Here is a 230,686-nt window from a genome sequence, read left to right as displayed (position 1 = left end):
GCATTCAAACCGGTTGAGGGCATTCTATATGTCGATGATCTGGAGCCGTATATCGAACGGAAGCTGTTTACTGTGAATACAGGACACTGCGTTGCAGCGTATATCGGTAATGTACACGGGTATGACACGATTCAGAAGGCTATTGCCGACGAAAAGGTGAAATCGATTGTCTACGGTGCTCTGCAGGAAACGGGGAAAGTTCTGGTGAAGCGTTTTGGATTCAACCCGGAAGAGCATGAGCAGTATATTGGCAAAATATTGGGACGGTTTGTCAACCCGTATCTCACCGATGAGGTTACTCGTGTTGGTCGTTCCCCTCTGCGCAAATTGTCTCCAAATGATCGTCTGGTTCGCCCGGCCCTTCAGGCCTATGCGGATGGATCTGAAACGACCTATCTGACTATGGGTATGGCAGCAGCCTGCAAGTTCGATGTATCCGATGATCCGGAAGCAGTTGAACTTCAGGACATGATTCGCCAGAAGGGAATTACAGCTGCACTTCACCATTATACATCCATGGATGAGCATCATCCGGTGCTTGAGCAGGCTGTTGCTCAATATAACCAAATGTAAGAGCAGTGGTAGCCAGCTAACAGTATAGAGTGAGACATAATAAAGAAGAGCCATACAGTTGTTAACTGTGCGGCTCTTCTTTTGGTTGATGTTTATCGGCATATTCATTCAAACAGCGTTGACATATGCACGATTTTCGACGCTTCTCTGCCGGAATGCGGTCGAATACACCTTCGGGAAAAGTAGCTCGGTTACACCAGCATTCCGAATGAGGATGTCCTGCGGCGTAAGAACAGCGATTAGCTTCGCCGCATAACGGGCAGACAAGAACATCGATAGGAACGTGCTCTTGATCGTCTTGTTCTGCAGACATGGGGTTCTTCCCTCCCTGTGAAATAGCTACAAGCTGAAGTTAAACATACTGGTCCCAGTATAACAGAAATGCGCCGGTGATCATGGAATTCACTGTGTATATATGACTTCCAGTTTACCACCAGATCTGCTTCTCCAAGGTGATTCATTCTTCAGGCGGTAGTTCGATCTGCAGGCCTTCCACATGTTTACGTCCCATCAATTTGCGTTTCTTGCGGTTTTCTTTTGTCTCCAGCACAATGTCCAGATCATAATCGTCACCCGGATAAAGCTCATTGGCAGATATATGCAGGGTCAGGCGTTTCTTATGGATTTTGACTTTGCGTCCTCGCAGCATGACCCCGATATTTCCACGGCTATCCTCCACATCACAGACGATGCCTGACTGATTAAGATAGGCCGCATACACCCGATCTCCTTTGCGAAACATTTTGGCAGGAGCAGGAGAATTCGACTCTCTGGTTGTTGTCTTTTTGTGGAGACCTATTGAATCTTTTGACTGCTTCTTCATCTGATTCCGTTTGGATAACTCTGCCGGGTCGTCTGCTGCTGTAACGGAACGCTCAGGCGTTAGGGCTGGAGTTGCCAAAGTAGGTGACGTAAACACGAATGATCGATCTCTCGAAATACTATGATCTGACAGGAATTTGGATCGTTCGATAATTCGCTGTGGCATGCCCAGCTTCAATGCGATGGAATAAGCATAGCTCTCACCAGCTTCTCCGATACGCAATCGATACAACGGCTGGAGAGAGACGGTGTCAAATTCCATACGGGCATTTTCGAATCCTGGCGTGGCCGCTGCAAAATGTTTGATTTCCCCAAAATGGGTTGTCGCCACAACGGTTGCTCCGCGGCTGTGCAATTCCTCCAGCATGGCAATGGACAGTCCGACGCCTTCACCGGGATCTGTGCCGGAAGCCATCTCATCAATGAGCACCAGAGTTGATGTATTGGCCTGTTCCAGGATGCCAATCATATTGCGAATATGTGCGGAGAATGTACTGAGCGCTTGTTCCAAACTCTGCCCGTCACCAATATCAACCGCTACCTCGGTATAAACAGCCATCTCGCCACCTTCCTCTACCGGAATAAGCAAACCGGATTGCATCATCAGGGTTAGTAAACCAAGTGTTTTGAGTGCGACCGTTTTCCCCCCGGTATTCGGGCCAGTAATAATGAGCGACGAATACGTCCTGCCAATGGCAAAATCAAGGGGAACCATGGAAGAACGCATGAACGGATGACGTGCACGTCGAAGGCTGATGTGGCCCTGCGTATTGACTTGAACGGTACGTCCGTCCATGGTGGCTGCATATTTGGCTTTGGCAAACAGGAAGTCCAATACACCAACCGTTTCGGTGTTCAGGGCAATTTCACGGTTATACGATTCGGCCAGAGAGGTTAAATCACCGAGAATTCTCATCTCCTCTCGGGACTCCTCCGCTTGTAGAACGGCCAATTCCATCTGTAAACTTACTAACTCAACAGGTTCGATATATACGGTTTGCCCGCTCCCGGATTCATCCAGCACACTGCCTTTCACCTGTTTACGGAACTCTTTCTTAATGGGCAGGACTGTCCTTCCTCCGCGCTGACTGATGACATGCTCCTGCATAATGGAGCGATGTTTGCTCACCAGAGAATCAAGCTTTCGTTTCATACGCTCCTCATTCACGGTCATTTTTTTACGAATACGAATCAGTTCCTTGCTCGCCTGATCCTGAATGCGTCCACTATGGATGCAGCGCTCGATTTCAATCAGCAAAGGTTCGATCAGAATCATGGATGCTGCATAACGACTGACGGTGGGAGCGGCCGCAGATTTACCCTCCATGTACTTCATGAGCTGTGCACAACTCCGCAGGAACTGAGCGAGATGACTGAAATCACGTTCACTGAATAGATAACCGGTGCCTAGCAGATCCATAATGGTTTCCATGCCGTCCAGTGAAGGGAGGGGGATACTGGCTCCGAAGCGAATCAACGCAGCCGCTTCTGCTGTTTCTTCCAGGCGCAGCTGAATCAGGTGAGCATCTACCATCGGTTTTAGTTCTCTCGCATAACGTTTACCCAGATAAGACAGGGCGCAGTCTGCAACATTTTTTTGAATTTGTGGATAACCCAGACTGTTTAATGTGTTCTCATTCATGCGTAATCTCTCCTTGAATTCGAATTGGGATTTTCAGTTGACGCGCTGAAACATATTCCTGGAAAACGCAAAAAGGGCGGAGAATGAACAAACGTCATTCTCCGCCCTAAACATATGGGAAAGCAGAGTCCACTACAGGTCTATATTAAAAAATCCGCGCTGAACTCAGCGCGGAAATAGACCCGGACAATGACAATCCCGGAGGCGATTTATGATATCCGCTGTTCTTAACTAAGTACAGGGATCTGGCGCATCATGAAATACACGTATGCCATATGGGCACAAGTGAAATGAAAGGCCAAACTCCTGAATATGAAACTTGGTTAGTTAAGAACATTCACCGACATTAAAAATCTCTCCTTTGATTGAGGAATATGCAACCAATATAAACTGGAAATTGGTTTGAAGTCAACCTTTAGAATAAATGAGTGGACTTGAATAAGAATGGGTTTTAAAATAACAATAGTAAAATAATCCAATGAAAGCGATTTAATTTAATAAACATACGTAAAAAGGAGGATGCTCTTCTTGCCGAAGTATTTACTGCGTTTGCTCTGCTTTACCCTGATCCTCGGAGCCCTTCCGGTCATTGTTATTGGTTCGGTCTCGTATACGATAGCATCACGTGACATTGAGCAGAAAGTGCGTGAAAGCAATCTTCAGATATTGCATCAGACCCAGATGCGGGTAGAACAAGTTCTGCGCAGCCTGCAATTATCATCCATCCAGTATGTCAATTCGCCTCTGGTACTACAAGCGATGAAGAAACCGTTGGACAGCAGCGAATTTCAGGAGATTCGTGATCTGACCTCCGGTTTTAACAACTTGCAAGCGGTTACGAACATTGACCAAGCCTATCTGGTTAATCTGGATGAGGATTGGGTTGTTTCGATGCGTTCTTTTGGCAAATTGGATGATTTCAGCATTCGAGACCGGATTGGCTCGTATCTGACTTACACCAACAGCCTGTTCTGGGTCACTCAGAATGCCATTTCAGCCAAAGAAAGCGTACCTGTGTCGGCAGGTATGGGTGAATTAACACCGGAACAGGCACCTACCCTTATATCATCGGATAATGTGGTCAGTATGGTATTCAAAATCCCGATGGTGCCAACCAATGTGAAACCAAAGGGATTTCTTGTAATTGATATCGCCGATACGGAACTGAGTACGTTTTTGAGCCGAAATACGAATTCTGGAGATATGTACGTTCTGGATCGGGAGCAGAAATATTTTCTGAACGATATGCAGCAAGGCGGGAAATATGACGCACTGAATAAGGAAATTCATGAAATGGTGCAAACGACAGGCCAGCCAGAGGGTTTCTTCAGCTCGGAGGTGGAAGGTAACCAAGTGGCGGTTAGCTATAGGCAATCTCCACTTAATGGCTGGTTATACGTATCCGTTGTATCCCTTGGGCAGATCACGGCCCAGTCACAGAAAATTGCATTGGTTACCGGTGTCGCTACGTTGGTCATGTTATGTGTAACGGGACTGGTCGCCATATACGGAAGTCGGCGGATGTATTCACCGATCTCCAGACTGCTGCAATTTACGAAGGGGCTGAATTCCCCGGTTGCTCCGTCAGGACGCCGTCAGGATGAATTTATCTATATTGAGGAGCAATTGTCAACCTTGTTCAGTTCGGAGAAAACAATGCGGGAGCAGATGAAGGGGCAGCATGTGCACCTTCAGGAGTTTTTTATGACCAAACTGTTAACAGGCAAAATCTCGGAAGAAGATTTCAGATATCAGGGAGAATTGTACGATTTCCCGACAGGGTGGGCGAGTCTTGGTGTACTCATGCTCCAGATCGATACCTTGGAAGGGACCCGATATGAGGAACAGGATCGGGATCTGCTGCTGTTTGCTGTCAACAATATGGTAGGTGAGCTCCTTCCTTCAGCAGTTCGGTTCACCCCCGTTATGTTGGATGATGCTCAGGTCACCGTACTTGCTTCCGAACTGACAGATGAGGTGAAGCTGAAGGAATGGATGCATACCCAGGCAGACTGGATTCGCGAACGTGTCGTGACCTATCTGAATCTGCCCGTAAGTATCGGCATCAGTCGTTCTTACACTTGTATTGGTGATACGCCAAGAGCGGTGCAGGAGAGCCGCGAGGCTCTTCAAGGCCGGGTGAGTCTGGGCAGCCGTATTATTTTGCATTACGAGGATATACAGCCGCGTGGTCAGATGGAGGCTGCGTTGTATACCCAGTTACGCATGATTGAGGATCAGCTCGCTTCTGCGCTCAAGCAAGGAGATGAGGAGAAGACGGACGCCTATTTTACGCAATATTTGGGACTGCTTGCCGACAAGAAACTTCATTTCAGTGAATACCCCGTCATTATGGTTCAGTTATTGTCTCGTGTATATCAGCTTGTGCAGGAGCAAGGTGGGGATGTAGCCGAAGTGCTGGGTGAAAAAGCATCGATGTCACATTTGCTGAAGTTGTCCACATTGGACGAAATGACCAATTGGTTCCGCAAGCGGCTGTTCCTGCCCGTCATCCGTTTCTGGCGAGAACAGGAAGAATCCCAATACATGAATATTGCAAGGCGCATGATTCGCTTGATCGATGAACGGTATGATCGTGAATTGTCGCTGGAAGCCTGTGCCGCAGAGCTTAATTTTCATCCTGTCTACTTGAGTCGGGTATTCAAGAAGGAAGCGGGAGTTAATTTTACGGAATATCTCGCAGAGTACCGTATGGAAAAAGCTAAAACATGGCTGCAAACGACGAATCTTAAAATATCGGAGATTGCCGAGAAATTAAACTACACCAATCCAACCGCATTTATCCGTACATTTCGCAAAATCACAGGAACGACCCCCGGCAAATACCGGGAGCAGCAGCGATAAAACAAGCCTGCTCTGCCCGCCATGGCAGACAGGCTTTTTCTTGTTCGGATGAATGAAGAAGACCGCTTCTGCCATGGAGTTAAGACAGGAATATCGAGGTTGAAAGCAGTTCATTGCGTTGTTAGATTCTACGAGGGAAATGAGCTAAAACCTTGCTACATAAGGAAAAACAAAAGGCTAAAACGAGATGATAGCCAGTCATTCGTTTATCCTCCACAATGAAGACATGAATTCAGGAAGTGATATTTTGTAATCGTTTCCAATGTGGGGAGGAAGACAATATGAAAGCCGAAACGGCGGCTCGAACACGGCCCGCTACCCGCAGTGACAAAAACCTGCTGTGGAGGGACATTATCAAAAACCGGTGGCTGTATATCATGTTAATACCGGGTGTGCTTTACTTTGTTATTTTCAAATACATACCCATGTATGGCATCACGATGGCTTTTCAGGATTACACGCCGTATAAGGGCATCTTGGGGAGTGACTGGGTAGGGTTCAAACATTTCCAGCGTTTCTTCGGAGAACCGCAATTCTGGACATTGTTTCGAAATACGTTTTTGCTTGCCATTTATAACATTGTGTTCTTTTTCCCACTGCCGATTGTACTGGCACTCATGATGAATGAGGTTCGCCGTGAACGCTTCAAACGATTTGTACAAACGCTTGTTTATGTTCCACACTTTGTTTCCTGGGTTGTTGTTGTCGGTGTGTTCTACATGCTGTTTACAACCGAGGGTGGTGCGATTAACGAATTGCTCTATAACCTGACTGGACAAAAAGTGGCGTTCCTGCTTGAACCCGGTTGGTTCCGAACCATGATTGTTGGACAATCCATCTGGAAAGAAGTTGGTTGGGGCACAATTATCTTCCTGGCAGCACTTTCCGGTGTTGATACACAGCTCTATGAAGCTGCACGGATTGATGGTGCCAATCGTTGGCGCCAAACCTGGCATATTACGCTGCCGGCCATTCGCAGTACAATCGTCATTTTGCTCATTCTGCGTCTGGGCAATTTCCTGGATACGGGCTTTGAACAGATCTTCCTGATGCTGACTCCGACAAACCGGGATGTGGGCGAGGTATTTGATACCTACGTGTACACGAAGGGGCTTACACAGGCACAGTACAGTTATAGTGCTGCTGTCGGGTTGTTCAAATCGGTTGTCGGACTGGCGCTTGTCCTTGGTGCCAATACGCTGGCCAAAAAATTCGGGGAGGAAGGCGTCTACTAATCTTTGGGTGCAGACGTTCTTCACCAGACAGGAGTGAACATTGATGCAACAGGATAAAACGTGGGGCAACCGTATCTTTGATTTTGTGAATCACGGCTTGCTGCTGTTGATTGGAATTGTGACGGTCATCCCGTTTATTTATATTTTGGCTGTCTCATTTACCAGTCCGCATGAAGTGGCTAAGGGAGGATTCATTCTTTTTCCAAAAGAGTTCTCTCTGGCTGCGTACCGTTACATTTTCTCTACAGATACCTTGATTCGCAGTCTGGGTGTATCGGTCTATATTACGGTGATTGGTACCTTTATTAACCTGCTGTTTACGTCACTTATGGCATATCCGCTCTCCAGAAGATATTTGCGTGGACGCCAGCCCATTTTGCTGGGTGTATTGTTCACAATGCTCTTCAGTGGCGGGATGATTCCAACCTATTTTGTCGTGAAATCCTTGCACCTGACGGATACGTTATGGTCGCTGATGCTGCCTACCGCTATTAGTGCATTTAACTTGATCGTACTCAAAAACTTCTTCCAGGCCATTCCCGATGAACTGGAGGATGCAGCCAAAATTGATGGATGTAACGATGTCGGCGTATTGTTCCGGATTGTTCTGCCTTTGTCCATGCCAGCGATGGCGACATTTTCACTCTTTTACGCGGTGGCCCACTGGAACAGTTTCTTCAGCGCTGTGATCTATATCAACGATAGTGAGAAGTGGCCTGTCCAAGTCTGGCTGCGTGAGATTGTCATTCTGGCACAGAGCCGGATCGGAGACACGAGTATTGAAGAAACCGAGATCCAGCCGCTTACCATTCGTATGGCAGTTATTGTATTCTCCACAATCCCGATTATGCTGGTGTATCCATTCCTGCAAAAGCACTTTGCCAAAGGAGTGATGCTGGGTTCGGTGAAAGGTTGAGTCGTGACAGGGTTCAAAGTCAATTCAATATGACTGCATAAAAAAGGGAGGTTTTCATGTGATGAAAGCAACAAAAAAGAAAGCCATAGCTGTCTTGAGCACACTGGCACTGGTGACAGGTTTGCTGGCAGGATGCGGATCAGACGAGGGTCAGGCTGCCGAGGGCGGCGTACAAAATGTGTCCATAGCTATTGCGCAAGTGGGTGATGTGCCAAGCAAAGGCAATGAAGTTCAGCAAAAGATTGAAGAGTATACCAACACCAAGCTGGATATCCAGTGGATTCCGGCTTCGGCCTATAATGACAAAATTAACGTGATGATCGCTTCAAGTGATATGCCAAAAATTGTGAAAGTGCAATATAACCCAACGGTGACCAGCGCGATGCGTAATGACGTGTTCTGGGAAGTGGGGCCATTGCTGAAAGACTACAAAAATCTCTCGGCACAGAACGAGCGTTTTTTTGACAACATCAAGGTAGAGGGCAAGATCTACGGGGTTCCTGTTTTCTCGGATATTGCGCGGGCTACGGTGATCTATCGCAAGGACTGGTTCGAGAAGCTGAATCTGAAGGTGCCAACGACACCGGATGAATGGTATGAAACGATTAAAACACTGGCCACCTCCGATCCGGATGGAGACGGTCAGGATAATACGTTTGGACTGATGCTTTTCAAAAAATACAATGAGGACCAATATTCCTTCACGACGCGACTTGGCGTAAGTTTTGGTGCTCCTAACAAGTGGAAGGTCGAGGATGATGGCAGCTTCACGCCGGAATTCATGACACCGGAATATATGCAGGTGCTGGATCTGCTGAAACGTTTGTACGATGAGAAACTGCTGAACCAGGACTTTGCCGTATTTGACTCGACGGAAGCGGAGAAAAAGTATGATTCCGGTGTTGTGGGTATCCGTGTTGGTGTCGCGCAGAACGGAAAAAGTCAGCAGGAGCGTCTGTCCAAAAACAATCCGGATGGTGTGGTAGACATCGCTGGTTTGCTTGGACCGAACGGAGATCGTGTTGCAGGACAGACGGGTAACTCGGGAATTCTGGCATTCCCCAAATCGACGGTGAAATCGGAAGAAGAACTCAAGAACCTGCTCTCCTTCCTGGATAAACTGATGGACCCTGAGATGGCGACCCTGTTGATGCGTGGTATGGAAGACAAACATTACACCAAAGTGGGCGAAGATCAGGTGGAGATGAGTGACTTCGATGCATTCCAGCGTGAAGTGAAACCTTACCGTGACAACCTGCCTTATGTCGAAGGATATAACGTACCGAAATTGAAGGATACGGAACTGGGTGAAAAAGGTACGGCACTTGCCAAGGAACTGGCGGAGCACGCTGTGCCAAATCCTGCGCTGACGTTATATTCTCCAACGTATGGTGACCGCGGGGCAGACCTGGATCAGATGATTGCAGATGCGCAAACCAAATACATTATGGGCAAGATCGATCAAAGTGGCTGGGAAAAGGAAATCGAGAATTGGGGCAATGCGGGCGGAAACAAGATTCGTGAGGAATATGCCGAAGATTATAAAAAACAGGCTCAATAAAGAGCCGGAAGCGGAGGCTTGATCATGAAGGAAACACTGCAATTGACATCGGTGCGCATGGCACAGCAATTCATGGAAAGTTATCGCAACCATGAGCTGTACTCCACTTGGCATTATGAGAATGGTTGCTTTCTGAAAGCACTGGAGGAGCTGTACACGCATACTGGGGAGCAAAAGTATTTTGACTACATCCGTGAGTTGATGGATCATTTCGTTCAGGAAGATGGCTCCATTCGCTCCTATACGATCGAGGAATATAATCTGGATCAGATCAATCAGGGAAAATCACTGTTCCTGTTGCATGAGAAAACGGGAGAAGAGAAGTATCGCAAAGCTGCGGAGTTGCTTATGACTCAGCTTAAGGGACAGCCACATACGAGTGAAGGCGGGTTCTGGCACAAAAAGATTTACCCTTTCCAGATGTGGCTGGATGGATTGTACATGGCCACTCCGTATCTGACCCAGTATGGCGCAGTGACGGGTGAAGAGAAGTGGTTTGACAAGGCGGCTCTGCAGCTCTTGCTGGTGGAGCAGCGCACACGTGATCCGCGTAGTGGTCTCTTGTATCATGCCTGGGATGAGAGCAAAGAACAGCGCTGGAGTTCGGGAGAGACGGGATGTTCACCACATGTCTGGAGTCGGGCGATGGGCTGGTATGTGATGGCGGTTGTGGATACATTGGATCACCTGCCGATAGATCATCCGCAGCGAGGGCAGATTGTGGGCATCTTTGAACGGGTGGCAAACGCACTTGTGCATGTGCAGGATCAACAGACCGGACTATGGCCACATTTGCTGGATCAGCCGGGACGTGAGCGGAACTATCTGGAGGCCTCCGGGACCTCGATGTTTGTTTATGCATTGGCCAAAGGTGTACGTAAAGGATATCTGAGTGGCAAGTTCAAAGCGGTTGCGGAAAAAGGGTATCAGGGTCTGCTGCAGCATTTGCTGCAAACGGACCGTGAAGGTGTGCTGTCCTTGACGCAGTGTAATGGCGGAGCAGGTCTTGGAGGAAGCCCGTATCGTGACGGGTCATACGAGTATTATGTGACTGAATCCATTCGGATCAATGATCCGAAGTCGGTCGCTCCGTTCATTTTGGCAGGGGTGGAGATTGAACTTTACAAGTCCAAATAACATGTACATGAGAACGGAGAGGACAGAAATAATCTGAGGAAGCGAAGCGTTCGCCTTTATCTCCGGATTTTCCCCTTTGTTTAGAAGGGAATCAAAAAATCTGGGGATAACAGCGATCTGAAGGTTGTTCTGTCATCGGAGTGGTCTGTGTACATAACCTTATCCAAAAGGAGAGATGGTTCATGAGTCCAAAAGGTCCAATGTCCCGTTTAGGCGGAATCGTTGTAATTGGTGCAATGTCCGCTGGATTGCTTGCAGGTTGCGGGGGAGAAAAAGCACCTGCTGCAGGGGAAGGTAAACTTCCCATTTCCATCTCTTTAATGCAGGTAGGAGATATACCGGCCAAGGAGAACGGGATTGAAAAGAAGATTGAGGAATATACCAATACGGATGTTAATGTACAGTGGATTCCGCAGTCTGCTTTTGATGATAAAGTGAACGTTATGGTTGCTTCAGGCGAGATGCCGACCATTATGCGGGTGAATTATGTACCGACAACGTTTAATGCCGCCAAAACGGGATTGTTCTGGGAACTGGGGCCATATTTGAAGGATTATAAAAACCTGTCTGCCCAATCGGAGGCTTATTTTAACAATATCAAAATTGAAGGCAAGGTTTACGGTATTCCAAACTTTCGCGATATTGGACGGACTGCGATCGTATATCGCAAGGACTGGTTCGATACATTGAAGCTGGATATCCCCAAAACGCTGGATGACTGGTATGAAGTGATGCGCTCTATTCGTAAGGATGACCCTGACGGGAATGGTAAGGAAGATACGTACGGTGCATTGTTATTCAAAAAATATAATGAGGGCGTCTCCTCCCCACTGACGCGGATCGCTGTGAGTATTGGCGGTGTCAACAAATGGGGAGTGGATGATGCGGGGAAACTGACCCCGGAGTTCCTGACCCCGGAATATGTGGATACGATGAAACTCTTCAAGCGACTGTTCAGCGAGGGATTGATTAATAGTGATTTCCCTGCCCTGGACCCTTCTGATGCGGACAAAAAAATGGATTCGGGCCTGGTTGGCATGAAGCTGAATGGTGTGGCTCAGAACGGAAAATCTTCTCAGCAACGGCTTACGCCAAATGCTCCGGATGGAGAGATTGATGTAGCTCCGTTCCAGGGACCCGATGGTATTCGTATCGCCGGGGAGCCAGGAAACTACGGAATGCTGGTCATCCCGAAGGCATCCGTTACGGATGAGGAGCAACTGAAGAAGGTCCTTACGTTCCTGGATCAGTTGATGGATGAGGAATTGAGCACGTTGCAGCTTCGTGGATTGCTCGATGTGCACTACACCAAGACTGCGGATGGGAAAACCGAACTCAAAGATTTTGACGCTTATCAGCGTGAAGTGAAGCCATATCGGGATAATCTGTTAAGTATTGAAGGTTATAACGTTCCTGAACTGGTCGATGTTCCCATTGGTATGAAAGGTACCAAGATGGCGCGTGAAAATGAGCAGTACGCCATTGCCAATCCGGCACTTACTTTGTCTTCGGCGATCTATACCGAGCGTGGTCAGGAGCTGGATCAGATGATCTGGGATGCGCAGACCAAATACATTATGGGTAAAATTGATGATGCTGGTTGGGAGCAGGAAATCGCAAACTGGAGAAAAGCCGGTGGTGATCAACTGATCGCGGAATTGGAAGCATCCTATAAGGAATTGAACGGAAAATAAAGCTGGGTGAGATAAAAAAAGGTTGATCAAATGGAATGATATGGTTTATTCTATGAGTGAGTTTATTTTTCCAATATCATACGAAAGACCACACCCTTAAAGCATAAGGCTATGAATCTGCGGATTCATGGCCTTTTTTGTGTTTTAAGCGAATGAAGTGGGTCTATGGAAGGAGTGTTGCACGCCTTGAAGTGATGGGGATAGACGAAAAATAATACCAATAGCCTAGTACAACATGGTAGAATATTGATTATTATGGCAAATTTAGGTTTTGGTTATGAAGAGAAGTGACTAGGTTGACCAAGTAAAGCATCCCCATACTAAGGTACATAGGAGCGTGAGTAGATTGAAGAAACGAATTGAAAGTCACGAGAAGAAGAAAAAACGGAATGTTTGGATCGTCGGGTTGGTAACGACAGCTGTATTGGCAGCAACACTATTACCGATTGGCTCCGTACATTTGACGTCAACAGCGAATGCTGCATCGGGAACAAGTGATACTGCTCTTAGCAAGTTCAAGGATATCAAGGGCCACTGGGCTCAAGCAACAATTGCTAAAGCGTATGAAAAAAACTTGATCTCTGGTTACCAGGATGGAACGTTTCGTCCCAATGGCAAAATCACGCGTGGGGAATATGCGACAATTCTCGCCCGCGCGACTGGACTGGAGAAGGTAGAAGGACAGAGTCCCTTTGCTGATCTAAAGGGACATTGGTCTGAAGCGGCGGTTAGCCAGCTTGTCGGACAAGGATTCATTAATGCTGGCGATTACGCCAAAGGGTTCAATCCGAATGCGGAGCTAACGCGTTACGAGATGATGAAATGGATTGCCAATGGACTGATCAAGTCCGGAGCCAGCTTCCAGGATGCTTTTAACGATACGACCAATACGCTACTTCCTACACCGGAAGTGAACCGCGGCACCATTCGTGCGGAGCAGATTCCGTATCTTGCCCTTGTTCGTGGGACAGGCATTGTTGGTGGATTCCAGGATGGCACATTAAAACCCGCGGATTCCACCACACGTGCAGAAGTATCGGCCATTTTGCTGCGTTATATGGACGTGGAGGGCACGGATGCCGGGAAGTATAGTGACCTGAATGAAATGAGAGAGGTTGGCACGACGGGTACGAATTTAACGACGATTAGTAATTATTTTTATACTAAAAACTCTGTCAAAGTAAGTGATATATCAAAAGGAGATATAAAACTTTCTAACAAATCAGGAGTGCTTACACTTCATAGGTTTATTGTGGTGAAGGTTCAAAATGGTAAACCTCAGGGAGTATATAATAAACTTTTTGTGGAATCTAATATCTCGAGTGGCGACTATTATTTAACATTTGCTGATTTATCTTTTATATCAAATACAGATAAGTCAGATTTGATTACCTACAGTAGTGGTTTAAGTAACGGATTACTAAGTTTTAGACGTCTAGATTTAGGATTTGCTGATAAGAACGGATTCAAAACTATTCCAAATAGCCCTAAAGAACTCATCATAAAAGGTAAAAAGGTTAGATTTTGGACAAGGTCAACTTTGGATTACAAAAATGGATCGTATCATGTTAAAGCTGAAGATGTAGGAGAAATGAAAATACAAAATATGTACCAGTAGTGAGGTGATAGCAATTCTATGAAAAAACGAATGCGGCTGTCCGTATTCATTTGGTCCAGAACATTGCTTATATTATTCCTTATAAGTTCTTACGTGATTGGGCTATCTATAAATGATTTTGTTTACGCTTCTAACGATCAGTACGGTCCAAAATCTATGAAAAGTCCTGTTCTTAAATCTATTCAAGCTGAGAAAACAGTGGGTACACCAGGCGTATATTGGTACCAGGTTGATGATGGAAGATTTAGAGCGGATCACAGTGATGGTCCCACATATTCCAATAATGCAGGAAGTTGTACAACTCCTTATCCTGCTTTAAAAGAGGTACCGGATAGTGTTGACTTTTCACGGTGGCCAGCGGTTTCTTGGCCTGAATATAACGGCAATACATTAACATCCTCTAGTTTTAAGGAAGTAAAAATTAAAAGTGTAGAATATCAAACCCCACCTGAACAAGAATCGTACACGGGCGTGGGAAGAACAGTTATTACACCTCCAAGCACAGTTGTTGGAATCAGGACATTAACTGGTGGAAATCATGAATGGACTCAGAATGATCCATTTACCAATGGTGGAAGAACAACTGCTGGTTGCATTAAGCATAATGTCTCTTATTTCACGCCTATGGATATTATCTGGGAAGGTGATTTGGAAGAAGAGAAAGAAATCGATGTAACTCCAGATAAAACTCTTACCCTAGGTCAAACTCAGCAGATGGAAGCCAAGGTGAAGACGAAGGGCTATGGTGCGACAGCCTTTGGTGAGGGCATCGACGTATCCCGAAGAGAAGCAGAGATCAAATGGTTTTCTTCTGACGAGACAATTGCGAGTTTAGAGTTGAAAACAGGGATGTTAAAAGCCGAAAGTCCAGGCACGGTCACTGTGCGTGCGATCTGGAACAATGGTACATATCTGATCTCGGATACTGCGACCATAACAGTCACGTCTGAGCCAGGACTCGTGGTGAATCTGCCGAATGCTTGTAAAGCCAATACGACACCTCTACAGGCAGAAGCAGTTCTAACCAAACCGGATCGCTCTGTTCATAAACTGACGGCTCATCCCAAATTGACGTGGCAGAGCTCGAATCCGACTATAGCCACGATTGGTGCTGATGGTAAAATCACGACAAAAGGGATCGTGGGTAGCACTACCATCAAAGCCCATTTTCTTGATTCAGCTCAGCAACTGGATGAACAAGGGACTCAGGTCCTTGAGGTAAAGGACTGTACGGATAATGGAGAAGGGGGGAATGATGGTGATCCGGGGGGCGATCCTGTGAACGCTTGCTCAGTGACCATCAGCCCACCTAGTAGAGGCACGGTTATCGAAGCATCGGTTATAGATCCATCTGTTCGAGGTGTGTTGAAGGCGGATGATCGGGGATCTGAGAAGTTCGATGTTACCCGTGGTATTCCAACTTCGGAAGATCTCTACGCCAATGTCTTGGCCAAGGAATATCTGTTTCAGCACCGTTGGGTAAACATGACAGGAACGGTGACTTACAACGTAAATGTGAAAAGGGTTTATCATAAAACCTGGACGATTCCGGGAAGGGCATCTACTGGTGAGGGGGATCCAGGAACACCTCCTGAGCCCAGAGAACTTGACGTCCCTGGGGATAAAACCATGCAAGTAACAAGGACATATAGCTATTGGCAGATCGATAACCTGGAGGTATACAAGTTAAATGAGGCCAAGGTATCTAACTATGCGCTAGGTGGTTATGGTGGAACCGTGACCCTGATGCCAAATGCATATACACCACCAACTTTGCAATCGGCTATGGATACTGCGGTTACCAATCATGTGAAACCTGCGCCATGTCAAGAAATTGATCTTGGCATCAGAGGGGTTCCGGGTGGTTCGACTGAACCGTCTACGCCAGATGAAACGTCATTGTTCCAATCTGAAGCTGAAGCGATGGTTAGAGAGAACACCGTTAATAACGACAAGGTAACTTTTAATGGAGCGACAATTATGGATCCTGCCCCAGTGGATAAATCAGCTCCGCAACCGGGAATGATCCCCCAGCCTGGCATGATTGGGGATCTTGTTCTGTACCAGAACCGTCTGACGATCAAGAACGCATTAATGAACAAAGCTAACCAGCCGACTACGGGTGAGATTACGTATGGACTGTTATCAGGCAATGTTAACGGAGGGCAGGATCAGAAGTTCCCCATTCTGGGCATCAACGCGGTGACAGTACATACTCCAGTTGTGAACTATGCCTGGGTGTCAGATGATCAGCCCCATAATCAGAAGACTACGCCTGATCCGACCAGAGCTGCACTTATCTTAGAGCGTCCATTCATTGTACGAATCCCAACTTCAGGACAGCACCTGGAGGCTGCGAGTTACCCGGGCTATGGAAACCGTGATTATGCAAAATATTTCCGTATCAAACAGGTTCGTTTCCCATTCGATGTTTATAACGGCGCCAGAAGCCAGTTTATCCCGGCCCTGACATGGATAGATATTCCGGTAAATCAGTTGGATACCCCTTTTTATCTTCCCGTATGGGTAGATGAGGGGAATTACCAGATTGAGTTTCGTAATATCGCCGAAAATGCACCAGCTAGTTTCACAGAACAACAGGATGCCAACACAAATCTGACCCATCACGTCGCAGCAGATACCGTTGCAGTGGAGGTTATCGGACGATTGTATGATTTTCACATCACGGATATTTCAGATTACAACTGGGAGAATGTGTTCCGCAAGCGGATAGGCAGCCCGGAACCAACGGGTGTGAGCTACTGGACCGGAGGAAACAGTATCGACGGAGATCCCCGAGGTAATGTGGCTCCCTATGTCCTGCCTATTCGTCCCGGCAGTCATCCGGTACAGGGTTTCCGAAATGTAGCAGTGAAGACGGGGTACCATTTCAAGTTTGATTTGAAGACCAAGGGCAATATGTTTGGGAAACAGGATGGTATTCGAATTACACCGACGTTTTCTTTTGTGAGTAAAGATGGCACCACCCGGCAAGAAGTGGATTTATACTACCATCGAGGACAGGAACGACTCATTCGTATCGGATCGGCACAAGATTTGGAAAAACGCTTTGTTGTCCTGAACTCACGGTTGCGGAATGTACCCGGTACGGAGTTAGGTGATACAGCGCGCTACCAGTATACGTATGAACTGTCGGAGGAGGAACGCAATCAGGGTACAATGGCGGAACATATGGTTCGTTTCGTGGATCAGACCTCTCATCATAAAACGTGGGTAGGTCGTTATGACTGGATGATTCTTCCTTCACAGATCCGCACGCTCATTGGCCCCAAAACAGATATTCCATCTGGTGTTAATGTGGATCGGGCGAATGCAGCGATTCAGCGCTGGTATGGGGAATATAGCTTGCCAGCGGACGTATATGCTGTTCCCAAAGGAACCAATCTGGAACTGCTCGCCAGACAAAATCAGTTGGATGAGAAGGCAAAGGTATTTCTGAGGGACGGTTACATTGTGGTTAACTTCAACATCGAAACTTTGCGCAGTGGCAATACGAGTTCACCGCATCTGCAATATATTCATGCACCGTTGATGAATCAATGGCAAATGGAAGGGTTTGATAAGAACCCGGTAGATGGCTTGGGAAAAAGCTGGCCAATGCAAGATGGGGACGTGGTTTTGTACCACGCGGATCAATCCAGCAGGAATGATTTCCAATCCCAGGTACCGCATTAGGGAGAGATCGTTTACCCATAAAGAAGGCAGGCGTCATGTGAATCTATATGACGTTTGTCTTCTTTTGTCTAATTTGGATTATGGTTGGGCAGCAGAACGGGTATAAAGAGTAAGGAGCACTCGTACCATCCATATTCATCAATTTCATCAATTGTCTCAATGAGAGGGGAACAATAAACATGATTGAAGAGGGTAAGCAGGAACTATTGATTTCAGAAGATACATACCAAGGTAGAGATTTAGGTGTCACAATAGAAGCACAGACCTGTCGCTTCAAAGTCTGGTCACCGCTAGCCGTTCAGATGGAACTGCTTCTGTATCCACCTTTGACAGGGGGGACCCCGGAGGAAGAGCCTAATCAACAGAAACAGCAGGTGTTGCCGATGCAGAAGAAAGAACAAGGCATCTGGGTTCTGGAAATGGAGGGTGATTTGAGTAACTACCGTTACATGTACAAGCCTACTTTCGAAGATGGACATTCAACCCCTGCTGTAGATCCTTACGCACGAGCAGTGACCATGAATGGAGAAATGGGTGTAATTGTCAGACTGGAGCAGACACATCCGAAGAGATGGAGTGAGGATATTCGCCCGGAATTGACCAGTCCTGTAGATGCAGTCCTGTACGAACTGCATGTACGTGATTTTTCCATTCACCCCTCATCGGGTATAACGAATAAAGGCAAATACATGGCTTTTACCGAGACGGGTCTGCATGATTCGGAGGGCAACACACTAGGGATTGATCATTTGGTTGAACTCGGGATCACCCATGTGCATCTGCTTCCTGTATTTGATTTTGCGACGGTGGACGAATCCAGAGTAGATGGGGATACGACGGATGGCTCCAACTATAACTGGGGATATGATCCGCTTCATTATAATGTCCCGGAAGGTTCCTATGCATCACGTGCGGATGATCCGGAGACACGAATCCGTGAGTTCAAATCCATGGTGCGTGCCCTTCATAACAAGGGAATAGGTGTCATTATGGATGTGGTATATAATCATACGTTTGATACGGGAGGCAGCTCTTTTGAAAAATTAGTACCCGGGTACTACTATCGACAAAATGCTGATGGGACCTATAGCAATGGTTCAGGTACAGGCAATGAGGTGGCTACTGAACACGCCATGGTTCGCAAGTTTATTATCGACTCAGTCCGTTACTGGGCAGAAGAGTACCATGTGGACGGTTTTCGCTTTGATCTGATGGGCCTGATCGACACAACTACGATGAAACAGCTTGCAGCGGAATTGCACACCGATGTGTCCCCTTCCATATTGTTATATGGTGAACCATGGGGCGCACTGGATTCGCCGCTTGGGGATGAGATGACCCTAAAAGGAACGCAGCGCGGTGCGGGTTTTGCTGTGTTTAACGATAATTTCCGCGGTGTGATCAAGGGAGACAGTGATGGCATGGGCACGGGATTTGCGACGGGCGCGGACGGGAAAGAAGACGAATTGTGGACTGGCGTCCGGGGAGCCATTCAGGATTTTACGGATGGTCCATCCGAGACGATTAACTATGTAACGGTGCATGACAATCTCAACCTGTGGGATAAAGTCGCACGCACACAAGGACTACATGATACCTTGAATTTTCTCACCTATGACAAGGATGGAAGTATTCGCGGTTGCGAAAGTGTGGAAGAGGCTGTAGAGAAGGCAAAGCCTTACTTGCAAATTGATTCGGAACACGTGCTGGAGAATGAGACGGTTAGGCGTTGTCTGCTTGCCAATGGTATTGTTCTAACCTCCCAGGGTGTTCCCCTGATCGCGGCTGGAGATGAGCTGCTTCGCAGCAAATATGGAGATGCCAACAGCCACCAGAGTGGGGACGCAGTTAATGCCATACATTGGGAGCAGAAGAAGCTGTTCAAGCCGGTATTTGACTATTATCGTGGGCTGATCCGTCTTCGGCGAGAACATCCAGTATTTCGGCTTCGCACACGGGAAGAGATCGAGAAGCATGTTCGTCTAATCGAAAAAGGTAATGGGCTGCTAGCGTATGAACTGAACGGTACAGCAGCCAGCGATCCATGGGAACGCATAGTCGTCATCTATAACGCGGCAAAAGAAAACCGTAACATCTCTGTTCCCACAGGGACATGGAATGTGATTGTAGAAAAAGGACAAGCAGGCGTGGATACGATACGTACCATACAGGACGGTAAGGTACATGTGAATGCACTATCCATAACGGTGATGTATTCGAAATCCTGATCACTACAATGTTTGCCAAAAAATGAAGTGTTCCAGCTACAGAAAGTGCTCATAAGGACACGTCCAAGATATAACCCATCCGTTGGTTCAAAATAATATCCCCCCCTTCCAATTGGAAGGGGATTTTGTGTTTAGCTGAAAGCGTGATAGCTTACCAAATAAACTTCACCGTATCAAACTTCGTCATGCTCGAAAGTGATTATAACGTTCCTAGATTGGGGTGAAATGGAGTATATTTTTCTGTTCACATGAGGATCATTTTGCATGATATTCTTGTATATTCCAAACTTTTTTTGTCGGGACAGGTACAAATGCTGTCAATCTATAGCGCTTGTTTTCATATCCTATATTTTGAAAGCGATTGCTAATTGAATATACAAAATGAACCGATATGATGAGTACAGACAACCCCGGGTTGACAAACAACGTCCCACTCCGTAACATCGGGACAACACGAAAACAATGGATATAAAGGCGGTGGGAACGATGCCGGAATGGACTTCTTTTCGTTACGAAGGCAACGATCTTGGCTTAACATATACTCGTGTCGCAAGTACCTTTAAATTGTGGGCACCTGCGGCACAACAGGTTGATATATTGATTTTTGAGGATGAAGGGCAGTACAACGAGGATGGTAAGGTGCAAGAGCATAAGGGTGGACGGAAACATTCCTTGACACATGATGCGGACGGAATATGGACTTTGAAGCTTTCAGGCGATTGGGCAGGATATTATTATATGTACCGCATCATTCATAATGATCAGCGGATTGAAGTGGTTGTTGATCCTTACGCCAGAGCGGTAACGGCTAATGGGCAACGAACGGCTATTATCGATCCGGAGACCACCAACCCGGTCGATTGGGACCTGGATGTCAAACCTGCTTTTTTGCGTCCTGTTGATGCCGTGTTATATGAGTTGCATGTCCGTGATTTCTCCTCGGATCCCCATGCAGATATTCCGTATAAGGGAAAATATCTGGCATTTACTGCATCCGGCCTGACGGATCAAGCCGGCAATAGTATTGGCGTAGACCATCTTGCCGAACTGGGAGTCACTCATGTACATCTTCTGCCTGTGGCGGATTATCAGACGGTGAATGAACTCGCTACAGCAGAGGTGGGTTCAAATGTCAGAGCACCATACAACTGGGGGTATGATCCCCAGCATTATAACGTTCCCGAAGGTTCGTATGCGACAGATCCTCGTGATCCTGCAGTTCGAATTCGGGAGCTCAAATCACTCGTACAATCGCTGCACAGACAAGGCATTCGTGTTGTACTTGATGTTGTCTATAATCATACGTATAGCGTGGAAGAAGGACCTTTTGAACGGATTCTACCGGGCTATTATTACCGTTATCGGGAGGATGGCACCCTCAGTGATGGTTCCGGTGTAGGCAATGAATTGGCGACAGAACGTCCAATGGTGCGAAAATATATTCTGGATTCTCTCCGTTATTGGGCAGAAGAATATCATGTGGACGGATTTCGATTTGACCTTATGGCCTTGATTGATACGGAAACAATGAATGAATTGACACGCGAATTGCAGGAACAGATCGATCCGGCATTTCTGATCTATGGGGAACCCTGGACGGGTGGAGATTCACCTTTGGACCGCAAAACATTAAAAGGAACCCAGCGAGGTCAGGGGTTTGCAGTATTCAATGATCACTTTCGCAGTGCAATCAAAGGGGATAGTGATGGCAGTGGCAGAGGGTTTGTCACGGGTGCCGGAGGGCAAGAATATGAGATTCTCAGAGGATTGGCAGGAGCAGTGGATGATTTCACTTCTTCACCTGTGGAGGTTGTCAATTATGTAACGGCCCATGACAATCTCAATCTGTGGGATAAAATTGCGACAACCATGAACCTTCGACATGAATTAGGATTTCCCGTATGGAAGGACGGACAGCCCGTGGGTGGTGGGAGTGCTGAGTCCGCTGTAAAAGCAGCAGATCCTTATCGGTATGTGGATGCAGATGATGTTTTGAATCATGAGATGGTTCGTCGCTCTTTGCTGTCTTCCGGCATTCTGCTTACTTCTCAGGGAATTCCGTTTCTGCATGCAGGGGATGAGATGCTCAGATCCAAAGCCGGCGATCATAACAGTTATCGGAGCGGGGATGCGGTGAACGCTATCACATGGGCCAACAAATCACGGTTCAGACCGGTGTTCGACTACTATCGTGGTCTTATTCATTTACGGCGCACACATCCTGCTTTTCGCATGATTGATGCTGAACAGGTACGAAATCACCTTCGTGTGATTCGGGCAGATGGTAATGTGGTTGCCTTTATACTTCATGATGGTGCGAATCAGGACACCTGGAATCAAATTATGGTCGTCTATAACGGAACGGAACATGAGCAGCATGTCGACCTGGGGGAAGGGGACTGGCATGTTGTAGTCAATGATCATCAGGCAGGCACAGACCTGATCGAGACTGTTCGTGGTACTGTTCAGGTAGAACGATGGTCATTAATGGTACTGTATGACACAGAGCATGCTGGAGGCGCTGAACCATCAACAGTGGAGATTAGTTTTCCTCGCCAAGTATATAGTCCGAAGGAGACCACTCAACTGCGAGCGATCGTACGGGACTGCATTGGCAATGTGGTAGAGAAAGCCCCGGTTACCTGGACTTCTTCTGATCCGGATATTATTCAGATCCAGCCTGATGGAACAATCCATGCACTGGAACGAGGGGAAGCTTCGATTACAGTCCACTGTGGGGACATAACAGGAAGCTGTATGTTACAAGTGGATTATCGTCATGCGGAACGAATCGAAATTGTGGGCGAACCAGTCATGTACATGACTCGAATCAGTCGCTTCCGTGCCTTGGTTCTGGACCAATTTGGTCAGCCGCTTCAGGATTCGAATATACGCTGGAGCTCTTCTCATCCAGAACTTGCAGCGGTGAGTGCAGCAGGGATCGTACGTGCGATGACACCTGGAGTAACCCAAATTATTGCTGAAGCTGGAGGAATCCGGGCAACGCTTGGCGTAACGATTCTTAAACAGATTTCGCGAACCGTCACGCTTCGATACGAACGGGAAGACCAGCATTATGAAGGTTGGGATGTCTGGGTATGGGGCACAGGTATGGAGGACGGAGCAGTACAGCTGGAACGAGTCGGAAATGCCGCTGAAGCCCGCTTCCGCGTTGCTCCGGGCCTGCATCATCTGGGATTGATCATTCGATTGAACGAATGGGAAGCCAAAGATACGTGCGGAGACCGTTACGTGGATATTGTACCTGAAGATGGGGACGTACACATTATTGTCCGTAGCGGGTCAGACGAGATGCAGATCATTCGCGAAAGCGAAAAAACAGAAGATCGTGATAGCGCATAGTTCTTTATTTATGACTTCGAACGTAGTTCGTCATGTTAAGCCAGCAGTTGGAAGAGATTCCGACTGCTTTTCTGGTCTGATTATAAGCCGCATAACTTGCCAAAAAATAAAGAATTGTCCTGTTTCGTGTTTGAGATCCTCTATCATTGGGGTAAATATAGATATGGCCCACGATTCGGCCAAAGGAAAAAAGACCATGATGGTCTATAAGCGAAGCTTTAGCGCTTTCCAACAAATATAATGTAGTGATCCCTTGAAGGAGGATGTTCAATCATGAAATCCAACGGAAAAATGGCTCAACTTACAGCAACGCCAAGAACAGAAAAGAAAGGTGCAGCACTGCGCCTGTTAAGACAAGGCGGACGAGTTCCCGCAGTCGTTTACGGCCCGGGACTTGAAGGTGCTTCAATACATGTAGATGAAAAAGAAATGCTGAAAGTGGCACGCACAGGCCGTTCCGAAATGTTCAACCTGAATGTTGAGGGCGGTAAAACGATTCCGGTGCTGATCAAGGATCAGCAAGAGCGTAACGGACGTTTGGTGCATGTAGACTTCCTGCAAATTTCAAAGAACAAGCCGATCAGCGTAAGTGTATCGATCGACTTCCAGGGAACAGCGGCCGGCTCGAAAGCTGGCGGTGTATTCCAGACACAGGAAACACAGCTGGAAGTAGAAGGACTGCCTGCGGATCTGCCAACGTCCATTGAAGTGGATGTCAGCGGGTTGGACATTGGTGATCGTTTGACTGCTGCGGATATCAAACTGGATAAAGGTTTGACACTCGTAACATCACCTGAGTCGATCATCGCTTCCGTCATGCCGCCACAAGCGGCTGAGGAAGAGCCAACGGCTTCTGCTGAGGAAGCTGAACCGGCAGCAGAAGAAAAAGCTACAGAAGAATAAGCCAAGCTCAGGGATCTCATCAGATTCCATGCTTAACCGAAGCCCAGTCCTAGTGACTGGGCTTTTTATATTTTCAGGAAAAAAGACTGTGCTAGTCGCATGAGGAATGAGAATGTACTACAATACATGTTAAAGGGTAAGAAAGTAGGTTTAATGAATGTTTGATCCAACGGTGTATGACAATCTGAAAGTCGGGTTTGAGAATTATCTCTATGATATGGATAACCTGGACGAACGCATTCAGATTACGGGGCGTAAAGATCGGCTGGAGATGGCAGTGATGTCCAGAGAGTTCACATTACAATTCTGTCTCAGGGATCACCCGGAAGTAACAGGGGAAGTCGTATTAAGCAGTTCCCTTGAGGAACTTGCGTCGGAGATACTGGAGACGCCTGGGGCGAATCCGGGTTGCCGTTTGGAACTACGATTTAGTATGGTTGTGAAGGATCCTGAGAAGCAGTGCCCGGTTATTCGTCCGATATTACAGAAGAGCTGGCCTGAGCAGAGGATGTGCCAGAACATCCGATATATCTTTGATGAACAGCCACTCACGTATAACGTCACGGCTCACGTTTATTTTGATCGCAGTGTGAATGAAGATCAGATGGGGGACATTGCTGAACTCTGTGAGCATATGGCTAATGTGATGAATCAATTATTACAGTTGCATCACCAGTAATTACGAGAAAAGCCTTGTCTCTTTGTAGAGATCAGGGCTTTTTTTGTATTATTTTTAGAAAATTGTATAGGCTTTCAGGCTTAGGTTTAAGGGCTTTTTGGTTAATGTTTTACGCAAGCAAGTAAGAGAATGTATATTAAAAGGGGGTAAGAGTGCAATTGGACTATACAAAAATGGTGAAATTGCGAAAATAATATTGGGACTAAAGATTTAGTTCTGTACTAAAGGAACTAGTTTTCCTTGCCGATAAAATATCGAAGGGGAGAAACTACATGACAGAGAAATTAATTCGTCTGCTGCGTATACTTCAGGCTATACAAGCAAATCCTGGAATTTCAGCCAAGGAGTTGGCGCTGAAATGCGGTACGACTGTACGCACGATTTATCGTGATCTCCGGATTTTGGATAGGGTCGCCCCGATTATGAATGAAGGATATGGCAAGGGTTACCGATTTATTGGTGAGTTTGCGATGTATCCATTAGATTTTACTGAACAGGAAGCGATGGTCTTCTCCATGCTTCCGTCCGTAGTTGATACCTCCAAGTTACCTGCTGAGTTCGATTCAGCTTTTGACAAGGTCATGTCGGCTCATACCAAATTAAAATCAAGAAACAGTGACATTGTAGAGAATATTGCGGGAATTATTCGGATGGGCACGCCAGCTTATCGTGAGGAAGGAAAAGACCCGAATCTGCTGATTCCCATCATCGAAGCTATTCTAAGCCAGCAAACCATTCGTACTCAATATCATACACTGACAAGAAATGAGATCACAGTCCGGGATATCGACCCCTATTATCTCATTCCACGTGATCAACGTTTTTATTTGATCGGATACTGCCACTTGCTGCAAAAAGTTCGATTGTTTCGAATTAGCCGTTTTTTGGATGTGACACGAACAAATGCCGGTTTCGACAAGGGTGATTTCAACATAACTCAGTACATGAAAAACACATGGTCTATTGACCGTGGTGACGAAAATATCCATTTCAAGGTAAGATTCTCTGAGAAAGTGGCCCCCTACATAAAAGAAGAAGAAATGTTTGTTCGCCCGCGAATGACGAATATGTCGGATGGGGGATTGTTATTTGAAGTGACACTGAATAGCAGCAGAGAATTTTTGAAATGGTTGTATCAATTTGGGCCGGAGGCAGAGGTACTTGAACCTCGTGAGTTTCGTAGAGAGATACGCAGGCAACTTGTCGAGTGGTTGGAACATTATGAAACCGATGTATCTTTGTAAAAATTTTAATCATGGAGAAATACAAGAGAAGGAGCAGGTAATATGAGCACCAAATTATTCGCAGCTATGTATGGGATGGACCACTACCATGGAGTACAGGTTTTACATGTGGGGGATACCGTGTATCTCGTCAAAGATCCAGATAATCGTTTGGATCATCAAGCGATTAAGGTTGTTATTCCCCCGATTGGAGCCGTAGGTTATATCGCTAATGATCCGCTGGTCGTACCTCATGGATGTTGGACCGGGACGGCATTCTACGATGTATTTCATCAACTAACATGTGCCAAAGTACGATTCATGATGAGAGATATGGTTATTATGGAGTTAATTGAGATGAGTCACATTCCTGTTCCGCAGATGGATTCTTTGATTACGGGATGGCAATTTCGTGAAAAAGCTTGATCATCTTAGAGAGCCTGTTCTTTCTGTCAAAATGATCATCCTAACAGAAAAAGGCTCATTTACGGATGAGCCTGGTATAGGTAGCTTCCAGATGCATGGCTGTTCTGGCCCAACTGAAATATGCCCTTGCGCTGTCTCGGCCAGCCTTCCCTAATATCTCGGCAAAAGTGGGATTGCTTGCAAGTTTGTACAGATAAGAGGCGAAACTTTGGGGACGCTTATAAGCAGTGACAAGGTATCCATTGATACCTGATTCAATAATCTCGCGAATACCTCCATTATCCGAAGCAATGACAGGTAATCCTGAAGCCATCGCCTCAACATTAACCAGGCCAAAAGCTTCATGTTCTTGAGATGGACAAACCAGGCAATCGACAGCCCGATACAACTGATCGATATGCTCATGATTTATCTGACCACGGAAGGAAACATGGACTTTTTGTTTATGCGCAAGTTCGCGAAGTTTACGCATGTAATACGGAGGCCCTTTGCCTGCAACAACCAGTTGAACAGGCATCTGTTGCTGAAGGAGGGCAGTCGCACGAATTAATACGTCTACACCTTTTCCAGGGATAAGCCTGCCGACATACAGAATAGAGAATGGTTTAGTTATTCCAAATTGTGTACGCAGATGAATCTGTTCTTCGCTGGATTCAACAGGCCTGAAGCGGCTTAGATCTGCACCCAATGGAACCACACTCATCCGGCGTTTTACCGTCGGAAATCTGTGGCCTAACCTTTGTCGCAGGGAATGACTGTTGACGGCAATCCAAGTCGCCTTTTTCATCAATGTGAGTCTGGAAGGTCCGGGCTGAGCGAACGTTAACGAGTGAAGATAGAGTACAACAGGTGTGCGTGGAAAAGCTCGTTTGATGGTGGCCATGCTTCGTGGTCTGTTATCCACTTGAATGACATCATAGGGTTGTTGGGATAACAGGCGTATCACTGCTTTGGTGTACCTGACAGGACTCGTTGCAGGGACACGTTGGATGGTGATACCATCAATCTGTTCTTTGGCGGCAAGACCTTGCATTTGACGACTTATAATGGTCACCTGATGGCGATGGGCTAGTTCACGAGCGATGCCCAGAATACAGATTTCCACGGAACCATTACCGGGCAAAGGCAATTTCTCGGGTGCAACCATAGCTATTTTCATGATCCGGCTCCTCCTTGTCCGACATCTGTAACAATCTTCGTCATATATCTTATGAGAAGCTAAGGCATTTGGCTCCTGCGAAAATGATAGGTGAACCACCCATATAAGCGTGCAGGAATATTCTGCTGCATGGAATGAAGAGGAAATATTCAGCTTTTGTGATATACTGTACGGGAACAATTGAATTCGTTACATGTTAAAAGCAGGAGGAAAATAATGTTACATTCTATGCTGGGGCGCTTCCGGCTAATGTTGTGGTTGCAGGGCATTTCGTACGTGTTGTTACTGTTTGTTGCTTTTCCGTTGAGAGATGCCGGGGTTATGCCGCAGGCTGTCACATGGTTTGGGAATCTGTACGGTTTTTTGTTTTTAATGTATTTGTTATTTATGGTGAGTCTGTACACCTCGCAGAAGTGGCGTCTGCGCCGCCCAATTGCTCTGTTCTTTGTTTCTTTCATTCCACTGGGGAATATGATCTACGATGTTGTTGTATTCCGTAAGCTGTATCGTCAACTAAATAAAGCTTGACTTTATTTAACGTTATGAAATATGATGAGTACAGGTTAAACAACCCGTTCCAACTAAAACTACATATTCCTGTTAAAGGGGAGTAGCTTTTACAGTAAAGTCGTCAATTCGGGATCATATCCCCGGCTTTATTGGCAGCAATTTTGTTGTTAGCGAGACCTTTACCAAGTTTTCATGCTCGGTAAAGTTCTCTTTTTGTGGATATAAAAGGACCTTACCAGTGATGGTAAAGGTCCTTTTTTTTGTACATCATAAGAATATTAAGGAGGAGTCAATGTTGGATGTTTCATTATTATTAGAATATGGGTGGGTGCTTGCTGTCTTAGTGGTCCTTGAAGGATTACTTGCAGCCGATAATGCATTGGTACTCGCAATCATGGTTAAACACTTGCCTGAAGATAAGCGCAAAAAAGCGTTGTTCTATGGTCTGATGGGTGCATTTGTTTTCCGTTTAGGTTCGTTGTTCCTGATCTCTTTCCTGGTCGATGTATGGCAGGTACAAGCGATCGGTGCCCTGTATCTCCTGTATATTTCGATTAACCATATCGTTAAAAAGATACTGGGTAGTCGCAATAAGACAGATGAAGCAGTTGATGATTCAACGCCTAAGAAACCGAAAAAACAATCCGGTTTCTGGATGACCGTTTTCAAGGTGGAAGTAGCAGATATCGCATTTGCAGTTGATTCCATTCTTGCTGCTGTTGCTTTGGCCGTGGCGTTGCCACCAAGTGGATTGCCTGCAATTGGCGGACTTGACGGGGGACAGTTTATCGTTATCTTCCTCGGTGGATTCATCGGGCTTGTGATCATGCGTTTTGCAGCCTCATACTTTGTAAAATTGCTTCATTCCCGTCCAGGACTTGAAGTTGCGGCATTTGTAATCGTAGGTTGGGTAGGGGTTAAGTTGGCAGTTATTACACTCGCTCACCCTTCATTGGGTGTTCTGGATGAGCATTTTCCGGAAAATAAAATTTGGAAATTCGGATTCTATATTGTACTGATCACCATTGCGGTATGTGGTTGGTTCCTGTCTTCCAAAGTTCCTGAAAAAGAAGACGAAAATCCGGTTGAAGAGTTGGAAAAACAAGCAGGACTGTAATAATCATGTTACGCTAACAACATCATTATTATTGGGAAAACAGGAGATTGTCCTAGGACAATCTCCTGTTTTTGTTTACATATGAAATATGCAACATGGTCCAATTTCCAAGAAAAGGGTTGACACATTAATTTCAGTCCCTTTAATATAAGACTTAACATTAACGAAGGGAGGCCGAGAGACATGATGCTTGGTTATGATTTGATTCAAACAGGGCGCAAGGTAGACAAAATGGCATATCCGGCTCATCGTTTCATTGGCCTCATACGGTCGACATAGGGGATAGGCATATCGTTTAGGGGGGGTTATAATCGATATGCGTTCTTCGCTTATATTATAGCGATGGATGACAGACACATAGCATGTTATGCTGTTCTGTTCTCCGTTATTGTCATTCAGTAGAAGTCATGGGCGACTAGCCTATGGCTTTTTTATATTTATTTTACAGAAGAGTCAGCAAACCGAATTTGCTGAAAGTACAGGAAGGAATAATACACTTTTATGAATACAGAATTTAATTTATTTACTAATCCAAATGAAATCGCAGGTGGCTACCGGCATGAAGTGAAATTGCCTGCAGGTGACCTAACCGTATATGCGGCGCAACAGCTATTCTCCTCGCTCGATTACAAGGTGTTCGAGATGGCAAACAATAATCTGCAGATTCCGGGAATCTCTTATATGAGTTACACGCCGGACGTGCATGTCGGTGTAGGTACATGCATTGGAACGACAGCCGTGTGGAATGCGCAGAGCGGATACGTTTCTCCCTCCATCGTGGGCAGTGACATTGGCTGTGGCATGCGAGTGCACATGACGAACTTGCACAAGGATGAATTGAAAGACATCAAGCTCCGTCGCAAACTCGTCAAAGCCATTGAAAAAGTATTGCCGATGGAGGCGAACCAGCGAGGTCATTACTCGGATATAAGACTGGAGCATATTGTTCGTAAAGGACTGCATGGTTTACCCAAAAAGTATATTCCAGACAGCTATACACCGAAAAAATCAACCGCAATGACACATGTGGAAAGCAGCAAGTTCAGTTACGATGAGGACGTGTTAAACCACGTTCCTGATATGACATGGCATCGTTCACATCGCCAGCTCGGAACACTGGGTGGGGGGAATCATTTTGCCGAGATCCAGGCGATTGAGGTCGCTGAAGAGAATCGTGAAATCGCCGAAGCTTGGGGATTGGTTGATGGACAGGTCGTGGTCATGATTCATTCCGGCTCTCGTGCATGGGGTGGTTATGTAAGTCAGGCGAGTTCATCAGCGATTGCCAAAGTCATGCAACGGCTTAACCTGGGTACATCCGATCCCAGACTGGTATTTGCTCCACTGGAGCATGCGGAAGGTCGTCATTATGTGAACATGATGTATTCTGCATTGAATTACGCTGTTGTCAATCGGCACCTGATTGCGTATGCTATTCGCGAAGCATTCCGGGATGTGTTTGGTTCCAAATGTGAATTTCGTACGTTATACGATCTGATGCACAACTATGCCTGGGAGGAATCTCACGCAGACCAAGGTTCCGTTTTTGTGCATCGTAAAGGGGCGACACGTGCTTTGCCAGCAGGTCACCCGGACAATCCAAAGCCTTATCTGGCAACAGGACATCCGGCACTTATTCCGGGGTCCATGGGAACTGCTTCATATATCATGGTAGGTCAGCCGCAGGGTGCTGATAATTATTATTCAATATGTCATGGTGCGGGTCGCATTCGTTCACGGACGGCAACGAAACGATTGGTTTCCGTAGAAGATTTTGCTTCGGCACTGGGTGTAGGTACAGAAGATGAGATCGTGGTTAACCAACGCTCACTTGAATCCATTATTGATGAATCACCTCAGGCTTATAAAAATGTAGATGAAATTATAGACAGTGTTACCGGCGCAGGCCTGGCTCAAGTTGTAGCCAAATGCAAACCGCTTGTAGCGGTAAAGGGAGCGAAATAATGACAATAAACGAAAAACAAACAGATCCAACCCAGGCGATCTATACCTATGACGAACAACATGATACCCGAATTCGAGTGGAGGGGTATGCCATCTATTCAAGGCTGATTCGTGGAATCAGTGAGGCACTCCATCAGCGTTATGGAGTTGAATACAAGCTTTATGCCAGTTCTGACCCGAACAATGAATATTGGGAGTTACTCCGGGAAGACTTGCAAAATGGCAGTGACGAAGTGGAATTGGTAGCCCGCATATTCGAGGATTTGGAACTTCAGACGTTGCATTACGATGATGATGGAGATGTGCCCACTTATGGTGTGCATTACTCCATTCGTAACAACGTATTTGCTTATCCGAAATGGGGTGTAGCACTCGTGCGGGTTCCATTTTTCCGAGAGAATGGGATCTACAGTGAAGACTTTGTCTTTGCCGTCGGTGATGAGGAGATGAAGCAATTTTTGGGAAGTGTCCGGGAACGGGAACGTCAGCAAAATATGAAAAAAGTAACGGTGTATACCGATGCCCGGAATGGCAGCGATCGCCATGTGGAATCGATCACTCGCTCCGTGGGACGAGAGGATGTTGTTCTCTCGGCACAGATCAAGCAGGATATTTTCCGCTCGCTGGATCAGTTTTTCGAAGCAGATCGTTCTTTTTACAGAGATTATGATATCCCGTACAAACGAGGCATCTTATTGTATGGGCATCCGGGGAATGGCAAGACCACGTTGGTGAAATCCATTGCTGGAAGTATTCCGGGACCGGCTGCGTATTGGCAGATAACGGAGTATACCAACAGTGAATCGGTGCGTGAAGTGTTCGAGGCTGCCAAGCGGCTCGCACCGATGGTACTGATCATTGAGGACATCGATTCGATGCCGGATGAAGTCCGTTCCTTTTTCCTGAATACACTGGATGGAGCTACGTCGAAAGAAGGCATTTTCCTGATCGGGACAACGAACTATCCTGAGAAAATAGACCCTGGCCTCATGAACCGTGCTGGACGGTTTGACCGGGCTTACGAAATTCCGTTGCCAGATGAAGCGTTGCGCTTGCAATACTTGCGCCAACGAGGCTTCACCGTATTCGCGGGTGAAGAAGGCACGATAGAAGCAGCCCGTCTGACCGACACGTTTTCTCTTGCACAGCTAGGTGAGTTGTATGTGAGCGCTGCGCTGGAATGGCATCAGAATGGACAGACAGACATTGTGAAAGTCATTCAGTCGATGCGTGGCGAGCTGGACAAGAGCCACAAACATACTTGGCTGGCGCAGCCAGGAAAGGGCCGTGCAGGCTTTTATTGATCCGACCTAACCCATCCATCCTATAATATGACGCAATTATATAAATAATCCTACCTCAATTGGTGATACTAACCTTGTCTGCTCTAACATACAATGACTTTCGGGAGGTACATAACGCAGCCCTGAGCTGGTGAGATGCCGGAAAGTACGCGATCTGTTCCATACCTGACTAAGGCTTGTTTTGCAGAGGAAGATGCATGGGGACAAAAGGTAATATGCAAAAAAAATTATGCCAATTGTTTAAATGCTTCTGTAGCGGTTAATAGTAGACAGACAACAACAAAAACTTTAATTAGAGGTGAATGATATGGGTTGGTTATGGTCATTAATTATCGGTGGTATCATTGGTTGGTTGGCAGGTTTGATCGTTGGTCGTGACATTCCAGGTGGTGTTATTGGTAACATCATTGCTGGTTTCATCGGTGGATGGTTAGGTGGAGTAATCTTGGGCGATATGGGTCCTGAGATGGGCGGATTCCACATTGTACCTGCATTGATCGGTGCGATCGTTCTTGTAGCCATCGTAAGCTTGATCTTCCGTTCGATGGGACGTAGTCGCGGGTAACTTAATCAAGATAATTTCTTGAATTAGTTGTCAGCTAAAATGAAATACCAAATGAACAAATGAATTATCAATGAAGAGGTTGATTGAGAGCCATAACGATGGCTTTCAATCAACCTCTTGTTGTTTTACAATATAAGAATGTATGCGTAATGGCTAGCTACATAAATTGAACTAACTTTTACACGAGAACGTAGAGGACAGAAAGAACCTGAAGAAGCGGAGCTAAAAGCTTTCTGAAAGAAAGCTACTTCGTAAGCATAAACTTCGCCTTTATCGCCAGATTTTCTCCTTGTAAAGCCAAATATAAAAAATATAGGGATAACAGCGATCAGAAGGTTGTTCTGTCATCGGAGTGGTAAGTGTAAAAGGTAGTTTCGATAAGAAGGGATGAACGGAATGGAAAAAGCTACATTCGCCGGCGGATGTTTCTGGTGTATGGTTACACCGTTTGAAGAACAACCGGGCATTCATGGTATTATATCGGGTTATGCCGGCGGTCACGTCGAGAATCCAACATATGAGCAGGTCAAAACCGGGGAGACCGGTCATGTCGAAGTGGTTGAAATTACATTTGATCCAGATGTATTCCCGTATGAACGACTGCTGGAGCTGTACTGGCCACAGATTGATCCAACGGATGACGGAGGCCAGTTCCAGGATCGGGGGACACAGTATCGTACGGCGATCTTTGTGCATAATGAACGTCAACGTGAGCTTGCTGAACAGTCCAAACAGGAACTTGAAGCCAGCGGACGATTCACTCAACCGATTGTTACGGAAATTCGGGATGCAGCTGTATTCTATCCGGCTGAAGACTATCATCAGGATTACCACAAGAAAAACGAAAAACATTATAAGGAAGACCGTGCGTTATCCGGACGGGACGAATTTATAGACGAGAATTGGAAATAGGATGATTCAATCCTGCCCATATAATAAGCCTGGAGAGTTCCATAAGGAACTCTCCAGGCTTATTATTGAATAGAGTTTATCATTTGGGTCACAGGCATGATAACTAGCCAGTAAGACTCTTTTTATTTTGCAGAATGGGATTTCAATACATATTTGGACAATGTCTCATCGTTCATGGAATAGATGACATCATCCACATAGGTAGAGACACCTTCTAATGAAGGAACTGAGGCAGTAGTCGTGTAGATATGCACGTCTTCCAGCGTCCGGGGATCAAGAATGTATCCTGTTTTGGCAAAATCAAGCTGATACTGACCATCCTGTGTCTGGTCAACATGCATCAACGCAGGCTGTGCGTCCTTGAATGTACGCTCAGTCACTTTGCCTTTCATCGTGTACAGCTCCAGCTTCTGCCCTGTAAAGACGGTATAACCGTTGCCAGCTGTCTGAATGTAGGCATCCCCAGCAATGGCACGTCCCCAAGCAAGCTTGCCATCGGTGCCAAAGCCCATCAGTCGGTTACCGGTGTTCGCGAAATTGGCACGCATAATGATGGAACCATCATTCAGAATAGCCAGCGATTCACCGCCGCCATCTCCCAGTGTATTTGCATTGGCAGGGAATTGGTAGAAGGACAGACGATTCAACGTACGATCGTAGATCTCCACTTTGGGATTCGCAGCTTGCTGCCAGAAGTTGCCTACCTTGGTTTGTTTGCTGGCATCCACTATAATTCGACCATGATCAGCCTTGAGCACGCTGCCGTTAATGGTCTTTTCGGTAATTAATTTGCCCTTTTTGTCATATAACGAGATGGCTGAGCGAACGGAACCATTTGACTGCACGCCCTGACTTGAAGCAACCATCAGCGTATCGTTATCCAATAGGGATATGTTTGCAGGTGAGTTCACCGTTTTGATCCAGTTGGTTTTACCGGATGTATTGAATGAGTACAATTTTTTTGTTTTGTCCGAATATTCCATATACACATATGCTGTACCGTTGCTGGCATATACCGAATCGGAGTATGTGGCGTAAGGACCGCTTTTCTCATGGAATATCGTATTCCACTTCAATTGCCCAGTTGTGGCATCGAATGCTTGTAGAGAGTCCAGTTGCCAGTCCAGTGTAGTTTTGCTGCTTGTTTTCGTTACGGCCTGGGAGGCATGTACATATACAAGATTTTTGGATGGCACGGCATGGATTGCCTTAATCAGGACATCTTTTTCGGTATTGGCCTCAGATAACATCAGGGAAGATGACGTCCACGCTGGTTTGGGCATGGATTCGGTTGAGGCAGCAGCGTAACTTGTTGTATTCATGGTGAAGAGGAGCATGCCGCTAAGAATGAGGGCAGCCCATGTTTTGGACTTGTGTTTGGTCAATGTATGCAAGTGATAAACCACCTTTCTTCTTCGATTCATAACAGAACCGATTGTTGAATTTTACCATTGAAGTGAAGTGCAATTCAACCGAACACACTGTAACCTTTTATCATTCGTTTGTCGAAATTACCATGTTTGGAGAAGTGTTGCGGTTACAGGGAATTCATCTTCTTTCGATGAAGGTGGAAGTCTGATATATTTAGTGCGGTGACAAGCCATATCCGCGTAAAGACGTTGAATAGAACATAGGCAAAAGAACAAGGAGAACAGCTATGAACTGGAGTGAAAATGTGACCCTATGGGTCATCGGGATTATTGTCATATTACTACTGCTGGCCTGGATTATTCGGCGTGTTATCGGGCGCGGGCAGCGGATCCGAAGTGAAGCCAATCCGAGGAAGATTACGATAAAGGACATCGACAAGATGGAGGATGGCTCGGAATTTGAATTATATCTCTATCATTTATTCGAAGAGCTCGGGTACGATGAGGTGCATAAGACAACGAGCAGCCGGGATTTTGGGGCAGATCTGGTGTTTGTCGATAGACTCGGCAGACGAAGTGTGATACAAGCGAAGCGATATGGTGCGAACCATCCTGTAGGATTGAGTGCAGTGCAGGAGATATATACATCCATGCGTTATTATGAAGCCGACCGGTCGATTGTATTAACGTCCGCTCGTTACACCGAAGCCTGTCGGACGCTTGCAGCAGTTAATGGAGTGAAGCTGCTGGACCGGGAAGATCTGATGGAATTAATTCTGTTATTCAAAGCCAGAAGAGTAGAGGAAGCATTGGAACTGATCGAAGAAGATGATCATGAACCAATCGAGACGTGGCAGTCCCGGCGAAAGCGGCAATCCCGCTAAGTACTTGGGTTGAAGCCTGTTTTAATGATGTATATGCCCATTCCAGCAGGAAGCACCTTCACTTGCGTAGCTGCACATGATATATTGAGTGTATATCAACCAAAGGAGTGTGTAATCCGTTATGGCACGTACACAAACACAAAAAGCATTACGCAAAGCAGAGCGGTCAGGTCAATGGTGCTCGGAACAGAGCCGAAGAGTTAACGGAGATTATGGTGCGTTATCCCAGCATGTACGACTCATGCCTACGAAGCAGGAAAAATTGCAAAAGATCAAACACAAGAAGCAGATCATCCAGGATGGTGGTGCTTCTTTTTATTTTGGGAAGAACCTATGCATATGACAACAGCGCTGCAAATGAATAAAAAGATCGTTCGGCGTTTTTTGCTGCAAACGCAAGCTTTACTGGAACGTTGGCCCGCAGTTTCCTTACCATCGGGACCCGATCAAGTTTTGAGTTTGATTCGCTCCCTTGGTTGCGTGCAGATCGATCCTGTGGCTGCTGTAACCGGAAACCAGCATTTGGTGCTGGGTGCTCGTGACCCGGGTTATACGGCTGACAGCTTAAATTCGCTGCTGAGTGATCATAAGGTGTTTGAATATTTTGCAAATGCTGCCTGTGTCATTCCAATCGAAGATTATGCTCTCTTGGAACCTGTGCGTGCCGGGTTAAGGGAGCGTCTGGCTCCATCCTTGCAAGGGCTGGAGAAAACAGTGCAGCATGTGTTACAGCGTTTGAAGGAGGAAGGACCTTTACCTTCAAGAGCCTTCCGTGCTGTTGACCGGGTAAGTGGTTATTGGGACAGTGCAGATGTGCCGAAGACGAAGGATACTACGCTTGCTCTGAATCTAATGTTAGACTCTGCTGTCATTCGTGTGGTGGCGAGGCGGGGAAATGAACGTTATTTTCATATTACTGAATCCGAGTTGCAGCAACAGGGACTTACGATAAGAGAAGACATGGATGTGTTTGCCCAAAGACAGGCTCTGTTGGATAAATACATTCATGCGTACCGCGTCGTAGATGCCCGTGATCCCCGTCTGGGCTGGCTCAAATCTACAGCGGCTGAACGACGCGCCGATATTGCTGCCCGTGTGTCAGATGGACGAATGATCCCGCTTAAGGTGGAGGACGTGGCGACGCCTTATTATATACGTGCTGAAGATGAGGATTTGTTATTACACATGGAGAGGGAAGAGCCACACTATGATCCATCAGGCCCGGTCCGTTTTCTGCCACCACTGGACAACCTGTTGTGGAGAAGAGAACGTATTGTGGATTTATTCGATTTTCAATATAAATGGGAGATATATACGCCAGAGGTGAAAAGAACCTACGGTTATTATGCTATGCCGATTCTTCACGGTGATCGGTTGATCGGACGTATGGACCCGCGACTTGATCGCAAAACGGGAGTACTTACGGTCCGCTTGTTATCCATGGAAGAGACTGCTCCACCTGTGGAGGAATGGATTAATGATTTTCGGGAGGGGCTGCAATTCTTTGCAACCATGCATGGAGCGCGTTCTATCTTTATTGAGAAGACGGTACCGAAAGAACTGAAAAAGCAGCTTAAATCGATTTGAGTAGCGGATATACGAAAGAGTGTATGGATACGAAAATCGGAATTGTTAAGGGGAAAAGGATCTAAAAAGGACAAAAAAAGGAGGAGCTGACAGGAGCCCTCCTTCTTCATTGATTTTATAATCAGATCTTTAACATGACATCAGAAGTGCTAATGAAAACCTAGGTTCACGTTCACGGCAAAACTTCTTTAGTTTATCAGATGGAGCATTTCAACGTTTGGATCAACGTCTGCTTCATAATCCACACCATCGGTTTCAAAACCAAACAGCTGGAAGAATTCGCGACGATAACCTTCCAGATCGGATAGATCGTAGATGTTTTCTGTGGTCAATTCATTCCAGAGCTTCGCCACTTCTTCCTGAACGTCAGCTCTCATCTCCCAATCGTCAATGCGAATGCGACCTTCTGCATCGGTTGGAACTTCTCCTCCCGCATACAGGCGATCAGCGAACAGACGTTGCAATTGCTCAATGCAGCCTTCGTGCAAGCCTTTTTCTTTCATGACTTTGTACAATGCTGAGATGTACAGCGGCACGACTGGAATCGCGGAGCTGGATTGAGTCACCAGCGCCTTGGCTACAGTTACGTAAGCACGTCCACCTTTGGCACTTAGACGATCATTCAGCTTGTGTGCAGTTGCTTCCAGATGGTTCTTGGCCTGACCGATGGAACCATCACGATAAATGGCATGCGTAAGTTCAGGACCGATGTAGGAGAAAGCGATTGTTGTTGCATCGTCAGCAAGCACGCCGCCTTGTTGCAGGGCATCCATCCACAGTTCCCAATCGTCTCCACCCATAACGGTTACCGTCTGGCGAATTTCCTCTTCGGTTGCCGGTTCAAGAGTCACGGAGCTGATTTCGCCTGTGTGGAAGTTTACCGTTTTGTTAGTGTAAGATTGTCCAATAGGCTTCAACACAGAGTTGTATACTTCGCCGGTGTTCGGATCAATACGTCGTGCGGACGCCACGCTGTAGACAACCAGATCCACTTGACCGAGTTCACTGCGAATCAGTTCAACGGTTTTGTCTCGTGTTTCGTTTGCGAATGCATCACCTGTGATGCTGTACGATTTGAGGCCTGCTTCTTCAGCAGCTTTTTCAAATGCAGCGGAGTTGTACCAGCCTGCTGAAGCTGTACGTTTTTCTGTAGAACTGCTCGGACGATAGATGCCGATTGTATTCGCTCCCGCTCCAAAAGCAGAGACAACGCGTGACGCCAGACCGTATCCGGTGGAAGCACCGATCACGAGTACATTACGCGGGCCTTTTAACTCCGGTTGTGATTTTACATAATCAATCTGTTCCTGCACTTGCGCAGCGCAACCTACAGGGTGGGAAGTGGTACAAATAAAACCACGTGTTCTTGGTTTAATAATCATTTATTTGCATCCTTTCATATTCAGCTCATGTTTCAGCATTTCGATCAAATGCTCGTATACATACCTCCTTATTGTAAAACAATTACCTCGGAAACGGAAACCGTTTCGTTTGATTTCGCCGGAAGAATGGTGTTATATCTTTAATTTGCGATGATGTAAATTGAATGTACTCACTTGTTAGGATAGAAAGGACAGGGATACCATGCTGAAGGAACGTATTGAACTGCTAAGCAAAAGGAAACAAATCTCCCGTAAAGACCTTGTGGAAGGTCTGGTCACGCAGGCCCACTTTGCCAATATCCTGGCGGATCGTTATCCTCTACCTGAGGACTTGGCAGAAGCCATCGCCGGGCGTCTTGGGGTATCCCCTTCCTATATTCAAAAGACTGCGGCTCAGGACGAGGAGACACTCGAGCGGGCAGAGGTAATTTTCGAACAAATGTCTGTTCCGGCGTCGGCGATTTCCGAAGATACGGTTCATGCGCTGGCAGATCGGGATGACACGCTGACTGTTGAGCTGACAACGGCCTTGATGAAGGCGGTCTATTATCAGCAATTAAACGATGCAACGGCTCATGAGTATATACATACGTCCTACCTTAATTTTTACCTGGAGAAATACGGTCGTCCAGACGATATTGATCTGCCGCGTCCGTTAGTCAAGGCACTTTTGTTCTATAAAATACAATATTATCGCTCCAAAATGGCCTTTGTGGATGTACTAACTCATGCAACCCGGCTCAGTGAACTGGCGCTTCCTGGCAGTGAATTCTGGCTGTCTGTGCAAAATATCAAGATGGAAGCCTACATCCAGGTCAAACAGTATGAAGAGGCAAAACAGGTATTCGAGCTTACGATGCGTCATGTATATGATCAGCGGATGTTCCATCGGTTGTCAGGATTATATGTGGCATATAGTGGCTATTGCTTCGCGATGGGGCTGGTTCAGGAGGCGCTCTCGGCATTAACGATGGCGGAGGCAAACCTGGTGTATGCGGGCAACCAGGGAGATCTGGTGACCGCGATTGTCAACAATCGGATTGTCATGTTAACGATGACAGGTGAATTGGATCAGGCACAGGCGGAGATTGAACGATTTGAGTCGCTATTGCAGCAGGAAACGGAAGAAACACAGCTCGCGATGCGGCCGCTCGTCTGTGTATATCAATGCGAAGTGGCTCTGGCGCGGAAGAACTGGGGCGTGCTTGCGCAAAGTGTAGATCAACTCTTGAAATGTGCAACAACACAGGACCAGCAGATGAGCGGAACCTTCTACCAGAGCCAGCTGGCTCTTGCGCATGGAGATCGCGAAGTTTTCATGGAGCGTGCGCTTGCCTGTCTGTCTTATTTTGAATCCGCGCAGCATGTCGTGCGGCTTGAACCGTTATACGAAGGATTGGCCGTGGTGTCTGAGGATCAGCGCAAATACAAGGAAGCGGCGATGTATTATCGGAAACTGGTATATTTGTTACGCAAAAAATAGAGCGGTAGAACGGTATCATCCGTTTGGAAAAGATGGATCACTATGGGTCCCATATAAGGATATTTCCTGGATACAGCCGGCTGAAAAGTCGGCTTTCTTTCTCATTCCACTATAATTTTGATTCCATTTCAAGAGCATAAGCCGTACTAAGCTCCACAAAGTTCAGAACTTCGTCAGATACAGGATATAGTCCTGACTCTGTAGCAGGAAGCTTCCTCACTTCCCAAAACTTTTCGATCAATGTCTCATCGCCTTTAAAAGTATCGTGAGATAACTTCATTAATTCACAGGCAATGTTATAGCCTTCATCCGATTGGGGAGGAACAGATTGTTGTATGCACCACTCAACCCTGCGTATCAAGGAGACATATTGCTGAGTAATCTTATCATTATTATTAAGTTTCGGTAATGCTTTCTGTAGAAAGGCAGCTTCCTCAGTATTGAAGTAATCCATCCACTGTTTAGCAACGGGCTGTACGTTTTGGACCAGATGTGAAACCCGATCCCAGGAAAGTATACCTTCCATATCAATCATATTGATCAAAGACGTAGTATTTTCAATACTGCCCTGAATTGAAGTTAATTGCTCCTGAAGATGATTATGATGTGCGATCAGAATATGACGAAAAGATAACTTGTTCATTACAGTTTGTATGTCTTCAAGCGATAATGATAGTGATTTGAGCAACGTGATTTTTTCAAGCGTGAATAAATCTTCCTCTGAATAATAACGGCGACCGTTGTCTTCCTTATGACTCGGTTTTAGTAGACCGATCTGATCATAATAACGTAGTGTTCTCAAGGAAATATCTCTCTGTTTGGATACTTGTCCTGTTGTCCATCTCTGCATGCTTTTTTCCTCCCAAAAAGTGCTTGCAGGTGACGTTACGTCACCTAATATCATTATAATATATAACAGAGGATTGAGGGATCGAGAATGACTAGAGCGGTAATGTGGAAAAAGACGGATCAGTGGACATGGCGTGAGTTACTAGTGTTGCTAACGCTGGAATTTGTATTTGTAATATTCGTGATCAAATACCCGATACAGTCCAGATATGAGGAGTGGTTGGATAATACCCTTTATTCTGGGACACTCACAGGGCTTACCATCGCAATTACACTTTTGACGGTACTGTATTTGGTTGCTTTGCGACCGAAAAAGCTGTCGTGGAGAGAGGTGGGCTTGAAGGGATTCCCCGTAAGGGATTGGTGGAGAATTGTACTGTGGCTCCTGCTTCTCATCATTTTAAGTGTGATGGCAGTATATCTCACCAGTTTTCTTGGAAATACGGTAGACAACAGCAAAACAGAGAGTCTGCAGCAACATGTCACTCTTTTTACTATCGTTATCGGTATCGTTTCGGCTGGATTCGTGTCACCTCTCTATGAGGAGATCTTTTACCGCGGGTTCATATATCGCTGGCTACGGACTCGTATCAGGATGAAATGGGCGATTGTGGTTAGTGCTCTAATCTTTACTCTTGCTCACTTTCCAACGATTAATGCCATGCCCGTGAATTTTATTAGTGGCGTTGTGTTTGCATGGGCTTATGAACGGACAGGATCGGTCGTGCCAGGCATGATTGTTCACGGTGCGTTTAATACGATTGCCGTAGTGTTAACCGCAATGAGTTAGAATGATGATTATAGTATGGACACACATTCAAGAATGAGTATATTGAATATGATTTGGTGCAATGCTACCACTTTAACCACAAATAATATCTGCCAAACGTAAAATGAGGATCGCATTAGCAGTTGCTTTTTTGCGGAATTGGCATAATGTCTTACCAAAGAAATGATTATCCGGTAATTTGATTACCGGATTTTTCGTTTTTTTTGTATGCCGCCAGAAGGGTATTCAAAGACAAGCCGCGGTGTTTATAATTTAATTATGAATAAAATATAACAAATGAGGTGCTTACTATGGGATGGTTCGGTAGAAAGAACAAACAGGAAGATACGATTGCGAAAGCAGATAAAATGATGAATAAAGGACTCACTGGCATGATGATGAAAGGTTTCGTATCCAAGGAACATCGGGAGGCAATCAACCAAAGTCTGGATTCGGCAAAACAGGCACAATTGGCCGCGAGTGGTTCGCTTCCATTAACGGCAACAGCAACGGTGGTGACAATCACCGATACGGGCAAACTGATCAACTTTGATCCGATTGTTGTGCTTGTATTGGATGTGACAGAGACAAACGGTAACCAGTATCAGCGAACCTTGGAGACACTGGTGTCCAAAATGCAGATTCCACGAGTTGGAGATCGGGTGGGATTGGGTCAGAATCCAGCGAATCCGACTGAACTGATCTATATGGGACTAGTTTCCATCTAGAAGGTTTTGCTTGTAGGACAGTGATACTCCATTTATAAAATACGTATAACAACTGACTAAAGACATATTGTTAGAGGTTTTGATAGAGATATGAAGAGAAGGATGAAGAGAGGGTGGGCCATATGGTAGGTTTCCTGCGATTTATTGGCGTATTAATGGTGTTTGGAGTGGGGTTCTCCCCATTTCTGGCGCAGCAACTGTGGAATGATCCGTTTATCATCATGCAAGCCTGGTGGTATAAACCGGCGATCTTTGCCGGGTTCGGGTTGATCTTTGTTCCTGCGATTTTGAGCAATATTTTTGGCATGGGTCGAGTCAAGACAGGTTTACCGGCAGTGGGTGTCATTAAGACTATACAACAGACAGGCACGTATATTAATGAACAACCGGAGGTTCGATTGGGTCTGACGGTGTCGCGTAAGGGGCGTGAGAAATACGATACGGAAATGAAAAGTGTTATTCCCCTGACATCCATGGCACAGTTTCAGCCGGGCAGCTTCATTCCGTTAGTGGTCTCTGTGAAGGATGAACGCAAGGTAGGGTTTGATATGAAAGGGCATTTATCACAGGAGGATCTGCAGCAATTGCTGGATGAAAAGATGGTACAGCAAGGGGTATCCCCTGAGATGATGGATATTGCAAGAACAGGCGAAAAAGCGATGGCCAAGATTCTCGATGTCACTCCACTTGGGAGTGGAGGCAGTAATAAAATCAAGCTCCAGCTCAAACTCAGCATAACAAAGATGAATGGCGAAACCTTCAATGTGACAACGCAAAAAGAAATTCTGTCATCTGCGCTGCCGCAGGTGCAGCAAGGTCATATCATTAACGTCATTTATTCAAGACAAGACCCGACAAAATTGGTCTTGGCATTGAATGTAGAAGAACGACAGTTAAGTGACTTGTTCTCTTCGTGAGGATATAGATAATAGGGAGGTCGTACATGTCATTAACATGACATGTACGACCTCCCTATTACATTTGGTATGTACAACAGATGCAAGCAACGTACTGTTTTCAGACAATACCAAGGCGCATGCGATATGAGAAGAGTACTTTTCTGGATTGTCCTTCGAATATACGATTAGCCAGTGCTCTAAACTCGTCAGCAGCTGTTAACAGGTCATCCGCTCCAAGCTTCAACGCTGTTTGCAGCCCGCCTTGGCTTAGGGCGAGATTGACGTATCGATCGGCAGTAAATATCTCGTGGTGATGAAACACGATTTCCCGTACATATCGGAACAGTCCAGATTGCTGAATCTGCTGCAGATGGTCATCCTTGCTCCATTTGTGTGCCTGGCTACCCTGGGGAGCCAGACTGGCTGCTCGTTGATCTGCTTCCTTATTCAGCTGCAGGTAGGCCTGTTCCAACTGCCAGTCCAGCATTGGCGGCCAGTCGCAGTCGTAAGCAGCAAATATGCCGCCTGTGCGAAGTACACGTGCAAACTCGCGTAGTGTAGGTTGCGGCTCCATCCAGTGAAATGATTGGGAGCAGGTCAGCACATCGACACTGCCGTCGGGTAGTCCGAGATCATGAGACAAGCCAGACACGAACCGAAGGTTATCCGGCTTCCCGGCAGATTCCCACTTGGATTCTGCTACAGACCTCATGTCATCACTGGGTTCGAAGCCGATGATGCGTTCTGCCTCATTAAGCCAGATCCACGAGGATAAACCGGTGCCACAGCCAACATCTGCGACCATACGCGGAGTGCTGCCAAGATATGTTGTTAGAATATCCACGACTTCAGTGGGGGCAGCTGGTCGGTTCTGATCGTATAACGTACCGAAACCTTTGAAACGTTCCACATTGTTGCGTCTAATGTCTTGCATGGATAAGCCTCCTTCGTTCAGTTAGATGACGGAGAGTCAGCTGTGATCAAAAGTTGTATAGGCCTATATTATATCATTCATTGTTGGGTAGTTTGTTCATGACGTTCTGCAAATGTTCAACGGCTTTGATATGACGTCTGAGCAATTCCTGTCCAACATGAACAGGCTCGATTACGGTCAGCTCGGAACCAAACGATAGCAGAAAGGAGTAGAGCCATTCCCCCACATTCAATTCGAGAGACACACGGAGCCTGCCATCAGGCTCTTTTTTAATAAGGGACGGTTCGAAAAAATCATACACTCGGTATGCAATATTGCTGGAGAACGAGAGTGTAAGAGGAGTCAGGACAGGAGTTGCCTCTGATTCAGAGTGGGTTGACCCCATTTTAACAGCGTGATCGTTTTTTCTCGTTAGAAAAGTCAATTGGGTGATCCGTTTCATCTTAAATGTCTCGAATTCTTTCCGATCAGGGTCATCATGAATATAGCCTTTGAAGTACCATGTACTATTTTTGAAAATAAGCTTCTGTGGTTCCACAGTCGGAATGCTTTTCTCACCATCCGAATTAACATAATGAAACGTAATCAGTTGGTTCGTTAATATGGCTTGTTTCACCTGATTGAACAGTTCCCTCTCCTGCAGGGGGATGCTGCCCCAGGGTGAGAAATTGAATTCGATCCAGTCCAGCTTGTGATCAAACAGGGCGGTCAGCCGTTGCAGCATATGGGCACTATTCAGGTGTGGGATCGCACTGATGCTGTATAGTCCCATCAAAATTTCGTTCTGGTCTTCTTCCGACAACAGGGACTTGTCCATGACATAGTTGTCCATCAGATGGATTCCGCCATGTTTGCCGGTCGTGGTATAGACAGGTATGCCCGCAGCGCTCAGCCGGTCGATATCGCGGTACACCGTACGTACAGAGATCTCGAACATACGGGCGAGTTCTGGTGCAGTGGCTTTCTTTTTCTCCAATAACAAAAGCAACATTCGAAATAATCGGTTATTTTCCATGCTCTGATTATACCATGACAATAGGTGTCAGGGTATGGGTGGTACACTGGGGTAAAAGTCTTACCAAGACATTTTGACTCAGTTTTATAATTTGTTCTTCATTTATTGCGAAGTAGTGAAGGGGACGATATCGATTCTGACGAAACGAAGTGTTCGCTAAAAGCTTTCTGTAAGAAAGCTACTTCGGAAGCAAACGTTATCATCGGATTTTTCCATTTAGGGATAGGAGTAAAAAGAAATCCGAGGATAACAGCGATCAGAAGAACGATTCGTGACCGGAACGGCTACTTGCGTAATATCAAGCACTTTATATCGATAAGAGTTAAATATGAAGGAGGAATTGTCATGACAATGAAAGAAGGATTCTACTGGGGTGGCGCAACGGCTGCCAATCAATTCGAGGGTGGATGGAACCAGGGTGGCAAGGGGCCAAGCACGTCTGACATGATGACAGGGGGAACCCACACGATTCCACGCCGGATTACACCTGTATTGGAAGAGGGTATGTATTATCCGAGCCATGAAGCGGTTGATTTTTACGGACATTACAAAGAAGATATTGCCATGATGGCAGAGATGGGCTTCAAGATGTTCCGCATGTCCATCAACTGGTCTCGCATCTATCCGAACGGTTACGATCTGGAGCCAAACGAAGAGGGATTGCAGTTCTACGATAACGTTTTTGTCGAGTTGAAAAAGTACAATATTGAGCCGCTCGTAACGATCTCCCATTATGAAACGCCATTCGGTCTGACACAGAAGTATAACGGCTGGGCTTCCCGTGAAGTCATCGATTGTTATCTCCGTTATTGCACAACTCTTTTCAATCGTTACAAAGATCAAGTGAAATACTGGCTGACATTTAACGAGATCAACTGTCTGACAATGCCGATGGGTGCTTATATGGCTGCAGGTATTTTGTTTGAAGGCAAAGAGACGCTGGTTGATGGCGTGGATGATCCACAGACTCGTTTCCAGGCCCTACATCATCAATTCGTCGCGAGTGCCAAAGCGGTGAAACTGGGACATGAGATCAACCCTGAGTTCAAGATTGGCTGTATGGTTGCATTCATGACAACCTACCCCAATACATGTAATCCGGACGACATGCTGCTTGCACAGAAGAAAGACCAGCTGTCCAACATGATCTGTGGTGATGTACAGGTTCGTGGTGCATATCCTGGATTCGCCAAACGTTTCTTCGCCGAAGAAGGCATTCAGATCGAGATGCAACCGGGAGACGAACAGACCCTGCGTGAAGGTTGCGTAGATTTCTATTCCTTCAGTTATTACATGTCTTTGGTTGAAAGTGCGGACGAGTCCCTGGAGAGAGCAGAAGGTAATCTGCTTGGTGGTATCAAAAATCCATATCTCGAAGCTTCCGACTGGGGATGGCAGATCGATCCGAAAGGACTGCGTTACACGCTGAATCATCTGTATGATCGTTATCAGATTCCACTGATGGTGGTTGAGAACGGTCTGGGTGCTGTCGATGTGGTAGAGGAAGACGGCTCCATTCAGGATGACTATCGCATTGATTATTTGAAAGGTCACATTGAACAGATGAAAGAAGCGGTAGCTGACGGCGTAGATTTGATCGCCTACACGATGTGGGGATGTATCGACCTGGTTAGTGCATCCACTGGAGAGATGAAGAAGCGTTATGGCTTCATTCATGTCAACAAGGACAATGATGGTAACGGTGACTTAAGCAGAACACCGAAGAAGAGTTTCCACTGGTACAAAAAAGTTATCGAATCCAATGGTGAAGAGTTATAATTTGATGTTAAAAACGGATTCGCCTGTTCTCTTCAATGGGACAAGCAGGTTCATGTAGTCCCGAGTGAGTTCAGGACTACTATAATATGAATATAAAACTACCCGGCGATCCTTCAGTTAAGGAAAGCCGGGTAGTTTTTGGTATTAGTACAATATGAAGCCGACTAGGCCAGCCTTCTGCTTTGCAGTTGGGACATGCGCTCCAAATGACGGTGATAAAACCATATGCATGTGGAGAGCCAGCAACCACTCAAGAAATATCCGCCGACGATATCACTTGGATAATGCACACCCAAGTAGATACGACTTATACCAATGGTTAGTATAAATACGGCGCTGGCAATAATCATCAGCACACGTCCGGTGACGGTGGGGACATGTTTCCAGATGAGAAAGGCCAGTCCACCATACAGGCTAAATGCGGCCATGGAGTGCCCACTGGGGAAGCTATAACCGCTCACTTCGATGATCCGGTTAATGGTAGGTCTGGCACGCTGGAATACCAGTTTAAGCAATGCATTTAACAGGGCTGAACCGGCGAGCACGCAAGCCAGGAAGAGTAGTTCGCGTTTGTGTCGCAGCCAAACGTATAACACAATCATTGCAATGATGGTAATGAAGACCACAGGCATTTCGCTGCCGATCCAGGTGAAAAAGTGCATGAATTGTGTCATGCCGGGAGATTCCAACCCCTGAATCCAGCCAATTAGCGTATCATCAAATCGATGAACCTGGTTGTCGCTGATGGAAAGGGTGATGCTTACAAAGGAGATCATGCATAACGCCGCAACGAGCAGCGGGAATGAGATATTCTTTTTCCAGTTGTGCATCAAATGTCGAGTTCCTCCGTGAACGTTGATTTCGTATGTTGTCTTCTTGCGTATGTCGGACATAACGATATTTGTATTGTGCTATAATTTTACAATAAATATAGCAACAATCAAAATATGTAACCTTAACAACGCTTATTCAAGCAGAGAATGTAGGAGGGGAGCGGTCGGAATGAAACGACATTTGGTGATGTGCATGTTGATCTTACTGTTGGTTACGTCGGGGTTAGCTCTATTTCCCGGGAAGAAAGTGTATGCTTGCAGTTGTGTCGAGAGTGATGTTCAAAAGAGGTTGGAAACGTATACAACGGTATTTACAGGAGAAGTGGTGAAGAAAGGCGCATCGCAGCAATCGAAACATGACGGCTTATTAAGAGAGTATACCTTTGATGTAGATACTGCATGGAAGGGAGTTCATGCCAAAAAGATGAAGATCATAGGGAGTGACGGAGGGTCTGACTCCTGTGGCATTCAATTTGAAAAGAAGCAGTCCTACTTGATCTTTGCCAGTCTGGATGAACGAGACAACAGGCTGCATACGAATCTGTGCAGTGGCAATATTCTAATGGAACAAGTCGGAGACGATCTGAAATTGCTGGGTGCGGGAAAGCTTGTAAGTAAAGAAGATTTTGGAGAAACCACCGATGGGAGAGGTGAATATTTCCAACTCATCTTATACGGCACAGTCATTCTATTGGCAGTGTTGGCAATCGTATGGGTCTGGAGACGAAAGAGAAGAATCTGATTGCTCAAGGAAAAAAGAAGCCAATCCCCGTACAGCGCGTTAAGATCAATTGACGCTCCATACGGGGATTTTCAGGAGTGGCGTCAAAATTATATCCATTTGGAGTCGGGACTATCGATCCGATGGAACTATATAAATTGAACTAAACATTTACACAAAACGGAGAGGACGGAAAGAACTTGAAGAAGCGGAGCGTTCGCCTTTATCACCGGATTTTCCCTTTATAAAAGGGATCAGAAAAATCTGGGGATAACAGCGATCAGAAGGTTATTCTGTCATCGGAGTGGCCAGTGTAAATATTCTTTAGTTCACTTTGTATAGTTTAACTGCAACATGTATTCATAAGCTGTGATACCGAATACCCGTTTAAAATGACGGTTCAGATGGGTCAGATCAACAAATCCGCAATCGGCAACAGCAGTATATACGTCCTTCTGCTTTTCGATGGATTGACGGGCACGCTCCACCTTGCAGTTTAAGAAAAACTGGTAGGGGGATATGCCGGCTTGTGCCTTGAATTCACGGATAAATTGAAACTTGGACATGCCAAATTCGGAGCTTAAATTGTCCAGCTTGAGTACATCTTCGGTGCTGCACAACATGATTTCCTTGGCTCTTCGAACCAGACTGTCCTGAGGCAACCAGATTTTGGTATCCATCTCCTTCTGAGCCAGAAGGTGGACCAGATCGAAGACCCGTTCGCTGCATTCGGCTTCATCCTGTCTGAGTTGAACGGCATCGTTCAGCATCAGAATGCTACGTGCAAGCTCAGGATCATAGACGATGGGACTTCCAAAACGCAATTCCTTTTTGCCGATAATCTCCTCAACCAGATCCGGCTTCAAATACAGCATCACATAATCAATGCCAGCCTTATCATAGGAGCTTCCATCATGAGACTGTTCGCGGTTGAACAACATGATACCATTTTGGTGAGAAGCCTGATATTGTCCGTCCAGGTTGTATTGTTGAATGCCGCGCAGCGTTACGCCTACGGCATACTCTTCGTGGCAATGTTTTTTGTATGCAAAATCAGTAAAGCTGGCGGATAGTGCCAGCACGTCTTGCGACTTTTTATAGTTAAACCGTTCCATGCAGCACACCTCCCAAGCATTAGATTATTCCGGATACTATAATGGCTGAGTATAACAAAAAAAGAGCCATGAGAATACTCAGTAATTTTTGGTGCCGATTCAGCAGCGTTCTGAAAACCGTGCCAAACACAACCCAACTGGAATAGGCGAGAAAACCAATGAAGGTAATGAGCAACACGAACAGAAACGATGAGAATGAACTTTGATAAAAGGGCAATACATAACTTGGAATGACAGTGAAAGTAAACAAGACCACCTTGGGATTCACAAATTGCATGATAAAACCGTTCCCAAATCCGGTAACTTGGTTCGGTGCATCCTCAGTGGTACCCATCTTGTAGATCTGATACGCCAGATATACCATATACAGGCCGCCGACAATCTGCATCACCTTCAGAATTCCGGGCAACACTCCGGCAAGAAGCTGATTAAGAAAAGCTGAAGCAGTAAGCAGCAGACCAAATGCCAGCGTAGCTCCCCACACATAGTGCATTGTTTTTCGCGCGCCTACCTTCTGAGTAGACGATAGAATGATGATATTGCTGGGGCCGGGGGTGAACGTAACAACGATGCAGTAGATTAAAAAAGATGCAAGATTCATAATGATGATGCTCTCCTCTGGTTGTAGTTTAGTTCCATGATCATACGTCCAGAAGGAGAAACCATATAGTACATTATTGCAGCAGATACACGGTTGGCAACAGGAGCTCGCTTATAAAAGATAAGGGGTAGTTTTCTTTTTGAATGATTGCGTTTACAATTTAAACGGAGCACAAGATGATCAGACCACTTGAGGAAGTGAACGTAATGAAGAAGATGCTGCTAGTCTATATTTTGCTAATCTCGGCATTTGCGCTGTATGTGTTGAGATTCGAATATACCAGTCAGGTAAACAGTTCATGGGAGGACCGGGGGCTGCGCGGTGATATCGGAGAGACGTATATCATGATTACATTTCAGTCCGGGCTGGAGTATTGGAAGAGCCCACTTAAAGGCTTCGAGGATGCCGGGGATGCACTTGGCGTGACCGTAGAATATCGCGGTGCTACCCGCTATGATGCGAAGGAGCAGACCATGGTAATTGAGCAGGCCATCGCTCGTAAACCCGCAGGCATTGCCATATCTGCAATCGATCCACAATCGCTAGTTCCAGCGATCAACAAGGCAATCGACGCAGATATCCCTGTTGTATTATTTGACGCGGATGCACCTGGCAGTCAGGCCTATTCTTTTCTTGGGACAGATAATTACAAGTCGGGTGTAATGGCTGCCGATAAAATGGCTGAACTGCTGGGTCGGGAGGGAGAGGTTGCGGTATTAACCATGCCTGGACAACAAAATCATGAAGAGCGCACGAAGGGTTTCCGCGATACGATCAAGGAAAGATATCCTTCCATGCAGATCGTTGAAGTTGCAGACGGACACGGTGATGCGATGGTATCCCGAGACGAAACCCTGAGAATGATGAAGGAACACCCGGAGCTAACGGGTATTTTTGTGACTGAAGCTACCGGAGGAGCAGGAGCGGGGGAAGCCGTTCAAACTGCCGGGGACAGACATCCATTGCAGATTATTTCGTTTGATACGAATAAGGATACATTGGATATGATCAAGAATGGTACAATCTCAGCTACGATTGCACAGGGAACCTGGAATATGGGATATTGGTCACTCCAATATTTGTTCCATCTGCATCACCAATTAACGGTTCCTGCCCCATCATCTTCCGGTGAAAATGCACCGCTTCCCGTGATGGTAGACACAGGGATCTCTGTGGTGACACGCTCCGATGTGGATGATTACTATGCCAAATAACAAGGGGAATCTTAAGAGTCCAAGGGCTTGGAGCAGGAGAGCGATTCTTTCCACTTTCAGGAACGGGATTCGGCGTTTACGCTTGCGTAATATGCCCCTTCGCTACCAGCTGATGCTGCTTTTTCTATTATTCGCCATTGTTCCTTCCGTAGGGCTTGGGTTGCTTGTGAACTGGACGGTTGAGCGGGTAGTTGAGCGACAGGTTGAAGGGCATACCATGCAACTGATTGGCAAAGTGAATGAAGCTCTCAACAGCAAAATGGAGAATTTGCAAAACATGACCTATCTGATTGCATTTGACCCGGAGATTGATGCTTTTATGGACGACAACATGCCACCGAATGATGATGCAGGCATCGAACCGATGAACATGGACACAATTACCGAAACGGAGCAAAATCGGTTATATGGCATCAAACAAACCTTGCAGGGGTTCACAACGTTGTATCCTGAAATCGCCGGGATTGTTCTCGTCAATGCAAGTGGTGACTATATTAGCAACGAGATGTATCCCCGAACAGAACAGAGCCTGATCCAGGAAAATTGGTACCAACAAGCATCGGCCAATCCGGGCATCTTCATGGTATTGGGTCAGCCGAAAGAGCGTAATCTCACGACACATGTACGGTACAAGGATGATGAGATTGTATCCGTTGCACGTTCCATAACGGATGAAGCGTCAGGACGTGTGCGGGGTGTTATTATGATTGATCTTAAACTAAGGTCCGTCTCTCAGGCTGCCCGTAATGTAACCCTGGGGAAATCCGGTTATGTGATGGTGACGGATGGAGAAGGTCAAAGTGTATACAAGCCTGAGCATCCGCTAATAGAACACATTCCCACAGACTGGTTCCCCTCCGGTGAGAGTGGAACATTTACCGCCGAAACAGAAGGTGGGACGTTATTATTTATGTATCAGTCGTCTACCTTTACGGGTTGGAGAACGGTAGGGGTATTTCCTACAAGAGAATCGATATCCGAAGTACGCCAAATCCAGTTTTACGTGGTTAGCTTTGTTTTTGTGGTGTGTTTATTCGGCCTGAGCGCCTCTTTATGGTTCTCCCGTTCCATTGCTCAGCCGATTTTTCGGCTCATGTCCTATATGCGCAGGGCGGAGACCGGCAATCTCAGACCAGGTCGCTGGAGCGATCGCGCTGACGAGATTGGCATGCTTGGCAACAGTTATAACCGAATGCTCGCACAGATTCGAGAACTGATATCGCTGAATGAATTGCGAGAACGGCAGAAGCGCGACGCTGAAATGCGAAGTTTGCAGGAGCATATCAAACCTCACTTTTTGTACAATACCTTGGATACGATTCATTGGATGGCACGCAAAGAGGGGGCAGAAGATGTATCCGGCATGGTTGGCGCGTTATCTCGATTATTTCGCATAGGGCTTAGTAAAGGACAGGATTACATTCCGCTGCACTCCGAGATTGAGCATATGACCAGCTATCTGCAAATTCAGCAGACACGATACCGCGATCGTCTTCAGTATACATTGAATATTCCAGAGGAAATGCGGGACCTTTTTGTGTTAAAGCTGCTGCTTCAGCCCCTGATAGAGAATGCAATCTATCATGGAATCAAGGGCAGGCGCGGGCCGGGACACATTCGGGTGGAGGCCAAAGTGGAACATAACAGACTGCTGCTGACCGTTCAGGATAATGGAGCAGGCATGTCGAACGAACGGCTTGCCGAGATGCAGCATCTGCTCGAAGCTCCTTTGGCCAGTTTGGAAGCGTCTTCGCCTCAGATGACAGGCAAAAGTTATGGGATGTTGAACGTGCAAGCGCGTCTCCGGCTGTCTTTTGGCGATGAGTACGGTATTGTGCTGGAGAGCGAGGAGGGTCAAGGGACTAGTGTGACCATCATTCATCCGTTGATGCGAGAGCTCCCACCAACCCAGCAAATTAATAACGAAGAGAGGCAGGAAAATGAATGGGAAAATTCATAAAATCGACCGCAACTTTCACTGGAATAGATGAGACATCCGAATCAACCAGGGTAATGGAGATTACGCCTGATAGCCATGTGGCGAAGAAATACCGCGTGCTCATCGCTGATGATGAACCGATCATTCGGGAGGGGATTCGGGATGCAATTGACTGGACAACGCTCGGGATGGAGGTTGTAGGTGAAGCGGAAGATGGCGAGGAAGCGTTGGAACGGGCGGCGGACTTGGGTGTGGATATTGTTCTCGTGGATATGAATATGCCATTCCTGAACGGAATCGAACTAATCCGTGCCCTTCAGCAGAAGTGCCCGGGCTGTCGTTACCTGATTATCTCGGGACATGATGAATTTGCATATGCGCAGGAGGCGGTTCGTCTTGGCGTAGAGGATTACATCTTGAAACCTGTGCAAGCAGAACAATTATATGCTGCGCTTGAGCGTTTGCATCAGCGACTTACTGAAGAGCACCAGAAGACGGCATATGTACAACAGGCAGCCCATCAGATTGAACGTAATATCCCGCTGCTTCGCCAGCGATTTATGCTGGAGTGGCTGGAAGAGCAGGCTGAGGGGAGGGATCTGACGGAGCAACTTGTGTTTTTGCGTCTGCCCGCAGTTCCGCCTGTGCAGGTTGGCATCGTGCGCTGGCCTGCCGCTGAAGCGCGTCAGACGATACTGAGAGAGAATGATCGTCAGTTGTTTCTGTTTGCAGTGGAAAATATAATTAGTGAACTGCTGGGGGACCTGCCGCATGTCCTGTTTCGGGACGTAAGCGGATTGATTGGCATGTGTCTGTGGCAGGAAGCTCCTGAAGAAATAGAGTCCCTTCTGGAACAGCAGATCAGTTCCTGCCTGAATATTGCCATTCATGCTCATGTGGAGAAGCATACAGGGCCACTGGAAGAAACGCCGGATACGTACCGTCATTGCCGTGAACGGGTATACGGGGAAGTGCAGTTGTCCCCTCTGGTTCGCCGGGCAAGACAACTTATTCACGAAGAGTATGCCGAGCGGGAACTGACCCTGGAATCGCTCGCTTCCCGTCTACAAGTATCTGCCGTATATCTTAGTCGTGTGCTGAAGAAAGAGCTGAATGATTCCTTTGTCACGCTTGTCACGCATGCTCGCATTCGCAAGGCTATACAGTTATTAGATTCAACAACACTGCCGATTCACACCATAGCTGAACGTGTAGGTTATGATACCCAGCATTATTTCAGCACTGCATTTAAGAAAACGATGGGCATTTCGCCAGTGCAGTATCGAAAGAACGGGGGAACGGCTCATCATTCCGCGAATTAAATATCGTATTACAGTTGTTCATTCAGACGTGTGAAAAATGAGATGGATGTGTTCTACTTCGTGTGAAGCGAAGTGGAGCATGTCCTTTTTTTGTCTCTAATATGGTATCTCAGGGATCACACTTATACTTTAAGCGTTTTCATCAAAAGTTAAATTTTTATAAAAAAGGTTCAAAACGTGCAAAGACCTTGTGGCATCTCGAATGCTACCATTGGTCTCAGACAGGAACAGAAAGCAACAGATGAACTACATGCAATGTAAGCGTTATCTTATAACTCATTCAGAACCGTATGACGTGAGGAAAGGGGAACTTCATATGAAAAAAGGAGCAATGCTCATCTTGTTTCTGGTGATGACTTTGATGCTCTCGGCCTGCAATCTGGCAGAGAGTGGTCCAGGCAGCAAGGAGAAGGGATATGTCGGTATCTCGATGCCAACCAAATCATCAGAGCGATGGGTGGGAGACGGGGAGAACATGGTCCGTCTGTTTCAGGAGCAGGGGTACAAAACCGATCTTCAGTATGCTGAGGATGTGGTTGAAAATCAGATTTCACAGATTGAAAACATGATCACCAAAGGTGTGGATGTGATGGTCATCGCGTCCGTGGATGGCAACACATTAACGGATGTCATCAAGAAGGCGCATGACGAAGGGATCCAAGTGATCTCGTATGATCGCCTCATTCGCAATACGCCTTACTTGACCTATTACGCTACGTTCGACAATTTTAAGGTGGGTGTGCTTCAAGCCTCCTATATCGAACAAAAGCTTGGGCTCAAGGACGGGAAAGGACCGTATAACATTGAGTTGTTTGGTGGCTCTCCAGATGATAATAATGCCTATTTCTTCTTCGATGGTGCCATGTCTGTCCTGAAGCCATACATCGATTCCGGCAAGCTGGTCGTACGCAGCAAGCAGATGACGATGGCCCAGATTGCGACCTTGCGCTGGGACGGTGCACTGGCCCAGTCACGAATGGATAACCTGCTGAGTGCGTATTACTCGGGTGATCATCTGGATGCAGTATTATCTCCTTATGATGGAATCAGTATTGGTATCATCTCATCCTTGAAAGGGATCGGTTACGGTACTTCGAACAAACCGCTGCCTGTTATTACAGGACAGGATGCCGAACTTGCCTCGATCAAGTCAATTGTGGCCGGGGAACAGACGCAGACGGTGTTCAAGGATACACGGAAGCTAGCGGAGAAGACGGTAGAGATGGCCAATAGCATTTTGCAAGGAAAACAGGCGGAAGTTAATGATGAAAAATCATATAACAACGGGATTGAGGTTGTCCCAGCGTATCTCTTGGATCCTATCTCCGTGGATCGTACCAATGTGGAACAGGACATCGTGGGTACCCAGTATTACACGAAGGAAGAAATCGGACTGAAATAATAAATGAAAGGAGCACATCCCATGGCCGGAATCATTCTGGAAATGAAGAACATCACCAAAACCTTTCCTGGCGTCAAAGCGCTGGAAAATGTCAATCTGAAAGTTCGTGAAGGCGAAATTCATTCCATATGTGGTGAAAATGGCGCAGGTAAATCTACGTTGATGAAAGTGCTGAGTGGTGTATATCCACATGGCACGTACGAAGGCGACATTTTATTTCAGGGCAAGAAATGTGAGTTCAAGGATATCAAACAGAGCGAGGATCTTGGAATCGTCATTATCCATCAGGAGTTGGCCCTGATCCCCTACCTTTCGATCGCAGAGAATATTTATTTGGGCAATGAGCGTGCGAACAGAGGAATCGTCGACTGGAAGGAAACTTTTGTGGGTACACGAGAACTGCTCTCGAAGGTTGGATTGAGCGAAAATCCGAACACGCTGGTATCCAGCATCGGGGTAGGTAAGCAGCAACTGGTCGAAATTGCGAAAGCGCTCTCCAAGAAGGTACGACTGCTTATTCTGGATGAGCCAACGGCTGCACTGAACGAGGACGACAGTGAAAATCTGCTGCAATTGATGCTGGAATTCAAGAAACAGGGCATCGCCTGTATCCTGATCTCACACAAGCTGAATGAGGTATCCAAAGTGTCTGATTCCGTGACCATTTTACGGGACGGCAAGACGATTGAGACGTTGGATATGAAGAAAGAGAAAGTGACAGAGGACCGGATTATCAGTGGAATGGTAGGACGTGATCTCACCAGTCGTTACCCGGAGCGTCATGCCACCATTGGTGAAGTTATCCTTGAGGTAAAGGACTGGACGGTATATCACGAACATCATGCCGAGCGGAAAGTACTGGATCAGATCCATATGAATATCAGACGTGGTGAGATTGTAGGAATTGCCGGGTTGATGGGGGCTGGGCGTACGGAGCTGGCCATGAGTATCTTTGGTAAATCCTATGGCCGAAATATTTCGGGACAGCTCATCAAGAATGGTAAGCCGATCCACAACAATACCGTCACGGAGGCCATCCAGAATGGGTTTGCTTATGTGACAGAAGACCGTAAGGAATACGGACTCATTCTGATGGATGACATCAAACGCAATATTTCACTGACGGGTCTCAGCAAGCTGACGCGAAACGCGGTAGTGAACGAGCGCGAAGAAGTACTGGTAGCGGAAGAGATGAAGAAAAGCATGAATATCAAAGCACCAAGTATTTTGCAGAAGACTGGCAATCTGAGTGGAGGCAACCAGCAAAAAGTGGTGCTGAGCAAATGGATTTTTGCCGGACCGGATATTCTTATCCTGGATGAACCTACCCGCGGTATTGATGTGGGAGCAAAATTCGAAATCTATACGATCATTCATCGGCTTGCTGCTGAAGGCAAGGGCGTACTGGTAATCTCATCCGAGCTTCCGGAGGTTCTTGGCCTGTGTGACCGGATCTATGTAATGAATGCCGGACGAATCACCGGTGAAGTCAGCCGGGAGCAAGCATCGCAGGAAACGTTGATGAGATATATGACCAAGTCTGGAGGCGGCAAGCATGGAAATGATAACTAAACTGTTCAAAAATAATATCCGTCAATACGGCATGATTATTGCCTTGGTAGTGATTATGCTCTTGTTCGAGGTACTGACAGGCGGGCTGCTGCTCAAGCCGATTAATATTACGAATCTGATCTTGCAGAACAGTTACATTTTGGTGCTGGCGATCGGAATGGTGCTGGTCATTATTACCGGGCATATTGACCTGTCTGTTGGTTCCATTGCAGCCTTTGTCGGTGCCGTTGCCGCAATTATGATGGTGGATTGGCAGCTTCCGGCCTGGCTTGCGGTTATCGCTTCCTTGCTGGTTGGCGCTTTAATCGGTGCATGGCAAGGCTTCTGGATCGCGTATGTGCGGATTCCGGCATTTATCGTGACGCTGGCAGGGATGTTGCTGTTCCGAGGTTTAACGATGATTGTGCTGGAGGGGCAATCGATCTCTCCTTTCCCGGGTGGATTCCAGAAAATAAGCTCGGGTTTCCTGCCAGACATTCAGTTCTCGGGTTTCGGTCTGGTATCCATTATTGTGGGTCTTGTACTCACCGTCTGGTACATTGTTAATGAATTGCGGGAACGCCGTTCCCAACGAAAATATGGCTTCGAGGTTGTGTCACAGGGGCTATTTCTGCTCAAGTTGATTGTGGTGGCTGCCGTGACGAATCTGTTTACATTTGTACTCGCGAGTTACGCGGGGATTCCGAACATCCTGGTCCTGTTGTTTGTCCTGATCGTTGTGTACTCCTTCGTGATGAATCGTACAGTCATGGGACGGCATGTGTATGCGCTTGGAGGTAATGAGAAGGCCGCAGGTCTGTCCGGAGTCAAAACAAAAAAGGTAACCTTCTGGGTGTTCGTAAACATGGGTACACTTGCCGCGGTATCCGGGTTGATCTTCGCCGCACGTCTGAATGCGGCTACGCCAAGAGCGGGTACCAACTTTGAGCTGGATGCCATTGCGGCCTGCTTCATCGGTGGTGCTTCCGCTTCAGGGGGCATAGGTACGGTATTTGGTGCCATCATCGGTGGTTTGGTTATGGGTGTGCTGAATAACGGGATGTCCCTGATTGGTCTCGGTATTGACTGGCAGCAGGGAATTAAGGGATTGGTACTGCTGCTGGCTGTAGCGTTTGATATCTATAATAAAAATAAAAGATCGGCGTAATACAATAAAATGAAAAAACAGACCTTGATCTCAGGATCAGGTCTGTTTTGCTGTATGCCCAATTTATTTACATCAAGGCATCGAGGAAACGTGTAGCGATTCCAAAATAGATAAACAGGGACAAAATATCATTCAATGTGGTGATTAATGGGCCCGAGGCAACAGCCGGGTCGACTTTGAAACGACTAAGTAGAAGCGGGATGCACGTACCGGTCAGTGTACCAATGACAAGAGTGAGGAACAGAGATACCCCAATAATGGCGCCCAGCAGCCAGTCCCCTTGCCAGAAATAAGCGATGACAGTAATCAGCAATCCACACACCAAGCCAATCATGGTGCCTACTTTGATCTCCCGACCAATCAGTGCGAGTACGGTGGCTTTGTCGAGCTTGCGCCCGATTAATCCACGTACCACAACAGCCAGAGATTGTGTCCCTGTATTACCCGTCATACCCGCGATCATGGGCATGAAGAATGCCAATGCTACAACCTGATTGAGTGTATCCTCGAAGAAATCCACAATACTTCCCGAGATTAGACCAATCAGCAGCAATAGAATGAGCCAGGGAAGCCTGCGTCTGACGGCCACGAGTGGTTTGGTATCAAAGTCGATATCCTTGCCGCCGCCACCCATCTTGGCCAAATCTTCACTGGCTTCATTCATAATAATATCGATGACATCATCCATCTGAATGATACCGCATAACCTGTGATTTTCATCCACCACCGGAAGTGCAATGAACTCATAACGCTGTAGAAGCTGTGCTGCTTCTTCCTGGTCCATATCTACCGTTGCATGGATCACCCGCCGGGTCATCAGTTCTTGAACCTGGGTCTTATCGTCAGCCAAGGCAAGGGATCGATAACTCACGACACCGACCAGTTTGCCTTCATTATCGGTTACATACAGGTAACTGGAAGCGGAGATATGCATGGTACCTTGCGATTGCCGTAAGGCTTCCTTGGCTGTCTCATGAGCAAGCAGGGTCCGATATTGATCTGTCATGATGCGCCCTGCCGTCTCCGGCGGGTAGTTAAGCACGGACCGGATAATGGCAGAGTGATCCAGGTTCATATTGGACAGCAATTCTTCTCTGCGTTTGGCGGGCAAATCGTGCATGAACCGAATCAGATCACTTTTGTCCATCTGCTGCATGACTTCAAGCGTTCGTTCCGGCCCAAGTCGTTCAAACAGTTGAATCTGTTCGTGCAGCTTCAAGGTCTCGGCGATATCCGCCAGCGCATCGGGTTTGAACAGGAGCAGAAACCGATTGGTTTCTTCTTCAGGGAACTTTTTATATACAAGTGAGAGGTCGTAGGGATGCAGTTCTTTCACCAATTTATAAAAATCGGGCAGGTTCTGCGATTGCACATGTTGTACGAGTTGTGCGGTGATCTCCTCCACGGAGAAATCTTTCTTGGTATGAGGTCCGTTCATATCGACACTCCTTTCTAAACGGTCAGCTTCATATTTTTAAACGAAATGGGTTGGCGGTTAAACAAATAAAGGGAAAAGAGCGCACCCAAAATGATATTGTAATCTTGCTCAAACATTCGATATGGGCTTACAAACAGCCGCTGCAAGGATATACTTGTTGTACAGCAACAGGCGAGGAGGATATGCGCTAGTGGAAGCAGATATCAGAACACAATTGCTCAGCATGGTTGAGCCGGAGTATCAGAAATTCTCGGCTGCACTTATTCCCAACATCACGAATGTACTGGGTGTAAGGTTGCCAGCCTTACGAAAAATTGCCAAGCAGCTTGCCGCGGGGGACTGGCGCACGTATCTGGAAACGGCAGAGGATGAATATTTTGAAGAAGTAATGCTGCAAGCCATGGTCATCGGACATGTTCAGGCTGATCTGGACGAGCTGTTAAAGGCTATTGAAACATTTGTACCCAAGATTGACAACTGGTCGGTGTGCGACAGCTTCTGTGCGGGACTGAAATATACGAAGGTGCATTCGGAGCCCATGTGGGCGTTCTTGCAGCCGTATCTGGGATCAGATCAGGAATATGAAATTCGGTTTGGCGTGGTAATGCTGTTGAATTTTTATCTGAATGAGAGATATATTGATCAGGTTCTGACCGTATTGGATCAGATTAGTCACGAGGCGTATTATGTGAAAATGGCAGTTGCTTGGGCCATCTCAATGGCTTATGTGAAACAACCTGAAGTGACCATGCGTTATTTAAAGCATAATACCCTGGACGATTTTACGTATAATAAGGCACTTCAGAAAATCACGGAATCTTATCGCGTTGATCCGGAGAGCAAGCAGATGATCCGCAGTATGAAGCGTAAGGTGAAGAAGCAGGTTACCTCCTAGTCCTAACATGAAGCATTCCACCGGAGAGAGGACAATAAACGGATGAGAAAAAAGTTGATGTACACTACGATGCAGTTGGACGGTCGTCCATGGGTGCTGCTCGCTACGGAACAAGGATTGTGCCGAGTGGTCATGCCCAACGAAACACTGGAGGACTGGAACGGCTGGTTACAGAAAGTTGCACCTGGCGTGGAACTGGAAGAGAACGAACATGCGCTGAAACAAACAGGCATGATGGACTGGTTACAGTCCTATTTTGCAGGAGAACCCATGGCTTATACAGATGCGATCCCACTGGACTTGATCGGAACGAACTTCCAACAGGAGGTATGGAGAGAACTGGGCCGTGTCCCTTACGGTGAAATTCGGACCTATGGTGACGTTGCCGCTGCGATTGGAAGACCTTCGGCTGTGAGAGCGGTTGGGGCTGCAAATGGAGCCAATCCGATTCCGGTACTGTTACCATGCCACCGTATTATTGGGGCCAATCGCAAGCTGACCGGGTTCCGTGGAGGGTTGGAGATGAAGCGCAGACTGCTGGATATCGAACAGATTGAAGGCGTGACCGATGGAGGGCATGCGCGGTTTCATTTTTAATGGAAGAGGGACATAGAAGATTAAGGTGATATGGACAGGGCAGGCACTTCATTGTGTCTGTTTTTTTGCATGTATTAAGGTAGCATAATGCAAACGTTCCGCATATGGAACACCAACATTTTACGTATTTTTGCCCTGTGAAACCGTATGGTACCATGGATCATAGATCAATCGGTATCCGGGTGACGTAATGCCGGGTAAGAAAAGAGGGATGACATGATGAAGCAGGCTTATTGGTTAACAAACGTGACTTTGGAGCGGAGTTATATTCGGGAAGGGCAACAGGTGACGGGGACACGGACAAGCCCCGCTCATCTGCGGATTGAAGATGGAGTGATTGCGGCGATTGTGGAAGGAAACAACCCGCTTTCTAGTGATCTGCCACAAGTAGATGGCAAGGGACTTCTGCTGCTGCCTTCGTTCGAGGAGGCACATATCCATCTGGACAAAACGTACTACGATGGGCCGTGGACAGCGGTTAAACGGATCTCCAGTATTTTTGATCGCATTGAAGAAGAGAAGATACTGTTGCCCAAGCTGCTGCCAGATGCAAAGCGTCAAGCGGAGCGTATTCTGACCTTGATCCAGGGGTACGGCTCCACTCATGTACGTAGTCATTGCAATATCGAACCCGTCAGTGGCTTGAAAAGACTGGAAGCAACGCGGCAGGCTTTGGAATCATTTTCGGGCAAAATTTCTTCGGAAATCGTAGCTTTCCCGCAACATGGACTGCTTCGCTCCAATTCAGTGGAGCTTATGGGCCAAGCGATGAAAGAAGGTGCAACGCATGTGGGCGGACTTGATCCTCATACGGTGGACGAACATATTGAGAAATCACTGAATGCCATGGTTGAACTGGCTGTTCAGCACCAGGCGGGTATAGACATACATCTGCATGATAGCGGGCAGGCCGGTAAACAAACACTGCTCGAACTCGCTAATCTGACTGAAGCAGCAGGCCTTCAGGGCAAAGTTACGGTGAGCCATGCGTTCTGGTTCGCCCGCGCAGAGCAGCAGGAAGCAGAAGATATGGCGCAGCGAATGGCTTCGCTTGGCATGAGCATTGCTTCCACGGTGCCTATCGGCAGAACGATGATGCCTCTTCCCATGCTCCACCGTATGGGCGTGAATGTGAAGCTGGCGACAGACAGCCTGACGGATCATTGGTCACCTTTTGGCAATGGAGATCTGCTTGAGAAAGCGGGACGCTTCGCAGAATTATACGGATATAGCGATGAACTGTCCTTGTCTCAATCTCTGGCATTCGTAACAGGGGGGATCACACCGCTGGATTCACAAGGAGAACAAGTATGGCCGAAGGTGGGAGATACAGCGAGTTTTGTATTGGTGCATGCAAGTTGTTCGGCGGAAGCCATTGCGCGGCGATCAGCGCGGCAGGCCGTATGGTACAAGGGGCAATTGGTCAGCGGATCGACAGCGGATTGAGGAAAATAGAGCGGGTGCAGCCACGGGAAACCGTGGTTTTTTGGCATGGAAGAAAAAGAGGAAAGAACTGTTCGCAACTACCACATTTTGGGTTATGATGGACGTAGTTAATGAAGGGAGCAATACGGATGAAAATTGAATATGCAACGGAAGCTGACTACGACTATATCATTGATCGAGATCGGCATATCCATCATGCACTAGTGAAAACGAAGATTCGTGAAAAAGAAATATTCATCCTCTGGAACGAGGACGAGGGATCAAGAATTGGATGGATGAGGTACGGTTACTTTTGGGACAACCTTCCCTTCATGAATATGATCTGGATTGATGAACCCTATCGAAACGGCGGATATGGCAAAAAAGTCGTACATCACTGGGAAAGTCTAATGAAGCAACAAGGCTTCGATACCGTGATGACTTCAACGCAATCAGACGAACATGCCCAACACTTCTATCGAAAGCTGGGGTATGTTGACGCAGGGGCTCTGTTGCTGGATACACAATCCTTGGAGATTATATTGATCAAGAAAATCTAGTGAATAAACCTGCAAGGAGAGAAGATTGTGGATATGGAGCAAGTGACGCTACAACCTGTAACCAAAGAAAATGAACTCGAGTGCATTAACCTTAAACCGCGGGAAGATCAGCTCGATTTGGTCGCAAGCAATGCCGATTCATTGATTCATGCGACGAAGGAAATTACGTCCAAACCATATGGCATTTTTGCAGAGGGTCAGATGGTCGGTTTTATTTTATTTGATAACGAGATCTACAATGACGGATATTACTGGATTCTGCGCTTCATGATTGATGAGAAGTACCAGGGGATGGGCTACGGTAAACTTGCTATTCAAGAAGTGATTCGTATGTTGCAAGAGAGAAGTGACTGCCATCAAATCAGGGTATCCCATGTTCCGCATAACCTTGCGGCAAATGCGCTGTATAAACGTTGCGGATTTCAGGACACGGGTGAATTCGAGGACAACGGTGATTTCATTTTAAGTTATCAAGTGAGGTAACGGGGAGGCAAGCTCTGATGATTAGAGAGGCAGAGGCTAGGGATGCAGAGGTTATCGAGAGACTGTATAAAGAATTATTGCCGAACAACTTAAACACAAAGGTACTGGCAGAACGGATTGAAGAAGTTCGGAATAACCCGAACAGTTTCTTGTTCGTATATGAACTGGGTGATCAGGTGATCGGCACGGCTCATTTACATATTTGTTTGGATGCTTTGGTGGAAAATAGACCATTCGGCGTCGTTGAGCGGGTTATTATTACGGAACATGTGCAGAGCAAGGGATATGGTTCTGAATTGATGGAGTATGTGGAAGACATATGTGTACAGAAAAATTGTATGAAGGTGTTTCTTACCAGTGGATCATCCAGACATGAAGCACATCACTTTTATACGAAATTGGGGTACGACGGAGAATCCAGCAAGGCATTTAAAAAGTATTTATAACTTATAACATCATCAAGGAAAAGGAAGTAGAAGCAAAGAAATGAAAGATAACAAACATCCGGTGCAAGATCCCCGACTCATCGTTACCTTGCTTGTGGCTACTTGTTGTTGTTTAGGTGTTGTGATGTATTTACGAGCCCAAACAGAAACGAATATGTATCGCTTTTTAAGTTGGGATATGTTCCTGGCATGGGTGCCATTCATCATCTCATCCTGCATTAGATACATATTCAATAAGAAATCAACCACAACAAGCGTTATATGTATGGGGCTGATGTGTGCAGTTTGGCTCTTTTTTCTGCCCAATGCGGCCTACCTGTTTACAGAGATCCTGCACTCATTCAGATATTTTGATGCTCAAGGGGAGGTTAGATTTTGGGTTAATATTGATTTTTGGTATAGTCTTACCCTGACGTTTGCCGTAGCGATCATAGGATTGCTGCTCTCGACTTGTTCGATTATTCAAATCCAAGGCATGTTAAACAAATTAGTAAATAGGTACATTAGTATGATGGTTGTTGGCGTTATTTTGTTATTGAGCAGTATAGGGGTTTACATTGGCAGATTTAATCGGTGGAATTCGTGGGATGTATTATCCAGGCCCGGGAAGATTTTCGTGGATCTTGTGAATGATTTCAATGCAGTAAACAGCATAATGGTTGAGTTTGTCGTTATTGTATTTACGGTTCAACTTTTTGGCTATGTTATTCTAACTTTGCTAACCGCAAGGTCTGGCAGTTCATCTTCATTGGAAAGGGCAAAGGATCTGAAATTATGAAGGCGATAACGCAAGAAATTACGGAAGAATTGTTGGCTGTGATGGATATGTATCAAAGAATCGCGCGGCAATTGATCGACCAACTGATATTGGAAACCGATCAGCCAGATCGGACGGCAATTCTCGCAGGGGCATACGATATGCTGACCAACGCAGATGTAGTCCATGGAGGAGAAGAATTAACGGGCAACTGGTATTTTGATGTTCACGGCGAGCACTGTATGTTCAAGAATACAGAAACAGGCCAGACATTGGAGGTTGCTCTGGGTAGTCCAGCGGATGTTGGCAACATAGACCCCTACTTTTTTTACAATTTTATTAAAACAACTCCTGAGCTTGCACACCTGACTTCGAACTTTGATCATCCGTTCCAGGACATGTTGGATTTCTTCGAACATTTGGAGGCACAGCATGTGTTATTTCATGTTCATGGGGTGGAGTATAGAAAGCTTCTTTAGTTGCTGTGCATTTATTTGAAATTGAGGAGGAATGAAGTATGGGTTTAACGGAGTGGTCTACAGATATTCTTCAATACGATCTGTCGGATGAATATTCGATACGAAGAGCTGATTTTGCCGAATGGGGATTATATTGCACGGTTTATTATGATATGCGTTATGTCGGATTTTTCAGAGAGGAAGAGTTCAGTTCTTCCAAGATCAGTGCGTACTGGATTTACAAGGGGGAAAGCAAAATAGGTGGCGTAAGAATGGAGCCTAACCGGATGTATCATTTGTTTTTTATCCCGCCATTCCAGCAGTGCTTTGAGGTATTGAAGCTTCTGAAGCATACATTAATACAGTGGTCGGATCGCACCAAACGCATTCTGACCTTTGAGATTCTTCCGGACCAAGTCGATCTGTTCGCAAGAGCCGGGTTCTGGCCAGTGGAGTTCAGATGTCGCTGGATGCAGCGGCCTACAGATTATTTTGACATCGAATGGGATAGCAGGGTAACCGTGAAGAGTCCAGAGATTATCGAAAGCGAAACAGGCAATAGAAAATATGTGAATGAAGATGAAATTGCCAGATGTGACATGGAGAGTTTTGCAGGAAGTCTTGAAGCTACGCGAAGAAAACATACCACTCTCGCAGATTTTATACCTAGCGATGACCCTAATTATACGAATGAAATGCTGACCCATGCTTCAACGCTTGTATACGACAAGGAAACGGGACAGCTTATTGCCAATTGTCGCTTGTGCTTGCAGGATAATCAGGCTGCTGTATACAGTATCGGAGTGCTTCCCGCCTATAGAGGCAGAGGTCTGGCCACGCTAATGTTACAGAGAGCATTAAATGAACTTAAGGGTAAGTATCCTGTTCTGCGATTGTATGTGATGCAAGGGAATGATGCCGAGTCTGTGTATCTGAATCTGGGCTTTATTCCGGGTGTACAGGAGATTCAGACGATGTATATTCCTGAGGAGGAATCACAATGAAGGTAGCCATCTTAACCGATATTCATGGAAATGTTCCTGCACTTCAAGCGGTATTGGCTGATATGGATTCCAGAGGAGACATTGAGCATACATTTTGTTTGGGGGATATGATCGGCATTGGCCCTTACTCCAATGAAGTAATCGAGATGTTGTACAAACGTAAAAATATGATAGCGATTTCGGGGAATCACGAAGAGGCCGTATTGAGCTTGCTCCAAAATAAGGGTCCATTAGATGGGCACAAAGGCATGGCCGAGCATCATGAATGGATTGGTCAGCATTTGAGTGCAGAATCGATCAAGAGAATTCAGACTCTACCGAAATTTGTTGAAAAAGAGGTAGAAGGACATCGGTTCCTTTTGACCCACTATCATATGAGCAACGACAAGTTGGATGTCATCGACAAAGAACCATCAGGGACCAAATTAGACGCGAAGTATCAGGGGGCGGCCCATGATTTGGTTTGTTTTGGCCATCATCACATTCTTCATTATTATAAGACAGATCAACGAATCTATATGAATCCGGGAGCTTTAGGTTGTAATGATCTTGCTATTGCCAGATATGGCATCGTGGATCTCCAAGAGGGCAAAGTGGACGTGAAATTCATTGGCGTTCCATATGACAACAGGGAGTATCTGCAATCGTATGAACGGTTGAACGTTCCGGATCGGGCTTTTCTTTTGAAGGCATTCCATGGGAATCAGTTGACCTGTTGAAAGAGCGAAAGTAAAGGAGGTGGGATGTGTATGATTTACGATTTACAAGGTGAAGCCAATATGGAGCCTGTTGTTGGAATGTTATTTTCAGCAGTAACAGAGAATAGCCAGCGACTTAAATCGATTACTGAGGGGATGTCGCAAGAAGAGGTAGATTACAAAGGGCAACAGAACCAGTATAATAGTACGGCTCAATTAATACGACATATTACGTTTGTTGATATGAATTGGGTTTATAGAATAAAGGGATCTGTGCTTCCTCAGCCATTAATAGAGCAATATGGTCCCATGATCGATGAAAATCATAGACTCCCGCTGGTTCAAGGTATGTCACGTGACACACTTATGTCTCAATATGAGGGTGTAATAGCCCTCCTGCAAGAGACATGCATACATTTAGCGGATGGTGATCTAGATCGGCTAGTTACTTTTGGACATCAGAACGAAAAGCAAGCTACGATCCGTTGGGGATTATGGCACATGGCTGACCATAACCGTTATCATCAAGCTCATATAAATCAGCTAAGAAAGTGGTTCCAAATATAAGATGATTGCTAATACATAGACAAGTAAATCTTCTATTATAAAAGGAATCAAAAAAATCTGGGGATAACAGCGATCGGAAGGTTGTTCTGTCATCGGAGTGTGCAGTGTAAATATTCTTTAGTTCAATTTATATAGTGTCAAATCTGAAGTACACGAATAACAATATCCTGATCATGGTTACCAAAACCGGCACCATAGATCGTTAAACCGCCTACGTTAGGGCTTGTCTCGTCAACTGTGAAACGAAGCGTCCAGAACGGTTCGTCTAGTTTGACATCTTTCAGCGTAATGTCTGACATCCGCTCACCATCCATATACGTACCAGAGGCATCAATGCGGATGGTCTTCAATAAACCATACTGATTCACGTTGCGATGCCACCATTCCGGTGTATATTTGCCGCGTGCTGCTCTGCCGAAGTCGGCAGGGCTTGTCCACGTTCCAAGAGAAACACCATTGAAGGTGAAGCTAATATCCGAAGGCCAATGATCTCGCAATCCCGGAGCTTCAGACGCCAGTTCCATCGAAATTTCAATCGCATCGGTTGTCTGATCAGGAAGGACAAAATTTGGTGTTTTATATTCCACATAGCCCTTCCCAAACCACAGGATAGCGGCGTGTACACGCTCAGGATCAAGGAAGTAACGTGGATCATCCCATACGCCGATTTCTTTCTCAAGTGTGCCTAGCCCACAGGTAGGGTGAATATCAAAAGCAGTGTAGTGTCCCACGGCTATCGTCTGCTCTCTGGTTCGTGAAGTTTGGCTTGCGGATGGCAGCTCGATCTCAATCTGATTTTGCTTGAGGTAACATAATTTGTGCGTCCCTCCGTTGATCCGAACTCGTCTGCTGCCAATTAGACCCGCATCCTCCAGTTTGCGAATATGCATCGTGACAATGGAGGGGCTAAGCTCCAATGCTGCGGCAATATCTTTCACATTCATTTCGCGAACTGCAATCATATCCATGATTCTCCATCTGACTTCGCTTGCCAACGCCTCATATAAAGGAAGGAACCGGGGCTCTCCATTTGCTTTGATCATCTGTAAAACTCCCTACCCTCAATCTTCTAAAATCATATATATATTAATTTAATAAAATTAGCTCCAAGATGCAAACCATATTCATTGCAAGTTTATACCCGATGGTGTTTAATTTTTATAGTTGTTACAAAGTTGAATTCTTATATTTATGAATTTTATGATAAGAGATGGAGTGGAGTAATGAAATACAATAACCCTGTTGTAAAAGGTTTCTATCCAGACCCTAGTGTGATTAAGGTGCACGATACATACTATATGGTGTGCAGTTCTTTTCAATACTTTCCGGGCGTACCGCTCTTTGAGAGCAAGGATTTACTGAATTGGAAGCAGATTGGTCACTGCCTGACTCGTAAAAGCCAGATTCAGCTGGAGACGGTGAACAGTTCCGGCGGGGTATTTGCACCAACGATCAGGCATAATGACGGGCGTTTTTATATGGTCACAACCAATGATACGACGCATCAAAATTTCTATGTCTGGACGGATAATATCTACGGAGAATGGTCTGAGCCTATCTATGTGGATCAAGGTGGAATTGATCCCGATTTGTATTTTGAAGATGGAAAGACCTTGTTTATGAGTAACGGGGTGGATGATCAAGGCGTTGGAGGGATTGTCCAGTGTGAGATTGAGATTGAAACGGGCCGCAAACTTAGCCCAAGTCGGTCGATATGGAATGGGACAGGTGGAAGATATCTGGAAAGCCCGCATCTGTATAAAATGAACGGTTATTATTACCTGCTTGCAGCCGAAGGTGGCACCGAATATGGGCATATGGTTACGTACGCTCGGGGCACTTCTTCTTCAGGTCCATTTGAAGCTTATACGCACAATCCAGTTCTGACCAACCGCAATCTGGGCGGTTATGAGCTTCAGGGTGTGGGGCATGGTGATCTGGTTCAGGATGATCGGGGGAACTGGTGGCTCTTCCACCTGGGATTCCGACAGATTGGCAGATGGGCTACGTACCATCATCTGGGCCGAGAAGTATTTCTGACTCCGATTACGTTTGATGAAGACGGATGGTTTACAGCCGGGCATGAAGGCACAACGCTGACGAGTTTTGAGACTAATCGGTTCCCGGACACGGTGATCCAGCAGGACAAGAAGCATTATACGTTTGAAAATACAGACTGGAACCTCGACTGGTGTTACCTTCGTCATCCAAATACAGAGCATTATCAACTTGAATCAGATAAGCTTACGCTAACAGGAACCGATGTAACGCTGGACGTTCCGGCATCCCCAACGTTCATTGGGTTACGTCAAAAAGACTTTAATGCCGCAATTTCAGTCGATGTCGGTGTGACGAGTGGAGAAGCTGGAATCACGATCTACATGGATGAGAATCATCATTATGAAGTGGCTATTCGTGGGCAGCAGGATGGTTATAAGGTGATCGAGCGTCTAAATATCGGTGATGTCAAATCGATAGAACACGAAGTGGATCTGGGAAATAAACAGCATGCAACGCTGGTCATCCGCTCAAGCCAGGAACGCTACAGCTTCCTGTTTCAAGCAGATGGTGAAGAGATTCTGCTAGGCACGGCACAAACGAGATACCTTTCTTCGGAGGTGGCAGGAGGTTTTACAGGCGTATTTATTGGGTTATACGCGAGTGGGCAAGATGCTTCGGCTGAGTTTACCAATTTCAAATGTGAATATCATTAAGAAGTTAAGGGAAGGCCTAAGGGTCCTTCTCTTTTTTTTTATTTGTGTCAAAATATAGATCTATCAATAAATGTCAATAGAAGAGAGGTATGCAAACATGGAAGTACATTATAAAATGCCAGAATCTTTGGAAGGCATCGTTCAAATAGATAAGGAATTACGTAAACAACATGATGCGACCCTTCATGATTATATGGGGTTTTATATTAGTTTTAACAATGATGATGATCGATACTATTGTACGCCAGATGATGCCATCATATTTGGAAGAACAGGGGCAGATGGTGACCATTTTGCTTTTTTCACGTTTAACAGATCCATTAGTGATTTGGAAGAAGCTCCGGTTATCTTTATTCAACCTACGGCGTTTGGTAATCAAGTAACTTTAGTGGCCAGAAACTTTAAGGATTTTGTGGCATTATTTATTAATCTTAAGGAAGTATATGTGTTGGAAAGATTTCGATTTTATAAGAACAAATTAGATTTTATGAATGACTATAACGATAACTTTATGGAAGATATAAGCATGAGAGAGAGTGATCATAAATTAATTATTGAACTGTTGCAAGAGAATATTAAGGGCATAACAGAAATTGATGATGTATACGAATATATGATTGAATCCAGAAAACAAATAGATCTGGGAATAAACAATGATGATTTTGCATGATCTCTATACGGCATCTTTAAATAATCTACATGTAACAAAAGGTCGGAAGAACGTGTTATTTAATTATATAGCTTGATTGGATAACCAAGGAGGAGTTGTATGGAGGATCAATGGAGAATTGCAAAGTATGACCCGGCATGGCGTAATTTGTTTCTCGAAACGGGTTCGAAATTAAGGGAAGCGTTAGGAGAAAAGGCTCTGCGGATTGACCATGTTGGGTCCACTTCAATTGTTGGAATAGATGCCAAACCCATCATAGATATACAAATATCTGTTTCCCAGTATGAAAATTTGTTGGACTACAAACATGAGATCGAAACAGTGGGATTTGTATTCAGAGCAGAAAATCCAGATAAGACTAAACGTTACTTTCGTGAAGAACCCGGAAGCAGGAGGATACATATACACGTTAGACAGGCAGGCAGTTTCTCCGAACAGATGACCTTGCTGTTCAGAGACTATTTAAGGGAGCATCCAGAAGATGGTTTGAAATATGCAGAAGAAAAGCACAGACTCATGTCATTGTATAAAGATCAGCGTCCCAAATATGTTGAAGGAAAAGGGCCAATGGTGTGGAGCATATTACAGAGAGCACATCGTTGGTCTCAAGAGATCGGATGGCAGCCGGCAAAATCTGACGCATGAGCACATCCAATGAATAGAGATAACTGTATTGGAGTGATGAGATGAACATGGGAAGAAAGCTGATAACAACCGTTCTAACCATCATTTGTTTTACTTTGGCTGCAAGTATCATATCGATGAATGAATCGTACAGTTTTGATTTTTACATTGTTATTTATCTGGTATACGCGACTCCCCTGATCGTATTGATCGGGCTACCTTTATCAATATTGCTGGACTATCTGCTCAGCCGAATACAATTCCCTAATCATGTGTTGTATCTAAGTACGAGGATATTGAGTTATGCATGTGCTGGAGTTTTGGGCATGTTTATTTATTATCTGGTCATGGGCGCAGGAGAAGCAATCTTGGATTTCAAAGAGACGTTAGTTCTGACCTTATTTGGCGTTCTTGCCGCTATCCTATTTGTACTGATTGATATGGGATTGGAAGTTTTGTTAAAGGTACGAAGAAGAAAGAGTTAAATTATATTGATTCGTCAGGAGGAAAGTAAGATGAAAACGCATTGTGCACTTCTAATCATTGACGTACAGGTAGCGATGTTTGATGAAGCAGATCCCGTATATCAAGGGGAACGTTTGCTTCAGAAGATCCAGGTGTTAATTGCCAAGGCCCGTGAAGCAGGGCATTCCATCATATATATCCAGCACAGCGAAGGGGCAGGCAGTCCACTGGAACGAGGAACTCCGGGTTGGGCCATTCATCCGTCCATTGCACCTATAGCTGGTGACCTCTTTATCGAAAAAGAGACACCGGATTCATTTCACGAAACCGATCTGCATCTGAAATTGCAAGAAAATGGCGTAACGGAGTTGATCCTCACGGGTGTGCAGACCGAAGTATGTATAGACACGACTTGCCGCAGAGCGTACAGTTTGGGTTACACGGTCAATCTGGTTCAAGATGCGCACAGCACATGGCATTCAAAGACGCTTCAAGCGGAGCAGATTATTGAACATCACAATACGGTACTGATATTGTTTGCCAACGTGGTGGATACGGAGAATGTGTTGTAATGCCAGAAAAACGTAGACGACTCTGGCTTATTATAGGTGCGGCAATCATTTTTCTATATTTTCTATTCACGAGTAACCCTGATCCGAATAAGCCGATTTCGAGAAATCAAGTGATAAGCACAGAGATGAACATAGTCGTGTACACCAGGACAGGCGACGGTGGATCACACACTAGGATTGACAATGTTACGTTAAGTAAAGAAGACATTAGCCGTATAGTTGGCTGGTTGAATGCAGCCCCGGAATCGGCCAAAATACCAGTAGATGATGTCACAGGAAGCATTAGTGCAGGAATTGCTTTGAGATTAAAGCATAACGCTGAAATTACAATTCAATACAATCGGAAACAGATTATTGTATCCAAAAACAGCAGATTTAATAGAAGTTCGAAATATATACTTGTTCAAAAGGACTTAAGAGACTTTTTGGATCAAAAGTTGGAGGGGACGTACTTTGGTAAAGATCCCGTTACAGATGAATGAGGAGTAGATGTATTGAACATCCATAAAAGAATACTTAATCTCTCTGCCTGGTTCGCTGTGTTAGCTATTATTATCCCAGGAAGAGCATATACGGAAGGAACGCCTCGAACAGAATACGGGTTCCCATTCAGGTTCTTCACGGATTATCACCATGCGAAGCCAGACGATACGATATGGTATGTGTTTACAGTAAACATCAATATTCTTGAATACTTGTTGAATGTGCTAATTATTTATAACGTCATCCTTTATATTAAAAAAAGAGTAGATCGTTCAAAGAAGTAGACTGATCCTATCGTTTTGAAAGCACCAATGAAAAGGGGAATATACCAATGGAAACTTTCTTTCGTTACAACTGGATCGTGCGTGAGCAATGGTATGTGTGGTGTGAGGATGTACCGCTTGAAGAATTGCTTCGGCCTCGCACGGGCGGAGTAGGCAACATATTACAAACGTTATTTCATATCATTGATGTAGAGTGGAGCTGGCTTCAGTTACTTCAGGGCAAACCGGATGATGCAGAAGATTTTGCAAACTACCAGAATCTTGAGGCGGTAAGGCGACTCGATCGCAAGTTACGACCTGATGTGGAGGCATTTGTTACAGCATGGGACTCGAGTATGGAAAAAAGAGCTTATATTGATCATCGCTCAGCTGGCAGGGCCAGTACAGATTCATGGGGAGAAGTTATGCGACATGTGATCGCCCATGAGATTCACCATATGGGACAGCTGTCGGTATGGGCCAGAGAATTGGGCAAGCAGCCGGTATCCGCCAATGTCATTGGTAAAGGCCTAATTATACCTGACTAACAGGAGAGGCGGTCATAACATGGAAGAAGGGGAAATGATGACAATTCAACAACTTAGCCAGATGAATTGGAAAGAACTGGATGAACGTATCCGGCAGGGGATGGAACAGGAGGTTCAGATCATTCCCTTGCCACCTGGACTGGAAGCGAGTGTGATGAGAATCGAAATGGATGATCAGCGGTACGTATTGAAAGTCTGGGACAAGGATTCTAAACCGGATATCGCCAAACAATATCGATTATTGTCCAAGCTTTATCAAAGTGGAATTCGTGTTTCCAAACCCTACGGTTGGGGATTGGACGACCAACAGAATCAAGTGTTGTTAACGAGTTATGATGGAGCCCCAGTAACCCAATTAACACAAACCAAACTGACACATTTGGCTGAGCGATTAATGGAGGTCCATCGTTATCCGGTGAATGAAGTGAGTACTGGAGAAGATGAGGAATACATATTCAGGTACGATTTTGTTCAATACTTTTTTCCTCAAATTGAATTACATGACGATATAAATGATCTTCTGGCAAACTTGATCCAGCAGGTCCAGATCAGACAGGACCATTTGATTCATGGTGATTATAATCTGGGAAACATTCTTGAGATGGACAACCATTACACCATCATCGATTGGACTAATGGGCAGTACGGTGATCCAAGGTACGATATGGCATGGTCTGTGTTTCTGATCACCATCTATAATGGGGAAAGTTACGGCGACATGTATCGCGCTAAGTTTGCACGTTCTGCAAGTTATACGTACACGCTGGAAGAGGAGCAGGTTTTTGAAGCTGTAGCTTGCCTGCGCTGGATTCTGTTAAGGCGCGTTGGGGATGTACCCATGGGGACAGATGTAATGGAAAGGGTTCACAGCATGGCTGTCCATAATCCATATTTGAATGAACACCTGCTGCTTAAATAAAATAAACAGCCAGTCCTAAACTAGCGATCCTCGCATACCTATGATAGTAGAGGAGCGTGATCGATATGGAGCAGAAAGTACAAACGTACTTTGACCTGAAGCAGCAGCAAAAAGATATTGAGCAGCAGTTGTCTGTACTACGAGATGAGATTGTCGCGTATTGTGCAGAACAAGGGGTCTATGAGACGCAGTTTGGTGGTTACACCGTGAAAACAGTGCTGCAGAATCGGAAGGAATACGATGATCAGAAGCTGTATGCTTCTCTTCCAGACCCGGACATCTGGCGATTGTTATCCAAGGTAGACAGCCATAAGCTGAAAAGCCTGATTAAGTTGAACATTCTGTCCGAGGAGCAAATTAATCCGGCATGCACAGTGAAACAGGTGACCTTGTTACAGGTAGACAAGCTGTAACGTTTCATTTCCTCTTTGTCATGAGTTGAATTTAACTGAACATCACAATCACAAAACACCTTCCGAGAAATGTTCTGTTACGATGAGCAGTGGAACAAACGTGGAGGTGTTTTTGTTGTGCGAACAGGGCCCAGGATCATAAATAGTTAAATATGAGGGGGAAGAAGTATAATTTGTTCATTGTAAGCGCATTCAACAAACGATATGATGGATTAAAAATGGCAGGGAGGAATTGTAAATGCCAACCGAAATTCCATCACTACATGCTACGTACGCTAATACGTTCAAAATAGGTGCTGCTGTACATACCAGAATGTTGCAGTCCGAAGGGGATTTCATCGCCAAACACTTCAATAGTATCACGGCTGAAAATCAGATGAAATTCGAAGAAATTCACCCGGAAGAGGATCGTTATGTGTTCGATGCGGCAGATAAAATTGTTGATTTTGCTGTTGCTCAAGCTATTGGGGTTCGCGGACATACCCTTGTCTGGCACAATCAGACATCGAAATGGGTCTTTGAGGATAGCTCCGGTGCTCCTGCTTCCAGAGAATTGTTATTATCTCGATTGAAGCAGCATATTGATACAGTCGTAGGTCGATATAAAGGGCAAATATATGCATGGGATGTCGTCAATGAAGCGATTGAAGATAAGACCGACCTAATCATGCGGGACACGAAGTGGCTACAGCTAGTGGGAGAAGACTATTTGCTGCAAGCATTCAGCATGGCTCATGAAGCAGATCCCAATGCCCTTCTTTTCTATAATGACTACAATGAGACGGATCCGGTCAAACGGGAAAAAATATACAATCTGGTTCGGTCTTTGCTGGACAAGGGAGCACCTGTACATGGAATAGGCATGCAGGGACATTGGAATATTCATGGTCCTTCGATTGAGGAGATCCGAATGGCTATTGAGCGTTATGCTTCACTCGATGTACAGTTGCATGTTACAGAGCTCGATATGTCTGTGTTCCGTTATGAGGATCGTCGAACCGATCTTACTGCACCCACGCCGGAAATGGCCGAGTTGCAGGAACGTCGTTATGAAGAAATCTTCAATTTGTTCCGTGAGTACAAATCATCCATTACCTCTGTAACTTTCTGGGGAGTAGCGGACAATTATACCTGGCTGGACCATTTCCCGGTACGTGGACGCAAAAATTGGCCTTTTGTTTTTGATCAGCAGTTGCAGCCAAAGGAATCATTTTGGCGTATCATTAACCCTGTGTCTTGAACATCGGGTAAGTGGAGAGAATCGGTCACGGTGTGGCCGATTTTTTGCTGTACTCAATATAGATTATACAGTACGGCAATCTCGTGAATGACAGAGGCGTTGATTGGTCTGGATGATAAAAATATGGTATTAAAAGGAATTTCGTGATAAGGTTGAAGAAATGGTGAACCAAATTCTTTCCTGAAATGAGATGAGAAGATGGATTGCATCCGAAACTATTTAATTACTTTTGCCGGAAATTTTATATTTAGTTATTATATTTTTGAAGAGGGTACTTTTGCCCAACCGCTGATGTTTGCTACATTCATGCTGTTACTGATCATGCTGATCGATTACGTGAAAAGTAGAAACAAATATACATTGGAATAGGGTATGTCCATGTTTTTAAATTTAAACGATTCTGGAGCATAGGGTCGTTTTTTTATTGTATATAGAACAGCTTCCATTTACATCAAGACCATTGTTCATTACACTTGATGAGTAGCACCTCATTAACTCCGTTTTCGAGTTTTCATTAACTCAATTCATATCATCAGGAGGATATCATTATGCATCAATCCGCACATATTCAGGAAGCAAGAGATTACATATTAAACCAAATTCATACCAAGCCTGCCGTAGGCATGATCCTGGGTTCGGGATTGGGAGCGCTCGCAGACGAGATTGAAAATGCGACCGTTATCCCGTATACAGATATTCCGTATTTCGCCCAATCGGAGGCTATCGGTCATGCCAATGAATTGGTTATTGGTGAACTGATGGGCAAAACGGTTGTAGCGATGAAAGGCCGCCTTCATTATTATGAAGGTTTTACATTGGACGAAGTGACGTTCCCGGTTCGCATTATGAAAGCGTTGGGTGTTGAACAATTGCTTATCACCAATGCCTGCGGAGCAATCAACACAAGTTTTGAGCCGGGACAACTGATGCTCATTACAGATCATATTAACCTGGTAGGCAATAACCCGTTGATGGGACCGAATAATGCTGAACTGGGTGTGCGTTTCCCGGACGTATCACAGGTATACAATCGGGAACTGCGCAGCATTGCGCTTAAGGTTGCAGAAGAGCAGAATGTAGGTCTACAGCAAGGTGTCTATGCATGGTGGAGTGGCCCGGCATATGAGACACCAGCCGAGATACGCATGATTCGTACGATGGGTGCGGATGCAGTGGGTATGTCCACGGTACCTGAAGCCATTGTTGCCATCCATGGCGGCATGAAGGTATTAGGCATTTCCTGTCTGACCAACATGGCATGTGGTATTCTGGATCAGCCGTTAAGTCATGATGAAGTCATTGAAGTGGCTGCACAAGTGAAAACAACCTTTATCGGGCTGGTAAAAGGTATCTTGAAAGAGATCTAATTGCGAGAGGATTCCTATTCTAGGCCGCGATGGACAGGATTGAGTTTCCATACAATCAAGTTGAAACCTAATTGAAATCACAAAAAACCGTATGTCTCACGAGTTGTTACTCGTGAGACATACGGTTTTTTTTATTTTGCAGAAGAATGAACCATCTGAGAATGATCGGCCATGATTGCTGGCGTGGACTCCCTGATGATGGGTTTGGTCACAATGTGCGATACCTGATAAGGTTGTGTGGGGCTATTAATCCGGGATAACAGCGTCTCCGCAGCCTTAATGCCCATCTCATTGCTATAAATGTGAACTGTCGTTAATGCTGGCTCAATAATTCGAGATTGGGGTGCATTATCGAATCCGCATATCGCAATATCCTGTGGCACAGCGATATTTCTGTCTTTTAACGCCCTGATCAGATCGACAGCTATAAAGTCATTAGCGCATACGTAAGCGGAAGGTAGTGATGCCAGCTCTGCCACTCGCTGGTTCAACCATCCTGGCTTGGAGAAACACAGGCGATCATTATCCAGGATACAATGGGACAGGTCAACTTCCAACCCCGCCTCCAGCATAGCACGGTGATATCCAACCCAGCGTTCATTAAAACTCTTGCAGTGATTGTAATCTCCGACGAATCCAATACTTGTGTAGCCGCTCTCAATTAATCTTTTGGTTATTTGATAGATGCTATGTTCATTCTCCATAAGGAGCAGATCTGCTTGGAAATCGGGATAACATATGTTGGCAGCGCAATCAATAAAGATCGTAGGAATGCCGAGATTGGTAATCAGCTTTGTATATTCCAGATCAAATAATTCAATGCAAATAATGCCGTCTACCTTGGCTATATCAAAATTGTTGGGAAGTGTAAGTGTATCTTGATCGTCTTCACGCACGATATGAATCGAGAGATTGTATCCCTCCGCACTGATTCTTCTCTCCAAACCACTGATTAACAACGAACCAAAGTGAGATGTATTCGGCAGGTTTTCAGTTAACAGGGCGATATTGCCCGGGGCCTTGGTTAGAACATGCTCATTGTCCATATAGGCGAACTGTTTATATTTAAGTTCAATTGCTTTTTTAATTACACGGTTTCTAGTCTCATCCGGGATGTTTCCACTATCGTTTAATGCTTTGGAAGCCGTATTCCTGGAGATCCCCAAAGCATCAGCGATGTCTTGTATCGTGACTTTTTCCTTTGCCATCTAATGCTTCACCTCTAATCATCAATAGTCATCCATATTCTTCTCTAAGTCAAATGTATAATAGAACGGGACAAATAGCAATCTCTGTTTTACAAATGCACAATTGTATTTACATTTAGATAGGCGAATTCTATTTTTATCATTGTTCCAGAAGTTTCGTTAACTCGTGTAACAACGATGACCTATTACAGTAATGATATAGAAATATCTATGTGAATATTAACGATTCAGTGCTGTATATAAGCAATTTAATGCAATTTAATCCTCTTTAGTTACATTTATGCAAAGATAAAATGATCAAATGCACAAATATTTTTTTACAAAACGTATTGACTAAATCCGTTGAAACCTGATAAATTGTAAATTAATAAATAGGCAATTGTAAATATTGAAAGCCCTTACTGAAAACAATTGTCAACTTCTAGAATGAACGGGGGTATCGTGTTGGATAACATAGCCGACAGCAAAAAGGGCGAGGGAAGGGTACTGAAAGTGAGGACGACGAGTGGTCATAGGTTGCAGCAGCTCAAAAAAAATTACTTTTTATATATGTTGCTTGCACCAGCCTTAATTTTGACTCTGATCTTCAAGTACATTCCGATGTACGGAGCCATCATTGCGTTTAAGGATTTCAGTCCGATCAAAGGCATCATGGGTAGTGATTGGGTAGGACTGAAGCATTTTGAGAAATTTATAGCTTCACCCAATTTCGATATCATTTTAATGAATACGCTTAAACTCAGCTTTTTGGGATTGATATTCAGTTTCCCGGTGCCCATTTTACTGGCACTCATGCTGAATCAGGTACGCAAAGCTGGCATCAAGAAAAATATTCAATTGTTTCTGTACGCACCCAATTTCATCTCGGTTGTTGTGGTTGTGGGTATGCTGTTCATCTTCCTCTCACCGACAGGGCCAATTAATCAATTAGCCACATGGATTACAGGTCAGCCAATCATGTTCATGTCTGAACCGGAATATTTCCGCTGGATCTACATTTTGTCCGATATCTGGACCGGAGCCGGCTGGGCTTCCATCATATACGTTGCGGCTTTGGCCAATGTTGATCCGGAGCTTCACAATGCGGCTAATCTGGATGGAGCCAATCTCCTTCAGCGTATTCGCCACATTGACCTTCCAACAATTCGTCCGATTATGGCCATCGTTTTTATCCTTGCAGCTGGCGGGATTATGTCCATTGGATTTGAGAAGGCCTATCTGATGCAGACGTCCATGAACCTGCCGTCCTCCGAGATTATTGCCACGTATGTCTACAAGGTGGGTCTACAGTCTGGAGATTACGCTTATTCTGCGGCAGTTGGATTGTTCAACTCGGTTATCAATGTGATTTTGCTGGTGACGGTGAATCTGATTGTGAAGAAATTGAATGAAGGCGAAGGCCTCTATTAGGAAAGGAGTATTATCCATGGTTGTTAAACACACGGGAATGGATCGATTGATCCTCACACTCAATGCCATCTTTCTCACCTGTGCTGTACTGGTTGTGGTTGTTCCCCTGATTTATATTGTTATCGCCTCATTCATGGACCCCACGGTGTTACTGAATCGTGGACTGTCCTTTAATGTATCGGACTGGAGTTTGGACGGATATCAGATGATTTTGTCCAATCCAGCCATGATTCGGGGGTTTGCTAATGCGGTATTGTACTCGGTTTCCTTTGCACTGATCACCGTGACCGTATCCATATTTGCAGGTTATGCATTGTCGGATGATAGGCTCGCGGGACGTGGATTTTTCATGATTATCTTTATCATTACCATGTTCTTCGGCGGGGGATTAATCCCTACTTATCTACTCATACGTAATCTCGGCATGCTGGATACGGTGTGGGCGATCATTATCCCTGGAGCCGTTAACGTCTGGAACATCATTCTCTCCAGAACCTTTTTCAAAGGAGTCCCTCGAGAACTGAAAGAAGCTGCAAACGTGGATGGCGCCTCTGAGATGAAGATTTTCTTCCAGATCGTCATTCCGTTGTCGAAACCGATCATTTTTGTACTCTCCCTCTATGCGTTCGTTGGGCAATGGAATTCCTATTTTGATGCAATGATCTATCTGGATAATCCGAAACTGCATCCGTTACAGCTCGTTCTGCGTTCCATTTTGATTCAGAATCAGGCTGCACCTGGCATGATCAGTGATCAGCTTGCGATGGCAGAACTGAAACGGCTCTCCGAGATGATTAAATACTCAGCGATTGTCATTTCGAGTCTGCCACTCATCATCATGTACCCGTTCTTCCAGAAGTATTTCGAAAAAGGTGTCATGGTCGGTTCCCTCAAATAGTGAACAGCCTGCGATACAGTAAGTTGATCCAATCCAACTCATGGAGGTCATTATTATGAAAAAAGTGAACAAGTCCAGAAAAGCCGTTACAACGGCATCCATTTCCATGTTATCTGCAATGCTCTTTCTAACCGCCTGTGGCGGGGGTGGAGGCGGCGCGGCTAGTGAGGCGCAATCACCTGATGGCAAGGTGACATTGAATTTTATAACACAGAGCTCTCCGCTGGCTCCCGCTGATCCGAACGACAAGTTGATTAACAAGCGACTCGAAGAGAAAACCAATGTGCATATCAACTGGAAGAACTATACGAGTGATGTGTTTGCAGAAAAAAGAAATCTGGCGGTGGCCAGCGGTGATTTGCCGGATGCCATTTTTGATGCAGGTTACGGGGATTATGATCTCCTGAAACTGGCGAAGGACGGGGCGATCATTCCACTTGAGGACATGATTGAACAACACATGCCCAATCTGAAAAAGGTGCTGGAGGAAGCTCCCGAATACAAGAGCATGATCACGGCTCCAGACGGACATATCTATTCATTCCCATGGATTGAAGAACTCGGAAGTGGCAAACAACGGATTCAGGCAGTGGATAACTTGCCCTGGATTAATGTGGAATGGCTGAACAAGCTTGGACTGAAGATGCCAACGACAACCGAAGAACTGAAAGAAGTATTGATCGCGTTCAAAACCCAAGATCCTAACGGCAACGGTAAGGCAGACGAAATTCCGTTATCCTTCATTAACAAACCGGGCGGAGAAGATCTAACATTCCTCTTTGCGGCATTTGGACTCGGAGAGAACTGGGATCATACCGTGGTAACCAATGATGGGAAAGTGGTCTTCACGGCAGCTGATGAAGGCTACAAGGAAGCGGTTAAATACATTCATGAGCTGGTTCAGGAAGGTCTCGTCGATGTTGAGTCGTATCAGCAGGATTGGAACACGTATCTTGCGAAAGGCAAGGACAACAAGTACGGCATGTACTTCACTTGGGATAAGGCTAACATTACAGGCATGAATGATACGTATGATGTTCTGCCTCCGGTTGCTGGACCTAACGGCGAAGTTAATGTCACAAGAACAAACGGGATTGGGCTTGATCGTGGTCGCATGGTCATCACCAGCAGCAATAAAAACCTGGAATCCACAGCGAAGTGGGTAGACCAATTGTACGATCCGCTCCAATCCGTACAGAACAACTGGGGTACCTATGGAGATGAGAGTCAGCAAAATATTTTTGAATTCGATGAAGCCAAAGGGATGCTGAAGCATCTTCCGCTGGAAGGATCTGCACCTGTGGAACTTAGACAAAAAACCAGTATCGCAGGACCATTGGCCATTCTCGACAGTTATTATGACAAATACACAACCAAACCGGAAGATGCGGCTTGGCGGATGGAACTTCTCGACAAGGTTATGGTTCCGCATATGAAAGCGGAGAACGTATATCCAAGTGTGTTCTTCTCCATTGATGAACTGGATCGATTGTCCACGATTGAGACCGATCTCTTCGCCTACGTGTTACGTCTGCGTACAGAATGGTATCAGAACGGGAAAATAGATCAGGAATGGGATGCTTACTTGAAAGAGTTGGATCGCCTTGGATTGCAAGAATGGCTACAGATTAAACAAGCGGGATATGACCGTAATAACAAATAAAGAAAAGTACGGAGGAGAAACCATAATGTCGACAATTCTTAAACAAGATTACAGAAATGAATACCATTTTTCACCGAAAGAGAAGTGGATGAACGACCCAAACGGCATGGTGTTTTTCAATGGGGAGTATCACTTGTTCTACCAGTACCATCCGTTTGGTACGACATGGGGACCGATGCATTGGGGTCACGCGGTAACCCGAGATCTCGTCACTTGGGAGGAACTTCCTGTAGCTCTGGCACCGGATGAACATGGCATGATTTTCTCCGGCAGTGCGGTGGTAGACTGGAACAATACTTCCGGATTTTTCGAAGATGAGCCGGGGTTGGTAGCTATTTTTACACATCATCTGGAAGTACCAAATGAGCATCCTGTTCAGCGTCAGAGTCTGGCGTATAGCAAAGACAACGGCAGAACCTGGGCTAAATACGAGGGTAATCCGGTATTAAAGCATGAGTCCTTTGTAGATTTCCGTGATCCCAAAGTGTTCTGGCATGAGCAGACCAAGGAATGGATTATGATTATCGCTTGTGGTCAAACGGTATGTCTGTACCGATCTCCCAATCTGAAGGATTGGACGCTAGGAAGTGAATTTGGCGAAGGGATCGGTTCACACGATGGCGTGTGGGAATGCCCGGACCTGTTCCCGCTTGCAGTGGATGGAGATTCAGAGCAGGTGAAATGGGTGATGCTCGTTAGCATCGGTGCAGATCCTGCTTTTAAAGAAGGATCCAGAACACAATATTTTACCGGAGATTTTGATGGAAGTACATTTGTCCCAGATGAGGCATCCCATACGGTTCGCTGGATTGATCATGGCCGGGATAACTATGCGGGAGTTAGTTGGTCAGACATTCCGGCTGAAGACGGCAGACGCCTGTTTATGGGGTGGATGAGCAACTGGATGTATGCCAACCAGACGCCAACCAATGATTATCGTGGAGCAATGACCATTGCACGGGAGCTGTCACTGGAGACAAGAGCCGGAGAAGTAATACTGATTCAACGTCCTGCGCGTGAGCTCAAGCAAGCCCGTACGCCATTATTGTCCCTACAGGATACTTCGATTCAGCAAGTGAGTGAGCAGTTGAACGCTTTGCAAATAGTGAACTATGAGATCCATGCAGAGTGGACTCCAAATCAGTCGTTCCATTTTGCCTTAAGAAGCGGAGCTGACAACGAAACACTCGTTGGCGTAGACGCCAACCGAGGGGAAGTGTATATCGATCGTAGTGGATCGGGTATCGGCGATTTTCATGAACATTTCCTGAGCCGTCATACAGCTGAGTTAAAGGCACCGAGTGCGAATCAAAGTTTGCGTATCTTTGTAGATCATTCATCTGTGGAGGTATTTGCAAATGATGGTCAGGCGGTTATTACGGATCTGATCTATCCGGATGTGGATTCCAAGAGCATCTCTGCTCATGCCGAAAATACTGATCTGGTCTTCTCTTCACTTCATATCTATGAGATATCACCAACCAAGGCTAAAGGTTAATTGTAATGAAGGAAAGGAGCCCAGAACAATGCGTATTGGAGCCATAGAAGCGGGCGGAACAAAGTTTGTATGTGGTGTAGGTAATGAGCATGGACAGATTGAAGATCGGATCAGCTTTCCAACAGAACATCCGGAGACCACTCTTGCCAAGGTGATCGACTATTTCAGGGATAAAGATGTGGAAGCCCTGGGGATCGGCTCTTTTGGTCCGATTGATCTGCAACCGGATAGTTCCACCTACGGTTATATTACGACGACACCTAAGCCTGGGTGGGGAAACTGTAATGTGGTTGGAACCTTGAAGCATGAATTTCCAGTTCCTTTTGGATGGGATACGGATGTGAATGCTGCCGCGCTTGGTGAAGTGACGTGGGGAGCGGCGCAAGGGCTGGATAACTGTGTATATTACACGATTGGCACAGGAGTTGGTGTCGGACTTGTGGCAGGGGGCAAAAGAGTACACGGATTGTTACATCCCGAGGGTGGACATATTCGCACAAGACGCCATCCAGAAGATCACTTTGCCGGATTATGCCCATATCATGGCGATTGTCTGGAGGGTATGGCTGCAGGACCAGCCATTGAAGCTCGCTGGCAGATCCCTGGCAGTGAACTGCCGGCAGATCATCCGGCGTGGGAGATTGAGTCCTTTTACATTGCGGAGTCGATTACAACGGCCATCTTGCTTCATTCACCGCAGAAGATCATCTTGGGCGGTGGTGTGATGCAGCAAGATCATCTGTTTCCTATGATCCGGGAGCAGGTAGTGCGGAATCTCAATGGTTATGTGAATGCAGCCCCAATCACACAACATATCGACCAATATATTGTGCAGCCCGGATTGGGCCAGCATGCAGGCTTGTGTGGTGCGCTCGCATTGGGTCTGGAAGCATTGCAACATGCGGCACAAGTTTCACATGCTTCATAGTTTTCTGAAATAATGTATATCCCAGAAGGGATGGCTGTGGGTTCGCTTATTTGTATAAGCAAGACTGCACCGTCCTTTTTGGGCTTTTTTTATTTTATGCGGAGTTTAATATGTTTGAAAAAATAATGCGTTCTAAAATCCGATGTTGCTCAAGTGGGCTGCCAAAGGTATGATTTTTAGTGTTCTATAGTGCGATAAGACATTCAAATCTAACGTGTCTCGAATGGAAAGGAATTTAACAAATGAGCCCAATAACAATGCGTCAAGCTGTACAGGCAGACCAAGAACAACTCGCTGATTTGCGTGCGTTAGTACTATACGATGATCTAACCAGGCTGGGAAGGTACGATGATGTGAAGGTGCGTGAACGTTTCCGCAATACATTCGACCCTGCGCAGACACAGATTATTGAACTTGAAGGATCAATGGTGGGTTGTGTAGCATTGAAGCCTAAGTCTGAGGCATTAACGTGTTGCAGCTCTTTTTTGATGCTTTCTTTATCGGAGAGTACTGCTATTATAAAATGATAAAGAATACGATAAACAAGCTGCAATTTCAGACGAGTCACGGGAGGAGATTGGCATGATTAGAGGGTTAACGAATGCGGGACTGGGCAACATCGAGTCTGATGAACAATATATCACTGGTGCGGCCAAGCATGGATTCGGATCTGTAGATTTGAATCCGCTCTCATTGATTGAAACGTATGGCAAGGAACAGGCACAATATCTGCTGGAAAGCAATCAGGTGATCATCGGTTCATCGGGTCTGACGGTAGAGTGGCGGACGACAGATGAACAATTTCGTGAGGGATTGCAATCGTTGGTCGTTATGGCAGAAGCTTCTGCTTCGCTGGACTGTTACAGCTGTTGTACGTATATCTTGCCCTCGACGGATCAACCAGCAGCGCAATTTATGGCAGCTGCTACAAAACGCTTGAGACTCTGCGCAGACATCTTGGACGCTTACGGGATTAAGTTGGGGCTGGAGTTTGTGGGATGCCACCATTTGCGGACGCAATGGAAGAATCCGTTTATCTGGCGTGTGGAAGACACGCTGGACTGGATCGAGACGATCCATGCGCCTAATGTTGGTCTGCTCGTAGATTCCTATCACTGGCATACGAATGGTTTACCGATGGAAGATCTGTTGAAGCTGAAGAAAGAGCAGGTTGTTCATGTGCATATCAATGATGCCTATGATTTGCCGATTGAAGAGTTAAAGGATGGCGAGCGCTTGTATCCCGGCGAAGGAGCCATAGATCTGGGTGGATTTCTGAGAAATCTGCAGGCGATTGGTTACAACGGTGTGGTGGCTCAGGAGGTGCTGGCACCAGCATCGAATCTTAGTACGAATGAACTATTCGCCAAGTCAAAGGCTGGGTTCGATCAGGTGTTTGCCACAGTGTAATGTATGAGAAAATATATCATGACGGCAAGGGCCCCTACATCATGTACGGGCTCTTTTGTTGTTTTAACAATATGAATGTGCTGGTCATGAAAACATTGACAACACGCTAACAATTCCAGGATTTTCCGTTTACAATTCGCTCCTATAATTACAAACGTGATAGGTCATTTTTACTATGAACGTGGAAGGTTGGGGGGATGAGACAGACAAGCTCTCATATTTGATGATACATGCAGCATACCAGACAGCAGGGCACGACCTACAAGGCAAATTATATGTGAAAAAGAAGGGTGACAAGAGCCAATGTCAATGAAAAAGGCGTTCGTAGTGTCCATGGTAGCCACAGTGTTAACGACTTCTGTGGTCAGTGCAGTATCGGCTGCTCCTGTAGTGAAACCTGTAGCGAGTGCAGCACAGGTGCAAAACTCCACGCTTACAATAAACGGTAACAGCGTCGTCGTGCGTTCCATCGTGAAGAATGGCGAGACACTTGTATCGCTTCGTGATGTGATCAAGGCCATTGGCGCGCAAGCGGAAGTACAACGTGGAACGACGGTGATCAAGCTAAATGGTCACACGGTGACACTCCAGAACAATGCGAAACAACTTCTGGTGGATGGCAACAAAGTGAATTTGAATCAACCGGTTACCATCATTGGAGGTACAAGCTACGTTGCGCTTCGGCCATTGGTGTCCAGCGTTGGCGGTACAATCGTCAAGAGAAGCGGAATGCTCGAGGTGAGCACGGTAGCGCTTATCGAAGGTGCGGAGAATCCTCGTTTTGCCGGAGCGGACAAGCTGATTGTCTCCAAGAGCGATGACAATGGACGAACGGACTATCTCGTGAATACGACGAGTGGCACATACGAGCTGTTGTTAACGACAGATGGCGGGTCGGATCTGGTCGTTTCCCCGAGTGGTGATCAAGCGGCGTATACGAATGCGGAAGGAGCCGTCTACGTTATCGATCTGAAGACAAAGGCTTCGAGATTGATCACAAATGACACCAGCATCAAACCGGAATTGGTATGGTCAGCGGACGGAAGCACAATTTATTTCCTGCAAGGAGATAAAGGGTCAGTGATTGCGAGTCTGATTCTGGCTGATGGCACGATTAAGAAACTGGTTGAAGACAAGGTGGATTACAAAGAAAACCTGAATGTGTCTGCAGATGGCAAAAGATTCATCTACACGGTGACGACACTTGGTAAGGTTACCTCTGATGCAACGAATGTAGATGAAGACAACGTGTCTATCGACTTTTCAGCTAATCAACAGCAAATATTTTCGTATAACAACGGAATAACAAAACCAGAAGCTGCGCAGTTAACGACTTCAACGGATGACAAAGTGTTTGTATGGTCCGTTGACGGGCAGAAAGCCTACTACGTAAGTGTACCGTCCGAGGACGGCAATGCTTCGCTGCAATCTGTGGATTCATCCCAGAAGGCTACAACGGTGTACGGCGATCTGGATGTAGAGCAAGCGATTCTGTCGGGTGGCATCTTGTACGTGCTGGCCGCGAAGGATGAAAGCAATAGCGTCATTCTTTCCATCGACACGGTGACAGGCAAACAAACCAAACTATACACGGTATCTTCCGACGTAACTTCCATTACCGTTGCTGGCTCACAAATCGCCGTGATTGAAAACGGCCGGGTTCTGGTTCCAGCGGGTAGCAGCTGGAGAGCCGTTACGAAGTGAGATTTTGATCCAAGAGTGGTGAGCACGGGTTGATATGAATGATTTTATAATTTGAGAGGAGTTTAAATGAACATGAAAAAATGGATCAAACCCTTCACGGCAATGCTTATGGCGGTATCCCTAATTGGCGGACTTGGAGGCGCAACGACGGCATCTGCTGCCAAGAGTACAGAGAAAGGTAAAATTGTCATCAACGGTTCCTCGGCATTGCTTCCGCTAACCCTCCAGGCTGCAAGTGAGTTCAAGAAAGATAACCCAAAAGTCAAAATCTCGGCTTCCGCGGCAGGTTCCATCACAGGTCCTCAATCAGTGCGTAAAGGGATTGCTGACATCGGTGCTGTGGACTGGGATGCTTCCAAGGATGTACCTGGCTTCAAGAAGTTTGATGGCATGGTAGCCAATCCGGTAGCGGTAACAGTCTTCACGGCTGTTGTTAACACGAATGTGGGTGTAAGCAGTCTGACCACAAAACAATTGCAGGATATCTTCTCCGGCAAAGTGACCAACTGGAAAGACGTCGGCGGTGCGAACGCCAACATCGTTGTTGTTAACCGCAAGTTCGGTTCCGGAACACGGGTTAACTTCCAGCAAAAAGCGCTTGATGGCAAAGACTTCATGAGCAAAGGCGACAACTACAAAGAAGTTGGCTCCAGCGGTGATATGAAAACAACCATTGAAACGACACCAAATGCGATCGGTTATATTGACCTTCCTTATGTAACGAGCAAAATGAAGGCTGTATCCATCAATGGCGTGGCACCTACAGAGAAAAATGTTCTGAACAAAACCTACAAAGTATGGGGTATCGGATATTACATGACCAAAGGTCAACCTACCGGTGCAACCAAAGCGTTCATCGAGTACATCCAAAGCAGCAAGTTCCAGAACGGTTCCCTGAAAAAGCTGAAATTCATTCCGCTTGCGGCTGTAAAATAAGGGAGCTTCAAACGTTCGTTATTCTCACATTTCATAAGAACAGGGATAGCCAGCTTCTGCGCACGGTCGCAAGCTGGCTTCTCTATGTGAAAGGAAGAGCACTTCATGATCGATGTAAATCCATCCACAAACAGCCCTGTCTCTAGTGATCTCGGTTCAAGTATCGGCAAGGCTCCTGGATCGGGGAAATGGTTTGACCGTAAGGCGCGGTTGAGATGGTCGAATAAAATATTCCGCATGGTCTGTATTGCGAGTGCCAGCTTTGTCTGTCTGGTTCTCTTATGTATCCTGATTCTGATGCTTCGTACGGGCGTTCTCACCTTTGCGGATGTGTCGCTCCGTGAATTCTTTTTCTCCACCAACTGGGATCCGGAAAATGAGCACTATGGGGCGTTGACCTTTATTCTGGGAACATTGGCTCTCACGGGACTTACGATGCTGATGGCGATTCCGATCTCTGTAATCATTGCCGTATTTCTGGCCGAAATGACACCCAAATGGCTTCGGAATATTTTGCGTCCTGTATTGGATCTGCTGGTGGGCATTCCTTCTGTGGTGTACGGTTTCCTGGGACTGACGATCCTCATCCCCTGGCTAAGGGATATTAGTGGGCGTGATCTGGCTGACGGATTGCTCGCTGCGTCCATTGTATTGACCATTATGGTACTTCCGACGATTAGTCGGATTAGTGATGATGCCATATCTGCTGTGCCGAACAAGTACCGTGATGCAGCCTATGCACTCGGTACGAATCGATTCCAGACCGTGACTCGTGTGGTCTTACCTGCTGCCAAAGGCGGGATCATGTACGCGGTTATTCTCGGTATGACGCGTGCGATCGGTGAGACGATGGCGGTGGTGATGGTCATCGGGAATACAGCACAGCTCGCGAATAGTCTGTTCACGCCAACAGCTGTGCTGACCAGTAACATTGTCATGCAGATCTCTAGCGTCGAATTCGATTCTACCTGGAATCATGGTTTGTACATGATGGGCTTTATCCTGCTCGCCATTTCGATCCTGATGATTGTTATCGTAAGGTTGTTTCAGAAGAGAGGGGATCGGAACGTATGAGTGTGAAGAAGCAGGCGAATACTGTCGTCCCGTCTTATTCTTTTGGCAAACGGAGAAGTTCGTCGATGGTAATGGATCGGCTCTTTACAGGCGTGGTATGGGGCGTTGGTATTGTCGTCATTTTGTTTATTGTTGGACTGTTATTTCTGCTGTTGAACAAAGGATTGCCGCTGCTCAGCTGGGATTTTCTCTACGGTGTTCCCAGTGAGATTGAAGAAGGAGGCGGGATCGGCCCGGCACTGTTCAACTCGTTCTATGTGTTAATTCTGTCGCTGCTCATCTCCATTCCGATTGGCATGGCGGCAGGCATATATCTGGCAGAGTTTGCACCAAACAATAAGCTGATCGAGACGGTTCGTATTTGCGTGGAGGGATTGTCCTCTGTGCCATCCATCATTTTCGGATTGTTTGGTATTGCCTTGTTTGTGGAGTTTTTCGAAATTGGTCTCACAATTCTGGGCGCAGCCGTCAGCCTTGCTTTCCTGAACCTTCCTGTGCTTACTCGGGTAACAGAGGAATCCGTCAGAGCGGTTCCGGTGGAACTTCGCAATGCATCGTTTGCGCTGGGCTCAACACATCTTCAGACAATCCGCCAAGTATTGTTGCCAGTGGCTATCAATGGGATCATGACAGGCATTTGCCTGACGGCAGGCCGGGCATTTGGTGAGAGTGCTGTCATTATTCTAACCGCTGGGGTATCTACATCCGGGGAAATGTGGGACTTTAATTTGCTATCGCCGGGAGGAACCCTTGCTGTACATCTCTGGTACATTCAATCGGAAGCCATTGTGCCGGATGCCGAGGAAATTGCACAGAAAACCACAGCGGTGCTGATCTTTGTGGCCTTACTCATTAATGTTCTGTTCCGTGTTCCTTTGTGGCTGAATGCACGTAAAAATCAAGCGTGATGAAGAGAGGATACCTTAACTCGGTATCGTCTGGGAATAACGCTGACTGTTTAAGCTGAATCCGCAAATCATTCCATTTCAACCCGGGAGGGCACCTCGTGCAACCTATTATTGAGATCAACAAATTGAATTTGTATTATGGTCCGTTTCAAGCGTTGAAGGATGTTTCCATTGAAATTCCCGAGCGGGCCATTACTGCTTTTATCGGACCGTCGGGATGTGGAAAATCGACCCTGCTGCGTACGTTGAACCGGATGAATGACCGGATACCCGGCACACGGATTGAAGGTAAAGTGGCGGTAGGGGGAACCGACATCTACAGTGGTGAAGTTCATGTGGAGACCCTTCGCAAGAAGATCGGCATGGTCTTCCAGCAACCGAACCCTTTTCCAAAATCCATCTATGACAATGTGGCCTTCGGTCCCAAACAGCACGGTATTCATGGCAAGAAAAAGCTGGATGAGATTGTAGAGCAGAGCCTGCGTTCCGCAGTCCTGTGGGATGAGGTCAAAGACAATCTGAAGCGCTCTGCGCTAAGCCTGTCAGGAGGTCAGCAGCAACGCCTCTGCATTGCACGTGCGCTGGCAGTAGAGCCGGATATTCTGTTGATGGATGAAGCGACTGCTTCGCTTGATCCCGTCTCCACCTTCAAGATTGAGGAGCTGACGCATGAGCTGAAGGAGCGTTATACCATCGTGATGGTCACGCATAACATGCAGCAAGCTGCTCGCGTATCCCAGCAGACCGTGTTCTTCCTGAACGGCGAAGTCGTGGAGTATTCCGCTACCCAGAGCATGTTCGCCGAGCCAGTCGATGTGCGTACGCAGGATTATATTAGTGGTCGATTTGGTTGATTGTTTTATTAGTTGAGAAATGTGGAAAGGGCTGTTCCTAGTCAATTTTTTGACTAATGGGGAACAGCCCTTTCTGATTTAAACCAAATAATTTCATAGTTTCCAAGGAAGCCGAGGGACCTTATAACGGAAACCTTGATTGTTTTCTTTTCTCACATATATCCAAGGTGGTGGTACAGGGGTGCCTTTTGCTTTATACAAGATCGTTCCTTCATCGCTTACGGAGTATTCTTCCATACTATTTTGGACATCCTCCCAATGAACCTTACCTTGATAAGACAATGTTTGTCCTTGAACGATAACATGAGGTGCACCTGAAATGACTCTCTGCGTTATGTTGAGAACTCCAACCTTTCCTGAGGACAACATCATCAATTCGCTCATGAAAAGTATGATAATCAAAATGACTATGCTCACAATCCATCGCTTTTTTCTCATTGTGTGACCTCCACGACCTAGGGAATCATTCCCTCATAGTTAATGTCTTTTAATGACATAATCTCGTCAGAGATGGTATTGATTTTGACTGAATGGGGCTTAATAGCTTGAAGGAATTCATGAATGATTTTCTTGCGATCCTTATCAAAGACAGCAGATGTTATGTGATTCTCTTTGAATACGTTATCGTTCTTTATGACTTGTCTAGCATAACTAACTGAATTACTATAATCGATTAGATGCGTAACCCCTGTGAATTTGCCATTAGTTAATGTGCCTTTGGAGAATTCGGATGGTTTAATCCCTATATATTTTTCTGAAGAACCATGTTTCTTTTTATAATTGATAATCGTGTCAAAAAAGTCCTTATCCCCGGTTAACTTTTCGTTGAAATAATCATTTTTGAGAGTAATCGTAGTCGTATGATCGGTATATCCTAGTGAGACAGTATCTGAAGAGTGGATTGCGTAATATCCATGAGACATCTTGCCCTGATTGAATGTACCATCGTTAATGGTGTTGATGTAACTGTCAAGTATAGGGTAAACCTTGCCATCAGAAGTAAGATACTGTACTTCTAACCATTGCGTGATTTCTTTTCCTTTACCATGATATGTATCATTAATCCACGATCCGGTGTAGGTTTTTGTAGTGAATTCACCTGTTCCATGGCCCATATTAGATTCATCGTAATCCTCAAAGGGGACACCGCCACCTTCAACTAAAGTATATGTGTACTTGCCTTTTCCTTGCTGCTTACCACTCACCCAATCTCCAGAGTACACTTCGGTTTCTCCCCATCTCGCAGTTCCTTTACCATGAGGTTTCCCGTTTAAAACTTCACCATAGTACGTCGCTCCATCTGACAATTTTAAGTTTACTTTCTTCGATGCTGCTTCTGTTGGAGTAGAGCTTGATAGTAGTACAATGATAATGGTGATCGTTAATCCAAAACCTAGATAGAATCTTCTCAAACGTGTGCAACTCCTTCAATGAATAATGATCTTTGCGTTGTTAGTCATCTTCAACATTATCGGTATATTTATCGTATTTTTCCAGTTTAATATAAAGTGGAGATAGGTCGAATTTCACAAACAACTCGCCCCCAGGTCACAAAAGTAAAGATGTAAAGGCTGCAACAAAATTCAGCTCAACCCAAAGTACCTGCGGCTTCTGGGGGCATAATGCCTGTGGTTCGTGGGTGCTTTTTCTATACTCACAGTATGCGTAACCCTGATCTTTTTACAAAAAACACTATGTTCTCCGCTTGATGATTCCTCCTACGCCAATTCTCCTCCTAATGATCCACAGCAGTGGTGGAACTTTCCTGAATCGTGAACAATCTTTGAATTTTGTATCACTTCCTATTTGCTTCGTTATTCCTAGATTCACTATCTCAAAATGGAGCAGGGCAGAGCATGACTCTATTAGAAAAAGCTTGAGAAACTTTTAACGGAATATGAAAGAATACAGGTATATGTAAAATTTTAAATACACGCTTCCAGGCCGTTGACCCTGCCCCGAAACTCTCTTATATTTACTCCCGACACGATAAAAGAGAACGGGTGGAGGGATCCGATTGTTTATTAATAAAGGCAAGAAAATGCTCGCTATGCTCACACTTATACCCTTGGCTACAGGGATGGTCATGGGTGCTTTTCCTGCGGCTGTATCCTATGCAGATGCTGGGGACAACACACCGACCAACAGCCTGGCAACAGGTTCTTGGCAAACGGGAGATTTGCATGTACATACGTTTGAGTCCGATGATGCACAGGTATCACTGGAGGATGTGCTTGATGCGGGTTTAACCAAATATGGGCTGGACTGGATCGCGCTTACGGATCACTTGCGGTTATCCAAGCGAGATCACAACGGGAACGATATTCCAAGTGGGTCAATACCTATGTCTCAAGGGATGAATGAATATCAGGTACCACAAATCAAGGCCTTACAGAATGCGGGCAAATACGCAGGTAAAACGATTTTCTCCGGTTTCGAATGGGACATGCCTACACATGAACACGTTGGGGTGGGGATTCTCACGGATGAGCCGAACTCAACCGAAGCGCTGAACGCTGCCAAGGAATTCGAGTATCGTTTCACGAATCGCGCAGCAAACCTGTTTAATGCGGCAGACGTAGCGAATTGGGATCAGAACGGAGGGCGTGCCTACACGACTCATCAGGATGCCTTAACCGCCATTAATTGGCTCGCGACCAACTATCCAATGACAAGTTATGCGATGATCAACCACCCTTCACGGGGCAAAAACAAATATACCATCGCGGACTTCCGTGATTTCAACGATCTGGCCCCACAAGTGGTATTTGGTATTGAGGGTATGCTGGGTAACCAGATGGAACCGGATCGTGGAGGGTACAACACAAGCTACAATGTAGCTAATCCGACCGCAGATGATGGATACAAATACCGTACATACGGTGGTGTAGACTATATGGTCGCCAAGGTTGGCGGACTCTGGGATGCATTGCTGGGAGAAGGGCGTCACTTCTGGAACTATGGCAATTCGGATTACCATTTCAAGACGATTGGCACGAATTCCAGTGGTTATTTCCCAGGCGAATATGCCAAGACGTATTCCTGGGTTGAGGGTACAGGGATGCAGGCTGTTCTGGATGGACTGCGTTCGGGGAAATCATTTTCCGTATTCGGTGACCTGATCAACGCACTGGACTTCACAGCTTCCGGAGCGGGTAATCAGGTTGAGATGGGCGGAAATCTTAATGTGACTCAAGGTGATGAAGTAGAGCTGAAGATTCGCTTCAAGAGTCCAACGACGAGCAACAACTATGAAAATCCAATCAACAGCGGCACGTCCGCTGGACAAGTACCCGTGGTAGATCACGTCGATCTCATCGCTGGAGATGTGACAGCCAAGGCCGAGAAGGGTACAGCCGCATATAACAAAGACACCAATGACTCTACCCAAGTACTGGCTACCTTCATGTCCAACGATTGGACGACAGACGCCGAAGGCTACAATGTCATCACGTACAAGATCAAAGCTACAGACCAGGACAAGTATTTCCGCCTGCGCGGGACGAATCTGGGCATGAACGTGACAGGTGAGACTGTCAATGGTGAACCACAGCTTGATCCGAAAAATACAACAGCGGATGCAACGACCCGTTTTAATCAAATTAACGATAGCAACTACCGCGACCTGTGGTTCTACTCCAACCCAATCTTCATGAGTGCCACACCTTACAGTGATGCACAGGCGGTAACCGATACACTTCAAGCAATCGATCTGGGGGATCTGAACGCGGTCCATTCCGATCTTACCCTTCCTGTTGAAGGGAAGCATGGTGCAACCATTAGTTGGTCTAGCTCCAAGCCGGAACTAATGAATAACGAGGGCAAGCTGCTTATGCAACCGGACAATAATGAGCGACTGGAACTGACAGCAACCGTGCAACGTGGCACGGAATCTCAACCCAAAACGTTCACTGTCATTGTGGAAGGCACGAACAATCAGGCGCTGGTGTTAAAAAGCAACATGACTACCGCTGACGGCCAGCCGTATCACACGGATACATGGACGAACCAGTCTGTAACCGTTAGTGTAACCAGCGCAGTATACGCGCCTGCTACTTCTGCGATCATCGAGTTGTCTCGTGATGGAGGGCAGACATACGAACCATATACAGAGAATACGCCTTTGGAGGTAACGGAGCCGGGAGAGCACAAGCTTTTATTCCGGGCAACAGATGATCTGGAACAAACGTATACTTTACCTCTGGTCATTAAAATGGACCGTGAGATTCCTGTCATTACCCTGCAAGGTAGCAGCCAGATGACGTTGAACGTGGGAGACACATACAACGAGCCTGGAGCACAGGCTTCTGATCATGTCGGCATCCGTGGTTCCGTGCAGGTGGATGGCACGGTGAACACACAAGTAGCAGGGATCTACACCCTTCGGTACAACGTGAAGGATATCGCTGGTAATGCAGCTCAAGAAGTTATCCGTACCGTTACTGTACAAGCTCGCTCAGGCAATGGTGGTGGAGGTAATGGTGGCAGCTCTGGTGGGAATTCGGGAGGAGGCACACCAAGTGTGCCAACAACGCCTACCGTTCCAACCTCACCAACCAACCCGGATGCGGGGTCAGATTCATCCACTGAAGTGAAGGTTGAGGTGGAAGCGAATCAGCCGGTGCAAACGGGATTGAAAGACATCGTACAATTCAACGCTCCAGCGGGAGCTATTGGTTCGAAGGATACGTTGCAAGTGTCCGTGGTTGCCAAGGACAAGTTGCAGAATACAGCTTCCCTGAATGTACTTAGACAAGCTGTACAGATCAGTCGCAGTGGTGGAAGAACGTTGAATGATCAGGCGGCATTAAGCCTGAATGTGGATTCGGCAGATTTGCCTAACGGCACCCAACCTGCAATCTACTATTATAATGAAGCTCGTCAGAGCTGGGTATTTATCGGTGGCAAGCTGAATGCAGCAGGCAGCATAACGGCCAATGTTAATCATCTGGGTACATTTGTTGTGTCCAGTTACACACCGGTGAATCTGTCGGACCTGAATGGACACTGGGCTTCCGACTACGCAGATCGTTTGTTGGGCATGAACGTGATTCAAGGTTACACCGATGGAACATTCCAACCATCGAAGAAGATCACACGGGCAGAGTTTGTTACGTTGCTCAGTAAGGCGCTGGCATTAAAATCAGTGCAAACGGATCTGACATTTGCAGATCAAGGTAGTCTGCCAGACTGGGCCAAAGGTGATATTGCCGCAGCCGTGCAAGCCGGAATCGTGACAGGCTACGGTGATAATACATTTAAGCCCGATCAGACGATTACGCGTGCCGAGATGGCAGTCATGATGGCGAATGCGCTGAAAGCAAGTTCAGATGCACAAGCCGGAATGTCTGGCAATACATCCGTTAAACCAAGTTTCACGGATGCATCGCAGACGCCGTCTTGGGCACAAGAAGCACTGGATGCAGCGGTGCAGGCGAAGATTGTGAGCGGATATACGGACCATACGGTTCGTGCAGGCAGTGAAACGACTCGAGCGGAAGCTGTGTCGATGATCTATAAACTGCTTTTGGCGCTTCACGTGTAAATGCAAAGTATTTAATGAAAATAAACGAAGGTCATCCTGACAAGGATGGCCTTTGTTTATTTTGCATGTGGCAGGTTATGAAAAGTCTGTTCCCAGCGCAGCTTATTCTTCCTGTTCTATAATCTCCACATCGGTTTTATTGGAGGCTAGGAAAGAAGGAAGCAGACTGCCATCGGGCAATGCAATGTTAAAATGTAATAAAGCCTGATTAAGCAACCTGAAGTGTTCAGGTATGGTGTGAACCAGCACATTAAATTGAACGTCTACGGTCGCTCCTGGAGCGATTGTACCCAGTGGAAGTCCCTTTACAATGTCTCCATCGGGTTGAAGCTGTCCGTTAACCACCACGCTACCAGCAATAAAAGTGGACTCTGCTTGAATGGCATCTTTCAGAATGACATCTGACGCTGGCAATGAGCTTGCGTTATGAATCAAAATTTTGTAGCGAAGATGGGAATGGACTTCAACCTCATGTTTGTTAGAACTTTTGACAATAGTAAGCTGTGGCAAACGGCTGGGTATAACCACTGTATTGGATTGGAGTGAGCCGGAGGTTGCTTGCCCCTGAGCTTGAAATGTAGCTGTGAATTGATTAACGATATTGCCACCTACGGGCTGGTTGATAACGATGACCTCAAACGTAGTATTGGCAATCTGACCAGGCTGGAGAGCCGCAATAAAGATGCCTGCAGCCGGATTGGCTCCAGCAATCGGTTGTCCGTCTAACCTCACACTGCCGTCCACAAAGCGTGTTCCGGTCGGGATTGAATCCGTTATTGTGACCTGAACGACTGTATTTCCCGTATTGGTAACCCTGGCTTGATAGGTGATGGTATCTCCGACAACGACCGACGTTTTGTCCGCTGTTTTTTGAAGGGTAATCTGTGTTGGCGAAGTGGAAGTCACAAGTACGTTGGTAGGATTGGACTCAATTGTAAATACCGTCTGTCCCAGGGTATACCGAAGATTCGCCTGATTTATAATCGAAGAAAGAGTAGTGTTTGCATTTACTATCACTTGGAAGGAAATCGTTGTGGTACCTCCCGGTGGAATAATACCGAGGATAATTCCGTTCGCAGGGACATCCGTCGGTGTTGCCACTCCGTTAACAACAACACTTCCGGTTACAAATGATGTTCCTGGGGGAACAGAATCGGTTAATACAACCGAACTTATAGGCGATCTATTGTTATTGCGTATATAAATGGTATAGATAATGGAATCACCCGGTGAGACATCCGGTCGATTGGCCGTTTTGTTAATAGACACATTGGGATTACTCACATTGAGAATGATTCGATTGGACTGTGAGTTGTAAGTGAGTGTTCGTCCGTCTGCTGTAAGAAAAGAAATATTCGCAAATGCTTGATTGATAATCTCCAGACTCGGTGGTATGGAGATTATGGTTATTAAGAACGATACTTCAATCGTCTGTCCTGGAGCAATTGACCCAACCGCAATACCTGTTGCCGGGTTGGATGTGGGTAAACTGAGACCGCCGGATACGACGCTTCCCTCTACAAAGCTCGTATTGGAGGACAACGGATCGAACAGGATAACATTGGCTGGAGTCTGACCTTCATTACTCACAGACAATTGATATTGAACGGTGTCTCCAATCTGCACATGACGGATTGAGGCTGCTTTGTATATAGAAATGAATGGGATTTGAACAGAAATTATTACGGTGTTGGACTGTACAGTATCGGTGAAATTTCCTGTGGTGAATTGAACATTCGCCTGATTGATTAGAAGGACGGGTTCAGGTTCATTAATAACGCTATCGTTAACTACAACTTGAAAAGTGACGACTGCTGTGCCGTTTTGCATGATCATATCAATTCTTATGCCTGTAGCCGGATTAGCATCAGCGATTACGGCTCCATCAACGGTAACACTTCCGGGTACAAATGTTGTACCTGCCGGAATGGGGTCCGTAAGCAAAATATCGTTAATTGGCAAGGAAACATTATTATTAATTACGAGGGTATAGGTGATCACCTCCCCGATCTGAACATGGTTCACAGGTGCGGATTTGACTACGGATATAATATTGTCAGCTGTAACAGGTATAGAGACAATATTGGATAGAACACTTTCACTAAGAACACGGCCGTCGGGTACAAGGGCAATATAATCGGCTCTGGTTTGATTGTTCAGTATGGGCGGATCAGGCAATGATGTGACCGCAACCTGGAATGTAATGAAAACTGGAAATCCAGGTGATACGGTGCCAAGAATAATTCCTGTCACAGGGCTGGTTCCACTCCAACGATTCCCGTTGATGAATACACTGTTCTGGATAAATGTCTCTCCTGGCGGCAATGGGTCGAATAAAATGACATCGGCATTCAAATTTCCCGTATTGTTTACGAGAAGCGAGTAAGTAATTGTATCTCCCACAATGGCATTCGAGTCAGAAGAGGTTTTTGTGATATCAATAATTGCCCCATATACAGGAGTAGTCACAATATTGGACAAATTCTGTAGGGGTGTTGTTCCGACGATGAAATTGATTGTCGCTTGATCTGTTAGATTAAATGGATTGGGCAAGGGTGCTGGCAGATCGGAAACACTCACCTTAAAGGTTACGATAACTTCGGTATTGCCGGGAATGCTCCCGATATTAATACCAGTGAAAGGATCGGCTCCCGGTATGACCCTCCCATCCAAGGTAAAACTATCTGGAATATACACGGTACCGGGCGAGATCGAGTCTGTAAAAATAATGTTATTAACAGTAAAGCTTTCAATATTGTCTAAAACGACGGTATAAGTGATCACATCACCTTCCACGGCATCGCTGATATCAGCCGTTTTGGTCAAAATGGGGTCGGCTGTAGATATAGGGATGATGATCTCGTTGGAAGGGGCACTTCCCGAAATGACACGTCCATCGGGCGGACTGAATGTAAAATCGGTCGTTGCCTGATTTGTTAATTGCTGACTGCCGGGCAGTGTATTAACGATGACTTGAAACGTGATGAACACACGATCTCCTGGAGCCAATGTCCCTAGTGAAATACCAGCATTAGGATCTGCAGCAGGCAAAGGAACGCCATTGGCAATCACCGTCCCTGATACAAAGGCGGCATCAGACGGAATCACATCTGTAAGTGTTAATGATGCGGCAATATTACCGGTATTCGTTACATTTATTTGGTATGTGATCGTTTGTCCGACCACTGCAAAGGCAGGATCGGAGCTTTTGGTTGTTATAATGACAGGCTGATATACAGGGATGGTTAGTGGGTCAGAGAAGGAAGCGGCTTCGAAAGGCCCGCTTATAAATGTAACCTGTGCCTGATCAGCAAGTTCGGACGGATCGGGTAGAAAAATAACATTTGTGCTGAATGTGACGGTCACAGATACACCGGGACCAATGGTTCCAAGACTAACCCCTGTGGTTGGATCTGCTGTGGGCTGAACGATTCCATCCACGGTCACACTGCCAGGAATAAATACCGAACCGGTTGGAATGGCATCTGTAAATACAACACTGTTAATCGGGTCAGTGTCTGTGTTGGAGATAACGATGGTGTACGTTAAGGTATCTCCTACAACAGCATCAATGGCACTGGCTGTTTTGGTGACACTGACCGTCGGAGTTGATACAGTCACCGTTACGATGTTGGAAACGGATGTGTCTGTGATCACACGGCCATCAGGAAGTTGGGCCGTATAGTTGGCAGTACCCTGATTGGTTAGATTAAACCCGCGCAGCAATCCAGTCACCCGTACCTGGAATGTGATGGTTACCGTATCACCGATGGCCACATTTCCAAGGTTGATGCCAGTAACAGGATCATCTGCGGGCTGTACAGTCCCGTTAACCGTAACGCTTCCGGGTACAAAGTTGGAACCGTCCGGAATAGGGTCTGTGACCGTTGTAAGTGCATCAATGTTTCCGATATTGGTTACGACCAAGGTGTATGTAACTGTACTGCCGATGAGAGCGTTGGCAGTATCCGCACTTTTTACAATTGTAATGTCCGGTTGAAAGACCGGTATCGTCACCGTGTTGGAGGGAACCTCATTGGAAATGATGGGTCCATCAGGAACGGTTGGTGCCGTATAACCAACTTTGGCCTGGTCAAATAGACGAGGTGGCGTAGGCAATGAGGTTACCTGAACCTGGAATGTAACAATAACCGAGGTGTTGGCGGGAAGAGCACCTACAAATATACCAGTTATGGGTTCCGTCCCCGGCTGCTGTACCCCATTAATTGTAACACTGTCAGGTATGAACGAACTTCCCACAGGAATATTGTCGAACACAATCACGTCTGTAGCGTTTGAAACCGAGGTGTTCTCAACAAGCACCGAATACGTAATGGTATCTCCGACAATGGCATTCTGTTCACTCGCAGTTTTGGTGGCAGTGATTACAGGGGTGTTAATATTAATTTGGAGTGCAAAGGAATCAACCAAATACCCATCACCTGAAGTTGTCAAACGTAACAAAGCGGACGTTTGGGTGTTAACAAGGGTGTTGCTGACATCTACATTCGTAATGTCCCATCCTTGTCGTCCGCCAACAATATTGGTCCCTGGTGTCCCGTTGATTTGGTTCCGATTGCCAAAGGTGCCTGTAGTATTCAGTGCCCCGGTATCTCCGTTGATTTGGGAAGCGAAGAAATTCGTTGCAAAGTTATTAGGCCCGGATAACGCTCTTAGAGTAGAGACATTTGGACCAAACAGAGCCTGATCACCCGATTTATTAGCATCTCCCTCCTGTGCACCAAGCAAAGCCCGACCTGACAACGGGCCAATAAATGGCGTGGCAAAGCCTTCGATTGGCGTTGTGACCGGACCCGATGTAGAGAGAATGACTTCTGCTCCTACCCTAATGGAGAGATTTCGCAAGGGGAAGCCAGGATTGCGGTAAACGACTCCTAGCGTCCAGCCTGCGTTATTCGAGGTGGGATCGGGAATAGACAACGTGCCTACAACTCCGCCTGTAACATATGTACCCGCTCCACCAACTCGAATTAGATCAGTCACGTCCGATGATCGTACATATGCAAAGGTCCTTGGAAATCCAGACGCAGTCGAAAGCACCACTTCTCTGGCGGTGGCTGGATCAGGCGAAACAGTGGTTACACCGACAGGTGTCGTGAGTATGACATCCTTATTAATAAACGCAGAATTGTTTTCCTGGTTATCGATGTACGTTCCTCCCCAAATCAGCTCCGCATAGAGGACCGTGCTGCCTGGAGGCAGGTTCAGAATTGCAGCGGAGCTATTATTCTGAAATACATTGGTTGTCCCCGCTGGATAAGTACCAAACTGCACACTTGTATCCGTAATAATATAAGCGCCAATACTGTCCACCGTACCTGGAACACCCACCGTATTGGATCGGCTCAGACCCAAAGTGTTACCAGTGAATGTTATAGCTCCAGTATCGTTGATCACATACCTTTCAATGAATGTCACTGTTTCACCCTCCTTCAAACATTACATAATAATCAATATATTGGATTAGAAAAAAAATATGTGAAGGTACAAGGTAATTTCAAGTAGGTACGTGGTAACCTCCAGAGCAGTATGTATAATAGAATGAGTTGTTCTGGATGATGAAACGGTGGGGGCTAGGAACATGAACAAAACGGAGCGGCAGCTTGCGATTACGCTTGAATTGCAGCGAAGAAAGATGTTAAGAGCAGAAGATTTGGCTGCTCAATTGGAGACAAGTGTACGTACGATATATCGAGATATTCAGGCATTAAGTGAGGCTGGCGTTCCGATCATGGGAGCCCCGGGTCATGGGTATTCCTTGATGGAAGGATATTTTCTGCCCCCGGTAAGCTTCAGCGCAGAAGAAGCGGTATCCCTGCTTATGGGAGCTGATTTTATTGAACAGAGATTGGATACGGAATACGCGATACAGGCTAAATCGGCTCAACGGAAAATTGAAGCCATCTTACCTGAATCCGTTCGTAACGAGTCCACACGTGTCCGGGAAACGATGCGAACGCTTCATACGCTTGAACCCTTAACCCGAGTGAGGGTGAAGACATACCTTAACCAGATTCGTAATGCCATTTTGGAGCAACGGAAGATTAGCTTTATGTACCTGAAGAAAATGCCGGGAGCGGATGGCACTCGGTATAACATGCGTGAGGTTTCCCCCTATGGACTCTCGCTCGTCCAGGAGAATTGGGTATTGATTGCACGTTGTGATCTAAGACAAGACATCCGTCATTTCCGTTTGTCACGCATGACTGAACTTTCAGAGCTGGAGGAACACTTCCATTTACCGCCAGATTTTGATCTGAACAGTTATCGACCTCCTGACGACCGTAACGAACACATATTAATCAGGGCAAAACCCGAAATTGCTGACAAAATTATGGAGGCCCTTCATTTCTATATGGATGCATTTGAGGAGGAAGAGGATGGTGTGATTTTTCATTTTCGTGTCCGCCATCCGGAGGAAATATTGCATTATTTACTTGGCTGGGGTGGAGATATCGAGGTCTTGGAGCCGGAATCTTTACGCTTTCGAATGCAGGAAGTCGCCAAAAACATCTTAAAACACTACTGACATACACCTGTCAGTAGTGTTTTTTTATACTTTGATATATCACAGATCAAGAGGAATTGGAGTTGGTTGAAGGATGAGAAGTACAACGGAAGCATTGAAATCATTGGAAACTGCAGACAGCAGATATTGGATTGGTGTTGTATCTGCTTCTCATGTGAATGTAGCCGTAGAGGGAGGATTTGCGCAGTTGTGCCATGGTAAGTCAGCAATGTTGCGGCAGATGTCCCCGGGTGATTGGATGATATACTATTCTCCACGTACAGAGATATCAACAGGGAAGCCGCTTCAGGCTTTTACCGCTATTGGTCTAATTATTGACGATAGGATATATCAATATCGGATGTCGGAATCCTTTGTACCCTTTCGGCGAGATCTCCGTTATCTTCCATGTCGAGAAGTCAAAATCGCAATCTTGTTAGACCAACTCTCATTTACACGCGGAAATCGCAATTGGGGGTTTCCATTTCGCAAAGGTCATTTTGAGATCGGGGCTGAAGATTTCATGATAATAGCTTCAGCGATGTTGGATAATGAGACACAGTCACTGTTGGATACTCGTTTAAACCAGACATGTTAACCAAACGAAAAGGCCCATAGATAGTCTATGGACCTTTTCATTTTATGGATAATCATATCCTCCACCGTTGATATTACCGAAGATGCTGTCCTTTCTTGCTATTAAGGTTTAAATTCAAGTGGAAAAGTCAATAAAAGCTCTGTAAGCAACGCTGTACAATCCACCGAAAACCAGTACAATTGAACCTATAAGAACATGAGATAAAGAGAGGTATTTCTCCATGACGGATACAAGTGGGAATCGCAAAGTTGACGGCTATCTTAATAAACTCAAAACGTGGCAGGAAGAGTCGACGAAGCTGAGAGAGATTATTCGAGATTTTGACCTGACAGAGGATATGAAATGGATGCATCCTTGTTATATGCTCGATGGGAAAAACATCGTCCTAATCCATGGATTCAAAGAGTATGTCGCGATCCTGTTCTTCAAAGGTGCTCTGCTGAAGGATACACATGGCATTTTGGTTCAGCAAACGGAGAATGTACAGGCCGAGCGCCAGCTTCGCTTCACCAGTCTGGAGCAGATTGTGGAGCAGGAGGCAATCATCAAAGCCTATATTCAGCAAGCGATTGAAGTGGAACAAGCCGGATTGCAGGTGGAAATGAAAAAAACTGCCGAATATAGCGTTCCCGAGGAACTTCAACAGCAATTCGATGAGAATCCTGCTTTCCGAGATGCATTTGAAGCACTGACACCCGGACGGCAGCGGGCCTATCTCTATTATTTCTCACAACCGAAGCAATCCAAAACAAAAGTGTCACGAATCGAGAAGTACATACAGCCGATCCTGGAGGGGAAAGGGTTGAATGACTAATTATAGTTATAAAGCTTTTCTCCAATTGACAAATATAACGTCTTCCACTAAGATAATCGTATAAGTAAATAATGAATATAATCAGGATTGTTACTGATCAGCAGGCAAGACCGATTGATATGCAAACATGTATAGGCTATATACGATGTGGGCATTATTAATGGTCTTTTTTTGTTGCCAAATCTTGTTAACGTTTCATTATAAAAGGAGATTCGTATGAAAATCACGCGAATTATTAATAATAATGTTGTCTCTGCGGTCAATGAACGACAACAGGAGATGATGCTTCTGGGAAGTGGTATTGGCTTTCAGAAGAAAAAGGGAGACCTCGTGGAAACAGGTAAAATTGAGAAGGAATTTTTCCTGAAATCCAAAAATGTAACAGGTAAATTATATGCCTTGCTCGCCCAGATTCCCATGGAGTATATTCGGGTGTCCGACAGCATTATTCAACATGCCAAGCAGTCCTTAAACAAGGAACTCAATGAAAATATATATCTAACGTTAACGGACCATATTAATTTTGCTGTGGCACGTTACAAGCAGGGTATGAATTTCAATAATGCTCTGTTGTCTGAAATTAAAGCGTTTTATTCCAATGAATTTCGCGTGGCTATGAAAGCCCGGGATATGATTAATGAGGAATTTAACATTACATTGCCTGAAGATGAGGCCGGGTTCATTGCGCTTCATATTGTCAATGCAGAACTGGGATCTGATATGGAAGAAACCATGAAGATTACACAGTTGATTCATAAAGTCTTGAATATTATTCGATATCAGTTTAATATACATTTTAATGAAAGCTCGCTCCATTATTCCAGACTAGTCACACATTTGAAGTTTTTCGCCTATCGCTTGTTTAATCATACGGTTGTGAAAAGCGGTGACAGCGACTTTCTCCATATCATTAAAGAAAAGTATGCGAATGAATATCAATGCAGTCTCCGGATTGCACAGCTGATTCGAGTCGATTATGGAAAAGAATTAACGGAAGATGAATTGGTGTATCTAACGGTTCATATCAAAAGGGTCATTGATGAAGAGAAGGACTGATTCATCAGCCACTATAATGAGTAAACTAGGATTGTTACTGGTGAGGCAGGCAAGACCTAGAGTTCCATCGTGTATAGAGCTTATCTATATTCGATAGAATTCTAGGTCTTTTTTTATACCTAAAAACGTTTGAGGGGGAGCAGTACATGAAACATGAAAGCACAGCCGCCGATATTTTGAAACTAGTGGGTGGCGAAAAAAATGTAGATAGTGTAACACACTGTGCTACAAGGTTGAGATTTAATCTGAAAGATGAGAAGGTTGCGAACAATGAAGCATTGAAAAATGTACAAGGTGTGGTGGGTGTTGCCAGCAGTGGTGGGCAGTATCAGGTCATTATCGGTAACGAGGTAAACAATGTATATAAAGCTTTGACGAAGCTGGGGAACTTTGCAACCAATGACGATGCCCCTACTGTAAAAAAGGGAAAACTGACTACGCTTCTGGACACAATCTCTGGAATCTTCACACCGATCCTGCCAGCCATGATTGGTTGTGCGATGATCAAAGCCGTTCTTCTTATTTTGAAAACATTTGATCTCGTTGATCTGGATGGGCAATTCAATACAATTATGACCTTTATCGGTGATGCAGCGTATTACTTCTTGCCGATGCTGCTTGCCTGGAGTGCGGCTGTTAAGCTTAAAGCTAATGTGGGTTTTGCATTAACCATTGCTGGTGTTCTGTTGCATCCTTCATTAGGGGCGTTGATGTCTGCAGGTGAGCCAGTTGCATTTTTGGGACTGCCTGTCACTCCGGCGACGTACACTTCGTCGGTTATTCCAATTATTTTAGCGGTATGGGTCTTGTCGTATGTTGAACGCTTTGCCGAGAAGTATTCTCCATCGGTTATCAAATCCATTCTTAAACCGTTGATCGTGATTCTTATTATGGCTCCATTAACGCTGATTGTACTGGGTCCAATCGGTGCCATCGCGGGTAACTACCTGGCGTCAGGCGTTTCTTTTGTCAATACACATGCAGGATGGTTAGTATCTGGTATTATCGGCGGGGCATTCCCGTTCTTGATTATGACAGGTATGCATTATAGTTTGGGACCTGTTGTGCTCACTGCTTACGCACAGACGAAAACGGATAGTATTGTTGGTCCAGGTATGCTTGTACACAATATTTCTCAAGGTGCAGCTGCGCTTGCAGTCGCTCTCCGGACTAAAAATAAAGCATTTAAACAAGTTGCATATTCTACAAGTGTAACTGCACTGCTCGGAATTACCGAACCCGCTCTGTTTGGTGTAAATCTACGCTTGAAAAGACCGCTGATCGCTGTAATCGTTGGTGGCGCGGTAGCGGGTATATATGTTGGATTGTTCGGTGTAGCTCGATCGGCTCTGGGTATTGCAGGTATAGCTACGCTGCCCGCATTTATCACGGATCATCCATGGAACCTGGTTCATGCCGCAATTGGTTGTGTGATTGCATTTGTAGTTACATTCATCATGACTCTGATCTTGGGATTTGAAGATGTACCTGAAGATGGAAAGAATCAAGCAACACAAGAAAAATCATCTGCTACGAACGGTCGTGTACCAGTAGCCGGTGTTTCTGAACATGTTCTCACTGCTCCGTTGACTGGTAAAGTTTTGGAGTTATCCACGATTAAAGACGAAGCTTTTGCAACGGGCGCTATGGGAAAAGGGATCGCTATTGAACCTACGGTTGGAAAACTTGTAGCACCAGCAAATGGTGTGGTATCTGCGGTCTTCCCTACGTCCCATGCCATTGGTATTAGTTCAAATGATGGTGCGGAGATTCTCATTCACATCGGGATGAATACGGTGAAGTTGAAAGGCGAGCATTTCAAGGTTCACGTCAAAGAAGGCGATACTGTAAAAGCTGGAGATTTGCTCATTGAGTTTGATACAGATGCCATAGCGGCTAAAGGTTATGATCTGACTACACCGATCATTGTTACGAATTCGGATGATTTTGTAGATGTCATCACAACGGACAAAGCATCCATTACTATCGGTGAAAATCTCATCAAAATTATATAAGGAGGACTTGTTTATGTCTAACAAAAATAGTTTCCCCGAATCCTTCATGTGGGGCGGTGCAACAGCGGCGAATCAATACGAAGGTGCCTGGAACCTTGATGGTAAAAAAGCGAGTACAGCCGATATGATGACGGGCGGAACCCATACGGTTCCCCGTCGGATTACGATAACGACTGAAGAGGGGGTTCATTACCCTTCTCATGAAGCAGTAGATTTTTATCATCATTATAAGGAAGACATTCGTTTGTTTGCAGAGATGGGTTTCCGTTGTTACAGAATGTCCATTGCATGGTCCAGAATTTTCCCTAATGGAGACGATGCAGCGCCGAATGAAGCAGGACTTCAATTTTACGACAATGTGTTCAATGAATTGAAAAAGTATAATATCGAACCCATCGTTACAATCTCCCATTATGAAGCACCGTTTGCTTTAACCGAGAAATTCAACGCTTGGGCTTCCAGAGAAATGATCGATTGTTACGTGAAATATTGCGACACAATCTTTAATCGTTACAAAGATGTAGTGAAGTACTGGATCACCTTTAACGAGATTAATAGCCTGATTGTTCCGGCAGGTGCCTACTTGGCTGGAGGACTTCTGGTTGATAAAAAAGGCGGCGTATTTAACAATACAGCAGTGGACAGCACGCAGATGAGATTTCAAGCGTTGCACCATCAATTCGTCGCGAGTGCCAAAGCTGTCAAGCTTGCACATGAGATCAATCCAGACTTCAAACTTGGCTGTATGATTAATTATAGTCATGGTTATGGAAGCACATGTAAACCGGAAGATATGTTAAAGGCTCTGAGAATGGATCAGATCAACAATATGATGAGCAGTGACGTACAAGTTAGAGGGGAATACCCTGACTTTGCGAAGAGATATTTTGAAGAGAACAATATTCAGATTGAGATGGCAGCAGAAGACGAAGCGGTGTTAAAGCAGGGCTGTGTTGATTTCTATAGCTTTAGCTACTATAAATCTCACGTGGTGGGTACCCGTCCAGAGGGTGATGAGACCCAAGGTAACGTCTTTGGTGGATACAAAAATCCATATCTGAAAGCGACGGACTGGGGATGGCAGATTGATCCGGTTGGACTTCGGTATGTGCTGAACCACGTATACGATCGTTATCGCATCCCGATGATGGTTGTAGAGAATGGTCTGGGTGCAGTGGATGTCGTTGAAGAGGATGGCACTATTAACGACACGTACCGAATTGAGTTTTTGCGCGCTCACATTGAACAAATGAGAGAGGCTGTCAGTGATGGCGTTAATCTTATCGGTTACACAGCTTGGGGGTGCATCGACATCGTTAGTGCATCCACTGGTGAGATGGGCAAACGCTACGGATTTATCTATGTAGATAAGGATAACGAGGGCAAAGGCACCCTGAAAAGAAGCAAAAAGAACAGCTTCCACTGGTATAAAAAGGTGATCGCATCCAACGGGGCAAGCTTGGAGTTGTAAGTTAAGAAAAAGTAGAACATATCAGAAGCTGATCATTGAATGGATAAGCCAACGGTAAAGATAACAAGATAAGAAAATAACTTCATAAACTTAGGAGGCAGTCGAAGTGTCATCGACTGCCTTTATTTATTGGATAGGGCCGAAGTAGTTCAAAGTAGTTGAACCAACAAGGTTGAGTACTATGCCTAGCCTGATTTCACAACTAATTTGGATCTCGAACTCGAACTCACCAAACTGAGTTTAGAACATCGTCGACTTCTTTGATTCTTGTGACAGATGGTGTTTGAATTAAGTTTCCTTTGACCATGACCATAGAAATGTCTGACAAGGCCTCAATATGTTCCAGCGGATTATGCTCCATGATAATCAGATCAGCATGTTTCCCGATATCCACTGTCCCTGTAACATCATCAATGCCCAGGATCTTCGCATTAGTTCGAGTCACCATGTCGATGACCTGTTTGTTATTCAGGTTGGCCTGTCTCATGTAGTGATCCATCTCTCTCCACATATCATAATGAGTCACGTAAGGCATGGCGGCATCGGTACCGATTCCGATGGTGATGTCGTTTTCGATCGCTTGTTGTACACCTTTGAGCATGGAATCATAGACGAGTCTGGAATTCTCTTTTACCGTTCTACTTACCTTCGTTACGCTGGTATCCAGTGAAGCGGATGGATAGGCGGCTTGCAGGGTGGGGATGAGTGCGGTGTAGCCATCCAGGGCATTGGGATTATTTTTGTACAAACGAATGATTTCGTCGTCCATCTCCGAACCGTGTTCGATCGTATCGACGCCACCCTGTAACGCAACCCGTACACCTTCCGTGCTTTCCACATGCGCTGCCACCCGCAGACCAATCTTATGCGCTTCATCGCAGATCGCCGCAACTTCGTCCACCGTCATCTGTAAACGACCAGCTTCGCCCACCATTTTCGCATCCGTCACGCCACCCGTCACACAGATTTTGATCAGATCCACACCGTGTTTCACATTCAGCCGTACATTTTTTCGTGCTTCCCACGGAGAATCGCCCACCAGAGCAAGAAATGGAGCACCATGTCCGCCTGTGACACTTAGGAAAAACCCGGAGACAAGCAGATTAGGGCCGACAAAGTCGCCGTTGTTAATCTCATCCCGCAGCTGGACGTCGGTGTAAAAGAATTCCCCCACACTGCGCATTGTCGTCACACCCGCATGGAGTGCGGTCAGCGCGTTGCGTTTCATGCGTCTTTTCAATACGTTTCTGCCGAATTTGGTATTCAGGATTCGATCATAGGCGAACTTCAACAAGCCTTCACTGACCGAGAGACTAAATGGTTTACCGTCTGCAAAGAGGTGCACGTGGGCGTTGATTAGCCCAGGCATTACGTATTTGCCTGAGAGGTCGATGGTTGTGTAGTGATTCGGGATAAGCAACTCATGATCTCGGCCGATATCCTGAATGAGACCTTGCTCATTGACGAGAATCGTCATGTTTTTTTGTAGATTGCGGCTTGAGTCGCCGTGGATCAGATTGACGTTTTTCAATGCGTAAGCGGTGTTCATGTTGTGTTCCTCCTTAGAATGGTGGGTGAAGCTATATAAGTTGAATGATGGGTATGTACACTTGTCACTCCGATGACAGAACAACCTTCGGATCGCTGTTATCCCCAGATTTTTTTGATACCCTCTTATTAGGGGAAATCCGGTGATAAGCACATGCTTACGATGTAGCTTTCTTTCAGAAAGCTTTTGGCGAACGCTTCGCTTCCTCTAGTTATTTCTGTCCTCTCCGTTATCGTGTAAATGTAGGTTCAACTTAAATAGTTTGGTAAATGGTAAATATTCAACTTAAAAATGAATATTTAATTCATTTTTGGATCAAAAAAATAGAGCGACTTAATGTTAGATATTTTTTTTTGCGTGCAAACCAAGTGAAAATGACCTGATCTGCACGCTTTGTCTACCCGGTATAAGTGATTAGATGCAGCGTTATTCATTGAGGCTCTTCATGCCGTACAGTCTGTATACATACAACGCTTCGAATATTTGCTTCCGGCTGTCCTCACTCATATCCCGCTTCAATAGATCCAGATTCATGTCAATCACGTTGTGTGCGAGGATGTTAAGTAAGATCAAGTTCTCCTCGCTGCCAATCTCATACCGTTTATATTGATTCTTTAGATATACCTTCTTGGTTTCGATCATCAGCTCGACAAGTTCATTCTTGGCGTTGGTGTAGATCGTTCCTTTATTTTTTTCGAAGATGATGACAATCTGATTCCGGTATTTCCGTAATACATCCACCTGTTCCTGCAACAGCGCCGACTTTCGCTCGCTATCGGTTTCCTCGAACAGGGTCTGGTTATCAAAGTGAATCGTCTCCACCAGCACATTTTTCAGATAATCCACCAGATCCGGCGGCACAACAGCGTAGAATAGTTCTTTCTTGTTTTTAAAATAAGTATAGATATTGCCCACGGAAATATGGATCTCATCCGCGATATCGCTCATCTTGGCATCCACGTAGCCTTTTTCAAAAAAAACTTTGAGCGCCGCATATTCAATCTCTTTCCTGACTTCGTCTTTCTTGGCTTGCACCATCGGGAACGACTCCTTAATAGTGAATGATTGGTTCGTTATTAGGATAGACCTTTTTGAGGGGGGTGTCAAATGGTTCTGAAGAATTGGATAAGGAATAAATGAGAAATTATAGAAGAACTGAAATAGGTATTTAGTTGATGTTATTACATTTATGTAACTAAAAATGATAGTTTTTAACCAGATGAAAACATAAATACATATGTTAACATTTAATGGTGTTATATTACATATTCATAGGAGCCATTCCTGTAATGAAGTAATTTGAGCTTTGAATGAAAAATGCGCCTTTAGTATACTGGGAATCGTTGTTCCGACCAAAGAACAATACCCACACACGAAAAGAGGCGCACAAATGAAGTATAAGATGAAACAGAAACAGAATCAACGGATTACGCGAATTACGGAAGAAACGCTAGTCATTGGAGCAGACATTGCTAAAAAGATTCACGTAGCTAGAGCGGTAGATTTCCGTGGCATTGAATTAGGAAAAGACTGCGTGTTCCACAACGATCAGGAAGGGTTAACGAAGCTAGTAACATGGATGAAAGAACTTCAGGAGGTTCATCTGAAAACGGACATTGTTTTCGGAATTGAGCCTACCGGGCACTACTGGTTTCCGCTAGCCGCTTTCCTGGAAGCTCGAGATATCAAGATCGTCATTGTGAACCCGCATCACGTAAACAAGAGCAAGGAACTTGAGGATAACTCGCCGACGAAGAGTGACTATAAGGATGCCAAAGTCATTGCAGATCTCATTCGAAACGGGAAGTACTCGGAGCCCAAATTGCCGGCAATGGAATATGCCGAACTACGCATCCTCATGAATTTCCGTGAGAGGGTTATGGTGAGTTTAAACCAAGTCAAGGCCCGTGTGCATAATTGGTTCGACCGCTATTTTCCAGAGTATTTGAGCGTGTTTAAAGATTGGGAAGGCAAAACTTCCTTGATGACCATGCGCCAGTTTCCGACACCGGAAGAGATCGTCTCTACAGGCGCCAGAGGCGTTCTCGCACACTGGAAAACGGAAGTGAAGCGTGGAGTCGGTATCAAGAGAGCGGAAAAGCTCTTTGCGACAGCCGGGATATCCATCGGGCTTACCGAAGGGTTACGAGCTGCGAGGCTGGAGCTTCTGAGCTTGCTCGACCAGTATGAGCTTTTCTCTAAACAGGTGGAAACGACCATGAAACAGGTCATGGATATCTTGAGTGAGATACCGGGAACGACGCAGATGTTGAATATCCCAGGCGTTGGCGCGGTTACCGTTGCAGGATTTCTGGCTGAGGTTGGCGATCTGAGTCATTACGACCACGGACAACAAATCATCCGGTTGGCGGGCTTGAATCTAAAAGAAAATAGTTCTGGTAAGCGTAAGGGTAAAACTGGCATTACCAAGCGTGGACGATCTCGACTAAGAGCCCTATTGTTCCGTTGCGTCATGCCAATGGTAGCTAAGAATGAGGAGTTCAAGGCCCTTCACAAGTATTTCACAACACGAAGTCAAAATCCGCTGAAGAAAAAACAGTCGCTAATCGCGCTCTGCGGCAAACTGATACGCGTCCTGCACACGCTGGGGACGAAGGAAATAGAGTACAACGCAAACGAAGTTCTTGGTCCTGTACGACAAGCGCAGTTACAACAGATTGCAGCTTAGTTCAAAGAATCAATAGCCTGAAATCTCCACTCGTTCACAGATATATAACGAGACAATTGAAGCACCGGAGAAGCCGAAGAATACCATTCCATAAGGGCAACGACCCCGTTTAGGAGCAAGAATCGGCCTCCACCCCTTGGCAGGTAGAACGAAGGAATGTAAGGGCGATGACCCCGCGTGACATGGGAGGGTGAACCCCGAGGGAGATGTGGAGATCCACTGTGCGATCATAAGCATGACCACAGTTTGGATAAAAAATGGAGTCCAAGCTCTGTTCCCGTCACCGGTCATTACAGAAAAATCTGGTTCTGAACCAATATTCCCCCATCAAGCCAAGATGTCGAAGTTGTAAATCTACGAATGGACGAGAAAACAGGCGAAAACATTACTTTATAGTGGGAGGGAATATCAGTGAAATTCAATAAAAGACTCATGAAACAGAGTTTAATTTTAGCTTCATTACTATTCTTAGTAATGGTTAGTTATGCAGGAGCTTCGGCATTAAGTCTACCTAAAGTAAAGCAAGAAAAAACGAATTGGTGTTGGGTAGCATCTAGTATCATGATTCTAAAGTTTTATGGCATTAATAATGTGTCTCAATGTGAATTCTATAAAACTGCCAAAAAGGCGAGTAGCTGTGAAAATAATACAGGATATAACTACGAATCGCAGCGAGGTATGCATACGTACGGTGTTTCATCAAATGAATATTCTGGCGCATTGGACGCAGGTACACTTTCTCAACAAGTCGTTACAAGTAGTAGACCTGTTTATGTAAATTGGCAATGGACAGCAGGAGGAGGGCATGCCGTAGTTGCTAAATGGACCGAATATTACTCCAATACTAATTACGTGAGCTACAACGATCCATGGGACGGTACTAGCAATACTATGGCATATAACAGTTTCAAAGGTGGTAGTGGTTACGATAGAAGATGGGATTCGGGACTGAAAGACATGTGGCATTATAAATAAAAAGGAGGGTCCATAATGAAAAAATATCTTATTATTCTCATAATGCTATTTTCTAATATGTTTTTGTTATCAAATGTTTATGGTGCACCAGGGTCTAATGAGGTTATTCCCTCAGAAGTAAAGGATGTTGCCATTAAAAGCATGGAATTTTTTAAGACAAAAGTATCAAGTTCACCGGAAGAGTATGGTTGGTTAGATGAAAAAGAAGTGCAACATGCAGAATTAGGAGAAGGATACCGTTTGTATTATCTCGAACCAAATAAGATAAACGATGCTGATAGTATTCTCTCAATATCGTACCCTTCTGATCAGTGGCAGTTTACTGTTTATTCAAATGGTACGCCTAAATCTTTCCTTACTGTAGGTAAAGAAAATGGTGTAGGAGAATTCAAATTAATTCAGTTTGGTGGAGATGCCTCTGATTTTGTTACTTCGATTGATAACTTTGCTAGGCTAGCCTCGCAGAAAACGGTGCAATCTAAAGAGGTAGATCCTATTATTGTTAAAGTAGGGAATGTGCGTTATTTAGTAGCTGATGTTGATAACGTAGAATATGCTTTACCCGATGTAAGTAGTCAAGAGAAAATGTTATTTACTAACGGTGTTGATAACTCTACTCTAGTTGAAGCTAAAGATACCCTATCATTCATTAAGAATGTAAAGTTACAGAGTGATCAGTTAGAAGGGATGGATAAGCCAACTGGAGGTACTAACTACAGCAATTACAATTCAAATGAAGGAAATTCATTTCTATTAAATTTTTTGATAATATTCACTTCTCTACTAATAGTTTCTTTGATTGCATACATGTATGTGATGAAAATTAGATCAAAAAAGAAAATCTAATAGTTGAAGAAGAGAGATACTGGTTACACGGTATCTTTCTTCTTCATATATGGAGGAGTGCCAAATGAATTTATTAAAAATATGTTTTGCGTGTATGCTGTTTCTCATCATTCTGACAGGCTGCAACTCTGAACCTGATGTTTTACCTGAGAATAAAGATATTCTTTATCTGAAAGAAAAAGGTTTTACTGTATATAAGGAACTAGGTGTCATCGAAACCTATACTCTTGATAAAACCAAGCTAACAGAGATGCCATATATGTTAATGTGGGGACTTCAACAAAAAGATGTCACTCCATTTTTGAACCAAAAAGTGAATTTGAAAGCTTATGCTGTAACGAACAATAGCCTCAAGGAAAAACTGAAACTAAACAACCAAGAATCATTAGAAGCCGTTCTAATGGAGACCAAGGGAGAAAAGGTAGGTGGGTATCTGATCAAAACAAACAAAGAATCTAATGAACCTACTGGCAATATTTACTCTCTTTCAGGTGAAAGTCTAGAAGAGGTTGTGAAACAAGATCTGCAACAATGGGAAAGTGAGTGGTTGGATAAGTATCGATAAATTAAAAGGATATTTGTAAAGAGGAACACTGAATTAACTATAGGAAGAAATGAGGGGATTTAGTTTTAAATTTCAACTTATTAATAAAACAGTGAAATTTAAGGAGAGAAGAATTTTCAGTCAATGAGTAGTAAACTGGTACGTTTTCACGTACCACATCTTTTCAATACTTATGTTACCCTCTCCTTAAAAGGAGTGGTGACATGACTAGTACCAACAGCGAAGACCTGTCTTCGCAGTACGCACATCTCGTCCAACAAGAAGATGATTACGTAGATCAACTCGTTACATGTAACAAACTCATCCTGGACGCCATGGGCATCATCGCGAAGCAGGCAGGTATGCTAGACATGGATACCGTGAAACAAGCAGCATATCACCTTCATTCCATGGAACAGGATCTAAACCGAAAGTTATTTAAAGTCCGACTGGAGAAGAGCATCTTGGCAAATCAAATGAGCCAGTCTACATAAAGCCACCTTAACTAAAGGACAGTGCAGGATCACGCCAGATGATCTTGAACTGTCTTTTTGCCTTTCCATCCAAACATTTATCGCTCCCAATTAAGCATTGACTTTCCCCGAAAATCCCCCTAAACTTCAATTATTAAAATACTTTTAAAAACATTCATTGAATGATTCGAAATGAACGAAAGGAGGCATATAACTTACCATGTTACCCACATCACACAACACCCAACAGGTGAAGCGCATTAACGTTGAACTTGTGAAGAATACACTCCGATCCATGGGCGTCGGCACGAAGGCTTCGATTGCAAACCTGACCAAACTCAGCGTAGCGACATGCGGCACGATTCTGAACGAGTTGCTTCAGACCGGTGAGATTATCGATCTGGGTCCAGACGAATCAAGCGGGGGGAGACCGGCGAGTCGGTATCAATTTAATGCAGACTACGCCAGTGTACTGTGCCTGATTATTCGAACAGAGGGCGGCATTCACTCGATCACACATACATATGCCAATCTGAACGGAGAGATGGCGGACGAACAGACACTCTTTTTGGATGAGATTAATGTCCCGGTGGTAGAGGATCTGATTGCAAATCTGATCGAACAACACCACAATGTGCAGGCGATTGGTATTGGCATCCCTGGTGTGGCACACAACGGCGTGATTGGAATTTGCGACGTACCGGAGCTGATGTATCAGCCGCTCGGCCCAAGGCTTAAGGAGCAATATGAAGACATGGAAGTGGTCATTGGCAACGATATGAACCTGACCGTCTACGGACTGTACAACCAGCAGCAATTCGAGGAAGAGAAGAACTTCGCGGTGGTGACGTTTCCGGAGAATCATTTTCCGGGTGCAGGCTTTATCATTGATGGTCGTCCGCTGACAGGGAATACGCAATTTGGAGGAGAGGTATCTTTTCTACCATTTGGCGTGTCACGGGAAGAGCAGCTGCGAATGTTAAAAACGACGGAAGGGTTGCAGGAACTCGTTACAAAGACGCTGATCTCCATCATTGCGATTATTAACCCGGCAGCGATTGTCGTTACGGGCGATACAATGGACCCGGCTATGCGGGATGACCTGTTACAAGGCTGTCGGGATCACTTGATCCCACAGGAGCATATGCCTGAGTTGATTATCCAAAGAGACACACGGCGCGAATATGTGACGGGGCTGGTCGCTGTTACACTGGAGAGCCTGACCTACCGCATTCAGGTAGTTGAGAAGCAGTGGTAAAGCTTAACCTTGCTTCCTATTTCAAATGTACAAATCATTGACACGATAACGGAGAGGGCAGAACCAATCTGAAGAACGCCTTTATCACTGTATGTTCACCTTTAGGACGATTCAAAAAAATACAGGGATAACAGCGGTCGGAAGATGGTACTGCAATCGAAGTTATAACGTGCAATCATTTTCCTGAACACACTGGAGGAACTTATTTTGAATCAGCAAGCAGGTACACAAGGCAACAAACGAAAGTTCAACAAGCTGTACGCCATGCAGCTGGCAACGATCTTTCTCGGATTTATCGTATTTGGCATATCGGAAAATATTAAGGGCCCGGCCATTCCGCGCATTCAATTCGACTTCAATCTGGATGAGAAACAGCTCGGAACATTATTGTCCCTGAATGCACTGGGGTACTTGATCGCCTGCTCGTTCACGGCTATTTTGGTTCGCAAATGGGGCATTAAAGCCGTCAGCATCATATCGTTTGCATCGATGATCCTCTCGGGTGTGTTCATTTATGTGTCTCATACCTATCCACTCTTTGCTTCATCGTACTTCTTCATGTACATCGGTAACGGCATGCTGGAGATTGCCTTGGCGATTCTGGGTGCGAGGATTTTTGTGAAAAACACAGGTACGATGATGAACCTGTCCCATTTCTTCTATGGGCTTAGTTCAACGGTAGCGCCTTTACTGGCGACAGGGGTGATGTCGTTGAGCGTGTTCGGACACGTACTGGACTGGCGCGGCATGTATCTGGTGATGTTGTCACTCTGTCTGCTGCCGATCATTGCGGCGCTGCGCAGTAAATTTCCGGGGGATGATCTTCCTCATGAAGATCGGACCTCACTCAAGACGTTAACACGTGATCCAGCCATCTGGCTGATGGTGCTCATTCTTTCTTTTGGCGTGGTATCAGAACTGGCGGTTGGGGGTTGGCTCGTTAACTTCCTGGAGAAAGCCTACACGTGGGACACGGTCAAAGCATCTGGGCTACTCTCTGCGTTCTTCCTTGCTTTCTCGCTAGGTCGTCTGCTGCTGGGTCCACTGACGGACCGAATCGGATTCGTGTTGTCGCTGATTTTGTTCTCTGCTTTCTCGGCGATATGTACGTTTGTGGCGCTTACAGGAGGAGAGAGTCTTGCGTTCTTCTTTGCGGTATCCGGTGCAGGTATTGCGATGATCTATCCTACGGTAATGGCGTTTATCGCACGCAGATATCCAAACGGCAGTGACACCGCGATTACGTTTACGGTTACCCTGATGGGGGTTGGCAGTGTCATCGGTAACTATGTGATTGGTTGGGTCATTGAAGGTGTGAAGAATATGTATGGTCCAACGACTCAGTTGGGGCTGCTACGCGGACTTCAGGCGGGATACGGATTCATTGGTTTATGTGCTGTGATCTGTACGGCATCTGGCGTAGTGTTGTATGTGTATTTGAAAAGAAGGCAGGAACTGATTTGAAAATCAGTTGCAACAATAAAGCCCCACTGATCTCCATGATCGGTGGGGCTTTGCATATGAATAACCAAGTTGGACTAGTACGGGATATCGTCTCCATATTTCCTCACCAAGCCTACGACTTGTTCAAAGCAGTTCTTCTTTTCCAACGTTTCAAAAGCACATACAATCCAAATCCGCCCAAGAAAACCACCCCTGCCGGAACGATATAAGGTTTAACAATCTCATCCACGTGCTCCCATTGAGAGCCCAATTTGAAGCCTAAGTAGATGTACAATGAGGTAATTGGAAGCATGGCCAGGAATGTAAAGAGACTGAATTTAAATACATTCATCTTCGCCATTCCACATGGGATGGAGATGACGGTCCGAATGCCGGGGACAAAACGGCCATAGAAAGCGACCCCGCTGCCATATTTCTCGAAGAACGTATCGGAGGCGTCCAGATGATGAGGTTTAATCAAGAAATACTTGCCGTATTTTTCGACCATAGGTCTGCCGCCGTATCGTCCCAGGGCATATAACGTCAGAGGGCCAAACGTTCCACCTACGGTACCCGCCAGTATAGCCAGCCACAGTTTCATATCTCCAAGGTACACCCAATATCCTGCCATGGGCAGCACAAGTTCAGCAGGTACGAATTCAAACGACAAGGCAATAACGAGACCTGCGTACGACAAATCTTTGAAAAAAAGTATAAATTGCGTGATCCACTCCGTCATGCTTTCCCTCCACAAATCTATCTATTTTTTATAGTTTAGAAACACTCCTATACCAAGAGTAACAATAGCGAATAGAGCTTGTCAAAACTCACACGCATATCCGATTAAGCCCGTCACGGCGGGATATGTTAGGTCATACATAAGCGATATCTCATTCGACATGTATTGAGCAGGCGGTTGTCTTCAAACAAGAAGTTGAACTTCATATCACCCCTGACACCAATATAACACTCTGAAAATGTTTCCAATTGTAGCGTGATAAAACTATCACTAGCTTCTTCACCATCCTGTACATAAAGAGAAGGAGTCAAGACATGACCGAAACTTCAATTATCGACCAGATCCATATTATGATTAAATACAATGTATCCTTTTATTGTTTCATGTATATCTTATAGATATACAACTGTAGGGAGGTGAGGTATAATTGGAGCATCAATCAAACGAAAGGCGTGGAATTGCCATGACTACAGCCACACTTAGCAAATGGGGAAATAGCAGTGCAATTCGCATTCCTAACCAATTGCTTAAGCGTCTTAATCTGGAAGAAGGCTCGGAAATCGAGATTTTGGTGACAGAAGATAATGAATTGTTGTTGCGTCCAAAGACCAAGCCTGTAGAGTCCAATGAGGAGCTACGCAACCATCTAAAGACTTTGCTCTCTAAAGTGAAACAGGATACAAGACATGAAGAAATAGACTTTGGCACTGAAGGGAACGAGTTACTTTGATTATTCCCAAGCGAGGCGATCTGATATGGCTTGACTTTGATCCTCAAGCGGGTCATGAGCAAGCCGGGAGACGACCGGCAATAGTTCTATCTGAACTTGAATTCAATGAAATAACGGGTTTTGCCGTTGTATGTCCCATAACGAGCCAAGCCAAGGATTATCCTTTTGAAGTTACACTACCAGAAGACCTACCATTTTCAGGTGTTGTTTTGACGGATCAGTTGAAGAGTCTTGATGTGCGGCAACGACGTATCCAAATTGCGGGGCATGCCGAACCAACCTCTGAATTTATGAAATCAGTTCTACGCAATGTCCGTTCTATATTGGCATAATTGAAAATTAGTAGCTGATCATATTCCTAAATCCACGTCTAACTAAAAGACGTGGATTTTTTCTTTCATATCTAAATAGCTTCTCTAAATAGCCTTGTCCATCCTTGACGCTTCGGATAAGAGCTTCTGAAAGGCACTTATAAGTTGATAAGAAAGATTTTTAATCCTCTGAAAATGCTTCCAAATATAGTATGATAAGACTATCACTAGCTTCTTCACCATCCTGTACATAAAGAGAAGGAGATCAGAACATGACCGTAACTTCGATTATCGACCAGATTCATTTGATTGAATACGATCCCTCTTACGCTGCCGCACTGGCGGATATGTGGAACCGCAGTAACGAAAGCTGGGGAGGTGGCACCAATGTCAGAACAGAGGAAACGGTTCGCCGGGAGATGGAGAGTTCGTCCAATCTTCATGCATTTCTAGCCGTTCATGGGAAAGAGGTGGTGGGCTTCTGCAGTTTTGCTCATTACCGCTATGACGAGAGAGCCCTATATGTACCGTTGCTTAACGTACGTCCTGACTATCACGGTTACAAGGTCGGGCGTAATCTGATTCTGAATGCTGTGCGCAAGACTGTGGAGGCGGGGTGGCCCCGCTTGGACCTGTTCACATGGGCAGGCAACACGAAGGCTGTACCGATGTACAAGAAATGCGGATTCTTCTGGGAGAAAAAAGATGAACATGTGCATCTGATGAATTTCATCCCCACGATCTTGCAGACCGAAGCACTTGCTCCTTATTTTGAGGAGTTGGATTGGTATGCAGACAGCACGCGTGAACTCGTCATCGAGCCGGATGGCCGACGGGAGCGTGGTTTTGATTTCTTTGACTACACGTGGAAAAAGGGAGAGGTCTCCCTGCGGGCTGAATTTGAAAAGTCGGGTCGCGGGCTGACTGCCCTCGAAACACCGGATTACGAAATCTCCACAGAGGTCGATGATCATGATCTCGTTTTCGGTTCCAGCTATACGGTCCGCTATCGCATTAAGAATACATCTCCGTCTGATCTGGCGATTGAGATCAAGGGTGAGGACAACAAAAACATTCGATTTGCGCTGGACGTTGCGCGAACAGTCGCTCCGGGAGAAACCATCATCGTGGAAGGTGAGTTTCACCTTGATCCGATTACAGAGGAACAGAATAACAATAAGACGCATCCCGTGGTTGCCAGCACATGGTTGATCGGCGGTAAGAAAGCGGAGTTCAGGTTAGGTATTGCCCCGAAATTCCCGGCCAAGATCAAGACCGTCTTGCCTGTGAAGGAGCTCTATCCAGGTATCCCGGCGGAGTTGGTTCTAAATGTGGAAAATAATGTGGATGCCGACACGGAGTTCAGCTTGGACCTGCCGGAGGATGAATTCCTGGAATGGGGGGAGCGTTCGGTGCACTTTACTGTGCCTGCTAAAGGTAAAATGTCTGTGCCTGTGCCCTTCACCTTGCGTTCATATGGTCTCTATTCCCAAGAAGTAGAAGTGACGGCTGTCCCCGTGGGGAAACATGCGATCTCTTTTACAAGCAAACTTTCTGTCCTGATGAAGGGAATCGAAGGGAAGTATGGCGGGCAGACTGAGGATCAATGGGTGGCCGTCAATGGCGCATTCTCCCTTCATATGAGCAAGCAAGATAATAATATGTGGATTGAATATCCCGGTTCCCGTCATTCGTTCTGGTGGACTTATCCGAAGCTGGGTAAGCCGTTTGCCGAAGAGTTATCCAAGAAACAAGCCAAAGAAGTGAATATTTATCCTGAAGGGGAACGCCAGGTTCTTGAAGCGCTGTATGACTCGGAAGATTTCCCTGGCCTGCAGATCAAGTCCGTGGTCAAGCTGTCGTCGAATGGAATCGCCGAATTCTACCACGAGGTGGAAAATACACGAGATACCGCCTGGGAAGAGGACCTGTATCTAATGAATAACTTCGGGTTCTATGGTAACAGGTTGATCCTTCCTTATCAGGGGCGCTTCGTGGACATGGGCGATGATTATGCGGGTGATCCGAACCATTGGAATAGCTCACAGATTACGGAGAACTGGCTGTTCTGCAAAGAAGAGTATGGGGCGTGCGGGATCTATTGGGACCCTTCCCTGAAGTTGCTTCGTCCAGAATACACGTTGGGGTTGCAGCATGAGCTTGGACGTTTGGAGGTAGGGGCCGTGGCGCGAACCAAGGAAACGGTGTTTGCTCTGAACACGTTTGCCAAATGGCATGATTTCCGTGCATTTGCCCGGAAGCAGCGGAACCCTGTCATTCCAATGTTGGACAGTCATCTGAATCTGACACTGAGTGAGGGGAATCCATTTGCCCCGGATGTGCTACAAGTAGCGTTGACTGAACACAAACTCGTTCCGCTTGCGGGCAAGCTGGAGCTGTATGTGCAACAGGGTAGCGAACCGGAGGTTATGGCCCATGTGAAGGAATTGAATCCGGAGCAGAATCTGAACTCGGCGAAGCTAACTTTTTCACCAGACGAATCGGAAGATCATGACCAGCACGTGAGTGGTTGGAAAGTTCGTGGGGTCTATCGGGGCGAAGATCGGATTCAGGAGCGAACGGCTCTTTGGTTCCCGCAGAGCGGAACAGAGGTGAAGCAAACGCTTAATGAAGGTTCAGCTGGACCTTTGTACACCGTAGACAATGGAGTATTGTCGATCGCCGTTGCTCCAGAATTCGGCAGTGTCGTACACTCACTGAAAGTTGCAGGCGAAGAATGGCTGGACAGCTCGTACCCTGAACCAGCTCCACGCTCGTGGTGGAATCCGTGGTACGGCGGGTTGGGAGTGGGGGTTCCAGGCATGAATGGTTTCAGCCGCCAGTTGGAACAGAGAGTGGCTTCCTGGACGGAGCACAAGGATCAATACGGCAACGTCTGGAAGGGCATTAAGCTGACCACCCGGATTGAGAAGCATGAAGCAAATCGGGGAATTACGATCCACCAGCATTATCTGATGCTGCCGGGTGTTCCTGTGCTCTGCACGCTGCTTGAAGTGACCAACGAAAGCGGCCTGACGTTGACGGATTACTCGATTGCGGAGGAACGTTTCCTCCAGCCTTCATCTGTATATGCGGAAGGATGGATAGAACAACCGGGTAAAGATCGATTCCCATTAGGCAAAGTAGATGTGGGCCTGCCACTGGAAGATCTTTTGCGAGTCGGATCGGTTTCGCGTGAGAACATGCTGCATGCGGTCCATCGTTACCCGAATCAGAGTGCATGGGCTTTTGCCAATAATCAGGTGACGGGTTTGAACGTGAATCATCATCTGACAATCAAGCACGGGGAAACAGTCTGGACGGAGCCGACATATCTTGTCCTGGGGCCAAACCCACTGAGTTCAGCGGATGTGCGTGACCTTCTCAAACTGAATTTTGCAACTTCTACCGAGGAAAAGGAGGCTTCACATGCCGATCATTGATATTCACATTCATCTGTCGGACATCGACAGCTTTCACCGAACAGCAATTGATCTCTCCAAAGTGGATTACTCTGCCGCTGGTCTTAAAGCGGAGTTTGATAAAAACGATGTCATTCTGGGTATCGGAATGGGGGTTACGGAGCAGACAAAGGGAGCGTTCCCGGATTCCAGTTCCCCTAACCCGATGGGACTTGACCTGGAGAAGAAGGTCCCATCATTCCTCATGGAATGTGTGGGCATCAATCCCAATGCGCTAGATGGCAAAAACGCTCAGGACGAGCTCGACCGGATTGAAGCCAGAATGCAATCCCCCGAGGTAGCCGGAATCAAACTCTATGCAGGGTACTATCATCACTATGTGTACGACAAAATCTATACCCCGGTCTATGAACTGGCAGCCAAGTACAACTTGCCTGTTGTGATTCATACGGGAGACACGTATTCCATGAACGGGTTACTCAAGTATTCGCACCCACTGACGGTGGATGAATTAGCCTTTCAGCAGCGCGATGTGAACTTCATGATCTGCCATCTGGGTGATCCCTGGGTGATGGATGCAGCTGAAGTAGTGGCGAAGAATCCGAACGTGTACGCAGATTTGTCTGGTCTTGTGGTGGGGGATCTGCCTCATTTTGAAAGGTTCATGAATGAACCTCTGTTCATGGATCATTTCCGCCGGGCCTTGGTCTACTCGGATCATTACGAGAAAATGCTGTTCGGTACCGACTGGCCGCTTGCGCCCATCGATCTGTATGCCGAATTTGTCCGCCGACTTGTACCGGAGCAGCATCATGATAAAGTCTTCTACGAGAATGCCTTTGGGCTGTTTCCACGGATTGAACAGCGGATTGCCGATCTGGGTAGAGTCTAGGTGCCGAAATCTTAATATCTGAGGGATGTAACCCATGCACTTCAGTCATGGAAGATGATGTGAGGTTCATGCTGAATCCCTGTGATGTAACTCCTGCCATTTTGCTGGCAGGAGCTTTTTGTCTAGAAAAACCGTATTTAACCCTGATAGACGCCATACTCATCTATGAACTCCATCTTGTATGTATTGGTTTTTACGAATAAAGAGAACTATAATGGTGGATGCACAAAATTTCAGACTTCTTTGGAGGAACATATGTAATGAGATCAAACTATGAACTGGGCGAAACCATCCTCTACTGCGGAACAATGGCACTTAACGATGTTCTGAATATGGGTTTTGCCGGGGACTGGGAATCTCACAATATTGAACATGCCGTGTCGGCTGTCTATGACATTCCACATGGGGGTGGCCTTGCGATCCTCTTCCCGCACTGGATGAAGCATAATCTGGATGTGGGTGTAGAGCGATTCAAACGTCTGGCTGATTATGATATCGACGATAGTTAGATTGACGCGATGGCTGATAAAGCGATGCGATTCGGTCCGTTCAGATTCTTCAGAAAATTGCAGCGTGAAGATGTAGTACAAATCTATCAAGCCGCATTGTAAGTGTGAATTTTATATTTTTGAGAGCGTTCTTAGTACTGGATGATTATTTGATATCGACCATTGGTCCCAACAACTTGCCGAAGAATCATCCCGCTTTAAAACAAAATAGGAATACAAAAGAAACCCATTTCTCATAAGAGAACTGGGTTTCTCGACAATGTGAGCATCTGTACCCATCTTAGGGTACAGATGTTTTTTGTGTGATAGGCTATTCTCCCCGAACGGATGGTGCATACGCAAGCACTTCCATTTCAATTAAATAAGGGCCTAACCCGCTGAATACGGTGATGCGGGCAGGATAGGGCTGTTTAATCATTCGCGTATAGACTTCGTTGTATTCGGGCTGATCCTCGACTCGGGCCAGATGAGTGGTTGCCTTCACAATATGATCGAGTGTAAGTCCGGCTTCTTGCAGGATCACCTCAATATTACGAATGCACTGCTCAGTCTGCTCCTTAATACCTCCGATAGGCTCAAGCGTCTGTGGATCAACGCCTACCTGACCTGCAACATAGACCAGATCTCCTGCGCGGACGGCATGGGAGAAAGGAAGTGGGAACTTGGGTGCTGCACTTGCATGTATGATAGTAGACATAGTCAGTTGTCATTCCTTTCTTAATGAGTGTGTAAGTTTGTTGTTAACTGATGCCAGTTCGTAGCCTGCTGATAATGATGAGCGATCGACAACAGGCGGTCTTCTCGCATGAGTGGACCGGCAAGCTGCATGCCGATAGGTAGTTGCTTCCCTGAGGAAGGATCGAATCCGATGGGAACGGTAATGGATGGTAGCCCTGTATTGGTAAATGGTCCGTTGAAAATGGGACTACCTGTCTTGTAGCCATAGGGGGCCACATACGGTGTTGATGGAGTCAATAATACATCGACCTCATCGAACAGCATCATCATCGCGCTGCGGAATATCGTTCGGATGCGCTGTGCCTGCAAATAATCAACGGCACTCGTCTGATAGCCAAGCTCAAGCTGCTCCCGCATCGTGTGACCGTAACGATCAGAGGCTTCTGCGAAGCGTTCTCGATGGAAGGCAGCCGCTTCCGCTCGCATAACCGTACGATGAGCAGCAATGGTCTCTTCCATATAAGAAGGCAAGTCAACTTTTTTCCATTGCATGCCCAGCTTCTCAAGTACAGCGATGGCCGACTCTACCGCTAACAAGATCGCCGGTTCATCGGTCTGGAAGAAGTTGCTCGGCAGGCCGATCACCATTCCTGAAATAGGATGCTCAAGAGCATTGGTTAAATCTGGCTTGCCATAAGGAAGCGCGAAGGAGTCCAGCTCATCTTGACCGGCCATCGCTTCCAGAACGATCGCGTTATCTTGTGCGGATCGAGTGAAGGCGCCGATATGATCCAGGCTCCAACTGGCTGTGATGACACCGTTACGGCTTACCCTGCCGTAAGTTGGCTTCATACAGGTTAATCCGTTGTAAGCTGCGGGTCTGAGCAGAGAACCGAAGGTCTGCGTTCCGAGTGTGAAGGAGGCCATGCCAGCCGCTACAGCAGCAGCGGAGCCTGAACTGGAACCGCCTGGGGTATGTTCTAGATTCCACGGGTTGCGGGTTGGCGGCTCTCCTCCCTGGAAGGCATACTCCGTTGTTGTTGTCTTACCTAGGAGGATAGCGCCGGCAGCCTGCAACTTATCAATCACAGTTGCATTTGTCTCTGGTATGAAGTCAGGATAGGTACTAGATCCGGCCGAGGTGCGTATGCCAGCGGTATGGATAATGTCTTTGGCTCCATATGGAATGCCATGCAGAGGGCCGAGATATTCACCATTCATCAGCTTGCGCTCAGACTCTCTTGCGACCTGCAAAGCCTGTTCGGCGGTAACCGTAACGAAGGCTTGCACAGCAGGCTCTACTTTTTCAATGCGGTTCAAATAGGATTTCGTAAGCTCAACAGGAGATATCGTCTTGTTTTTAATTAATGTTGCGGCTTCAGCAATCGTCAGCTCGTTCAGTGGTTTCGTAATCATCGCAGAGGCACGCTCCTATGCGGAGCATTGGGGCCTACTTCTTCTGGCAACTTGAAACCTCGAATCAGCTCCAAGTCAGCTGTAAACACAGCAAGCTCCTCGCTCGTAATAACTCCGTTCGCGTATTTCGCACTTTCCGTACAGCGGTGTGTGAGATAGTCGTCCTGTTTCAGAGTAATCACCCTTTCTCTCTCTATTTGGTGAAGCTTGCATCGATAATGTCCTCGTAAGCGAGGTCTTCCTTCAGATTGCCAATGAAGCGCTGCATATCCATTGCCGTCCCGAAGGCGGATTCATTGATGAGCCCCTTAGCAGGGTATACCTTGCTGTCAATCATGCGTTGTACAGCTTGCTCCACGACTTTTTTGTCCAAATTCGGGAATTCCTTCACAGCAACTGCTTTTGCGCCTTCAGGATTGGATTGAATGTAGTCCAGGGCTTGCTCAATCGAGGTGACGAAGCGCTGAGTGAGATCAGGATTCTTTTCAATGAAGCTTGCGGTTGTATTCATCGTTGCAAAAGCGAAGTCAGGATAATCCTGCGTGAAATCATGGACAATGTGCAGTCCCTCTGCGACGCCTTGATCCAGTTGGGGTTCGTAAACGATAGCAATGTCCGCTTTGCCAGCTAATACAGCACCAAGCTCGGAGCCATTCTGAACCTCGGTGATTGTCACATCTTTGTCGATATCAATGTTGTTGTCAGCGAAAAGCTTCCGCAGTAAGCTGTTGGAGCTTGTAGGTGCCAAACCTACAACAATGGTTTTACCTTTGAAATCCTCTGTTGTGTCTACCGTTACTCCTTCTCGTGCAACCGCCCATACAGGAGCACTGCCGGACAGAAGGACCAATGAGCGAGCATCGCCGCCCTTTGCATTCGCGAATGCGACATGCTCAGGACCATGAAATGAGAACGCTGATTCGCCTGAGATGACCGATGACAATGCTGTTGGTCCACTTCCAGCAGCCCGGATGGAGGATAGCTCGATGCGATTCTCCTTTAGAAATCCTTGGTTATTCGCTACATAAAGCGGAAGGTAGAGTAGATTGTGATACACCTCGGACACCATGATTTTATCCACCTTCGCAGCATCTTGCCCCTCATTACTGGATGTACCTCCGCCACTTGCAGGTGTTGTGGCATTGCTTCCGCATGCACTGAGTAGTGCGCTCAATATCACCGTCATCGCTGCTAGAATAGCTATCTTTTTGAATGTACGCATTAGTCATCAGGCCCCTTTAATGGTTGTAGTTAAGTTAGTCGTTGTGGGTCAGCTTAGACAGATGTAGATTTGCTGCTGGTCTTGTTGTCATTCCATGGGAGGAGACGAGATTCGATATAACCGACACAGGTGTAAAGGAGCATGGCAACCAGCATCAGCATGAACACGCCAACCCATACGGCTGGAAGGTTGAACAAGTTGCCTTCGACGAATACCATATGTCCGAGTCCTTTGTCGGAGGAGATAAATTCTCCGCCTACAACAGACACCAGTGCCAATCCGATATTGATCCGGAAGGCCGAGATAATCCATGGCAGAGAGGAGGGGACGATAATTTTGCGGAAAATTTGTGATTTCTTTGCACCGAAGGATTTCATCAGATTAATCTGGGATTCGTCGATTTGATGAGTCGCTTGGTAGGCGGATAATAGCGCTACGATAAACGTTGCGACAGAGGCGAGGGCAATCTTGGAGAAGATGCCTGAACCGAACCAGATGATAATCATGGGAGCGAGTGCGATCTTCGGAATACCGTTCATCGCTACGATGAATGGATCGAGTACACGGGCAACCGACTTGGAATACCACATGAGCAGCCCTGCCAATGAGCCGATTAAGCTTCCGGCTACAAAGCCGATAACGGTGGCATTCACCGTTGCGAACGCGTCTGTGAGCAGTTGCCCTGAGCTGGCCATGCTAATGGCAGCATCGAGAATGGCACTCGGTGATCCCATGAGGAATCCGTTAACGAGCTTCAAACGAACGGCCGATTCCCAGATCACCAGAATGACTGCAACAATGATGAACCGCCACAGCATCGTGACCAGCCATTCTTTGGAGAAGGTGGACTGTCTGCGCTTGGTCTTGTTCTTCGTAACGCCAGCAGGCTTTCCGGCAAGTGTGATTTTAGGTGATGTGCTCTTCATTAGCTGATCCTCCCCATTTGGATATCAAGCTCTGCCCAGATCGATTCAAAATACTGTTTGAACTTCTGGTCGGAGCGGGCTTTCAGTGCTGAACCGTATTGCGAGGCGAGACCAATGTCATACACCTGTTTTACAGTCGTTGGTCTTTTGCTCATGACAGCAATGCGATCGGAGATGGCGATGGCTTCCTCAATGTCATGTGTGATAAGCACGCCTGTCTTGCCCTCGGATTTCAGGATGGACAAGATTTCATCTTCCAGGATGAGTCGGGTTTGATAATCAAGTGCTGAGAAAGGTTCATCCAATAGGATAATATCGGGCTGGGTAACGAGGGTACGTATGAGGGCTACACGTTGGCGCATACCGCCTGATAATGTGGAGGGATAGGCTTCTGCGAATGAAGCCAGGCCATAACGATCCAGATAATCCATGGCAATATCGCCGCGATCCTTTTTGGACATGCCCTTCACTTCCAAGCCTAACGTGACATTATCCAGGATGCTTCTCCAAGGGAGCAGCAGATCCTTCTGCATCATATAGCCGACATGCCCGGTGGTCTGATCGATCTCTTCGCCACAGACGATAACCTTGCCATTTGTTGGCTTAAGCAGACCTGCGATAATATTGAAAATCGTACTCTTGCCGCAGCCACTCGGTCCCACGATGCTGAAGAACTCCTGCTTCTTGATTTGCATCGAAACCTCAGCCAGGACCTGAATATCTTCTCCGGTTGCACTGACAAATGATTTGGATACGCCTTGTATTTGGATAGCCATGATAGGTAGCCCCTTTCCTACAGCCTGATGTTTGTTTATTTCTTGATGTGAGATTATGTTAAGTAATGTAACATTGGCGAATATATACCTAATCATATAGACTGAATGACGAATTGTCATTAGTTACTCTGAACATAAAAATAGAATTAAATCAGTTAAAATGTACAAATGAGGATTAGATATGAATTGAATATGAAAAGGAAACAAAAAAACGTGTCATTATACATGACACGTGCTCTGTTCAAGACGTATGATTAGCTTCGCTAGGGGCTGGATTAACATTCAGCAGCGGCTCCAGTGCAAAGGCGAGACGGAAGCGCAGACTCTCCATCGGGTCCTTAATGTTCCTGCCGGTCAGCTTTTCGCATTTCTCCAACCTATAGATCACTGTATTGCGATGTACGAACAGTTCTTTTGCTGTATCAACGATCTGGCAGTGATTCTCATAGAAGGAGGACAGAGTCTTCATCAGCTCGCTGCGTTCGTTTGGATCTCGACCTTCGAAGGGTTTAAAGGTTTCTTGATGGAATTGCAGCATCTCATCGTGAGGAATCATGCGCAGCAGACGGCTTATATCCATGGTTTGATAGGAGTGAGCGAAGCGGGTCTTTCGCATCTGATAGCCGGATTGGAGCGCCTTGACTGCTTCCTTATAGGAGAGTCCGATATCCAATACATTCGTGTAGGGATTGCCTATTCCGAAGGATAGGCTGAGCTGTGACTCCGTATACAGATTGCTCGCCATCCGCTCAAGCTGCTGAACAACGGTGTGTTCGTCCCATAACGATTCATTCAAAAAGACGAGTATGCCGAACTGGTCGTTCTTGGTGAACATGACAAAGGAGAGATCCAAACAGGCGAACTCCTGCTTAATCAACTCGTAATTAGCGTCTCGTTCCGAGATGAACCGCTCTTCCCCTGAGGAAGTAGAGTTCTGCTTAGGTATGCCCGCTAAGGATTCATCCTTTTTGGCAACGATGAGAACAGAACTTCCTTTCGCTTGCAGCCCATATTTCTTGCCGCGATGCAGCGCTTCTTGCTCCGAACGAATGAAGCCCTGAATGAGATCGGAGAAATATTCATTTTTGTAACGGCGGGAGCGCTCCTTGACGGCTTGTTTCTTGGTTAACTCCAGACCGATCACATTGACGGCTTGCTCCAGTGCCAGAGTGGAGAGTCTAGAGGTTGCGGAACTGTCGTATAGTGCGATTAAATAACCCTCGTGCCGATCCGTGAAGATGGGATGAAGCTCGGCGTGTCGATATTTCTCGGCAGTAAGCAGGCAGATCGAGATTGCGGTATGGAAGGATGGGTGCTGATCTATAAAAGTCAGTAAGGGCCCTGTGAGAGAATGGTCATCCATCTGTTGTGCATAATGGGAGCTTACCGTAATCTGTTTGTTCAAACCAAGCAGAAGAACTGGTGAAGATAGCAACTGAGACAACGTATCTACGATGTTTGGTATACCTTTGCCCTGCATAATCATTGTGGAAAATTGTTTATGAATAGATAAGGCGTAGTGGAGCTCATGGGTTTTGTTCTGAAGGATGGCGCTAATCGATTGTTGAAATATTTCACCGAGTGTATTGTCGATCTCCGACAATTCGATGATCGGGAAGCCCAACCTGTCGGCTGTCTCAAGCAGTTGAGGAGATAATTCAAGAGAGAAGCGCTGTGTCTTGACCGCAAGCGCTGCACAACCAATTGTATGCATGTCGGTAATGAATCCAAGATGAGCATCAGGGCGGTCTTTCAGGATATAACCGTTGGTCAGCAACATATCTCCGGGTTTCAGGAATTGTACAATATCCGGTGCGTCCATAATATTAATCGATTGCACCAAGCGATCAAGGCCGCGATGCCCGGCAATAACCTTTGCTTTGGAGAGAATGGGGATAGTCAATAACTGTTGCAGATCCATCTTCAACCCACTCGCTTTCATAATGATATGTTATAAAATCTAACATTAAGTGGAGTGGGCGTAAAGAAGTGTTTGTATAAAGAGGCTAAAGGATATCGTATTTTTCATAATTCTTCGGTTTCGTTTGAGATTCAAAACGATATGAAATTGACCTTTTAGCGTCATTTTTATGTAACGAGCGCCTTTGTTACGTTTTTAAATTGCAAGGTCAGAAGAATATGTACTCCTGTTTCCTGATATACCTGTTCCTTCTGCTTGCGTCTGTGAATGGCAGAGGCACTCCAGTGTCGGTACTATCCCATATTGGAGACCTTGCGGTCTCACACAAAGCACTCCCTATTCGCTGAAGTTGGTATTACTCAATCTTTGTTCGGATCAATCTGTATCGAAGATTAGGCGCTAGTTCTACTTGTATTTTCACCCCCCGTTCGGCAATATGATTCTTTGTGCATTCTCTGCTTGGAGCAAGTGAATTTGCGCTTTGAGTCTCGCGTTCTTCCCTTCCAAGGTAAGTTCTCGTTTTAAAGGGTCTCCTGAATATTTGCCTCGTCCATCCTGTAAGCGTGTCTCTCCATACTCTTTATAACTTGCTCTTCATCGGTCCGCTGCGGCTTTAATCCGGGTCATACCGATGGTCTGATCGTCAAATCCACAAGCCTCAAAGTTGCTTACCTTGTTTTTTCGATGCAATAAAGAGTTGTTTGAACTCGTACATATACGTAATTTCCTTGGTCGATGCAGAATTTACATATGGTGTTCTACTTCATGTGCTTTAAATGTTTTTTCCTCATTATTTATTCTCTGTTCTCGTCTTGCAATTTTTAAGTTTAGAAACGAATTGCTTCAATTTGATTTTGTTCAATTAAACAAAAGAAAAGAATATGGGCTCACCAACTTTATTTCAGAAATATGTCTGTATATACGTTAGCTGATAGGCCTAGACAAGGTGGAGACGAATTATGCTCACATATAGTATGTGGGTTGAAAAAACTACAGTACTCACGAGTCTTATACACACCTACAAGTAACACTTTATAACCAAGATAACAAATAGAGTATTCATGGTAGCGAAGCTGCTCCAAGAATACTCTATTTGTTAATTTTCTTTGTAGCAAAACTAAACTCTATTCATAATATATTTTCTAAACAGATTTTCAATGAATACATATACTAGTATTAAGATAAGACCTATTAGAACACCAAGTCCAAGTCCTAAAAATACACGGATAGTTGAGATATAAAGTGGAGTATGAATATGAGCAAAAGTATCTACTAAAGAAAGCTGACCTACCGAACCAATAATTAGAAAAGGAATAGCTAGGCGATAACGTAAAACTAAAAATAATCCAAAAAGGAATAAGGGGTGAGCGAACATAAACTCTTTAAACCTAGGCCTAACTCCAATCGAATTTTCTAATATTTTTCTAATGAATATCTCAATTGCAGGTGCTTCCCCAGAATTTCCAGTTCGAGATATATAATAAAAACCAACAATTCCTATCACAACAACAGCTATAACCCACCAAACTTTAATTGGTTGAATCAGGATGTACCGTAAACGCTTTATTGGAGATTTGTCAATAAACAAAAGTATATATAGTGTGACTAATGCGATAGGTGCCAAATGTAAGACGCTAACCCCACGAAATTGATTAATGGAAAGCATGTAACTTACATTATTCAAAAGACTTACAATAAAAGGAACACCGCTTAAAGTGATTACAGTAGTGATTACGAGTAGTTTAAGGGCGGCTAATAAGTTCTTTTTATGATTAACAGGAGTGGTTTGTTTCCTTAGAATCATTTTTAAAACGGATATTATAGCTAAAGTTGGTGTACTAACACCTACTCCTAAAGCTAAAGCCTGCATAAGGATGTCAATGTTATAGAAGAATAACCCAATACTGCTTATAATTCCAATTATGAAAGACGGTATAGTCAATAACATGAAAAAACTTGATATACATAGGGTTATAAGTGATAATGCTCCTAGAATTATCAGAACTTTTAAGGGATTCTCCCATGAGTTTTTGTTAACTTGAAAAGCTTCAGCTTCCCCGGTAGGGAATCCTTGTTTTTCAAGAGTTGGAATAATCCCCACTTGATCATCAAAAGCGATCAATAAATTATCTAAAGAACTTACAAGGCCAGCTTTTCCTGGGTTGTTAAAGATAGCTGCATTTAGATAAAACATTCTAATATTTCGATCTTTTGCTGCAAGTAAAAAACGATCCACTATTGTATCCGCCGTTAGTCGGGTCGCATCTATACCGGATAAGGAATACAATCGTACAACATTAAAATTTGTGATTTTTGCCAAGTAATTAAACCCATTTTGGGACTGTGGCAGTAGGTTTTCAATTGAAATAATACCTATATGATGTTGATTCAACAAGTTACCAAACAAGTCAAGACTTTTTAGATCTTCTTGGTCTGTAAATCCTTTTACACTATCACCATCAAATAGAATATGTGTTACTCCCAGTTGTTCAAAAACTTCCATTTGTTGCTTAACTTTCTCATGATCATATGGGAGGGATCGGTCTGAAAAACGGGGAATAATTTCAAATCCATCAGAGCTCAATTTATTAAGCGTAATAGGATCAAAACCAATCGGTTTCATAATAGCCTCTGCTAAAGCAGCCTCTATTACAATCCCCTGCTTTCCATTGAAAGTCCATTCTCTTATGGAAACATTGGAGAAAGCTTCGCGTATAAATGAATCCATTTCAATTCTGGCATCATCATCTGAATAAATGATATATGTGAAATTTTCAGAAGAAGTAGAATCAATTTTTTGTGCTTTTTCAAGCTCTTCTGTGCTGTAATAGTTGATCCGTTTTAAAAGCTGTAAATCTTTCAATGTGCTTTCATATATCGCCATTGATTTAACACCGGCTGCTTTTAATGCAGCTAACTGCTCATCTAAATATTTTTCTGGTTTGCTTTGATAGTATGCAATTTCGGTTAAACCCCTGTAATCAAATATAAATTCTACTTGTTTTGCAGAAGATTCAAGTTTTGTACGGTTTGCAAGATAAGGTATAGTAGCCACTAAACTGATTGCAAATAATACATATAATACCAATTTGAATCGTTCGTTCAAATTACTAAATCGATTATCCATAGAAAAACTTCCGCCTCCATTTAGACAAAAAATAACAATACATCAAAAATATATATCAATCGTGATTTTAATTCTAGAGCAATTGGTTATTCTTCAAAGAGCTCTTGGAAGATCACGAGACTATTTAATTAAAAGGTGAAGTATGTACTAGCTGTACATAATATTGTGAATGGCAGGTATTGATGAAAGAAGATGGAAAGAAAGTATATATTCTTTGACGTACGCATTGAAGAAAACGTACTCATTTTTTTCTGATTAGATATGATCTTCTAAGATCGATTAATGGTTATTTTGAAATTATAGATAAAATATGTATTTAAAATAATATCATGCAAAATTAGAATTTTGTTGATGAAAGCAGAAATTAGTTGTATATTGTAGCTATTCATCGGAATATGGAAAAAGTTATGTTATAATCTTTTAATTACTATAAAGGAAAAAAAGATGAAACTCAAACTTAATTAAGGAGTGTACTATGAAAATTGGATTGATAAGACATTTTAAGGTGGCAAAAGAAAAACCTTCGAGTTACATGTTAACAGGTGCAGAGCTAACAGAGTGGCTTGAGCAATATGACCAAGCTGAAATTGAAATTAGCGAAGTGGATATGGGAACTACCAAGTGGCAAAAATGTTTTTGCAGTGATATGGAACGAGCTATTGAGACAGCTAATGTAATATATAATGGGGATCTCATTATCAATGAGAAACTCAAAAAAATACCTCTACCTCGGTATGCTCAAGTTTGGAAGGGGAAGTTACCAATCATCATATGGGGAATTATCACGAAGTTTATCCTTAATTCTAAACATAAGTCGGTTGTGGAAAGTACAAAAGAAACGGATAATAGAGCCGTTTTAGTCATGAATGATATTGAGGCAGCGGCTGCTGGTGTAGACATCCTCATTGTAAGCCATGCAACTTTTATGATGAGACTAAGGAAAGAAATACTTAGACGAGGATTTAAAGGCCCGGGCTTTAAACCTTATCCAATTAATGGGAAGATCTATGTGTACGAAAAATAGTTGAGGATATACTTCATACAACAGGGGGTAAACGCGAATATGGTGAACGTAACAATGGAAAACATAACAATGGATTATCTACAAAAAGGTGAAACAAAAATTATTGTACTGGATAGTAAAGGAAATGTAGACGATTTTTTCGGTTGGGCGTTACATAACAAAAGTGAAATTGAGAAGCTGGTTTTACAATATGGTGGCGTTCTATTTAGAAATTTTAATGTCAGCTCCATCGACCTCTTTGAAAAATTCTCGACTATCTTTACCCCTGAATTAGAGAAGTATAAAGAACGTTCTACCCCAAGAAGTGAAGTAAAAGGGAACGTCTATACTTCTACGGAGTATCCAGAAGATCAACATATTGCGATGCATAATGAAAATTCATATGCTCACGTATGGGCTCAAAAAATATTTTTCCATTGTGTGCAGCCTTCTGAGGTTGGTGGTGAAACACCAATAGCCGACAGTCGGGCAATCTTCAACCAACTGAATCCAGACCTTAAGGATAAATTTGCTACAAAGCAGGTATTATACCAGAGAAATATTGGTGGAAACTTAGATTTACCTTGGGAGGAAGTATTCCAAACGAATTCTAAGCAAGAAGTTGAAGGCTATTGTTCAAATGCGGGGATAAATATTGAGTGGTTTTCGGACGGCAGATTAAGAACAAAAGCCATTCGGCCTGCAGTAGCAAAACATCCTCAAACAGAGGAAATGATTTGGTTTAACCAAGCACATCTATTTCACGTAACTAATCTGTCCCCTGCAATTCGTGAGTATTTAGTTCAAACAGTAGGTGAAAGTAACCTACCAAGAAATACATACTACGGAGACGGAGACACCATAAGTGATGAAGATCTGCAAGAAATAAGAAATGTGTACGATGAACATTCTCTCGCGTTCCCATGGGAAAAGGGAGATGTACTCATGTTAGACAATATGTTGATGGCGCACGGAAGAAGACCATATAAAGGCGCACGGAAAATAGTCGTAACCATGGGAAACTTAACTTCTAACTACGGAATTTGAAAATATTGCGCAATAGGGTGGTTGTATGTATTGGTATGTTTTATTTGTCGAAACAGGGAAAGAGGCTTTTGTTCGTGAAATGATTCGTGAGCATTTTTCAGAAAAAGTAAAGTGTCTTCTACCTTTGAAACGGGTAAGGGAGAAAAAAAGTGGATGGTTCTATGAAAGAATTATCCCGTTATTTCCAAGCTATCTGTTCATACAGGCAGATATGAAGTTATTGGATCACAAAGACTTATTGAAAATCCCAAATACGTACTGCATCTTAAAAAATTCATCAAACGATATGAATATGGATCGTAATTCTTACCTGAAATCAATCAGTGAAGAGGAAATGACTTTTATATTAAAGCTCCTCAATCAAGAAGACACCGTAGATTATTCAGATATCAGAATAACGGACGGTAAAATGGAAGTGATTTCAGGGCCACTGTTGAACTATAAAGATAATATCCAAAAAATAGACATACGAAACAGCAAAGCGAAAATAAAGTTGAATCTATCCTATTTAGAACGAACCATTTACGTACCTATTAATGTGATTCGATCAGCAACTTTGGTTGAAGTAATAGATGCTTAGGCACATTACTCTCAGATCAGAGGGACATATATTTACAGAAGAATGCAAAATTATTTTGGATGAAGTGCCGAAGGTATGAATATTTTTTTTACAAATTTAACTAAAAGAGTCATTTGCTCACATGAGCGAGTGACTTTTTTTAATGGAGGCATGTGAAATTGGAGAAGCTAAATTTATTCTGTTTTCCATGTGCTGGTGGAATGTCTAGCATGTATTCTGATTGGAAATCACACTTACTACCCCATATAAGTATAGTTTCTATGGAACTCGCTGGACGAGGTTATCGTACAACTGAATCTCTATATAGCTCTTTTGATGAGCTGATCAATGATATGTTTGATCGTATCCAACCATATTTTGAAAATCAAGGAGATCCTTACGCACTATTTGGCCATAGTATGGGAGCGAGTATCATATTTGAATTGTCTCACAAATTAATACAAGAAGGATACAAGCCACCTGTACATCTGTTCATTTCTTCAAGACGACCACCGCATCATACTAGAGACGCCTTGCTTCATACCTTGCCTGACGATCAGTTTTTGAATGCACTTCAAAAGTTAGGTGGTATAAGCGAAATTTTAGTTTCTGACGAGAGTTTCTTATCCTATTTCTTACCCATTTTGAAATCAGATATAACCAATTTAGAGTCGTATAATGGGGGGGGAGAGAAGCCATTATTGGGTTGCGATATAACGGTTTTAATGGGTGAGGATGAAAGCGTTTTTGGCGAAGAGATCCGTGAATGGGAAAGGTACACACAAGGAGAGACATCTCTACATACCTTTCCTGGCGGTCATTTTTACTTGAACAGTCAAAAGCAAAATTTGATAGCAATAATAAATAACACTCTGATGAGTGCACACACAGGAGAATATGTATGGATAAAGTAGCCCTATTATTCCCTGGACAAGGTTCACAATATGTTGGAATGGGTCGAGAAATTTGGAATAGGTATAAAGGAAGCCAACGAATTTTCGAAGAGGCAAGCGATGCAATACAAATGGATATCAAAAAACTATGTTTCGAAGGTGAAGGCAAAGTACTTGCTCAAACGATGAACGCTCAACCTACCATTTTAACCGTATGTGTGAGTATTTATCATGCGCTTAAAGAAGAGTTGGACTTTAAACCTTCTTTTATGGCTGGGCATAGTCTTGGTGAATATACAGCTATGGTATGTAGTGGCGTGTTGTCGTTCTCAGATGCAATTCAGTTAGTTAGAAAAAGAGGCATTCTTATGCAAGAAGCTGATCCTGCGAGAGTCGGAAGGATGGCTGCTATTTCTGGCATAAGTGCGGAACTCTTAAGTGGCATTTGTAGAGAAACGGCGAATGAAGACTACCCCGTGACCATAGCTTGTGTGAATTCAAATAAACAAATTGTAATATCAGGCCATTATATTGCAATAGAGAGCGTTTTAAAAAGTGTTGAAAAAGAAAGAGGCACATATACGCTTTTGAATGTCAGTGCTCCATTTCATAGTCCATTAATGACTACTGCTTCTGACTTATTCTATACAGAGCTGCAAAAATGTACATTCAATACACCTGAATGTTCGCTTATTTCTAATGTTAGTGGTCAAGCATACTTGGAAAACGATTCCTATAAAGAAAAGCTCAAAAAACAATTCGTACTACCCGTTAGATGGTTAGAGTCCATCAACTATATGATAACGCAAGGTGTTACTACTTTTATTGAACTCGGTCCTCGAAAAGTTTTAACCGATTTCATGAAATCGATACCAAATACTTCTAGATCATTATCTATTAGTGATCCCACAGATTTAATAAGAGTTAAGCAACTCTACTCTGAATTACACAGAGGGAGAGAGTTGGCCAAGCTTAAGAACTACTTAACAGCGGCATTAATTAGTAGAAATCGGAATATGGAATCCACTTATTTAACAAAGCTAAATCCATTGTTAAGTGAGTTAAAGGGGTTAGTAGAGAGTACACCTACAACGCCTTTATTTAATTCAGAGGAAAACGCTAAAAAGCTTTTACAAGAAATATTGAAACTAAAATACACTACAAACCAGGAAACGAAAGGAATAATGGAACATTTGTAGAATCGCGGGAGGTAGTCATGTTTACCAAAAAATTCAATACACTGATTGAAGTAATACAAGACCGGAGTAACTCAGCAGATGAAGGAATTCTCTTTATTGATAGTGATAAATCAGAGAGTTTTTTTCCATATCGACAATTATACATTGAATCATGCAGATATCTCGCTTATTTGCAAAAAGAAGGCCTTCAACCAGGACAAGAAGTCATTTTTCAAATTCAAAATAATAAATTATTCGTTATTGCTTTCTGGGCATGTTTATTAGGGGGAATGATCCCCGTTCCAATAAGCATTGGAGAAGATGATGAACATAAATTAAAACTGTTTAAAATTTGGGATATCATGAGCTGTCCTCATTTGATTACTACTGAGAAAGCCTTAAACAGTATTAAAAAATTTGTGCAAAAGCATTCTTCTTTAAATATTGATGAGATGTTGGAACGTACGAGTTCTATCAACGATACATCTTATCCCGATGGCTTATACACCCTTAACACTCCTTCTCAAGACGATATAGCCTTTATACAATTTTCATCAGGATCAACAGGGGTCCCGAAAGGGGTAACATTAACACATAAAAACTTAATTTATAATATCAGTGGGGTTGTAAATAACACCCAAATTAATGAGAAAGACTCTTTTCTTTCATGGATGCCTTTAACACATGATATGGGTCTGATTGGCTTTCATTTAGTTCCTCTGGTAGTAGGAATTAATCAATACATTATCCCTACAGAAGTGTTTATCCGAAAGCCAATCCTCTGGCTAAAAAAAGTGGATGAACATCGAGCAACCATGATTTCATCTCCAAATTTCGGTTACGGATATTTTCTTAAATTCTATAACCAAGAAAAAGACTATAAATGGGATCTATCATGTGTGAGGATTATATATAATGGTGCTGAACCTATCTCAACTGAAGTATGCGGTCAATTTTTAAACACATTATCCGTATATGGCTTAAAAAGAGAAAGCATGTTTACAGTGTATGGGATGGCTGAAGCTTCCGTAGCGGTTTCTTTTCCGGAGTTGTCAAAACCAATAAAAACGATATATGTAGACAGAAACCATTTAAATACAGGAGATTTTGTAAAAGAAGTGGAAATAACAGATGCTCGTGCAGTTTCATTTGTTGAAGTAGGCAAAGCCATTGATTATTGCGAATATAGAGTTTGTGGCAATGACAACGAGGAAATAGCTGAGAAGATGATTGGTAATATTCAAATTAAAGGGTTAAATGTGACTAGTGGCTATTATAATCATCCAGAAGCTTGTAACGATATTATAACCAGAGATGGTTGGCTAGACACAGGAGATTTAGGTTTTATAAATGAAGGTAATCTTGTGGTAACTGGTAGATCGAAAGACATTATTTTCATTAATGGAAAAAATATATACCCTCAGGATATTGAGCGTGTTGCTGTTGAGCTAGAAGGTATAGAGCTTGGTAGGGTAGCTGCTGTTGGTGTTTATAATAAAACAGAATGTTCGGAAGAAATAATTGTATTTGTTGTTTTCAAAAGAAAAACCGATGAATTCATATCCTTGTCAAAAACGTTAAAGAGGCATCTATTTCAAAAAGGTGGATGGAATGTCGAGGTAGTTCCAATTCGAAAATTGCCTAAAACAACGAGTGGAAAAATTCAAAGATATCAATTATCAGAACGATATTCAGCAGGTGAGTTTCTAGCAGATATTCAAAAATTGAATGAGCTACAGGTAAGTGATGAAATACTAAAATCAAATTCTTCTCTTCATCATATTAAAGAGAAATTATCAAAGCTTCTAATTGAGGTTTCAGGGAGAAAATCCGTGAATATGGAAGAAAGCTTTTTTGATTTAGGTGTAAATTCCCTAAAACTCGTTCAAATCTTAGATATTATCGAAAATGAGTTTAAAATGAGTTTAGAGATTTCGGAACTTTTCTCATACCCCTCAATAACGAAACTTGCTCAACATATCTATGAGAGTAAGCAAGAGGATCCGATAGAAGGACACAGCAATGCAGAGGCAAAAGATAAAAAGGATATTGCAATAATAGGTATGGCTTTGAATGTACCGGGTGCAACAGATTTAGATGCCTTTTGGGAAATGATTCAAAAAGGAGAACACCAATTAACTGAATTTCCGAGTAATCGAATTGAGGATGCTAGGTACTGTGCCAATTTGATTGATCTTAATCTAGAAGAGACTCCATTAAAAAGAGGAGGGTATCTACATTCAATCGATAAGTTTGATTATGGATTTTTCGGAATTACTCCAAACACAGCTCGATTGATGGATCCAAGTCAGAGGTTATTTCTCCAGACTGTGTGGCATACTCTCGAAAATGCTGGGTATGCAGGTAACAAGATTAAAGCAGGGAAAACTGGTATTTATGTTGGATATTCTAAAGTAGGATTTGATTATGAACGGTTAATTACTTTGAATGACTATAATGAACTCTCAGCGGGAATTGTAGGAAACTTACCATCCGTTTTAGCTAGTAGAATAGCATATTTTCTAGATTTAAAAGGACCAGCAGTTACTATCGATACCGCTTGTTCTTCATCACTAGTAGCGGTGCATCTGGCTAGCCAAGCAATTATGAATGGCGATTGTGAAATGGCAATTGCAGGTGGAGTTCGAATTAGTTTATTACCTGTTGCGACTGGATTAGATATTGAATCCGCTGATGGATTAACTAAAACTTTTGATGCTCAGTCTGATGGTACCGGAATAAGTGAAGGGGTTGGGGCAGTTCTTTTAAAGCCTTATGACCAAGCGGTTAAGGATGGAGATCATATTTATGCGGTATTAAAAGGAAGTGCAGTCAATCAGGATGGTAAAACGATTGGAATTACGGCGCCCAATCCGTTATCTCAAACCGAAGTTATTGTAAGTGCATGGAATCAGGCTGGGATAGACCCTGAAAAAATTGATTTTATTGAAGCACACGGTACAGGCACCAAATTAGGTGATCCCGTAGAATTTAAAGCATTATGCAATGCGTTTAACCAATTTACGGATCAAAAACAATTTTGTGCTTTAGGATCTGTTAAGAGCAATATCGGTCATTTATTTGAGGCGGCTGGTATAGTGAGTTTCATTAAATCAGTATTAATGTTGAAAAACAAGAAGGTGCCTCCCCTTGTACATTTTGAAAGTCCTAATCCGCATTTAAAATTAGAGTCTTCTCCGTTTTATATAAGTAAAAATTTAGCGGAATTTGATGTAGAGCAGTCCCCCTTAGTGGGTGGAGTCAGTTCCTTTGGATTCAGCGGTACTAATGCTCATGTAATATTGCAAGAATACGTATCCCATCCTTTGGAATTGAATGAGAGAAAAGAAGAAAAGAATCCTCACTATTTGTTAGCGTTATCTGCAAATAATGAGGATTCTTTGTCTACGCTCATTAAACGTTATTTGAATTATATGGAGCGAGATCACTCATGGAATCTACTAGATATTTGTTACACAACGAATACTGGCAGACCGCATTTGCAGTTTCGTGCAGCAATTACCACCACCAACAAAGAAGATATGCTTACCAAATTAAGATTACTTTCTGAGGACAAGAAAAATATTGAAGGGATTTATCTGGGAAATGTAAAAACATATACGGATTATTCAAAACTCAAAGAACAAGTCTCGGGGGTCCTTTCAAACGAAGAGCTTGCACAACATCGATCAGAAAAAATAGCGGAGTTATATATTTTAGGAGCCGATATCAGTTGGGAAGGTTTTTTTGAAGGGGAATTTTATGAAAAAGTTCCTGTTCCATCATATCCATTTGAAGAAAAGCGTAGTTGGATAGAACCTAAACTTAACAAAAATTTTGGGAATATTTATAGGAGGAGTAATCAGTTGGGAGATAACATCACCACAATTAAAACCTTTATCCATACTATTATCTCTAAAGTATCAGGCATATCAATTCAGGATTTAGACGAAAACACTCATTTCATCTCTATGGGTTTAGATTCTATTTCACTAGCTCAAGTAAGAAATGAGATTTCAGAAAAGTATAGTCTAGATATACCTATAGGTAATTTTTTTGATTCCATCACTAATATAAAATATCTAATTGAATTTATTTCAAATCATAGCCATGCTCAGTTTGAAGTTGAGTCCACTTCACTACAATTAACTTCAAAATCTTCTCAATCTCACATGGAACCGACAATTAAAGAGAAGAAGGAAATGGAGGGTTCATCTGATCTATTGGAACGAATTATTTCTTCACAAAATGAACTACTAAAATCTCAAAATGAAATTATAAGTTCTACATTACATGCACAATTAAAAGTCATTAGCCAATATACAAGTATAGATACCTATGGTATTGAACAATTGAAACAAGAAGTAGCGGCTACAACAGCTTCAGAGTCTAAGGTGAAATCACAAGTGACTGCTCAGCTGGAGACTAAACCATTTGTACCGTATCAATCGCAAGATTTCCAAACAAAAATAGATCTAACCCCAAAACAAGAACGTTACCTTGAAGACTTTGTGAATAAATATGTAAGGAAAACGAAAAAATCGAAAGAGTATACTGCTCAAAATAGACTTATCCATGCGAATAACAGAAACTTAGCTGCTTTCAGAATGGTTTGGAAAGAAATGGTCTATCCAATCATAGGACATTCTTCGCAAGGATCTAAAATATGGGATGTAGACGGAAATGAATACATCGACATCACAATGGGTTTTGGTGTGAATTTGTTTGGACATAACCCTGACTTTATTACGAACTTAATGGTTAAAGAAAACCTGAATACCCTACCTGCTCTTGGACCTATGTCAAATATTGCTGGAGATGTGGCTGAAGGAATTGCAGCACTAACTGGTGTAGAACGAGTTGCATTTTACAATTCTGGAACAGAAGCTGTGATGGTCGCTCTCCGTTTAGCTAGAGCGGTAACGGGTCGACGAAAAGTCGTGATATTCTCAGGCTCGTACCATGGTACCTTTGATGGTGTTCTGGGTATAACTAATCTTTCAGATGATACGTTTACTGCTAGACCAATGGCTCCTGGGATTAATCAGAACTTTATGGAAGACCTGATCGTTCTAAACTATAACCAAGAAGAGTCTTTAAAAATAATCAAAAATCTTGGTCATGAAATATCTGCTGTGTTGGTAGAACCTGTTCAAAGTCGACGTCCTGATGTGGCACCTGCAGAATTCTTGCTGAAACTAAGAGAAATTACTGAGACCACAGGTACTGCACTTATTTTTGATGAAGTGATTACGGGGTTTAGAATTGGTCTTGGCGGAGCTCAAGAGTCATTTGGAATTACGGCTGATCTTGTTACTTATGGAAAAGTAATTGGTGGAGGTATGCCCATTGGGGTTGTAGCTGGAAAGTCCAAGTTTATGAATGCGATAGATGGAGGTACATGGAATTTCGGAGATCTGTCTTTGCCGGTCGATGAAGCAAAACGAACCTTTGTTGCAGGCACATTTAATACTCATCCTTTGACAATGCGTGTGACAATGGCTGTTTTGGAAAAGTTTAAGTTTGAGGGTGAAGGACTAATCACAAAACTTAATAATCATACAAATAATTTAGTGAACCAGTTAAATCAGATTTTTATCAAGGAAAAAGTAGCAATACATGTCGTGAATTATGGGTCATTATTTAGATTTGTATGCTCTATTGATAGTGATCTATTTTTCTACCACCTAATGTATAAAGGGATTTATGTATGGGAAGGAAGAAATTGTTTTCTCTCCACGGCGCATACTAACGAAGATATAACTAAAATCATCGATGCTGTCCAAGAAACAATAAGTGATCTTCGTAGAGGAGGCTTTTTACCAGAATCACCTCAAATCCCTCCTAATGGGGGAAACAAGGCGAATTACGAAGGGTCTCTAAAAACAGCTGATCTGTCTCAAGAACTTACATTAACAAATGAGCAGAAGCATATTTTATTGGCGTCACTTTCAGACAAGGAAGCTTCTATTGCTCTTAGTGAGTCTATCCTGTTAAAAATGAAAGGGAAGTTAGATGTACACTTACTAAATCAAGCTTTTAATCAGGTTGTTGAACGTCATAGTCTTCTGCGAGCAAAGGTTGATATTGAAAAAGAAAAATTAATTATCCAGGAAAAAATATCTGTAAATATAGGTCAGACTGACTTCACACAAATAGCAGCAAGTAAGGAAGAGAAGGTATCTGAGTGGTTAGAGAATGATGCATTGAAAACCTTTGATCTTGAAGGGGATGACCGTCTTTTCAGAATAAATGTGCTACAGTTAGAAATTGACGAGTTTTGGTTTGTATTAACCATCCATCATATTATTGCGGATGGCTGGTCTATTGAAGTAATTCTTCAGGAAATGGCTAATTCATATACGGCATTAGTGCATAAAAATCATCTTTTGTTGCCTGAATCAGCCTCATATGCTCAATATATTGATTGGCAACAATCAATACGTGAGAAAGATGCGTTTAAAGAGGCAACCGCTTTCTGGAACATGGAGCTGGATCGTGCAATTCCTGCTCTAGTCTTACCGACTCAACCGTTGGAACGGTCTAAATCAGGATATCGTGGCGCGAAACATACCTTGAAGATAGATTCCGCACTAACCCAAGCTTTAAGAACGTTTAGTGCAGAAGTAAGTAATACTCTGTTTGTAACATTACTAGGTGCATTCAGTCAATTTATGCAGTCTATCACAAATCAAAATCATATAACTATTGGCATACCAACGGCTGGACAACTTCAATTGAGTAATCATTATTTAGTAGGTCCATGTGTAAATGTAATTCCGTTGTCTTTTACGAGCCATAGCAATGATCAATTATCTTCTTATATGGAACATATCAAAACACGGTTAGACAATGTGTTGAAACATCAATATGTACCGATGGCAGCAATTGCTGAAGAGCTCACAACACCTTTTTATCCTGAGATAAATGTAGTATTTAATATGGACAGACCAATAAAGAGTGTTAAATTGGACGATATCTCTACTCAAATAGGGGAGTATCCGACTAAATATGTTGCATATGATTTGTTTCTCAATGTTATAGATTACCGGGATGAATTGTATATTGATTTTCAATACAATACGGAGTTTATTACAGATGAGATAATAAAGATGTGGGTAAATGGATTTTCCGAGCTTTTGAATGAGATGATAAAACGAGGAGCTTCTGGTAGTAGTGCTATTGATATGTTCACCATTGAACAACATGATAAATTAGACAAGCTGTACGAAGCAATGCAATCGCTTCATGTTGGAAAAAGTACTGAAAAAGAAAAAAGTGATTTTGGCAAGCCAGAGAATGTACTGGAAGAAAAAGTGCTAGAAATATGGCAAACAACCGTAGATAGAAATGTAATTAGTCGAAATGATAATTTTTTTGCCATTGGAGGTAACTCCCTTAAAGCAACCATCATTTTGGCAAAGTTAAATAAGGAGTTTGGAATAAATGCAACAATTGGAGTTTTATTTAAAAACCAAACGATAAAAGAGTTGGCTGAATGGATATCAAATAATGAGGCGGAAATGGGATTGCCAATACCCATCTTAAGCTCAAAGAATGATTATGAAACTTCGCCTGGACAGCAAAGAGTTTATTTCTTGCATCAGATGGATCCAACAAGTTTGTCACAAAATATGGTCCAGAGATTCATACTATCTGGGAAACTAGATGAAAATCATTTTGTTGACTGTCTGGAAAAAGTAATTCGTAGACATGAGGCCTTTTTTACTTTTTTCTATGTAGTAGAAGGTGAAATAAAACAAAAAGTTGATATGAATCTTCCATTTAAGGTAATACGAACAGAAATGAGTATTGGTGATTTTGAGGAACATAAAAATCAATTTGTTAAATCATTTGATTTATCTCAAGCACCTCTTATTGAAGTAGAGCTCGTAAAAATAGAGGAAAGTCATCATGAATTACTCATTAATGTCCATCATATTATTACAGACGGATATTCTCTGGGTATTTTACTCGAAGAGATCAAGCAAGTTTATGAAGGTGCTATACTTCCTGAAGTGGAGATTCATCATAAAGATATCGTAGCATGGCAAAACTCTAAATTCTCTGAACTTGAAACTCATGAAAAATATTGGATAGATGTTTTTCAAGGAGAACTACCAGTTTTGCATTTACCATCTAACTCATCAAATGTGATTTTAAATGATGACAGAAAAGGAAATCGAATGTCTTTTGCCATAGATGAATCATTTTTAGTTCAACTTGAATCATTAGCTCAAGAAACGAACACTACGTTATATATGGTTTTATTATCGGCATACAATATATTACTTTATAAGTACTCAGGGCAAGAAGATATCATTGTAGGAACATCACTTTCAGGTCGAAATCATGAAAGTAGTGAAAGAACAGTAGGCTTATTTATGCAAACATTGGCTCTACGCAGTCAACCAAGTGGAGACAAGACGATAAATGCATATTTAGAGGAGATCAAAACGCATACAATTGATGCTTTCGAACATCAGGATTATCCATTTGACTTAATTGTAGAAAAACTCTCTATCGAAAGAAATGGTACTGGGAAAGCCCTTTTTAATACCATGTTTATACTACAAAATATCGCATTAGAAGAAGTAAGTTTTGGGGATCTCATACTAAAGCCAATTGAAATCCATTCAGGAGACCCTTTATATGATCTCTCTTTAATCGTGGACGAATATGATAATTCTTTGGTAGCAAATATTGATTTTAATAGTAGTCTATATTCGATTAGTACAATCGAGGGTTTATTTAGTAACTACTTAAATATTCTGAAGGGCATGGTATATAACCATAAGATTTATATTAAAGATTTAGATATGATTACCAGAGAGGAGAAGCAAGCACTTTATGCATTTAATCCTGTACGTACGGATTATCCAAGAGAAAAAACAATTCATGGATTATTTAAAGAACAAGTAGATCGAACACCAAAAGGTATAGCTCTCATTTACAAAGATAAGAAGGTAACTTATCAAGAACTGGACAGAAATGCAAACAAAGTTGCAGCCTTTTTGCAGGAAAAAGGAATTTCTCGTGGAGATATTGTTCCGCTGATGATGGAGCCATCGATAGAGATGATTGCTGGTGTACTGGGTGTATTAAAAACCGGGGCAGGATACTTACCTATCGATCATGAATATCCGATGCAACGCGTCAAATTTATGCTTCAAGACAGTGCAGGTACGTTACTCCTAACAGGAAGTAATCATTTAAAGAATAAAGAAGAACTTGGAGTTGAAGTAGTAGAATGGTCTGACATTGAATTAACAAACTATGATTTTTCAGCTACCGAATCATATGGGGGACCACATGATATAGCGTATGTAGTATATACCTCGGGTTCTACCGGAAAACCTAAAGGAGTTATGATTGAACATACGTCATTAATTAATATGTCTACGTGGTATCAATCGTTTTATGAGATTGAGGACAAGGATTGTATCAGTAAATATGCAGGATTCGGATTTGATGCATCAGCATGGGAAATGTTCCCATGTTTAATTAGTGGTAGTACATTGTGTATTGTTCCACAAGAAATACGTTTAGATGTTGTGCAATTGAACGAATATTTCGAAAATAACAACGTTACTATTTCTTTTTTACCTACGCAAGTATGTGAACAATTTATGCGATTAAATAATACATCTCTACGTATACTACAAACTGCTGGTGATAAATTGAAGCATGTACAGAAACATCCTAACGTAGCCTATGAATTATTTAATAATTACGGTCCGACAGAGAATACAGTTGTAGCAACAGCATTTAAAGTGGATGGTGCTTATGTAAATATCCCAATTGGGAAACCGATAGCTAACACGAGTATTTTTATCAGGGATAAAGATGGAGCTTTAGCAGCTGTAGGGGTACCAGGGGAGCTTTGCATAGCGGGAGAAAATTTGGCAAGAGGTTACTTAAATCAGCCTGAATTAACAGCTGAAAAGTTTGTTACCAATCCATTTGGATCCGGAAAGATGTATTGTTCAGGAGACTTAGCGAGATGGCTTCCTGATGGAAACATTGAATTTTTAGGTCGGATCGATGATCAGGTGAAGATTAGAGGGGTCCGTGTGGAACCGACGGAGATTGAAAGAATCCTGATCTCGTATGAGGAAATCCAGACTTCAACAGTGCAGACAGTAGAACATAAAGACCAACTATTTTTATGTGCGTATATTGTCGCTAATCAAATGGTAGAATCACAGGTGCTCCGTGAAAGATTAGCCACTGTTCTTCCAATCCATATGGTACCTTCCTATTTTGTGTTTATGGATCAGCTACCCATAACACAAAACGGAAAGCTAGATAAAAAAGCATTGCCTACTCCAAAAATTACGGTTATTGATGAATATGTTATGGCTAGTAGCGAAACTGAGCTTAAATTGGAAAATATTTGGTCATCAGTATTAGGAATTGACAAGATCGGTATCAGATCAAATTTCTTTGAATTAGGGGGAAATTCTCTTAGTGCCATACATCTGGTTTCAGCAATTGAAGAATCACTGTCTGTTCGCGTTACTTTGCAAGATTTCTTTAATGCAGCGACCATTGAAAAGCTAGCAGTATTAATTGACGCTAGTGAGAAGCATAAGATTAAAAATATTATTACAACTACAAAAGATGATAAATATGACGTTTCCTTTTCCCAAAAGAGAATGGTGCTATTGAATGAACTTGAGGGTGGCGGAGTGGCATATAACATGCCTGCATTACTAGAGTTAAGAAAGGGGACAGATGTTGAAAAGATTGAGGAGATTCTTAAACACTTAATTAAACGTCATGATATTTTAAGAACCTCATTTTTAATTGAGGATGGCAGGCCGGTTCAAGTTGTACGTGATGATGTTCCTTTTACTATGGAAAAACACTTCTGCACTAAATCGACAGGAATGGAGGAGCTACTTTCTCAGTTCGTACAACCATTTGAACTAAACAGTGCTCCTTTGCTTAGAGTTAAATATGTTAAAGATGAACAAGGTAAAGAATTCCTGTTGACAGATATGCATCATATAATCTCTGATGGTTTATCTTTCAAGATATTAATGAGTGAATTAGCTGGATTATATAGAGGCAAGATATTACCTGAGTTGAAGCTACAGTACAAAGATTATACTTCATGGTTACATGAGAAAGTGAATTCAGGAGTGTGGGAGGATCAAGAAAATTACTGGGTAGAATCATTAAAAGGTGATCTTCCTGTACTCAATTTACCAACAGATTTTCAAAGACCAATTCAAAGAAGATATGAAGGAAACACACTGCGTTTAGAAATCAATCAGGATTTGTATAAAGGACTAGACTCATACGCTGCAAATAAAGGCATCACTGTGTATATGGTATTGTTCACAGCTTTGAACACATTGCTCTATAAATACACGGGACAGGAAGATATCATTATTGGAACACCAGTGGCTGGCCGTACAACTCGGGAGCTAGATGGTGTATTAGGTATGTTTGTTAATACACTTGCACTTAGAAATAATATCACGGGAAGTAAAACTTTTGCACAGTTGCTTGAGGAAATTAAAGTCACAGTCTTGAAGGGTCTAGACAATCAAGAATATCCTTTGGAAATGCTTCTTGAAAAAGTGAATGTTCAAAGAAATAACAGTCGCAATCCACTATTCGACGTTATGTTCAGTATGACTTCGGATGTTGATTCAGTAAATGAACCTTTCGAAAGTATAAATCATGTGTCGACAAAAGAAAGTAAGTTCGATCTAACTTTTAATGTTCTAGCTGAAGAAAAAAGAATGGTATTAGAAATCGAATATGCGACTTATTTGTTCGAAGAGAAAACAATTCTTCAAATGTGCAAAAACTTTACTAGTATCTTAGAAAAAATTGTTATGGGATATGAGCATGTTTCTTTATGTGATTTAGAAATGCTTAGTCCAGAAGAGAAACAGAAATTATACTCATTAAATCCTACGCGAATTGAATATCCAAACGATAAAACAGTTCATGACCTATTTAGAGAACAAGCAGAGCGCACTCCAGATGATATTGCTTTAATCTTTATGGATCAAACCATGACTTATCAAGAACTGAACACATTGGCCAATAAAGTAGCATCATTTTTAAGAGAGCGAGGGGTTACTCGAGGGGATATTATTCCGCTAATGTTTGAGCCTTCACTAGAAATGATTGCGAGTGTCTTTGGCGTTTTAAAGACTGGAGCAGCATACTTGCCTATCGATCATGAGTATCCAGTAGAGCGTGTGAAATTTATGCTTGAGGACAGTGGTAGTACCCTTTTTATCACGGGAGACAGATGCATAAGTAATAAAGAATCATTTGGAGTAGAAGTGATAGAATGGTCTGCAATTGATTTCTCTAAATACACTGCTTCAGATTTTGATTCCGTTGGGGAACCTAACGATCTTGCCTACATTATTTATACTTCTGGTTCTACAGGAAAGCCGAAGGGAGTTATGATCGAGCATACTTCCCTAATTAATATGTGTACATGGAACCAAACGTTTTATGAGATTGAACGAAATGATTGCGTCAGTAAGTATGCGGGATTTGGATTTGATGCATCAGTGTGGGAGATATTCCCTTGTTTAATCACTGGTAGCACATTGTGTATTGTTCCACAGGATATACGTTTAGATATTGTGCTATTAAATGAATATTTCGAAAAGAATAAAGTCACTATTTCTTTTTTACCGACACAGGTATGTGAACAATTCATGCAATTAGAAAATAAAACATTACGTATAATGCAAACTGCTGGGGACAAGTTGAAACACTCTCAAAAGCATCCTAACGCAAGGTATGTATTGATTAATGGTTATGGACCTACGGAATATACCGTTGGGGCAACATTATTCAAAATTGATGGAACTTATGCAAATATTCCTATCGGCAAACCTGTAACCAATACAAACATCTATATCCGTGATAAGGATGGAAATTTGGCTCCGCTTGGCGTACCTGGGGAGCTGTGTATTGCAGGAGATAGCCTAGCAAGAGGATATTTAAATCAGTATGAATTGACGAATGAAAAGTTTATTACCAATCCATTTGGACATGGGAGAATGTATTGTACTGGAGACCTAGCACGATGGCTTCCTGACGGAAACATTGAATTTTTAGGTCGGATCGACGATCAGGTCAAAATACGTGGTGTACGCGTAGAACCTGGAGAAATCGAGCGTGTTCTAATATCGTATGAAGAAATTCAAACAGCAATAGTTCAAGCAATTCAACATAATGATCGGTTATTTTTGTGTTCGTATATCGTTGCAAATACAGAACTGGAAACACAGATGCTTCGAGAAAGATTATCCAGCGTCCTTCCGATCCATATGATACCTTCTTATTTTGTGTTTATGGATCAATTACCATTAACACCTAATGGGAAGATTGATAAAAAGGCACTACCTTTTCCAGATTTCAAATCAAGTATTGAATATACAGCGCCTACAATATCAGTGGAATTCAGTTTGGTAAAAGTGTGGGAAGAAGTATTAGGGGTTGAATCGTTTGGTGTTAATCACAATTTCTTTGATATGGGCGGAGATTCAATTAAGGCATTACAAATAGTCTCGCGTCTACGAAATTATGGGTATCATACTGAAGTGAAGGATATTTTTTCCTACCCAACAGTTAAATCTATAAGTAAGCATGTAACATCCATTGTTCGTCATATCGATCAATCACAGGTCGAAGGAGAAGTGGAACTAGCGCCAATTCAACAGCAATTTTTTGAACGTGATTCTTCTACCTACCATCACTTTAATCAGTCAATAATGCTATATAAAGAAGAAGGATTTGACGAAAATAGTGTGAATTTAGCGTTGGAAAAACTAGTAGATCATCACGATGCATTAAGAATGGCGTACCATTTAGACGAATTGGGGAATATCAAACAGTGGAATCGTAAAAATAGTCTTGAAATGGATTATTTCCAATTTGAGATCTTTAATCTAATCAATGATCCTTCTCAGGAGAAAAGAGTTGAGGAACATGCGAATATGCTACAACGTCGATTTAATATTTTTGGCGGACCCTTATTACAAGTAGGATTATTTAAGACTGAATCTGGAGATCACCTTTTAATTATTGCCCATCATTTGGTAGTAGATGGTTATTCTTGGCGGATAATAGTGGAAGATTTTTTGAGTGTTTATGAACAATTTCTTAATAACCAAACGCCAATGTTACCTTTAAAAACAGATTCGTACCAAACTTGGGCTAAAGGGTTAATTCATTACGCACAAAGTAAACATCTAGAAGATGATTTGCTTTACTGGACCAAACTTGAAAAACTCCAAGTTAACAAACTTCCTATTAATCAACAATTTGGTACTGATTGCTACAGGGATAGTTATACTCTGGTTCAAAGATTAGATATTGAAACTACAAAGAGATTAACTAAACAGGCCCATTTAGCATATAACACTGATACTAAGGATCTCTTACTCACCGCTTTAGGATTATCTATAAAAGAATGGTTGGGTGTTGAGGAGTTTTTTGTTGATTTAGAAGGTCATGGAAGGGAAGATATTTCTGATCAGATTGATATCTCAAGGACTGTTGGTTGGTTCACTTCAGTGTATCCTTTTATGATTAAGCATCAAGGGAATAATGAGTTAAGCTATTTCATTAAAGAAATTAAAGACGGTATTAGAAGGGTTCCTAAAAATGGTTTTGGATTTAACATCTTAAAATATATTAATACTTCACTAACTAGCTCAGCAATTAAATCAGATATCGTATTTAATTATTTAGGAGAATTCGATCAAAATCTATCGAGGTCTTTAACTTCTCAATATCCTATGGGAGATGAAATGGGACCTAACTTAGAGAGAAGCCATAGTATTGAGATCAATTGTATGATTTTAAACGGTGAAACTATTTTACGATTCACATATAACAAAAATCAGTTTGAAGAACAAGAATTCACCAATTTCTCTGAACTATTTATTAAACATCTTCTCCTCCTCATTGATTATTGTTGTAATTTGCAATCTAGAGAAAAGACAGCATCAGATTTTACGTATAAGAAATTATCTCAAAACCAGTTAAGTATGATTATGGATTCACTCGAAAAAAAATAATCGTTAAACAAATGGAGAAAGGGTTGACATTCTAAATGACGGTATCAATTCAGAATATTTATAGACTTACTCCCTTACAAGAAGGAATACTGTTTCATCACCAATTTGATAGTGATTCTGACGCATATTTCGAGCAACTATCTTTCACTCTAGCAAGAGAACTAAATCCTCAAATTCTAAACCAGAGTTTAAATACATTAATTGAAAGATATGATGTGCTTAGAACTGCATTTGTTACTAAAAATGTTGAACAGCCTTTACAAGTAGTTATGAGTGAGAGAACAACTCAAGTGCACGTGGAAGATATAACTTCATTAAAGGAGTCAGATCGTTCAGTTTATGTTAATGAATACATGATTAACAACAGACAAATAAAATTTGATCTGGAACAAGATGTTCTAATGAGATTAGCTCTATTTAAGATAAGCGATAAATCCTGGAGGTTTGTGTGGAGTTTCCACCATATTATCCTTGATGGATGGTGCTTAGGTATTTTACTAAAGGATTTATTTCAAATATATGATCTCATATGCCAAGATGCTGAGATTTTACTTAATGATGTCCAGCCGTACAGTTTATACTTTGAATGGTTAGACAATCAGGAGAAAGATACAGCAATGCAATATTGGAAGGAAGTTTTAAGTGGATATACTGAAGCTTCTTCTTTACAATTTCAAAAAAAGTATAACAAGAACGAGATAGTGGAGCACAAAAGGTATAATTTGTATTTTGAACCCAATCTAACTAAGGGATTGGAGAATCTCTCCAATCAATATCAAGTAACATTAAGTTCTGTTATGCACACAATGTGGGGAATTGTTCTTCAAAAATATAATCAAACTGATGATGCAGTGTTTGGATCAGTTATATCTGGTCGCCCACCTGAGATATCAGGAATAGAATCGATGGTCGGTCTCTTTGTGAACACAGTCCCATTGAGAGTTAGGAGCTTAAGTGATACTACCTTTATAGATCTTACTCAAAATGTCCATCAGTTAATGGTTGATGCTAATAAGAATGGGTTTATTTCCTTAAGTGATATACAGAGCTCCACCACTGGAAATAATCAAATTATTGATCATGTTGTTGCTTTTGAGAATTATCCGATTGAAAGTCTGGGAGAACAGACTTCATTGCTCTCGGATATTGATTATTATGAACACACCAATTATGACTTTAGCCTGACAATATCACCGGGAGTTGAACTTGAGGCGGCTTTCACATACAGCACCTCGGTCTATGATTCGGAGACGATTGTTCAATTAGGTAAGCACTTACTGAAAATAGCCGAACAAGTCGTGAGTAATGCTAGTGTTAACATAACAGATATTGACCTGAAAACTGAGACTGAAAAAAAATTAATCTTGGAAGATTTTAATGATACAGTTACAGCGTACCCTACCGAAAAAACAATATCTGAGTTATTTCAGGAGCAAGTTGGAAAAACGCCAGATCATATTGCTTTGCAAGTAGAGGGTGCGAAGTTGACATATCGTGAATTAAATGAACAAGCAAATCAGATTGCTGTCAAACTGCAAACTGTGGGCACCGATTCGGATGAGATTGTCGCAGTGATGGCAGATCGCTCGATGGAAACGATTATCGCAGAACTGGGGATTATTAAAGCAGGAGGGGCATATTTGCCCCTCTCCCCAGAGTATCCTGCAGAACGTATTAACTATCTTCTAGGTGATAGTAGAGCCAAGGTTGTTCTCACCAAACAGGAGTATGCCTCTCTTTTCGAAGAGGAATCGGTGGAAGTACTGATCATAGACCAAATCCTTGCTGAACGAGCGGAGGCCGTGCCAGCGGTGGTGGGCAAAGCAACAGATTTAGCTTATGTGATGTATACCTCAGGAACCACAGGCAAGCCTAAAGGTGTCATGATAGAGCATCGTAATGTGGTTAGATTGGTAAAGAACACGAACTATGCAGAACTTGAAACAGGCGGCCGTATGCTACAAACAGGTGAATTAACGTTTGATGCGAGCACCTTTGAGATATGGGGAGCATTACTCAATGGCATGGAATTACACCTGGTCGACAAAAATGTTATTCTGGATCCGTCGAGATTGGAAGAAGTGTTAAAGCAGCGGGAGATTACCACTGCTTTTTTGACGTCTCCTTTGTTTAACCAACTTGCGCTCCAGAAACCAGAGATGTTCCGTTTCATGAAAGAGTTATTTATCGGAGGGGATGTGCTCCCGACACAGCAGGTGAACCGTGTGCGCCAAACATGCCCTACTTTACAGGTAGTGCATGTGTACGGACCGACAGAGAGCACCACGTTTGCAACTAGTTTTTTAATTTCACAAGATTATGAATCTACTATACCCATTGGAAAACCGATCAGTAATACTACAGCCTATGTGGTGGGTCGGGAAGGAACTCTCTGTCCAATTGGCGTCCCAGGTGAACTATGGATCGGTGGAGATGGGCTTGCCCGAGGATATCTACATCAGGAGGAACTGACAGCTACCAAATTTGTGAATACGTCTTTTCATGGACAGCGGGTATATCGGACAGGCGACATGGCTAAATGGCAACCTGATGGAACGATCGTGTTTATCGGACGGGTAGATAACCAGATCAAAATACGAGGCTATCGTGTTGAAATAGACGAAATAGAGAAACAGATACTTCAACATACACAAATAAAAGAAGCCGTTGTCACAGTGTTGAATCAAGGAGATGCAGGAGTAAATCTTTGTGCTTATGTAGTTGCGCATGGCAATGCAGAGCGAACAGACATCAAGGAATATTTGGCGGACCATCTTCCGAATTATATGGTACCGTCATTTTTTGTGTATCTGGACCGCTTACCGCTTACCGCAAATGGAAAGATTGATCGGAAGGCGCTACCCCAACCGGAGCTACAAATGGAAGAATACAAGGCACCAACTAGCCAGACTGAGCAAACATTGGCGAGCATATGGAGTGAAATTCTGGGCGTTGAAAAAATCAGTGCCACGGCTAGCTTTTTTGACTTGGGAGGCCATTCACTAAAAGCAATCAGTGTGGTGTCTGCGATCCAGAAAGAACTTGGGGTCGAGGTATCCTTACAGGAGTTATTTGAGAAGCCGGTATTGGAGAAGTTAGCTGCCGCAATCGATGGATCTGCGAAAAAAGAATACGTACGGATTCCAAGAGCGAAGGAAGCGGCATGGTACCCGGTTTCATTTGCACAAAGACGAATGATGATCCTCAATGAAATGGAAGGGGTTCATACAGCATACAACATGCCAACGGTACTGCAACTGGAAGGTAATACTGACATGTTGAAACTGGAAACAGTATTTTGCGAATTGATTGAGCGACATGAAGCTTTCCGCACATCCTTACGCTACGAAGAAGGCGAACCGGTTCAAGTAATTCATCCAGAAGTAACGTTTGAAATCGAAGTTCTGAAAGATAATACGGTCGAAGAAGTGATTGGGAAATTTGTAAGACCCTTTGACTTATCGAAAGCGCCGCTCATCCGAGTTGGAACCATGCAAGAGACAAATGGAAAGCAGTTGATGCTGATAGACATGCATCATATTATCTCAGACGGGGTTTCTATGAATCTGTTGGCTGAAGAGTTCGATCGTTTATATAGCGGAGAGAAACTACCTGAACTAGAAATCCAGTACAAAGATTACGCCGTGTGGCAGCAAGATGAGGCGGGAAATGAGCATTATCAAGCGCAGGAAGCTTATTGGTTGGAACGATTATCAGATGACTTGCCAGTACTTAAGCTACCCACCGATTATCCACGTCCTCAAATGCAAAGCTTCGAGGGTGCTGCTGTGTCTATGCAGATAGATCATGAACTGTCTGGACGGATTAATGAACTGGCTGCAAAACATGGTGCGACGCAGTACATGGTGATGTTAGCTGCACTGAATGTATTGCTCTCGAAATATACAGGTCAGGAAGATATTATCATTGGAACATCTGTGGCGGGCCGAACGCACGCAGATCTATCGGGCATCATGGGGATGTTTGTTAACGCCTTGCCGATGAGAAGCAAGCCTGTGGGAAATAAAACCTTTCAAGGTTTCCTTGAGGAAGTTAAGGAACAGTCACTAGCAGCATTTGATAACCAGGATTACCCGTATGAGGCTTTGGTAGAGAAGCTAAATGTGCGTAGAGACTCCAGCCGGAATCCGTTGTTTGATGTGATGCTAAATGTACAAAGTTCTGATGATATCCAATTAAGCGGCGATAGCGGTCAAGTTACACTATATCCACTAGACGCTATTGCATCAAAATTTGATATCCGACTCGTTGTTGAAGAGAGACAAGAGCAGATTAGTTTATATGTAGAGTATGCAACTAAATTGTTCAATGAAAGAACGATTGCAAATTTGATTAATCATTTAATTAGAATTTTGGATACGATTGTAGAAAATACGGATGTGCAGCTAAATGAAATCGAAATGTTGTCACCGAATGAACGAGAGCAGTTACTGTATTCCTTTAATGACACTGTAGCAGCTTATTCACAAGATAAAACCATTCATGAACTGTTTGAAGTACAAGTTGAACAAACACCAACTCAAGTAGCCGTTCGTGGTGGAGACGATCAACTGAGCTACCAAGAGCTACAAGATCGAGCTAACATACTGGCATCGCTACTTCGGGATCGGGGTGTAAAACCTGGAGATCAAGTTGCAATTTTGCTTGAACCTTCGGTAGAGATAGCCGTTTCTATACTGGGGATATTGAAGACCGGATCGTCTTATGTGCCTCTTGATCCAGAGACCCCAGAAGAACGACTTCAATATCAGTTAAAGGATAGCGATGCACAGTATGTGGTGACGGTAAGAAAAACCATGAAACCAAGGTTGGGCGAAACTACATGCTTATACCTGGATGATATCGATTGGACCAAACAAGTGCTCCATCTTGAAGAGACAGGGCAAGACCCAGAACAAGCAGCTTATGTCATTTACACATCGGGAACGACAGGAAAACCGAAGGGAGTGGAAGTCACACATCGAAATGTCGTGAACTACGTGAGCGCATTTATCCAATCAGCAGCGTTGACGACAGTAGATAAAACGATGCTTGTCTCATCCTATGCGTTTGATCTGGGGTATACAGCACTGTATTCTTCCTTGCTCAGTGGGGGTGAATTGCACTTCGTATCGAAAGAGCAGTATGCGGATCCGGAGCAGATGATTGGGTACTGGCATGCCCAGGGGATTACCTACGTCAAAATGACGCCTTCCTTGCTCTCGATGGTGGTGAAGGCTCGTTCCGAAGTTCGCAAGGGAAGTCAGCTGCGACTGGTCGTGGTTGGTGGAGAAAGCATTCGAGCGAACGATGTAGCGGCCTTCCTGGAGCAATATCCGGCGGCGCAGGTCATGAACCATTATGGTCCAACAGAAACCACGATAGGGTGTATTACCCAGCTGATCGAGCCAAGTACAGTGGAGGAATTTGTCCAACGACCTGTTATCGGAAGACCCATTGCGAATACGCAAGTGTACATCGTGCAAGGAAGCAATACATTGGTCCCACCTGGAGTCTACGGAGAGCTATGTATCAGCGGAGATGGTGTAGCTAAAGGGTACCTAGGCCAAATGGCGTTGACAGAAGAACGATTCCAGGTAAATCCATACCGCGCCGAGAGCCGGTGGTACCGTACAGGGGACATCGCAAGATGGTTACCCAATGGAACGATAGAGTTTGCTGGACGTCGCGATCACCAAATAAAGGTGAGAGGATATCGAGTAGAACTTGGAGAGATCGAAGAAGTGTTGTTGAAACAAGCGGGAATTCGGCAAGCCGCTGTGAAGAGTGTGGATCATGGGGGAGATGTGGGGCTGTGTGCGTACGTGGTTGGCGAAGAAGCAATGAACGAAACGCATCTTCGAGAGCAGCTACTCCAACAGTTGCCTCACTACATGATTCCGTCCCATGTTGTATTCTTGGAAACCCTGCCGATGAATTCAAACGGGAAGATTGCAAGGGATAAGTTGCAGAGTCCAGAGAGTGAAATTACTTCTGTGATAGAAGAGCCGCAGAGTGAAATGGAGAAAAAAGTTGCTAGCATCTGGAGAGAGGTCCTGGGGATTGAGGGGGTAAGCAGGAAAGCGAACTTTATTGATTTAGGCGGGCACTCCTTAAAAGCAATTCAAACCGTCTTAGCGATACGAAAAGAGCTGGGCGTAGAAGTATCTTTGCAGGAGTTGTTCCAAAAACCGGTGCTGGAGGAAATGGCTGCTGCCATGGAAGAGGCGCTAAGGGCAGAATATGTACGAATTCCAAGAGCGAAGGAAGCGGCATGGTACCCGGTTTCATTTGCACAAAGAAGGATGATGATCCTCAATGAAATAGAAGGAATACAGACTGCATATAACATGCCAACGGTGCTGCAACTAGAAGGCGACGTTGACATGTTAAAAATGGAAGAAGTATTCCGTCAGTTAATTGAACGACATGAGGCTTTCCGCACATCCTTACGCTATGAAGAGGGAGAACCGGTACAGGTGATTCACTCGGATGTACCGTTCAGCATCGAAACTTTAACAGGTGACCTAGTGGAAGAAGTACTTAGAAAGTTTGTCAGACCATTTAACTTGATGAGTGCACCACTCCTACGAGTCGGTGTTATGCAAGAGGCAAATGGAAAGCAGTTGATGCTGATAGACATGCATCATATTATCTCAGACGGGGTTTCTATGAATTTGTTGGCTGAAGAGTTCGACCGTTTATATAGCGGAGAGAAACTACCAGAACTAGAAATCCAGTACAAAGATTACGCCGTATGGCAGCAAGATGAGGCGGGAAATGAGCATTATCAAGCGCAGGAGGCGTACTGGCTGACACAATTATCAGGCGACTTACCAGTACTTGAGCTACCCACCGATTATCCACGTCCACAAATGCAAAGCTTCGAGGGCGCTGCTGTGTCCATGCAAATAGACCATGAACTGTCTGTGCAGATTAATGAACTGGCTAAAAAACATGGTGCGACGCAGTACATGGTGATGTTAGCTGCGCTGAATGTATTGCTCTCGAAATATACAGGTCAGGAAGATATTATCGTTGGAACATCTGTAGCGGGCCGAACGCATGCAGATCTATCGGGCATCATGGGGATGTTTGTTAACGCCTTGCCGATGAGAAGCAAGCCTGTGGGAGATAAAACCTTCCAAGGTTTCCTTGAGGAAGTTAAGGAACAGTCACTAGCGGCATTTGATAACCAGGATTACCCGTATGAGGCTTTGGTAGAGAAGCTAAATGTGCGTAGAGACATCAGCCGGAATCCGTTGTTTGATGTGATGCTAAATGTACAAAGTTCAAATGCAGAAGATGTTCAATTAAGCGGCGATAGCCGCCAAGTTACACTGTATCCACTGGAGACCATCACATCAAAATTTGATATCCGGCTCGTCGTTGAAGAAAGACCAGACGATATCGGCCTATATGTGGAGTATTCGACAAAGCTGTTTCAGGAAGAAACGGTTCTGAATCTGACGCAACACTTGATTACGATTTTGGATGTTGTTGCAAAAAATGAAGATGTACGGTTGTCTGAAATTGAAATGTTGTCACCGAATGAACGAGAGCAGTTACTGTATTCCTTTAATGACACTGTAGCAGCTTATTCACAAGATAAAACCATTCATGAACTGTTTGAAGTACAAGTTGAACAAACACCAACTCAAGTAGCCGTTCGTGGTGGAGACGATCAACTGAGCTACCAAGAGCTACAAGATCGAGCTAACATACTGGCATCGCTACTTCGGGATCGGGGTGTAAAACCTGGAGATCAAGTTGCAATTTTGCTTGAACCTTCGGTAGAGATAGCCGTTTCTATACTGGGGATATTGAAGACCGGATCGTCTTATGTGCCTCTTGATCCAGAGACCCCAGAAGAACGACTTCAATATCAGTTAAAGGATAGCGATGCACAGTATGTGGTGACGGTAAGAAAAACCATGAAACCAAGGTTGGGCGAAACTACATGCTTATACCTGGATGATATCGATTGGACCAAACAAGTGCTCCATCTTGAAGAGACAGGGCAAGACCCAGAACAAGCAGCTTATGTCATTTACACATCGGGAACGACAGGAAAACCGAAGGGAGTGGAAGTCACACATCGAAATGTCGTGAACTACGTGAGCGCATTTATCCAATCAGCAGCGTTGACGACAGTAGATAAAACGATGCTTGTCTCATCCTATGCGTTTGATCTGGGGTATACAGCACTGTATTCTTCCTTGCTCAGTGGGGGTGAATTGCACTTCGTATCGAAAGAGCAGTATGCGGATCCGGAGCAGATGATTGGGTACTGGCATGCCCAGGGGATTACCTACGTCAAAATGACGCCTTCCTTGCTCTCGATGGTGGTGAAGGCTCGTTCCGAAGTTCGCAAGGGAAGTCAGCTGCGACTGGTCGTGGTTGGTGGAGAAAGCATTCGAGCGAACGATGTAGCGGCCTTCCTGGAGCAATATCCGGCGGCGCAGGTCATGAACCATTATGGTCCAACAGAAACCACGATAGGGTGTATTACCCAGCTGATCGAGCCAAGTACAGTGGAGGAATTTGTCCAACGACCTGTTATCGGAAGACCCATTGCGAATACGCAAGTGTACATCGTGCAAGGAAGCAATACATTGGTCCCACCTGGAGTCTACGGAGAGCTATGTATCAGCGGAGATGGTGTAGCTAAAGGGTACCTAGGCCAAATGGCGTTGACAGAAGAACGATTCCAGGTAAATCCATACCGCGCCGAGAGCCGGTGGTACCGTACAGGGGACATCGCAAGATGGTTACCCAATGGAACGATAGAGTTTGCTGGACGTCGCGATCACCAAATAAAGGTGAGAGGATATCGAGTAGAACTTGGAGAGATCGAAGAAGTGTTGTTGAAACAAGCGGGAATTCGGCAAGCCGCTGTGAAGAGTGTGGATCATGGGGGAGATGTGGGGCTGTGTGCGTACGTGGTTGGCGAAGAAGCAATGAACGAAACGCATCTTCGAGAGCAGCTACTCCAACAGTTGCCTCACTACATGATTCCGTCCCATGTTGTATTCTTGGAAACCCTGCCGATGAATTCAAACGGGAAGATTGCAAGGGATAAGTTGCAGAGTCCAGAGAGTGAAATTACTTCTGTGATAGAAGAGCCGCAGAGTGAAATGGAGAAAAAAGTTGCTAGCATCTGGAGAGAGGTCCTGGGGATTGAGGGGGTAAGCAGGAAAGCGAACTTTATTGATTTAGGCGGGCACTCCTTAAAAGCAATTCAAACCGTCTTAGCGATACGAAAAGAGCTGGGCGTAGAAGTATCTTTGCAGGAGTTGTTCCAAAAACCGGTGCTGGAGGAAATGGCTGCTGCCATGGAAGAGGCGCTAAGGGCAGAATATGTACGAATTCCAAGAGCGAAGGAAGCGGCATGGTACCCGGTTTCATTTGCACAAAGAAGGATGATGATCCTCAATGAAATAGAAGGAATACAGACTGCATATAACATGCCAACGGTGCTGCAACTAGAAGGCGACGTTGACATGTTAAAAATGGAAGAAGTATTCCGTCAGTTAATTGAACGACATGAGGCTTTCCGCACATCCTTACGCTATGAAGAGGGAGAACCGGTACAGGTGATTCACTCGGATGTACCGTTCAGCATCGAAACTTTAACAGGTGACCTAGTGGAAGAAGTACTTAGAAAGTTTGTCAGACCATTTAACTTGATGAGTGCACCACTCCTACGAGTCGGTGTTATGCAAGAGGCAAATGGAAAGCAGTTGATGCTGATAGACATGCATCATATTATCTCAGACGGGGTTTCTATGAATTTGTTGGCTGAAGAGTTCGACCGTTTATATAGCGGAGAGAAACTACCAGAACTAGAAATCCAGTACAAAGATTACGCCGTATGGCAGCAAGATGAGGCGGGAAGCGAGTATTATCAAGCGCAGGAGGCGTACTGGCTGACACAATTATCAGGCGACTTGCCGGTACTTGAGCTACCCACCGATTATCCACGTCCACAATTGCAAAGCTTTGAAGGAGCGGCTATTTCAGTGCAAATTGACCGTGAACTGTCAGTGCAGATTAATGAACTGGCTAAAAAACATGGTGCGACGCAGTACATGGTGATGTTAGCTGCGCTGAATGTATTGCTCTCGAAATATACAGGTCAGGAAGATATTATCGTTGGAACATCTGTAGCGGGCCGAACGCATGCAGATCTATCGGGCATCATGGGGATGTTTGTTAACGCCTTGCCGATGAGAAGCAAGCCTGTGGGAAATAAAACCTTCCAAGGTTTCCTTGAGGAAGTTAAGGAACAGTCACTAGCGGCATTTGATAACCAGGATTACCCGTATGAGGCTTTGGTGGAAAAGCTGAATGTGCGTAGAGACTCCAGCCGAAATCCGGTATTTGATGTGATGCTGAATGTAAGAAATTTTGATTCAACAAATTTAAATTTGGAAGGTTCAACTATTAAGCCGTATCAGTCTGAAAATGAAATATCTAAGTTTGATTTAACGCTTACAGTCAACCAAGATCAAGATGAGATTGATTTGTTTTTTGAATATGCTACTAAGCTCTTTAAGAAAGATACTATAGATAGAATGATCGAACATTTTATAACCATTTTGCGTGCTGCAGCGAAAAGTGGACATATTCTCTTATCCGAAATTGACATACTCGCAGAAATGGAAAAAGAAAATCTAATTAATCTTGGTACTAAAACAAAAACAGCTTATCCTGCTAATAAAAGTATATCTGCATTATTTACAGAGCAGTTGGAACGAACACCTGATAGCATAGCGATTCAGGACAGAGAACAGAGATTGACTTATCGTCAACTAAATGAGCGTGCAAACCATATTGCGGTTAAGCTCCAACAATTAGGTGTTGGTTCAGATGATATTGTCGCAATATTAGCAGATCGCTCCATTGAAACAATAGTTATGGAATTGGGAGTTATAAAAGCAGGTGGTGCTTATTTACCTATATCGCCAGATAGCCCTGAAGAGCGTATCAACTATTTTTTAATGGATAGCGATACCAAAGTGGTTCTAACTAAGAATTGTTTTGCCGGAACATTAAGGAATGGTAATGCTGAGCTCTTAATAATAGAGGAGCTATCGACACAAGAAGAACTGGCCTTACCAATTGATAATAGTAAGCCAAATGATTTGGCGTATGTGATGTATACATCGGGCACAACAGGAAAACCCAAAGGGGTAATGGTAGAGCATCGCAATGTTGTTAGATTGGTTAAGAATACTAATTATATTAGATTTGAAGAAGGTAAACGTATGGTGCAAACCGGAGATTTAACGTTTGATGCAAGTACCTTCGAAATTTGGGGTGCCCTACTGAATGGTATGGAATTGCACATTATCGATAAGAATACCTTGTTAAATTCGAAACAATTGGAAGAAGTGTTAAATAATCGTAATATCGATACAATGTGGCTAACGTCTCCTTTGTTTAATGAGCTTTCGACTGATAATCCGAATATGTTTAGATCTCTTAAACAGTTAGTAATCGGTGGAGATGTTTTATCACCATCTAAAGTTCGAGAAGTTGTAAAATATTGTAAGACTCTTAATATAATTAATGGGTATGGTCCAACTGAAAACACTACTTTTTCTTGTAGTTATTTAATTGAAGAATCAATAAACGACAATAGCATCCCTATTGGGCGCCCGATTAATAATTCCACTGTTTTTGTAGTGAATAATCATGGACAACTTTGTCCAACAGGCGTACCTGGAGAGTTATGGGTCGGGGGGGATGGTGTTGCTCGAGGATACCTCAATGAAGAATCCCTTACCAAAGAAAAGTTTATTGCTAGTCCATTTAATTCAAACGAAAAATTATATCGAACTGGAGATTTAGTTAGGTGGTTGAAAGATGGGAACTTGGAATATTTAGGACGTGTTGACGACCAAGTTAAGATAAGAGGCCACCGAATTGAAATAGGCGAGATCGAAACAGTTCTCATGAAACATGATGCTATTAAACAAGCTTATATAAATACTAAAACAGTCCAAGATGAACTAGTTCTTTGTGCGTATATTGTAACCAAATATCCATTGAGAACAGAATTAATAAAAAAACATTTATTGAATTACCTTCCAAGCTATATGGTTCCGACATTTTTTATTCAAATGGATCGGTTACCGCTCACAGAGAATGGAAAGGTTGATAGGGATGCTCTTCCACAACCAGAGGTTAAGGAGAAACCAGCTCATAAGGCACCGTTTAGTGACACAGAACGGAAGTTGGCACAAATCTGGAGTGAAATTTTAGGCATTGATGGCAATATTGGTGCAGAGGCTAGCTTTTTTGAGTTAGGCGGCCACTCACTTAAAGCAATTGGGCTTCTATCCGCCATACGTAAAGAATTTGGGGTGGAAATAAACTTACAAGAGTTGTTTCAAAAACCAGTACTTGATGAACTCGCAGCAACAATCGATGGGTCTACTAAAACACTATATGCACGAATTCCTCGTGTGGAGAAAAAAGACTGGTATCCTGTCTCCTTTGCTCAAAGACGGATGATGATTCTCAATGAAATGGAAGGAATTCATACCACGTATAACATGCCAACTGTTTTACAACTGGAAGGTAATGTTGATTTGTCGCAACTGGAAGAAGTGTTTCGTCAGCTAATCAAACGACATGAAGTATTCCGGACATCCTTACACTACCAAGATGGGGAACCAGTTCAAGTTATCCATCCGGAAATATCATTTGCGATCGAGAATTTGACGGGAGAAAACATAGAAGTAGCTTTGAAGGAATTCGTCAGACCGTTTGACTTAACGGTCGCTCCACTCTTACGCGTTGGTGTACTAAGAGCTGCAGATGAAAAAAAATTGTTATTCATTGATATGCATCATATTATTTCCGACGGTGTTTCCTCGAGTATTCTAGCGGAGGAGTTTGACCGGCTTTACAATGGACAAGAGCTACCTGAACTGGACGTTCAGTATAAGGACTATGCTGTATGGCAACAAGAGGGCGCAGGACATGATCTGTATAAGGCGCAAGAGACGTATTGGTTGGAACAGTTGTCTGGTAACCTTCCTGTGCTTGAATTACCAACTGATTACCCGCGTCCCCAACTGCAAACCTTTGAAGGCAACGTAGTTTCTATGCATGTGGATCAAGAACTTTCTACACGTATTAATGAAATAGCAACAAGACACGGGGCAACAAACTATATGGTGATGTTAGCAGCGCTAAATGTCCTTTTATCAAAATATACAGATCAGGAAGACATATTAGTTGGGACACCAGTTGCTGGTCGTACACATGCAGATATACAAGATACATTTGGTCTGTTTGTAAACACAGTTGTTATGAGGAATGAGTTGAAAAAGGGACAACTCTTCAAAGACTTCCTCCTAGAAGTAAAACAAAATGCAATAAATGCTTTTGAGAATCAAGATTATCCGTTCGAGTCTTTAATTGATAAGTTAAATGTAAAAAGGGATTTTAGTCGTAATCCAGTTGTAGATTTAATGCTAACAATTCGTAACATCAACTCGGAGAAAATGGAAGCTAACAGTATAAATGCTACTAGTCATCCAATAACCCTAACCAAAACGAAATTTGACCTTACAATAACCGTGCTCGAGGAGCACAATGGAACCATGCAACTACAATTCGAGTATGCAACTAAGTTATTTAGAGAAGAAACCGTAACTAGGATGGCTCAACATTTCACTAATATTTTGTCTATAGTTACTGATAACGAGGAGATTGAATTATGATTATAGATATGCTTTCCAACCAAGAGCGTTTGCTACTTTTAAATAATTTTAATGATACAGTTACAGCGTACCCTACCGAAAAAACAATATCTGAGTTATTTCAGGAGCAAGTTGGAAAAACACCAGATCATATTGCTTTGCAAGTAGAGGGTGCGAAGTTGACATATCGTGAATTAAATGAACAAGCAAATCAGATTGCTGTCAAACTGCAAACTGTGGGCACCGATTCGGATGAGATTGTCGCAGTGATGGCAGATCGCTCGATGGAAACGATTATCGCAGAACTGGGGATTATTAAAGCAGGAGGGGCATATTTGCCCCTCTCCCCAGAGTATCCTGCAGAACGTATTAACTATCTTCTAGGTGATAGTAGAGCCAAGATTGTTCTCACCAAACAGGAGTATGCCTCTCTTTTCGAAGAGGAATCGGTGGAAGTACTGATCATAGACCAAATCCTTGCTGAACGAGCGGAGGCCGTGCCAGCGGTGGTGGGCAAAGCAACAGATTTAGCTTATGTGATGTATACCTCAGGAACCACAGGCAAGCCTAAAGGTGTCATGATAGAGCATCGTAATGTGGTTAGATTGGTAAAGAACACGAACTATGCAGAACTTGAAACAGGCGGCCGTATGCTACAAACAGGTGAATTAACGTTTGATGCGAGCACCTTTGAGATATGGGGAGCATTACTCAATGGCATGGAATTACACCTGGTCGACAAAAATGTTATTCTGGATCCGTCGAGATTGGAAGAAGTGTTAAAGCGGCGGGAGATTACCACTGCTTTTTTGACGTCTCCTTTGTTTAACCAACTTGCGCTCCAGAAACCAGAGATGTTCCGTTTCATGAAAGAGTTATTTATCGGAGGGGATGTGCTCCCGACACAGCAGGTGAACCGTGTGCGCCAAACATGCCCTACTTTACAGGTAGTGCATGTGTACGGACCGACAGAGAGCACCACGTTTGCAACTAGTTTTTTAATTTCACAAGATTATGAATCTACTATACCCATTGGAAAACCGATCAGTAATACTACAGCCTATGTGGTGGGTCGGGAAGGAACTCTCTGTCCAATTGGCGTCCCAGGTGAACTATGGATCGGTGGAGATGGGCTTGCCCGAGGATATCTACATCAGGAGGAACTGACAGCTACCAAATTTGTGAATACGTCTTTTCATGGACAGCGGGTATATCGGACAGGCGACATGGCTAAATGGCAACCTGATGGAACGATCGTGTTTATCGGACGGGTAGATAACCAGATCAAAATACGAGGCTATCGTGTTGAAATAGACGAAATAGAGAAACAGATACTTCAACATACACAAATAAAAGAAGCCGTTGTCACAGTGTTGAATCAAGGAGATGCAGGAGTAAATCTTTGTGCTTATGTAGTTGCGCATGGCAATGCAGAGCGAACAGACATCAAGGAATATTTGGCGGACCATCTTCCGAATTATATGGTACCGTCATTTTTTGTGTATCTGGACCGCTTACCGCTTACCGCAAATGGAAAGATTGATCGGAAGGCGCTACCCCAACCGGAGCTACAAATGGAAGAATACAAGGCACCAACTAGCCAGACTGAGCAAACATTGGCGAGCATATGGAGTGAAATTCTGGGCGTTGAAAAAATCAGTGCCACGGCTAACTTTTTTGACTTGGGAGGCCATTCACTAAAAGCAATCAGTGTGGTGTCTGCAATTCGAAAAGAACTCGGAGTGGAGATATCCCTACAGGAATTATTTCAGAAACCAATACTGAAGGAACTTGCAACTGTTATTGATGGATCTGCGAAAAAAGAATTCGTACAGATTCCAAGAGCGAAGGAAGCGGCATGGTACCCGGTTTCATTTGCACAAAGGCGAATGATGATCCTCAACGAAATGGAGGGCATTCATACTACGTATAACATGCCAATGGCGCTACAATTGGAAGGAAATGTTGACGTTGTAAAAATGGGAGAAGTATTCCGCAGATTAATTGAGCGACATGAAGCTTTCCGAACAACATTCCGATATGAGGAAGGAGAACCGGTTCAAACGATCCATCCAGAAGCTCACTTTGAAATTGAATACTTAACAGGTGATCAATTAGAAGTAGTTTTTAGTGACTTCGTTAGACCATTTAACTTGGCTATTGCGCCACTCCTCCGTGTCGGTGTCATGCAAGAAGCAAGTGGAAAACAGTTGTTACTGATAGATATGCATCATATAATTTCAGACGGAGTTTCTATGAATCTGCTGGCGGAAGAGTTCGACCGCCTGTATAACGGGGAGAAATTACCTGCGCTACAAATCCAGTACAAGGATTACGCTGTGTGGCAGCATGATAAGGCGGGAAGTGAGCATTATCAAGCTCAGGAAGCCTATTGGATGGAACGGCTATCAGGGGACTTGCCGGTACTTGAACTACCTACAGATTATCCACGTCCACAGGTGCAAAGTTTCGAGGGTGCTGCTGTGTCCATGCAGATTGGCTCTGAACTGTCTAGACGGATTAATAAACTGGCTGTAGAACATGGTGCGACACAGTACATGGTGATGTTAGCTGCGCTGAATGTATTGCTTTCAAAATATACAGGGCAAGAAGATATTATCATTGGAACATCTGTGGCAGGTCGGACGCACTCAGATCTATCCGGTGTTATGGGGATGTTTGTAAATTCATTGGCGATGAGAAACCAGCCTGTTGGAAGTAAAACCTTCCAAGAATTCCTTGAAGAAATTAAGGAGGAGTCCCTAGCAGCATTTGATAACCAAGATTACCCTTATGAAGCATTGGTGGAGAAGTTAAATGTGCGTCGAGACTCCAGCCGAAATCCGATATTTGATGTGATGCTAAATGTACAAAACATAGAATCTTCAAAAGCCCAAAAAAGCGGGAAGCACGGCACTATAATTGATTCAAAAAAGGTTAATGCTAAATTTGATTTAAAGTTTGAAATTGGAGAAAATGATCGAGGAATTAGTGTACATGTAGATTATGCTACTAAAATATATACAGAGAATACGATCAATAGCTTAATAAAGCATTTTCTGAAAATTATTGAAGAAGTAAGTGATAATGATCAAGTCGAGTTATGTGCAATCGAAATTTTGACAGATAGAGAGAAAAATAAAATACTTTACGCTTTCAATCAAACCAACGTAGATTTTCCATTTGAAAAAACAGTTCATGGGGTTTTTGAGGAGCAAGTAAAGAAAACTCCGGACCATATTGCAGTAATTTGCTCAGGAGAAAAGTTAACTTATGTTGAACTGAACCGGAAAGCAAATCAATTAGCAGCTGTTTTAAGGAATGAGTCTGTACTTCCAGATCAAGTCGTTGGAATAATGACAGAGCGTTCAATGGAAATGATAATTGGTATTCTTGCTATCCTTAAGGCAGGTGGAGCATACCTTCCTCTTGATCCTTATGCCCCCTTGGAAAGAATCCAATATATGCTAGAAGATAGCAAAGCGGAGATATTATTAGTTCAAAATGGCGCCTTAGTAAAGGGTAACTTTAATGGGAAGACTATCTTTTTAGATACAGAGTATGAGGAAAAGAATGTAAAAGATACTCAAACAACTTCCAACCCCAACAATCTGGCATATGTTATCTATACATCGGGATCTACCGGTAAACCAAAAGGCGTAATGATTGAGCACTCATCTGTTATAAATCGTATTAACTGGATGTTGAACAAATATCCTCTTCATTCAAACGATATCATTTTGCAAAAAACTCCGTATACTTTTGATGTTTCTGTATGGGAACTTTTTATGTGGTTTTTTAATGGGAACACGCTTTGTTTTTTAGCTCCTGATGCCGAGAAAGACCCTATGAAAATTATAGAAACAGTATCATCGGAGAAAGTATCTGTTATTCATTTTGTACCTTCAATGTTTAATTTATTTTTAGAATATTTAGATTCACATAAAATTAAGGGTTTATTATCTTCACTAAAATATATTTTCACCAGTGGAGAAGCGTTAAGTGTTTATACAGTTGAGAAGTTTAATGATTGTAGTAACGGTGACTTTACTGCCACTCTTCATAATCTTTATGGTCCAACTGAGGCAACTGTTGATGTATCATATTATGATTGTGCTTCAACTCAGAGTCTGCAGACAATACCCATTGGTAAACCTATTCATAATACACAACTATATATTTTGAATCAGTATCAACAACCAGTACCAATCGGAGTTCTGGGGGAGTTATATATTTCAGGTGCAGGTGTAGCAAGAGGTTATCTTAATCTTCCTGAATTAACTAATGAGAGATTTCTACCTAATCCATTTTTATCTCAGGGAAGAATGTACAAAACAGGTGATCTAGCTAAGTGGATGCCAAACGGAGATATCGAATACGCAGGACGTGTAGATGATCAAGTTAAGATTCGAGGCTATCGTATTGAGTTAGGAGAAATAGCAAATACGGTACGCAAGATAAACGGCATTTTGGAAGTTGCTATTCATACAATAAGCCATTGCGGAGAACTAAAAATTTGTGCTTACGTAGTTGCACAAAATGAGATGAATACACAGGAAATAAAAAATTACTTAGCTAATCATCTTCCAAACTATATGGTACCATCATTTTTTGTATATCTAAATCGATTGCCGCTCACTGCTAATGGAAAAATTGATCGAAAGGCTTTGCCAAAACCGGATTTACAAATAGAGGAAGCGTACAGATCTCCATCCAGTGAAACTGAACAGACTTTAGCACACATATGGAGTGAAATTCTAGGCGTTGAAGGTATTAGTGCAACGGCTAGCTTTTTTGATTTGGGAGGCCATTCATTGAAAGCCATCAGAATGGTTTCTGCTATCCGAAAAGAACTTGGGGTAGCGGTGTCTTTACAGGAGCTATTTCAAAAACCCATATTGGAGGAGCTTGCAGCTACAATCGATGGATCAACTAAAACAGAATATGTGCAAATTCCACGAGCAATGGAAGCCGCCTGGTACCCCGTCTCATTCGCCCAGAAACGGATGATGATACTTAACGAGATGGAAGGAATTCAAGCTGCGTACAACATGCCAAGTGTGCTGCAACTTCAAGGTAATATTGATATGTTGCGAATGGAGGAGGTCTTCCGCCAATTGATTCAGCGACATGAGGCCTTCCGAACATCTTTGAATTACGAAAAGGGAGAGCCAGTTCAAGTGATCCACTCGGAAGTTCCCTTTAGCATTGAAACCCTAGTAGGGGACCAAGTAGATGCGGTGCTTAGGGAATTCGTTAGACCATTTAATTTGGCGAGTGCTCCACTTTTACGAATTGGTTTCATGACAGAGGCAACTGGAAAGTCATTGCTATTCATTGATATGCATCATATTATATCAGACGGGATATCGATGAATTTACTGGCCGAAGAGTTCGACCGATTATATAGTGGGATAGAACTACCGGCGTTAGAGATCCAGTACAAGGATTATGCTGTTTGGCAACATGAAGAAGCCGGAAGTAAGGAATACCAAGCTCAAGAGGCATATTGGTTGGAACAGTTCTCGGATGAGCTACCGATACTCGAGCTACCAACCGATTTTCCACGTCCACAAGTTCAAAGTTTTGAAGGATCTGCAGTTTCGGTACAGATCGAACCAGAACTTTCTGTACGGATCAATGAACTGGCTGCAAAACATAGTGCGACGCAGTACATGGTGATCTTAGCGGCACTCAATGTATTACTTGCAAAATATACGGGCCAAGAAGATATAGTAATTGGGACACCAGTAGCTGGCAGAACACATTTAGAAATGAAGAATATTTTAGGACTTTTTGTGAATACGGTAGCAATTCGTAGCCAACCGCAACGAAGTAAAACGTTTCAATCTTTTCTTATGGAAATAAAGAAAAATTCGTTAAATGCATTTCATAATCAGAGCTATCCCTATGAGGCATTGGTGGAAAAACTAAATGTACCAAGAGACCCTAGCCGTAATCCAATTTTTGATGTGTTGTTAAATGTACAAAACATGGATACCAATAGTACTGAACCACAAGGTGTTCATTATTCTTTTTATCCCACTGAACTGAATGTTTCCAAATTTGATATGAAAATTTTAGTTTCAGAAGGAAGAGAAGGATTAAAACTTCATATTGAGTATGCGAGCAAATTATTCAGTGAAAAAACGATTGAAAACTTAGCAAAGCACTTGATTACGATTTTGGATGTCGTTGCAAAAAATGAAGATGTACGGTTGTCTGAAATTGAAATGTTGTCACCGAATGAACGAGAGCAGTTACTGTATTCCTTTAATGACACTGTAGCAGCTTATTCACAAGATAAAACCATTCATGAACTGTTTGAAGTACAAGTTGAACAAACACCAACTCAAGTAGCCGTTCGTGGTGGAGACGATCAACTGAGCTACCAAGAGCTACAAGATCGAGCTAACATACTGGCATCGCTACTTCGGGATCGGGGTGTAAAACCTGGAGATCAAGTTGCAATTTTGCTTGAACCTTCGGTAGAGATAGCCGTTTCTATACTGGGGATATTGAAGACCGGATCGTCTTATGTGCCTCTTGATCCAGAGACCCCAGAAGAACGACTTCAATATCAGTTAAAGGATAGCGATGCACAGTATGTGGTGACGGTAAGAAAAACCATGAAACCAAGGTTGGGCGAAACTACATGCTTATACCTGGATGATATCGATTGGACCAAACAAGTGCTCCATCTTGAAGAGACAGGGCAAGACCCAGAACAAGCAGCTTATGTCATTTACACATCGGGAACGACAGGAAAACCGAAGGGAGTGGAAGTCACACATCGAAATGTCGTGAACTACGTGAGCGCATTTATCCAATCAGCAGCGTTGACGACAGTAGATAAAACGATGCTTGTCTCATCCTATGCGTTTGATCTGGGGTATACAGCACTGTATTCTTCCTTGCTCAGTGGGGGTGAATTGCACTTCGTATCGAAAGAGCAGTATGCGGATCCGGAGCAGATGATTGGGTACTGGCATGCCCAGGGGATTACCTACGTCAAAATGACGCCTTCCTTGCTCTCGATGGTGGTGAAGGCTCGTTCCGAAGTTCGCAAGGGAAGTCAGCTGCGACTGGTCGTGGTTGGTGGAGAAAGCATTCGAGCGAACGATGTAGCGGCCTTCCTGGAGCAATATCCGGCGGCGCAGGTCATGAACCATTATGGTCCAACAGAAACCACGATAGGGTGTATTACCCAGCTGATCGAGCCAAGTACAGTGGAGGAATTTGTCCAACGACCTGTTATCGGAAGACCCATTGCGAATACGCAAGTGTACATCGTGCAAGGAAGCAATACATTGGTCCCACCTGGAGTCTACGGAGAGCTATGTATCAGCGGAGATGGTGTAGCTAAAGGGTACCTAGGCCAAATGGCGTTGACAGAAGAACGATTCCAGGTAAATCCATACCGCGCCGAGAGCCGGTGGTACCGTACAGGGGACATCGCAAGATGGTTACCCAATGGAACGATAGAGTTTGCTGGACGTCGCGATCACCAAATAAAGGTGAGAGGATATCGAGTAGAACTTGGAGAGATCGAAGAAGTGTTGTTGAAACAAGCGGGAATTCGGCAAGCCGCTGTGAAGAGTGTGGATCATGGGGGAGATGTGGGGCTGTGTGCGTACGTGGTTGGCGAAGAAGCAATGAACGAAACGCATCTTCGAGAGCAGCTACTCCAACAGTTGCCTCACTACATGATTCCGTCCCATGTTGTATTCTTGGAAACCCTGCCGTTGAATTCAAATGGGAAGATTAATCTTCAAGCACTCCCTGATTGGAAAGCTGAAGAAGATAATAGTTATTTTGGACCGATTGGTGAAACAGAATTAATGCTTTCTGATATTTGGAGTGATGTATTAGATATAAAAGAAATAGGAAGGAATGATAATTTTTTTCTTTTAGGTGGTCATTCATTAAAAATATTAACAGTACGATCGACTTTATCGAAAAAAGGGTACAAGGTAACTTTCAATGAGTTATTGACTCATCAAACTATATCAGAATTAGCAGGCTTCTTAGATTTGAAGCAGCAAACTCTACCCGGAAAAATTAACACATATGATGATACCGAATTATTGCTTGAATCAAGACTTGGCGTGAGAGCAAAGTTTGCAATTAAGGACTATGATGGGAGAAAAATCACAGTACTATTTATGAATGAGATTCAAAGTAGCAAAAGTTTAGAAATTGAAAAGATACTCTCAGTAGAAGTAGAGGAATCTTTGCACCCAGAATATATAATTTATTCAGATGATAAGTATGATGAGGATTTTGTTCCTGAGTTTATTTCATCAAATCAAATGTTGTTAGAGAAAAAAATATTTGAAATTGACTATTTGCAAGAGCGGTTTACAGCCTATTTCAGTGAAGGATCACTAATAAAAGAGTATCCTATTTCACCTTCTCAATATTATCATGCACAGAATCAAGAATTCTCAGGTACAACAATTTATTTTAATCAAATTGTCAATATAGATATTCTGAATGAAGTATTTGCAGAATTACTTCAAACTCAAGAGATGATGAAAAGTCTCTTAATAACAGATCAAAACCAACTAAAGTGGCAAGTGTATGAGCCACGGACGGCATTAAAAATACCTTTTTATGATATATCCATGTATAACGAACACACTAAATCAAAAATTTTAAACTTAGTACGTAAACATCTTTTCAATGAAAAATATAGTCAAGAAAACTCATTAATGTATCGATTACTACTTGTAAAAGAAAATACTAAAAAGTTCACATTAATGATTCCATTTTCACATGTTAAATTTGATTCTATTAGTAGGGGGATTTTGGAGGATTTTATCTCGAAAAGATACGATCAATTATTATACAAAACAGAGGCAACCAACACGAGTCAACCCACTGAGCTTGTTAGTTACGAGAGTTATGTATCACAAATAAGAAGAGGACCTCAAAGAATACAGGATGATAGAATTAAAAGTGTTTTTGATTTAGACAATTTCTTTGAACTTCAACAAGGTTTGCAAAAATATAACGTATCATCTTTCCGTGAATCTAGTCCTATAATTTTGCATAAAGGATTGGAATTCGATTCTAATAAAGACGGCTGGTTAACGTGCTTGAATTATTTCATTAAGTTCGTAACTTCTTTCTATAACATGTCTTCTATACCTATCTGGATGATTAATTTTGGCAGACAGTATGGTTCAAACAATTATTTTCATTTATTAGGAGAGTGTATCGATTTTATTCCATTGATTATTAATAAGGAAATCCAAACTAATCAAAATAACCAAATTATTCGAAGTAAATTAGAAATTGCACAACAGCACAATATAAATTTTACAAATTTAATCTATAATGATGAAATGAATAGTATGTATCCTGCTTCAACGGACGTATTAAGAAGTACGATATATAACATGCCTATCATATTTAATTATTTAGGAGAAAATGCATCGGTTACTAGCATCGGAGAAACTAAGGACACAACTCCGCTGGAAAACAGAAATGCTGACAAAATGATTTATCAAACGGGTTATTCAAACGGCTATATATTCATTCACCTTATGCTTTCCTTTGGTGAAGAGAAGGCAAGAATGGTTTTTGATCATTTATAAACTTTGTTGACAAGTGTTAATGGGGGCGCCCCTCATTAACCAAAATTAATATTAATTGTACGTAGCTCTTATTATGTAATCTGGTATGGTAAGTATATAGTGGTAAGTTGAATGATCAAAAACCATCATGCGCAACTTTATTACTGTCTACAGCTGAGATGCTAAGAAACCTACATTTAGCTGATACAAATGTCTAAAGCTGAGTTCTGATATCATAACTTGAATAGATGTTGTTGGGTTTTGTATAGGACAGGACGATGTTCCTACTGAACTGAGGTCATACACAGCAACATAAGTTGTGTAAAGAAGACGACACGCAGTTTTATAGCGGTAGAATATCTATTTAGCTTCAAGTGTAAGAAAGACTCTCAAATAGAGTGACTCTGTAAAGGTGTGAATTTTTGACAAGCGAGGGATATATTCTATTTACATTTTTGTTATAATTTGTGAGAAAACTGCATACATTTAGTTTTAGTTCTCTGGATATAAGGGATAAGATGTGTCTTGATGACGCTAATAAAGTCACTAAGCAGAGCTATCTAGACTTACAAAGTATAATGGGTTATATTGGGAATAAGGAGGCTTGGATTGAGTTATCGAGTTATTTAATAAGAAAAGTTCAGAAGTGCTCGAATTATCCATAACATATTTACTGCGTATAAGTTGAACTGATCTATAAGAGAATAATTCATTTATATCCATTTAAACTTTAATTTAAGAGAAATTGAAAATTCAGTAATTTAAGTATACAGTCGAATGAGGTGATTAAATGACAAACAAGAAACTAGCATGGTTTGTGGCAATCTGTATCATTATTGTTGTTGGCATTACTGTTGCAGTTTTAAGTTCAGTAAAAAGTAATGCTTTTTCTTTCTTAAATCAGTTCAGTAGCTTTACGGTGACAATTGATAACCAATCAGATTTTAATCTTTCATCCGTAGAAACGGGAGTACTGGTATCTGGAGCTCAAGGAGGAACAGTTGAAAGTGGATCTAAAGATACGTTGGGTACAGAAATAAAAAGTGGGGAAGTAGTCAAAATTCACCCTAGTCTAAGTTTGTCCGGAGAAGGTGGGATTTATTTGAAATTCACTGATTCAAGAGGTGAGACTACAAATAAGATGATTTGTTCATATACGGAATCATTGTCAGGTTACTCTAACGTCATTGTTTCAAATAACAATGTTAGCGTCAAAGAGAAATGTAATTAATTAGATGAAAGTAAAACCGCCTACACATTTAAGGGTAGGCGGTTTTACTTTCTGAAAATTTAGGGTTGGAATTATCTCCAATAACTATATGCAGTACTTCTGACCGAAGAGTTAACTTCACTTGTATAACCTATCAAATTTTTATTTGTGACAAAAGCAGCGTAGAACGCATCAGCTACAGTAGAATGTGAGGAATTTACAGCATACTTTCTACCTTGGGAGTTATTGTATATATCCATCACACTATCATTTTTGAATTCAGAATTGAAAGCGCTGAGACTCCCTTGAGTTTGTGATCTTAAAACAAAAGCTCGTGTTGCACCCCAAGCTACTTTTGAAGGGAAGTCTAAATTGAGAGCGTTAGCATCGTCAGCCGCTGCTAATGCGAGTTCATGGAAATCACCAAAAACCCTGGCATCATTTGCATTAATATCTCTTGTATTTAGCCAGTTCCATGCGAAATGTCTAAATGCATCGGCCGGATTATCCCATGTTTGTGAATAGCCATTGAGATTTGCATATCTAACACCAATGTCTCTAGCTGTATTAGAATTTATCAATGAAATGGCGATTTCGCCGGCTGAAAGCGTTGGAAATCCGGCATATATACTGGCTTCAATTGCTTTTGAAAGCTCTGATTCAAAATACATAGGTGATATTTCTGATTCATTATTACCATTTATCGAGCTGTCTATAGCGTTATAATAAGCTGTTGCTGCTGTTGTGATTTCAACTAACTTTTCTTGCTCTGACAAAGATAACTCATCATACAATCTTCCTTCAATAGATGCATAGAATGCAGGAGCTTCATCAAGAATTGGATCTTTTTCAATACTCAGTTGTGCCGATTGGCTTTGGAGACTGCTTTGAAGTCTGCTTTGAGTACTGATTTCCGCTGCTTGATGAATTTTATGTAAGACATCAGCATTAGAACTTGATTCAGTGCTAGTTTCTTCTGCAAAGGATACAGATGGTATGAGTAACATTATCGACATAGCAGAGACCGTGACGATTTTTAATATCTTCTTGGTATTCATTATTTAGATATCCTCCTAAGAAAGCTTGATTTTTATTACAAATAGCTCTTAATGATTTTTTTAACCTCCTTTAAAGTAATTATATACCATATAAAGTTAAGAATCTACATAAAATACAATATAATGAAAATTAAATCCATAAAAGTGGAGTTACGTGTTTTTTGAGATTGTCTCAGAACGATTTACTAGACCTTTTAGTACCCAATCTAGTATATTGTGCGCTGAGTGTTGTGATCCGTCGCATGATTGAAATACCTAGCATCTATTTATTATGGGGAAAGTCGAGTAGTTGAATAAGTCCCGTTAATAGTCTTTCATTTAGAGGGACAGAAGCATTACCACAAACATGAGAAAATTTATAAAAAACCTCCCTTCCCACTGGACTGACCCCATAACGTGAGACAAATCAAAAGACCTTCAAGAGAATGAAACCTTGTCGTAAGATAGGAAGATCATCTTGGAGGTGTTTTTGTAATGGCAACCAGAGTGGGTTATCTGTGGAGTTAAAGATGAAAGCCATAGAAATGAGATTGGTGGAGGTACCCGTAAAAGAGGTTATGGATCAGCTCGGAATACGCAATAAGACACAATTAAAAACGTGGATGAGATGGCATTGAAAAGGAGAATTGCATCGCTAGAGCAACCAGTTGATATGCAATTTAGCTACGGAAGAGGTCCAGAACACACGACAGAACTCGAAAAAGTAAAAGCAGAAAACCGATTCTTGAAACAACTGGACTAGTGAAAAGTACAAGGAACTGGAAAAGAGGTGGAAGAAGAAGTCGTTATCGCTTGGGCCGAGTCTATTCGAAAAGAAGTGACCATATCTGAGGCTTGTCCATGGCTTGGAATTGATCGAGAAACCTACTACCGCTGGAAGGCAGCCTGGGAGAGCAAGCGTCCCGATCCAATGGTGGAGAAAGTAGTTCAGCTTTGTACTCAGCACAAGTTCCGGTACGGATATAGAAAAATCACTGCCTTGCTCCGGATTGAAGTTCCTGTAAATCATAAACGGATACAGTGAATTATGCAGCACGAGGACTTACAGTGCCGAGTGCGGACGAAAAAACGAAAGAACACAGGGCAACCTGCAAAACCTGGTAACTGACATTACGTATTTGCCGTTCGGTAATGAGATGTTATACCTTTCAAGCATATTGGATCTGTACAACGGAGAGATTGTCGCTTACAGTATAGCGGACAAGCAAGAGACCTCCTTGGTTTTGGATACGCTGGAACAACTTCCTGAGCGGACAAATGTGCTACTCCACAGCGACGAAGGCAGCGTGTATACTTCTCAAGTTTACCAGACTGTAGTAAAGAGAAAAGACATTACCATGAGCATGTCCCGTAAAGGAGCGCCCGCTGATAATGCTCCCATTGAGTCTTTTCATTCTACACTAAAGTCTGAAACGTTCTACCTCGAACATCTTAGGTACACAACGATAGTCATCGTTGAACAGACCGTTCGAGACTACATCAACTACTACAACTCAATTCGTATTCAAGCGAAACTAAATAAATAGTCTCCGATACATTTTCGAAGACTGGCTGCTTAAACTTGGTAAGGTGTTTTGATCCCTGTCTCACAAAAAGGGGAGGGGGCAGTCCCCCGCATGACATCTGGGCTTGGGAGGTTTTGATTATAGTGCTAATTCAACGTTTATCGTACAAACCATCCAGTGGGCTGTGGGGCTACGTCTGCGGTATCTCGTAAATCATGGACTTTGACATTACTGCCATAGATCATGGAATCACTGCTCAGTCGGAACGAAGGGAAACTGTGCTCGGATTGCAGACGTAGAGAGGGTTCAAAGTAAATCTGCTGCTGTTTGTTGATTACAAAGGGAAGCGACCCCGCCTCTACGGTAACATCATCGCTATCCGGTTCGTTTAAGATCAGAAGTACCGCAATTCCGTCACAACCGCATCCATCGGTATCATAAAACAATTTGAAATAGCCTGGTCGATCTCCCAGCTTTTCAGTAAGTCTTGCTTCTGCCAGCGGACTGACTTGAATGATCATGACATCGTTCACACTCCTCTAATCTCCAATGAATTCGCTTACAATTTAATATATGGACCATAAACGCAGATTAGAAGGTGAAATAAAGAAAAGCAAACATGTCCTGTAAAAATATTGACGCTAATGCGTAATGCAACGAACCATTCACGTATGAATGTTATACCCGGAATTTCTATGGGTTCAGTGTGAAATCATTCGCCCATCAATGAAACCCATTTCATCGGCATTCCTTATCTGGTATGATAAGCAGGGAAAATAGGGAAAATTAGAGAAAAAGGAAGGTTCCGCTATGACACCGATCACCATATACGACATCGCCAAAGAAGCAAATGTATCTGTAGCGACGGTCTCCCGGGTACTGAATGATACGGCACCTGTGCGTGCAAGCACCCGAGAGAAGATAATGTCCATCATTGAAAAACACCAGTTTCAGCCCAATGCGCAGGCGCGCAGTCTGATCAAGAAAGAGACCGGCACCATCGCCATCATCCTGCCGGACATTACGAATCCCTTTTTCCCGGAAGTGTTCTGGGGTGCGGAGAATGAGGCTCGCGGATTGGGGTATACCTTCTTTCTGTGCAATACCGCAGGCGACTACAACAGGGAATCTGAATATTTGTCCATCCTGCGAGAGAAGCGGGTAGACGGGATTATTTTTCTCGGCGGGCGAATCAACATGCAGGTCTGTCCGGATGACATGGCCCAGGAATTGATTGATATGGGCAAACGTATGCCTATCGTGCTGGTCAATGGCAATATTGCCAAAGGCGGGTTCCACCGGGTGTACACGGATGAAGGCGCAGGCGCAGCCCTTGCAGCTGAGCATTTGCTTGAACTGGGGCATCGCGATATCGCATTTGTCGGCGGGCTGAAAGAATTATCCACCACCATGGTCAAGGTCAGAGCTGTGCAGAAGAAACTTCGGGAGCATGGGCTCGAAATACCGAAAGAACGGCAACTGCTCGGGAGCTTCTCCATCGACGACGGCAAACGCGAGATGTCCAAACTGCTGGATCGTGACAATCCGCCAACCGCAGTCATCTGCGTTAATGACAATACGGCGATTGGTGCCATCAAGTCAACGATTGAGCATGGGCTTTCGATTCCAAAAGATATATCCATTGTGGGTTTTGATGACACGCCGCTCGCCAGTGCTGTTATACCGGAACTGACAACCGTATCCCAGAACACATATCAGCTTGGCAAACAGGCTGTGGATGTACTGCATGAGCTGATTAACCAAGGCAAACCGAAGAAGCAGATCATTCTGCAACCGGAGTTGATTGTGCGTCAAAGTACAGGACCTGCTTCAAGATAAAGGGGCCTGTACTTGAAAAAGAAAGCGTTGACATTTCCTCGAACGGTGAAATATAATGAGTGCGTGAATGAAACCCCTTTCATAAAGTGGAACGGGTTTTATGTTTCAGCTTAATGAAACCCATTTCATGAAACGGGTTTCAGTGTGGTCATCCATTCATTAGTTCAAGGGGGCGTAACGTATGAGAAGAAGTTTAAAGGTCATTTCGTTATTGATGCTGGTCATGGTAATGGGGCTGACAGCCTGCAGCAGCGGGAGTAAAAACGGTTCTTCCGGCGAGTCCGGAGGCAAGGTTGATTTGAGCATGACGATCTGGGGTTCAGAGGATGAGAAGAAAATTTATCAGGAACGACTCGACATTGTGAAACAGACGTATCCCGATATTAACGTGAAGCTGAACGTGGTTGCAGGAGATTATGACCAGAAGGTACAGACCATGATCGCCGGAGGAACGGCACCTGACATTATGATGATTGCCGAGAACTATCAGGCATACGCCTCCAAAAATCAGATTATACCGCTGGATGACATGATCAAGGCGAACAATGTGAATATGTCCGAGCGTTATTCCGATGATATTGCAAACCTGATGAAGTATGATGGCAAACAATTTGGTTTGCCGGATCGGGCCGGTGCGATGGTCCTGTTTTATAACAAAGATCTGTTCGACAAAGCCGGGGTGGAATACCCAACCAAAGATTGGACGCAGGACGATCTGATGGCAGCAGCTCAGAAGCTGACCGTGAAGGAGAATGGTAAAACGGTTCAATGGGGTTACTACCCGGGCAGCTGGTGGCCGCAATGGATGCAGCTCATCTACCAGAACGGTGGATCACTGTTTGATGAGAGTGGCAAACCAACCTTCAATACAGAGCCTGTGCGTAAAGCATTACAATTCATGAATGACCTGACCTTCACACACGGTGCGGGACCAACCCCAACCGAGATTGCCGACATGGGGAATATCGGAGCCGATCCGTTGTTCGCTCAAGGCAAGATCGCTATGGAAACGACCGGGTTCTGGAACATCGGTTCACTTGCCAAGGTGGAAGGCATTAATTGGGATATCTCTCCCGTATGGGGCGAAACGAACGCATTCTTTAACGGGTTAACGATTACCAACGCTTCCAAACACAAGGAAGAAGCTTTCAAAGTCATCGAAGCACTGACCACGCCGGAAGCACAGCTGCCAATGATCAAAGCCGGTCAGGATGCTCCTGCAACCAAAGCAGGTCTGTCCAGTGATGAATTCCTGAATGCTGAATACGGCGGCAAAAAAATCAACATGGCTGCGTTCAGTGAATCAACGATCTATGCAGAGCCGTTCAACCCGCAATGGAACGAAATGATGAAGCTCATTAACGATAAGCTGGGTGTGTACTTCAACAACAAAGCCTCGCTTGATGATACCGTAACCGAAATTCAGAGTGGACTGGAAAGACTCTACAAATAGAGGGTTTTTCTGAACATGCACAAATAGCAGCGACAGCAGGACAGGTGGAATCGGCGTGAATGCGGGTTCCATCTGCTCTCTGCGTCATGGGAGGGCTTAACGTGAGAAAAAAGGACGGGAAATGGTTCTACATCTTCATCTCGCCTTGGCTGATCGGGTTTCTGGGGCTGACCCTGGGTCCGATCCTGTTTTCCATCTATATGAGTTTCACGAATTGGGATTTGTTCCAGTCCCCTGAATTCATCGGTATCGACAATTACAAAACGTTACTGACTGATGATCCGATCTTCTGGAAATCCGTCGGCAATACATTCTTCTATGCGCTGATATCCATTCCGCTAGGCATGTCGATCTCGCTCTGGATTGCATATTACCTGAACAAGAAAATTAAAGGGATTACCTTCTTCCGTATTCTGTTCTATCTGCCTTCCGTTGTTCCGGTGGTTGCAAGTTCATTGCTCTTCATCCACTTGCTTGCGCCAACGGAAGGTTTGATCAACCAGGCACTTGCGATCTTCGGTATTCAGGGTCCTTCCTGGCTTCTTGATCCGAACTGGGTTAAACCTGCATTGATTCTCATGTCCTTATGGGGTGTAGGAGGCGGCGTGGTATTGCTGCTTGCAGGGATGAAAGGCATTCCGCAGGAACTGTACGAGGCCGCAGCCATCGATGGTGCGAAAAGTACACAATCGTTCTTCCATATTACATTCCCGATGCTGACTCCCGTTATTTTCTTCAATCTCGTGACCGGCATGATCGGGGCGCTCCAGACCTTCGCGCAGGTCTTCATCGTCACAGCCGGGGGACCTGATAATTCAAGTCAGATGGTCGTTCCTTACCTGTTCCAGAATGCATTCCAGTTCTACAAAATGGGATATGCATCGGCTATTGCCTGGGTACTATTCATCATCATCATGGCGTTGACACTGGTTGTATTCCGTTCATCGGCGCTATGGGTGCACTACGAGGAGGGAAAAGCCAATGAGTAATCCATCGACTGTGGAGAAGACGATATCCTATATTTTTCTGATTCTGGTCGGGGTGCTGCTTGCTTCACCTTTCCTGTACATGATCTCCATTGCACTGGCAAGTGACGCAACAACCGTCAAATCAGCCTTTACCTTCGTACCGATGGAATTCCAATGGTCGAACTTTTATACCATTTTCACGAATAACAATCTTGGCACGTATCTCAAAAACTCGGTCATCATTACCGTCTTTACGATTATCGGATCGGTATTATCAGCTTCGATCGTATCCTACGGCTTTGCCCGAATCAAGGCAAAAGGCAGTCGTTTCCTGTTTATTGTGTTGCTCAGTACGATGATGATTCCGGGTGAGGTGACGATGGTACCGCAGTTCATCATCTTCCGTCATCTGGACTGGATTAATACATTTTACCCGCTGATCGTACCAAGCTTCTTCGCTGGAGCGTTCAACGTATTCCTGATTCGGCAGTTTGTCATGAGTATTCCAAAATCACTGGATGAAGCCGCCATGATCGATGGTATGGGTCACCCGGGAATCTACTGGAAGATCATTATGCCACTGACTTATCCGATTCTGGCCGCCATTGCGATCTTCTCATTCTCCTATAACTGGGGTAACTTCATGGGGCCGCTCATCTATATCAATGATCCGGAGAAAATGCCGCTGGCACTTGGGGTGCAGCTGTTGACTACGGTAGGTGGTGGGCAGATGCCACCATGGAACCTTGTGATGATCGCTTCCCTGTTCCTCACTATTCCGATGGTACTGGTATATCTGTTCGGACAACGTTATGTCTACGAAGCCAACATTAGCGGTGGAAGCAGCGGAATCAAGTAACCAAAGTGTCTGTAATGTGTGTATGTACTGAACCTGACGTTGAAGGTCAACGAAGTAATTACCGTACATGGAGAAGGGATTGTATAGCCCATGGCGCATAAAGAACAACGCAGCAGGAGCAAACGGAACTATATCCTCATGGGTGTAGCCCTGATTGCCCTGCTGGCAGGAGGAGGAATTGTTATCAATCATTTTGCCAATGAATCATCCAAAACACTTGTATTTCAAGAGGAACCGGTACGTCTGAAGCTGGATCAGTCCTATGATCATTTTGAAGGCTGGGGCACGTCACTTGCCTGGTGGGCCAACGATCTTGGCGGATGGAAAGATCAGGCGAAGGTGAGTGAAGTGATGGATCTGGTCTTTGATCCGGAGAAAGGATTAGGTCTGAACATCGTTCGGTACAATATTGGCGGTGAGGAGAATCCGGAGATGAAAGCCCTCCGTCCCGGCGGGGATGTACCTGGCTTCCAGCCTGAGCCTGGAGAGTGGGATTGGGAGGCTGATGCAGGTCAGCGGGCTGTATTACAAGGCTCGATGGAGCGCGGCGTGAATGTTGCTGAAGCATTCTCCAATTCACCACCTTATTGGATGACGATCAGTGGATCGGTTACAGGAGCCGTGGATGGCGGCAATAATCTGCGTGACGATCAGTATGATGCATTTGCCGATTATCTGACCGAAGTTGTGAAGCATTATCGGGACGAGTGGGGGATCACCTTCCGCACACTGAATCCGCTTAATGAACCTTCCTCTGACTGGTGGAAGAAAGGCAATATGCAGGAAGGCAGTCATTTTACCAATGAGAAACAGGCCGAGATTATCAAGAAAGTCGCTGCATCGTTGAAGAGCAAAGGACTGGACGGAACTGTCATTAGTGCTGCAGACGATAACAGCATTGATGAAACGGTGTTCAATTTCAACCTCTATGATCAGGATACGCTGGACGTAATCCAGCAGATCAATACCCACTCCTATAATGGTAGCAAAATGGAAGAACTGCGCACATTGGCAGAACGCCATGGCAAGAAGCTGTGGATGTCCGAGTACGGCACAGGCGGCAGCGAGCCGCACAGTCATGAGGATATGACCTCGGTACAAGAACTGGCAGAGCGGATCATGTTTGATCTGAAAATCATGCAGCCATCCGCCTGGGTATACTGGCAGGCCGTTGAAGATGAAGGGGCCAATAACAATTGGGGCTTCATTCACGCCAATTTTAACGGAGAAGAGCAGTATGAGATGACCAAACAGTATTATGGTATGGCCCAGTTTACGAAGTTTATTCGTCCCGGTGCAACGATTATTCCAACGGATGGTGGACGCACGATGGCAGCCTATGACGCGGAACGTCAGAGACTGGTGCTGGTGATTCGTAATGAATTGTCAGCGGGAACAACGGCGTTTGAACTGGAAGGGTATACGTATGGAAAATCATCCACCGCTCAGGTGTACCAGACTTCACCGGATCGGAACATGGAACAGCTTGAAGACATTCCGGTGTATGCCAACGGACTTGAAGTGCCTACGGCAGACAATTCCATCACAACGGTTGTACTGGAAGGCGTAACGTTGCAGGCGAAGTAATAACAGCGATCGGAAAGTTGTTCTGTAATCGTAGTACCCGTGTAAATCGCTTTTAGTTTAACGGAGATAGTTCACCTTATATTGAATGAATCACAGGGCATATGAAACTAAAAACAGAGAAGGAGGGGATAACTTTGACAGAGAAAGCATCCCTTTTGCTGCAGGAACAGGAGAGGAACATCGCCAGGGCTGAGAATGGTGTTCAATCTGAATTAACATACGATGCACGCAGCTTTTTCTTAAATGGAGAGCGTGTATTTCTGAACAGTGCCACGATCCATTATTTCCGTATGCCGAAGGAGGAATGGCGTGAAGTTCTGCTGAAGGCAAAGCTGGCAGGCATGAACTGCATCGACACCTATTTTGCGTGGAATGTGCATGAAGCCGAAGAAGGACAGTGGTCCTTTGAAGGGGACAACGATTGCGGAGCATTTCTGGATTTGTGCGCAGAACTGGGCATGTGGGTCATCGCACGTCCGGGTCCGTTTATCTGTGCGGAATGGGATTTTGGCGGTTTTCCATACTGGCTTGGTACAAAGAACGGCGTGAAATTCCGGGAAAATAATGAGACCTATCTGCACTATGTAAATTTGTATTTTGACCGGATTGTGCCCATTATTCGGGAGCGCCAGTTATCAGCCGGGGGCACGGTCATTCTTGTTCAGGTGGAGAATGAATACGGGTATCTGATGGATGACGCCGCAGCAAGTGACCATATGAATACACTGAGAGATGGATTGTTACAACGGGGAATTGATTCTACGCTGATCACTTGCGTTGGCGGGGCGGAAGGCACGATTGAAGGGGCTAATTTCTGGTCGGGGGCTGACGGGCATTATGAAACTCTCCGCGCCAAACAGCCGGACACCCCGAAGATGGTGACGGAGTTCTGGACCGGATGGTTTGAGAATTGGGGAGGACCTTCGGCCATTCAGAAGACGGCACCTTTGCTGGAGAGACGCATCATGGAGATCCTGCGTGCCGGGTATACCGGAATCAGCCATTACATGTTCTACGGCGGCACCAATTTTGGTGGATATGGCGGCAGAACAATGGGCAGCAGTGACATCTTCATGATTACTTCCTATGACTATGATGCACCGCTGAACGAATATGGACGGGTGACACCGAAATATACGGTAACCAAGAATCTGTCCTATTTCGTCCATGCTTTCGGAGCCCTTCTGATGGAAACAGAGGAAATTCCGGAAGAACAGATCGTTGTACGTCATCCTGAAGGCATATCTGTACGAGGCAGACAGGCGGATAATCAGAAGATTTGGTTCCTGGAGAGTCACAAGGATGAACGCGAGACGATGCACATTACGTTGGAGGACGGCCGGACTCTTCCGGTATCGCTGAATCCGGGACAGATTGTTCCATTGTTGGATCGAGTACAGATTGCCGAACAGGTATACCTGACTGCGGGTACGTTGATTACGGGCAATGAGGTGATCAACGGAGAATTAACCCTGTTCATCGTGGCATCTGCGGGGCAGCGGTCCGTTGTTGAACTGGAAGCTGGGGCATTGAACGTCACAGGTAGCACGGTGCAAGTGCTGGTTGAGCATGATTCAGCAAGGAACGTACACCGCCTGGATCTGTTCCATTTCCAAGAGCCTGGCATGATCCAACTGGAAGCAAACGGCACACCAATCCGTTTCGTCATTCTGGATCAAGAGATGATGAATCGAACATGGCGATTGGAAGCAACCGATCAGAAGGGACTACGTTATGTAATCGGCTTCGATGACGTGGACGTGTTGCCATCCGGTCAGGTCAAGGGTATGATCACGGACCCGGATCGCACAATTACACTGCTCGGTGACTGGACCGATGGAGAACGAACGTTAACAGGTCACGAGTTCTTTGCCAGCGAAGAGTCTATTGCAGGAGCACAGCAGCAACTTCCAGGGACATTGCCGAGTGCGCCAACGTTGTCTAATTTTCCTGAACTCTCACGTATTACGTTAACTGCGAAGCAACGCTCTGCGAGTGGACAACCAGAAGACTTTTCCCGATATGGCCAAGATTTTGGTTATCTATTATACGAATGTGATTTCGAGAGTCCAACTGAAGGAATGAAGAGTCTCATTTTGCCGGATATCCAGGATACTGCCAGAATCATCGTTAACGGTGTTCAGCAGGCATTCGTGCGTCAGGTAGGGGCAGCAGGTGTGCAATTGCAGGTGGCCCAAGGGAAGAATACACTTCAGATTCTGGTGCAGCATATGGGCAGATTGAACTTCTCTCCATATTTGGGTGAGAGCAAAGGTCTGGCTGGTGCGGTGTATCTGGGTGGCCAGGTTCAGGATATTCGTCGGGATTGGCATATGGAGAGTGGACTTGTGCATCTCGATGAGGTGAACGCTATACATGGGGCGCCACTTCTGAGCAGAAGCTTTAAGCTGGATGGCATGGATCGGGCGATTCTCGTGGGTGCCTTGAGCAAAGGCCTTCGTATCAATGGCATCGAAGTTCCGATGGAGGGATATCAGGACTGGTTTGCCTTCCAGACGTTAGACATTTCTCTGTATATCAAGCCCGGAGAGACGAATACACTGGAAATGCCGTATAGCCGTTCATCCCTGAATCGACTGGAACTGATCACGTATCCAAGTCAGGGAGAACTGAAAGATTGGCGTATGGCAGGAACGGAGGCATTACTTCCGCAACAATGGGAGAGATCCGAGGCAGTGCAAGGAACGATCCAACGTGAAGTACAGGGGGCAATCCAGCGTACGACACAGCCTGGTATCGCGGAAAGTGGCAATTGTACTGCCAATCGGGTGACCCCTTCTTCAGATGAGGGTATGTCGAGTGTTACGGTGAGCGAGAAGGCTCATTCTACATCAAGTCCCCTTCGAGCACAAGACTTGTACATTCAGCCCACTTGGTACCGCTGGCGTTTCGCGAAGCCTGCTATTGCCGAGCACCACAAAGTGAACCTGATGCTTCGCCTGACGGGAATGAGCAAAGGTACCATCCACCTGAACGGACATCATTTGGGTCGTTACTGGCAGATTGGCCCGCAAGAGGATTACAAAATTCCAGTAGCTTGGCTACAGGAAGAGAATGAACTGCTTTTGTTCGATGAAGAAGGCAGAACACCAACACATGTACGTTTCCTGCTGGATGCATTATCCCGTTATCCGTGGGTTATGTTGGAGTAGTTCATGTATTAGTCGGTAGATGTCTTACCCATATCCAACTATGGCGGGGAACGATAATTGAACCGGGAGAGTTCAAGTTGGAGCATTTTTTAGAGAAGTAGATTAGGTCGAGAAAGCAGCATCACATCCCGCATAAGTTTACCTTTTATCGCAACCATACCACCTCATTTTCTTAGCCCAATTTACCTGAGTTTGTGAGTCATCTGATTCAGTTTTCTGAGTGAATTAGGCTAAGTGAATTGGGGAACTATGGTTATCAGATTTTTACAATAAGCGAGATAAACATTTGTAGCTTTATTATTTGTAACCGTTTACATAACTGATAATTGTTCATCCATGATCTGTGAAGGGAGTGATGCTTCATGTAATTGGAATTTGAACAGTAGTCCGTAAGATATGTTAAGTCTAATTTATTATTTCATTCGATCATGGATAAGGAGATGACCTGATGTTAACGAAGAGGAAAGACGCAGCAAGAGGATTCAGCGGTTTCAAAGCCGGAATGATCCTGCTGCTGGGAACATTACTTCTATTAACAATGTTATTCCCCAATACAGCGAGAGCAGCAACAAGTGTCTATACGATATCAGCTTTTACAAACACCAGTGAGTCCAATATGTATATTTATGAATCCTATAATGCGACCCACTATGGTTTGCTAAAAGGGCCAGCCTATACACCTCCGACTGATCTGATTCGCGATCCCAGCATTATGAAGCACACAGATGGTCTATATTACGTCGTCTACACCACGAACTGGTCGGGTAACACCATTGGGATCGCATCCAGCCCGGATAAGGTGAACTGGACATTTGTCCGTAACATTACCTTATCCACACCGACCACAATCGCACACACCTGGGCACCAGAATGGTTCAAAGATAGCAACGGCAGTCTGAACATTATCGTGTCCCTCTCCCCAGGCAACTATGAGAATTTCAAACCTTATGTCCTCACAGCTTCAGGAAGCAATCTAGCGTCTACCTCATGGTCTTCACCTACTGAACTGGCGGGCATTGCTCCCAATTATATCGACACGTTTATCGTGAAGACAGGCTCAACCTATCATGCGTTTACCAAAAACGAGACCACCAAATACATTGAATATGCGACAGCCACTTCGCTAACGGGTCCTTATACCTTTAAAGGCAAAGGGGATTGGGCAGGTTGGGGCTCTTGGGTAGAAGGCCCGGCGCTTGTTCAGCTGGATAATGGTTCCTGGCGAATCTACTTTGACGGCTATGCGACACAAAAATATTATTACAGCGACTCTGCTGACAATTTCCAGACTTGGAGTACCAAGCAAGAGATTGCGGGTCTTACCGGACTCGTCCGGCATATGACTGTATTGAAAGAGTCCGGACAACCGGGGGATATACGCAAGCTGGAGTCCTTCAATGTACCTGGCAGCTTTATTCGTCACTACAACTATCAGGCGCGAATCGACGCCAATGTGAGTCCGACGGAAGATGCACAGTTCCGTATCGTTCCCGGGCTGTCGAATGCAACAGGCATTTCGTTTGAGTCCATGAATTATCCGGGTTATTTCCTGCGCAATAATAATGGCAACATCGCACTCGTGAAAAATGATGGCAGTGCTGCGTTTCGAAATGACGCCACGTTCAAACGTGTCAATGGACTTGCTAACGCCAGTTGGACATCGTATGCCTTGTTTAATAACCCGAACCTGTATCTGAGACATTACAATAATGTGTTGAAATTGGAAACTGTCGTTACTGCACTCGACAAGTCAGACGCGACCTTCCGAGAGGTCGCACAGTAAGAGGTGTTTTTTTTTTTGAAAATAAAAATAAGGAGTGAAGTAGATGAAGTGGTTAAAACGAATGGGTTCGCTGCTGTTGGCAGGAAGTCTGCTAACAAGCAGTCTGGGTCTGGGTACAGAGGTATCTGCTGCAGGAGCTTACACGGCTGTTGCCGATCCATCGAAGCAATATCAGACGATGGAAGGATGGGGAACATCCCTCGCGTGGTGGGGCAAAGTGGTTGGAGAATATTCCAATCGGGATGAGTATGTGGAGAAAATGTTCAATGCAAATACCGGACTGGGACTGAACATCCTGCGGTACAACATTGGAGGCGGAGATAATCCATCATCCAATATCCTCGAATATCGCAAAGCCGTTCCTGGTTACCAGCCTTCTCCCGGCGTGTATGACTGGAATGCAGATGCAAACCAACGATATATGCTGCAAGCTGCCAAAGCGCAAGGTGTGAATGTTATCGAAGCCTTTGCGAATTCCGCACCATACTGGATGACGATCAGTGGTAATGTGTCCGGTTCGGCCAATGGTGGGAACAACCTCAAGCCCGATTACTACGATGATTTTGCTGATTACTTAACCGAGGTTGTGAAGCATTTTCGGGATAACTGGGGGATCACATTTGATAGTGTAACTCCGCTAAATGAACCGATCTCGACGTGGTGGAAGCAGGGCAATGACCAGGAGGGCATGCACTTTGACCGGGCGGATCAGAACACCATTCTGAGTCAGGTACAAGCTTCGTTGAATGCAAAGGGCCTGTCCACAAAGCTGAGCGCACCAGAAGAATACAGTATCGATGATACCAATGTGTCGTTCAACAGCTACAGCAATGCGGTTAAATCAGCGATCACTCAGATTAACACCCATACGTATGGCGGCAGCAATCGTACTGCTTTGCGTAACACAGCGACGTCTGCGGGCAAACATCTGTGGACCTCGGAATATGGAGATGGGGATGCAAGCGGTCTTACGATGTCACGGACTATCCTCAAGGATATTCGCAATATGGGCGCAAGTGGATGGGTGTATTGGCAAGCCGTCGATAGTGCAGAAGGATGGGGATTTTTCAAGAACGTGTTGAACAATACACAAACGACCAGTTACACCGTGAACCAAAAATATTATGTCATGGGCAATTACAGCAAATTTATTCGTCCTGGGTACAAGATTATCGGCATGAGTGATGCCAATACCCTTGCAGCCTATGATGCAGCTTCCGGCAAAGTAGTACTGGTTACAACCAATTCGGAATCGACGGATACAACGGTAACCTATGATCTCAGTCGTTTTACGAACACAGGCACGTCTGCTCAAGTATACCGGACTTCTTCAACAGAGAAGTTGCAGCAACTGACCAATATTTCGGTGCAAAACAAAACCTTTACCGCTACGGCCAAGGCCAATTCGGTCACAACCTACGTCATTTCCGGTGCAACTTACAATGGCGGTACAGGATATGAATCCGGGGCCATCTACAAATTAATCAATCGCAACAGTGGACTTGCACTTGATGTTAACGGTGCTTCTTCTACGGGTGGGGCAACAATCATTCAGTGGAATGATAATGGAGCAGCCAACCAGCAGTGGAAGCTAGAGTCCGCAGGTAACGGATATTACAACATCCGCAATGTGGGCAGTGGGCTTTTGCTGGATGTGAATTCGGGTTCTACACAAGGCGGAGCCGCTCTGATTCAGTGGCAGGATAACGGGGGCAATAATCAGCAATGGCTGCCAATTGATGTGGGAGGATATGTGGTACTTGCGAATCGAAACAGTGGACTGACGGTTGACATCAATCAAGGGTCTCTAACCGCGGGTGCCTCAACCATTCAGTGGGCCGACAATGGCGGGGCCAATCAGCAATGGAGCCTAGTCAAAGTTAATTAGTGTGAGTACGCATGAATTAAACGTTGTTACGTGTCCTTCTTTCTTGGAGGTGCAGTGCTCTAAGCGACACTGCACCCTCAAGGAAAGTAGCTATTTTAGACATACATATATTCATCCACCCAGCTGGTACTTAACGAAAACGGGATAGGGCGAACCTGCTAATATCCTGATCCGTGTGCCCCGTTTGCACCAAGTCGGATAGAATCTGTCCAATGGCACTTGCAAACTTGAAGCCATGACCGGAGAAACCACCTGCGAGCCACACACGTTCATGGGCAGGGTGTCGGTCGATAATAAAATCTTCATCCGAAGTGAATTCATATTTGCATACACTACCACGTTTCAATTCTCCAGCTGCCTGAGGCATATGAAGTTCGAGCAGCCTGCGCAGATCCCCCTCGTCCGTTTCTTCCGTACCAAATGGAGCCATTGTACTTCCTGGTGTCCACACCTGACCTGTATCATGACGACCCATCTTCAGACCTGATCCGCCCATGCTTGGAAATCCATAATATGTACCTTCTTTTCCTGCCAGTGTAAAACCGGGGAAGTGTGCCTCTCCGTATAAGGCTTCTGGTGCATCAAACCATCCAACCGTTTTACGCACTGCCTGGATCGGGAGATCCACGAAAGGTTTCAATGTCTGAAACCAGGCGCCAGCGCTCAGGATGATTTGATTTGCATGGTATGTATCACCACCTGAAGTCTGAACTGTAACGGAATGTGGTCCGTATTCGATATGTTCAACACGTGTGTGAGTTAACAAGGTAGCACCATGAGCCACGGCTGCCTTGCGAAAGGCACGAATACAGGGTTCACTATACAGATAACCCGCATCAGGCTCATACATGCCCTCGTAATGTTCAGGTATTGTAATACCTGGCCAGCGTTTCATCACCTCGGTTGCATGCAACGTTTCATAACGAATGCCTGCATCATCTGCATGGCTTAATCGGTTGCGAAAGGAATGAATCTCTGGATCAACCACATTTATTACACCGGAAGGAACAAACAGTTGGTCCCCAGTCGTTTCCTCCAGCTCGTGCCATAACTTCTGTGCTAGTACTGCCATGGCAATATAGTCAGGCCCACCACTGTACACATGGCGCATCAGTCTGGTATCTCCATGATGGCTTCCTTCCGTATGCGGAGGATCAAAGGCATCAATTAATAAAGTTTTGCATCCACTGCGCGATAGATAATAACCCGCACTCATACCCATGGAGCCGGCTCCAACGATAATAACGTCATATGATGGTGTGGTCATGGTTCCGCCTCCTAGTCTATTTCCAATGTTAGTCTTCTAAAGCATAATGTAGTCTCCCTACTTTTAATAGTCAATAGAACATCTTATAGAGAAGAGAGAGATGTTAATAGAACATATTAATAGTAAAATGACTTATATAATGAATGTTGCAAAGGAGACCTCGCATGAGTGAGCAATTTAGGTTTGATCTATTTCCATTAATTCAGACAGAACGATTCATCCTCCGGTCGGCAGAGGCTGGGGACAGCCATGATCTGCTCGCGTTATATTCCGATGAAGCTGTGGTTCAATATATGCCATTCACTCCCTTTGAATCCGTGGAGGATGCACAGGGTGAGATGAACTGGTATACGAAGATTTTCAAGGAACACACGGGTTTACGCTGGATGATTGAAGACCGTGAAACTCGTAAGGTGATCGGAACCTGTGGGTTCCTGAACTATGAAGATGTACATAATCGTGCAGAGATCGGATACGACTTGTGTTCCTCTTTCTGGGGGCGCGGTGTGATGACGGAAGTGGCCCATGCTGTGTTACATTTTGGATTTACAAGCATGCAGCTCAACAAGATCGAAGCAAAGGTTGAACCGGAGAACGAGGCGTCAATTAGCCTGTTACACAAGCTTGATTTTCAACAGGAGGGTGTACTGCGACAACATGAGTTCGAGAAAGGCAGATATATTGACCTTGCGGTGTTCTCCAAGTTACGAGGTGAAATATAGTCAAGCTAGCCCCATAAGGATTGCACTAAGGCACAAGGCCGCACTTCCCTGCGGCCGAATGAAGACCGGATACTGCTCCGGTCTTTTTCATTTTACCCCTCGTGGAGGGGTGTATTGTCCATATCTGATTTGGCAGATCGTCCTAGCTGATAACTTGCTCTGAGCGAACTTCATCTCATTTCCATGTCGTGAACCTTGTCCTCCTGAATTCGCCCGTGCTATATTGGAGAGATGTGAGGAGATGAGGATATGAAGCTGGTGTCCTGGAATGTGAATGGCTTAAGGGCATGTGTTACCAAAGGATTCATGGATTATTATCAGGAGAGTCAGGCGGACATTTTCTGCCTTCAGGAGACCAAATTACAAGCCGGACAGATTGAGATGGACCTGGGGGAAGATGTTTATCAATATTGGAATTATGCGATCAAAAAAGGATATTCCGGCACGGCTGTATTTAGCCGAATCAAGCCTTTATCCGTTCGTTACGGGATGGAGGAGGACAGCGAGCCGGAAGGCCGGATGATTACACTGGAGTATGATGAGTTTTATCTGGTGAACGTCTATACCCCTAACGCGAAGCGGGATCTGACCCGGCTGCCTTACCGTCTGGAATGGGAGGATCGATTCCGGGGGTACATTCTGCAACTGGAGCAGACCAAGCCGGTTATCGTCTGTGGTGACCTGAATGTGGCTCATCAGGAGATTGACCTGAAGAATCCGAAGCCCAATCTGGGCAACTCGGGATTTACCCTTGAAGAGCGTGGCAAGATGACCGATTTGCTTGCTTCCGGGTATGTAGACAGCTTCCGCCATCTCTATCCGGATCGTACGGATGTGTACAGCTGGTGGTCTTATATGCCAAAAGTCAGAGAACGGAACGTGGGATGGCGCATTGATTATTTTCTCGTATCCAATCAATTGGCACCGAAGGTAGCGGATGCACATATCGATTGCCATGTGATGGGCAGTGATCATTGCCCGGTGGGTCTTACATTGCAATTATAGGTAAGGAACAACTTGAGATGGATTGAGGTATGAATTTTATAATACAAGTCTAGATGAACTGCAAGTTTCCTGAATGGGAGATTTGCAGTTTCTTTTGTGTCATAGGTAGGGGAATGAGACTGGACTTTGGTTGGGGAAAGGACTGGACTCGGGATTGTTTCAATCCCGCTATTTCTTGGGTACGATTGAAGCATACATATATAGATGAACCTTTGGGATAAGGGGTAGAGAAGATGAAGAAGGGGTTACGGAGAGGGTTAAAGGTGCTGGGAGGCATCATGCTTGCTACAGGACTTTTGCTGCTGGCAGGTACAGCGTACGAAGCGTATCAATCCACGCAGGATATGAAGTCCTATCCCCCGCCAGGCAAGTATTATGAAGTGAGTGGTCGCAACATGCACCTCTACACCGCTGGCAAAGGAGAGGTAACCGTGGTGTTTGCCTCAGGCTGGGGGACACCCAATCCATATGTGGATTTCAGTCCGCTATATGACAAGTTGAAATCACAGGTGAAAATTGCGGTATATGATCGGTTCGGGTATGGATACAGCGACTATACAGATGAACCTCGTGATGTTGATACCATCTCGGAAGAGATCCACCAATTGCTGCGCACATCCGGTCAACGTCCGCCTTACATTATGGTCGGTCACTCCCTGGGTGCGCTGGAGACACTGCGGTTTGCGCAAAGGTATCCTGATGAGGTAGCCGGTATGGTCATGATCGATGGAGGTAGTCCTGAATATTACAGTACGGTGGAAATGGATACGCCCGAATGGTATTTTACTTCAGTCCGATTCCTGGTTAAAACAGGAATTGCGCGTACATTGCTGCATTCGGATCAGATGATGGCAACACTGGTCATTGACCCGGAGTTGGTTTCTGCGCCGATGAAAAAGGCTGCCACCATTGCTACCCTGAAGCATGCATACAATGACAACGTGATGGATGAGATTCGTCATTCCAAGATCAACGCATTACGTGTGCTGGAGAACAAAAAGGAGTTTCCTTTCCCTCTGACGATCCTGACAGCCGGATCAGATCAACCCAGTGAGGGGAGTCGGGCATGGCAGGCAGATCAAGTGAAATTTGCTTCATGGTCCAGACAAGGAACCCAGCAGATTGTCCCTCACGCCGAGCATTACATCCACAACAGTCAACCGGATATTGTCGCTGCCGAGATCATGAAATTAGTGACACCGTCCAGTGACCTATGAGTAATATGATTCCACAAACACATGATGAACAGGATGAGGAGGAGGGATGGATGAAAAAGTTTAAAGTAATCACCCGATTCCTGTCTATACTCGTAGCCAGTTGTTTATTGTCTTTAAGTGTATTATCTGTATCTGTGATATGGGTTAAGAATAACGTTCATGCGGTGCCTGTGATCCAGCCGTTTGAACGTGATTAGCACATAAAATGAAGATGAAGGAGTGGTAACGGATGGTAAAGAGAAGGAAATATGTGTTGGCCTGTGCGGCATTAGCGATGATGGTGGCCTTGAGTGCTTGCAGCAGCGCGGCAGACGAACCGACAGGTGATACTGAGAAGGTGGACACCGAAGTTACCTCCGGAACTGGTGAACAAGCGACTAATGAAGGTGCAAGCGAAGCAACAACAAGTGCAGTGACCGAGATGGAGGGTAAGACTGCGCCAGCCGACTCCGATTCAGATAGTGGTGAGGAAGCCGCTGCTGGAACCAATGAGTTGCCGGAGAACTTGCCAAGTGATTTCCCAATGCCGGAAGATGCAACGATTCGTTTAGCCAATTCTGGGGAGAATGAAGGCAAGCAATCGGCCATGGTGATTATCTCCACTGAACAAGATATGAAAACCGTATCTGAGCTGTATAAAGATTACTTCAACGCCAAAAAGTTGACGGATGCGGGTCAGACGATCGATGACAAAAATATTATCATTCAGGGAACCGATCCGGAAACGCAGGATGTCTGGTCCTTGATTGGAGGAACATTGGCGGGACAGGAAGGCGTCATTGAACTGACGTTGACCTGGACAGAATCATAAGCAGAAGATAAGGGGCTATTTTTCTTTCCTGCTTTCTGCCTTCCTAAAATAACGAATGAACGCCATAATACCTTGCATACGGAGCCGCATTATTGCTGCACCGCTGCAAGGTATTTTTATTTCGAACTGGAAACCTGACAGGTTACATGGTATGTTATATCATTATAAACAGAGTAATAGACAACTATAGAAGAAGACAGGAGAGGATTGAACATGATTAGAGTGGGTATTGTTGGTTACGGTAACTTGGGTAAAGGTGTAGAGAAAGCCATTTCCCAGAACGAGGATCTGGAACTGATTGCTGTGTTTACACGTCGTAATCCGGAGCAGATGGTCGCTGAAAGCACAGAAGTACGTTTTGAGCATATCTCTGCAGCGGAGCAATACATAGGCAAGATTGATGTTATGATCCTCTGTGGTGGTTCTGCAACCGACCTTCCAGAGCAGACACCAGCCATTGCCAAGTTGTTCAATACGGTAGATAGCTTCGATACACATGCGAAGATTCCTGAATTCTACAAGGAAGTTAATGCTGCGGCAGAGCAAGGCGGTCACGTAAGTGTCATTTCCACAGGTTGGGACCCAGGCTTGTTCTCCATGAACCGTCTGCTTGCACAGTCCATCCTGCCAGAAGGAAAAGAGTACACGTTCTGGGGCAAAGGTGTGAGCCAAGGCCACTCGGATGCTATTCGTCGTGTTCCAGGCGTTAAGGCGGGTGTACAGTATACTGTACCTGTTGAAGAGGTGATCAACCGCATTCGTGCAGGGGAGACACCAGAGCTGTCTACACGTGAGAAACATCTGCGTCAATGTTATGTGGTAGCAGAAGATGGTGCTAATCAGGATGAGATCCGTGAGACGATTGTGTCGATGCCTAACTACTTTGCAGATTACGATACAACTGTAACGTTCATTAGCGAAGAAGAATTGAAATCCGAGCATGAAGGTATGCCGCATGGTGGATTTGTTATTCGCAGTGGGGTTACAGGTGCCGGTCAAAAGCAAATTATTGAATTTGGTCTGAAACTCGACAGCAATCCTGAATTTACAGCAAGCGTACTTGTAGCGTATGCAAGAGCCGCACAACGCTTGAGCGTGGAAGGACATAAGGGAGCGAAAACGGTATTTGATATTCCGCTCGGTCATTTGTCTCCAAAATCGGCTGAAGATCTCCGCCGCGACTTGTTGTAATTCTGCTTCATTCCAGTGATTTTATAGAAACAGCTCGTCCTTGGATGTACAGGACGAGCTGTTTTTTTGGCTGTTGTTGTATACGATTCATACATTCATATGAATTAGCAGGTATATTCCTGCCTGTATCCCTGCTCGTGCTCTTGTGGAAAAGGCATCCTACACCCAGTGTGAGGGAATGTTAAGATGATCCGGCAACTTGGTATTCACATTACCTTTGGCTGCATTAATCTGGGATTGCGTCAGGAAGATGCCACCTCTCAGGTCTGCATCGCCCAGATCCGTATCCCGCAAGTCTGCGCCAATCCAATCCGCATTTCGTGTATCTGCATTTCGGAGATCGGCTGCGATCATTAAAGCCCCTCGGAAGCTTGCGCCCCTTAGGTCAGCCCCTTTTAAATTGGCACCAAAAAAGTCACTTCCGGAACGTTTTTTACTCTTCTTCGACTTCCCTTGTCCATGAGCGGTGGGTGGCACATTCGCGCGTACCATCTCACTTGCCTGGACCAAGAGTTGATTCACACTGGACCGATAACTGGCGATGTCCAGACGGAGAAGAGCCGCAGGCTCCAGATTGCTCAAGCGCTCAACCTCCTCATATAACTCACCAAATGCCGAGTGAAGGGATGACGTCTCCGGTCTCATCATCATTTCCTTCATATAACTGAGCAACTCGTGAAGTTGTCGCAAGGCAGGCAGACAATCGAACATCTCGTTTGCAGACTCTGGATGATCACGCCAATCTTTGCCCGCGTAGGTCACTTGGGACAGCTTCTGTCCAGCTCCGAAACAGTCATATACCGTGCAACCTTTGAACCCTTTCTGCCGAAGCTTGGTATGGATACCGCAGCGATTGTCCGTGCGCAGATTGGGACAGGGTGTGCCGCTGGCTTTATCAAAAGCAAAGTCAGATGACTTGCCATAGGGCAAGGCAACACAGCACAGGCCAAAACATTGCTCACAGTCTGCGCTAAGATGAGGACTCGCAGTGCTGGCAAATGGTTGGTTAGACAATGTAAACACTTCCTTATAATAGTACAAATAGATGGAATTACGTCAGTACCACTGTACCATTGCCTTGCGATTAGAGCAATTCTAATCAGTTTTCTCGTTCTATCCATCGAAGGTAGGGAAGAAGCCGAGTGAGTTGCCTTTACAATTGAGTTACTCAAGGGAGAAAGTATATGAGCTACTCCTCATGTGGAGGACAACAAATGCATACAAGGAAGAAGGGAATTCGTGTATGGATTGCAGTATTGATAACGAGTTGTTGTGTGGCTATAGACAGGATGGAAGATATGCGATTAATCATGCCCTAGTGAACATATAGATGAAACAAACCGCCTTCCATCATCGGGGAGAGCGGTTTGTTTCATCTCATGTGGTTACCCTATCAAGAGGGAATACAGATGAATTATCATGCATGGTAGGTCAGCAGATCAGTATATCCGCACAGGGTTATTCTAGCTCGGGATCGATAGGATACGTATGACTGCCCGTACTTACTTCCTGAAAGATATCATTCGAATTGGTATTTGTTAGATTGGGAGTGCCTCCCAACAGTTTTTCCAAATCACCCATGGTGACGGGACGAGCGTGCGGCTTTAGAGCATAAGCAAGTTGGCCATTCGGTTCCAATGTTGCTATCTCCAGATCGCTCAGGTTGGATATTCCATTTAGTCGTAACTGGGTTTCTAACTGATCTACGGTGTAACGCATTTTTTTTAAATTAGTGATGCTGATCTCACCATTCTCTACCACGATTTTGGAGCTTCCGCTCAATAACCGTTCGAACAGATTAAATTTAATCTTTAGTCTCTCTACCAAGAGCAGTGTTGCAATAAAAACGGTGGCTGACCCAATTGCCTTTCCTAGTTCATGATTTGCAACAGGTTGCACAATGGTTGTACCGATTGAGATCATGATGACTGTAGTAGCGACATTCATTTGTGAGATTGATTTGCGCCCTGCAATTCGTAGAAGAATCATACCTACGAGTACTAACAAAATGGATTTCCATATCCAGTCCATGGTGATTCTCCTTTAATTCAAATATTATCTTTTTTCGTTAAAGGTAGCTTGTTCTGGAGATGAAACGTTTATACAACAAATCAGCAAGCGTTTCTCTGTTGATTACTGAGAGACGCTTGCTGATTAAAGTTATTCTATATCATTCCTATTAGTATTAAACTACACCTTGAGCAATCATGGAATCAGCTACCTTGAGGAAACCGGCGATATTCGCTCCGGCTACGAGGTTGCCTTCACAGCCATACTCTTCAGCAGCTTCTACACAGCTGGTGTAGATGTTCTTCATGATGTCATGCAACTTGGCGTCTACTTCTTCAAATGACCAGGACAACCGCATGCTGTTCTGTGACATTTCAAGAGCAGACACGGCTACACCGCCGGCATTAGCCGCTTTGGCTGGACCGAACAGCACGCCTGCGCCGTGGAAGACGTCAATGGCAGCCAGGGTGGAAGGCATATTCGCGCCTTCGCCAATGGCCTTCACGCCACCTTTGATTAGAAGGGCCGCAGCTTCTTCATCGATCTCATTTTGCGTCGCACATGGAAGAGCAATATCACAAGGGATAGACCAGATGCCTTCACAGCCTTCGGTATATGTAGCATGCGGATGTTCTTTGATGTATTCGCTGATGCGAAGACGATCAACCTCTTTCAGACGTTTCACGGTATCCAGGTTGATGCCTTGTGGATCGTGTATGTAGCCACCTGAGTCACTACACGCCACGACTGTAGCTCCAAGCTCCTGGGCCTTCTGAATGGCATAGATGGACACATTACCAGAGCCAGAGACAACGACTGTGCTGTCTTGGAAGCTGAGCCCCTTGGATTGCAGCATCTCCTTCACGAAGTACACACAGCCGAAGCCAGTTGCTTCTTTACGTGCCAAGCTTCCTCCGTACAGCAGTCCTTTTCCTGTCAACACGCCTGCTTCATGCCCGCCATGGATACGTTTGTATTGGCCGAACATGTAACCAATTTCCCGTGCGCCTACACCAATGTCACCTGCCGGTACATCCGTATCGGAACCGATATATTTGTACAGCTCTGTCATGAAGCTTTGCGTGAAACGCATGACTTCCAGATCCGATTTTCCTTTGGGATCGAAGTCAGAACCGCCTTTACCACCGCCAATGGGCAGACCGGTCAAAGCATTTTTGAAGATCTGTTCGAAGCCAAGGAACTTGATGATGCCCGAGTATACAGAAGGATGGAAGCGAAGTCCACCTTTGTAAGGGCCAATGGCACTGTTGAATTGCACCCGGAATCCACGGTTAACCTGAACTTTGCCCTGATCATCTACCCATGGGACACGGAATGTGATTACACGTTCGGGTTCAACAAGCTGTTCCAACAGACTATGGTTCTTATACTTGGGGTGTGCTTCAATAACAGGAATAAGGGAATCCAGAATTTCTTTGACAGCCTGATGGAACTCGTCTTCGTACGGATTTCTGGCGACAACCGACTCGTAAACGGAATGAACATAATCTGCGGCAGTAACTTGAACGGACTCTGTAGTTTCTTTTGTTATCGTGGACACTTTTTCGATGCACTCCTTTATTGTGTTAAAGTCTGTAGAGGCTTATTTGCATAAATTGAATAAAAGTTTGTAGTTAAATATACAGGAAAGCAAATAAAAATACGAGATGAAAATTCATAAAATGTTTTTTATGCAGTAATTAAAATGTTCTATGGATCTACCACATGATGTGAAGAATTAAGTTATTAAATGGAAGATATGACCACAAATGATAATAAAAAAGCAAGTTAGACGAATATACTGGATTAAAATATTAGTTTTGGTAAGATGGTAAGAAGGTCTCGTATCCCGGGGTCTTTTTATAATATAAAGGAGGAAAACAAGATGATGAAGAGAAACATGCCAATCAACATGGAGAACAAGGCTTGTATAGGGGGTGAAATTTACTATGAACCATAGGACTTCCCGCCATAATTGCAGAGAGAAGCTGGTGAGCCAGCTATTTACATTCGGTGAAGAGAAAAGAACATTTCTCGACGCCTATTTCGACGTGCGCGATCCAGAGCGGATACAGTTGGAAAAACAACTGTCGGCATATACGGAGTATGTGGAAAAACTGCTCCTGGGCCCGGATGAAGATCTGGACTCGGCTGTATTGATCGGCAGTCATATTGATTTTGAATATCTCGATTTTCATACATCAGATTCGTTCATGATTGTTATGCCAGAAGATACCGATCCTGATGAGGGGCGTATTTCCTTCCTCTCTCCAGTAGGGAGTCAATTACTGCTTGGCAGTGTAGGGGAAGTTAGGTCTGTTCATACACCATCAGGTTCCATGAGAATCCGCATCACGGGGATTGAGCTGAGGAGCGAAACCTTGAACGAGCCGGCCCTAGGGGGTGCAGATCATGCACTTTAAAGAGACAGACTTGCCAGGGATTGGGCGTAAATACTGGCTGCATACCCGTAGTGGTGAGCACTTGGTCATTGTGATTCATAACGACGAGCGACGTGACCTGTTCCATATGGAGTCAGGGGATACGCCTGAAGAGGTGGGCGATATGGTATCACTTGTCACCCTGGACGATGATGAAGCCCGGGCAGTAGCCGCCATCGTTGGTGGTATGACCTATAAACCGAAGTTTCAGGATGAGCGTGAAGTGATGCTTGAAGGGCTGTTAATCGAATGGCTGCGAATTGAACCTCACGCCGCAAGCGTTGGCATGACGATTGGTGAACTGGATATCCGTCAGGCTACGGGCGCCGTTATTCTCGCTGTTGTGACCAAGGATAAGGAGAAGCATTTTAATCCAGGCCCGGATTATGCTTTTACCGCTGGAGCTACAATTGTAGTTGCCGGTGAACGGAATCAGATCAAACATCTCAAACAATTGTTGACTGATGGACGGACTTAGCCTATGGATATGCTCATATTCGAAGTGGGAATTGCCGTTGCGCTGATTACACTTACTGGGCTGATATCTTCACGATTACGATTTTCGGTCATTCCGTTCTATATCCTGATTGGTATGGCTGTTGGACCACATGCACCACAGATCGGCATAGTGGATTTACGTTTTATCGAAAGTTCGACCTTTATTGAATTTATGGGCAGGCTTGGCATTTTGTTTTTGTTATTTTATCTGGGTTTGGAGTTCTCGGTCTCCCGTTTATTAAAGTCTGGTAAAGCCATTCTGACCGGGGGCATGTTCTATGTTGGTCTGAATTTTGTCTCTGGATTGTTGTTGGGGTGGTTCATGGATCTGCCCCTTCAGGAGACACTTGTTGTCTGCGGGATCATGACCAGCTCTTCTACAGCCATTGTAGCTAAAGTGCTGGTTGATCTGAAACGCACGGCAAACCCTGAAACAGAGATTATCATGGGCATGATCATGTTCGATGACTTGTTCATCGCGATTCATATCTCCATCCTGACTGGGCTTGTGCTCAGCGGGGCAACTTCATTCTTAAGTGTTCTACTGGTATCGCTGTCTGCCCTGCTGTTTATTGTGCTGTTCCTGATTATTGGCAGGAAAAGCATCAAATATATTGATAAGGCACTGAATATCAAGTCATCAGAGTTGTTCCTGCTTACCGTCATGACACTGCTCTTCCTGGTGGCTGGTTTCTCGGAGACACTACATGTAGCGGAAGCTATTGGAGCGTTGATGATGGGGCTTGTACTGGGCGAATCAAGGCATGTGAGTCGGATTGAACATCAGATTATGCCATTCAAAGATTTTTTTGGTGCGATTTTCTTCTTCAGTTTTGGCCTGACCATCGAGCCGGCTTCACTTGGCGGAGCTATTGGGATGACGATTATTGCTGTTATTCTGACGATCGCCAGTAACTATGGTGCAGGTATGATCGCTGGCAGATTGGCTGGAATGAGCCCTAAGGCCTCGTTGAATGTGGGCTTTACCCTGGTCTCCCGGGGCGAATTCTCCATTATTATGGCGAACATCGGCAAGGCCGGAGGGCTGATGGTATCCATCCAATCGTTTGCCGTGTTGTATGTGTTAATTCTGGCTGTGCTGGGACCTATTCTGACAAAAGAATCTCCGCGGATCTACGCACAGTATGAGCGTCTAAGGAAGCGGATGAAACGAAGGGAAACGGGTTGAGTCAAATGACTGTCCTTGAACAGATCGGGTATTCTGATCGTAGTGTTTAATAGGCGTCACACCATTCGGAGAGCGAAATTACTCCGGGGTGTGGCGTTTTTTTATTACTGGGAACCCATCCAATACAGGCTTGTTATTATATCAATTTCACCAAATTATGGTATGTATCCATATCTTGTGCGTGGTCATGAATGTTCAAGTCCACGGGCAGGACTATAGATGTGATTTGGTAGATAGGGATTGAAAATAAACAGTTATTATGTAAAATAATGTTATATTTAAATCTAGCAGTTGAATAGATATTTTACACGAGAACGTAGAGGACAGAAGAGACCTGAAGAAGCGGAGCTAAAAGCTTTCTGGAAGAAAGCTACTTCGTAAGCATGTACTTCGCCTTTATCAACAGATTTTCACCTTTGCAAAATTGAATCAAAAAATCTGGGGATAACAGTGATCGGAAGGTTATTCTATCATCGGAGTGGCAAGTGTAAATATTCTTTTGTTCAACTTATGTTTCAGTGTAACAGAAGGTAGAATGACGAGGAGGAATAGCTCATGAACAAGAAAAGTAGATTTCAACGGTTAAAATGGGCCAGTACAGGAATTTTGCTCAGTCTCGTATTATTTGCTCTACCTGCATCTGCTGCATGGAATGATACATATCAGGGTTATGCGACGTATACGGGCTCAGGTTACTCGGGAGGTGCCGTGTTGCTTGATCCCATCCCGGCGGACATGAAGATTACCGCACTTAATCCGTTCCAGCTCAATTATAACGGTGTCAAAGCTGCACTAGCGGGAGCCTACCTTGAAGTCCAAGGTCCGAAAGGCAAAACAACCGTCTATGTAACAGACCTCTATCCAGAGGGTGCCAGTGGAGCGCTCGATCTCTCCCCAAATGCCTTTAACCTGATTGGTGACCCAAAGGCAGGAAAAATCAATATCAGCTGGAAAGTGGTCAAAGCCCCCATCCAAGGCAACGTCTCCTATCGGATCAAGGAAGGCAGCAGTCAGTGGTGGGCAGCCATTCAGGTTCGCAATCACAAATATCCGGTACTGAAGTTTGAAGTGAAACAGAAGGATGGTACGTGGCTCAATCTTGAAAAGCAGGACTATAATCATTTCCTCGGAACTGGACTGGGCAAAGAAAAACTAAACATTCGTATGACCGATATTCGCGGTCAGGTATTAAATGACACGATCCCGGCTCTGCCTAATGATGGATCGGGTGGTGCGTACATCGTACCGGGCAATGTCCAGTTTCCAGATTGACAGATATAAGAAGGTGTTATAAAAAGAAGTATGTTCATTGACGTATTCTTAACGAAAAGTCGTACTTTGTACGGCTTTTTTGGGTACACGAAAAGAGGAGAATCAACCGTATGAAAAAAAGTTTGCCTTCATATCAGTCAACACATCCCTATTGGAAACAGTATCAGGCCTTTTTCCCGAAAGAAGTGAGGCTGGATGATGATACAGCTCCAGAAGAAGAATGGTGGGAGTTGAATGGGGTTCATCTGCATATCGATCGCTTACCTGCGCCAGAGTCTCCAATCAAAATTCTGTTCATTCATGGTGCGGGAGGCAATGGCAGGTTGCTCGCTCCGTATGCCCGAATGCTACAGCGACATGGATACGAGGTGGTATCGCCAGATCTTCCGCCGTATGGGTTAAGTTACGCCATGTCTGGTACACGTATCAACTATGAACTATGGATAGAGCTACTTGTGTCAGTTATTGAACGGGAATTCGAGAAAGATGGCAAGCCAATCATTGTACTGGGAAGCAGCATCGGAGGTATGCTTGCCTATCATACCAGTGCACGCAGCAAGCACGTTAAGGGTTTGATCGCAACTACATTTGTAGATACGAGTAATCAGGAAATGCGCGACCAGCTTGCGCCGAATCGTCTGGTGAGCCGGGCGGGAAAACGTATGATGGATCTGTTCCCTGGTCTGCTGGATGATGTACGTATTTCGGTCAAACAGGTATCCCGAATGCAACTGATTACTAATAACAAGGACTTAACCCGGCTTATTATGGCTGATCGACAAGCGGCAGCTACACGTATTCCGTTGGAATTATTAAGAACATTTTTTAATAAAAAACCGGAGGTAAGCCCGGAACAGTTCAACCAGTGTCCGGTCCTGCTGGTTCACCCTGAACTGGACCCCATGACACCGATCAGGTTCAGCCAATCTTTTTTTGATCGTCTGGTGGTGGATAAGGAATGCGTGATCTTGGAAGGGGCAGGCCATTTTCCTATTGAGCAGCCAGGACTGAAACAGTTGGAGGCGGCGGTACTACGATTTTTACAACAAATTCAATGATGACCACAGGCTACTACACTGCTTCGCATAAGATCGTTTACATATCCTAAGTACGTAAAACACCTCCCACTAAGGGAGGTGTATTTGAATGTTTTCGATATGAACTGCGCTACCGCCAACCTGAATCTGTGTGATTTCATTAGAGCTGTCCAAAGTTAATCTGGCTCGGATCTCGGAGGGGCGGTTCATGGTATACCCTTGTCTGATCGTGTACGTGTGAAGATGAGGATCTGTAAGCTGGTTGTATTGGGATAAATAACAGAGCATTGCACCATTGGATGTGCCCGTTGCGCTCTCTTCCGGTATATCATAAAGCGGTGCAAAATTACGGCATTCTGCCAGAACGTCCTCAGCATCTGATTCGAGTGTAAACACATGATAACCTACGGTATGATGAGCCTTGCATATTTCAGTGATACGCTGGAAGTCAGGGTCGATTTTGGTTAGAACATCAATATCTTTAACGGCTATCATGATATCGGGTAGCCCGGTAGACACAATCTGTACAGGTAGTTCGGAATGCAAATCCTCCATAGAAATACGTAACGAATCGGCAATCTGCTGTCGATCCACGATCTCCCCAAACTCCGGCAACGTCTGAGACAGATAGACTTCTCCATTGACTTCGATATCAACTTTAAGAATTCCGGCCAGTGTCTCCAGTGTATATGTACCAACATTAACGAGCTGCTGTGTCTTCATTAGATAAAATAAAGCAATTGTGGCATGTCCACATAGATCGACTTCATCACTTGGGGTGAAATAACGCACTTTGAAATCAGCCTGATCCGAGGGCATAACAAATGCAGTCTCTGAAAAACCGACTTGTCTGGCAATCTCCTGCATCTGGGTTTCAGACAAATGCGCTGCTTGTAAAACAACACCTGCGGGGTTTCCGCCATGAGCCTTGTCCGAAAATGAATGTAATGTACTTACTTCTACTTCCATCGTGTTACCTCGCTTGTTCAGTTATTGGGTTAAGATTTAACGTAGTCGATAATGGACATTATATCACGATTGTTGAACGGGCTTGTGAATCCCAGATTGCTGTGAATTTTGAATGAATAGGTCAAGTGATTGCTGGGAAAGGGTAATGAAGGGAGAGAGAGTATAACGATAATCAATGGAAAGGCTGGGATTTCTAATGAAAGCAATTGTGATTGAGAAATTTGGTGGAGCGGAACAATTGAAGGAACAGGAAGTAGCCAAGCCAGCATGTGGAGTGAATCAGGTGTTAATCCGAACACATGCCACGTCGGTGAATCCGGTAGACTTCAAAATCAGACAAGGTGATATGAAAGAAGCAGCGGAGAATTTTCCGTTGATTCTGGGCGGCGATGTTGCGGGTATTGTGGCTGAAGCAGGTTCAAATGTCACGCGGTTCAGAGAAGGTGATCGGGTATTTGCGCGTCCGCGTCAATTCGGAACTTATGCAGAATATGTTGCTGTTGATGCGGATATTATTGCCCGTATACCGGAGCAACTGAGTTTCGAGGAAGCGGCAGCGATCCCGCTGGCTGCGATGACGGCTTGGCAAGCCCTTGTGGATCATGGACGTTTAGGCAAAGGGCAGAAGGTACTCATTCATGCTGGTGCAGGTGGTGTGGGAACATATGCAATTCAGATCGCCAAGTCCCTAGGCGCTGAAGTGGCTTCCACGGCAAGTGAATCAAACGAAGCGTTGCTTCGCTCGTTGGGTGTGGATCATTTTATCAACTATAAAAAAGAAGATTTCTCGGAGGTTCTCTCCGGTTATGATGTTGTACTGGACACTATGGGCGGTGATATTCAGCGCGATAGCTTCAAGGTGTTAAAGTCTGGCGGGCATCTGGTATCCTTGGTGGAACAACCGGATGAGAAGCTTGCCAAGGAAGCCGGAGTAACGGCCAACGTCTTCATGATGGAGCCCAAAGGGGATCAACTGGATCAGCTGGCTGAACTGGCTGCGGAAGGCAAGCTCAAATCGATTATTGATGGAACGTACCCGCTAACTCAACAGGGAGTACGGGAAGCACATGAGAAGAGTGAAACCCATCATACCCGCGGGAAACTGGTTATTCAGGTGCAATAGAATTCATTAACTGGTAGAAGTATTTGGACTCATGAGTCTGATACAGATTGAACCACGCCTGTAATGTTTCTGGTGCAAAGACATTCAACAGCTTCAACACATGCATCGTAAATTCTAACGGAGCTATTCCAGATGCAGTAACTATATTTCCATCGGTTACTGCTGGCTCCGTTTGATAATATGTTTCTCCGGTATAATCGGGGCATACCATCTTCAGGTATTCTAAATCATTGCTTGTATGCTGTCTGGAATCCAGTATCCCTATTTTTGCAAGTGCAACTGTCGCACCGCAAATCGCCGCAATAACCGTACCCTTTTCTATAGAGGAAGCAACTTTTTTCAATAGAGGATCATGGATGGTGTCCATCCAGGTGTTTCCTCCTGGAAGAATGATGACATCGTTACTTTTCAATGCACATTCATCCATAGAAATATGAGGAAGAATGTTTAATCCGCCCATGGTAGTTACCGGATGTTTATCTAGGCCGACCGTTACCACCTGCAAAGGCTCGATCTCTTTTCTGAAATACCTTCCCGAGTTCAATTCAGCAGTTAGATACCCTACCTCCCAGTCTGACATCGTATCAAATACATATAGATATACGTTCTTTGTTTGCATCATGCACACTCCTTTTGTTATTCATAATTGAATGGATTACTCTTGTATTATAAAAAAACTTCACTGACATCTACGGTCAGTGAAGTTTTTAAATTTGAAAATTAGCAGTCCTATGAACCAAGAACGGGACTGCTCCCCAATTGTGGTGGAATAAGATATAATGGGAGAAATTTATTCCATTCTGTGCATGAGGTGATTAGGATGTCCAACGAACTCATTCAAGCTATTCAGTTGTTAAAAGAAAAGAAGTGGGTGGATCTGACCCATACATTTGGACCGGAATCTCCACATTTTTCAGCTTTTGAAGCAGCACAATTCGATACATTGTTTGATCACAAGCAAGGTTTCTTTGCCCAGAGCTTCAAATTTCCCGGTCAATACGGGACACATCTCGATGCACCGATTCACTTCGTTCGGGATACCCGGTATCTGGATGAGTTGGGCTTGAAGGAGCTTGTATTGCCACTTGTGGTCATTGACCAGTCCACCGAAGTAGAGAACAATCCGGATTTCACACTGGATGTGGAGCATATTCTTGAATTTGAAAGAGAGCATGGCGTGATTGAAGCTGGAAGCTTTGTAGCCTTACGTACAGATTGGAGCAAACGGTGGCCTAATCATGAAGCATTTGATAACAAGGATGATGAGGGCAACAGTCATGCACCCGGTTGGTCGGTTAGTGCGCTCATGTTTTTGTTTGAGGAAAGAAAAATAAAGGCCATTGGCCATGAAACCTTTGATACAGATTCGGCCGTGGATTATCAGAAGAATGGAGCACTTCTGGCAGAATATTATGTACTTGCCCAGGATACATATCAAGTTGAGTTGTTAACAAACCTGGATCAGGTGCCAGCTAAAGGCGCAGTAATCTTCAACATTGTGGCGAAGGCGGAGAAAGCATCCGGCTTTCCAGTTCGATCTTTTGCCATTTTGCCGTAAAACAGGGTAGATCGAAGCTTCGTTCCATCTTCTCGGTACTGAAACCGATTGTTTTGAACGCGCACTAATAGATCAATCAGCTACTAACTAAATTAACTGATTTACATATGTAAATAGCAAGGGAGGCGTATTCCGCCTCCTTTTTATGTTGTTACTTTTGATCCGAGTGAGGATCTTGATTAAATCTTTGAGAGATTTTTTTCTCTGTTTTCTTACGCCGTATCCAGCGCTTGAGTAAGCCTTCTTCTTTGCGTTCTTGCAGTGTTTCCTTCAATCCTTGAATCATAAATTCCGATCTTCGTCTGTCATCCCGACTAATCTCGCGTAATTCCTTAATAAATTTGTCGTCCATATCTGCCTCTCGCTTATTCAGGATAATCCCATTATACCGAACGTACGTTCTTTTATCAAGTTTTTCCATTACGAATATTTTCGAGACCAATATAGTGAAAAGAAGCACAGGAACAATGCACGGCATGTGTGAGAATGGTAGGTACTACAAGGTTGAAAATTGAGAGAACGGAAGGAGCGATTCATGATGAAGCAGCGTGAAGGCAGATCGTGGTTACTCATTTTGATGCATGCAATGCTGGGGATTGGGGCGATCGTTGGAGGAAGCATATTAATCATCGACCCAACTGGAAGTATGGTAAATTTGCCCGAATCTTTGTTGCAGAATTCACCGTTTGCCAGTTTTTTGTTCCCGGGGATCATCCTATTGCTTGTTCTTGGTGTAATGCCTGCCATGATTTCCATTGCGCTCATCCGCTACACTCATTGGAAGCTGGGTGAGAGACTTAATCTCTATCCTGACCGCTACTGGGCTTGGACTTTTTCCTTATATACGGGCTTTGCTCTCATCATCTGGATTATGGCGCAGGTGTACTGGATCCAGGATGTCTCTATTATTCACTTGGTCTATTTTGCATGGGGAGTGGGTATTCAAGTGGTGACCTTATTGCCTGCTGTACAGCGAACATATTCGAAATAAATTGCTCCCATGTCGAACAAACAGCTGCCAAAAGAATCGTTGAATGATTCTGTCGGCAGCTGTTTGTTATGGGCATCGAGATAATATATGTTGTTGTATTCATATTGACAAAGAAGTAATATCCTCGCATACTTACGTAATATACTTTATAAAGTGTATTTATTAATAAAGAAAATAAGTACATGTGATGAATATCGCAAAATCATAAATCTGCAGGAACAGGGAGGTGTGCATGGATGGTATACGTTATTATGGCGATTATAATTTGGGCTGGTACCTATGCTAGTATGGTCTTGTCTAAACAGCCGATTGAAGTAAAACCTGTGAAATCGATGGATGATTTGTTTGAGTGAACAGAGCAACTTTGGCGATTCCGATTATTGGCGAGCACGAAGGAACTCGTGAGTTCGAGTAAGGTAGTGCGTTGTGCTATGATATGGAGTGAAATGACATCCATACCATTGCTTTGGCTCCATTGAACCAAAGTAGAAACGAGAGGGTTATGAAAAAAGCCAATGCTACAATGATGAAATACATCAATTTGAATAATGTGCGTGAAGTCATGCAGCAAATCGAGACGGCGACCAAACCGCAATTAGCTTCACTCACCAATCTTAGTGTTGTTACCATTAATGCGCTGATCCAGGAATTATGTGCTGGTGGAGAGTTGTTCCAGGATAAAGTGGTTCCCTCTAACGGCGGTCGTCCTGCTCAGACATATCGATATAATTATAACTTTAAGCTTGCTTTGGTTCTTTACATCAAAGAGATGAAAGGCCAGGAGTTGATTGCAGCAACGGTCATGAATCTGGAGAATAAGGTTGTGCTGAAGGAAGAGAGCATTTTGCCTGCTTTTGATAAACAGCATGTGCTGCAACTTATCGCTCGTTTCGTTGCCGAGTATCCCTCCATTGATATGATTGGCATCGGTATCCCGGGACAAGCCGTCGATGGGGACATTACGGTGAGCAGTCATGAAGAGCTTATCCATTCACATCTGATACGGGAGATCGAGAGCGAGTTCCGACTGAACGTTCTCGTGGAGAATGATGTGAATGCAGCGATTAGCGGGTACTGTACACAGCATGCAGATATGAAGGAACAGAGTGTAGCAGGAATTTATTTTCCGAACCGATATCCGCCAGGTATGGGCATGATGTTGAATGGACAGATGATCCGCGGGAAAAACGGCATGTTTGGTGAGATTAAGTATCTTCCTTATTCACCAGATTGGAAACGTGACATAAGCAAAGATGAATTTGTAGTGCAGGTATGTCATATTCTGCAAACGATCAATGCTGTCGTTGCCCCGCACCAGATTGTCATTTATCAGGAACGTGTGGATAGAGAAGAGCTGGATTTGGGGTGGAAACAATATGGGGAGCAGCATCCCATGCCGTCATTGCCAGAGATTGTACATCAGGACTCGTTCCAGTATGATTTTGATGCTGGGTTACGGGGAATGGTTCTTCAGGCATTGAAATCAAGCATTCTATCCGAAGCCCTATAACCCAACAGGTAGTGTCAGCAGTTTTATTGCATAAGCTAACTCTTGTTGAGGAGGATTCATGATGCGTGAAGAAGAGAGAATGATGAAGGGCATCTTGTTTAGCCCAAGTGATCCGGAATTAAAGACCATCAAAAGGCGGGCTCATAATCTCAGTCAGCGTTACAGTCATACCTTCGAAGAACAGACGGAGGAAAGGAAGGAGATATTGCAACAGCTACTGGGGCAGATCGGTGAAGGCGGATTTATGCAAGGCCCCATCTTCTTTCATTATGGTGTGCATACCCGGATAGGCGATCACTTCTTCGGTAATTACAATCTGACCATACAAGATGATGCACATGTGACGATCGGGGACTATACCAGTTTTGGTCCCAACGTTACGATTGTTACCCCCATTCATCCCATGATTGCCAGTGAGCGGAGACAGATGGTGGATCAGAAGGGTGATGTGAAGTCGCTGTGTTATGCCAAACCGGTCACGATTGGTAACGATGTTTGGATCTCGGCGAACGTCACCGTGTGCGGGGGAGTTACAATTGGAGATGGATGTGTCATTGGAGCAGGGAGTGTCGTGACTCGTGATATTCCACCCCATTCCTTTGCCGCAGGCGTTCCGTGTAAGGTGATTCGCAAAATTACTGAAGCCGACAGCATGCGAAATTACCCCGATATTTTGGCAGATTGCAGCGTGCTTGAAGAGTAAAAAAGCTGTCACCAGGATCGATTGAGATGATCCAGTGACAGCCTTTTTATTAACCGTTTACTTGGAGGCGTGATAGTTGCTCAAGAATTCTTTTACTTTTGCCGGATCAGCTTTCAATTCATTTCCGGTCTGAACGAGTGGGCTTACTGTGGAGTAAGCTTTGAGTTTGTTGTTCTTGTAGAAACTTAAAATCTCATCCTGATTAATGGAGTGCAGAACGGCTTTTCTCAGGTCGCTGCTCTTGGCAACATCACGGTTGGCCGTGTTAAACAGGAGATAAGAAACGGCGTTGCTTGGAATGCTTTGCAGTTTCAGCTTGCTGTCATTTTCGATGATGTCATACTTGGTCTCAGGTACGCCGTAGTATAAGTGAATTTCACTGCTGCGAAGAGCAGAGAGGGCGCTGTCTGCATCCGCGATGAATCGGACATTGACCTGAGCAATTTTCGGTGCATATTCCGTGCCTTTGCGGTATCCCGGATTTTGCAAGAATACAGCTTCATAGTCATTTTTATAAGACAAAATATAAGGCCCGCTAGTATAGAGGGTGTTATTGTATGCTGCGCCTTCAGTTACCGTGTTCTGATCACCGTAAGGAATATCTTTGTTGACGTCAAAGGAAGTTACATCATATGTGTTGATGCTCTCCACCTGTTTTTTGGATACAATCCCGGCAGATTGGTGAGCCAGGTAGTTCAGTACTTGTGGGAAAGGTTCCGTTGTGGTCAGTTTAACGACCTGATATTTACCTGCGCTATTATCTGCTTTGGTTTTGTCAGTTACGAGTTCTGTAATTTTGCTGCCCAGTCCTTGTTCCAATGCTTCGAGGATTGTGCCGTTACCGCTGGATTGTTTAACCGATTGCAATGCACTCAGATCTGTTACAACCTCAGCTTCTTTGATGTGTTCATGCAGACTGTATGTCCGGTGATCCGGAACGGAATCTTTGTTTTTGGCACGATCCAGGGAGAAGATCACATCATCTGCGCCGACACGTTCTCCTGTATCTACAGCTTTTTTGTTATCAATCTTCGCAAAGTTGATATCGTCTCTGAGAATGAAGTAGTAGTCTGAATTACCCTCAGCAATGCTGAAATTATGAGACAGTGACCCTTCTGCTGTCAGCTGATCATCATCTGTGAGGTTAACAAGACGTACATACATATTTGTATTCAACTGGTTGATGGAACCGTCATTTCCTTTGATCGGATCAAGGGAAGTCAGTACGGATGCGCTTTGCGTCAGAATCAACGGATCTTTGGCATTTTTGGAGCTGTCCTTGAACTCAATTGGTTCCCAAGCCATCGCGCGGGATTTGGAGAGACGAACCGTGTCGACATTCAGAATGTCTTTGTTCACAGCCTGACTTTTCAGGGAAATGTACAAAGGAGCGATATAAGCCTGATCGGTTACCAAGCGATCTTCCAATTGTTTATAGGTTTCCTTGTATTCGTCTGGTGTCTGGGTAGCGGCCTGATCAATGAGCTTATCAATCTCCCCATCTGCGAGGATACTGTAGTCTCCACCTGTTTTGAAAAGGGAACGTACCGCATAATCGGGATTTCCCGTTACCGTAGTCCAGCTGGACAAGGCAATGTCATAATTTCCTGCGTCCTGCTGGGATTTGAAGCTACCGTAATCCGGTTGCAGGTTCAGCTTCACATTGAAGCCGTTTTTGGTCAGCTGGTCGCGGACAATGTTTACATCATTTTCGGAAGAACTCATGGCGAGCAGCTCAATGTCTGCCGGTTTTTGTGCAGTTTCTGTGGTGTCCGCTGGTGCGGTCTCCGCCTGGGATTCGGTTTTCGTTTTTACACTGCAGCCGGAAATCACAATGACGAGAATTAATAGCAATGAGATCAGTGTCCGTTTTTTCATGGGATTACCCTCCATATCTAGAATGTGTGATGTGTGAATTTTTATATATTTTCTTCATTTCAACCAATCATTTAGGCCTTCTCCAGTTTGGGATCAAGCGCATCACGCAGACCGTCTCCGAGGAAGTTAAACGAAAGAACCAGCAAAATGATAGCCAAGCCTGGATAAATGGCCAGATAAGAGTGAGTCTCCAGGTATGTGCTGCCCAGCTTCAGAATGTTACCCCATTCCGGAATATGCGGCTCCACGCCGAGTCCCAGATAACTCAGACTGCTGGTAGCAATAACAGCTCCGCCAATCGTGAGTGTAGATTTGATAATCATGGGCGCAAGGGAGTTGGGAATAATGTGTTTGAATATAATCGTACGATTGTTGTACCCCAGTGCACGCGCAGCTTCAACAAATTCAAAAGTAGATACATAGAGTACACTGGCTCTCATCGTACGGGCGTACGTTGGAATGGAACCCAGACTAAGCGCCAGAATAAGATTGACGGTGTTGGCTCCGAACGCTGCAATAATCGCAATGGCGAGCAGAATTCCCGGAATCGCATAGAGAATATCAAGCAGACGCATGATGATATTATCCGTATGCCTGCCGTAGAAGCCGGAGAGCGCTCCGAGGACTCCACCGATCAACACGGGAATGATCGTCGACATGCAACCTACGATCAAGGAGATCCGTGCACCGAATACAATCCGGGAAAATAAACATCGTCCGAAGTCATCCGTTCCCAAGGGATACGCCAGGGAAGGGGATTGAAGCAGAGCGGAATAGTTATTTTCCACAGCCATGCTGTAGTCAAAGGTAAAGAAACTGCAGATGGATATCGAGAACAGAAATATGATAAAAAACAAACCGGACATTGCAGTCATATTCGGAGCAAGGCGCTCCCACAGATCATTCCAGAAGTTTGATTTTTGTTTCCCCTGTCTGCGAATGCGTCCAATGATGGAAATGCCGAGCAATAGTGCAAATACATTACCTGTGATCGAGGTCAGCATCAGCACTACACTGACACCGATCATCCAGCGAGGAAGGATCGAGGTCGCGTTATATCGGGATACGATAATCAGCACAACCAAGTAGATGACCAGAATAAATATCAGCACCGCCATGGCTGGCAGAAAGTTGTCAGCCACATAAGGTTTGAAGATATTTAACGTAGATACACCGATCACGAACAGCTGGGTTAACAGCATGTATACCGCAAAGGTATACTCCACGTTTCTGGATTTTCGAATCAGATGAAAGGCTGCCGTTACGATAAATATATTGCCTGAAATGATAGCAAGCAGCTGAACCGAGGCCAGCCTTCGAGTCAGAGCAGAGACGGTACCGGTGCGAATCAAGTCTTTTCGAATCCGAAACGTGATGACCGTTTGAACCAGTGTGAAAAATAAGTAAATCCCAAGGATCGTTAGCAGAAATGGTTTGAACGTCTGGTCACTCCAGTCATAACTGTTGAACAGGAACAATGCAGTCAAGAGAAGGGATGTGACCCAAGCGAAGCTTGCCTGACTGTATTCGCGAGAAGACTTAAGCCGGAAACGCATTTCTTGTGTTAAGGACGAGTTTGTCATAGTACACCTGCTTTAAGAGGTAGTTCAACACACACTTTAATATTGTTTCATCTTGGAGCGTACTCTTGGATCAATAAAAGCATAGAGCAGATCAACCGCTACATTGATAATGGAGATCGTAATGGCAGTGTAGATTACTCCGCCCATGATACTCGGAATATCGGGAATGAATTGCTTATCCACAATGTAACTGCCGAGACCGCTGATATTGAACACTTTCTCCGTTACTGCTGCCCCACCCAACATGGCTCCGAATTGAAGTCCAACGACAGTTACAATGGGAATCAATGCATTGCGTACTGCGTGTTTCAGCATGACTTGGCGTTCGCTTAATCCTTTGGCACGGGCGGTCATCACATAATCCTCATGAATGATTTCAAGTGTAGAAGACCGGGTCATCCGAGCCACTGCAGCCGTCAGTCCCGTACCCAGCACAATGGTTGGCATAATGATCGACAGCCAGTTCTGCGGGTTGAAGGTGGCAGGAAGCCACTGCATTTTGATCGAGAAGTTCAGAATGAAAATAAGTCCTTGCCAGAAATTCGGGATCGATAGACCAATCAGAGCAATAAACATGAAGGTATAGTCGAACCACGAATTAGGCTTAATAGCAGAGATGATACCAATGGGCAATGCAATGACGAGTGCTAACAGCAGGGAGATGACCGCCAGCGTCAAGGTAATTGGAAACTTCCTTGCAATTGTTGAGGTTACGTCTTCATTTCCTGCAAATGACTTGCCAAGATCGAAGAAGGCGACTCCCTTGATATTGTTCCAGAGCTGTGTAAGATAAGGCTGATCCAAGCCATAGACTTGATTAAATGCTGCAATCTGTTCCTGCGTCGCAGTCTCTCCCAGAATGTTAGCTGCCGGGTTGAACGGAGACAGATACAAAATCGTAAATACGAGTGTGGCTACGCCCAGAATGACAAATACCGTCATGAGTATTCTTTCAAATATGTACTTTAGATAAGGATTGCCATACAAAAAAAGGATGCCATACATCAGACAGCCTGGGATAATGGATATCGTCAAAAACCATGGTTTACCGATCAGTGAGTGGAACGTATCTGCCATTGTAAGACGTTGATTTCCTTGTTCCTGAAGTATACGAGATGTCCGCTCCTTCAATGCTGTCTGAACACTTTCTTCCAACCAATTCTCGGTCTGACGCTTGAATTCTCCCTCACTGACCTGCTGCTGGAAAAAACGATGTTTGCGACGCAGTTGCTCTTCCACTTCCAACCTCAGCTTGTTCCGGTAGGAAGAAGCGAGCAATTCTTGCTCAGCCGCCTGCCTGACAGCTACCCAGCCGTCATTTTTTCGATTCGAACGCCATATTAGAAACACGACCAGATTGATCGGTAATCCAAGAATGAACAGAACATATCGGTAGGAAGGATGAAGCAGCATTTTGCCATAAATAAAACTTAAATTGTCTACCAACCGTGAGATTCTGCTTCCTTCTGCAAAAATCAAACCAAACGTACCTCCTTTCATTCAGGTTTAAATTGCATTATTCCGATTGATATAGTATATATTATTTAGGGTCTAAACAATTGTCAAGGTAATAATTGTATACATATGTGTATGTGAAAAATGGATGAGAGCTGGTGATCACATGGAACCTTTACTGAAAGTTAATGATCTATCTGTCTCTTTTCACTCCGGAGAGAGTGAGTTTCAGGCAGTGCGAGAAGTGAGTTTTGAAGTGCGCAAAGGCGAGACGCTGGGCATTGTAGGAGAATCGGGTAGTGGAAAGAGTGTAACCGCACGTTCCATTATGAGGCTGCTTGCCTCCCCACCTTCGCAGATGAAGAATGGAGAGATTCTGTTCAAAGGGGTCGATCTGGCGAATAAGACACAGAAAGAGATGGAGAGCATCCGTGGGCGTGATATTGGTATGATCTTTCAAGATCCGATGAGTTCTCTTAATCCGACCATTAAAGTGGGGAAACAGATCTCCGAGAGTCTGATCAAACACCAGAAGGTGTCCAAAAGGGAAGCGAAGAAACAGGCGATTGCCATGATGGAACGGGTAGGAATAACTCGCAGCGAAATACGCTACAACCAGTATCCACACGAATTCTCCGGAGGCATGCGTCAGCGGGTTATGATCGGTATTGCACTCGCTTGTCGTCCTGAATTACTCATTGCCGATGAACCGACAACCGCACTGGACGTTACTATACAGGCACAGATTCTTAATTTGATGAAAGACATGCAGGATCAATTGGGCACATCGATTATCCTGATTACCCATGATTTGGGCGTAGTAGCAGGCATGTGTGATCGGGTTGTTGTGATGAAAGAAGGGCAGATTGTGGAAACCGGGACGACGACAGAGATTTTTGCCAATCCCAAACACCCGTATACAATCAGGCTTCTGAATGCATTGCCACGACTGGATCAGAAGAAAAAGCCCAAACCGGTATCATTGGTCCCGAGAGATCTGAAAGATGACCAGCCGTTGCTGGAGGTAAAATCGCTCAAACAACACTTTAATCTGGGCAAAGGGAACACCTTAAAGGCTGTGAATGATATCAGTTTCCATATCCGGCAAGGAGAGACACTCGGTGTTGTAGGGGAATCCGGCAGTGGAAAATCGACCACGGGACGCGCCATTCTGCGATTGCATGAGCCAACAGGTGGGGATGTTTTGTTTAAGGGAGTTCCGCTTAATCGTCTGTCTGCTTGGGAGATGAAAACGATGCGCAGACATATGCAGATTATTTTCCAGGACCCCTATGCATCTCTGAATCCCAAAATGAGGATTATGGACATTATCGGAGAAGCGCTTGATATTCATCAACTTGCGGGCAATGCCGCTCAGCGGGAGAAGCGGGTGGAGGAGCTGCTGGAGATGGTGGGTCTTGATCCCACCCATGCGCAGCGTTATCCACATGAATTCTCAGGCGGACAGCGACAACGGATCGGTATAGCGCGAGCTCTGGCTGTGGAGCCTGAATTCATTGTATGTGACGAACCGCTATCTGCACTGGATGTATCGATACAGGCTCAAATAGTACAACTGCTTGAAGAGTTGCAACAGCGACTCGGATTGACGTATCTGTTCATCGCGCATGACTTGTCCATGGTTAAACATATCAGTGATCGAGTGGCTGTCATGTATAACGGAAAAATTGTGGAGCTGGCCGAGAGTGAAGAACTGTATTCCAACCCGCAACATGCCTATACCAAGGCCTTGCTATCAGCTATTCCTGTGCCTGATCCGGCGATCGAAGCCAAGAAAAAGAGACATGTTGTCAAAGAAGCAGCCAGAGAAAATGTGGAAGTAGAGGACCGTTATAATCTGGAACATTCCCGATGGGTAGAAGTTACGGAAGGACATTGGGTTGCCATATCCGGCTAGTAAGTGCAATATAGAGTCTGTTTTAACTACAAAAGAACCCCGACATTGATCTCCACAGATCATTATCGGGGTTGAGTTTTATGTTTTTCTATAATGGCAGTTAAAATTGATTATTTGAATTGAACCGATTTCTTAATGTTATCAATCTCGGCTTTGGTCTTATCATCCATGTAAGTGAAGATGAAGTTGAAAGCATATCCTTCAATAATCGTACTATAGTAATCTTGAGTAATGGTTGAACCGTCACCTGCATCCATCGTGATTTGCATCAGATCCATCTCTTTACCACCGATCGTTTCCGTTGTCATTTCCTTATAATCGTAAGGGAACTGGCTATCCACCATGAATTTTTTGGTTGCTTCCAGGTAGTCTTTACCTGTACGGATGCCTTGCAGCAAGCTCACTTTCTCAGCAATCGCCATAGCGGAAGGTCCAACTTGACCTCCATCCAATGGGTACTTTGAAGCCATAAGCAGATTCAATGTTTTGGTCTGAGACAGTTCAATTTGTTTTTTCTTCGTTTCATCATCACCAGCAATCGCTTCGGATGAGGCACTTGTCAGTTCATTCATGCCTGCAGCATCCTGGAACTCCCAAGCTTCCGGGAACTTCAGAGATACGCCAAAGTAGTCGTTGGTATAAGAGCCTTTTTCCGTAGTCCCCAGCTCAACGTCTTGGGAGTTCTCGGTTTCCTTCGCTTCTTCACTTGCTGGTTCTGTGTTATCAGTTTCTTCCGTATTTGCTGTTTCTGAATCAGTGCCAGTTGTTGTTTCTGTCGCGGCAGGCTCTTTTGTTGCTGCAGTGTTATCTGCCTTGTCACCGCAAGCGGCTGCAACCAGCATAATCATAATGAGCATTGCGAATAAAGAAGCTTTCTTTGGAATTGTCATATTACCCTCCTGAAATGTGTGTGTTTTCTCTCTTTACATCTTGCCTGTTTCCTAAATTGTAGCACAAACGTTCTCATTTACTACCTATAGGAATCTATAGGGGTCCTTTATAAATAAGACAATCGGCTGGCAATTGAAACAGCTTCCGTACTGGATTGCACACCTAATTTGTTGAAAATCACTTTTTTGTGATGATTCACGGTGCATTCCTTGATTTTTAATTGCAAAGCAATGGCTTTCACGGTGAGACCTTCCGCTATCATTTCCAGAATGGTTAACTGACGCTTGGTGAACTCCACCGTTGGTTTCTCACAAGGTTCAGCAGCCTTTTGACTCTGGTAACTGTTCTGCATATATGCAGGAATCAATTTGGCAATAGCAATCAGCTCGCCCTGCATATCCGCGTTAATGGTGGACACATCGAAATAACCGCAATGCTGCGATCCCATGGAAAGGGGGGAGGCGTAGCAATGCCAGCTTTGGAAATAGGGACTTTCATGCTGCTCGGGCAGCAACAGTACAGGCTTATTGTTGTCCATCGTTTCTGATATGGCGTTTACACCACAGCTCTGTGCAGTGAAGAACATGCCCGGACGAATGGGGGAATCTTCTACTACAGCTTTAAGATCTGAACTGTAATTCATGGAGAGGAGCACACCGTTGGTATCTGTGAGTAGAAAAAGATAAGTGCCCGTTAAATTCTCTTGGATAACCGAGATGCTGTCCTGGAATGCATGAATCAGAAAATGATTGATTTTACGAAGCCTATCCAGACTGGATTTTGGTATATAATCGAACGGGGCCGTTCCTGCTGCATGCGAGCAAGTCGTGGACTCTTCGTGCCGTGTGGCAAATGTAATGGCAGGCATGTTGTTTCCTCCTTGCTGGACAGTATGTTCTCACCCAATCGTTTGAATGACGTGTCCTTCCTGATCCTTGATTTCTGTTTTAACAATCTGAACGAGTATATGATCCAATGAAGGTATCTCGAATGTTCCTTCAACCGGACGCAGGTTCTCTGCCAGTTCCTCAACAATTTGTTTGTTCACCGTCAGGGTAACTTGTCTGTCCGATTCCAATACGGCCGGCTGTTCTCCTGCTTCGAACAGAATATTAGTATCAGGTCCGATCAAGGATAGAGAAACACCTTTCGAAATTCGGCTACGAAGGATGGTACCAACTAATACGGCTTGTTTGGCTCCAAGCTGGAGTTTGGCCGGAACTGTTTTTTGCAGCCATTTTTTGCGAGGGGACTCCCAGCCCAGTTGTTGTATGAATAAAAACGCTGTGCTGGACCCGTCCTGTTCGATTCCATGCTCGACCGCTTGGATAACCGAAGGAATATCTGCGTATGAATTTCTCATCAGATCCGTCACATATTTGGGCATGAACATGGAGGAGGCAGACAGAAAGCCACGAGCATTCCAGCTTTGAATCATTTCCAGTTCCCGACCTGTGATGCCAATCATCTGAATAAATTGCACTGAACCATTAGGCGTAGAGATCGCGGGTAGATCCGGGTCTTCAATAAACGAGAGAGCAGTCAGCAAAGTATCGGACTCCAGACAGATGGGGCCATTAGCGTCCATATAATCTCCTGGCTGAAAGATATTTCCGCTGTTGAATACGTAACGTCCTACATTTTGAAGCAGATTTAGCGCCCAGGCTGGCGGTTCAGTTTCTTCTTCACTGCGTGTAAGACGAAATGTCAGTTCAAAACCATACCCGCTCTTGGATGCATCCTGCATCTCTTTTTCATATAATTCAGAGAAACCGTAGGTAACAAAATGCCAGTGAGACATAGGTGTGTTCACCTCATAAACGCTAATGCCATCAAGTGGATCGGGACCTCCGAGCATATAAGGAATGGAGGTGCCATAATGCTTCGGCTCCTGTTCTCCGTACAGTTCTTCAATAGCTTTGTCAATCGCATCCCAACCGGATGTATTTTCTTCGTGAGTCATTATTGAATCCTCCTTGACTGTTCTTTCCCCCGAAAAACATTTAAAATTAAGTCTACCTGTTACAGAAGTGGTTTCAAGCGGCTTAAGGATGAATTGTGTGATATAGGACCACAGGGTTACAAATGGCGATATGGGGAGTGAAGTTACATGAGTATGAAAGGTATGTATATAAGCGAGTTTAATCAGGCAAGCTGGGATTCATTTTTCGAACTGTTTGAAGAACTTGGACAAAAGTTGGACCCTGCGTGGGTAGAACGTGCCCGATTACAAGGGATTCCCGAGGATATAAGTCGGGTGCTTTTGTGTGAAATGGGGGAATATACTTTTAAATGGATAGTGAAAGATATCCCTGCTCTAGGGGACCAAAGTCCTGCTACTTACCTGGAAACCAAGGAAGGAGCGCAGGCATTAAGGGCAGCTATTATGCGTATGCCACGTTAATTTTTCCGAGGGTGAGATTGTGGCGAACGATCATATGATCCAGTGAAGTTGATTTTGCAAAATAGATATGTTACGCTTACATTACAAGAGCAAACACAACAGAATACGCAATAACATCTTTTGATGGATTGTAACTGTGAAGACAGGCAAAACCTAAACTGATGGTGAAATGAAGGCCCCTTTTTTTTGGTGCTATTTTACCTTGAGTTTAGGTTTTTCTTGTTTTCTGCTCTTAATTACAGTTCGTTACCTGGAAAAACCAAAATAAATTTCGAAAAGAGGTTGTTGTTCATGACCACGGCAAAAAAAGGATTCCCCGAAAACTTCCTATGGGGCGGCGCTACAGCTGCCAATCAATTGGAGGGTGCATTCGATAAGGACGGCAAAGGCCTCTCTACAGCGGACATGATCGCTCATGTTCCCAAAGAGAAGCGTACAGGC

General features: G+C 44.4%; 167 protein-coding genes and 2 pseudogenes (2 of these 169 only partly in view). 126 read left to right on the top strand and 43 right to left on the bottom strand.

Annotation, left to right across the window (positions count from 1 at the left end):
- Positions 1-573 carry the final stretch of a mannitol-1-phosphate 5-dehydrogenase gene (locus ABTV53_RS21540; RefSeq protein WP_433746303.1) on the top strand. Its footprint begins 573 nt before the window's first position, so only the last 573 of its 1,146 coding nucleotides appear in the window; its start codon lies off the left edge, out of view; the stop codon is at positions 571-573.
- A 61-nt stretch (positions 574-634) separates the two neighbouring features.
- On the opposite strand, the gene ABTV53_RS21535 is transcribed toward ABTV53_RS21540, so the two are convergent.
- Positions 635-886: a cysteine-rich CWC family protein gene (locus ABTV53_RS21535; RefSeq protein ID WP_433746301.1), complete on the bottom strand. Its 252-nt coding sequence runs from the start codon at positions 884-886 to the stop codon at positions 635-637.
- A 144-nt stretch (positions 887-1,030) separates the two neighbouring features.
- Complete coding sequence (locus ABTV53_RS21530; protein WP_433746298.1) at positions 1,031-3,037, bottom strand: endonuclease MutS2; 2,007 nt, start codon at positions 3,035-3,037, stop codon at positions 1,031-1,033.
- A 528-nt stretch (positions 3,038-3,565) separates the two neighbouring features.
- On the opposite strand from ABTV53_RS21530, the gene ABTV53_RS21525 reads away from it, so the two are divergent.
- The 14 genes from ABTV53_RS21525 to ABTV53_RS21460 all read left to right on the top strand — a co-directional run bounded on the left by ABTV53_RS21525 (position 3,566) and on the right by ABTV53_RS21460 (position 26,581).
- Positions 3,566-5,902 (top strand): AraC family transcriptional regulator, encoded by a 2,337-nt coding sequence (locus ABTV53_RS21525; RefSeq protein WP_433746295.1) that lies wholly within the window; start codon positions 3,566-3,568, stop codon positions 5,900-5,902.
- A gap of 281 nt (positions 5,903-6,183) precedes the next feature.
- The gene (locus tag ABTV53_RS21520) at positions 6,184-7,137 is read left to right on the top strand and encodes an ABC transporter permease (protein ID WP_017686861.1); all 954 of its coding nucleotides are present in this window, start codon (positions 6,184-6,186) and stop codon (positions 7,135-7,137) included.
- A 43-nt stretch (positions 7,138-7,180) separates the two neighbouring features.
- Positions 7,181-8,053 (top strand): carbohydrate ABC transporter permease, encoded by an 873-nt coding sequence (locus tag ABTV53_RS21515; protein WP_133385864.1) that lies wholly within the window; start codon positions 7,181-7,183, stop codon positions 8,051-8,053.
- 61 nt (positions 8,054-8,114) lie between these two features.
- Complete coding sequence (locus ABTV53_RS21510; protein ID WP_433746292.1) at positions 8,115-9,614, top strand: extracellular solute-binding protein; 1,500 nt, start codon at positions 8,115-8,117, stop codon at positions 9,612-9,614.
- A 24-nt stretch (positions 9,615-9,638) separates the two neighbouring features.
- Positions 9,639-10,751: a glycoside hydrolase family 88/105 protein gene (locus ABTV53_RS21505; RefSeq protein ID WP_433746286.1), complete on the top strand. Its 1,113-nt coding sequence runs from the start codon at positions 9,639-9,641 to the stop codon at positions 10,749-10,751.
- A 182-nt stretch (positions 10,752-10,933) separates the two neighbouring features.
- On the top strand, positions 10,934-12,445 hold the full coding sequence (locus tag ABTV53_RS21500; protein ID WP_433746283.1) for an extracellular solute-binding protein: 1,512 nt from the start codon (positions 10,934-10,936) through the stop codon (positions 12,443-12,445).
- 346 nt (positions 12,446-12,791) lie between these two features.
- Positions 12,792-14,063, top strand: a complete 1,272-nt coding sequence (locus ABTV53_RS21495) for an S-layer homology domain-containing protein (protein ID WP_433746280.1) — start codon at positions 12,792-12,794, stop codon at positions 14,061-14,063.
- 18 nt (positions 14,064-14,081) lie between these two features.
- Positions 14,082-17,759 (top strand): DUF5704 domain-containing protein, encoded by a 3,678-nt coding sequence (locus ABTV53_RS21490; protein WP_433746277.1) that lies wholly within the window; start codon positions 14,082-14,084, stop codon positions 17,757-17,759.
- A 179-nt stretch (positions 17,760-17,938) separates the two neighbouring features.
- The gene (gene pulA, locus ABTV53_RS21485; protein WP_433746275.1) at positions 17,939-19,987 is read left to right on the top strand and encodes a type I pullulanase; all 2,049 of its coding nucleotides are present in this window, start codon (positions 17,939-17,941) and stop codon (positions 19,985-19,987) included.
- A gap of 486 nt (positions 19,988-20,473) precedes the next feature.
- On the top strand, positions 20,474-23,350 hold the full coding sequence (gene pulA, locus ABTV53_RS21480) for a type I pullulanase (protein ID WP_433746273.1): 2,877 nt from the start codon (positions 20,474-20,476) through the stop codon (positions 23,348-23,350).
- Positions 23,351-23,623: 273 nt separating this feature from the next.
- Positions 23,624-24,253: a 50S ribosomal protein L25 gene (locus ABTV53_RS21475; RefSeq protein ID WP_433746270.1), complete on the top strand. Its 630-nt coding sequence runs from the start codon at positions 23,624-23,626 to the stop codon at positions 24,251-24,253.
- Between the two features lie 157 nt (positions 24,254-24,410).
- Positions 24,411-24,932, top strand: coding sequence for a hypothetical protein (locus ABTV53_RS21470; RefSeq protein WP_433746267.1), 522 nt, complete (start codon positions 24,411-24,413; stop codon positions 24,930-24,932).
- Between the two features lie 272 nt (positions 24,933-25,204).
- Complete coding sequence (locus ABTV53_RS21465) at positions 25,205-26,176, top strand: helix-turn-helix transcriptional regulator (RefSeq protein WP_310337527.1); 972 nt, start codon at positions 25,205-25,207, stop codon at positions 26,174-26,176.
- A gap of 42 nt (positions 26,177-26,218) precedes the next feature.
- The gene (locus ABTV53_RS21460; protein WP_433746264.1) at positions 26,219-26,581 is read left to right on the top strand and encodes an HIRAN domain-containing protein; all 363 of its coding nucleotides are present in this window, start codon (positions 26,219-26,221) and stop codon (positions 26,579-26,581) included.
- A 55-nt stretch (positions 26,582-26,636) separates the two neighbouring features.
- Here ABTV53_RS21460 and ABTV53_RS21455 read toward each other — a convergent pair whose 3' ends face one another.
- The gene (locus ABTV53_RS21455; protein WP_433746261.1) at positions 26,637-27,740 is read right to left on the bottom strand and encodes a glycosyltransferase family 4 protein; all 1,104 of its coding nucleotides are present in this window, start codon (positions 27,738-27,740) and stop codon (positions 26,637-26,639) included.
- A gap of 216 nt (positions 27,741-27,956) precedes the next feature.
- Here ABTV53_RS21455 and ABTV53_RS21450 point away from each other — a divergent pair, with 216 nt between their 5' ends.
- The 6 genes from ABTV53_RS21450 (at position 27,957) to msrA (ending at position 34,113) form a co-directional block, all read left to right on the top strand.
- Positions 27,957-28,268 (top strand): DUF3817 domain-containing protein, encoded by a 312-nt coding sequence (locus ABTV53_RS21450; RefSeq protein WP_215074481.1) that lies wholly within the window; start codon positions 27,957-27,959, stop codon positions 28,266-28,268.
- A gap of 277 nt (positions 28,269-28,545) precedes the next feature.
- Positions 28,546-29,367, top strand: a complete 822-nt coding sequence (locus ABTV53_RS21445) for a TerC family protein (protein WP_433754313.1) — start codon at positions 28,546-28,548, stop codon at positions 29,365-29,367.
- A gap of 501 nt (positions 29,368-29,868) precedes the next feature.
- The gene (locus ABTV53_RS21440; protein ID WP_433746258.1) at positions 29,869-31,332 is read left to right on the top strand and encodes an RtcB family protein; all 1,464 of its coding nucleotides are present in this window, start codon (positions 29,869-29,871) and stop codon (positions 31,330-31,332) included.
- A complete protein-coding gene (locus ABTV53_RS21435) occupies positions 31,332-32,636 on the top strand; it encodes an ATP-binding protein (protein ID WP_433746256.1) in 1,305 nt (434 codons plus the stop codon). Before ABTV53_RS21440 ends, ABTV53_RS21435 begins: the two co-directional genes overlap by 1 nt.
- A 307-nt stretch (positions 32,637-32,943) precedes the next feature.
- On the top strand, positions 32,944-33,201 hold the full coding sequence (locus tag ABTV53_RS21430; protein WP_062835823.1) for a GlsB/YeaQ/YmgE family stress response membrane protein: 258 nt from the start codon (positions 32,944-32,946) through the stop codon (positions 33,199-33,201).
- 396 nt (positions 33,202-33,597) lie between these two features.
- Entirely contained in the window at positions 33,598-34,113 is a 516-nt protein-coding gene (gene msrA, locus ABTV53_RS21425) for a peptide-methionine (S)-S-oxide reductase MsrA (RefSeq protein WP_433746254.1), read from the top strand.
- Between the two features lie 122 nt (positions 34,114-34,235).
- Here the strand turns inward: msrA and ABTV53_RS21420 are convergent, their stop codons facing one another.
- Entirely contained in the window at positions 34,236-35,507 is a 1,272-nt protein-coding gene (locus ABTV53_RS21420; RefSeq protein WP_433746251.1) for a hypothetical protein, read from the bottom strand.
- A 263-nt stretch (positions 35,508-35,770) separates the two neighbouring features.
- Here ABTV53_RS21420 and ABTV53_RS21415 point away from each other — a divergent pair, with 263 nt between their 5' ends.
- The 3 genes from ABTV53_RS21415 to ABTV53_RS21405 all read left to right on the top strand — a co-directional run bounded on the left by ABTV53_RS21415 (position 35,771) and on the right by ABTV53_RS21405 (position 37,954).
- Entirely contained in the window at positions 35,771-36,367 is a 597-nt protein-coding gene (locus ABTV53_RS21415) for a restriction endonuclease (RefSeq protein ID WP_133385845.1), read from the top strand.
- A gap of 121 nt (positions 36,368-36,488) precedes the next feature.
- Entirely contained in the window at positions 36,489-36,710 is a 222-nt protein-coding gene (locus tag ABTV53_RS21410) for a hypothetical protein (RefSeq protein WP_433746248.1), read from the top strand.
- Entirely contained in the window at positions 36,701-37,954 is a 1,254-nt protein-coding gene (locus tag ABTV53_RS21405; protein WP_433746245.1) for a DNA glycosylase AlkZ-like family protein, read from the top strand. Before ABTV53_RS21410 ends, ABTV53_RS21405 begins: the two co-directional genes overlap by 10 nt.
- Before the next feature lie 188 nt (positions 37,955-38,142).
- Here the strand turns inward: ABTV53_RS21405 and fabV are convergent, their stop codons facing one another.
- Positions 38,143-39,336 (bottom strand): enoyl-ACP reductase FabV, encoded by a 1,194-nt coding sequence (gene fabV, locus ABTV53_RS21400; protein WP_433746242.1) that lies wholly within the window; start codon positions 39,334-39,336, stop codon positions 38,143-38,145.
- 202 nt (positions 39,337-39,538) lie between these two features.
- Between fabV and ABTV53_RS21395 the strand changes: the two genes are divergently transcribed.
- Positions 39,539-40,819, top strand: coding sequence for an XRE family transcriptional regulator (locus tag ABTV53_RS21395; RefSeq protein ID WP_433746239.1), 1,281 nt, complete (start codon positions 39,539-39,541; stop codon positions 40,817-40,819).
- Positions 40,820-40,928: 109 nt separating this feature from the next.
- Here ABTV53_RS21395 and ABTV53_RS21390 read toward each other — a convergent pair whose 3' ends face one another.
- Positions 40,929-41,669, bottom strand: a complete 741-nt coding sequence (locus tag ABTV53_RS21390; protein ID WP_433746236.1) for a MerR family transcriptional regulator — start codon at positions 41,667-41,669, stop codon at positions 40,929-40,931.
- Between the two features lie 87 nt (positions 41,670-41,756).
- On the opposite strand from ABTV53_RS21390, the gene ABTV53_RS21385 reads away from it, so the two are divergent.
- The 3 genes from ABTV53_RS21385 (at position 41,757) to ABTV53_RS21375 (ending at position 44,082) form a co-directional block, all read left to right on the top strand.
- Positions 41,757-42,458, top strand: a complete 702-nt coding sequence (locus ABTV53_RS21385; RefSeq protein ID WP_433746233.1) for a lysostaphin resistance A-like protein — start codon at positions 41,757-41,759, stop codon at positions 42,456-42,458.
- A gap of 290 nt (positions 42,459-42,748) precedes the next feature.
- Positions 42,749-43,165, top strand: a complete 417-nt coding sequence (locus tag ABTV53_RS21380) for a hypothetical protein (protein WP_433746230.1) — start codon at positions 42,749-42,751, stop codon at positions 43,163-43,165.
- A gap of 122 nt (positions 43,166-43,287) precedes the next feature.
- Entirely contained in the window at positions 43,288-44,082 is a 795-nt protein-coding gene (locus ABTV53_RS21375) for a hypothetical protein (RefSeq protein ID WP_433754311.1), read from the top strand.
- 100 nt (positions 44,083-44,182) lie between these two features.
- Here ABTV53_RS21375 and ABTV53_RS21370 read toward each other — a convergent pair whose 3' ends face one another.
- On the bottom strand, positions 44,183-44,998 hold the full coding sequence (locus ABTV53_RS21370) for a class I SAM-dependent methyltransferase (RefSeq protein ID WP_433746228.1): 816 nt from the start codon (positions 44,996-44,998) through the stop codon (positions 44,183-44,185).
- Between the two features lie 73 nt (positions 44,999-45,071).
- Positions 45,072-46,013: a helix-turn-helix transcriptional regulator gene (locus ABTV53_RS21365; protein WP_433746225.1), complete on the bottom strand. Its 942-nt coding sequence runs from the start codon at positions 46,011-46,013 to the stop codon at positions 45,072-45,074.
- A 345-nt stretch (positions 46,014-46,358) separates the two neighbouring features.
- Here ABTV53_RS21365 and ABTV53_RS21360 point away from each other — a divergent pair, with 345 nt between their 5' ends.
- Positions 46,359-47,792, top strand: a complete 1,434-nt coding sequence (locus ABTV53_RS21360; protein WP_433746223.1) for a glycoside hydrolase family 1 protein — start codon at positions 46,359-46,361, stop codon at positions 47,790-47,792.
- A gap of 164 nt (positions 47,793-47,956) precedes the next feature.
- Here ABTV53_RS21360 and ABTV53_RS21355 read toward each other — a convergent pair whose 3' ends face one another.
- A complete protein-coding gene (locus ABTV53_RS21355) occupies positions 47,957-48,622 on the bottom strand; it encodes a phosphatase PAP2 family protein (protein WP_433746220.1) in 666 nt (221 codons plus the stop codon).
- A 172-nt stretch (positions 48,623-48,794) separates the two neighbouring features.
- Between ABTV53_RS21355 and ABTV53_RS21350 the strand changes: the two genes are divergently transcribed.
- Complete coding sequence (locus ABTV53_RS21350; RefSeq protein ID WP_433746217.1) at positions 48,795-49,367, top strand: hypothetical protein; 573 nt, start codon at positions 48,795-48,797, stop codon at positions 49,365-49,367.
- Positions 49,368-49,675: 308 nt separating this feature from the next.
- On the opposite strand, the gene ABTV53_RS21345 is transcribed toward ABTV53_RS21350, so the two are convergent.
- The gene (locus ABTV53_RS21345) at positions 49,676-50,461 is read right to left on the bottom strand and encodes an AraC family ligand binding domain-containing protein (RefSeq protein WP_433746215.1); all 786 of its coding nucleotides are present in this window, start codon (positions 50,459-50,461) and stop codon (positions 49,676-49,678) included.
- 19 nt (positions 50,462-50,480) lie between these two features.
- Complete coding sequence (locus ABTV53_RS21340; RefSeq protein ID WP_433746212.1) at positions 50,481-51,062, bottom strand: LysE family translocator; 582 nt, start codon at positions 51,060-51,062, stop codon at positions 50,481-50,483.
- 206 nt (positions 51,063-51,268) lie between these two features.
- Here ABTV53_RS21340 and ABTV53_RS21335 point away from each other — a divergent pair, with 206 nt between their 5' ends.
- The 6 genes from ABTV53_RS21335 (at position 51,269) to mmsB (ending at position 59,658) form a co-directional block, all read left to right on the top strand.
- Positions 51,269-52,276: a substrate-binding domain-containing protein gene (locus ABTV53_RS21335; RefSeq protein WP_433754310.1), complete on the top strand. Its 1,008-nt coding sequence runs from the start codon at positions 51,269-51,271 to the stop codon at positions 52,274-52,276.
- A 91-nt stretch (positions 52,277-52,367) separates the two neighbouring features.
- Positions 52,368-54,236, top strand: a complete 1,869-nt coding sequence (locus ABTV53_RS21330) for a cache domain-containing sensor histidine kinase (RefSeq protein ID WP_433754308.1) — start codon at positions 52,368-52,370, stop codon at positions 54,234-54,236.
- Positions 54,237-54,289: 53 nt separating this feature from the next.
- Positions 54,290-55,537, top strand: coding sequence for a response regulator (locus ABTV53_RS21325; protein ID WP_433754307.1), 1,248 nt, complete (start codon positions 54,290-54,292; stop codon positions 55,535-55,537).
- 316 nt (positions 55,538-55,853) lie between these two features.
- The gene (gene chvE / locus ABTV53_RS21320; protein ID WP_433746209.1) at positions 55,854-56,939 is read left to right on the top strand and encodes a multiple monosaccharide ABC transporter substrate-binding protein; all 1,086 of its coding nucleotides are present in this window, start codon (positions 55,854-55,856) and stop codon (positions 56,937-56,939) included.
- A 21-nt stretch (positions 56,940-56,960) separates the two neighbouring features.
- Positions 56,961-58,511: a multiple monosaccharide ABC transporter ATP-binding protein gene (gene mmsA, locus ABTV53_RS21315; protein ID WP_433746206.1), complete on the top strand. Its 1,551-nt coding sequence runs from the start codon at positions 56,961-56,963 to the stop codon at positions 58,509-58,511.
- Complete coding sequence (gene mmsB, locus ABTV53_RS21310) at positions 58,495-59,658, top strand: multiple monosaccharide ABC transporter permease (protein WP_433746203.1); 1,164 nt, start codon at positions 58,495-58,497, stop codon at positions 59,656-59,658. Before mmsA ends, mmsB begins: the two co-directional genes overlap by 17 nt.
- A 67-nt stretch (positions 59,659-59,725) precedes the next feature.
- Here mmsB and mgtE read toward each other — a convergent pair whose 3' ends face one another.
- A complete protein-coding gene (gene mgtE / locus ABTV53_RS21305; protein WP_433746201.1) occupies positions 59,726-61,096 on the bottom strand; it encodes a magnesium transporter in 1,371 nt (456 codons plus the stop codon).
- A gap of 190 nt (positions 61,097-61,286) precedes the next feature.
- On the opposite strand from mgtE, the gene ABTV53_RS21300 reads away from it, so the two are divergent.
- The 11 genes from ABTV53_RS21300 to ABTV53_RS21250 all read left to right on the top strand — a co-directional run bounded on the left by ABTV53_RS21300 (position 61,287) and on the right by ABTV53_RS21250 (position 68,986).
- Positions 61,287-61,991 (top strand): DNA alkylation repair protein, encoded by a 705-nt coding sequence (locus tag ABTV53_RS21300; protein ID WP_433746198.1) that lies wholly within the window; start codon positions 61,287-61,289, stop codon positions 61,989-61,991.
- 42 nt (positions 61,992-62,033) lie between these two features.
- Positions 62,034-62,588, top strand: a complete 555-nt coding sequence (locus ABTV53_RS21295) for a methylated-DNA--[protein]-cysteine S-methyltransferase (protein ID WP_433746195.1) — start codon at positions 62,034-62,036, stop codon at positions 62,586-62,588.
- Positions 62,589-62,807: 219 nt separating this feature from the next.
- Positions 62,808-64,034 carry an amidohydrolase gene (locus tag ABTV53_RS21290; RefSeq protein ID WP_433754305.1) on the top strand — a complete coding sequence of 409 codons (1,227 nt, stop codon included), beginning with the start codon at positions 62,808-62,810 and terminating at the stop codon, positions 64,032-64,034.
- Positions 64,035-64,162: 128 nt separating this feature from the next.
- Positions 64,163-64,573, top strand: a complete 411-nt coding sequence (locus ABTV53_RS21285; protein WP_433746193.1) for a GNAT family N-acetyltransferase — start codon at positions 64,163-64,165, stop codon at positions 64,571-64,573.
- Positions 64,574-64,606: 33 nt separating this feature from the next.
- On the top strand, positions 64,607-65,056 hold the full coding sequence (locus ABTV53_RS21280) for a GNAT family N-acetyltransferase (RefSeq protein WP_433754303.1): 450 nt from the start codon (positions 64,607-64,609) through the stop codon (positions 65,054-65,056).
- Positions 65,057-65,073: 17 nt separating this feature from the next.
- Positions 65,074-65,502 carry a GNAT family N-acetyltransferase gene (locus ABTV53_RS21275; protein WP_433746190.1) on the top strand — a complete coding sequence of 143 codons (429 nt, stop codon included), beginning with the start codon at positions 65,074-65,076 and terminating at the stop codon, positions 65,500-65,502.
- Positions 65,503-65,542: 40 nt separating this feature from the next.
- Complete coding sequence (locus tag ABTV53_RS21270) at positions 65,543-66,280, top strand: DUF1361 domain-containing protein (RefSeq protein ID WP_433746187.1); 738 nt, start codon at positions 65,543-65,545, stop codon at positions 66,278-66,280.
- A complete protein-coding gene (locus ABTV53_RS21265; RefSeq protein WP_433746184.1) occupies positions 66,277-66,738 on the top strand; it encodes a DUF6896 domain-containing protein in 462 nt (153 codons plus the stop codon). Before ABTV53_RS21270 ends, ABTV53_RS21265 begins: the two co-directional genes overlap by 4 nt.
- Before the next feature lie 38 nt (positions 66,739-66,776).
- The gene (locus tag ABTV53_RS21260; protein ID WP_433746181.1) at positions 66,777-67,721 is read left to right on the top strand and encodes a GNAT family N-acetyltransferase; all 945 of its coding nucleotides are present in this window, start codon (positions 66,777-66,779) and stop codon (positions 67,719-67,721) included.
- Positions 67,718-68,440: a metallophosphoesterase family protein gene (locus tag ABTV53_RS21255; protein ID WP_433746178.1), complete on the top strand. Its 723-nt coding sequence runs from the start codon at positions 67,718-67,720 to the stop codon at positions 68,438-68,440. The genes ABTV53_RS21260 and ABTV53_RS21255 overlap by 4 nt, the downstream gene beginning before the upstream one ends.
- 30 nt (positions 68,441-68,470) lie before the next feature.
- Complete coding sequence (locus ABTV53_RS21250; protein WP_433746175.1) at positions 68,471-68,986, top strand: DUF664 domain-containing protein; 516 nt, start codon at positions 68,471-68,473, stop codon at positions 68,984-68,986.
- Positions 68,987-69,123: 137 nt separating this feature from the next.
- On the opposite strand, the gene ABTV53_RS21245 is transcribed toward ABTV53_RS21250, so the two are convergent.
- Complete coding sequence (locus tag ABTV53_RS21245; protein WP_433746172.1) at positions 69,124-70,029, bottom strand: ArsR/SmtB family transcription factor; 906 nt, start codon at positions 70,027-70,029, stop codon at positions 69,124-69,126.
- Positions 70,030-70,209: 180 nt separating this feature from the next.
- Between ABTV53_RS21245 and ABTV53_RS21240 the strand changes: the two genes are divergently transcribed.
- The 11 genes from ABTV53_RS21240 to ABTV53_RS21190 all read left to right on the top strand — a co-directional run bounded on the left by ABTV53_RS21240 (position 70,210) and on the right by ABTV53_RS21190 (position 79,264).
- Entirely contained in the window at positions 70,210-71,700 is a 1,491-nt protein-coding gene (locus ABTV53_RS21240) for a glycoside hydrolase family 43 protein (protein WP_433746169.1), read from the top strand.
- A gap of 97 nt (positions 71,701-71,797) precedes the next feature.
- Entirely contained in the window at positions 71,798-72,370 is a 573-nt protein-coding gene (locus ABTV53_RS21235) for a hypothetical protein (RefSeq protein ID WP_433746166.1), read from the top strand.
- A gap of 99 nt (positions 72,371-72,469) precedes the next feature.
- Positions 72,470-73,015, top strand: coding sequence for a GrpB family protein (locus tag ABTV53_RS21230; RefSeq protein WP_433746163.1), 546 nt, complete (start codon positions 72,470-72,472; stop codon positions 73,013-73,015).
- 41 nt (positions 73,016-73,056) lie between these two features.
- Complete coding sequence (locus tag ABTV53_RS21225; RefSeq protein WP_433746160.1) at positions 73,057-73,479, top strand: hypothetical protein; 423 nt, start codon at positions 73,057-73,059, stop codon at positions 73,477-73,479.
- 30 nt (positions 73,480-73,509) lie between these two features.
- Entirely contained in the window at positions 73,510-74,031 is a 522-nt protein-coding gene (locus ABTV53_RS21220; RefSeq protein WP_433746157.1) for a cysteine hydrolase family protein, read from the top strand.
- Positions 74,031-74,513 (top strand): hypothetical protein, encoded by a 483-nt coding sequence (locus ABTV53_RS21215; RefSeq protein WP_433746154.1) that lies wholly within the window; start codon positions 74,031-74,033, stop codon positions 74,511-74,513. The genes ABTV53_RS21220 and ABTV53_RS21215 overlap by 1 nt, the downstream gene beginning before the upstream one ends.
- 332 nt (positions 74,514-74,845) lie before the next feature.
- Positions 74,846-75,325, top strand: a complete 480-nt coding sequence (locus ABTV53_RS21210) for a DinB family protein (protein WP_433746151.1) — start codon at positions 74,846-74,848, stop codon at positions 75,323-75,325.
- Positions 75,326-75,344: 19 nt separating this feature from the next.
- Positions 75,345-76,244 carry an aminoglycoside phosphotransferase family protein gene (locus ABTV53_RS21205; RefSeq protein WP_433746148.1) on the top strand — a complete coding sequence of 300 codons (900 nt, stop codon included), beginning with the start codon at positions 75,345-75,347 and terminating at the stop codon, positions 76,242-76,244.
- Positions 76,245-76,309: 65 nt separating this feature from the next.
- Positions 76,310-76,657: a hypothetical protein gene (locus tag ABTV53_RS21200; protein WP_433746145.1), complete on the top strand. Its 348-nt coding sequence runs from the start codon at positions 76,310-76,312 to the stop codon at positions 76,655-76,657.
- Positions 76,658-76,895: 238 nt separating this feature from the next.
- Entirely contained in the window at positions 76,896-77,897 is a 1,002-nt protein-coding gene (locus ABTV53_RS21195; RefSeq protein ID WP_433746142.1) for an endo-1,4-beta-xylanase, read from the top strand.
- 548 nt (positions 77,898-78,445) lie between these two features.
- Entirely contained in the window at positions 78,446-79,264 is an 819-nt protein-coding gene (locus tag ABTV53_RS21190; protein ID WP_433746140.1) for a purine-nucleoside phosphorylase, read from the top strand.
- A 131-nt stretch (positions 79,265-79,395) separates the two neighbouring features.
- Here the strand turns inward: ABTV53_RS21190 and ABTV53_RS21185 are convergent, their stop codons facing one another.
- The gene (locus ABTV53_RS21185; protein ID WP_433746137.1) at positions 79,396-80,472 is read right to left on the bottom strand and encodes a LacI family DNA-binding transcriptional regulator; all 1,077 of its coding nucleotides are present in this window, start codon (positions 80,470-80,472) and stop codon (positions 79,396-79,398) included.
- Between the two features lie 549 nt (positions 80,473-81,021).
- Here ABTV53_RS21185 and ABTV53_RS21180 point away from each other — a divergent pair.
- The 12 genes from ABTV53_RS21180 (at position 81,022) to pstB (ending at position 93,755) form a co-directional block, all read left to right on the top strand.
- Positions 81,022-81,882: an ABC transporter permease gene (locus tag ABTV53_RS21180; RefSeq protein WP_223200008.1), complete on the top strand. Its 861-nt coding sequence runs from the start codon at positions 81,022-81,024 to the stop codon at positions 81,880-81,882.
- A 16-nt stretch (positions 81,883-81,898) separates the two neighbouring features.
- Positions 81,899-82,780, top strand: coding sequence for a carbohydrate ABC transporter permease (locus ABTV53_RS21175; RefSeq protein ID WP_433746134.1), 882 nt, complete (start codon positions 81,899-81,901; stop codon positions 82,778-82,780).
- Positions 82,781-82,835: 55 nt separating this feature from the next.
- Complete coding sequence (locus ABTV53_RS21170) at positions 82,836-84,443, top strand: ABC transporter substrate-binding protein (protein ID WP_017686933.1); 1,608 nt, start codon at positions 82,836-82,838, stop codon at positions 84,441-84,443.
- A 25-nt stretch (positions 84,444-84,468) separates the two neighbouring features.
- Positions 84,469-85,941 (top strand): glycoside hydrolase family 32 protein, encoded by a 1,473-nt coding sequence (locus ABTV53_RS21165; RefSeq protein WP_433746131.1) that lies wholly within the window; start codon positions 84,469-84,471, stop codon positions 85,939-85,941.
- Positions 85,942-85,969: 28 nt separating this feature from the next.
- Positions 85,970-86,869: an ROK family protein gene (locus ABTV53_RS21160; RefSeq protein ID WP_433746128.1), complete on the top strand. Its 900-nt coding sequence runs from the start codon at positions 85,970-85,972 to the stop codon at positions 86,867-86,869.
- A 242-nt stretch (positions 86,870-87,111) separates the two neighbouring features.
- The gene (locus ABTV53_RS21155; RefSeq protein WP_433746125.1) at positions 87,112-87,396 is read left to right on the top strand and encodes a hypothetical protein; all 285 of its coding nucleotides are present in this window, start codon (positions 87,112-87,114) and stop codon (positions 87,394-87,396) included.
- 55 nt (positions 87,397-87,451) lie between these two features.
- Positions 87,452-88,279: a sugar phosphate isomerase/epimerase family protein gene (locus tag ABTV53_RS21150; protein ID WP_433746122.1), complete on the top strand. Its 828-nt coding sequence runs from the start codon at positions 87,452-87,454 to the stop codon at positions 88,277-88,279.
- A gap of 303 nt (positions 88,280-88,582) precedes the next feature.
- Complete coding sequence (locus ABTV53_RS21145; protein WP_433746119.1) at positions 88,583-89,983, top strand: stalk domain-containing protein; 1,401 nt, start codon at positions 88,583-88,585, stop codon at positions 89,981-89,983.
- 72 nt (positions 89,984-90,055) lie between these two features.
- Positions 90,056-90,919 carry a phosphate ABC transporter substrate-binding protein gene (locus ABTV53_RS21140; protein WP_017686974.1) on the top strand — a complete coding sequence of 288 codons (864 nt, stop codon included), beginning with the start codon at positions 90,056-90,058 and terminating at the stop codon, positions 90,917-90,919.
- Positions 90,920-91,024: 105 nt separating this feature from the next.
- Positions 91,025-91,993: a phosphate ABC transporter permease subunit PstC gene (gene pstC / locus ABTV53_RS21135; protein ID WP_433746115.1), complete on the top strand. Its 969-nt coding sequence runs from the start codon at positions 91,025-91,027 to the stop codon at positions 91,991-91,993.
- Positions 91,990-92,901: a phosphate ABC transporter permease PstA gene (gene pstA, locus ABTV53_RS21130; RefSeq protein WP_433746112.1), complete on the top strand. Its 912-nt coding sequence runs from the start codon at positions 91,990-91,992 to the stop codon at positions 92,899-92,901. The genes pstC and pstA overlap by 4 nt, the downstream gene beginning before the upstream one ends.
- Before the next feature lie 98 nt (positions 92,902-92,999).
- Positions 93,000-93,755 carry a phosphate ABC transporter ATP-binding protein PstB gene (gene pstB / locus ABTV53_RS21125; RefSeq protein ID WP_169481930.1) on the top strand — a complete coding sequence of 252 codons (756 nt, stop codon included), beginning with the start codon at positions 93,000-93,002 and terminating at the stop codon, positions 93,753-93,755.
- Between the two features lie 93 nt (positions 93,756-93,848).
- Here the strand turns inward: pstB and ABTV53_RS21120 are convergent, their stop codons facing one another.
- Both ABTV53_RS21120 and ABTV53_RS21115 read right to left on the bottom strand, forming a co-directional pair.
- Positions 93,849-94,193, bottom strand: coding sequence for a hypothetical protein (locus ABTV53_RS21120; protein ID WP_433746109.1), 345 nt, complete (start codon positions 94,191-94,193; stop codon positions 93,849-93,851).
- 17 nt (positions 94,194-94,210) lie between these two features.
- Positions 94,211-95,167 (bottom strand): hypothetical protein, encoded by a 957-nt coding sequence (locus tag ABTV53_RS21115; RefSeq protein WP_433746106.1) that lies wholly within the window; start codon positions 95,165-95,167, stop codon positions 94,211-94,213.
- Positions 95,168-95,772: 605 nt separating this feature from the next.
- Here ABTV53_RS21115 and ABTV53_RS21110 point away from each other — a divergent pair.
- Positions 95,773-99,300, top strand: coding sequence for an S-layer homology domain-containing protein (locus ABTV53_RS21110; RefSeq protein WP_433746103.1), 3,528 nt, complete (start codon positions 95,773-95,775; stop codon positions 99,298-99,300).
- Positions 99,301-99,402: 102 nt separating this feature from the next.
- Here ABTV53_RS21110 and ABTV53_RS21105 read toward each other — a convergent pair whose 3' ends face one another.
- On the bottom strand, positions 99,403-104,739 hold the full coding sequence (locus ABTV53_RS21105) for a beta strand repeat-containing protein (protein ID WP_433746101.1): 5,337 nt from the start codon (positions 104,737-104,739) through the stop codon (positions 99,403-99,405).
- Between the two features lie 163 nt (positions 104,740-104,902).
- On the opposite strand from ABTV53_RS21105, the gene ABTV53_RS21100 reads away from it, so the two are divergent.
- The 6 genes from ABTV53_RS21100 to ABTV53_RS21075 all read left to right on the top strand — a co-directional run bounded on the left by ABTV53_RS21100 (position 104,903) and on the right by ABTV53_RS21075 (position 111,783).
- Positions 104,903-105,850 carry a helix-turn-helix transcriptional regulator gene (locus ABTV53_RS21100; protein ID WP_433746099.1) on the top strand — a complete coding sequence of 316 codons (948 nt, stop codon included), beginning with the start codon at positions 104,903-104,905 and terminating at the stop codon, positions 105,848-105,850.
- 73 nt (positions 105,851-105,923) lie between these two features.
- Complete coding sequence (locus ABTV53_RS21095) at positions 105,924-106,427, top strand: EVE domain-containing protein (protein WP_433746096.1); 504 nt, start codon at positions 105,924-105,926, stop codon at positions 106,425-106,427.
- A 220-nt stretch (positions 106,428-106,647) separates the two neighbouring features.
- Entirely contained in the window at positions 106,648-107,241 is a 594-nt protein-coding gene (locus ABTV53_RS21090) for a YdeI/OmpD-associated family protein (RefSeq protein ID WP_433746094.1), read from the top strand.
- Between the two features lie 216 nt (positions 107,242-107,457).
- Entirely contained in the window at positions 107,458-108,297 is an 840-nt protein-coding gene (gene licT / locus ABTV53_RS21085; RefSeq protein ID WP_421892357.1) for a BglG family transcription antiterminator LicT, read from the top strand.
- A gap of 146 nt (positions 108,298-108,443) precedes the next feature.
- Complete coding sequence (locus tag ABTV53_RS21080) at positions 108,444-110,312, top strand: beta-glucoside-specific PTS transporter subunit IIABC (protein WP_433746091.1); 1,869 nt, start codon at positions 108,444-108,446, stop codon at positions 110,310-110,312.
- Between the two features lie 13 nt (positions 110,313-110,325).
- Positions 110,326-111,783: a glycoside hydrolase family 1 protein gene (locus tag ABTV53_RS21075; protein ID WP_433746088.1), complete on the top strand. Its 1,458-nt coding sequence runs from the start codon at positions 110,326-110,328 to the stop codon at positions 111,781-111,783.
- A gap of 226 nt (positions 111,784-112,009) precedes the next feature.
- Here ABTV53_RS21075 and ABTV53_RS21070 read toward each other — a convergent pair whose 3' ends face one another.
- Entirely contained in the window at positions 112,010-113,332 is a 1,323-nt protein-coding gene (locus ABTV53_RS21070) for an amidohydrolase family protein (RefSeq protein WP_433746085.1), read from the bottom strand.
- 426 nt (positions 113,333-113,758) lie between these two features.
- Complete coding sequence (locus ABTV53_RS21065) at positions 113,759-114,370, bottom strand: TetR/AcrR family transcriptional regulator (protein WP_433746082.1); 612 nt, start codon at positions 114,368-114,370, stop codon at positions 113,759-113,761.
- Between the two features lie 364 nt (positions 114,371-114,734).
- Here ABTV53_RS21065 and ABTV53_RS21060 point away from each other — a divergent pair, with 364 nt between their 5' ends.
- The 7 genes from ABTV53_RS21060 to ABTV53_RS21030 all read left to right on the top strand — a co-directional run bounded on the left by ABTV53_RS21060 (position 114,735) and on the right by ABTV53_RS21030 (position 121,581).
- Positions 114,735-116,021: an IS110 family transposase gene (locus ABTV53_RS21060; protein WP_433754301.1), complete on the top strand. Its 1,287-nt coding sequence runs from the start codon at positions 114,735-114,737 to the stop codon at positions 116,019-116,021.
- Positions 116,022-116,432: 411 nt separating this feature from the next.
- The gene (locus tag ABTV53_RS21055; protein ID WP_339306260.1) at positions 116,433-116,996 is read left to right on the top strand and encodes a papain-like cysteine protease family protein; all 564 of its coding nucleotides are present in this window, start codon (positions 116,433-116,435) and stop codon (positions 116,994-116,996) included.
- A gap of 15 nt (positions 116,997-117,011) precedes the next feature.
- On the top strand, positions 117,012-117,842 hold the full coding sequence (locus tag ABTV53_RS21050; protein ID WP_339306262.1) for a hypothetical protein: 831 nt from the start codon (positions 117,012-117,014) through the stop codon (positions 117,840-117,842).
- Positions 117,843-117,906: 64 nt separating this feature from the next.
- Positions 117,907-118,407 (top strand): hypothetical protein, encoded by a 501-nt coding sequence (locus ABTV53_RS21045; RefSeq protein WP_433746079.1) that lies wholly within the window; start codon positions 117,907-117,909, stop codon positions 118,405-118,407.
- 203 nt (positions 118,408-118,610) lie between these two features.
- Positions 118,611-118,880, top strand: a complete 270-nt coding sequence (locus ABTV53_RS21040; RefSeq protein WP_433746077.1) for a hypothetical protein — start codon at positions 118,611-118,613, stop codon at positions 118,878-118,880.
- Positions 118,881-119,079: 199 nt separating this feature from the next.
- Positions 119,080-120,117, top strand: a complete 1,038-nt coding sequence (locus ABTV53_RS21035) for an ROK family protein (RefSeq protein ID WP_433746075.1) — start codon at positions 119,080-119,082, stop codon at positions 120,115-120,117.
- A gap of 264 nt (positions 120,118-120,381) precedes the next feature.
- Positions 120,382-121,581, top strand: coding sequence for an MFS transporter (locus ABTV53_RS21030; protein ID WP_433754299.1), 1,200 nt, complete (start codon positions 120,382-120,384; stop codon positions 121,579-121,581).
- A 112-nt stretch (positions 121,582-121,693) separates the two neighbouring features.
- On the opposite strand, the gene ABTV53_RS21025 is transcribed toward ABTV53_RS21030, so the two are convergent.
- On the bottom strand, positions 121,694-122,299 hold the full coding sequence (locus ABTV53_RS21025) for a DedA family protein (protein ID WP_433746072.1): 606 nt from the start codon (positions 122,297-122,299) through the stop codon (positions 121,694-121,696).
- A 427-nt stretch (positions 122,300-122,726) separates the two neighbouring features.
- Between ABTV53_RS21025 and ABTV53_RS21020 the strand changes: the two genes are divergently transcribed.
- From ABTV53_RS21020 to ABTV53_RS21000, 5 genes and pseudogenes are all read left to right on the top strand, one after another.
- Positions 122,727-123,029: an AbrB/MazE/SpoVT family DNA-binding domain-containing protein gene (locus ABTV53_RS21020; RefSeq protein WP_017687001.1), complete on the top strand. Its 303-nt coding sequence runs from the start codon at positions 122,727-122,729 to the stop codon at positions 123,027-123,029.
- A complete protein-coding gene (locus tag ABTV53_RS21015) occupies positions 123,026-123,361 on the top strand; it encodes a type II toxin-antitoxin system PemK/MazF family toxin (RefSeq protein WP_091013425.1) in 336 nt (111 codons plus the stop codon). The genes ABTV53_RS21020 and ABTV53_RS21015 overlap by 4 nt, the downstream gene beginning before the upstream one ends.
- Positions 123,362-123,612: 251 nt before the next feature.
- Positions 123,613-126,783 (top strand): GNAT family N-acetyltransferase, encoded by a 3,171-nt coding sequence (locus tag ABTV53_RS21010; protein ID WP_433746067.1) that lies wholly within the window; start codon positions 123,613-123,615, stop codon positions 126,781-126,783.
- Positions 126,770-127,654 (top strand): amidohydrolase family protein, encoded by an 885-nt coding sequence (locus tag ABTV53_RS21005; RefSeq protein ID WP_433746065.1) that lies wholly within the window; start codon positions 126,770-126,772, stop codon positions 127,652-127,654. Before ABTV53_RS21010 ends, ABTV53_RS21005 begins: the two co-directional genes overlap by 14 nt.
- Positions 127,655-127,923: 269 nt before the next feature.
- Positions 127,924-128,265 (top strand): annotated as a pseudogene (locus ABTV53_RS21000) (NADH-dependent alcohol dehydrogenase); the annotation flags it as partial.
- A gap of 208 nt (positions 128,266-128,473) precedes the next feature.
- On the opposite strand, the gene ABTV53_RS20995 reads toward ABTV53_RS21000, so the two are convergent.
- From ABTV53_RS20995 to ABTV53_RS20960, 8 genes are all read right to left on the bottom strand, one after another.
- Positions 128,474-128,860 (bottom strand): RidA family protein, encoded by a 387-nt coding sequence (locus tag ABTV53_RS20995; protein ID WP_433746062.1) that lies wholly within the window; start codon positions 128,858-128,860, stop codon positions 128,474-128,476.
- A gap of 20 nt (positions 128,861-128,880) precedes the next feature.
- Complete coding sequence (locus tag ABTV53_RS20990; protein WP_433746059.1) at positions 128,881-130,257, bottom strand: amidase; 1,377 nt, start codon at positions 130,255-130,257, stop codon at positions 128,881-128,883.
- Positions 130,254-130,439 (bottom strand): hypothetical protein, encoded by a 186-nt coding sequence (locus ABTV53_RS20985; RefSeq protein ID WP_433746056.1) that lies wholly within the window; start codon positions 130,437-130,439, stop codon positions 130,254-130,256. The genes ABTV53_RS20990 and ABTV53_RS20985 overlap by 4 nt, the downstream gene beginning before the upstream one ends.
- 11 nt (positions 130,440-130,450) lie before the next feature.
- On the bottom strand, positions 130,451-131,479 hold the full coding sequence (locus ABTV53_RS20980) for an ABC transporter substrate-binding protein (protein ID WP_433746053.1): 1,029 nt from the start codon (positions 131,477-131,479) through the stop codon (positions 130,451-130,453).
- Between the two features lie 53 nt (positions 131,480-131,532).
- The gene (locus ABTV53_RS20975; protein WP_433746050.1) at positions 131,533-132,405 is read right to left on the bottom strand and encodes an ABC transporter permease; all 873 of its coding nucleotides are present in this window, start codon (positions 132,403-132,405) and stop codon (positions 131,533-131,535) included.
- Positions 132,405-133,181 carry an ABC transporter ATP-binding protein gene (locus ABTV53_RS20970; RefSeq protein ID WP_145323717.1) on the bottom strand — a complete coding sequence of 259 codons (777 nt, stop codon included), beginning with the start codon at positions 133,179-133,181 and terminating at the stop codon, positions 132,405-132,407. The genes ABTV53_RS20975 and ABTV53_RS20970 overlap by 1 nt, the downstream gene beginning before the upstream one ends.
- Positions 133,182-133,422: 241 nt before the next feature.
- Positions 133,423-135,102 (bottom strand): PucR family transcriptional regulator, encoded by a 1,680-nt coding sequence (locus ABTV53_RS20965; protein ID WP_433746046.1) that lies wholly within the window; start codon positions 135,100-135,102, stop codon positions 133,423-133,425.
- A gap of 1,117 nt (positions 135,103-136,219) precedes the next feature.
- Entirely contained in the window at positions 136,220-138,229 is a 2,010-nt protein-coding gene (locus ABTV53_RS20960; protein WP_433746043.1) for a DUF5693 family protein, read from the bottom strand.
- Positions 138,230-138,704: 475 nt separating this feature from the next.
- Between ABTV53_RS20960 and ABTV53_RS20955 the strand changes: the two genes are divergently transcribed.
- The 9 genes from ABTV53_RS20955 (at position 138,705) to ABTV53_RS20915 (ending at position 182,510) form a co-directional block, all read left to right on the top strand.
- On the top strand, positions 138,705-139,253 hold the full coding sequence (locus tag ABTV53_RS20955) for a phosphoglycerate mutase family protein (protein WP_433746041.1): 549 nt from the start codon (positions 138,705-138,707) through the stop codon (positions 139,251-139,253).
- A 39-nt stretch (positions 139,254-139,292) separates the two neighbouring features.
- Positions 139,293-140,279, top strand: a complete 987-nt coding sequence (locus ABTV53_RS20950; protein WP_433746038.1) for a TauD/TfdA family dioxygenase — start codon at positions 139,293-139,295, stop codon at positions 140,277-140,279.
- Positions 140,280-140,304: 25 nt separating this feature from the next.
- On the top strand, positions 140,305-140,859 hold the full coding sequence (loaP, locus tag ABTV53_RS20945) for an antiterminator LoaP (protein WP_433746035.1): 555 nt from the start codon (positions 140,305-140,307) through the stop codon (positions 140,857-140,859).
- Between the two features lie 158 nt (positions 140,860-141,017).
- Positions 141,018-141,752 (top strand): thioesterase II family protein, encoded by a 735-nt coding sequence (locus tag ABTV53_RS20940; RefSeq protein ID WP_433746033.1) that lies wholly within the window; start codon positions 141,018-141,020, stop codon positions 141,750-141,752.
- Positions 141,740-142,930 (top strand): ACP S-malonyltransferase, encoded by a 1,191-nt coding sequence (gene fabD / locus ABTV53_RS20935; protein WP_433746032.1) that lies wholly within the window; start codon positions 141,740-141,742, stop codon positions 142,928-142,930. Before ABTV53_RS20940 ends, fabD begins: the two co-directional genes overlap by 13 nt.
- 17 nt (positions 142,931-142,947) lie before the next feature.
- Complete coding sequence (locus tag ABTV53_RS20930; protein ID WP_433746030.1) at positions 142,948-157,980, top strand: amino acid adenylation domain-containing protein; 15,033 nt, start codon at positions 142,948-142,950, stop codon at positions 157,978-157,980.
- Positions 157,981-158,015: 35 nt separating this feature from the next.
- On the top strand, positions 158,016-171,719 hold the full coding sequence (locus ABTV53_RS20925) for an amino acid adenylation domain-containing protein (RefSeq protein WP_433746028.1): 13,704 nt from the start codon (positions 158,016-158,018) through the stop codon (positions 171,717-171,719).
- Positions 171,716-181,300 (top strand): amino acid adenylation domain-containing protein, encoded by a 9,585-nt coding sequence (locus ABTV53_RS20920; protein WP_433746025.1) that lies wholly within the window; start codon positions 171,716-171,718, stop codon positions 181,298-181,300. The genes ABTV53_RS20925 and ABTV53_RS20920 overlap by 4 nt, the downstream gene beginning before the upstream one ends.
- Positions 181,301-182,069: 769 nt before the next feature.
- Positions 182,070-182,510: a hypothetical protein gene (locus tag ABTV53_RS20915; RefSeq protein WP_433746022.1), complete on the top strand. Its 441-nt coding sequence runs from the start codon at positions 182,070-182,072 to the stop codon at positions 182,508-182,510.
- A 71-nt stretch (positions 182,511-182,581) separates the two neighbouring features.
- Here the strand turns inward: ABTV53_RS20915 and ABTV53_RS20910 are convergent, their stop codons facing one another.
- On the bottom strand, positions 182,582-183,547 hold the full coding sequence (locus ABTV53_RS20910; protein WP_315937359.1) for a DUF6973 domain-containing protein: 966 nt from the start codon (positions 183,545-183,547) through the stop codon (positions 182,582-182,584).
- Between the two features lie 474 nt (positions 183,548-184,021).
- On the opposite strand from ABTV53_RS20910, the pseudogene ABTV53_RS20905 reads away from it, so the two are divergent.
- Positions 184,022-185,073: pseudogene (locus ABTV53_RS20905) on the top strand (IS3 family transposase).
- A 137-nt stretch (positions 185,074-185,210) separates the two neighbouring features.
- Here the strand turns inward: ABTV53_RS20905 and ABTV53_RS20900 are convergent.
- Positions 185,211-185,573, bottom strand: coding sequence for an iron-sulfur cluster biosynthesis family protein (locus tag ABTV53_RS20900; RefSeq protein WP_017687018.1), 363 nt, complete (start codon positions 185,571-185,573; stop codon positions 185,211-185,213).
- 289 nt (positions 185,574-185,862) lie between these two features.
- Between ABTV53_RS20900 and ABTV53_RS20895 the strand changes: the two genes are divergently transcribed.
- From ABTV53_RS20895 to ABTV53_RS20860, 8 genes are all read left to right on the top strand, one after another.
- Positions 185,863-186,891: a LacI family DNA-binding transcriptional regulator gene (locus tag ABTV53_RS20895; RefSeq protein ID WP_421892439.1), complete on the top strand. Its 1,029-nt coding sequence runs from the start codon at positions 185,863-185,865 to the stop codon at positions 186,889-186,891.
- Positions 186,892-187,072: 181 nt separating this feature from the next.
- Positions 187,073-188,344, top strand: a complete 1,272-nt coding sequence (locus tag ABTV53_RS20890; RefSeq protein ID WP_433746017.1) for an ABC transporter substrate-binding protein — start codon at positions 187,073-187,075, stop codon at positions 188,342-188,344.
- A gap of 101 nt (positions 188,345-188,445) precedes the next feature.
- Positions 188,446-189,333 carry a carbohydrate ABC transporter permease gene (locus tag ABTV53_RS20885; RefSeq protein WP_421892446.1) on the top strand — a complete coding sequence of 296 codons (888 nt, stop codon included), beginning with the start codon at positions 188,446-188,448 and terminating at the stop codon, positions 189,331-189,333.
- A complete protein-coding gene (locus ABTV53_RS20880; RefSeq protein WP_062835736.1) occupies positions 189,326-190,171 on the top strand; it encodes a carbohydrate ABC transporter permease in 846 nt (281 codons plus the stop codon). Before ABTV53_RS20885 ends, ABTV53_RS20880 begins: the two co-directional genes overlap by 8 nt.
- A 90-nt stretch (positions 190,172-190,261) precedes the next feature.
- Positions 190,262-191,758, top strand: a complete 1,497-nt coding sequence (locus ABTV53_RS20875; RefSeq protein ID WP_433746013.1) for a glycoside hydrolase family 30 protein — start codon at positions 190,262-190,264, stop codon at positions 191,756-191,758.
- A gap of 134 nt (positions 191,759-191,892) precedes the next feature.
- Positions 191,893-194,931 carry a beta-galactosidase gene (locus ABTV53_RS20870; protein WP_433746010.1) on the top strand — a complete coding sequence of 1,013 codons (3,039 nt, stop codon included), beginning with the start codon at positions 191,893-191,895 and terminating at the stop codon, positions 194,929-194,931.
- Positions 194,932-195,379: 448 nt separating this feature from the next.
- Positions 195,380-196,714, top strand: a complete 1,335-nt coding sequence (locus ABTV53_RS20865) for an AbfB domain-containing protein (protein WP_433746008.1) — start codon at positions 195,380-195,382, stop codon at positions 196,712-196,714.
- Positions 196,715-196,757: 43 nt separating this feature from the next.
- Positions 196,758-198,602, top strand: coding sequence for an RICIN domain-containing protein (locus ABTV53_RS20860; protein ID WP_433746005.1), 1,845 nt, complete (start codon positions 196,758-196,760; stop codon positions 198,600-198,602).
- Between the two features lie 130 nt (positions 198,603-198,732).
- On the opposite strand, the gene solA is transcribed toward ABTV53_RS20860, so the two are convergent.
- The gene (gene solA / locus ABTV53_RS20855; RefSeq protein ID WP_433746002.1) at positions 198,733-199,869 is read right to left on the bottom strand and encodes an N-methyl-L-tryptophan oxidase; all 1,137 of its coding nucleotides are present in this window, start codon (positions 199,867-199,869) and stop codon (positions 198,733-198,735) included.
- Between the two features lie 164 nt (positions 199,870-200,033).
- Between solA and ABTV53_RS20850 the strand changes: the two genes are divergently transcribed.
- From ABTV53_RS20850 to ABTV53_RS20825, 6 genes are all read left to right on the top strand, one after another.
- The gene (locus tag ABTV53_RS20850; RefSeq protein WP_433745999.1) at positions 200,034-200,591 is read left to right on the top strand and encodes a GNAT family N-acetyltransferase; all 558 of its coding nucleotides are present in this window, start codon (positions 200,034-200,036) and stop codon (positions 200,589-200,591) included.
- Positions 200,592-200,840: 249 nt separating this feature from the next.
- Complete coding sequence (locus tag ABTV53_RS20845; protein ID WP_036617303.1) at positions 200,841-201,596, top strand: exodeoxyribonuclease III; 756 nt, start codon at positions 200,841-200,843, stop codon at positions 201,594-201,596.
- Positions 201,597-201,829: 233 nt separating this feature from the next.
- Positions 201,830-202,813 carry an alpha/beta fold hydrolase gene (locus ABTV53_RS20840; RefSeq protein WP_433745995.1) on the top strand — a complete coding sequence of 328 codons (984 nt, stop codon included), beginning with the start codon at positions 201,830-201,832 and terminating at the stop codon, positions 202,811-202,813.
- Between the two features lie 50 nt (positions 202,814-202,863).
- The gene (locus tag ABTV53_RS20835) at positions 202,864-203,010 is read left to right on the top strand and encodes a hypothetical protein (protein ID WP_017687030.1); all 147 of its coding nucleotides are present in this window, start codon (positions 202,864-202,866) and stop codon (positions 203,008-203,010) included.
- A 32-nt stretch (positions 203,011-203,042) separates the two neighbouring features.
- Positions 203,043-203,624, top strand: a complete 582-nt coding sequence (locus tag ABTV53_RS20830) for a hypothetical protein (RefSeq protein ID WP_433745993.1) — start codon at positions 203,043-203,045, stop codon at positions 203,622-203,624.
- 213 nt (positions 203,625-203,837) lie between these two features.
- Positions 203,838-204,815 (top strand): diaminopimelate dehydrogenase, encoded by a 978-nt coding sequence (locus ABTV53_RS20825; protein WP_372238418.1) that lies wholly within the window; start codon positions 203,838-203,840, stop codon positions 204,813-204,815.
- Between the two features lie 159 nt (positions 204,816-204,974).
- Here the strand turns inward: ABTV53_RS20825 and ABTV53_RS20820 are convergent, their stop codons facing one another.
- From ABTV53_RS20820 to gdhA, 3 genes are all read right to left on the bottom strand, one after another.
- On the bottom strand, positions 204,975-205,829 hold the full coding sequence (locus ABTV53_RS20820; RefSeq protein ID WP_433745990.1) for a pentapeptide repeat-containing protein: 855 nt from the start codon (positions 205,827-205,829) through the stop codon (positions 204,975-204,977).
- A gap of 444 nt (positions 205,830-206,273) precedes the next feature.
- Positions 206,274-206,846, bottom strand: coding sequence for a DUF421 domain-containing protein (locus ABTV53_RS20815; RefSeq protein WP_433745987.1), 573 nt, complete (start codon positions 206,844-206,846; stop codon positions 206,274-206,276).
- A 154-nt stretch (positions 206,847-207,000) separates the two neighbouring features.
- The gene (gene gdhA / locus ABTV53_RS20810; protein ID WP_433745984.1) at positions 207,001-208,386 is read right to left on the bottom strand and encodes an NADP-specific glutamate dehydrogenase; all 1,386 of its coding nucleotides are present in this window, start codon (positions 208,384-208,386) and stop codon (positions 207,001-207,003) included.
- Between the two features lie 388 nt (positions 208,387-208,774).
- Between gdhA and ABTV53_RS20805 the strand changes: the two genes are divergently transcribed.
- The 5 genes from ABTV53_RS20805 to ABTV53_RS20785 all read left to right on the top strand — a co-directional run bounded on the left by ABTV53_RS20805 (position 208,775) and on the right by ABTV53_RS20785 (position 213,283).
- Positions 208,775-209,248, top strand: coding sequence for a GreA/GreB family elongation factor (locus ABTV53_RS20805; RefSeq protein ID WP_076216429.1), 474 nt, complete (start codon positions 208,775-208,777; stop codon positions 209,246-209,248).
- Positions 209,238-209,744, top strand: a complete 507-nt coding sequence (locus ABTV53_RS20800; RefSeq protein ID WP_036617317.1) for a cation:proton antiporter regulatory subunit — start codon at positions 209,238-209,240, stop codon at positions 209,742-209,744. Before ABTV53_RS20805 ends, ABTV53_RS20800 begins: the two co-directional genes overlap by 11 nt.
- A 3-nt stretch (positions 209,745-209,747) precedes the next feature.
- Complete coding sequence (locus ABTV53_RS20795) at positions 209,748-210,953, top strand: cation:proton antiporter (RefSeq protein WP_433745980.1); 1,206 nt, start codon at positions 209,748-209,750, stop codon at positions 210,951-210,953.
- Between the two features lie 555 nt (positions 210,954-211,508).
- Positions 211,509-212,225 carry an expansin EXLX1 family cellulose-binding protein gene (locus tag ABTV53_RS20790; protein ID WP_433745978.1) on the top strand — a complete coding sequence of 239 codons (717 nt, stop codon included), beginning with the start codon at positions 211,509-211,511 and terminating at the stop codon, positions 212,223-212,225.
- 110 nt (positions 212,226-212,335) lie between these two features.
- Entirely contained in the window at positions 212,336-213,283 is a 948-nt protein-coding gene (locus ABTV53_RS20785) for an alpha/beta hydrolase (RefSeq protein WP_433745976.1), read from the top strand.
- A gap of 69 nt (positions 213,284-213,352) precedes the next feature.
- Here ABTV53_RS20785 and ABTV53_RS20780 read toward each other — a convergent pair whose 3' ends face one another.
- A complete protein-coding gene (locus ABTV53_RS20780; protein WP_433745974.1) occupies positions 213,353-214,231 on the bottom strand; it encodes a PhzF family phenazine biosynthesis protein in 879 nt (292 codons plus the stop codon).
- Positions 214,232-214,427: 196 nt separating this feature from the next.
- On the opposite strand from ABTV53_RS20780, the gene ABTV53_RS20775 reads away from it, so the two are divergent.
- Positions 214,428-215,354 (top strand): NADP-dependent oxidoreductase, encoded by a 927-nt coding sequence (locus tag ABTV53_RS20775; RefSeq protein ID WP_433745971.1) that lies wholly within the window; start codon positions 214,428-214,430, stop codon positions 215,352-215,354.
- On the opposite strand, the gene ABTV53_RS20770 is transcribed toward ABTV53_RS20775, so the two are convergent.
- Positions 215,338-215,973, bottom strand: coding sequence for a type 1 glutamine amidotransferase family protein (locus tag ABTV53_RS20770; protein WP_433754297.1), 636 nt, complete (start codon positions 215,971-215,973; stop codon positions 215,338-215,340). The genes ABTV53_RS20775 and ABTV53_RS20770 overlap by 17 nt on opposite strands.
- A gap of 201 nt (positions 215,974-216,174) precedes the next feature.
- Here ABTV53_RS20770 and ABTV53_RS20765 point away from each other — a divergent pair, with 201 nt between their 5' ends.
- Positions 216,175-216,912: a cyclase family protein gene (locus ABTV53_RS20765; protein WP_433745968.1), complete on the top strand. Its 738-nt coding sequence runs from the start codon at positions 216,175-216,177 to the stop codon at positions 216,910-216,912.
- A gap of 151 nt (positions 216,913-217,063) precedes the next feature.
- Here the strand turns inward: ABTV53_RS20765 and ABTV53_RS20760 are convergent, their stop codons facing one another.
- Positions 217,064-217,264, bottom strand: coding sequence for a hypothetical protein (locus tag ABTV53_RS20760; protein WP_091034774.1), 201 nt, complete (start codon positions 217,262-217,264; stop codon positions 217,064-217,066).
- A 183-nt stretch (positions 217,265-217,447) separates the two neighbouring features.
- Here ABTV53_RS20760 and ABTV53_RS20755 point away from each other — a divergent pair, with 183 nt between their 5' ends.
- The 3 genes from ABTV53_RS20755 (at position 217,448) to ABTV53_RS20745 (ending at position 220,116) form a co-directional block, all read left to right on the top strand.
- Complete coding sequence (locus ABTV53_RS20755; RefSeq protein ID WP_433745965.1) at positions 217,448-217,903, top strand: hypothetical protein; 456 nt, start codon at positions 217,448-217,450, stop codon at positions 217,901-217,903.
- A 502-nt stretch (positions 217,904-218,405) separates the two neighbouring features.
- Positions 218,406-219,413: an ROK family protein gene (locus tag ABTV53_RS20750; protein WP_433745962.1), complete on the top strand. Its 1,008-nt coding sequence runs from the start codon at positions 218,406-218,408 to the stop codon at positions 219,411-219,413.
- A 58-nt stretch (positions 219,414-219,471) separates the two neighbouring features.
- Positions 219,472-220,116 carry a sugar O-acetyltransferase gene (locus tag ABTV53_RS20745; protein ID WP_433745960.1) on the top strand — a complete coding sequence of 215 codons (645 nt, stop codon included), beginning with the start codon at positions 219,472-219,474 and terminating at the stop codon, positions 220,114-220,116.
- Positions 220,117-220,173: 57 nt separating this feature from the next.
- Here the strand turns inward: ABTV53_RS20745 and ABTV53_RS20740 are convergent, their stop codons facing one another.
- From ABTV53_RS20740 to ABTV53_RS20730, 3 genes are all read right to left on the bottom strand, one after another.
- Positions 220,174-221,994 carry an ABC transporter substrate-binding protein gene (locus ABTV53_RS20740; RefSeq protein ID WP_433745958.1) on the bottom strand — a complete coding sequence of 607 codons (1,821 nt, stop codon included), beginning with the start codon at positions 221,992-221,994 and terminating at the stop codon, positions 220,174-220,176.
- A 71-nt stretch (positions 221,995-222,065) separates the two neighbouring features.
- Positions 222,066-223,577, bottom strand: a complete 1,512-nt coding sequence (locus ABTV53_RS20735; protein ID WP_433745955.1) for an ABC transporter permease — start codon at positions 223,575-223,577, stop codon at positions 222,066-222,068.
- A 36-nt stretch (positions 223,578-223,613) separates the two neighbouring features.
- Positions 223,614-225,077 carry an ABC transporter permease gene (locus tag ABTV53_RS20730; protein ID WP_433745953.1) on the bottom strand — a complete coding sequence of 488 codons (1,464 nt, stop codon included), beginning with the start codon at positions 225,075-225,077 and terminating at the stop codon, positions 223,614-223,616.
- Positions 225,078-225,198: 121 nt separating this feature from the next.
- Here ABTV53_RS20730 and ABTV53_RS20725 point away from each other — a divergent pair, with 121 nt between their 5' ends.
- A complete protein-coding gene (locus ABTV53_RS20725; protein WP_433745951.1) occupies positions 225,199-226,950 on the top strand; it encodes an ABC transporter ATP-binding protein in 1,752 nt (583 codons plus the stop codon).
- Positions 226,951-227,060: 110 nt separating this feature from the next.
- On the opposite strand, the gene ABTV53_RS20720 is transcribed toward ABTV53_RS20725, so the two are convergent.
- From ABTV53_RS20720 to ABTV53_RS20710, 3 genes are all read right to left on the bottom strand, one after another.
- The gene (locus tag ABTV53_RS20720; RefSeq protein ID WP_433745949.1) at positions 227,061-227,840 is read right to left on the bottom strand and encodes a hypothetical protein; all 780 of its coding nucleotides are present in this window, start codon (positions 227,838-227,840) and stop codon (positions 227,061-227,063) included.
- Positions 227,841-227,947: 107 nt separating this feature from the next.
- Positions 227,948-228,709 (bottom strand): LuxR C-terminal-related transcriptional regulator, encoded by a 762-nt coding sequence (locus ABTV53_RS20715; protein WP_433745947.1) that lies wholly within the window; start codon positions 228,707-228,709, stop codon positions 227,948-227,950.
- 30 nt (positions 228,710-228,739) lie between these two features.
- Entirely contained in the window at positions 228,740-229,804 is a 1,065-nt protein-coding gene (locus ABTV53_RS20710; protein ID WP_433745944.1) for a suppressor of fused domain protein, read from the bottom strand.
- Between the two features lie 147 nt (positions 229,805-229,951).
- On the opposite strand from ABTV53_RS20710, the gene ABTV53_RS20705 reads away from it, so the two are divergent.
- Both ABTV53_RS20705 and ABTV53_RS20700 read left to right on the top strand, forming a co-directional pair.
- On the top strand, positions 229,952-230,245 hold the full coding sequence (locus ABTV53_RS20705; protein WP_433745941.1) for a hypothetical protein: 294 nt from the start codon (positions 229,952-229,954) through the stop codon (positions 230,243-230,245).
- Positions 230,246-230,536: 291 nt separating this feature from the next.
- Positions 230,537-230,686, top strand: partial view of a glycoside hydrolase family 1 protein gene (locus ABTV53_RS20700; protein ID WP_433745939.1) — the beginning only. Its footprint extends 1,308 nt past the window's final position; only the first 150 of its 1,458 coding nucleotides appear in the window; its start codon is at positions 230,537-230,539; the stop codon falls past the right edge of the window.

Origin of the sequence: Paenibacillus amylolyticus (genome assembly GCF_050990605.1) — a bacterium.
GTDB classification, from domain to species: Bacteria; Bacillota; Bacilli; order Paenibacillales; family Paenibacillaceae; genus Paenibacillus; species Paenibacillus amylolyticus_H.
Note: the sequence above shows the minus strand (reverse complement) of the source record. Positions and strands in the feature narration are given on the sequence as shown.

Bases quoted from the DNA above. Each gene is read 5' to 3' on its own strand.
- ABTV53_RS21440 (WP_433746258.1), top strand. From the start codon at position 29,869: ATGAATACAGAATTTAATTTATTTACTAATCCAAATGAAATCGCAGGT.
- ABTV53_RS21010 (WP_433746067.1), top strand. From the start codon at position 123,613: ATGACCGTAACTTCGATTATCGACCAGATTCATTTGATTGAATACGAT.
- ABTV53_RS21270 (WP_433746187.1), top strand. From the start codon at position 65,543: ATGAAAGATAACAAACATCCGGTGCAAGATCCCCGACTCATCGTTACC.
- ABTV53_RS21325 (WP_433754307.1), top strand. From the start codon at position 54,290: ATGGAGATTACGCCTGATAGCCATGTGGCGAAGAAATACCGCGTGCTC.
- ABTV53_RS20825 (WP_372238418.1), top strand. From the start codon at position 203,838: ATGATTAGAGTGGGTATTGTTGGTTACGGTAACTTGGGTAAAGGTGTA.
- ABTV53_RS21060 (WP_433754301.1), top strand. From the start codon at position 114,735: ATGAAACAGAAACAGAATCAACGGATTACGCGAATTACGGAAGAAACG.
- ABTV53_RS20790 (WP_433745978.1), top strand. From the start codon at position 211,509: ATGAACAAGAAAAGTAGATTTCAACGGTTAAAATGGGCCAGTACAGGA.
- ABTV53_RS21295 (WP_433746195.1), top strand. From the start codon at position 62,034: ATGAGAAAAAAGTTGATGTACACTACGATGCAGTTGGACGGTCGTCCA.
- ABTV53_RS21415 (WP_133385845.1), top strand. From the start codon at position 35,771: ATGAACTGGAGTGAAAATGTGACCCTATGGGTCATCGGGATTATTGTC.
- ABTV53_RS20805 (WP_076216429.1), top strand. From the start codon at position 208,775: ATGAACCATAGGACTTCCCGCCATAATTGCAGAGAGAAGCTGGTGAGC.
- ABTV53_RS21255 (WP_433746178.1), top strand. From the start codon at position 67,718: ATGAAGGTAGCCATCTTAACCGATATTCATGGAAATGTTCCTGCACTT.
- ABTV53_RS21390 (WP_433746236.1), bottom strand. From the start codon at position 41,669: ATGCAGAGATGGACAACAGGACAAGTATCCAAACAGAGAGATATTTCC.
- pulA (WP_433746273.1), top strand. From the start codon at position 20,474: ATGCCGGAATGGACTTCTTTTCGTTACGAAGGCAACGATCTTGGCTTA.
- ABTV53_RS20965 (WP_433746046.1), bottom strand. From the start codon at position 135,102: ATGGATCTGCAACAGTTATTGACTATCCCCATTCTCTCCAAAGCAAAG.
- ABTV53_RS21160 (WP_433746128.1), top strand. From the start codon at position 85,970: ATGCGTATTGGAGCCATAGAAGCGGGCGGAACAAAGTTTGTATGTGGT.
- ABTV53_RS21280 (WP_433754303.1), top strand. From the start codon at position 64,607: ATGGAGCAAGTGACGCTACAACCTGTAACCAAAGAAAATGAACTCGAG.
- ABTV53_RS21330 (WP_433754308.1), top strand. From the start codon at position 52,368: ATGCCCCTTCGCTACCAGCTGATGCTGCTTTTTCTATTATTCGCCATT.
- ABTV53_RS20780 (WP_433745974.1), bottom strand. From the start codon at position 214,231: ATGGAAGTAGAAGTAAGTACATTACATTCATTTTCGGACAAGGCTCAT.
- ABTV53_RS21535 (WP_433746301.1), bottom strand. From the start codon at position 886: ATGTCTGCAGAACAAGACGATCAAGAGCACGTTCCTATCGATGTTCTT.
- ABTV53_RS21140 (WP_017686974.1), top strand. From the start codon at position 90,056: ATGAAAAAATGGATCAAACCCTTCACGGCAATGCTTATGGCGGTATCC.
- ABTV53_RS20840 (WP_433745995.1), top strand. From the start codon at position 201,830: ATGAAGAAGGGGTTACGGAGAGGGTTAAAGGTGCTGGGAGGCATCATG.
- ABTV53_RS20730 (WP_433745953.1), bottom strand. From the start codon at position 225,077: ATGAAAGGAGGTACGTTTGGTTTGATTTTTGCAGAAGGAAGCAGAATC.
- ABTV53_RS20900 (WP_017687018.1), bottom strand. From the start codon at position 185,573: ATGATCATTCAAGTCAGTCCGCTGGCAGAAGCAAGACTTACTGAAAAG.
- ABTV53_RS20740 (WP_433745958.1), bottom strand. From the start codon at position 221,994: ATGAAAAAACGGACACTGATCTCATTGCTATTAATTCTCGTCATTGTG.
- ABTV53_RS20735 (WP_433745955.1), bottom strand. From the start codon at position 223,577: ATGACAAACTCGTCCTTAACACAAGAAATGCGTTTCCGGCTTAAGTCT.
- ABTV53_RS21385 (WP_433746233.1), top strand. From the start codon at position 41,757: ATGACTAGAGCGGTAATGTGGAAAAAGACGGATCAGTGGACATGGCGT.
- ABTV53_RS21405 (WP_433746245.1), top strand. From the start codon at position 36,701: ATGCATATGACAACAGCGCTGCAAATGAATAAAAAGATCGTTCGGCGT.
- ABTV53_RS21260 (WP_433746181.1), top strand. From the start codon at position 66,777: ATGGGTTTAACGGAGTGGTCTACAGATATTCTTCAATACGATCTGTCG.
- ABTV53_RS21275 (WP_433746190.1), top strand. From the start codon at position 65,074: ATGATTAGAGAGGCAGAGGCTAGGGATGCAGAGGTTATCGAGAGACTG.
- ABTV53_RS21120 (WP_433746109.1), bottom strand. From the start codon at position 94,193: ATGAGAAAAAAGCGATGGATTGTGAGCATAGTCATTTTGATTATCATA.
- ABTV53_RS20925 (WP_433746028.1), top strand. From the start codon at position 158,016: ATGACGGTATCAATTCAGAATATTTATAGACTTACTCCCTTACAAGAA.
- ABTV53_RS20705 (WP_433745941.1), top strand. From the start codon at position 229,952: ATGAGTATGAAAGGTATGTATATAAGCGAGTTTAATCAGGCAAGCTGG.
- ABTV53_RS21510 (WP_433746292.1), top strand. From the start codon at position 8,115: ATGAAAGCAACAAAAAAGAAAGCCATAGCTGTCTTGAGCACACTGGCA.
- loaP (WP_433746035.1), top strand. From the start codon at position 140,305: ATGTATTGGTATGTTTTATTTGTCGAAACAGGGAAAGAGGCTTTTGTT.
- ABTV53_RS20850 (WP_433745999.1), top strand. From the start codon at position 200,034: ATGAGTGAGCAATTTAGGTTTGATCTATTTCCATTAATTCAGACAGAA.
- ABTV53_RS21045 (WP_433746079.1), top strand. From the start codon at position 117,907: ATGAATTTATTAAAAATATGTTTTGCGTGTATGCTGTTTCTCATCATT.
- ABTV53_RS21355 (WP_433746220.1), bottom strand. From the start codon at position 48,622: ATGCACAACTGGAAAAAGAATATCTCATTCCCGCTGCTCGTTGCGGCG.
- ABTV53_RS21190 (WP_433746140.1), top strand. From the start codon at position 78,446: ATGCATCAATCCGCACATATTCAGGAAGCAAGAGATTACATATTAAAC.
- ABTV53_RS21165 (WP_433746131.1), top strand. From the start codon at position 84,469: ATGTCGACAATTCTTAAACAAGATTACAGAAATGAATACCATTTTTCA.
- chvE (WP_433746209.1), top strand. From the start codon at position 55,854: ATGAAAAAAGGAGCAATGCTCATCTTGTTTCTGGTGATGACTTTGATG.
- ABTV53_RS21380 (WP_433746230.1), top strand. From the start codon at position 42,749: ATGGGATGGTTCGGTAGAAAGAACAAACAGGAAGATACGATTGCGAAA.
- ABTV53_RS20765 (WP_433745968.1), top strand. From the start codon at position 216,175: ATGTCCAACGAACTCATTCAAGCTATTCAGTTGTTAAAAGAAAAGAAG.
- ABTV53_RS21075 (WP_433746088.1), top strand. From the start codon at position 110,326: ATGTCTAACAAAAATAGTTTCCCCGAATCCTTCATGTGGGGCGGTGCA.
- ABTV53_RS21215 (WP_433746154.1), top strand. From the start codon at position 74,031: ATGCCAGAAAAACGTAGACGACTCTGGCTTATTATAGGTGCGGCAATC.
- ABTV53_RS21500 (WP_433746283.1), top strand. From the start codon at position 10,934: ATGAGTCCAAAAGGTCCAATGTCCCGTTTAGGCGGAATCGTTGTAATT.
- ABTV53_RS21090 (WP_433746094.1), top strand. From the start codon at position 106,648: ATGACGGATACAAGTGGGAATCGCAAAGTTGACGGCTATCTTAATAAA.
- ABTV53_RS21360 (WP_433746223.1), top strand. From the start codon at position 46,359: ATGACAATGAAAGAAGGATTCTACTGGGGTGGCGCAACGGCTGCCAAT.
- ABTV53_RS21170 (WP_017686933.1), top strand. From the start codon at position 82,836: ATGAAAAAAGTGAACAAGTCCAGAAAAGCCGTTACAACGGCATCCATT.
- ABTV53_RS20710 (WP_433745944.1), bottom strand. From the start codon at position 229,804: ATGACTCACGAAGAAAATACATCCGGTTGGGATGCGATTGACAAAGCT.
- ABTV53_RS21050 (WP_339306262.1), top strand. From the start codon at position 117,012: ATGAAAAAATATCTTATTATTCTCATAATGCTATTTTCTAATATGTTT.
- ABTV53_RS20835 (WP_017687030.1), top strand. From the start codon at position 202,864: ATGAAAAAGTTTAAAGTAATCACCCGATTCCTGTCTATACTCGTAGCC.
- ABTV53_RS20755 (WP_433745965.1), top strand. From the start codon at position 217,448: ATGATGAAGCAGCGTGAAGGCAGATCGTGGTTACTCATTTTGATGCAT.
- ABTV53_RS20720 (WP_433745949.1), bottom strand. From the start codon at position 227,840: ATGACAATTCCAAAGAAAGCTTCTTTATTCGCAATGCTCATTATGATT.
- ABTV53_RS21030 (WP_433754299.1), top strand. From the start codon at position 120,382: ATGCAGCTGGCAACGATCTTTCTCGGATTTATCGTATTTGGCATATCG.
- ABTV53_RS21145 (WP_433746119.1), top strand. From the start codon at position 88,583: ATGTCAATGAAAAAGGCGTTCGTAGTGTCCATGGTAGCCACAGTGTTA.
- ABTV53_RS20960 (WP_433746043.1), bottom strand. From the start codon at position 138,229: ATGGATAATCGATTTAGTAATTTGAACGAACGATTCAAATTGGTATTA.
- ABTV53_RS21335 (WP_433754310.1), top strand. From the start codon at position 51,269: ATGAAGAAGATGCTGCTAGTCTATATTTTGCTAATCTCGGCATTTGCG.
- fabV (WP_433746242.1), bottom strand. From the start codon at position 39,336: ATGATTATTAAACCAAGAACACGTGGTTTTATTTGTACCACTTCCCAC.
- ABTV53_RS21460 (WP_433746264.1), top strand. From the start codon at position 26,219: ATGAGCACCAAATTATTCGCAGCTATGTATGGGATGGACCACTACCAT.
- ABTV53_RS21185 (WP_433746137.1), bottom strand. From the start codon at position 80,472: ATGGCAAAGGAAAAAGTCACGATACAAGACATCGCTGATGCTTTGGGG.
- ABTV53_RS20795 (WP_433745980.1), top strand. From the start codon at position 209,748: ATGGATATGCTCATATTCGAAGTGGGAATTGCCGTTGCGCTGATTACA.
- ABTV53_RS20995 (WP_433746062.1), bottom strand. From the start codon at position 128,860: ATGTCTACTATCATACATGCAAGTGCAGCACCCAAGTTCCCACTTCCT.
- mmsA (WP_433746206.1), top strand. From the start codon at position 56,961: ATGGCCGGAATCATTCTGGAAATGAAGAACATCACCAAAACCTTTCCT.
- ABTV53_RS21220 (WP_433746157.1), top strand. From the start codon at position 73,510: ATGAAAACGCATTGTGCACTTCTAATCATTGACGTACAGGTAGCGATG.
- ABTV53_RS21200 (WP_433746145.1), top strand. From the start codon at position 76,310: ATGGAGCAGAAAGTACAAACGTACTTTGACCTGAAGCAGCAGCAAAAA.
- ABTV53_RS20950 (WP_433746038.1), top strand. From the start codon at position 139,293: ATGGTGAACGTAACAATGGAAAACATAACAATGGATTATCTACAAAAA.
- ABTV53_RS21265 (WP_433746184.1), top strand. From the start codon at position 66,277: ATGAAGGCGATAACGCAAGAAATTACGGAAGAATTGTTGGCTGTGATG.
- ABTV53_RS21435 (WP_433746256.1), top strand. From the start codon at position 31,332: ATGACAATAAACGAAAAACAAACAGATCCAACCCAGGCGATCTATACC.
- ABTV53_RS21410 (WP_433746248.1), top strand. From the start codon at position 36,489: ATGGCACGTACACAAACACAAAAAGCATTACGCAAAGCAGAGCGGTCA.
- ABTV53_RS21395 (WP_433746239.1), top strand. From the start codon at position 39,539: ATGCTGAAGGAACGTATTGAACTGCTAAGCAAAAGGAAACAAATCTCC.
- ABTV53_RS21475 (WP_433746270.1), top strand. From the start codon at position 23,624: ATGAAATCCAACGGAAAAATGGCTCAACTTACAGCAACGCCAAGAACA.
- ABTV53_RS21245 (WP_433746172.1), bottom strand. From the start codon at position 70,029: ATGATCAAAGCAAATGGAGAGCCCCGGTTCCTTCCTTTATATGAGGCG.
- ABTV53_RS20745 (WP_433745960.1), top strand. From the start codon at position 219,472: ATGATGCGTGAAGAAGAGAGAATGATGAAGGGCATCTTGTTTAGCCCA.
- ABTV53_RS20975 (WP_433746050.1), bottom strand. From the start codon at position 132,405: ATGAAGAGCACATCACCTAAAATCACACTTGCCGGAAAGCCTGCTGGC.
- ABTV53_RS20910 (WP_315937359.1), bottom strand. From the start codon at position 183,547: ATGAATACCAAGAAGATATTAAAAATCGTCACGGTCTCTGCTATGTCG.
- ABTV53_RS20890 (WP_433746017.1), top strand. From the start codon at position 187,073: ATGAGAAGAAGTTTAAAGGTCATTTCGTTATTGATGCTGGTCATGGTA.
- mmsB (WP_433746203.1), top strand. From the start codon at position 58,495: ATGGAAATGATAACTAAACTGTTCAAAAATAATATCCGTCAATACGGC.
- ABTV53_RS20770 (WP_433754297.1), bottom strand. From the start codon at position 215,973: ATGCAAACAAAGAACGTATATCTATATGTATTTGATACGATGTCAGAC.
- ABTV53_RS20955 (WP_433746041.1), top strand. From the start codon at position 138,705: ATGAAAATTGGATTGATAAGACATTTTAAGGTGGCAAAAGAAAAACCT.
- ABTV53_RS21340 (WP_433746212.1), bottom strand. From the start codon at position 51,062: ATGAATCTTGCATCTTTTTTAATCTACTGCATCGTTGTTACGTTCACC.
- ABTV53_RS21005 (WP_433746065.1), top strand. From the start codon at position 126,770: ATGCCGATCATTGATATTCACATTCATCTGTCGGACATCGACAGCTTT.
- pulA (WP_433746275.1), top strand. From the start codon at position 17,939: ATGATTGAAGAGGGTAAGCAGGAACTATTGATTTCAGAAGATACATAC.
- ABTV53_RS21530 (WP_433746298.1), bottom strand. From the start codon at position 3,037: ATGAATGAGAACACATTAAACAGTCTGGGTTATCCACAAATTCAAAAA.
- ABTV53_RS21100 (WP_433746099.1), top strand. From the start codon at position 104,903: ATGAACAAAACGGAGCGGCAGCTTGCGATTACGCTTGAATTGCAGCGA.
- ABTV53_RS21430 (WP_062835823.1), top strand. From the start codon at position 32,944: ATGGGTTGGTTATGGTCATTAATTATCGGTGGTATCATTGGTTGGTTG.
- ABTV53_RS21150 (WP_433746122.1), top strand. From the start codon at position 87,452: ATGATTAGAGGGTTAACGAATGCGGGACTGGGCAACATCGAGTCTGAT.
- fabD (WP_433746032.1), top strand. From the start codon at position 141,740: ATGGATAAAGTAGCCCTATTATTCCCTGGACAAGGTTCACAATATGTT.
- ABTV53_RS21035 (WP_433746075.1), top strand. From the start codon at position 119,080: ATGTTACCCACATCACACAACACCCAACAGGTGAAGCGCATTAACGTT.
- ABTV53_RS20880 (WP_062835736.1), top strand. From the start codon at position 189,326: ATGAGTAATCCATCGACTGTGGAGAAGACGATATCCTATATTTTTCTG.
- ABTV53_RS21370 (WP_433746228.1), bottom strand. From the start codon at position 44,998: ATGCAAGACATTAGACGCAACAATGTGGAACGTTTCAAAGGTTTCGGT.
- ABTV53_RS21515 (WP_133385864.1), top strand. From the start codon at position 7,181: ATGCAACAGGATAAAACGTGGGGCAACCGTATCTTTGATTTTGTGAAT.
- pstC (WP_433746115.1), top strand. From the start codon at position 91,025: ATGATCGATGTAAATCCATCCACAAACAGCCCTGTCTCTAGTGATCTC.
- ABTV53_RS21365 (WP_433746225.1), bottom strand. From the start codon at position 46,013: ATGGAAAATAACCGATTATTTCGAATGTTGCTTTTGTTATTGGAGAAA.
- ABTV53_RS20860 (WP_433746005.1), top strand. From the start codon at position 196,758: ATGAAGTGGTTAAAACGAATGGGTTCGCTGCTGTTGGCAGGAAGTCTG.
- ABTV53_RS21250 (WP_433746175.1), top strand. From the start codon at position 68,471: ATGATTTACGATTTACAAGGTGAAGCCAATATGGAGCCTGTTGTTGGA.
- ABTV53_RS20830 (WP_433745993.1), top strand. From the start codon at position 203,043: ATGGTAAAGAGAAGGAAATATGTGTTGGCCTGTGCGGCATTAGCGATG.
- ABTV53_RS21095 (WP_433746096.1), top strand. From the start codon at position 105,924: ATGAGAAGTACAACGGAAGCATTGAAATCATTGGAAACTGCAGACAGC.
- ABTV53_RS21375 (WP_433754311.1), top strand. From the start codon at position 43,288: ATGGTAGGTTTCCTGCGATTTATTGGCGTATTAATGGTGTTTGGAGTG.
- ABTV53_RS21455 (WP_433746261.1), bottom strand. From the start codon at position 27,740: ATGAAAATAGCTATGGTTGCACCCGAGAAATTGCCTTTGCCCGGTAAT.
- ABTV53_RS21505 (WP_433746286.1), top strand. From the start codon at position 9,639: ATGAAGGAAACACTGCAATTGACATCGGTGCGCATGGCACAGCAATTC.
- ABTV53_RS21155 (WP_433746125.1), top strand. From the start codon at position 87,112: ATGAGCCCAATAACAATGCGTCAAGCTGTACAGGCAGACCAAGAACAA.
- msrA (WP_433746254.1), top strand. From the start codon at position 33,598: ATGGAAAAAGCTACATTCGCCGGCGGATGTTTCTGGTGTATGGTTACA.
- ABTV53_RS20750 (WP_433745962.1), top strand. From the start codon at position 218,406: ATGAAAAAAGCCAATGCTACAATGATGAAATACATCAATTTGAATAAT.
- solA (WP_433746002.1), bottom strand. From the start codon at position 199,869: ATGACCACACCATCATATGACGTTATTATCGTTGGAGCCGGCTCCATG.
- ABTV53_RS20815 (WP_433745987.1), bottom strand. From the start codon at position 206,846: ATGGACTGGATATGGAAATCCATTTTGTTAGTACTCGTAGGTATGATT.
- ABTV53_RS20980 (WP_433746053.1), bottom strand. From the start codon at position 131,479: ATGCGTACATTCAAAAAGATAGCTATTCTAGCAGCGATGACGGTGATA.
- ABTV53_RS21225 (WP_433746160.1), top strand. From the start codon at position 73,057: ATGAACATGGGAAGAAAGCTGATAACAACCGTTCTAACCATCATTTGT.
- ABTV53_RS21195 (WP_433746142.1), top strand. From the start codon at position 76,896: ATGCCAACCGAAATTCCATCACTACATGCTACGTACGCTAATACGTTC.
- licT (WP_421892357.1), top strand. From the start codon at position 107,458: ATGAAAATCACGCGAATTATTAATAATAATGTTGTCTCTGCGGTCAAT.
- ABTV53_RS21240 (WP_433746169.1), top strand. From the start codon at position 70,210: ATGAAATACAATAACCCTGTTGTAAAAGGTTTCTATCCAGACCCTAGT.
- ABTV53_RS20845 (WP_036617303.1), top strand. From the start codon at position 200,841: ATGAAGCTGGTGTCCTGGAATGTGAATGGCTTAAGGGCATGTGTTACC.
- ABTV53_RS21080 (WP_433746091.1), top strand. From the start codon at position 108,444: ATGAAACATGAAAGCACAGCCGCCGATATTTTGAAACTAGTGGGTGGC.
- ABTV53_RS20785 (WP_433745976.1), top strand. From the start codon at position 212,336: ATGAAAAAAAGTTTGCCTTCATATCAGTCAACACATCCCTATTGGAAA.
- ABTV53_RS21290 (WP_433754305.1), top strand. From the start codon at position 62,808: ATGAAGCAGGCTTATTGGTTAACAAACGTGACTTTGGAGCGGAGTTAT.
- ABTV53_RS21465 (WP_310337527.1), top strand. From the start codon at position 25,205: ATGACAGAGAAATTAATTCGTCTGCTGCGTATACTTCAGGCTATACAA.
- ABTV53_RS21350 (WP_433746217.1), top strand. From the start codon at position 48,795: ATGAAACGACATTTGGTGATGTGCATGTTGATCTTACTGTTGGTTACG.
- ABTV53_RS21210 (WP_433746151.1), top strand. From the start codon at position 74,846: ATGGAAACTTTCTTTCGTTACAACTGGATCGTGCGTGAGCAATGGTAT.
- ABTV53_RS20920 (WP_433746025.1), top strand. From the start codon at position 171,716: ATGATTATAGATATGCTTTCCAACCAAGAGCGTTTGCTACTTTTAAAT.
- ABTV53_RS21520 (WP_017686861.1), top strand. From the start codon at position 6,184: ATGAAAGCCGAAACGGCGGCTCGAACACGGCCCGCTACCCGCAGTGAC.
- ABTV53_RS21235 (WP_433746166.1), top strand. From the start codon at position 71,798: ATGGAAGTACATTATAAAATGCCAGAATCTTTGGAAGGCATCGTTCAA.
- ABTV53_RS20715 (WP_433745947.1), bottom strand. From the start codon at position 228,709: ATGCCTGCCATTACATTTGCCACACGGCACGAAGAGTCCACGACTTGC.
- ABTV53_RS21025 (WP_433746072.1), bottom strand. From the start codon at position 122,299: ATGACGGAGTGGATCACGCAATTTATACTTTTTTTCAAAGATTTGTCG.
- ABTV53_RS20760 (WP_091034774.1), bottom strand. From the start codon at position 217,264: ATGGACGACAAATTTATTAAGGAATTACGCGAGATTAGTCGGGATGAC.
- ABTV53_RS20915 (WP_433746022.1), top strand. From the start codon at position 182,070: ATGACAAACAAGAAACTAGCATGGTTTGTGGCAATCTGTATCATTATT.
- ABTV53_RS21470 (WP_433746267.1), top strand. From the start codon at position 24,411: ATGTTTGATCCAACGGTGTATGACAATCTGAAAGTCGGGTTTGAGAAT.
- pstA (WP_433746112.1), top strand. From the start codon at position 91,990: ATGAGTGTGAAGAAGCAGGCGAATACTGTCGTCCCGTCTTATTCTTTT.
- ABTV53_RS20970 (WP_145323717.1), bottom strand. From the start codon at position 133,181: ATGGCTATCCAAATACAAGGCGTATCCAAATCATTTGTCAGTGCAACC.
- ABTV53_RS20930 (WP_433746030.1), top strand. From the start codon at position 142,948: ATGTTTACCAAAAAATTCAATACACTGATTGAAGTAATACAAGACCGG.
- ABTV53_RS20865 (WP_433746008.1), top strand. From the start codon at position 195,380: ATGTTAACGAAGAGGAAAGACGCAGCAAGAGGATTCAGCGGTTTCAAA.
- ABTV53_RS21490 (WP_433746277.1), top strand. From the start codon at position 14,082: ATGAAAAAACGAATGCGGCTGTCCGTATTCATTTGGTCCAGAACATTG.
- ABTV53_RS21180 (WP_223200008.1), top strand. From the start codon at position 81,022: ATGTTGCTTGCACCAGCCTTAATTTTGACTCTGATCTTCAAGTACATT.
- ABTV53_RS21345 (WP_433746215.1), bottom strand. From the start codon at position 50,461: ATGGAACGGTTTAACTATAAAAAGTCGCAAGACGTGCTGGCACTATCC.
- ABTV53_RS20800 (WP_036617317.1), top strand. From the start codon at position 209,238: ATGCACTTTAAAGAGACAGACTTGCCAGGGATTGGGCGTAAATACTGG.
- ABTV53_RS20725 (WP_433745951.1), top strand. From the start codon at position 225,199: ATGGAACCTTTACTGAAAGTTAATGATCTATCTGTCTCTTTTCACTCC.
- ABTV53_RS20990 (WP_433746059.1), bottom strand. From the start codon at position 130,257: ATGATTACGAAACCACTGAACGAGCTGACGATTGCTGAAGCCGCAACA.
- ABTV53_RS21230 (WP_433746163.1), top strand. From the start codon at position 72,470: ATGGAGGATCAATGGAGAATTGCAAAGTATGACCCGGCATGGCGTAAT.
- ABTV53_RS21070 (WP_433746085.1), bottom strand. From the start codon at position 113,332: ATGAACACCGCTTACGCATTGAAAAACGTCAATCTGATCCACGGCGAC.
- ABTV53_RS21205 (WP_433746148.1), top strand. From the start codon at position 75,345: ATGGAAGAAGGGGAAATGATGACAATTCAACAACTTAGCCAGATGAAT.
- ABTV53_RS21285 (WP_433746193.1), top strand. From the start codon at position 64,163: ATGAAAATTGAATATGCAACGGAAGCTGACTACGACTATATCATTGAT.
- ABTV53_RS20775 (WP_433745971.1), top strand. From the start codon at position 214,428: ATGAAAGCAATTGTGATTGAGAAATTTGGTGGAGCGGAACAATTGAAG.
- ABTV53_RS21175 (WP_433746134.1), top strand. From the start codon at position 81,899: ATGGTTGTTAAACACACGGGAATGGATCGATTGATCCTCACACTCAAT.
- ABTV53_RS20895 (WP_421892439.1), top strand. From the start codon at position 185,863: ATGACACCGATCACCATATACGACATCGCCAAAGAAGCAAATGTATCT.
- ABTV53_RS21065 (WP_433746082.1), bottom strand. From the start codon at position 114,370: ATGGTGCAAGCCAAGAAAGACGAAGTCAGGAAAGAGATTGAATATGCG.
- ABTV53_RS20875 (WP_433746013.1), top strand. From the start codon at position 190,262: ATGGCGCATAAAGAACAACGCAGCAGGAGCAAACGGAACTATATCCTC.
- ABTV53_RS21040 (WP_433746077.1), top strand. From the start codon at position 118,611: ATGACTAGTACCAACAGCGAAGACCTGTCTTCGCAGTACGCACATCTC.
- mgtE (WP_433746201.1), bottom strand. From the start codon at position 61,096: ATGAACGGACCTCATACCAAGAAAGATTTCTCCGTGGAGGAGATCACC.
- ABTV53_RS21450 (WP_215074481.1), top strand. From the start codon at position 27,957: ATGTTACATTCTATGCTGGGGCGCTTCCGGCTAATGTTGTGGTTGCAG.